This is a genomic window from Bacillus cereus group sp. BfR-BA-01430 (assembly GCF_022663115.1).
GTDB lineage: Bacteria > Bacillota > Bacilli > Bacillales > Bacillaceae_G > Bacillus_A > Bacillus_A cereus_BD.
Genome location: NZ_JAKUEW010000001.1, coordinates 402386 through 633071 on the forward strand (window position 1 = coordinate 402386; position 230686 = coordinate 633071).

Consider the following 230686-nt stretch of genomic DNA (forward strand, 5'->3'; position numbering starts at 1 on the left):
TTTTATATAATTGATCACAAAGATTAACATCGAAACCTAAAAGGGGATGACCACCCATGCCCATTGCAGTGGCAGCTAAGAGGAGCTTTTGAACAAGTATGCCAGCTTCCATTTGCTGCATGCGGTACCCTCTATAGCCAAATGGATCTTTCATATAGTCTGTATTGCCGATAACATGAATGCAAAGTGGAACTTGATATAAGTTGACATTATCCATTGTTAGGCTGGAATGCAGGAGATGACGATGATCTCCAGGAGCAATGGATTCTAGTGCATGTGCATCGCTATTATAGGAATACGCTCCGCTAGGTAACCCGTCTATATGAGAAAAGCAGCCGTATAAGGAAACGCGTGCTTTCGGACTCTTGTCGCTGTTATCTATGTCATTTTGGTAAGAAAAAGAAGAAGCGGTTTCTTGCAATAACGTAGCAAGCTCAGTGACATTCCCTTTTTTTAAGAAAAAATCGCCCTCTGGTGAATAACGTTTTTGGCAAACAGTTTTAAAATCATAAGATAATTGCTCTACTTTAGGAAGTGGGAAACTGTCTTTATCATACGTAGTAACGGCTTCGTTTCGTAATGTTCGAAATTGCTCAGTTGTTTCGAACATAGAGGCTTCGTTTATTTTTAGAATCATTGGATATTCAGTTACATGTTTTGAACGAACAAAGTGTTCATGTTGTAAAATAGGGAGTTGCTTCAATAAGTCGTTAGATGTGACGTTTGGTAGTGTTAGAGGATTGCGCCAAGTAGATTCATTCGATAAAGGAATAATAGCATATACGCTCTCTTCCTCTTCAGAAAGTCCAAGTAAATGATTGATCGCCCGGTCTAAAAACTGATAATATACGCTAGTTGTATAGCCAAATTGTTTGGAAGACTCCAGTAATTGTCCGATAAGAACACCGGTATCTAGACTGTGGAGCCGATAGGAAAAATGATTGTATTTAAAGAAGTTTTTCCAAAACATTGTCGAAACAAAGACAGTGCCAAAGCATGCCGATATGTCACAGCGATCGCCAAGTGATTTTTCAAGATAAGAGTCAAAGTTTCCAGCGCGAAGTAAGAGAAGACGATGGTGCGTAACATCATAATGATAAATTCCTTGTGGATAATCTTCAATCTTTAAATAGATATATAATTCGTTTGGATATAAACCTCCCCCAGAGGGGAGAAATCTTCGAAATACATGGACGTTATGCTTAAAAGAAGGTTGACATAACTTTGTTAATCCAAATGTATACCAAAGAAAATGGCCAATGTTTGTAATAGTAGGGTTGCTACATATCTGTTGATTTCTTACTGTTAATGGGACTTCTAGAGAAAGAGGAATACTCGGTAACCCTCGGTATAATTTATAGGGAAGCGGGGCATCTTCCCAGTTTACTTCTTGATTGTGAGGCATAATTTCATCGACCGAAAAATGTAAATGATGAAGAAATGTATCTAGTTGCATCTCGAATGAACCTCCTTCATCGTCATCCCCCACTAACATAAGTTGGTGGGGGAGAGTAGGTTATGGAAAAGGATGCGGATGTGGATTTAACTGTTCAAATGTAAGAGACTGATCAACATATCCTAGTTTCATCGGTACAGTCAATACTCTTTCTAGGCCGGTTATACGGGTTAAATGATGACCAAATGTCATCGGTAACATACCGGGAATTAGTACTTTTACGCAAGATAACCCGTTTTTCTCTATGAGTGGAACAGTTTGATCAACGACAATAACATCAAGGCCTGCATGATGCAATCGAGTTAAAAGATGGGATAAATCTGATGTTAAATTTTTATTGATGGATTTTAAATGATTCATCTCTTTAAATGTTTGTAGCGGCTGATGAGTATCCAATAAAAACTGAAGACGCTCTTCCGCTTCTGGTAATCCATATAGCATACTGTGGTCTTCCATTTTTGTCACAAGATAAGGGTCTTCTAAACATTGTTCATATGTTTTTCGATTTGTTTCAAGATTTTCATCCATAATGAGTAACATACCGGCTAGTTCGTGAATTGCACTTTTCACAGCGCGCACAGGATCCATATGAGCGCCACCTGCGCAGACGAGATTCATACCACTTTTCCTCGTATTTTTAGCGATTGCCCATATGCTTGGGATGCCGTGTTCCATTGTTGCATTAAATACATGTAATTCATAGCCTGTAATCGCCTGCATTCGAGCCATCATAAGTTGTAATTCTATATCCTCTGAAGAGCGAAGATCGATGCGCGGTAATGGTAATTGTGCATACCAAGTGAGTAAGAAAGAGTCGCGTTCTATCACTTCTAAAATGCCGTGGAAAATAGCTTCTTCTATACTGCCGCCAATCGCGCATCCATTTGAAGTTTCATAGACAAAAGCATCTTTATGTCCTAAGCTGTAATAGGCAAGTGATTCTGGAACTAAAACGGAGCGATTTTGTAATAGTGAGTATCCCCATACCCAATTTTGCGAATGATCAGGATCAAATGGTTTGAATGGGAATCCATCCCGATTATAATGTTCGTCTGTATGTACACCAACTGTAAGAGGATTGATAGCGATATCTTCAAAGTCTCGGTAACGCCCATAAACATTTGTCCGTTTCCCGCGCGGAGCCATTCCACAGTAGCGTTCTAAACCTTCCAAAATTGCGGTTGCTTCGCTTATTTTATATGAATGTGTCCGTCCAGCAACACCTTCATTTCCTAATATTAAAGGCATATTGACAATGACATCAGCAAATGGCAGAAGGGAATGCTGCATTTTGTTATTTAACAGTCCCGTTCTCTGATTTAAATAATCTTTCTTTAAACATATGCTTAAATCGTCTATGGAGCGGCAACGGTAACTTTCGCGGTTCGTTTTCAAACTTGGTTTGATTTGCAAGATAGCAGCTTCTTCAGAATCATTTGGCACCGTCCCGCATACCGGACAGAGAGGGTCTGGAAGAAAAGGATGGCGTGAAGATTGGAACGTTTGTAAGTTCAGGAATATGAGTTCATCTGATAAGGAAGTATGCTCTTCTCGCTGTATGTTCTCGATTTCAGCATGAATAAGATAGGACATGTGCAGCAGACCGATTGGTGTTGCACATATATCCCGCTTTGTCATTTGGTCTGTCTGGAAAGAATATGTTCGTTGTAATTCCCACATCTCTTTTTGATCGAATCCAGCTGTAAACCGCCTTGCATCAGCACATTGGGAACATCCTGATTGATTCGGTGTCACATAGGGACCGATAATGCCTTCTCCAAATGAAGTGAAGGCGCGAAGCCATGGAATATGAGCGGATCGAAATCGTTCTTCCGCTTGATGATGAATGGAAAGAGGAAAGCCATCATGTAGTACAAGGGCGAGACGAGTCTGCTCTGGGATACATTCTTCTAGCGTATGTTGATGAATGGTAGGGTAGTGAGCAGACAATTGCATATCTACATAATCAGCAAGTACGCCATCTCCGACAATTAATAATGTAAAATCTAGCATTCGTCTACCTCCTCTTTTATAACTACGCCGAACACACCGCTTAAACCGTCTTTAAGAAATGGTTCAATAGATAAATCAAGAATATATGGATAAAGGTCCTGTTCTTTTAATTTCTGTAAAGCATTTTGCAAAGTAGAAAGACTTGGAATGGCTTCTTCTGTTTGGATTTTCATTTTACATGGTTCTCTATCCAGCATACGGATAGAAGAATCCCATAATATATGAGACCGATAAGGAGCTTCTTCGTTTTGAAAATGGAACAGAGCTTGTTGCAATGCGTTTCTTAATGCCAAAGTTACATTAAAGTGAGCGCTACCGTACCAATTATGATGTGCTTGAACCCAAATGACAGGAAAGCCATATAAATCTTCAGCCATCCCAATTGTAGGCTCTTCGCATGCGATGCGAAGAGCATCGAAATAAAAGCGGCACTGTTTATCATCAATCTCAGTAAGCTCTAAGGGGGTCATTTCTTCCGGTTTGCTTTTTTGCCTCATACATAATTGATGTGAAAAATAATGCTGAAAAGCGCGGTGGATACCTTCTGTCATCGTTTCTCCAGCTCCAATTCCAATAAACTCTTCTTGCTCAGGAAGAAGAAAGTCAATCATTTTGGAGACATATGTTTCAATTCCAGTTAGACCTGCTGAGCGGCGCGCTTCATCATGAGTGAATCCATTACAAATAATGGGAGGGAGGGGTGTTGTTGGTCCTTCTGATAATGGATCTGCGATTTGAATATAGCACTGTGACAAAGGAAGTTGTTGTAAGTCATCTTCTTCCCACATATGAAAAATACCGGACGTTCTGGAAGTTAGCTTGTCAAAAAAGTGAAAAAGTTCATGGGAATGATTGCGCTCGGCATCTTGTTCTAGTTTCTCGTCGATCTCTGTTAAAAGTTCGAACGTCACACAATTGCTCGTTGTAAGGGGATGTGTAACGAAAGAATGCCAATTTCCTTCAAGTGTCTCTAAATCGAGTAAAAAGAATTGGTCGTTTGTTTCTCGAGTTGAAGCGCCAGTAATCTCTTTAAATAGCTCAAAAACAATTACATTTGCTAGCATCGCACCAGCGGTAGGAGAGAAGGAACCTTCCCATTCGTTTGGATGAAGAGCTGTTTCATGAATGCGATGCCATGCAGATTCCCAACTTTGCTTACAGTCAGAAGTGATGATGGGACCGACTAAGCCGACTTTTTCTAAATAAATAGCAGGGATAAAGTTTTTCTTCTCTTTTCGGCAAATAGAATCGAGTAGACGCAGTTTATCGATATTCCCATTTTGAGATACATATACAATCCAATCAAAAGGTTCAAAAGCTTCTGCTAAGGAACAATCTATCGTCGTATCGATTTCCTGAATAGCGATATCTGGATCAGCTGATTGTGCTTCTTGGATGAGTTCGTCTAGTCTCGCCAAGTTTGTTGCATCTCGATCTGTAATTAAGTAATGAAACGTAGGTAAACCAGATGTTAGTAAAGAAGCAACGAGTGAGATAAACATAGGACCAGATCCAATTGCTAACACGTTTGCTTGCCGATACGTTTGAAAATGTAAGGCGCCAGAAGGGGACGACGCTTCTAAAAATTCAATTTGTGATGCATATCTTTCTAAAAGTGTATCATCTAATTGATGCGGAGCATTTTGACTAACGTCGCGAACAAAACCATTTGTATATAAAAGCTCACCAATTTCAAATACTCTCTTTTGATAAGGAAGAGGGAGTCCGTTCGTTAGTTCTTCTAGTGTATGTTTACCGTTAAACATCGGCATTAATTTTTCAATCCATTCGTAGATGCCATCTCCTTGCATCCGAAATGAGCTGGCATTATTTCGAAAATAGACACCTCCGTCTCGGTCGGGGAGGAAAAAGGTATCTTGATTCATTTTCAGCTTTGCAGAAGGTGGGAAATTACTCATTACATTACCTCCTAATTATCTCATGTTTAGGCATACATTATGAGTGTATGTATAATAAATTGTCCGTTATGAGTGCGGAAAGAATGGAGATTGCGAAATAAAAAACCAGATGAAAGATTGTCCTCTTTCATCTGGTTTCTATCATCTAGAAAGTCTATCAACCTTCTAATAATAATGATTTTGGATCTTCGAGCATTTCTTTTACTGCTACAAGGAAGCTAACTGCTTCTTTACCGTCGACAATACGATGGTCATAAGATAAAGCAATGTACATCATTGGACGGTTTTCCATGCGTTCATTATCAATTGCAACTGGTCTTACTTGAATTTTGTGCATTCCAAGAATACCGACTTGCGGAGCATTCAAAATTGGTGTTGACATAAGGGAACCGAATACACCGCCGTTTGTAATTGTGAATGTGCCACCTTGTAGTTCTTTTAATGTAAGTTTATTATCGCGAGCTTTTTTACCTAGGTCACGAATATCTCTTTCAATTTCAGCGAAGTTTAATTTATCTGCATCGCGTACAACTGGAACAACTAATCCATCTGGAGCAGCTACAGCGATACCGATGTCATAGAATTTTTTAACAACAAGCTCATCGCCTTGAATTTCAGCATTTAATAGTGGGAATTGTTTTAATGCTGCAACAACTGCTTTTGTAAAGAATGACATGAAGCCAAGACGAACATCATGTTTTTTCTCAAATGCTTCTTTGCGTTCTTTACGCAATTCCATAATCGCAGTCATATCCACTTCGTTAAATGTTGTTAACATAGCAGATGTTTGTTGAACTTCAACAAGTCGTTTTGCAATTGTTTGACGGCGGCGGGACATTTTTACACGCTCAACTGGTTTGTCAAACTCAGTTGTTACAGCTGGTTTTGGACTTGTTTTTTCTTGTTTTGGTTCTGCTTTCGGAGCTGCAGCATGTGCTTGTACATCATGTGGTCTCACGCGGCCAAGTGGATCCGTACTGCGCACTTCATTTAAATCGATACCTAATTCACGTGCCATTTTTCGGGCAGCAGGTGATGCGATCGGGCGGTCTGTATTTGGAAGACCTTGTAATGCTGTTTGACTTGGCGCAGCACTTGGAGCCTCAGCTTTTGGAGCTACTGTAGCTTCTTCTTTTGGTTGTTCTGGAGCAGCTGGTGTACTTGCTGCAGCCGTACCGTTTTCATCTAAAATTGCAATGACGTCGCCAATTTCAACTGTATCTCCCGGTTCTCCTAATAGTTTTGATACAATACCTGAATCTTCTGCAATGATTTCAACATTGACTTTATCAGTTTCTAGCTCAACAACGCTGCCACCTTTTTCAACTTTGTCGCCTACGTTGATTAGCCATTGTGAAATAGTTCCTTCTGTAATAGATTCTGCAAGCTCAGGTACTTTAATTTCGATCATTTTAAATGTCCTCCCCTTATTTGCCTAACGGTGTGTTTTCTTTTTTTGGTAATCTCCAAGTTTTTCAGCTTACTGAGGTAGACGAAACGCTACCTCAGTAGGCCAGAAATTACTTTCTCTTTCAGTTACTATACACTTCTATTTCTTGTTTATCTTGGCGAAAGTTATATTTTATATCTAAAGCATGAGCAACAATTAGTTCTTGCTCAGCTTTGTGCGCATGTGGATCACCGCCAGATGGGCTAGAGCGGTCTGGGCGTCCAATATATCCTGTTTTCAATTTGTCACCAGCAAGTTCGAATAAGATTGGCGCCATGTAATGCCATGCCCCCATATTGCGAGGTTCTTCTTGAACCCAAACGATTTCTTCTAAGTTTTTAAAGCGTTTTATAATGGATTGAACTTTTTCAGCAGGGAATGGGTACAATTGTTCAATGCGAACGATATGAAGTTCATCTAAATTGTACGCATGTTTGCCAGATTCAATCTCAGCTGCTAAATCAATTGCCATCTTACCAGTCGTAAAGATAAGGCGTTTTACTTTCGTTGGTTTTGTACCAAGTTTTTCTTGTTCTAGTGCAGGTTGGAAACGTCCTTCGCTTAGTTCGCTACTTGTAGAAGCTGTAAGCGGATGACGCAATAAACTTTTTGGCGTCATGATCACTAATGGACGAACTGCTTCTGTACCAAGAATAGAAGCTTGACGGCGCAAGATATGGAAATACTGTGCTGCACTTGTTAAGTTTGCAACAGTCCAGTTATTTTCTGCAGCTAATTGTAAGAAACGTTCTGGTCGTGCACTAGAGTGCTCTGGTCCTTGCCCTTCATAACCATGTGGGAGAAGGAGAACAAGACCTGATTTTTGGCCCCATTTTGCTCTACCAGATGAAACATATTGGTCAAATAATGCTTGAGCTGTGTTTGCGAAATCACCGTATTGCGCTTCCCACATCACAAGAGTTTCTGGAGCAAACACATTATAACCATATTCGAAACCAACAACAGCAGCCTCTGATAACGGACTGTTATGAACAGAGAAAGATGCGTTAATATTTGGTAAACGGTGCAGCGGTGAATATGTTTCATTTGTTTCTGTATCATGTAGTACAATATGACGTTGTGCAAATGTACCACGTTGTGAATCTTGACCAGTTAAACGAATTGGTGTTCCTTCTTGTAAAATGGAAGCAAACGCTAATGATTCAGCAAGTGCCCATTCCACTTTACCGCCTTTCTCTAAAGCAGTTCGGCGGCGTTCTAAAATTTTCTTCACTTTCGGATAAACGTTAAAGCCTTCTGGCCAAGATAAGAGCCCTTCATTCATCGCACGAAGTGTTTCCAGTGGAAGACTAGTATCAATTGATTGAATACCTCTTGCGACTACATCTGGAACTTTCACATGTACCGCTGCTTCACTTGTATCAGCAGGTGGCACTTGTGCATATTCCGCTTTTAATTGCTCTTGTGTAAATTGCGTAATTGTTTCTACTTCATCAGAGCTTAAAACACCTTCTATTTTCAATTGTTCCGCATAAATGGCTCTGACAGTTGGATGGTTTTTAATCTTCTTATAAACTTGCGGTTGTGTAACAGCTGGGTCATCCATCTCGTTATGACCGTAGCGGCGATAACCGATTAAATCGATTAAAATATCTTTTTTGAAACGTATGCGATATTGAATCGCAAGGTTTGCAGCTGCCAGACAAGCTTCAGGGTCATCTGCATTTACGTGAACAATTGGAATATCGAAACCTTTTGCAAGGTCACTTGAATATCTTGTAGAACGAGAATCATAACTATCTGTTGTAAAACCAATCGTATTATTTGCGATAATATGAATGGTTCCACCAGTTTGATAAGCGTTCAATCTGCTTAAGTTCAATGTTTCAGATACAATACCTTGACCAGGGAAAGCGGCATCTCCATGAACTAAAATGACGAAAGATTTTGAACGATCTTGCTCAGGATAACCAGCTCTTTTACGATTTTCTTGAGCCGCACGTGCGTAGCCTTCTACAACAGGATTGACGAATTCAAGGTGACTTGGGTTGTTTGCTAATGTAACACGTGTATGAACTGTTTCATTACCAACAACTTGTTCGCGACCTAAATGGTATTTCACGTCTCCTGTCCAGCCAGCATTATGATTCGTTTTATCGTCAGATTGAATCGTTGCATGTTTAAACTCAGCAAACATGTGACTATATGGTTTTTCTAATACGTGAGCGAGAACACTTAGACGGCCGCGGTGAGCCATACCAATCATGACATCTTCAACGCCAGCTTTTGCACCTTCAGCAATCATTTCATCTAATACAGGTACAAGCATATCAACGCCTTCTATAGAGAAACGTTTTTGCCCAACGAATGTTTTATGCAAGAATTGCTCGAAACCTTCAACGGCTGTTAAGCGTTTTAAGAGAGCAGTTCGTTTTTGATCTGATAATGGTTGACGCAAGGAATTTGATTCCACCATTTGATGCAACCATGCACGTTCTTCGCTATCTTGTATATGAGAGAATTCATAGGCTAAGGATTTTGTATACACATCTTTTAATCTATGAATTGCATCAAGAGCTGTGTGAACATCATTTGGCGCATCTGGCCATACTGTTTTTGCTGGAATCGCTTTCAAATCTGCATCGTTTAATTCGCGCATCATTGTCTCAATGAGAGATTGTCCATCATGCGGCTCTTCCATTGGATTAATATGAGCTGATAGATGACCGAATGAACGGATATTCTCGACAACTTGCACAGCTTTCAAAATTGTTTCAATGTTTCCTGTACTTTGAGGAGAAAAATTTGTTTCTTTGTTGTCCCCTGTTACGACATCCACTTGGAACGTAGGAGCTCCGAACGTTTCAAAAAGCTCTTGTAATTCCGGATCAACAGAACCTTCATTCGTCATATAACGATCATACTGTTCAATAACATAGCCAAGGTTCGGACCATGGAATTTGGCCCAAGGGTTTGTCGCTGTATTCTTCCTCGTCATTTGTTTAAACCTCCCAATGCATATATTCCTTTCTTCATGTGAAAAGGATGCATTTCACTCTTTTCATAATTGATGAACCAGTAATGAATGTAAATGTTAACTTTACTCTTATGTTATTACAATAATTTACATAATACCAAACATTATTACTTATCCGTTTTGTAAAAAAACATTCACAATTACTTATCACCTAAGTTAATCTTTCATGTTATAAATTAATTTTAAGGAAAAAATAGGTGATTTCATCTGATACGCCTGTATTTCAAACAAGTAGTATTATGATGAAATGTAAATATAATTGTTAGAATTTTTAGTTGTATTATCGTTTGTATTATGTATATTAGAATAATAAGCGCTTACAAAGATATTATACAACAATATAACAGAATATAGTATAAAAAATAAAAAATTATGAATTTATCGTAAACTTTATTTCGATAGTGTTAAATAATGAAAGAAAAAAGGAAGTATTTGATTATAAAGGGTGATTATAAATTGAAAATGGCGTATAAATCGTTTGTTTTTGCAAAAATAGCAAAAAATCCTGAAAAGCCATTGCTCATTTTATTTGTAAATGATAAGAAATGAAATATTTTAAAAAGATAAAAGGCATATAGCCATATTAATTTTTCTTATGACAAAGGAATGAATATAACGAACATTTATTATGCTTATCATTCCAGTTTGAATGGAAAATAATCATGATGAAAGGTACAGTTAGTGGATGTAAAGGATACTTGACGTAAAGTGTCCTTTACATTTATTCTTAATGTTAAGAAGGAGGAGGCAGTTTCTTGAAAAACAAAATGGTAGAATACAGAAAAAAATTTGGTTTGTCGCAAGAGAAGTTAGCTGAAAGACTCGGTGTTTCTAGGCAAACAATTATTTCGATTGAAAAAGAAAAATATGATCCATCTCTTCCTTTAGCATTTGAAATTGCACGAACATTTCAAACGACTATCGAGCAAATCTTTCTTTATGAAGGACAGGGAAAATAGATTGATATAAGGGGGAAGGAAGATGAATGATTCACAAAAGTACTTTTTCATCATGGGGATTTTATTTTTTATAATGGGCGGTTTCATGCTATTTATCGGGATTATGGCACATTCTGCACCACCGCCACAAACATACACGTTATTGGCGATGACAGTGATGTGCTTTTGCTTAACTTATCTTCATCCGCACTTTAAGGAAAAAGATGAGCGAATGAAATTAATTCGTCAAAAAGGAATGTTTTATTCTTACTTTGCGCTGCTTGTATACTACATTCTTTTTTCAATTGGCCTTCAAACAAAAATCATTACATTATCAGCAGCAGAGTTACTTAACATTTTAGCGGCGTTAACCATTAGCACGGTCTTTCTTTCATTTGTGATTTGTGCTAAAAAATATTAAAGTGAAAGAGAGAAAGGTGAATGAGATAAATGCAAGCTATGTATGTTTTAGGATTAGGTGTACTTTTAATGTTAGCGGTGTATTTCTTCGTTCGGAAGGATATACAAGGCAATACATTGACAAAGCGAGGATTTTATAAATTAATCGGTTGCTTAGTTGTGATGTTTATTGGAATTATCGTTATGATTGTATTAATTAGTAAGCAATTGTAAAACAAAACCCCTATTTTTGGTTATCGATCAAAAATAGGGGTTTTGTTTTGGTTATCATTCTTTATAAAAGAGAGGGATTGCGGAAGGTTTCAAGGAAATGGAGGGCAACTTTGGAAAGGGAACGATTTTTTAACCAAATCACTGCGGAGTCAGATGTAATAGTCGAATCTTCAATATCCAGCACTTTTATGCCAGTTAAAGGAAGCGAAATGAGAGTTGATTTTGGGAGTAATGTACACCCAATGCCGGATCGAACGAGTGAAAGAAGCATAGCAGCATCCGGACAATCGCAAATGATATTTGGTTTTAAACCATGCTTTTGAAAGTTTTCAAGTACTTTTTCGTAAAGACCGAACCCTTTTATCCGTTGGAGTAGCATAAGAGGTAACTTGGCGAGTTCTTTCATAGAAATCATTGACCGGTTATTTGCCTTATCATTCGGCATGACAGCAACAAATTGATCTGTAGGTAACGACAGGGAAGCGAAGTCTTCCATCTCTAATGGAAGGCGGACAATCGCGAGTTCAATTTCGCGATTTTTTATAAGTTGTGCTAAGCGAAATGAATCTCCTTCCTGTAAATGAAATGTCACGAGCGGATATGTTTCATGGAAGGAACGTAGTCTGTCTGGAATATAAGAGAAAGCGGATTTAACAGAACCAATCGATAAGGTTCCTTTGAGACCACTTCCAACTTCTTTTACTTCAGTAATAGTTTCATGGAAGTGATTAAGAATCTCCTTTGTCTTTTTAAATAAAACATGTCCAGCTTCAGTAAGTTCTAGTTTTCGTCCATTTCTTTCTAGTAATTGAACGCCGAGTTCTTGTTCTAGCAATTTCAATTGCTGACTTAATGGAGGCTGTGCCATATGAAGTCTTTTAGCTGCTCGGGTGATTTGTCCCTCTTGTGCAATTGTGTAGAAATAACGAAGTTGTCTAATATCCATACTGATTCCCTCCCATAGATTACTATATTTTTTTCGTATGGAATGCAAATTTTTTTAGTATTTTTCATCTATGATATCACGTGATAGAGTAATAATGTAATGAATTTTCTGATTAATTAGAAATTTAAAAGTGAGGTATTGTGTAATGCGCACAGAAGTAGAAAGGGAAAAGGAGAGACGAAAGAATGGATAAATTCGCAGAAGCAAAGAAAAAATTGAGAGGTTCTATCGCTCCAATCATTACACCATTTGACGAGAGCGGCGCAATTGATTTTCAAACACTTGAAAACTTAATTCATTGGCATATTGAAAGCGGGAGCCATGGTATTTCTGTTACAGGTACAACGGGAGAACCAAGCTCTTTAAAGATCGAGGAACGTGTAAAGGTAATGGAAACGGCGGTAAAGGCAATTAATGGCCGAGTTCCTTTCGTGCCAGGGACGGGATCTACCAATCATGAAGAAACATTGTATTTGACAAAAAAGGCACAAGAAATTGGAGCGGATGCAGCGCTTGTTATTGTGCCTTATTATAATAAACCATCGCAGCACGCATTGTACAAACATTTTAAAACTGTCGCGGATTCTGTTGATATTCCGATTATTATTTATAACATTCCAGGAAGAACAGCTGTAAATCTACAAGTAGAAACGATTGCAAAGTTAAATCAAGATTGTCCAAATATTATTGGGATAAAAGAGTCGAATAAAGATTTTGAACATATTAATCGCGTTCTCTTACATTGTGGAAGAGATTTTCTCTTGTTCTCTGGTATTGAATTGCTCTGTTATCCAATGTTAGCAATTGGTGGCGCGGGGCATATTAGTGCTACTGCGAACGTTGCTCCAAAGCAAGTTGCAGAAGTTTATAATGCGTGGAATGAAGGAGACGTAAAACGTGCATTAAATCTTCATTATGAACTCATGCCACTCAATGATGTGTTATTTAAAGATACAAATCCAGCTCCTGTAAAAGCGGCGCTCGGCATGATGGGGAAAATTAAACCGGTACTTCGTTTGCCAATGGATGTTCCATCACAAGAATTGCAAGATGAAATTCGGGACGTCTTAAAGAACTATGTAGAATTACCAGAAAGTATTGTATCTAGATAAGGACATAGCCCCTTTAAAGTCATACAGATTTTAAGGGGGCATCATTCAAAAAATTGTAGGAGGGAAGAATGTGCGTGCAGAAGCGAAGGATCTACAAAAAGATAAAGCCTATAAGCAAATAGAACATGTAGATTTATATATTGATGGAGAATTTAGAAAAGCGCAGTCGGGAAAAGTATTCGTAAATATGAATCCGTTTATAAACAAGGAGATTAATAGGGTAGCTGAAGGGGATAGAGTTGATATCAATCTGGCAGTTGCTGCAGCGAAAGCCGCTTTTGAAAAAGGGTCATGGGGCAAGATGAAAGTAGAAGAGAGAATGAAATATATCAATCGAATTGCGGATTTAATTGATGAGGAAATAGAAGAAATCGCATATTTGGAAGCACTAGATACGGGGCTTCCTATTAGTCAAACGAGAAAAATGACATCGCGTGCAGCAGAAAACTTTCGTTTCTATGCAAGAATGGTACAAACGAAATTACACGGTGAATCATATCCGGTAAACAAAGAATTTATTAATTACACTGTCTACCATCCAATTGGGGTTGTTGGCCTCATCACCCCATGGAATGCCCCGTTCATGTTAGAAACTTGGAAAGTAGCTCCAGCATTAGCTACCGGGAATACAGTTGTTTTAAAGCCGGCTGAATTATCTCCTTTAACGGCTAACAAACTGGCTGAAATAATTCATAAAGCAGAAGTGCCAAATGGCGTCTTTAATGTCGTTCATGGCTTTGGGGAAACAGCGGGTGCCTCTCTTGTCGCTCATAAAGATGTGAAAGCTATATCATTCACAGGTGAAACAACGACAGGTTCAATCATTATGAAAAATGCGGCTGATACGCTAAAGAAAACTTCAATGGAACTAGGTGGTAAATCTCCTCTTATCGTCTTTGAAGATGCAGATTTAGAGCGCGCTTTAGATGCGGCTGTGTGGGGCATTTTCTCATTTAATGGAGAACGCTGTACCGCTAATTCTCGCTTATTACTGCACAAAAATATTAAAGATCAATTTATTGAAAAATTAAAAGAACGTGTTGGCTATATTACAATCGGCGATCCGATGGACCCTAAGACAGAACTTGGTCCGTTAATTGAAAAACAGCATTTTCAAAAGGTACAAAAGTATATTGAGATCGCAAAAGAAGAAGGGTGTGAAGTGATACAAGGAGTTGTTCCCGAATCGGTGCAAGCGGGTAACTTTGTGCCACCAACTTTATTATTACATGCAAAAAATGAGATGCGAGTATGCCAAGAAGAAATATTTGGTCCTGTTATGGCTGTTATGGAATTTGAAACGGAAGAAGAAGCGATTGCAATTGCTAATGATGTAAGGTACGGACTTGCTGGTTATGTTTGGACAAATGATATGAAGAGAGGTCATCGACTTGCGCAGTCCATTGAAGCGGGCATGTTATGGGTGAACGCTCAAAATGTACGCGATCTTCGAATTCCGTTTGGTGGAGCAAAAGATAGCGGGATCGGAAGAGAAGGTGGGCACTATGCCATTTTCGAGTTTTATACGGAACCAAAGGTTATCCATGTTGCAATCGGAGATCATCATATTCCGAAGTTTGGCACAAAGAAATAATAAGCTGCAGATGAAAATATAAAAACAATAGTTTCATGAAAGGGGAGAGTGAAATGCCAGCAAAAACAGGAAAAGAATATATCGAAAGAGTAAATCAAGCAAATGCCAATGTATGGATTGACGGGAAGAGAGTAGAAGGAAACATCTCAGAACATCCTGCTTTTAAAGGGGTAATGAAAACGCAAGCTGAGTTATATGATATGCAGCACGATCCTGAGAAAGCAGAGTATATGACATATACTTCTCCAACTTCAGGAGAGCGTGTCGGCACTTCCTTTTTGCAGCCAAAAACAAAAGAAGACTTAGCAAAGCGCCGCAAAATGATTCAAGAGTGGGCAAAATACAACGGCGGTATGATGGGGCGCTCTCCAGATTATATTAACGCCGGCATGATGGCTTACGGATCGGCTGCTGAAATGTTTGGAAAACAAGATGCGTTTTATGCGAAAAATATGGCGGAGTATTACGAGTATTGTCGAGAGAATGATTTATCTTTAACACATACATTAATTCAGCCGCAAGTGAATCGTGCGGTTAATGCATCGCAATTATCCGATCCTTATATTGCGGCGCGCATTGTAGAAAAAACATCAGAAGGCGTAGTCATTCGCGGAGCGCGTTTACTTGCAACGCAAGGAGGAATTACCGATGAAATTATGGTGTTTCCTTCGACTCTTTTAAAACAATCCGAAGAGGAAAATCCATATGCATATGCCTTTTCAATTCCAAATCATACACCGGGATTAAAGTTTATTTGCCGTGAATCATTTGATTACGGAAAGTCTCATTTTGATCATCCACTTGGATCGAGATTTGAAGAAATGGATACGATTGTCGTATTTGACGATGTCGTAGTGCCTTGGAATCGAGTGTTTGCTTTAGGGGATGTTGGCGTTTGTAATCAAGCTTACAACGAAAGTAATGCGGTTGTTCATATGACGCATCAAGTTGTTTCAAAAAATATTGCAAAAACGGAATTTGTATTAGGGATTTTACAGCTCATGGTAGAAACGATTAATATCGGTCAGTTTCAACATGTACAAGAAAAGATGTCGGAAGTCATTATGGCACTTGAAACAGTGAAAGCATACGTAACGGCAGCAGAAGCAAATGCGAAGCTGGATAAGTGGGGCATTATGACACCGGACTTTACACCATTAAATGTTGCGCGCCATTACTATCCAAAAATTTACCCAAGGTTTAGTGAAATTATGCAACTGCTTGGAGCAAGTGGCTTAATGGCAATTCCATCAGAATCAGATTTTCAATCGGAATTACGCCCTGATTTAGATAAATATTTACAAGCGGCAAATGGGGACGCATATAATCGCGTGAAATTATATCGACTAGCTTGGGATGTTTGTATGAGTGCATTTGGCACGAGACAGACATTGTATGAACGCTTCTTTTTTGGAGATCCAGTTAGAATGGCGAGCGCGCTATATAATGGCTACGATAAGCAAGTATATGTAGACCGCGTAAAAGAATTTTTAAATCGTTCGGAAGAGTTAATCGAAAAAGTATAAAAATATGGAGGTGTAACAAATGGAGTTTAATATTATTCGCATTGCAAGAACAATTCTAAATGTGAAAGATTTGGATCGTTCGCGAGAATTTTATGTAAACGCTTTAGGATTTATCGAGACGGAATGTGATGAGGAGCATATTTATTTAAGAGGGTTAGAAGAACACGTTCATCATAGCTTAGTATTGAAAAAATCAGAGCAGTTAGGTGTTCATGCACTTGGCTATAAAGTGAAGAGTGAAGAAGATTTAGATAAACTAGCAGCATTTTTCCAATCAAAAGGATTAAAAACAAAGTGGAAAGAAGAAGGAACGCAATATGCACTAGGCAGGGCATTACATGTTCATGATATATCAGGAATGCCCCTTGAGTTCTTCTGTAAGATGAAGGGTGCTGAGCGTATGATTCAACGTTATGATCAATATCGAGGAGCAAGAATTCAGCGCATCGATCATGTAAACTGCGCTGTGCCAGATGTAGAGAAAGCTTACAACTTCTTTGTCAATGAACTTGGTTTTGCATGTTCTGAATATACGGCAACAGAAGATGATCGCGTATGGGCTGCTTGGCTTCACCGGAAACAAACAGTACATGATCAAGCATTTATGAATGGAGAAGGACCGCGCCTTCATCATATTGGCTTTTGGTTACCAGATCCATTAGCGCTTATTCATTGTTGCGATGTCCTTGCATCGATCGGCTATGGTGAAAATATTGAAAGAGGGCCTGGGCGCCACGGATTATCGAATGCATTTTTCTTGTATTTACGAGACCCAGATGGATACAGAATTGAGCTATATAACGGAGATTATTTAACAAGTGATCCAGATTTCAATCCCGTGCGCTGGGATTTAAATGATCCAAGACGCCAAACGTTCTGGGGGCATAAAGCACCGGATAGCTGGTTTAATGAAACATCTCCATTTTTAGATATCGAAACAGGGGAAAGAATACAAGAGGCAAGTCCAACGTTAGAACAAAGAAAACCAGATTTTGTGTTATAGATTGTCAGAATAGTTTGTGAAAATGATAGGTGAGGTGATAAGGTGAAGACGCTGTATATGCAACACCCCATTTCTAAAACGTTGCGAGAAGAAACAGAGGAATGTGTTCTTGCACTTGGCTTCTTTGATGGCGTTCATATTGGTCATAGAAAGCTAATTAGAACAGCAAGAGAGATTGCCAAACAAAAGAAGATCACATTTGCTGTTATGACGTTTTATCCACATCCAAAGGAAGTTGTGAATCCTTCTGATGGCCCGATGAAATATTTAACACCTTTGAAAGTGAAGGAAGAGCGTTTTAAAAATATGGGTGTTGAAAAATTAATCGTAGTCAAGTTTGATCCAATATTCGCCCGCCTATCTTATCAAGAGTTTGTGGAAACATATATTATCGGATTTTGCTGCAAACATGTTGTCGCCGGATTTGATTATCATTACGGATATAAAGGGCAAGGCAATATGCAGCTATTAAAAGAACAAGGGAAGAACAAATTTGAAGTTACCACGATTCCAAAAATAGAACACCATCATCATAAAATTAGTTCAACTGCTATTCGAAAACTACTTTCCCATGGAGCAACACATGATATTCCGAATTATCTCGGTGATTATTATGAAACAAGGGGAATTGTACAGAAATCCTCCGTTTTTTACGAAACGTATAGGTTTATTGAAGTTTTCGTAGAGCAAGATTATATGCTACCAGTACCTGGTGTTTATCATATTACAGTAGAAATTAATCAAATTTTTTATAAGGGAGTATGTCAACAAATAAAAGAACAGCATCTTCTCCTTCAGTTATCCAATTGCCCCATGGATGTATTAAATAAACAGATAAAAGTAAAATGGACCCAATCTATTTTTGGAAATGCAAATGTATATGATATCAATCGGTACGTTTTACTCGATCACTTAGCGATATAGAGGGCTGTTACGGGCAGCCTTACTCCCTTAAAATAGCAGGATAAAATTGAATAAAGGATGAGGTGGGTTTTATATGATAAAATCCAAAAACATAAATTACGAGGAGATTGCAAATTCAGAAAAATTTAAAGCGTTATTGCGCGAGAGAAAAAGATTTACAGTTTCCGTGACAGTCTTTTTCATTTGTTTTGCGCTACTTTTACCGATTTTAACATTGGATACAGATCTATTAACAAAGCAAGCGATTGGTTCTATATCATGGGCTTGGGTATATGCCTTTGCTCAGTTTGGCATGACCATTGTCATATGTCATCTATATGTAAAAAAGGCAGCTTACTTTGATGCATTAGCCGAGCAAGTGTTAAGGGAAGAGGCAGAGGGGAGAAAAGTAGATGGACTATAAAGTGGTAGTAATGTTTGGATTCATTGTGATTATGACGCTTGTTATTACCTATTATGCCTCGAAAAAAACAAGTAATGCTCGTTCTTTTTATACAGCTGGAGGGGGACTAAAGGGATGGCAAAATGGTTTTGCAATTGCCGGTGATTTTATGTCAGCCTCTTCTTTTTTAGGTCTTATTGGTGCGATTTCCCTTCTTGGATATGACGGATATTTTTTAATGTATGGTGCGCTTGTATCGTATTTAGTCGTTTTGCTCCTAGTAGCCGAACCGCTTCGCAATCTAGGAAAATATACATTGGCAGATATGATTACAGAGCGTTTTCAAAATAAAAAAGTGCGTGGTGTTACGGCATTTAATGCTCTTACCATTTCCGTTTTTTACATGCTTGCACAGCTTGTCGCAGCGGGAGCGCTATTTAAATTACTATTAAACATTCAATATGAAATATCTGTCGTTATTGTAGGGCTTGTTATGCTTATATTTGTTATTTTTGGCGGTATGACAGCGACGAGTTGGGTACAAATTACGAAAGCATTTTTATTATTAGGCGGGACATTTCTCATTTTTATCATAGTAATGAGCAAATTCGATTTTAATATTTTTCGTATTTTTGAAGAAATGAAAACAGCAACGCCGCTTCAAGAGGCTTACTTACATCCAGGTGCAAAATATACAAATGGATTAGATGCCTTTTCTTTAACGCTTGGCTTAATTCTTGGTACAGCTGGGCTTCCTCATGTTTTAAGCCGCTTTTTAACCGTTCCAAATGCAAAAGTAGCGAGAAAATCTGTTGCTTATTCCATCTGGATCATTGGGTTATTTTATATTATGGTCATCTTTTTAGGGTTTGCTGCTGCAAAATTCGTTGGAGCTACAGAGATTATGAAAGCGAATCCAGCTGGAAATATGGCAGCACCATTGCTAGCAAAAATATTAGGCGGTGACATGCTATTTGCTGTTATATCAGCTGTTTCATTTGCTACTATTCTTGCTGTCGTAGCGGGAATTGTTGTCACAGGGGCAACCGCATTCTCTCATGATTTTTATAATGAAATTATTCGAGAAGGAAAAGCGACTGAAAAGGAGCAGCTTCGCATGGCGCGATTTGCTTCGATTGGAATTACAGTTTTCTCCATTATATTGGCATTGTTTGTTCAAAAAATGAATGTCGCCTTTCTTTCCTCATTAGCATTAACAGTTGCAGCAAGCTCTAATTTGCCTGTCATTTTATTCACTGTGTATTGGAAGCGTTTTAATATGGCAGGAGCCATTACAGGAATGCTCGTAGGTTTACTTGGCAGTATGATTCTCGTTGCGCTTAGTCCGAGTGTATGGAGTCCGAAAGTAGGAGAAGCACTTTTTGTAGGAGAACCATTATTTCCATTGTCTTCCCCAGGCATTGTCTCCATTCCGTTAGGATTTCTTGGAGCTTATATAGGTACAATTTTATTTGCGAAAAGAAGTAAGACGGGTAATTTTGAAGAAATATTGGTGAAGTCAAATACAGGAAGCGATGTGAAAGGTATTCGTCATCATTAAGTGAAATGAGGGAGGAAAATATGAGGAAAATACAGTTTAAATGTTATGGCCGATCTCAAATAGAAGAAGCGGAGCTACATGCAACAGAAGATGTCGTCATATGGAACGGAAAAGAGTATGAAAGTCACGAGCTTGTATTAGATATTCCAACTTCAGGAAATATTTATGGGACATTGCTCAATTATAAAGGAGTACTTGCAGCATTAGGAAATTCGGTACATGAATTGCCATATAAACAAGCGCCAAGTGCTCCCATTTTATATATCAAACCGATAAACACGATGATTGCCCGGGGAATGCCGATTCCGTTACCGAGTGAAGAAAAGGAGTTAGAAATTGGAGCGACGCTAGGAATTGTCATCGAAAAAAGGGCGACGAAAGTAAGGGAAGAAGAAGCGCTAAAATATATTCGTGGATATACGATTGTAAATGACATCAGCATACCTCATGAAAGTGTGTATCGCCCAGCGATTAAGCAAAAAGCACGCGATGGATTTTGCCCAGTTGGCCCATGGGTAATAGAGAAAGAGGCTATCAAAAACCCAAATGATGTAACCGTTCAAGTATATGTGAACGGTATATTGCGGCAAGAAAATCATACGAAAAACTTAATTAGACCAGTGGAACGTCTCATCGCAGATGTAACAGAATTTATGACGTTATATGAAGGGGATATACTGCTTGTTGGTGTCCCGGAAAATCCACCGCTCGTAAAAGATGGAGACCGCATTCGAATTGAAATTGAAGGAATTGGTAGCTTAGAAAATCAAGTCGTTTTAGAAAAAAACTTGTGAGAGGGGAAGTACGATGAAACGAGCGCGCATCGCATATGCTGGCGGGATTTACTACGCAACTGAAGTAGATGGCAAGTTGCAATTAGATGATGGGCGGGTGCTAGTAGAAGAGGAAGTAACATGGCTCCCACCAGTTGAGCCGCGAACAGTATTTGCTCTCGGCCTAAATTACGCAGATCACGCAAAAGAGTTATCATTTAACGCACCAACAGAACCGCTTGTCTTCTTAAAGGGACCTAACACATTCATCGGTCACCGTGGTCAAACATATCGCCCAGAAGATGTGACGTATATGCACTATGAATGTGAGCTAGCTGTTGTTATGGGAAAAACAGCTCGAGGTGTTAAAAAAGAAGAGGCATATGATTACATTGCTGGCTATACAGTAGCGAATGACTATGCAATACGGGATTATTTAGAAAATTATTATCGGCCAAATTTGAGAGTGAAAAACCGCGATACATGCACGCCAATCGGTCCATGGCTTGTCGATGCATCCGACATTGACGATCCGATGAACTTAACGCTCCGTACATATGTGAATGGCGAGCTGACGCAAGAGGGAACAACGAAAGATATGATCTTTTCCATACGGGACTTAGTTGCCTACTTAAGTAGCTTTATGACATTAAGTAAAGGAGACATCATTTTAACAGGTACGCCAAAAGGATCTGTCGATACGAAAGTAGGAGATGAAGTCATTACCGAAATTGAAGGAATAGGCCGTCTGATAAACACCATTGTTGGGGAAGAAACATTTTCGAAACAATAGAAAGCAAAAGAGTAGCGAACAGAACAGCTACTCTCATTCTAATAATCTATAAAAAGAAGGGAGCCTACGTCCATGCCACATTTTATAGTCGAGTACACGGATAATATAAAAGAAGAAGCGAATATGAAAGAACTATTAAAAAAAGTAAACGATATCCTCATCTCACGAAGCGACATCTTCCCAACAGGAGGGATTCGTTCAAGAGCAATCGAATTACAAGATTACTATATTGCTGACGGACAAGAAGATGACGCATTCGTCCATGCCACGCTCAAAATCGGAGCCGGGCGAACCACACAAGACAAAACAGAAACATGCAACCGCCTATTCAACATGATGAAAGAACACTTCGCAGACCTCGCCGCCAAACGCTACTTCGCCTTATCCATGGAACTAGCAGAATTTAGCGAAGCAGGAACATATAAGTGGAATAATATACATGGACGGTTTCGGGGGAAAGAGAAGAAATAGCAAACGATTATATTGTCTTATAAAATGAAAGGCTTACTGTTTGAAAATGAGCAGTAAGCCTTAAAGATTTTTGCCATGTGTATATTGAGTCATAAAATTCTTCTATATGATTTACAACCTTTTGTAGGAAATGTAGGGGGCTTATGCTTATTAACTTAAGGGTACCAACTATCTTTAAGTGAAAATACGTTATTTCTTCTAAATGAGTTCTAGTAAAATTAGTGATTTGTGTTAGGGTGGTATAAAAAATTTTGGAGGAGAAATAGTGAAAGAAAATACAAAGGAGAGATAATTAAATAATATTTGAGATGTTGCTTTTCATAAGCTTATGCCAATATAGTATATATCTATACAGTTGAATTTTGGAAACCGTTATAGAGGGGAAACTCCATGACTTTACACCGGTCTCTTGTAAATAAAAAGACCTAGAAATAGATTCTAGGTCAGTAGTTAGTATCAACCACCATGATTCCCATCTGCCATCATTTGGACAATGCTTTTCACTTGATTATCTGTTTGTGGAGAAACACTTAATGTTAATGCTAGTGTTGCTACGATTCCAATAATGCTAAATAATTTTTTCATTTTAATGCCTCCTTTTTAAACACTTCATTTTTAGCCTCATAACTTAAGTAGAAATAATAACTGGATTTCTCACTATTTCCTTCACGGTGATATTGTAAGGCTACTATTTCAGTATATTCTTGAACGTACTCCCATAAAGATTCTTCTTTGAAGTACGTTATTCCTTCTAATACAATTTTCTCAAGTTCTTCACCTGAAATTTTTGTATTCATTGCTTTTAATATTTTAAAACGATATTTGTATTCTTCGTGATGTAACTGATTGCTAATTTCTAATCCTTTATCAATTAGTCTTGATGCCTCGTCAACTTCTCCTAATTTGGAATGTTCTTTAGCTTCAATGAACATAGATTTATAGTTTTTTGGCATTTTCTCATTAACCTCAGCTAGATACCTAATTGCTAATGGAGAAAGATTTTGACTTGCATACATCAGACCTAAATTTTGACGAACCATAAGAATAAATTGTTCCTCATTTATTTTTTGGAATGTATTCATTGCTTTAGTGAAGTATTCTTCTGCTAATTCCCATTCTCTTAAATGTGTACAAGCTAACCCTAAGAGATTATCACAGAATGCTACGTTAATTTCACAATCAATATGCTGAGAGAATAATTCTCGCGCTTTTGTAACTTGTTTTACAGATAAAAGCCCTTGATAAATATCATAATGGAATGCCCCGAGTTTATAATGAAACTCTGCTTTTTCAAGTTCGTCAGAAATATGCTCCAAAAGAGTTTCGGCTTTTTCGAAATGTTCTTTTGCGACATTATAATTTCCAATTGTACTAGAATGAATAGCCTTAAAAAAGTGATAATAATAAGCTAGGCGATTATCCGTTGGGGGAGCAAAAGACTCAATTTTATCAAAACTATTTTTGGAGACCCCAACATTGTCAATTACATATTGATATCGAAAGTTTAGTAATGAATAATATAGTAGTAGATTTTTATCTTCTATATTTTGAATTTTTGTATCAATTTCTGTTTTTAAGCAGTGTGCATTCTCTATTCGTCTACCACGAATCTCTACATACCAATCATTCAATAATTGTATGATTACTTCATTCCCCTTCACTGAAACCCCCATAATATCCTCCTAACCTTAATTTATCTTCTTTAGATAATATAATAACAAAATTTAGAGGGGATATTATTTACTATAAATATGTTTAAAAGTTCATAGAATCAACTAGGGTGGAAGGATGTCGTCTTTATCCCGCATTAACGGGCAGCCTGATCATAATCAGTGGGGGATGAAGAAAACCCCACTGATTAAAGTTTCACTTTATACGGGACATTCCCGTTATTAAGTTTTCTAGTGGTGGAAGAACTAATGACGCGAATGTCCCGTATAAATTTGATTCATCACCTATGCAACACCTTTTTCACGGGGAACTAAGACAAAAATGGTGGGGATTAAAAGCTGTTGGATACCACCATGAAAGTATGATGGGTGGAGGAGAGATAGTTAGAATTACCCATGCACCAAATTTTGCGAGGGTGTATAAAGCAAAAGTAGACGGTGAAACAAAAACTGCTCTTTCTTCATTTTTCCCTAAAGAATGGGATAGAGTACAGGTGCTTGATTCTATTAAAGAAGCATACGATAATAAGATGCAAGTCGATACAGTTAGATATGTAGGACAAACATCTCACGGATTTAAAGTGGAAATGATTATACAAAATAATGAGATAATAACCGCATATCCTGTTTATACTAGGAGGTAAAAAATGAAATATACATATGAATTTTATCGTGATGGACTTGGCGGATTAAGAATACGTTTGCCTAAGGAGATTTCTATTATTTCTCATTTTTTAGAAGATATTTTAGATGATGAAGCAGATGAATATATACAGATTTTAGATAATGTAGTAGACAAAAAATTCTCGCAGTATGAAATAGAGGGGAACGTGGCAGCTATCTACATTGAACCTAGTTATACAAGTGCTATTAACTTCTTTATGAGTCCCCCAAATAACCAGTGTAAAATTGAGACCTCTGAGTTTAGAAAACTACTAGTGTTGTGGAGAAATCAAGTGGTAGCAGAGGGAAAGATATAGAAGTGTAAAAGAAAACCGGCTGAAAAATCTACGTAAAATTTAAAACCTCGGCTCTAAATTGCTACGTTTTAGAGTATATAAGCCGTTTAGAAAGGTATTTATATTACTTTGGATATACATACTCAATTTCGCTGATAATTCTCTAGGAAAAACGACTTTAAAATACACGTTAGCGTATCGAAAGTAAATGATCTAAACTTCTATACGAAAGCGACTTGGAATAAGTCGTACGTAGCCGGCACCAGCACAGTTGAAGCAGGGCTCGTCTTTGCTATCGCCGCTAAGGTAAATGTTGATGAGTGGGTATCCGCAGTATCGCGTAAAGGATATACGTACTATATTACGTCTAGTGATTCTTATGTAAGTTGGCTTAGATCATGAAGAAAGCCGCTCATTTTTAGGTGGGCGGCTTACCATTTACTTTAAAGATTTTCGATATAACTTTCTGCTATATCGATATCCTTTGTCATTTCTAACTCTGGAAATTTTTTATCTAATTTTCTTAAGCAATTAATAAATTCTTTACTTTGCACAATTTCCGCTATATCTTCAAAAACTTCACTTATCCAATATAAATCTTCTTTACTACAAATCTCTAAATATCTTATAGTATTTTCCTCATTTTCTGAGAGAACCTCTATTATTTCATTCCAACTTTTTTGTATTCCATAATCATCATTTAAATTTAATTTTTTTCTTTTATCTAAGATAACTTCCATTCTTTTTTCTATATTCATATTAATCCTCCAAACTCTATCTACGGTTGTTGAGTAGCATCAGGGAAAATAGTTCCTATCTCTCCATTTGTTTTTATTACTCCAACCCTAACTCCATTATATTTTCTTTTGTTACTGTATCGTCTAGTGATTTAAATCCTTCTACTACACCTCCAACAAATTGCCCAGAACCAACGTAGATACCGTCAAAAACTTTTCTAATCATAGATTTTTCAGGAGGTTTCCCGCACATTGCCCCTTCTTCGATATTATCATCAGATAAATTGTCATTTAGAAGATCGCTAGCTGGGCGTGCCCGATCTTCTCCAATCGTTTGAATAGCAGTTGTCCACTCCATATTCAATCCTTTTCCTCTTATCTCAAGAAATTCCAATTACTCATTTAGTACTTTATCTAAATACTGTATACCATGATTGCTACGAATATCATCTTCTAATAAATCTGCAACTAAAAAATTTTTTCTGGTAATTCAATCATTAGGGTTTTTAAGGGATCCTCATAAATTCTCATTCTACAAATAAACTAAGTTGGAACACAATATTCCTCCTATTATCAAAATGGATATCCGGTTAAAATAAAACTTCCATTACCATTCTTTTTGCAAAGTAAGAGTTACAAAAGAGCACCCATTAATTAAAGGATGCTCTTTTATATAACATATTCTTTTCTACTTGCTCAATCATTTTACCCAAGTTGCTATACCGTTCTATTCAGAAAGTTTAAAAAATATCCTGTTAATCAAGGATTAAATTTCTAATACTAATATTAATTTTTTGAAGAGTCAATTAGATCAGTGTTGCAGCGCTCAAAATGAATTTCATAACATTCTTCTTCAGAAAATATTTGTACAATTTGCCCCGTACTCTTATCAGCAATTACAAATTCATTAGTTTCAGAAATGTCCCAAAGTTCCTCAATAGATTTTGTGAAATTCAATATTCTAACATTTGCCCATACCGGCTCTAAACAATTAGGAACTAATATAAAATATTCTGTTTTATGATTTGAAAAACTTAAAGAACCTAAAGAACGTTCAATCCATAAAATATACCTACTTTTAACATCACCAACAGGAATATGAAATGTTGGTTTAGAGTTAACATTTCGAAACTTTTTCAATGCTGTGTCGAATAGTTTTATCCATGCAGAATCGGGATTTTCAAATTCAATAAGTTCTAAATTTGAGAATTGGCTAAAGACTTTTTTAGCTCTGATTAATACTTTTTTTCTACGAATTTTTTCATTTTGATATATCATAATTTTCCTGCCTCTCATTTGTTATAATAAAGGTGATGATCGTTATTAGTCCCGTAAATGTTAGAGTATCTCTCCTTCTTAAAATCATAAGTATACGGATTAGCTCCGTCTTTGGGTTTACCTGCATGTGTATGTAATACGCCATCATTAATATGCTCAACAATAACTCGTTTACCTTGAGGTGTGTCATACTCATAATAACGCCCATGGTGAGTGTGGTTAGCACTATATTCATAGTTCTTAGATTCATACCCTTTTTTAGATATATCATCTCCTACTTGCCATTGGCGTGTAGGTTGTTGTGATCTAGGAATACCAGCTAAGTCTTTAGCTTTATTAAATGCAATTGTTCTATTCCTGACAATTTCAATATTCTTAAGAATAAAGGAATCTTTTCCAATTTTATTATTTAATCCCTTGCTTTCTCCGCTACTTGCTTGAACAAAGAAATCTTTAAGCGTAGGGGACTCATAATTAAATTTGCCAATACCTGCATAAGCAACTTGATTTTTGGGTATTAGAATATTATTTAACATGTTAACGCTTTGCTTAAACTTATCAAAATTTATTACATTTTTTACACCTTGTATGAAGTTTACACTTTCATTCAGTTTTGAGGCCTTACCTGACCTGGAAACTTTACCTAGTTTTGAAATTTTATCTACACCTTTTGTTCCTACCAATAATTCGGCAAGTGCTAATTTAACTTGCGCTTCTACATTTCCAATCCATCTAGCTCTACTATTCCAATCTCCATTTACAACATCTTGATTCCATGAATCAGAAATAGCTTGTTCTACAGCAGCAAATGTTTCGTCGATATGAGAAAAGGCATACACAGCGCCTTCAAAACTATCTATTGGGTGTAAGATTGTATTTAATATTCCTTTAAGTTCATCTAATACAGCTTTAGTTTGTCCTTTTTTGTAGTTATAATATAGCCCGGGCAAAGAAGTATTTTCTGTCTGATGAAAAAATTTTTCGGACAACTGATCCATCGCTTCTATTTCGGTTTCGACAGCATCTTTAAATTTATCCAGTAACGATTTGTCTATTATACTCTCTTCCTCAGACTGATGCTTCCTATCTGCTGTAATTGCTCGAATAGAATTCGCCCACTCTATATTCAATCCTTGTGTACTAAATGTACCACTTACAGGACGAAAACCTTTCCCACTTTGGACTTCAGCCAAACCCGTCGCAATACTAGCGGCTAATTGAATCACTGTGTCATAATTGCTACTTGAAGTAGTATTGAATTCATATAAGTGCTCGAGTTTTTCTTCTAATTTTTGTTTCATAGAAACAAAAATACCAATCATAGCTCCCATGCTTGGTATAGGCATAGCTGCATTCATTTCTTCCATATGCGATATCATTTGATTGATTTGCTGGATTTGTTCCCTGAGTTCTTGTTCAATGACGTCTGTTTGAGCAACTTGTGCTGCAAAGTCTCTAGGGAAAGCATTGTTTTGTTGGATTAATTCTTCACATAAATAAATGATACCTTGTGCTAATGGACGGAATGTTTGGGCAAAGAATGCTTTGGCACTTTCATACGTTTGTCCTTGCAAAACAGGATCCAATGCAAAAGTATCAATCAACTGAATCGCTTGTTCCATTCCTTGAATGGTAGCGGTACATACAGCGTTCATGTTTTGAGTTTGGCTTTGTACTTCTCCCAAATACATATTTAAACTCATGCATGGACCTCCCTTGCTAATTGTTGCTGCTGATAGGAAAGGTCATTTTCTAAATCACTAAGGTCTCGTCTTTCTTTTAGCAACGTTTCTTTTTGATTTTCCAATTTGAATGTAAGTTTTCGTTCCATGTGCCCTGCTTCTCGGCGCATATTCAGAAAAATGAGACAATTCTCTATCGCCGTGCCAAGTTTCTAAAATTCGATTAAATAAACGGCTGCTTCGACTTTTCCATTCGTGAAAATCTGCATTATAGAGGAAATAGTAGATTCGAAAACCTTACATTTTGCAAGTTATAAGTGTTGTAAAAATATGATATATTAATATAGTAAATTTGATAGGAGGAATAAATGTGAAAATTGTAAAGTCAAAGAAGTTATGGATAACTTTAACACTAATCTTTGGATTGGTAATTTCATATTCGATTGGTGCTAGAGGAGCGAAGGTTGCTATCGAGAAAGAAAAAGTTACATACGAAGAGGCAAAAGCAAAAGTAGTAGAAAAGGAGAAAGAGTTAAGTTACACGAAAAGCAAGGTCAAAGAAAGTATTGATGCAGAGCAAAAGAAGCTTGATGACAAGAAAGCTGAAGTGAAAGAGACCTTGGCTCTAGTAGACAATAAGAATCAACTAGCATCAGAAGTTGATAAACTAGGAAAAGAGGTAGAAGCTAAGAAGAGTGAGGTCACTGAATTAGATGGGAATATCCAAGCTAAGAAAAGCGAACTACAGAAGCTTACAGAAGGTGTTAAAGCTAAGCAGGAAGAGCCTAGGGTTTTAGGGGCAGGTGAATATATCGTGGGTAAAGATATACCTTCTGGTCGTTATAAGGCTACGGCAGTAGGGCGAGGGAGTAACTTTATTGTATTTGATGGCAATAGAGGGACAGCAAAAGTAAATACCATTTTAGGAAATAGCTCAGTAGGTCGTGGAGATTATACTTTCTTCACTAGTGATGGTGATATTATTAAGACAGCAGAGCAAGTGAAATTAATTCCAGTAGAATAGTTTTAAAGAAATAATGGAGAGAAGGAGTTAGAAAGCCTTCTAGAATAATTACAGTAAAAGTTAATAGATAAGAGACTCGACTACAAATACAGTCATGTTTGTGAGTATCATAGGATTCATAAGATTAAGAAATATAAAATCAGACAATTTTAATCATGTATTAAATAATAAGATAAATAACAGGAGAAAATACAATCATGAAAAAATGGATCATTTGGGCAGTAATCTTTTACATACATTCAGCGGTACTGCTATATATGGGTATTGATAGAATTGAAGGGTATTATATGGCCAGTGAATACAGTGAGTTAAATAAACACGCTTATGTAGGCGGGGACGCATACAACTACATTATTAACTCTAATCTGCTTACAGCGTACTTTGTACTTAGCGCAGCATTCTTTATCGCAGGGACTCTCTTCATCGCTACTGGAGCGATTATCAAAGCTCTCAAGGAAAAGCAAATGGGATAAGCGGTTGAACTGCCAATAACACTATATAATTAAAACAAAAACCAATACGCATTTTATTGGAATATTAAGAATGAAAAAGGAGTTCGTTATCTATATAACAGACTCCTTTTTATTATGAGTGGCCTTTTTCAGTGGCCACCATAATTGCCGCTTCCTTTTTGTGTTATAGTTTGTAAACTAATAAACAACGAATCAACCAGTATGTCCATGTGTGTATGCAATGATTTCAGCGATTTGCTGAACATCTAATGAAGAAGATGCTCCGAATGTTAAAGTTAAAACTGTCAAAACTCCAACTAAACTTAATACTGTTTTTTTCATTTTAATGCTCCTTTTTTAAAATTTTTATCTTTAGCTTTGCTGACTGTATAAAAATATGTGCTGGCTTTTGAGTGATTGCGTTCTTGATAGAATTTTAATGCTAACTTTTCAGCATATTCTTCCACATACTCATATAATTCTTCTTCTTCGAAATAGGATAATCCTTCTATAATAACTTTTTCTAAATCTTCTGTAGAAGTATTGTCGTTCAGTAGTTTTAAAATTGTAAAATGATGTATATAGCCTTTATTATATAGATTATTACAAATATTTAATCCCTTTTCAATTAAATTTGAAGCAATATTTGTTTCGCCTAGTTTGAAATGCTCTCTAGCTTGAATAAAAATAGCCTTATAGTCAGTTGGTAACTTTTGGTTGACTTCAGATAGATAGCGGATAGCTAGACTAGAAAGGTTTTGGTTTGCATACATTAAGCCGAGATTGTGACGCACAATTAAAATATAAGGGTCTTGCTTTTCTTTTTGGAATGTATCTATGGCAGAAAGAAAATGTTCCTCTGCCAATTCATACTCTTTTAAATGGGTACATGCTAGTCCATATAGATTATTACAAAAAGCAACTTTCAATTCATATCCTTTGTGACTAGAGAACACTTCTTTAGCTTTCGTTAAATAATTAATAGTAAGAATATACTTTTGAGTGTGACAATAGAAAATGGCTAATTCATAATAGAATTCAGCTTTTTCAATTTCATCTGATATATGTTTTAAAAGTTCTTCAGCTTTTTCGTAGTGCATTTTAGCCATAGTGTGGCTGCCAGTTATATTTGAATGAATTGCCTTAAAAAAGTGGTAATAATATGCTAAGAAGTTATCTGTCGGTATTGCAAAAGAATCATTTTGTTTAAAGCTATCTTTAGAGATGCTTAAGCTATCGACCAAATATTGATATCTAAAATTAAGAAGAGAATAGTATAATAGGTTTTGGTCTTCCTCAATAGCTTGTATTTTAGTATCAATCTCTTCTTTTAATTTGTGTGCATTTTCTATTCGTCTAGCCCGAATTTCTACATACCAGTCATTTAATAACTGTGTGATCTGCCCATTCTCCTTTAATAAAGCTTTCATCTTTTCCTCCCCATCCCTAATATATGTAATTTTCAATAATTATATAACATAATCAGGATAAAGAAGAAGGTATTATAATATTTATAAATAATATTACGAATATTCGGTTAATTTATTTAAGCACTCTAGACTCAAAGGAGAGGTAGGAATAAATGGCGAATCATTTGGCTCTTGTAACTGGGGTGTGCCCAGTTGAATTGCTAGGGTTGTGATGGAAAGACGCTGAAACTATTATTCACGTCTTATTGGCTAAAGGTGTGAATGTGAAGGTAATCTCTGAACGATTAGGACACAGTAACATCAAAATTACATTAGACATTTATTCGCATGTACTGCCAACGATGCAAGAGGATGCAGTTAACAAAATAGAAGAGATTTTATAGATAATGTGACCACTGGTGTTTTTGAGTATGAAAGTAAATAAATAAAAACCGCATCAAATATTAATTTGACACGGTTTCTACAAATATGACCCCGGAGAGGCTCGAACTCACGACCTCCACCCTGTCAAGATAGTGCAAGGAATATCCTTTTATAACCTAACTGTTTCGGTATGTATTTATAGTACACACTTTATTAGAAAAGTTAACTGTTTTGTAATCATAAAATCCCTTATGTTTCCTACAGTGTGTGACCAATATGTGACCAAAAATTATCAATTATAAAAGTGAATGTAAAAGGTTGATATGTTCTTTATAATTTATGCTAGTAAGACATCTTCTTTCTTCAATTAAATAGGTCACTTTACTAGCGTTTTCTTCATGTCCGGTTTCTCTTTCTGTCCCAATTATTACTTGACCATTTTTTGATGTTAATAAACTTAATGCGGAATCAATACTTTTTAAGTTTTCTTCATCTTGACCTTGTTGATTAGGGGTATCAATTACTAAAAAGTTAAATGGACTGTGTTCCCTATTTAAATTATATAAGTAGAGAGAAATATGATAAGCATAAATCATTCTTGGATTATCACTTCCAGTTTTTTGTAAAGTCTGTACGAAATCTCTTAGTTTTATGAAAGAAGAAGGGATATTTAAGATATCGTAAACAGTCATACAATAAGATTTTAATGCTTGGGAGATCAAGTTTCTTCTTTGTGGAGATTTCAGTTGATTTAATTGGTCATCTAATATTAATTTTTGACTGTTTTTAGTATCTCTCGCTGAAATAATTTCTTCTTTTTGTTTTATACTCGAATCAATCATTTCGATTTTTCCTTGATCTTGGTAAGATTTGATAATAGATACATTTTCTTTTACTTGTTCAACATTCTTTTTAAGAGATTTATAGTTTAGTGTTAACTGTTTTTTTCTTGTACTTAGTTTATGTATTTTTGAATCTAGTTCTTTTATCTCCGATCGGAAGAGTGCTACTAATTCACTACCTGTCTGTATATCTTTAACGATTTCAATTCTATTCTCTAAAGAGTTTTCATGCACAGAGCCACAAAACGGACATTTTAAATTAGGATCTTCGTGAATAGCAAATGTGTGATCTGCCTCTAGCTCTTTTACATTTTCTTTTATAAAATTGAGCTCTAAGGTTTTTTCATAGCGTTTATTTTTTATTTTAGAGAGTTTTTCTACTAGTTCTAAGATTTCTTTTTCAATGGAGTCCATTTTGTTCACAAGACTTTGGTTTAGCTCTTTATTGTTAGAGTATCTATTATTATCGTCTTTATCAAAAGTATCTTCAGTATTTGATTTGTTTATTGATGCTGATAGATTTTTTATAAATTCCTCAAAATGATTTATTTTTATATCATAGTTTACGATGTCTGTTTTAATAATATCTCGGTCTCTTTTTGTTTTATAAAATTCTTCATTAAGGAATCCTACAACATATTTATTTGTATTGCTATCCCAGTCTTTAATATATTGCATATTTGTGAAGCTTTGACCAATTTTCTCCCAGCCTTTGTCCTGATCGATATATTGAAATCTAAATAATAAAGGAGGAGTTATTGTTATTGGGCTTCCACTCTTTGTTAAACAATCCATAGATATACCTAATAGTTTCATTAATTCTTTACTATACTCATGGAAAGAATCAGTTTCAATTATTAATTGATAACTAGTAAATTCTTGATTAGTTTCGAAGATTTTATATGATTTATTTATTCTTAATATACAAAAATACCTATTTCCATATTGAAAATATAGTAGGTATTTATCGATTAATTTTTTCCACTCATCCTCAAATTTAACCTCGCATCCAAAAGTGAAAAAAATACTTTTAATAAGAGACGATTTTCCAGTTTTATTTTTTCCAATAATAATGTTAAGACCTTCTTTAAATTCGATTTCTCTAGATCTCTTTTCACTTTCACTAATTACTATTAGTTTTTTTAGAGTTAATCTGTTCATTTTGGACACCTTCTTTTTGTAATCTAAGTTTTCTAATCAGTATTTTATATTGATTAATTTTTCTTTGTTTACGAAACGATTCTTTCATAGAATAATGCCTCCACTAACACTTTATTAATGCCAATTCCGTCATCAATTAAAGTATTACTTTTTTCTAATACTTCATTTAATATATTTTTTGTAACAAAATCTAAATCATCTAGTTTATCGTAGTGATCTAATAGGATATCATCAATAGCTTCTAGGATATCTTCGGAAGATTCCAAATACAAAACATTGGAACTATCTAATACTTTTCGTTTATGTTTTTCTAATAATCTAATTAACATTTTCATTTTCATTTTACCTAAGTGAGATTCAAAATTGATTTTTATATCTTGATATACTTGTTCACTTTTTGAGAATGTAGCGACTTGATCTTTTATTCTAGAGAATGATTCTGAAGAAATTCCTTTTTCTTCTTTAAGAGATTTATAACTAATAGGTGTTTTAATTTTTTTCTTACTTTTTTTCCTTACATCCTCTAATATATCTTTAAAAATTCTATTTCCTGTTGAGGTTAAAATATCTTCATTATCAAGCATAATGAAGAAGGCACCTGCAACACTTTTTTCATAATTTTCTAAAGGAAGTCCACCGTAATATAAGAAAGTATTTTGAATGAATGTATCAAAAACTGACGTAAATTCAGGTTCTTTTAGGCTAGGATACTCTATTTTTAGAAATGCTTTTATCTCATTGTATAATTTAGGTTCTTTCTTTTTTAGTAGCTTCTTATCTTCAATAACAGCCTGCCATTTTCTCACATCTTCATCCATATCTATATTAGAAACAAAATGACATTTAGTACATTCATCTTTGAATTTTAAAAAATTATAGAATAAGAAACCTAAAAACGAGTGCTTAAAATCTCCATTTGGTTTTTTGTATGTCCTGAATAGTCTTTTCAATGTCCATTCTTTAAAACTTTCTGTTGTTTTTACTTGGAAAAACTCTGCACATGAAGGGTGTTCAGAAAGTTCTGTTTTAGTCATATCATCATGAAATTCACAAAAAACATAAAAAGGTATATTTTTTTTATATTCCTCAATCATATGGTAAAGAGTCCAATGAGCTTGATAATCAAATCTATTAAAGCTATTTGATCCAGCTTGTTCGCGAAGTTCTGATTGGATTATTGACTGAACCATTTTTTCACCTCTTGTTAAATTAAAAGTAATATTAATTATAAAGATTATAGCATATATTTTGGCTATTTATTCCATAATAAAAAGTGCTCACATGCGAAGTGAGCACTTTTTATTGTTGATAATTAATCAATGGCGTATGCTACAGATGTAATTTTCCCTAAAAAATGTGAATTTATATCATTAATAATTATTGGCCTTATTTCCTTTTTGAAGGCTAGGAGTACAGCTTTATCTTCAATTAAAACTACTTTTCTTACCACATAAGAATCATTAGACTTTGTGACTATAATATCACCATTTTTAAATTCGTTAACTTCCTCAAAGTGTAATATTGCCCCTTTTGGTAGTAGAGGCTCCATTGAATCATCTGGCATTTTTATCGATTTGGATGGTTGCAAATTAACGTTATTTATTGTTCCTGCATTATTTAGATCTAGAGCTTGTCTTATAATATCATATCTAGTCATTTGATTAAATTGAGTCCTAATCAATGGAAGAAGCTGGGGTGGAGTCTGTGTTTCAAGAATTACTTGCACAGTATTACTAAAGAGATCTGTAATTTCAAGTAATAAATTTCTTATGTATTCAGGTGACTTTTCTAAATAAGCTTCAAAAAGGAAGTCTTCCACTCTATTTTCAAATCCACAAGCTTTTGCTATTGCGGCATTAACATCATCAGATGCTGGAGGTTGCTTTCCTGATTTGAGTTTACTTATGTATGAAGGATTAATACTCACCCCATAAATTTTACACTTTTCTGCAATTTCTTTTAAAGTTAGATTACTTTTTTCTATCATTTGATTTAATTTGTCATAGTAATTCAAGGGTTTCCCTCCTTATCTTAATAGTAGTTTTACATCATAAATTAGTCAAATACACATTTGGTGACTTTTTAGTCATTTTTAGTTGACAAAAAAATCACAAAGGGTTAATATTCAATTGTTGACTTATTAGTCAATTTCAAATTCCTTTTTAGTCACTTGTTTTAGTGGTTGTGATAAAAGTTTGGATTATTTAGTAGTTGGTATTGGAATGGAGAGAGGACGGCTGGATTTTGATATGGAAAAGTAAACCATGTTAGGTTGATTAAGCGGATCAGTCCTCCTTTGAGGGCTGATCGGTTTAATCTACTTTAGCAGAAGCTTTGTATCAAAATTGAGGGGGGATTAAATGATTTCGTTCCCCCGCAACCATATAACATGCGGGGTTCAAATTACAACATTGGGGTAAGGAGGAACATATATTGATTATTAAAGGTATTGATACAGTTGAATTTGGGGTTGAAGTCTTTGACTATTTTCAATCTTTTAAAAGCACATTAGATATGCTAGCTTTATTAAAATCTAAAGCTCAAGAAGAATCCAAAGAGTATGAAGTTGAAATAAATGGAATTAGTTTAAAAGTACATAGAAATGGGATTCCTTTCTATTCCTATAAGGTATCATGTAATGATTTCCTAATGTATTTTATGGATAAGGAAGTGAAAAATACGTCACCGATTAAGGTGCGGTTTCTTGCATCTTATTTATGGTCACTTGGCTTTGAAAAGGCTGTTAAAGAGTTTCTTAATTGGTTAAGTGGTTTTGGAATCTCTATAACAGATACAAAGTTATCAAGGATTGATGTATGTGTAGATAGTGATGAAACTCCTTTTACTAAATATGATTTGGAGAAAGTAGTAACTAGAGCAAGAGGGAAAGTAAATCATTTTGTAAATGATGAATATTACAATGGAAGTGAATTTAGTGGTTTTACAATAGGGCGTGGTGATCCATTGTTGGCACGTATATATAACAAAACGCTTGAAGTGAAAAAATCTCAAAAACTGTGGTTTTATGATTTGTGGAAAGAGCATTTATGGGATGAAATAAAATCTGTATGGAGGGTTGAATTTCAAATTAGAAGAAAATGTCTAAAAGAATTTGGAGTTAGCTCTATAGAAGATTTTATTCTAAAGGAAAATAATATTTGGTCTTACTTAACAATGGAGTGGTTAACCCTTAAGATTCCATTATCAGATAAAAATAAAACTAGGTGGCCGCTAGATCCTAGGTGGACTGTCGTTCAAAAAGCGGATTTGATACAAAATTTTTCTCCCATTATAAGAAAAAAAGTGAAAATAGGGAATACAGAACAACTATTAGATCAAATTGCGGGTTTACTTATTTCAGTAGGAGCTTTAAATAATCATGATAGTTTAGAGGTTACTACTAAAATTGCCAAGAGATGGACTGAATCAAAGTTGAATAAGAAAAATACTACTTTTGATCAAGAAAAAATACAAAGAAATAGACGCTTTTTATCAACTCATTCGTGCTAAAATAGGAGGATTTTATGAATACATTAGAACAATACCCATCAGTACTAGATGTTATACATATTCAACAAATATTAGGAATTGGAAGAAGACAAGCTTATGAGTTGGTTAACTCTGGGGATTTCCATATAGTTCGTATAGGGAGAAGAATTAAAGTATTAAAGACTGTTTTTATCTCTTGGTTAGAAGGTAGCGATGTAAAGGAGGAAAATTAATTGGCTGGTTCTGTAAAAAAAGATGGTCACAGTTGGTATTATGTACTAGAACTAGGGAAAGTAAATGGGAAGAGACGGCAAAAAAAGAAGAGGGGCTTTAAAACAAAAAAAGAAGCACAAAATGCGTTGACTGAAGCAGAACATGCTCTTTTAAAAGATGGTACATTTAGTGAACCTTCTAAAATGTTGTATAAAGAATATTTAAATAGTTGGCTTGATGATAAAAAGATACTTATAAAAGAATCAACTTTTAAAACTTATAGTTGGTTAATACATAAATATATTATTCCTAACCTAGGAAACATAGAAATTTCCAGAATAAAACCTATAGATATCCAAAAATTGTATAATGAGATAATAAAGAATAATTTATTATCAAGGGAGAATGTACAAAAAATACATTCTTTAATAAATGATTCTTTAAAAAAAGCTGAAAGGTGGGGGTTAATAAAACGTAATGTTGCCTCTTTGGTTGATAGACCTAAAGCATATACAAGTGAATTAAAAGTCTGGGATATAGGGGAGGTAAAAAGCTTTCTAAAGGTAGCAGAAAGTAGTAGATATTATATTGCATTCCTTTTGGCACTTACTACAGGAATGCGACAGGGTGAGATATTAGCCCTAAGATGGAAAGATATTGATTTTAATAATAATACACTTTCAATTAAGCAGACTTTAAATCATGCAGGGAACAAAATAATAGCAGGAGCAAAAACAAAGTCTGGACAAAGAAGCATTGCATTACCTAATGAAACGATAAATTTTTTAGTGAAGCATAAAGAAAACATTGATAATGAAAAAAGAGTAGCAGGGATTTTATATACAAACCATGATCTTGTGGTATGCACAAATATCGGGACACCATGTTTACCTAGAAATTTATTAAGGTCTTTTTATAGCTTAATAGAGAAAATAGATATAACAAAGATTAGATTCCATGATTTAAGGCATACACATGCAACTTTGTTATTGAAAGAAGGTGTTCATCCTAAAGTGGTTGCAGAACGGCTGGGGCATTCAAATATACGTGTCACATTAGATACTTATAGTCACGTATTACCGAGTATGCAACTTGAAACTGCAAATAAAATAAATGATCTTTTATTCTAAGTTATTCTACAGGAGGATGTTTGGAATGGATAAAAATATTTTAAATGATTTATTAAAACAAAATATATCAATTAATTTTATTGATGGTAAGGATATAAGGGTTATTATTCAAGATGATGATATTCGAAATGAAGGATGGAAATCAGATGTTAAGGCTATAAAATTTTTGATCGATGAGTTGCCTGTAGGGTTTATTCAAAAAGATACAGCAGACTTTTTAATTAATGAAAAAATTGCTTTTCTTTTACTTAATTCAATTGCTGATTTTTTGAAGGATAATGACTCTATTGGATTCATCCGTAATAAAGATAATATGGAAGTAATACGTTATTTCATAGAATTAGTAAGGGATGAGAAGTGGGAATCTAATCCGGCATTTCAAGAGTTTATTAAATCGTATAAATGAATTAAATTAATAAAATGTTATATGTATTGAAGAAAAAGCTGTGTAATAAATATATCAATATGCACAGCTTTTGTTCTTAATAGTATTAGAGAAATAAACCATCGTGTCGCCACCCTAAATTATCTGTTAAATGAACAAAATCATGACGTGTGGGGTTTATATAATGTCCCTCATTATTGCAGTCTATAATTTCGTTGGTTAAATAATTTGTTTTAATACCTGTATACGATATTCCTTCGTGTAAAAACTTTTTAAAAGTATAATTATTTTCATGTAAATATTTTAAATCGTAGTTGTTTAACCAGATGTGATTCTCTAATTGATATTTATGATAAATACTTTTATCGATTTCTTGAATGACTTTCGCCAATCCCATGGCATTCCAATCAACTCCATCAGTTGGATCACTGGACCAAGAATCTTTTAGAATTCGGCCACTTACGTAACAACATACTAGTACACCATTAGTATCATTTATAAGTTTATCAAAAAAATCTGATTCAATATAAAAATTTATAATTCCATTATCAAACTCTTTAAGAACTAATCTGGATTTTACCTGTATATAATATTGAAAAGGTTCTTCATGTTTTTGATTAAGAAGTTTAAGTTTATTTGTTACTAAAATATCATAACCCAAATCAGGTGTTAATTTTTGAGCTTCATATCCCCTAGTTAAGAAATCTCCCATAACAATATATTCAAATCCTGTTCCCCAGTAAACAGATTCAATTTTTGACATTGTCCACCTCTTAAAATTTATAGTTTTCTAATATTTTTTAGTATATATTAAAAAACATCATCTACAAGAATAATTTGTAAATTAAGTATTATTTTTTAAATTTATCCTTTACGAAATGATTTAGGACAACGTCCTAAATCATTTCGTAAAGGGTAGCAAGCGAAGCGCGGTAGTATAAATGTACAATTTTATAGTAGGGTGACCAATTTGTGACCAGAGAGTTTTTAACGGCTTTAGAATTGAGAAAAATAAAATAAAAACCCTTGACTATCAAGGGGTTTTTCATATGACCCCGGAGAGGCTCGAACTCACGACCTCCACCCTGTCAAGGTGGCGCTCTCCCTGCTGAGCTACGGGATCATGATAGGTAGTAGAATGTATGATTCATTGTAATAGAGTTTTGGTATGAAATCAATAGAAAAGTTAGAAATTTTAGAATTTTATATTTTTATTTAGTGATCAATCCTTTTACAAGGGAATGAAAATGCGATATAACCGAACTAGATAAGGGTGCTGTAAAATTTCGGGAGGAAAAGGAGAGTGTATCGTATGGTTAGAGAGTCTTTTCAGATGCGAGTGCCTAGAAATAGAACGGTTTCGATTTATGGTGCGATTTTAGATGTGGATGTGACACATGATGAGTTTTTGGAGGAGTTAGTGAACTGAATTGGTTCGAAGGGATGGTCATTTATGGGAATGACCGATGAGATTACGGAAGAGGAAGCTGAGAATCAGTTAATAGATTTGTTGCGTGATAAGAAGGATCAGCATGAGTAAGTCCTTCTTTTTTTCTGTTTGAGGAATATCGTTACTAAATAGTTAGTTCACTTTATTGTAAAAATATGATATAGTGAAAAATGACGGTCATTTTCCAGTTTGTTTCCAATCTGAAGATAGATTAGTGATTTTTATATATAAGTTATGAAAAAGGGAGAGTTATATGAGAAAATGTAAGAAAATTATGTTTTTTGTTTTGGTGTTGTGTTTATTTTTTGTTACTCCTTTACCATTATATGCAGAGACGGGAATGGAGCCAGCACCGGCACCTGGACAAGGTCCAAATGTGTTTGGGAAGTTTGCTGTTTCGATTGATGCGAAGACGGGGGATGTGCTATATGATAAGAATGCACATGAACATGCGTTTCCAGCTAGTATGACAAAGGTATTGACAGCGATTTTACTTATGGAGCATACGAAGCCTGAAGAGCAATTTACGTTTTCACAAGCGGCATTAGATCAGGAGAAGAGTAATTATCAACTTGAGTTTCAAGCTGGGGAGACGGTAGATCGGAATACGGCGCTCATGATTTTAATGGTGCTGAGTGCGAATGATGTCGCGTATGCGATAGGAGAGCATATTGGAGGAAGTGTAGAAAATTTTGCAAATATGATGAATGAGAAGGCGAAGCAGCTTGGTGCGACGGATAGTCATTTTGTTACACCGAATGGTTTGCACGATCCAAATCATTATACGACCGCATACGATATGGCAATGATTACGAGAGGTGTACAAAAGTATCCTGAAATTTTACAGGCGATGAATACAAAGCGTACGACGGTTACAACTTCTAGACAGACGGTTTCTATTTTTAATAAAGCGAATTATTTTGAGAACCCGTATAGCATTGGTGGAAAGACAGGATTTACAAATGAAGCGCGCAATACGCTTGTTTTATTAAATGAGAAAGATGGAAATCGAATTATTAATGTCGTGATGGCTTCGCAAAAACCAGAAATCTATGAAGATATGAAGCAGATGGCTGAATATGCATTTCCGCAGTTTACGAAACAGCTCGTACTCGATAAGAATGATTGGCATGAAAGAGCAACGTATTTAGATAGAGATATAGATTGTGAACTAGAGAAAAGTGCAGAACTGATGCTGAAAAAAGAGGAAGGGAAAAATGTGAAAACAATTTTCCGAAAAGCACCTGTAGATACAGATTCTTTATATGAAAGAGGAATTCATCGCGGTGAAGTAGTGGGAACTGTAGATATAACAAAGAATAATGAAACGATTGCAAGCATTCATGTTCTTTCAAAAGAAGATGTGCAGTTTGCGGCAGCGAAGGAGAAGATAGAAAAAACGACACAAACGTATTCTTTTGAAATGATTGCGGCTTGTGTTGGAATCGGTCTAATTATACTTATATTATTTGGTGTGTATATAATGAGAAAAACGAAAAAGAATGCAGTTTCAGAAGAAAAATAGGCAATGATGAATTGCCTATTTTTTATTGCGTTTTCGAATTGTTCATTATAGTATTAAATTAAGTTCTTTTTAAAGAACAGGATAAAGTATTCTATTTTTTTACATATATATGAAAAGAGGAGGGAGACCGATGAAATTCGTTTGGAAGATAATGAGTAATGTGATTTCATTTGTTTTATTCGCATTAATGGTTTTCTTAGCTTTTGTTGTGATTTCTTCTAAGGCAAGTGGCGGGGAGCCGACTATGATGGGATATCAATTTAAAACGGTACTATCTGGTTCGATGGAGCCGACGTTTTTAACGGGTTCTGTAATTGCGATTGAACCAACGAAAGATGGTTCTAAGTATCAAAAAGGGGATGTTATTACATTTAAAGAAAGTGATACGAAAATTGTAACGCATCGTATTATTGATGTACAAAATGCGAATGGAAAAGTGATGTATGTAACAAAAGGTGATAATAACAACGGGCCAGATATGAAGCCTGTACTAGCGGAAAATGTGATAGGGAAGTATGAAGATATTACAGTGCCGTATGTTGGCTATTTATTAAATTATGCAAATTCAAAGGCAGGAGCAGCTCTTCTATTAATTATTCCAGGGCTTTTCTTACTTGGGTATTCGGTATTCTCTATTTCGAGTGCAATTCGTAGCATTGATAAAGAGAAGAAAAATAAGTCAGCAGATGTAGGACAATCTGTATAAAAATATGGGAATAGAAAGTCTTTACGATACTTGGGGGATATGGATATGACCATAAAGAAAAAATTAGGACTAGGGATTGGATCGGCCCTGATGGGAGCAGCGTTAATTGGGAGCGGAACAGTTGCGTATTTTAGCGATAAGGAAGTTACGAACAATACTGTTGCGGCAGGCACGCTAGATTTAACAGTAAAGCCGGCTACTGAGATTATTCAAGTGGGAAATATTAAACCAGGGGATACGATTACACGTGATTTTGAATTGGTGAATAGCGGCACATTAAATATTGAGAAAGTTTTCTTATACTCCGAATATAAAGTGAAAGATACAAAAGGTGATAATACAGAGGATTTTGGAGATCACATAAAAGTTACGATCTTAAAGAATACAGATAAGGGTCATAACATTATAAAGGAAAAGAAATTATCTGAATTAGTAGGGAAGCCATCCATACCAGTAAATAATGATTCACTTGCGGAAGCATTGGATGAAAAAGGGATTAAGGCTGGGCATAAAGATTCCTTTAAAGTGCGCTTTGAATTTGTTGATAATGGGGGAAATCAAAATCAATTTCAGGGCGATACAATCGAATTGAAGTGGACATTTGATGCGCAGCAAGGAAAAGGTGAGAAAAAATGAAGAAAAGGCTATCAAATTGATAGCCTTTTTCGTTGAAAGTATTTGTTTTCGTTTTGCAAGAATGTATAGATGTAAATAGGAGAGGATAGAATGCCCAAAGCGTTAAAAAGAATAAAAACGATACTCGTTTTCCTGTGTATGTGTTCTGTAGCTTTTTATATGGGAGCTCAAATCGTCACTCATACAGAAGCTGCTTTTGTAACAGAGAAAAAAGTTCAAGGTTCGATCGCGGCCGCTCCTGTGTTTCCGAAAACAATATACAAGTTGAAACAAGCTGCAAAGAAGCACGAGGAAGTAATTTTACAAGTATATGAAAAAATGAAAAAAGAAGCAGAAGAAACATCTATAGAAGCACTTGAGAACAGGCTTGTTTCATGGAAAGAGCAACGTGAAAAGATTGCTTTCGAGCGCGAGTCATTACAGAAAATATATATAGAAATGGAAGGGTATTATCATCAATTACAAGAAAGCCATTCACAGGAGCAACATCAATCTGTCCAAGAGAATTTAAATGTTATCAATATGATTTGTAAAAATGTTGATAAAGAGGCAGGAATCCAAAAAATTGATGAGGAAATTCAAACGCTTCAAAAGCGAGTCGATGGGGAAAAAGAGAAAAAATTGCATGAACAAGCAAAGGTAATAGAAAAGCAAGAAGCCGAGCAGGTAACGGCTACGGAGTTAACAGCGACAGAACAATCGTCTCGTCATAAAGAGGAACAACAACCAGAACCAGATGTCGACTCTCATTTAAAAGAAGAAACAAGAAAATAGAGTGTGTCTATTGAATCTAAAATAAAAATTTTTAAATGAAAAGATTGCGTTTAAACAGAATGTTCTTTATAATGAACTTGAAGTAACTTTTTAAAGAACAACCGTTAGGGATAGTGTAAGTGGAGGAGCTAGGTAGAAAGACTAATGCTTTATCCGATATCTCTGCATGATGGAAAGGGATAATAAAAAACGCTAGGAGGAATGGAAAAGTGAGTTTAAAGAAAAAGTTAGGCATGGGAGTTGCGTCAGCGGCATTAGGGATTGCTTTAATTGGCGGAGGAACGTTCGCATTCTTTAGCGATAAAGAAGTATCGAACAATACGTTCGCAGCAGGTACTTTAGACCTTACTTTGGATCCTAAGACGATTGTAGACATTAAAGACTTGAAGCCAGGAGATTCTGTTAAGAAAGAGTTCTTATTAAAGAACAGTGGTTCTATCGCGATTAAAGATGTGAAATTAGCAACGAAATACTCAACTGTAGATGCGAAGGGTGACAATGCAGGGGAAGACTTTGCGAGTCATATTAATGTAAAATTTATTTGGAACTGGGATAAACAAAGCGAACCAGTTTATGAAACAACTTTAGCAGATTTACAAAAAGCGGATCCTGATTTATTAGCGAAGGATATCTTTGCTCCAGAGTGGAGTGAAGAAGGTGGTCTACAACCAAACACAGAAGACTACCTATGGGTAGAATTTGAATTTAAAGATAATGGACAAGATCAAAATAAATTCCAAGGCGATGCATTAAACTTAGAGTGGACATTTAATGCAAGTCAAGCTGATGGAGAAGAAAGATAAAGTGCAACTTTAATCAGTGGGGGTTTTCTTCATCCCCCACTGATTATTAGCCCTCACCAATCGGGCTGTTACGGGCAGCCCCACTCCCACCTATCTTCCTTGCTTCTCTCTGCATCTTGGGATGGGAGTCTTACTGCCCTCAAATAGCAGGATAAATACAAAAAAAAGCGGGAGTTTCCCGCTTTTTTTGATAGAGAAAGAAAAAGGAGGATTTTCATATATCCTCCTTTTCATGTACATTATTTTTGATTTTGTTTCCATTTACTAAACTCAATGAATTCACGGAATTGTTCTTTTGAGACACCAGAGTTCATGGCTTCTTTAACAAGATGTGCCCATTCAGAGTCTAATTGATTTTCTAACGGTGTTGTGTCATGAAGAAGTGTGTCAATTGGTATTTGCAGAACGGCTGCGATTTTTTCCAAAAATTGAATGGACGGATTTTGTTGTAAATTACGTTCAATGGAGCTAATGTAGGACTTTGCAACACCGGCCTTTTCAGCAAGTTCTGTTAAAGAAATCCCTCTTTGTAAACGAAGGCGTTTTATACGTTCTCCAATCATATTTGCGCACCTTTCTGTAAATGTATATCCACTTATGATGTTATTATTATAGCATAAATTTCTCTAAAAAGAACAATATCCTAGGCTTGCGTAGATTGCTTCATATTTTGGAAGAAATGTTCAATGTCTTGAATTGCAATTCCAGCATCAAGCGCCTCAAGTATTAAATCAATCCATTCCTGATCTAGCGAGTCTGTCTTATCTTTGTACAAATCTATTCCTCCCTAATTGTCGGTCATAAGCAATATTACAAAATACTCGATATTTTAACATTTTTATGACGAAAATAATAATTTCTTTAAAAAATTTGTATATGTATCGCCGTATTTTGTAGATAAAAAAACAAAGATAAAATCCCCATTGAGTTCTCTCAACAAAAATTATAAAAGGTTTGTCAAAATTTATCAATATTTTCAGAAAAAACAATAAAACGTAATATGCTCCTATACTAAATGTGTAATTTTTACAAAAATATTAAAAAAATTACATAATGTAACTAAATATTGAAAATTGATTGAAAATTTAATAAAATTTATGTTGAAATACATATTTTATTAGGGGAGGAAATTTGGGGATGAAAAAGAAACCATTTAAAGTGTTATCAACACTTGCAGTAGTGGCTGTTCTTGGATACTCATTTAGCTTTGGAAGTCCGGCTGTTCAGGCAGAAACATCTGCAAAGGCAACAGCGACGAGTCCAATTGATGATCATTTGATTCCGGAAGAGCGCTTAGCAAATGCACTTAAGAAGCGTGGGGTAATTAACGAAAAGGCTTCCGATGAAGAGACAAAGAAAGCGGTCGAGAAGTATGTCGAGAAAAAGAAAGGTGATAAGCCTGGGAAAGAAGAGATGGTTGGGGATCAAGTAACAAAAGAAGCATCTGAATTTCTGAAGAAGGTGAAAGATGCAAAAACAGATACAAAAGAGAAAGTAAAAGAACGAGCAAGTGGACAGACAGAGGGAGCTGTTCCAGCAAAGAGCGCTTTAAATGGTAAAGTACCAACAACTCCTGCAAAAGAAAAAAAGTATAACGGAGAAGTTCGTAAAGATAAAGTACTTGTGTTGCTTGTTGAATATGATGATTTCAAGCATAACAATATCGAGCAAGAACCTGGGTATATGTATTCTGATGATTTTAATCAGGCGCATTATGAAAAAATGTTATTCGGTGACGAACCATTTACGTTACATGATGGAAGTAAAATTGAAACATTTAAGCAGTATTATGAAGAACAATCTGGCGGTAGCTATACAGTAGATGGAACAGTGTCAAAGTGGTTAACTGTTCCAGGTAAAGCAGCTGATTATGGTGCGGATGCTGGAGATGGACATGATAATAAAGGGCCATTAGGACCGCGTGATTTAATTAAAGATGCATTAAAAGCAGCAGTAGAGAGTGGAATCGATTTATCGGAGTTTGATCAGTTTGATCAATATGATATAAATGGTGACGGAAATAAAAATGAACCAGATGGCTTAGTTGATCACTTAATGGTTATTCACGCTGGTGTTGGACAAGAAGCTGGTGGTGGTAAATTAGGCGATGATGCAATTTGGTCACATCGCTGGACAGTCGGTCAAAAACCATTTCCAATTGATGGGACAACAGCGAAAGTTCCGTATTGGGACGGGAAAATGGCTGCATTCGATTACACAATTGAGCCAGAGGATGGTGCAGTTGGTGTCTTCGCACATGAATATGGTCATGATTTAGGACTTCCAGATGAGTATGATACAAAATATTCTGGCGGCGGTGAACCAGTTCAATCATGGTCTATTATGAGTGGTGGTAGTTGGGCAGGTAAAATTGCCGGAACGACGCCAACAAGTTTCTCCCCACAAAATAAAGAATTTTTCCAAAAAACAATGGGTGGTAATTGGGCAAATATTGCAGAAATAGATTATGAGAAATTAAATCGAGGTATTGGTTATGCAACATATTTAGATCAAAGTGTTACAAAATCAAATCGACCAGGTTTAATTCGTGTCAACTTACCGGACAAGGATGTAAAAGGAATTGAGCCTGCCTTTGGGCAGAAGTACTACTATAGTACAAAAGGTGACGATCTTCATACGACTTTAGAAACACCTTTATTTGATTTAACAAGTGCAACGAATGCAACATTTGATTTTAAATCATTGTATGAAATTGAAACAGGGTACGATTTCTTAGAAGTACATGCGGTAACAGAAGATGGTACAAAAACATTAATTGATACAATTGGTAACAAAGATGTAAAAGATGGAGCAGATACAACTTTAGGAGAATGGGTGGACAAGTCTTATGATTTAAACCAGTTCAAAGGTAAAAAAGTGAAGCTTGTCTTTGAATATGTGACAGATGGCGGTCTTGCATTAAATGGCTTTACGCTTGATAATGCATCATTAACAGTAGACGGTAAAGTTGTATTTTCTGATGATGCAGAAGGAGAAACACAGTTTAAGTTAAATGGTTTTGTCGTTTCAAATGGAATTGAGAAGAAGAGCCATAACTATTATGTAGAGTGGAGAAATTATGCAGGTGCCGATGAAGCATTAAAATATGCTCGTGGTCCGGTATATAACACAGGTATGGTTGTCTGGTATGCGGATTCAAGCTATACAGATAACTGGGTTGGGGTTCATCCAGGACATGGTTTCCTTGGGGTAGTTGATTCCCATCCTGAAGCTATTGCAGGCACTTTAAATGGTAAGCCAACATTTAAAGATAGCACACGTTATCAAATTGCGGATGCAGCATTCTCTTTCGATCAAACACCAGCTTGGAAAGTTGTATCATCAACTCGTGGCACGTTTGAATATAACGGGTTACCTGGTGTTGCGAAATTTGATGATTCAAAAGTTTACATCAATGATCAAATTCCAGATGCAGGACGCATTTTACCGAAACTTGGTTTGAAATTTGAAGTAGTTGGTCAAGCTGATGATAAATCAGCAGGTGCGGTTCGTTTATATCGATAATAGGAAAAAGCTGTTGAAAGATTGCCTTTCAACAGCTTTTTTTATAGACAAAGAGTTATACAGAAGAAGAAAACTTAGATATAATGAAACTCTACAAATAAACATTCTTTAATAGGTAGAGAGTTCATAATTAGTAGAGGCTTCGCTATAGATGAGAAGTCTTCCTGTTTATAAATAGTATAAATGAAAGAATCGGATAGAAAGTAGGTGAAAGTATGGATATTCCTTCTATTGTAAAGATGCAAAAAGAATATTTTTATAGCGGCTATACGAGAGAAATCGCGATAAGAAAATTACATTTACATGCATTATATGAAGGGATTAAGCGGTTTGAGTCTGATATTTTTCGATCGCTTCAGTTAGATTTAAATAAATCCCATCATGAATCATTTACAACGGAAATTGGATATGTACGAAAGGAAATTTCTTTTCAAATGAAGCACCTTTCTTCATGGAGTAAGCCGAGACGTGTTCGAACGGCTTTGACGCATTTTGGATCGAAAGGGAAAATTGTTCCAGAGCCATACGGTGTTACGCTTATTATGGCACCTTGGAATTATCCATTCCAATTGGCAATCGCTCCCCTTGTAGGAGCGTTAGCGGCGGGTAACACGGTTGTTTTAAAGCCGTCTGAGTTAACGCCAAATGTGTCAAAACTATTAGCTCATATGATGCAAGAATTGTTTCCAAAAGAACTTGTTACAGTAATAGAAGGTGGAATCCAGGAAAGTACAGCGTTACTTAAGGAACCTTTTGATTATATTTTCTTTACCGGTAGTGTTAGCGTAGGGAAAATTGTGATGGAAGCAGCAGCGAAACAGTTAACACCTCTTACGTTAGAACTTGGCGGGAAAAGTCCATGTATTGTGCATAAAGATGTGAAAATGGATGTAACGGCAAGACGGATTGTTTGGGGGAAATTTCTAAACGCCGGACAGACATGTGTTGCTCCTGATTATATTTATGTCCATTCATCAGTGAAGAAGGCACTGATTGAGGCGCTTCGTAGTGAGATTGTTAGGCAGTATGGAGAACCGTTACAAAATGAAAATTATGTCCGGATTGTTAGCAAGCGTCATTTTGACAGATTATGTGCATTTTTACAGGAGGGGCATGTTGAAATTGGTGGCAATTATAATGAAGAAACATTGCATATAGAACCGACCATTTTAACGAATATTACATGGCAAAGTGCAATTATGGAAGATGAGATTTTTGGACCGCTATTACCTATTATAGAATATGAAGAAATAGAAGAGGTAATTGAAATTATTCAACAACAGCCAAAGCCACTTGCTTTATATGTTTTCTCAGAGAATAAACAAATTCAAAAACAAGTTACAACGAATATTTCATATGGTGGCGGTTGTATAAATGATGTCGTCTATCATCTTGCAACGCCGTATTTACCTTTTGGAGGAGTGGGCAGCAGCGGATTAGGTAGTTACCATGGTGAACAAAGTTTTCAAACATTTTCTCATTATAAGAGCATTTTATCTCAATCTACAGTTTTTGACATGAAAATTCGTTATTCTTCTACAAAAAGTGCTTTAAAATTTATACGAAAGTTGTTAAAATGATGAGGGTGTTTATCAGTAGGCGTAGCCGTATGATAAAAACCCCTTCTTACGGGAAGGGGTTTTTCTGTTCGACTATGTATCATGCGAAAATGAATCAAACATACTACATAAAGAATAGAAAAGAACGCTGGTAAATCATCATTTTTATTTGGATCGAAATAAAAAGTATGCAAAAATTAATATTTATTCATGAATATAAAAATGAAAAATTTGAGGTAGATAGGACGGGAAAATGAAAAAGATTATAAAAATTGAAGCGATAGAAAAACATTTTGGAAATCAAGTCATTATTCCACCTCTTTCTTTAGATATTAAAGAAGGGGAATTTTTAACAATTCTTGGACCGAGTGGTTGCGGGAAAACAACGTTACTTCGTATGATTGCAGGTTTTGAAACGCCAACAAAAGGTAACCTTTTACTCGATGAAGAACGGATTAATGAATTACCACCTTATAAGCGTCATATGAATTTAGTGTTTCAACATTATGCATTATTTCCGCATATGACAGTTGAAAAGAATATTTGCTTCGGTATGAAAATGCAAAAAGTATCAGCAGCGGAACAAAAAGAACGTGCGGAAGAAGCTATGCGTTTAACGCAGTTATTAGAATTCCGTAACCGAAAACCGGCGAAACTTTCTGGCGGACAACAGCAGCGTGTTGCAATTGCGAGAGCGATTGTAAATAACCCGCGTGTTCTCTTACTCGATGAGCCGCTTGGAGCACTTGACTTTAAGTTAAGAAAAGATTTACAGCGCGAGTTAAAAAACTTACAGCGTAATTTAGGAATTACATTTATTTATGTAACTCATGATCAAGAAGAAGCGATGAGCATGAGCGATCGTATTGTCGTGATGAATAAAGGACATATCGAGCAAATTGGAACACCGAAGGAAATTTATAATACACCAAAAACAATGTTTGTAGCGACGTTCATTGGTGAAAATAATATTATAAGCTCCGGGGAAAACTATGTAGCAGTTCGCCCTGAAAATGTAAAAATCCGTTCGGTTGAGCAACCAATTTTAAAAGAATACCATCTTGGACATATTGAAGATATTGAATTTGTTGGAAATATGGAAAAGCTGTATGTACGTGATGAAAAAACATCTGAATTATTAATGGCATATCAAACTGCAGAAGAAGCGGCGCAGTGGAGTATCGGAGATAATGTATACGTAGGCTGGGAGCAAGAGGATGAGGTGACCTTAAGTTGAAAAAAGGGAAACTACTCGCATTACCTACAGTTGCATGGCTTTTAATTTTCTTTTTATTTCCGCTCTTATTTGTATTAGCATTTGCATTCTTCCAGCGCGGTGCATACGGCACAGTGGAAATGCAATTTACACTTGATAATATAGTGCGCGTCTTTGATTCGCTATATATGAGTACATTATGGGAGACAGTGAAGATTGCTGTTATTACAACGGTGCTTTGCTTACTAATTGGATATCCATTTGCATATACAATTACGATTGTAGATCGTAAATATCGTTCTATTCTTTTATTATTGGCAACAATTCCGTTTTGGATTAACTTCCTTGTACGTTCATACGCATGGATTGTTATTTTACGTTCACAAGGTCTTGTGAATACAGCATTACTAAAATTAGGCATCATTCATGAACCATTAAATTTATTATATAATACACCATCTGTAATATTAGGTATGGTTTATTCTTTATTACCATTTATGATTTTACCAGTGTATGCAGCGATTGAACAGTTTGATAAACGCAAGTTAGAAGCGGCGTATGACTTAGGTGCAACGCCAATTAAGGCATTTTGGCATGTGACACTTCCGATGACAATGTCAGGAGTTGCAACGGGTTCCATTTTAGTGTTTGTTTCATCTATTGGTATGTTTGTCGTATCGGATGTAATGGGTGGATCGAAAGTAGCATTAATTGGAAACGTAATTCAAAACCAATTTTTAGGTGCACGTGATTGGCCATTTGGTTCTGCATTATCGATTATTGTCGTCCTATTCTCTGTTCTGTTAATTTACTTATATTATCGTGCGACGAAAGTATATAAATATGGAAACGGAGGGGAATAGTACGCGATGAAAAAGTTTTTAGTTTCTTACTCTTGGTTAATTTTATTGTTCTTATATTTTCCAATGATGGTTTTAATGGTCTATTCTTTTAATGATTCGCGTATTAATGCGGAATGGCAAGGTTTTACATTCCATTGGTATACAGATTTATTTCAAAAGCAAGACGTCATTGATGCATTGGTAAATAGTATTACAATTGCTCTTATTACAACTTTCGTAACAACTGCTCTCGGTGTCTTTTTTGCAGTAGCGTTACATCGTTATAAGTATCGTTTTGAAGGAGCGATAAATGGACTTGTATACTTACCAATTTTAATTCCTGATATTTTAATGGGATTATCTCTACTTATTTTATTTAGCCAAATTGGAATGGAACTTGGACAAGCTACTATTATCATTGCGCATATTACGTTTAGTATTTCATTTGTTGTTGTGATTTTAGCAGCACGTTTGTCTAGTATGGGACATGATTTAGAGGAAGCAGCAAATGATTTAGGAGCAACTCCTTGGCAGACGTTTCGTCATGTAACGCTTCCAAGTATTGCCCCTGGCATTATTTCTGCTGCGTTATTAACATTTACGTTATCAATTGATGACTTTGTAATTAGTTTCTTTGTATCTGGGCCAGGATCCACAACATTACCACTATATATTTACAGTATGGTTAAACGCGGAGTATCACCTGAAATTAATGCACTTTCAACAATATTAATTGTTGTCATTGTTGGGTTAATGATTGCATCAGAACTATTCCGTAATAAAGGAGCGGATGGAGAAGAAAACTCCGGAGGGCATCTTCCTTTATAAAAACAGAAAGAGGAGGTCGTGAATCGATGAAATTGATGAAGACGATAGCTGGCGCAGCCATTAGTTTTAGCCTTGTAGCAGGCGTACTTGCAGGATGCGGCGGTGAAAAAAAAGAAGAACTTAACATTTATAGCTGGGCTGATAACTTTGATGAGCAAGTATTAAGGGATTTTGAGGAAAAATACAATGTCAAGATTAACTATGACAAATATGCAAGTAACGAAGAGATGCTTGCGAAGTTACAAGCTGGCGGTGCAAAATATGATTTAATTCAGCCATCTGATTACATGGTGAAAACAATGGCGGAAATGGATTTATTAGAGCCATTAAACAAGAAAAACATTCCGAATGTAGAAAATCTTGTTTCTAACTTTAAAACGCCAGCGTTTGATCCAGAGAATAAATACTCTCTTGTATACACTTGGGGTGTAACAGGAATTGCTTACAATAAAAAGTATGTAAAAGAAACGCCAACAAGCTGGAATGATTTATGGAATGAGAAGTATAAAGGACGCGTTACTTTATTAAATGATTCTCGTGAAGTATTAGGTATGGCACTTAAGAAAAATGGGTTTTCAAATAGTACAAAAGATGATGCTCAATTAAAAACAGCGGCAACGGACTTACAGAAGTTACTTCCAAACCTACTTGCATTTGACACAGATAACATTAAGCAAAAATTCATTACAGAAGATACATGGATTGGAACAGTATGGTCTGGAGATGCAGCGTTTATTGCAAAAGACAATAAAGATGTAGGATATGTCGTTCCAAAAGAAGGCGGTACAATTTGGGCGGATACATTAGCAATTCCAAAAGGTGCGAAACATAAAGAACTTGCTGAGAAGTTTATGAACTATTTAATGGATGAAAAAGTAAGTGTGAAAAACTATGAATCCATTGGATACAGTAATCCAAACGAAAAAGCTTGGCCGCTTCATAGTAAAGAATACCGCGATAACAAAATGATTTTCTTATCACAAGATGAGTTGAATCGTACAGAATGGCTTGTTGATGTAGATGATAAATTAAAAGAGTATGATCGTTACTGGACAGAATTAAAAACAAAAGGGAAATAAAGAATACAAATGCGGTTTCTATATAGAAATCGCATTTTTTCATAAGTAGGAGGAGAACGTTTGAAGAAAAAATTATATCAATATGAGTTACTGTGTATGATATTATTTTGTATCATATTTGGCATTATTGCTTGGAGAGTACAAGCGAATGGCATAACAATGATGGATACATATGTACAAGAGCTTGTAAAGGGATTACAAACAGATCGCTTGCTTGTATTTTTCTCATACTTTACAAAAATGGGGTCTGCCATTGGGATTACGAGCGTACTTATTTTCAGTTTGCTTATTTTTTGGAAGAAACGTTATTATGTTGCAATGTTCCTATATCCGCTTGCAATATTAACAACGCATCTTGTAAATAAAGGGATAAAGGAAATTGTGAAAAGAGATCGCCCAAGTTTGAATGAAGCGTTTGATGCACTTGGATATAGTTTTCCAAGTGGACATGCCATGTTGTCCATTATGACGTATGGATTTCTTGCTTATATCATCGCAGCGAATTTGCACAATACAATGAGTAAATATATAAGCGTAATGATTGCGGCGCTATTTATTATATGGATTGGACTAAGCAGGATTATTTTATTTGTTCATTATCCAACTGATATTTTAGCAGGGTATGCGGTAGGGGGCATTCTGTTAATTGTTACCATTTATTTTCACCGCCTCGTCTCAGAGAGATTTCAAATGAATCAAGAGCGATAAAACATCTAGAAAACGGTTTTTCTAGATGTTTTTTAGGAAATAGGAATGTGCTAAAATAGAGATGCATTTCGAATGGAATAAAGTAGGTGAAAGCTATGAAAAGAAAGAGAGAGCAAGTAGATGTATGGGGGAAAATGGGAGCTTTTCTTTTTCAGTTCCGCTATACTGTAATAGCCATATTATGTATGTTAGCTATCATACTAGGTATTTTTGCGCCGAAACTTCCAGAAGTATTAGGTGGTGATGGCTTTCAAACAAAAGGGGACTATCAAAAGACAAAAGCAATTTTGGACAAGGATTTTAAACAATCACAAGACACACTGCTGCTTGTGTTTCAAAAAAATAAAGGGATTTCAAACGACGATTTTCAAAAAGAAATTGCAGAGCTCGTAGCAAACGTTCAGTCGAAAGAAACGTATGAGTCGTTTCATCATCCGCTAGAAAATAAGAGTATGTTACAAGATGATTTAGCTTATGCGACAATTTTATTTTCTGGGAAAACAAGTAAAGAACGAAATGAAAAAACATTACAGTTTGCTGAAGAAATAAAAAAAGAAAGTAATCGTATCTTGAAAGTAACTCCAACTGGTTTTCCAAAAATTAATCAAGAAATCAATGAGCGAACGCAGAACGATTTAAAAGTAGCTGAAATGATTGGTTTGCCAATTGCCTTTCTTGTGTTACTTTTTTCATTTGGTAGCTTGCTTGCGTCCATCTTACCTATTGTAAATGGGGCACTGAGTGTAATGAGTACAATGGGGATTTTATATTTTATCGGTGTAGATAAAGAGTTATCGATTTTTGTTTTAAATGTTGCGCCGATGATTGGTCTTGCCTTATCGATTGATTTTGCGCTTTTATTTGTCAATCGTTTTCGGGAGGAGTTGGCATATCGTACCGTTCGAGAAGCGATTTTAGTTACGTATCAAACAGCAGGACGAGCGATTGTATTTTCGGGATTGTGTGTATTCGTTGGACTATCAGGCTTGTTTTTCTTTGAAATAGACTACATTCAATCAGTTGCAATCAGCGGAATGATTGTTGTTATTATGAGTATTATTTTTTCACTTACACTTTTGCCAGCGCTCTTATCATTAATGGGAAAACGGTTGCTCAATAAGAAGCAAACACCGCCGCGCACTTCACGTGTGTGGAGGAAATTTGCGCAGTTTGTTATGAGTCATCCGATTATGATGGTCATAATCGTCACAACGTTTATTATCGTCTGTCTCTTACCTCTTCGCACAGCGAATCTTCAATTTCCAGGTGTAGAAGCATTGCCGGAAAAAAGTGAGACAAGGATTGCATATGAAAAATATGAAGAGACATTCCGTAACATGATGAAAACTCATGCGGATGTTACGGTAGTAATAGAGACAAAGGAAAAGGTAACAAAGCAAGAAAGCTTGCAGCAAATAGAATCTATTGTACAAAAGTTACAAAAAGATAAGCAAGTATACAAAGTAGAGAGTCTTTATGATGAGCTACATGGAATGAATGCAAAACAGGTTGCTGCGTTATTACAAACGCCTGAGGGGGCCAAAATCGCTCCGATATTTGATATTTATACGAAAGAGAATCGGACAACGTTGCAAATTTTCTTACATACAAAACCGAAGACAGAAGCGGCAAAACAATGGGTGAGAGATTTTAAAGCAAAGTATAAAGAAGATTATCTAACCTATTATGTAGGTGGAATGACAACATTTCAACAAGAATTAGAGGATGAAATAAAAGATAAAGTTGTGATTGGGATGTCTGTTATATTTGGATCTACGTTTTTAATCTTATTATTTGCCTTCAGGTCAATACTCATTCCAATAAAGGCAATTGTCATGAATATATTAAGTCTTAGCGCAACAATTGGTCTTGTTGTTTGGTTATTTGAAGGTGGACACTTTGGATTGGATGAAAGTTCCGTACTATTTGTACTACCTATTTTTATTTTTGGTCTTGTATTTGGCTTAAGCATGGATTATGAGGTATTTCTTATTTCTCGTATTCATGAGCTATACGAGGAGACAAGAGATAACGATGTAGCAACGTTAGAAGGGCTTATATCAACAAGTCGTATCATTACATCGGCAGCCTTAATTATGATTGTAGTGACAGGGGCATTTGCCTTCACTGATATTTTACCAGTTAAACAGATGGGCCTTGGAGTAGCACTTGCAATTTTTCTTGATGCGACAATTATTCGACTTATGCTTGTTCCAAGTTTAATGAAACTGTTTGGAGATTGGAATTGGTGGCTACCATTTCGAAAGAAAAAAGAAAAAGCATGATGAAAGCACTTGTCTTTTTGATGAGTGTTTTTTTTATTTATATAAAATGAAACTTTTTGTTTATGAATAGCATGTCCCTTCTTTTGCAAATAGTATGTGATAAGGACAATATAGATAAGTGGGTGAAGACAATGTTTCGCTATTTTAAATTTAAATTAAATGATACTGTACAGTTTACGGAAAATGATGGACATATGTATCGCATTGTCGGTTATAGACTAGAAAAAGGATTTTATCCAAAGGACGAATGGACTCATATTATTTATGAATTGTTACGGGAGTTTGATGGGTATACGCTAGATGCAGAAGAAGATGAGTTAGTGAAAGTGATTCAAGTAGATGATGAATATTATAAAATTCATGAAGTCTCTGGCTATCGATATCCTGTGAAACTGAAGGAAAAATCGAAAACTATGAAGGTAGCGACAATGGACGATTTGTTAGATGCATATAATGACTATAAACGGCTAGCAGATTTCTTTAAGGACTTATCATATGAGCAAAAAGCAGAAGAAGTATTGCAAGAAATGAGGAGACTTCTTGCTTAGGAAGGCGGTCTATTCAATAGGCTGTCTTTTGTTTTGCATCGTGCATCATAGAAGAATTTCCGATACAATAGGAGCATCAATAGAAATAAGGAGAGAACTATGAAGACGAACAAAAAAGGAGAATGGTGTGAAATAACCGTTCCATCTAAATGGAATGGCATTTCTGTCGAATTTTTATTAAGAGAAATATGGTGCGTGCCCAAAAAAATATTACATCAACTTCGAATGGAAAAAGGTGTTATTATAAATAAGGAACAGAAGCGTTGGAGCGAGCTTTTAAAAGAAGGAGATAAACTGCAAGTACATATGTTTATTCCAGAAGAGTATGGTGTTGTACCAGAATTTGGGGAATTGGATGTTGTATTTGAAGATGATCACGTATTAATTGTGAATAAACCGGAACAAATGGATACACATCCATCTGAAAAAAATGGGACAGGAACGCTTGCAAATTTAATTGCTTTTCATTTTCAAATGCAAGGTTTAGAAACGAAAGTACGCCATATTCACCGCTTAGATAAAGATACAACGGGCGGCGTTGTATTTGCGAAACATAGACTAGCTGGTGCTATTATGGATCAGTTATTGATGGAGCGGAACATTAAAAGAACGTATATGGCGCTTGTTGAAGGGAAAATGAAGAAACGAAAAGGAACGATCGATGCAGCAATTGGCCGCGATCGTCATCATGCAACGAGGCGCCGCGTGTCTCCAAAAGGAGATCATGCCGTAACGCATTATAAGGTAGAAGAGTATTTTAAAAAGCAAGATACGACACTTGTTACCGTGCAATTAGAAACGGGAAGAACGCATCAAATTCGCGTTCATATGAGCTACAGTGGCCATCCGCTCCTTGGAGATGTACTATATGGTGGAAATGTAACTTATATGTCTCGGCAAGCATTACACGCTATGCAAATTGCTTTTTTACACCCTATTACAAGAGAAGAGATTATGGTAGGCATTCCAGCCCCTGAAAAAATAAGTAAGCTTATGCAAAGTTTTCGAGAATCCAATATGTAAATTGACAGTAGGAATTTGAGAAAAATATTTTTTGCAGGAATTTTATTGTGAAAAGAGAAGCCGTAAATAGGAAAGAGAGGGGAGGATCAATTGGTAAGGGATAAATATATGCTGTGGATATTTTTGACTTGCCTTTTACTTACTTTAATTCTCTATCCGTATTTACCGTACTCTATCGCAGTGCATTGGAATCAGGACAGTGAGCCAAATGAATTTGTCAGAAAACAAATCGTCGTATTTTTGATTCCTTGTTTTATTATTGTTTTTCATAGTTTGCTGTATATCATTTCGAGATACATACTTAAAATGAATCGAGGCAATCAAACAATTATAATAGAATTTAAAACAAATATCACAGTATTTCTATTGTTTATTCATATGCTCGTTCTTTTCATTGCTTTAGGGATGATGGTGCCATTTCAAATCGGATTGACAATTGGAATTAGTGTATTTCTTTTTATGACTAGTAAAAGCTTTAAAAAGATGGGGAAAGAAAAAGAACCGGTTCCTTTGCAAAAAATATGTCTATTGGGGCAACGTGTTTTCTACAGCATGGCTTGTATGTGTTTATGTTCCTTGTTTTTAAAGTTAGAATGGGGATTGTATGTATTAATGAGTATCATTTGCTGTGGATCTATTTTTTTTCTATTCGGTATTCTATATTCCTATTTGTTAGCAAACTATGAAACATAAAAAGAGCCTTTCGTTTAGAAGACTCTTTTTATGTTTCTTACTTTATTTTGTAATGAATTGTTGTGTCCAGTAATTACCATTTTCAATATGACCCACGCCGATGTGAGTGAAGTTGCTATTTAAGATGTTGGCGCGGTGACCTTCGCTATTCATCCAAGCTTGTACAACTTCTTCTGGTGTACGTTGACCTTGTGCGATATTTTCACCTGCCGATTTGTAAGAGATACCAAATCGTTTCATCATGTCAAATGGAGAACCGTATGTTGGGCTATTGTGATCAAAGTAGTTATTTTTTTGCATATCTTCAGACTTTGCACGTGCTACTTTGCTTAATTCGTTATCAACTTGTAATGCTGATAAACCTTGTTTTGTACGTTCAGCATTTGTTAATTCAACAACGCGTTGTTCAAATTCGCTTAAAGAACCTTTTTTCTCTTCAGCTGGTTTATTTTCAGCAGGTTTTTGTGTTTCGTTGTTTACAGCAGGTTTTTGCGCTTCTGGTTTTGCTGTTTCGTTGTTTACAGCAGGTTTTTGCGCTTCTGGTTTTGCTGTTTCGTTGTTTACAGTAGGTTTTTGTGCTTCTGGTTTTGCTGTTTCGTTGTTTACAGCAGGTTTTTGTGCTTCTGGTTTTGCTGTTTCGTTGTTTACAGTAGGTTTTTGTGCTTCTGGTTTTGCTGTTTCATTGTTTACAGTAGGTTTTTGTGTTTCTGGAGTTATAGGTACGGGTTGTTTATTAGAAATGAAGCAATCTTGTTGGAATAGTACTTGATTCCACTCTGCTAAAGATTGGATTCCTATAGATTGTAAGTATGCTTGTAATTCTTGTTGATTCATATATTTCATCATAATTTTAGAATGCTGAATATTTTGAATCTTAATTTTAGCTGGTTGTACAGTTGCAGCTTGTGCGTCTAAAGATGTTACTCCTAGCGTCAATGCAGTTGCAGCTGCTACAGATAATAAAATACGTTTTTTCATAAAGATGTGTCCTCCTATGGAAAAGTATTGTACTGTTTTCAACAGATTCATTTTTGACAGTCTGTCTGACTGACAAATTTATGGTAACATAGAAAAGGTTGCAAAAAAGATGGGAAAAATTTCATAGGCTATAAAATTTCCTATTTTATCCTAGATTAAGAGGAGAGTAAAAATAGGAGAACACTAGATTATAAAAGGAATTGTTAGCAATTTTATCTTTGCTAATAAAGGTGATTTTTTGGTGAAAATTACCACTGATTCACTATAAGAAACCTCTCATATCAAAGGTTTTCGAAGTTTTGGAAGGAATATAATGGATGTTTTTTTAACAAAACTGTAATGTTTTTGTTGTTATTTTTTATCGGACAGTAACATATTTTTAATCTTGTAGCGGATAAAAAAAGCGGCTATCTCTTTACATAGAAGAAAGGGATAGCCGTTTTCCTATTGTTACATATATTATGAGTTATACTCAATTGCCTCTAATAGTAGATCTACAATATGAACTCCTCGCATTTTATGAGAGAGATGTTCACGTTCAATACCAAGTTTCATTTGTAATAAACAACCTGGATTAGCAGTAACGATTGTAGTTGCATCTGTTTCATGGACACGTTCCATCTTGTAATCTAAAAATTCCATTGATAATTCGGAATGAACAATATTATAAATGCCAGCTGAACCACAGCACCGATCGGCATCTTTCATTTCTCGATATGTTATGCCTTGAATTGCTTGTAGGAGCATACGTGGCTCTGAGGACGTATGCATTACGTTTCGCAAATGACAAGAATCTTGATACGTAATAATTTGCGGTGGCAGGCGTAAATCAGTTCGTTTATGGAAATTTAACTCAACTAAAATGGCTGTAATATCTTTTATTTTTGCAACAAACTGTTTTGCACGTTCAGCCCACTCTGGATCATCTTTTAATAAGTGATCATAATCTACAAGATATGCTCCGCAACCACCAGCATTTGTAATAATATAATCAATGTTCAAATCCTCAAAAGCTTTAATATTTCGTTTCGCAAGTTCTTTTGCTCCCATCTTTTCACCAGCATGACCATGGAGCGCGCCGCAGCAATTTTGATCTTTCGGGATCACAACATCACAACCAGCAAGTTGAAGAAGTTTCATCGTTGCATTATTTGTTTCTAAGAACATCGTATCCATTAAACATCCTGTAAAGAAAGCAACACGTTTTTTCTTAGTCACTTGAGCAGGTAAAAATTCTGGACGGTTTTTCATTTTTTTCATCTTTGGTACTTTTGGTAAGACAAGATCCATCGTTGCAAGTGTTTCAGGAAATAGCTTCATAATCCCTGTTTTATGTGTAAATGTTTGTAAACCAGAGCGTTGGTAAAATCCAATGAGTCCTGTTAATGTGCGCATGCGGTTTTGATGGGGAAATAGCCCCTCAAATACCATCTTACGAACAGCTTTCACAGGCATAGAGAACTTTTTATTTTGATTAATAATATCTCGTGCCTCTTCTAATAGGTGGCCATAGTTTACACCTGATGGACAAACAGGTTCACAAGCGCGGCAACCAAGGCAAACATTTAATGTATTTTCAACATCTTCATCAGGCTCTATTAAACCATCAACGACCGCTTTCATTAAAGCGATGCGCCCGCGGGGGGAGTGAGACTCCTTATAACCAGATTGAATATAAGTAGGACAAGTTGGTAAGCAAAATCCGCAACGCATACAGTTTAATAGTTCATCTTCATTCAAGCGCTCTTTAAATTCTTTTTGAATTTGTCCTTTGTTCAATGTTGTCATTGTTCGACCACCACTCTTTTACGAGAATCTTTGGCGAACATTTTTCCAGGATTCATAATATTGTTTGGGTCGAAAGCTTGCTTAATTCCTTTCATAGCCGCGATGCCCTCTTTGCCTAATTTTAATTCTAAATAAGGAGCTTTCATAGCACCTACTCCATGTTCACCTGTAATAGTACCGCCGAGTTTAATAGCTGTTTCAAAAATTTCAGCAAAGGCTTGTTCAGCGCGGTGCATTTCTTCTTTATTGCGAGCATCTGTCATACAAGTTGGATGTAAGTTTCCATCACCAGCATGACCAAATGTACAAATTGAAATGTCGTATTTTTTAGCGATTGCATTAATTGCTTCCACCATTGGAGCAATTTGTGAGCGAGGAACAGTTGCATCTTCTAATATTGTTGTCGGTTTTAATCTTGCTAAGGCAGAAAGGGCGCTACGACGTGCGGTACGCAGTGCATCTGCTTCTTGCTCATCTTTTGCAATACGCACATCAACCGCATGCATCGCGCGGCAAATTTCAGCCATTTTTTCAATATCACGATTCACCACTTCACTTGCACCATCTTGTTCAATGAGAAGAACGGCTTTTACATCGGTAGGCAGGCCGATTTGTGCAAATTCTTCTACGACTTCAATTGTCGGCTGATCTAAAAATTCAAGTGTTGCAGGAATGATTTTATTCGCAATGATAGTAGAAACTGCTTGTGCAGCTTCATTCATATCTTGATATAATGCGAGCATTGTTTTCTTTGTTTCAGGCATTGGAACGAGTTTTAAAATAGCCTCTGTTACAACACCAAGAGTACCTTCCGAACCAACGAATAAACGAGTTAAATCATAACCTGCTACATCTTTCGCTAATTTACCACCTGTTCGGATGATATCACCATTTGGTAAAACGATTTCAAGACCGATTACATAGTCTCTTGTTACACCATATTTTAAGCCGCGTAAGCCACCGGAATTTTCATTAATATTCCCGCCGATTGTAGAAATTTTCATTGAGCTTGGGTCCGGTGGATAAAAGAATCCTTTCGCTTCTACAGCATTCATAATAGCAAGTGTAATAACGCCAGGTTGCACAGTAACTGTTAAGTTTTCTTCATCTATTTCTAATATTTGATTCATATGACGGAAAATCAAAACAACGCCGCCTTCAAGTGGACATGTTCCTGCGCAAAGATTTGTACCAGAACCACGAACGTACACAGGCACTTTATGCGTGTTGCATACTTTTAGCACTTCGGATACTTCATTTGTATTACGTGGTGCAACAACTGCATCAGGAATCGATTGAAAGTTTGGCGTCGCATCATAACTGTACGTTAAACGACCCATATTGGATGTATCTACATTATCTTGACCAACAATAGATACAAATGAATCAATAATATGTTGTTCTAACATTAAAAATCCCCCTCAAACTGTTGACTTACTATCCTATTCATCAGAGTTTGATTTATTTCATGATTTGCCTTTGTGAAACAAACCAATCACATTATGAGTACAAGCATTTCTCAAGTAAATTGTTTTTCTCCCGTGAATAACCTTGAGATTGTTGACATGCTTCTGAAAGAAAATAAGAATAAAAGCGTTGTCACAGTGTTTTCATTAATAATGATAAAAAAGTAGGGAATTTCTTTCTATATATAAACAACTAAAGATTAGTTCGTTTTTTCGCTCTTTTTTGTATGATTATCCAATAGGAGAAGAGCGAAGTATAAAACAATTAAATCTTTCAATTGTTTTGGATTCAGTCCTGTACAGTCTTCGATTTTTTTTAACCTGTAATGCAATGTATTAATATGAATATGTAAACTTTCAGCAGTTTGTTTATACGACTGATTGTGCTCAAGAAATAGTCGTAATGTTTGCATCAGTTCTCCTTCAGATAATAAAGGAGCGATTGTACGTGTAAGAAACTCTTTCCGCGTTTCGGCGGTAATATCTTGTAAACACATTTCCAATCGTAAGTCTTCATGAAATACAATTCCTTTTGTTTCAAAGGCGACGGAAAGGGCACGCAATGCTTGTTCATAAGATATATGCATTTCGTTAGGCATAACAGTTTGACCGATTCCAATATACACTGTAATCGGAAATAAAGTTTCACAATCTTGTTTTAAGCGTTTGAAAAATTGAAAGGCTTTATTTTTGGATTCGATTGTAGTAAATAAAATAAAGCGGTCATTTCCCCATCGTACAAATAATGCATCTTTTGTTAATAGATTGCGAATATGTTGCCAAATTTTTCTTTGCAACATTGCGTCATCTTGATCGAAGGAGATTAAAACGAGTTGTTTCTTTTTATATAAATCGATTCCAAGTGTTTTGGCGCGATCTAAAAAACTAGGTGACCAATCATTACTTTGAAGCCAATCAAATACGAATGCTTCATAGGAGCGCTGTTCCAGTTCTAACTGTTCTAGAAAATAATTTTCATGGATAAGCAACTCGGTCATTTTTCGTAATATTTCTCCGTATGGTGAAATGTTTTTTGGGTCACCTGTTATGCCGATCACACCGATGACTTCATCGTGAAAAAGGAGTGGGAGATTCATTCCAGCTTTGGCGCCTTGTAAATGTTGTTCGTCCTCTTTTGTAATAATGACAGTTTTCTTTTCTTTTGCACAACGAAGGGCTCCTTCATGAAACTGTCCCATTCGCTCGAAATCTGTACTCGCAATGATGATCCCCTGTATATCAATAATGATAATATTCCCTGTAATGAGTCTTCTCACTTCACGGACAATTTTATTTGCTAAATCAGGAAAAAGCATAATTTGCACACCTCTACTTTTATTTGTTGTACATTATATATGTTGTCGTTGTATAGATATAGGAAGATTTCACACTTTCCTCACAATTATTTGTTATTTTACAATTATAACGAAATCATCTACAGATGGAGGGAATCTCTTGAAGAAATACTTATTTCTTCTATGTTTTTTGTTTCTGTTAGCAGGGTGTAATGAAAATTCGTATACACCGATTGCAAAACATAAAAGTGTAGTTATAACAACAAACATAAAAGAAGGCAGCATTAGCTTTATTGATAAAAAGGTAAAAAAAGTAATCGCATCATGGGAGCTGCAACAACCTATTACTGGTGTTACGATACTTCCAAATGGTGAAAATATGCTTGTATACGGAAAGCAATTAGAATATATATATATCTATTCGTTAACAGAAGGGAAACAAACGAAGAAGTGGAAGACAGGAAAAGGAATTGCAAATATTATTGTAGCAAATGATGGCAAGCAATTGTTTCTGGCGGACCAAAAGGAACAAAAGATACGATTTTTTACGATAGATGGGAAAGAGACAGGGAATGTTCCTGTAGCAAAAGGCCCTCTGACAATGGTGCAACATCATAAAAATTTATATGTACTCAATTTTTATGATACAGAGCTATCTATAATCGATTTAGAGAAAAAGCAGGTTAAACAATCTTTTGTAGTACCACCAGCATCGACAGGAGCTATAGTGAGTAGCGATGGAAAGGAAATATGGATCGGCGGACATGGAGATGGAAAGCAAGTGAATGAAAAAGTACTTGTATATTCACTGCGTAATGGAGAAATGCTTCGTTCGTTACATGCACCATTTATGCCGATTAGTATTTCTAGGGACGGAAAATTTGTATACGTCTTAAGTCATGGATCAAATATGCTTCGAAAGTTTGATGCGGGAACATATCGAGAATTAGGAGCAACCGAAGTAGGTTCTAATCCATTTGCTTTTTTAAAGAGTGGGGAAGAAGGATATGTCGCCAGCTATGATAGTGACGAAGTATACATCATTGATATAAAGGATATGAAGAGAAAACAAACGGTTGCAGTTGGCAAAGGGCCATTTCACTTGATAGAGAGAGAGGGGAGAGGAAAATGAATAAATATAAAGTATTACTTGTTGATGACGAGAGTGATATGAGGCAACTTGTTGGCATGTACTTAGATAACTTTGGTTATGAATGGGATGAAGCAGAAAATGGAAAAGAGGCACTTTTAAAATTAGAAGTAGCACATTATGATTTTGTTATTTTAGATATTATGATGCCAGAGATGGATGGAATTGCCGTTTGTAAAGAAATTAGGAAAACATCAGATATTCCAATTATTTTTTTAACGGCTAAGGGAGAAGAATGGAATCGAGTAAATGGTTTACGAACTGGTGCGGATGATTATGTTGTGAAGCCATTTAGTCCCGGGGAACTGATTGCACGTATGGAAGCTGTACTTAGACGATATACAAAGCAAGAGCAACAAGAAGAACTGGAATTTGGCCCAATACGTATGAATGAAAAAAGCAGGAAGGCTGAAACGAACGGTAAAACCGTTTCTCTTACGGTAAAAGAATTTGATTTATTATATTTTCTTTGCCAGCACCATGGACAAGTATTTAGCCGGGAGCAGTTATTAGAAAAAGTATGGGGATATGACTATGCAGGAAGTACAAGAACGGTGGATACACATGTGAAAACAATGCGTTTGAAACTAGGAGAAAGCGGAAACTGCATCCAAACGGTTTGGGGTGTAGGATATAAATTTGAGGTGTAATATGTTTACAATGGTACAGAAGCTTTGGCTTACAGTTGTATGTGCAGTATGTGTAACAGTTTCTTTTCTTTATTTTGTGTCATTATACTCGTATGAAAAATTATATGTTCAAAATATGAAAGATACATTAATTGTAGAAGGAAACAAACTTGTTTCACAATATAATAAACATGAAGGGGTTTCAGCATTTGAGGAAAAGGTAAGGATGTTTGATAGAGTCTCTCATGCAGATGTACTGTTTGTAAATAACCCGCGTGATTTAAGTGCGTGCTTACCTTTCGATGTACACTATGATTCAATTATTAGTGAGCAGGATCGACAAATATTATTAGACGGTAAAACAGTGACAAAGGTTGGATATGAGGAACATTTTAATCGGAATATTATGGGCGTAGTTATTCCTGTTTTAGAAGAAAAGAAATTAGTGGGAATTGTATATTCTTACATCCCTTTAAAAAGTATTAAAGATTTAATATTTGATATGGGAATTATTTTAGCACCGTTAGTGCTTATTATAGTAATACTTACTGTATGGATTGGCCGAAAAATTATTATTGCGATTACAAAGCCACTTTCACAAATGGAACAGGTTGCAAACCATATGGCAACGGGGGACTTTTCAGAGCGCATTACCATTTCATCTGAGGATGAAATGGGGCGCCTTGGAAAAGCATTTAATAAAATGGCTACTTCATTGGAGAATGAAGATATAAAGCGAAAGGAATTTTTAGCGAATGTTTCGCATGAGCTTCGGACACCACTTAGCTATATTAAAGGATATAGTGAAGCGATTTTAGATGGTGTGGCAAAGGGGAAGCAAGAGAAGAAATTTATGCAGCTTATTCATAAAGAGGCAGGACGGATGCAGCGACTTGTGCATGATTTATTAGATTTAGCTCAATTAGAGGGGGAACATTTTCCTCTTCAAAAACAGCCAATTGTCTTTGCACAGCTTATTGAAGATGTGGTTGAAACGTATGAATGGAAATGTGCCGAAAAACAAGTGGAAATTTCAATGGAACTAGATCCGGATATTATTGTAATGATTGATGAAGATCGAATGCAACAGGTGCTTCATAACATATTGGATAATGCTATACGCTATACAAATGAAAAGGGAAAGATTACAGTGCAGCTACAGAAGCTGGAGAAAGATTGTCAGTTGAAAATAATAGATACAGGAATTGGAATTGAACGAGAACATGTAGAACAACTTGGAGAAAGATTTTATCGAGTTGATAAAGCGAGAAGTCGTCAGCATGGCGGGACTGGGCTCGGACTTGCGATTGTAAAACAAATTGTGCACATTCATGATGGGAAATGGAAAATTGAGAGTGAAAAAGGAAAAGGAACAACTGTTATTATACAATTACACAGGGAGTAACGAAGAGAAGATAGGGTAGTGCAAGATAGAATGGTAGGGTTTTTATGGAAATAGAGGATAAAAATAATATAGTATGCAGAGAAAAGGAAGAGAAATGGAAGAATTATCAATTTTCTTCCTCTATATAGTGAAAAATTGACGATTTTATGAACAAAACATTTGTACTTCTTGCCAATTCGTTCTAAAATAGGTATGATGCTTAATTCTTATAAATCGTTTTAATTGTTGTTTGGATGATACTGAGGTGATTTCACTGGAATACAAATCTATTAAACCAAAAAAAATTTACGAAGAGGTATCTGAAGCCATTTTAACAATGATTAAAAATGGTACGTTAAAACCTGGAGACAAACTTCTTCCTGTACATCAATTAGCGGAGCAGTTTCAAGTGGGCAGATCTGCGGTTCGCGAAGCGTTAAGCGCGCTTAGAGCGATGGGCCTAATTGAAATGAAACAAGGAGAAGGAACATATGTGAAGAACTTTGATTCTTCTTCATTAACAAAATCGTTAAATCATACGTTATTAATGAAGAAGGAAGATATTTTGAATTTATTAGAAGTGCGAAAAGTGCTTGAAGTGGGGGCAGTTCGAGCAGCAGCAACAAAGCGCACGGAAGATAATTTGCAAAATATGAGGCATTGGTTAGATGAAATGGAAAAAGGTATTGGAGATGAAAAAGCTGGTGAAAAAGCAGATTTTCATTTTCATATGGCAATTGCAGAAGCTTCACATAATAAGATCTTACTTGAGCTTATGAATCATGTTTCAGAAATGATTGCTGAAACGATTGGTGAGTCAAGGCGCATTATTTTATATGGTGAACAAACGACAGCAGAACGACTTTTAGAAGAGCATCAAGCGATTTATGAGGCAGTATTGGGGCAGGATATAGACTCTGCACAACAAGCAATGCTAAATCATTTAACGAATGTAGAGCATATTGTCACAGGTAAAAAGATATAAATTCGTGATTTGGTCTTTCAAACAGTTACTGTTTCATCAAATAGAGAAAGATTAACTGAGCGTTTTTTTAGAAAGGGAGATTTGGGCGTTGGTTGAGCCTACTTCTTCTTTTTCAGTCATCTGATGACCATATGATTGTGAGCTAGATTGTAATGAGGGGGAATTAAAATTATGAAAGTTACTTTATTTGTTACTTGCTTAGTCGATATGTTTGAAACAAATGTCGGTAAAGCAACAGTTGAAGTGTTGGAGCGTTTAGGTTGTGAAATTGAATTCCCAGAAGCGCAAGTTTGTTGTGGGCAACCAGCTTATAATAGCGGGCACGTAGAAGCAGCAAAAGAAGCGATGAAGCACATGATTGAAACTTTCGAAGATGCAGAATATATTGTTACACCTTCTGGATCTTGTGCGACAATGTTTCACGAGTATCCACACGTTTTTAAAGACGATCCAAAGTGGGCAGCGCGTGCACAAAAAGTAGCAGACAAAACATATGAATTAACACAATTTATTGTAGATGTGTTAAAAGTTACAGATGTTGGAGCTAGTTTAAAAGGAACAGCAACTGTTCATAAATCTTGTCATATGACACGTATGCTTGGAGTAAAAGAAGCACCAGGAATTCTACTATCTAATGTAAAAGGATTAACTGTAAAAGAACTACCAAACGTGCAAAATTGTTGTGGTTTTGGGGGAACGTTCTCAGTTAAGATGACACCAATTTCTGAGCAAATGGTAGATGAGAAAGTAGATAGCGTGATGGAAACAGGCGCAGATTACTTAATTGGTGCAGATTGTGGGTGCTTGTTAAACATTGGCGGACGTATCGAGCGTTTAGGGAAAAAAGTAAGAGTCATGCATATTGCTGAGGTACTGAATAGTCGCTCATAAAGGGGGAACATAAGCTATGTCTATGAAAATCAGTGAGAAAAAATTTAATGATCGCGTTGGTGACGGAATTCAAGATTCATTTATGCGCGGTGCAGTAACTTCTGCACAGACGCGTTTACATACGAATCGTCTAAAAGCAGCAGATGAATTAGGAAATTGGGAAGAGTGGCGTGAACTTGGTGAACAAATTCGCCAACACACTTTAGAAAATCTTGATTATTATTTAATGCAACTGAGTGAAAATGTATCAAAACGAGGCGGAAATGTTTTCTTTGCGAAAACAAAAGAAGAAGCAGCTAACTATATTCAAGAAATAGCGAAAAAGAAAAATGCGAAAAAAGTTGTGAAATCAAAATCAATGGTAACCGAAGAAATTAGCATGAACCACGCACTTGAAGAAATCGGTTGCGAAGTTGTTGAGAGTGACTTAGGAGAATATATTTTACAAGTGGACAATGATCCGCCATCTCACATTGTTGCACCAGCACTTCATAAAAATAAAACACAAATTCGTGATGTCTTTAAAGAAAAATTAGGATATGAAAACTCTGATGATCCATATGAAATGACAAAATTTGTTCGTAAGCATCTTCGTAAAAAATTTATGGATGCTGAAATTGGGGTAACAGGTTGTAACTTTGCGGTTGCAAATACAGGGTCTCTTTGCTTAGTAACAAATGAGGGGAACGCAGACCTTGTTATGTCTATTCCGAAAACACAAATTGCGGTAATGGGTATGGAGCGTATGGTTCCAACTATGGAAGAGCTTGATGTTTTAGTTGGTTTACTATGCCGTAGTGCAGTAGGACAAAAACTAACAAGTTATGTAACAGTAGCTGGTCCAATTCAAGAAGAAGAAATAGATGGACCTGAAGAATTCCACTTAGTGATTGTAGATAATGGACGTTCTGAAATTTTAGGATCTGAATTCCGCCAAGTACTGCAATGTATTCGTTGTGCAGCATGTATTAATGTGTGCCCTGTATATCGTCACGTTGGTGGACATTCTTACGGTTCTATTTACCCAGGCCCAATTGGAGCTGTTTTATCTCCACTTTTAGGTGGATATGACGATTATAAAGAACTTCCATATGCATCTAGTCTGTGCGGAGCTTGTACAGAAGCATGTCCAGTAAAAATTCCATTACATGATTTACTATTGAAACATCGTCAAGTTATTGTTGAGAAAGAAGGACGTGCACCACTTGCAGAAAAATTAGCAATGAAGATGTTTAGTATGGGTGCTTCTTCAGCCGCTTTATACAAAATGGGATCAAAAATGGCACCAGCTGCATTAAGCCCATTTACATCCGGTAACCGTGTTACAAAAGGAGTAGGACCACTAAAAAATTGGACGGAAATCCGTGAGTTCCCAGCTCCAAGTAAAGAAAGGTTCCGCGATTGGTATAAAGATCATAAGAAAGGCGGGGACAAGTGATGGCAGGAACAATTCAAAATCGTGATTCTTTTTTAGATAACATTGCAAAAGAACTTGGACGTGCACGTAAGACAGAAGGAGTGCAGCGCCCGGCATGGAAAAACAATGTAAATCTTGAAACATTAAAAGATTATTCAGAGGAAGAATTATTAGAAGTATTTAAAAAACAATGTGAAAACATTCATACAACTGTAATTGAAACAACAAAAGATGAGTTAAAAGAAGCGATTCAAAAAATGATTGCTGAAAATGGTGGAGGACCTATTTTAGTATCTGATGATGAACGTTTTGAAAAGTACGGTTTAACATCTTTGTTTAAAGAAGAGCTTCCAAGCCAAAATGTTGATGTGAATATTTGGGATCCGGAGGGAAAGGACGAAAATATTCGTTTCGCTGAAAAAGCAAACATTGGAATTGCATTCAGTGATTATACATTAGCGGAATCTGGTACGATCGTTGTTCAAAGTCGTAAAGGACAAGGTCGTTCTTTACACTTCTTACCAACTATATACTTTTCGATTATTCCGCGTGAAACAATTGTACCTCGTATTACACAAGCAGTTCGTGATATGAATGCACGTGTTGAAAAGGGAGAAGCGGTAGCATCTTGTATTAACTTTATTACAGGTCCAAGTAACTCAGCTGATATTGAAATGAATCTTGTTGTTGGTGTACACGGACCATTAAAAGCATACTATTTTGTAGTATAAAATGAAGAAAAGCAGGCGATAAATAGCCTGCTTTTTTTAGTGAAATTAAAAAAACGGTCATTAGCAAGATTGTGCTCTCTTTGGTATATTTTGGGGAGAAAGGGGGAGGAAGTAGTGCTCTTATATATATATGTATTTGTAACAGGAATCGTGCTCGGATCCTTTTACATTGTTGTGGCTCTTCGTGTACCAAGGGGAGAATCTATTATTACTCCGCGCTCATATTGCCCTCATTGCCAGCATAGATTACGGCCTAAAGAACTGATTCCTATTTTGTCATTCTATATGCAAAAAGGTCGTTGTACACATTGTAAAAGGAAAATATCTTATACTTATCCGATAGTGGAATTGATAACGGGAAGTTTATTTCTTATTTCAGTATGTATGGTGGGAGTGGGACAAGAATTAATTGTCATTTGGACACTTTTTTCTTTACTCGTTATGATTACACTTACGGATCTTTTTTATATGATGATCCCCAATGCCATATTACTTAGTTTTAGTTGTATTTTTCTCCTCGAATATATGGTAAGCCCGTTTATTTTTTGGTTTGATAGTGTGCTTGGTGGAGGCATTATATTTTGTATATTGTATGTGCTCCGAAAGATACACCCAAACGGTCTCGGAGGTGGCGATGTGAAATTGTTATCTCTACTTGGATTTGTGCTAGGAATAAAAGGGATTTTAATTACGCTTTGTATTGCTTCTTGCTCCAGTCTTTTCTTTTTAGGGATTTGTTTCCTATTTAAGCGAATGAATATAAGAGATCCCTTGCCGTTTGGCCCTTTTATTGCACTTGGAACAATCTGTTATGTCGCTATGCAATTTTGGGAATAGGGGGGCACATCGCTATTAAGCTAAGAAAAATTGAACTCTATAAAACAATGGGGACAAATGAGATAAGTTTTAAAAGAAAACGTAAAATAACTTCAAAATCAATTTTTATCCCGCTATATTAGGGCAGTAAGACTCCCACCTCAAGATGCAGAGAAAAGCAAGGAAGATAGTAGGGCTGCACGTAACAGCCCGATTGGTGAGGGCTCATAATCCGTGGGGGATGAAGAAGACCCCCACGGATTAAAGTTTCACTTTATCCCTCTTTTCAATATTTCTTTTCTGCAAATAATATTTCAGTTAGTGGCATATTTTTTTACGGTAGAATGGATTGTATAAGCGTAAATTTGTAACGAATTATTTGAAGAATGCTAGTAAGTGATGCCATACGTTAAATGAGAACAAGTCAATTTATAAAAAATTTCACAAATCGATCATGTATCTCAATTGTTTGCGCTCACACTAAATTTCTGAGGAGAAAATTGATTAGGATGGATTGGAATAAGGTGAAAAACAGGTTGAAAATACGTTTAATGGCATGATATTGCTTGCACAAGATAAAAAAATTCTATTACAAGGTGCCTATGGAGAAGCTTCTATTCAAACACATGCTCCCATGCAATACAATCAACGTTTTAACTTAGTTTCTGTATCAAAACCCATAACAGCATGAGGTATTTTACTATTAGTGCAAGAAAATAAAATTAGATGACGATATTACCCAATGGTTTACAAAATTACTATAGCCTACAACTTCCTTAAACTGGCGAAAAAAACAGATTGTTTGAGGAAGGAAATTAAAAAAATAATAAATCCCATAGAGAAAATACTTTTTCTCCACGGGATTTAGTCAATGAAAGGAGCTTTTTGGGTAGTTCCTTTCATTCATGTTTCATATGAGCTTGCAAAGGAATGATTTCCTCTTGAGGAGCGACTTCACCAGCATTTGTTGTTTCTTTTGTTAAATAATGATATACCATCCCTACAAAGACGGATCCGCCAATAATGTTCCCGATTGTGACGGGAATTAAATTGTGAATAGCACCAGCAAAACTAATTGTATCAGGGTGTGGCGATAGTAAAGATAGGGCAAATAATGATAAGTTTGCAATGCTATGCTCATAACCGGACAAGAAAAAAGTAAAAACAAGGAACATCATCACAAGAATTTTCGCTGTATCACCTTTCACTTGAGACGGAAGAAAGCAAGCTAAACAGACAAGCCAATTACATAAAATAGCTTTAAAGAAAAGTTGGATTGTAGGTGTTCCCATTTTGATTTCCACAACTTTATTCATCAAATGTTCATGATCGATTGTTTCAAAAATTCCAGTTGCATAAAATAATAATGCAAAAAATAATGCTCCTGCTAAATTGCCTACATAACAAGTAATCCAGTTACGGAATGTATCGGAAATAGTTGTTTTGTTTCTTAAAGTAGAGACTGTAAAATACATTGTATTTCCTGTAAATAATTCAGCCCCACCGTATATGATTAATACGAGTGCAATACCGAAAAACATAGAAGCAGCTAAATAAGTTGCTGGAGAATTTTCTATATTGAAGAAATTACCTAATTTAAAACATAGTACAATAATAAAGCCGATATAAATGCCAGCAAGTGCAGCACGAATGAAATATTGCATTAAATTTTTGTCTAGCATTTCTTTTTTTTTCTGAGCAAGTTTTACAACGTAAGTCAATCCGTGTTCTAGCATAATAATTGCGCTCCTTTGTGTAAATACTCTTTATATGACTAAAGTACATGGATTCGATTTCATTTTCAATAAAATTGTGAAACGTTTCACAAAAGGGACACATATGAAAACAAAAAGTAGAGGGATTAAGATGTCATTTATTTGCTATTTGCGAACATTCAGATGAATAGTGAGGGCTCATAATCAGTTGAGGATAGAGACAATTGTCATTGATTACAGTTTCAACTTATTTGAAAAAGTAGGAAGGATGAGTGAGTTTATGTAATAAAAGAAAAAAGCGCTGTAATTACAACGCTTTTTCATCAAAATTCTTTTGCATAGTATTTGTTTTTGTATCTTTTGAGAAGAACCAACCACCAGCTGCAATTCCAACTAGTACAATCCAGAATCCAATTTTCCATGGAGCAGATTCAGGGAATGAATGAGGGATAACCCCTAAAGCTGGATGAGCTAATGTGTAAACAGCAAGTTTTACCCCAACCCAACCTACAATCAAGAAGGCAGCTGTTTCTAGTCCTGGTTTCCGTTTTAATAAGTGTACGAAAGCAGATGCAGCAAATCGCATAATGATTAAACCGATTATACCGCCTGCAAAAATAACAAGGAATTGACCTGTATCGAGGCTACCAATAGTACCTAATCCTGTTTTTGGTAAAGTCATTGCCAATGCAACAGCAGCTAAAATAGAATCAACTGCAAATGCTATATCAGCAACTTCGACTTTAAATACCGTCCACCAAAAGTTTTCTTGTTTTTTCTTTGTGTCTGCTTCTTTCTGCTTCGTTTCTTCATTTGTATTCTTTCTCATATAAGTTTTGAACAAATGGTTACCTGCAATAAACATTAAATAAATCGCACCTAGCGCCTGCACTTGCCATACATCGACTAAGAAAGAAATGATAAACAGTGATCCAAAGCGAAATACGAAAGCACCAGCTAACCCATAAAACAATGCTTTTTTTCGTTTTTCTTCGGGTAAATGTTTTACCATAATAGCAAGAACAAGTGCATTATCTGCTGCTAAAATTCCTTCTAATGCAATTAAAATAAGTAATACCCAACCGTACTCCAAAAGTAATGATACATCCATACACATTCTCCTCTCATTTGTATAAATCCTAAACGAGTGACGAAAATCCCCACTGTTTAGTTTCCCCATACTCCTACCTATCAGCGGTAGAAGAATCTAGAAAAGAATGCAAAAAAGACCTCTGCCGTTGATAGGCAAAGGTCTTGCTAGACATATGTAATGAAAATGCCAACAAAGCCGGAAGAACTAAGTTCTACGTAATGACGACTTTGTTTCCAAGAATTATTTCTTGGACGCTACTCCCCTTTGGAGATATGTTATTGTAGTTATATTATATGAGTGATGGAATTGGTTGTCAACCTGTTAAAATATCTTCGTTTGGATATTTTATTTTTTTTCGCTTTTTACGTGCAAAGGAAAAGGCTAGCGTTAGTGGCCCCATCTTTCCAAAGAACATCATAAATATAATAATACATTTTCCAATGAGAGTTAACTGCGGTGTAAGTCCCATACTTAATCCAACGGTTCCAAATGCCGAAAAAACTTCGAATGCACTCATGAAAAGAGGAGCTTGTTCAGTAATGCTTAAAATAAGTATGGAAAAGAAAATAAATGAAATGGATATGACAGTAATGGTTAAAGATTTAACGATAAGGGTATCTTTTATCGACTTTTTAAAAATAACAATATCATCTTGTTCTTGAAGAAACTTAAATACACCGAATACCATAATTAAAAAGGTTGTTAATTTAATACCACCTCCTGTAGATGCACTACCAGCCCCGATAAACATAAGTAGCATCATAAGCAAAAGAGAGGGTTTGGAGAGCTGTGCAATATCAACTGTATTAAAACCAGCAGTACGTGTTGAAACGGCTTGAAAGTAGGCAGCTAATGCTTCTTCAAATGGTGTGAATCCTTTCATGGAGATAGAATTATGAAATTCAAATATAAAAATTAAAAGTGTTGCAACAATATTGATTATAAGGGTAGAAGAGAGCATAAGTTTAGAATGTAAAGTCAGTGTTTTAAAACTCTTTTTTCGTTTTATATCCACGATGACTGTAAAACCAATCCCTCCTAAAATAATTAAAGACGAAATAACAACATTAACAAGAATACTGTGAGATTGAGACATTAAATTGTCACTCCAGATGGAAAAACCGGCATTATTAAATGCAGAAATGGAGTGAAATAAACTATAATAGAATCCTTTCGTCGAACCATATTTAGGAATCCATTCGAACGAAAGAAAAAGAGCTGCAATACACTCAACTGTAAACGAAAATATAAACAAAGATTTGACAAGGCGGATTACACCACCAATATTTGTTTGATTTAATGCTTGTTGGAGTAATATTCGGTTTTGAAGTCCAATTTTTCTTCCTAACATAATCGCAATGAATACGGCAAAGCTCATAATACCTAGTCCGCCGATTTGAATGAGAAATAAAATGACACATTGTCCAAATGTAGTGAATACTTTTCCTGTATCAACAACACCTAGTCCAGTAACGGTACAGGCAGAAACAGTTGTAAATAAAGCATCTAGCCATGAAATAGAAGTTGTCGTTGAAATGGGGAGTTTTAATAAGCATGTTCCAGTAATGGAGAGCATCATAAAAGATAAAATGAGTACACGAGGTGGGCTCATTTTCATATTGATTCGTTTCATGTAATCTATCTGTCCTTTCAGTGTGCTCTTTGTAGTATGTGAAGAAGAAATATAAGGTATGTCTAAAAGAAAGAAGGCAGAATTTCTGCCTTCTAAATCCAAACGGTATAAAATTATCCACGCAATTGTTGTTGTGCTAAAGAAACAAGACGTTTTGTTACTTCGCCACCGACAGATCCATTCGCACGAGCAGCTGTATTCGATCCTAAGTTTACGCCGAACTCTTGCGCAATTTCGTATTTGAATTGTTCCAGCGCTTGTTCAGCACCAGGAACAAGTAATTTATTTGTTTTTACCATTTATACACACATCCTTGTCTATAATCCAGTTTGGTAACTGGTATCGTTATTGTATGTGTTATAGCGCCAGTCATACGCGGAAGTAATCGGAGGGATTAGTAGTTCTTGGATATACAAAAGGAGTAGCTCATTTGCTACTCCTTTTTGAGTGTCGTTGCGGTACCTTCGACAACAATAACATTTGATTGGTTATATATATTTGTTTGCAATGTAATGATTTTTTTATCATCACGTTTTTTTATCACTTCTACTATAACGCGTAATGTATCACCAATTTTTACAGGTGCACGAAAGGAAACATTTTGTGATAAATAGATGGTATTTTTACCTGGCAATTGCGTACCGAGAACAGTAGAAATAAAACCTGAAACAAGCATTCCATGTGCAATACGCTCTTTGAAGATTGTTGTTTTTGCAAAGGAATCTAGAATATGAATTGGGTTTACGTCCCCAGTTAGTTTTGCAAAAGCAAGAATATCTTCATTTGTAATGGTTTTTGTTAATGAAGCTTGGTCGCCAACTTGAATCTCATCGTACTGAAGCTCTTGAACAGATTGCGCTTCTTGAAATAGATTCATGTAATCCTCCTTCTTTTCCATATCGAAAAATGTAAGCCATCTAGATGTAATGGGAGGAAGAAAGAGTTTTGTTTGTTTAGCAGTAAGCTGCCACATTTTTCTTACTTGATGGAAGTAAATAGATTTTTTGAATTTTCCTCGAACTTTTTTACAAGTTCCAGTTGTGTAGACTTGAACTCTGTCAAAAAATCATCTAGTTGTGTTTGAAGTTCCTCGCGTTGAAGTTGTTGTTGCTCAATAAATTGTTTTGTTGTTTCTTCGAATTGACCGCTTGTTTGCGTAAGAATAGACAGTGATGTTTTTGTAGGAGAAACAGTAAGTTGATGAATGTGGTTAGAGAGTTCATTCCATTTTTCTTGCCATTCATGAATTTGATCATTTAGAGAATTGCCTGTAAGTTGTTTCACATATTCTGTATATTGGCTGTTTAATTGAGCAGTGAATTGTTGAAGTTCCTTTTCTAGTTCGTCAACTCCTGCTGTTAGTTTATGCAAAGCGTCTTGTTGTTGTTTTAATGTTTCTAACGTAAGTTGTTCTAATTGTTTTCCCGCTGAAGAAAAAAGGGAAAGCGAATGTGACCAATTTTTCCAAAATGCATCGATAAGTTCGTATGGTTTAGTTTCCATAGTTTGACCTCCAAATGTTTTTTTGCATATTGTGAACGCAGATTATTCTGCTGTACCACCAGGTGAAGATGAAGAATTTTTTTCATCCTTGTCTGGAGAAGTAGAAAACGGAAAGAATGCATTGGTGTATAAAGTGAAAAATGTTCGCAACATATTTTGGTAATGTTCAAAAGAGGTCGCGCATGTTGCTAAATATTGCTCTCCATATTCCGTTAAAGAGTAGATACGTTTTGCTGGCCCTCCTTCACTTGTATCCCAAGTTGAAGAAATAAGATTTTCTTTTTCTAATTTGCGTAATGTTCGATACACATTACCTTGATCGATAGAAGAAAAGCCGATGTCCATTAACATTTGAATGAGTTTGTAACCGTGAAGACTCCAGTCTTTCAGACAGAGAAGTAAGAAGGGAACTAAGAAGTTTTTTGGCATGGAGCTTGGTTGTTTGGCTGAGATTTTTTCAATACTTTCTTGTTGGTCTGGTTCATTATGTAGCATGATTGTACATCACCTCATGAATCAGTTAGATGGAATTTTTTGCTTATAAGTGCAATTTACACCTATCTGTTTCTCATGTCAATACATTTATTGGAATAAAAAATTAAAATACAGACTTGAAGTTTTTTTCAGAATATCAGAAAATAATGAATAGGTTGAATTGTTTCAAAAACGAATAAAGGAGTGTAGGAGAAGTGATTGATCAAAAATTTGACCCACTGCAAACATGGAAAGAGGTTTATGAAAAAACAGAAACGTTTTGGGGAAAAGCATTAAATGAAACAATCAAAACAGAAGAGTATTCTGCTTGGATGGGAAGCGTTCTAGATTTGAACTTGTTTTATCAGAAAATGTTAAATGATGTAACGAAGGGCTATTTAGAAAAAGTAAACATACCGACTCAAGAAGACATTGCTAGGGTAGCGACACTTGTTATTAACTTAGAAAATAAGGTTGATAACATTGAGGAAATTTTAGAGGAAAAAGCAGAAACTTTAGGCCAATCTCCTACGCTAAAACGTGATGTGACAAAAGTGAAACAAGATATTCGAACTTTAGAAAATAAAGTTGATCAAATTTTAGAATTGTTAGAAAAACAAAATGAAACATTAGCAAAATTACAAGAACCTGTGAAGGAAGAGACAAAAGCACCAGTGAAACCAGAAAATAAAAAATAAGGAATAGGTGCCTTGTTTATCAGTTTCAAAAAAGGCAGGGAGAACCTTCTTGAGATTGTGTAAACGGCGAAAACATATTATATATGGGTTTTTTAGACAAGTAACAAGAAGTTATTAACTATTGTTCACAATTCATTAAAGGGGGAAAAGAAATGACTCAATTAAATGGAAAAGTTGCAATTGTAACAGGTGGAGCAAAAGGAATTGGGAAAGCAATTACGGTGGCTTTAGCAAAAGAAGGAGTAAAGGTTGTTATTAATTACAATAGCAGTAAAGAAGCAGCTGAAAATCTTGCAAATGAGCTAAAAGCAGAGGGACATGATGTACATGCAGTTCAAGCTGATGTTTCAAAGTTAGAAGATGCGAAGTGCCTTGTAGATGAAACTGTGAATCACTTTGGTAAAGTAGATATTTTAGTTAATAATGCTGGTATTACAAGAGATCGTACGTTTAAAAAGTTAAATCGTGAAGATTGGGAGCGCGTCATTGATGTGAACTTAAGTAGTGTATTTAACACAACAAGTGCAGCGCTTCCTTACATAACTGAGTCTGAAGGTGGAAGAATTATTAGTATTTCTTCTATTATTGGACAAGCAGGCGGATTCGGTCAAACGAACTACTCAGCTGCAAAAGCGGGTATGCTAGGATTTACAAAATCGTTAGCATTAGAGCTTGCGAAAACAAATGTAACAGTAAATGCAATCTGCCCAGGCTTTATTGATACGGAGATGGTTGCAGAAGTACCGGAAAATGTTCGTGAGCAAATCGTTGCAAAGATTCCAAAGAAACGATTTGGACAAGCGGATGAAATTGCAAAAGGCGTTGTGTATCTGTGCCGAGATGGAGCATATATTACAGGGCAGCAATTAAATATTAACGGCGGATTATATATGTAATGAAGCGAGAAAAAAGTGCATATCCATAGCAGGAGTGCACTTCTTTTTTGAAGAAGGAAATTAATCGAAAAGGGAGATAGAAAAATGACTACATTCGTAACTGAATGGGAAAAACAATTGGAATTATACCCAGAAGAGTATCGAAATGCATATCGTCGTTTGAAGAGAGCAAATGAGGTTTTATTGCGCGAACCAGAACCGCAAGTTGGTTTAACGCCGAAAGAGGTCATTTGGACAAAGAACAAAACGAAATTATATCGTTATATTCCAAAGCAGGAAACGACACATCCAGTTCCTATTTTATTAATATATGCTCTAATAAATAAGCCGTATATTATGGATTTAACACCTGGAAACAGCTTGGTAGAATCTTTAGTAGATCGCGGTTTTGACGTGTATATGTTAGACTGGGGAACATTTGGCTTAGAGGATCGTCATTTGAAATTTGATGATTTCGTATTCGACTATATTGCAAAAGCAGTGAAAAAGGTAATGCGAACTGCAAAATCGGACGAGATTTCATTATTAGGTTATTGCATGGGAGGAACGTTAACTTCTATTTATGCAGCGCTTCATCCACACATGCCGATTCGGAATTTAATTTTTATGACAAGTCCGTTTGATTTTTCTAATACAGGATTATATGGTCCTTTATTAGATGAAAAATATTTTAACTTAGATAAAGCTGTTGATACATTTGGAAATATACCTCCAGAGATGATTGATTTCGGAAATAAAATGTTAAAACCAGTTACAAACTTTGTAGGTCCGTATGTAGCGTTACTTGATCGATCCGAAAACGAAAAGTTTGTAACAAGCTGGAAATTAGTTCAAAAATGGGTTGGAGATGGAATTCCATTCCCAGGAGAAGCGTATAGACAATGGATTCGTGACTTTTACCAAAATAATAAACTAGTAAAAGGTGAACTTGTTATTCGAGGACAAAAAGTGGATTTAAAAAACATTAAGGCAAATGTATTAAACATTTCTGCAAAACGTGATCACATTGCTTTACCCTGTCAAGTAGAAGCATTGTTAGAACACATTTCTAGTGTGGATAAACAATATGTTTGCTTGCCGACAGGACATATGTCTATCGTATATGGTGGAACAGCTGTAAAACAAACATATCCAACCATTGGGGAGTGGCTTGAAGAGCGCTCTCAATAAAGTGAAAAAATCCAGCTAACGGCAGCTAGCTGGATTTTTTTGTGACATGATGAACAGTGAAGTTTTTACATTCGCATGTGATGCTTTGCTTTTACTATAAGAGCTTTACTACCTTAAAATAGCGAGATAAAAGGAGAAAAATGAATGTAGAAGTATAATCAAAAAACGACAAAATTAAGAATTTGTTTCGGGGGAAAGGAAAGAGTATGCCTTGTTATTCGCTATTGGAAAATGATATGATATGTGATGTGTTTATTGTTAGTTGCGGTGCAGTAGGGATGTACTGCGTATATGAGGAATAAACAGGGAGAGAAAAATAATTTTTCTTTATTTAATTGATGGAAAAAAGGTAGCGAAGTGATGGAATGAAAGGTATAAAGAAATTTTTACAAAAATTACGACCAGTGCAGCTTATCGTTTTCTTTTATTTTATAGCAGTCATTGTCTCGGTAATTCTCTTAAGTATGCCCTTTGTTATTAAACCAGGTGTAAAGTGGACGTTTATAGATGCGTTGTTTACATCGGTTAGTGCTGTAAGTGTTACAGGGCTTTCAGTTGTTTCAATTCCCGATACATTTAATACTGCGGGTATTATTGTTTTAGCGCTCGTTTTACAACTAGGCGGTTTAGGAATTATGGCACTTGGAACGTTTCTTTGGATTTTAACAGGTAAAAAAATTGGTTTACAACGTAGACGATTAATTATGGCTGACCATAACCAAGGAAATTTATCTGGCCTTGTTGAATTGATGCGATCTATTTTAATTGTCATTATTTCAATAGAAATCGTCGGAGCACTTCTTTTAGGAACAAGGTTTTTAAATTATTTTTCAACATGGCAAGAAGCCTATTTTCATGGTTTTTTTGCCGCGATTAGTGCGACAACAAATGGTGGATTTGATTTAACAGGTCAATCGCTCATCCCTTATCAAAAGGACTATATTGTACAAATTATTCATATGCTATTGATTATTTTAGGAGCAATCGGTTTTCCGGTATTAATGGAAATAAAGCAGTACATAAGTAAGAGGAAACATCAATTGTTTCGCTTTTCATTATTTACAAAATTAACGACTGCGACATTTTTTGCGCTTATTGTTGTTGGTACCATTGTCATTATTTTATTAGAGCAAGGTCGATTTTTTACTGGAAAGTCATGGCATGAAACATTGTTTTATGCATTGTTTCAATCTGTAACGACAAGAAGCGGTGGATTAGCGACAATGGATATAAGAGACTTATCACAACCAACGCTACTATTTATGAGCGTGTTAATGTTTATCGGTGCTTCGCCAAGTTCAGTTGGAGGGGGAATACGGACAACAACTTTTGCAGTTAACATTCTTTCTTTATATTCATTTGCAAAAGGTGGAAGAACGGTGCGTATTTTTAAACGCCAATTACATGAGGAAGATATTTTAAAAGCATCTGTTGTGATGACGATGGGCATTTTATTATGTGCCTCAGCATTATTTATTTTATCTATTACAGAAACAGCACCACTTATGAATTTAATTGTTGAAGTTTGCTCAGCCTTCGGAACGACCGGCTTATCGACCGGTATTACGTCAGATTTAACAACTGTTGGCAAACTGGTCCTAATCGTTCTTATGTTTATTGGACGTGTAGGGATTTTAACCTTTATTTTAGCAAGCGGTGGAAGAGAACAGCCGCCACGCTATAAATACCCGAAAGAACGAATTATCATTGGATAACTTGAAACCATTCTACCTGAAGAGGCAGAATGGTTTTTTTAATCATGAATCCCAAATTGCGGATGCATAAATATATCTTCTGTTTTTTTGCTTTTATTTTTTAATAACTTTTGGTTTTCTTCTGAAATCCATCCGATGTCATTCGTTGGGTGGATCCATTCTTCACCGGACATAATAGCAGGGTCAATGTCATCGCTCCATTGATTAAGAGGGCTGTTTGGTGAATTGTATTGACTGTCTCCAATGACAACATCATATTGATTAGTAAAAGGCTCTTGCATCTTTTTTCCGCTTCCTTTATAGGAAGGAAAGTTGATTTGATGCGGAAGTGTTTCGTCTAAAATAGGTGATTGAATTTTTGATGCTTTCTTCAAAGTAATCCTTCCTTTTTTTATAATGAGCGCAATCATATATAGTATTTCCGCGAGTATAATATTTTTTACATGTTAACACTTTCCAGTTATAAAATGAAGCAGTCTCCTTAATCTATTAAAGTAAAGACTTGTCATAAGGAGGTTAAAATGTATGGTAAAGCGAAAAGTAAAACAACATGCAGCAGTCAATCATAATAAAACACCAAAAGAAAGTTTGCCTGATGCAGAGTTTGCATTAGAATATGAAAATGAAAATCCAGCGAAATACGCGAATCGTAATTCAAAAAAAGGGAAGCAAAAATAAAGCGAAACTTTAATTCGTGGAGGTTTATCCTATGCTGATTAATAGCGCTTATACATTGGACTTTTAAGAGCCTGCCGTGAGCGGGCTCTTTTACAAATGCTATTGGGACATTTTTTACAAATGTCTCATTTTTTTGTGGGATTTTAAATATTTTTTTAATTATTTGTAAATTTAATGTTTTAAATTGACGAAAAAGTCCGGAAGAACATTGAAGTAGCAACGTATCGCACAAATAGACACGACAAACAAAAGATTAATGTTGGTTTAATACTGCTTTTACACTAGTAGTTTATATTTGAATTGTACATAAGAAAAGGTAAAGGAGAGGGAAACGGTGAAAAAAATGTTTTTTAAGGCTGCGACAGCGGCGATGGCATTTTCTTTATTAATGGGATGTGGGGCTGCAAAAAAAGAAGATACCGCTGATGCGAAAGCAAAGGATGATAAATTGTCTGGGACATTAACTGTTTATACAGCAATTGAAGAAGAACTTGTACCAATTTATCTTGATTCTTTTAAAAAGAAATATCCGGATGTGAAATTAAATATCGTTCGTGATTCAACAGGAGTTATTACAGCGAAATTGTTAGCAGAAGGAAAAAATACAAATGCGGATGTTGTATGGGGAACGGCAGTGTCTAGTCTTCTTGCTTTAGATAAGAAAGAAATGTTAAAAGAGTATTCTCCAAAAGGTGTAGATCGTGTTCTTCCTCAATTTAAAGATGATAAGAAACCGGAAAAATGGGTTGGAAATACAGCTTTTATGACAGGCATTGCGGTGAATAAAGAGGAATTGAAAAAGAAAAATTTACCGATGCCAACATCATACGAAGATTTAACAAAACCAGAATATAAGGGAACGCTTGTTATGCCGCACCCAGCTTCTTCAGGCACAGGATTTTTAACAGTGTCTGCATGGTTGCAAATCATGGGTGAAGATAAGGGATGGGATTACATGAAGAAACTTCATGAGAATATAGCAGCTTATACGCATTCTGGTTCAAAACCGGCAAAATTAGCAGGTGCTGGAGAGCATCCTGTCGGTATATCCATGATTTATAGCGGTTTAAAGGAGAAACAAAAAGGTGCTCCGATTGAAGTCGTTCTTCCAAAAGAAGGGCTGGGATGGGAAGTAGAAGCAAATGCACTCATTAAGAAAGCGGATGCTAAAAATGAAAAGCTTGCAAAAGCCTTTTTAGACTGGGCCATTACAGATGATGTTATGAAATTATATTTTGAGAAAAATGGATTTGCAACAATTCAAAATGATTATAAACTTCCAGACGGTTTTCCAAAAGATGTAACCGATAAGTTATATAAAGATAATGATTTTAAATGGGCTGCTGAAAATCGAGATAAAATCTTAGAGCGCTGGGAAAAAGAGTTTGGAAAAAAAGCAGAAGCGAAAAAGTAAGTGGGAGAGAAGAAAATGAGCGAATATTTATCCATTCAACATATACAAAAGCAGTTTGATGTATTTACAGCATTAAAAGATATTTCTTTTACAGTAAAAAAGAATGAATTTGTTTGTTTACTTGGACCGAGTGGTTGTGGGAAAACGACATTACTTCGTATTTTGGCTGGTTTAGAAGAACCGACAGCAGGAAGTATTTCGATTAACGGAAAAGATATAACGGCGTTGCCTCCTGGAAAACGAAATGTAGGAATGGTCTTTCAATCCTATGCGTTATTTCCGAATTTAACTGCGCTTGAAAATATTGAATATGGTTTGAAAGCCAAACGATATTCAAAACTAGAAATCAAGCGAAAAGCAATCGAAGCATTAGAACTTGTTGATTTGTTGAATGTAAAAGATAAATATCCTGCTCAAATGTCTGGCGGACAACAGCAGCGAGTGGCACTTGCACGCGCACTCGCGCTGTCTCCACATATTCTTTTGCTTGATGAGCCATTGTCTGCACTTGATGCAAAAGTACGTGAGAAATTACGTAAAGAAATGCGAGAATTGCAAGAAAAAGTAGGTGTGACAACAATTATGGTTACACATGATCAAGAAGAGGCATTAACAATGGCTGATAAAGTTGTTGTCATGAATCATGCTGAGATTATGCAAATTGGAACACCAGAGGAGATTTATCAAAAACCAGCTAATCCGTTTGTAGCAGACTTTATTGGTTCTATTAATTTCTTTTCGCAAAATGATAGAAGTCAAGCCATTCGTCCTGAACATATAATGATTGTGGAGGAGAATGGATTGAAAACAGTTGTCGAAAGTATGGAATTTCGAGGCTCTGTATATCGAGCGGAAGTGCGTGTAATTGAAGAGGGGACGCATCTTTATAATGAGAGAGTTGTTGTTGATATATTAGCGTCTGTAGCCGAAAAACAGCATATTCAAAAAGGGAAGACTTTACAAATCACTTTTTCAGAGAAGCATATGCTGTCGTACGGAAAGAAGGTCATTGTTTAGATGGAAATATTAGAAAACTATAAAGCAGAAGTTTCTAGAAAAACAGTCAAACGAAGTATTGGGAAGGAAGAGTGGTTACAAAGAGTACTCATTTTTGGCGTACTTGTAGCATTTCTAATTATGCTCGTTTTACCGCTGTTACAACTGTTTGCACAAGCTTTCTATGATAAAGATGGTACATTTGTTGGCGTTGCAAATTTTAGTAAATATTTCACAACACCAACGTTAATACAATCTTTACAGAATACGGTCTGGATTTCGGGAATGACAACTGTGATTTCTGTTACACTTGCTTTTATGTATGCTTATGCCATTGCAAGGACCAACGTTTTTGGGAAGCGAATATTTCAATACATTGCATTGTTACCATTGTTTGCGCCGACGATGATGCATGGCATCGCGCTTACATATTTGTTTGGAAATCAAGGATTAGTAACAAAGGGTCTATTTGGTTTATTTGAAGGGATTCAGATTCCGTTATATGGCCCTGTTGGAATTACGATCGCTGAAGTCATGTACACATTTCCACAAGCGTTTCTTATTTTGTTCATTGCGTTTCAAGGAGCTGATTACCGTTTATATGAAGCATCAAATATGCTAGGTGCGAGCAAGATGAAACAGTTTTTTTCTGTTACATTGCCCGGGGTAAAATATGGATTAATTAGCGCTATGTTCGTTGTATTTACACTAAGTTTTACTGATTTCGGTGCTCCTAAAATTGTGGGAGGACAATATAATGTGCTTGCGACGGATGTTTATAAACAAGTCATTGGACAACAAAATATACCAATGGGGGCAACTGTTGGAATGATATTGTTACTTCCAGCCCTATTTGCTTTTATGGTGGATCGGATTACGCATAGAAAACAAGCAAACTTTTTATCTTCCAAAGCTGTACCATACCGGATCACACCAAATAAGAAAAGAGATATCATTTCATTTATGTACTGCGCTGTCATTACGCTGATGATTATTTTATTATTTGTTGCGGTTGGAGTGGCAGCAAGTGTGAAAGTATGGCCGTATAACATGACATTTACATTAGAACACTTCAATTTTTCAAGTTTAACAGGAGATGGAATAGAAGCTTTCAAAAATAGTGTAATCGTTTCATGTATAACAGCTGTCATTGGAGCAATTGTCACTTTTGCATTTGCTTACATCATTGAAAAAATTCAGCAGTTAGCGTTTTTTAGAAAAGTAGGGTATTTTTTCTCGATTATTCCGCTAGCTATTCCAGGATTAGTGCTGGGGCTTGGATATGTCTTTTTCTTTAGTCAGCCTACTCTTCAATTTTTTTGGTGGGAAGTAACAAATCCATTTCACTCGTTATATGGCACCATCGCGCTTCTTGTACTGGTAAATATGATTCATTTTTATGCTGTAACATTTGTTACAGCGACGACAGCATTAAAGAAACTAGACCGAGAGTTTGAACTTGTTTCACAATCGCTGGGCATTCCTTTTTACAAAACGTTTTTCAAAGTGACCGTACCGATGTGTTTACCAGCAATTTTAGAAATGGTGATGTATTATTTTGTGAATTCAATGGTTACAGTGTCAGCGGTTGTCTTTTTATATGCAGCTGATTTTAAATTAGCAGCTGTTTCCATTGTAAATATGGACGATGCCGGAAACGTGGCTCCGGCAGCTGCGATGAGTGTGTTAGTTGTTGTAACGAATATTGTCGTGAGAGCGATTTATGAATGGGGAACAAGGGCTGTTCGCAGGCGAACATCATTATGGCAGAAAAGATAAAAAGGAGAAATTATATGAAAATTGAGGCTGTTATTTTTGACTGGGCTGGTACAACAGTTGATTATGGATGTTTTGCACCACTTGAAGTGTTTATGGAAATCTTTAAAAATCGCGGTGTTATGATTACGGCTGAAGAGGCACGCAAGCCGATGGGATTACTAAAAATTGATCATGTTCGTGCATTAGCAGAAATGCCTCGTATACGTGGAGAATGGGAGCGAGTTTTTGGACAGTTACCAACAGAAGCCGATGTTCAGGAAATGTATACAGAGTTTGAAGAGATTCTCTTTTCCATTTTACCGCGTTATGCAACGCCGATTTCTGGAGTAAAAGATGTAGTTGCTTATTTACGAAGTCGAGGGATGAAAATTGGTTCCACAACAGGATATACAAGAGAAATGATGGATATTGTAGCAAGAGAAGCAAAAGCACAAGGATATGAACCAGATTACCTTGTTACACCAGACGATGTTCCAGCTGGCCGTCCTTATCCATGGATGTGTTATCAAAATGCGATGCAACTTCATGTATACCCAATGAAGCATATGATGAAAGTTGGAGATACAATTTCAGATATGAAGGAAGGAAGAAATGCAGGAATGTGGACGGTTGGTATCATTCTTGGTAGCAGTGAACTAGGATTGACAGAAAAAGAAGTGGAAAGTATGGATTTGGTGGAACTTCAAGAGAGAATGGAAGTTGTCCGGAACCGATTTATCGAAAGCGGCGCTCATTATGTAATCGAAACAATGAAAGAGTTACCTCAAGTAATTGAACATATTGAAAAACAAGAACTGATCATTTCTTAAAAGGAGCATAATCATGAAGGACAATCACTATTTATTATTAACGCCAGGACCATTAACAACAACAAAAACCGTCAAAGAAGTAATGCTATATGATTGGTGCACATGGGATACGGAATATAACGAGTTCGTACAAGAAATACGAAAACGTCTTGTATCATTAGCGACGAAAGAAGAGGAATGTTATACAACTGTTTTCATGCAAGGAAGCGGTACATTCTCCGTGGAATCAGTTATTGGATCCGTCATTCCAAAAGAAGGAAAGTTGCTTGTTTGTACGAATGGAGCATATGGAAAGCGAATGGTTCAAATAGCAAAAGCATTACATATTCATGTTGCTGAGAGCCATACAAATGAATGGGAACCAACGAATCTTGTAGAAGTAGAAGAGATATTACAAAAAGACTCGGAAATTACGCATATTGCGGTAGTGCATTGTGAAACAACAACAGGAATAATCAACCCAATCGCTGATGTATGCCGGTTAGGAAAACAATATGGAAAAGTTACCATTGTAGATGCGATGAGTAGTTTTGGCGGGGTGGAAATGGATGTTGCTAATTTACAAATTGATTTTATGATTAGCAGTGCAAATAAATGTATGCAAGGTGTTCCAGGATTTGGATTTGTCATTGCAAAACGTACGGAATTAGAAAAATGTAAAGGAAGGGCTCGTTCTTTATCATTAGACCTTTATGACCAGTGGGAAACAATGGAACTTCAAAATGGGAAGTGGCGTTTTACATCGCCAACTCATACTGTACGCGCGTTTTATCAAGCCTTGCTCGAGTTAGAAGAAGAGGGAGGAGTGAAAGCGCGAAATGCCCGCTACCGTAACAATCAACAAGTACTAGTGAAGAGAATGAGAGAAGTTGGTTTTGAGCCATTATTAGATGAAACATATCAGTCCCCTATTATTACATCTTTTTTATATCCAGGGGAAGGTTTTACATTTCAGCAGTTATATGAAGAGTTAAAAGAGCATGGGTTTGTTATTTATCCAGGAAAAATTTCAAAGGTAGATACATTCCGAATTGGTAATATTGGTGATGTGAATGAAAGGGATATTCATCAATTAGTAGATTGTATTTCTGAAGGAGTTGTGATTGGATGAAAGTATTTTGTTTAAGCGGAGCAAGTAAAATTTGTCGAGAAGCAAATTTAGATTTTGATTGAAATGAAAGAAACGTATTTTGCATAAGAGGAATTCAGCATATAGAGCTGAGAAAAGGTTGCCTATATCAGTGAATGAAACGAGGTGAAAGAATGTCTGTTGCTGGAGAAGAAAGAAAGCGTACTATTCTTGAAAAAGTAGAGTTTAAAGGGAAAGTAAAAGTTTCCGAATTAGCAAAAGAGTTTTCTGTATCAACAGAAACAATTCGTAGATATCTAGAAGAATTAGATCGTGAAAAAAAGTTGAAAAAGGTGTACGGTGGTGCTGTTCAATTGCCAGGAGTGGGGACAGAGCCATCTATGTTAGAAAGGAAAATGTTACATATAGAGGAGAAGAAGAGAATTGGCTATAAAGCAGCGACATTTGTGGAAGATGGAGATGTCATTGTAATTGACGATGGAAGTACACCACTTCAAATGGTTCCCTATCTCATACATCGGAAAAATTTAACGATTGTAACAAGTTCCTTTCCAGTTGCAACACAACTTATTTCTTCTATTAATAAAAATATGTTTCATGGTGAAGTGCTATTTATTGGAGGGAAAGTATCTCCAAAGCATTCTCGTGTATCAGGTTCTATTTCACAGCAGATGATTCGCCAATTCCATTTTCATAAGGCTTTTATTTCAATCGATGGATTATTACCAAGTTTCGGAGCCTCAAGTTTTGAACTGGAAAAAGCAAAGTTATCAGAGACGATGATTCAATTAGCAGAACAAACATTTATTCTTTGTGATCATACGAAGATTGACGTGAAAGGAAATTATCGAATTGCAGGGTTTTCTCATATTCAACATGTCATTTGTGATAAAAGAATGCCATATAGTTTTGAAGAAGAGATTGCTAAACATCATATTCGGTGGACAATGAGTTAAATATAAAGTGAAATTTACTTATTCCCAATCGATCTGCCTTGTTTTTCTACACCTTAAGGTGGGAGTCGATATTACTTGCGTATAAAAAAAGTTGTGTTTGTGCAAAAAAATGGACACATTTTCCCAACTTGTTCATATAATTTACCAACGAAAAAAAGTTGACTTAAGGAAAGAGGGGGACGAGGATGTCGGAACGCATATACAATAAATTAGTACTGTATGCTCATATATTGCAGAAACTGCGGGTCATTAATGAGCAAGAAAAAAGTCAAATCCTTCAAATGATGAACAAAAAAGCCCTATGAGAAAGGGCTTTTTATTTTAGGATTGATGGAATTCTCTCTTTTTTGAGATAGAGAAATCGTATTGACAAAAAAGCGTTCTCATGTAATAATTCAATTAAATTTTTAGAATAATCAAAAAATACTTCTTTTTACATAGAAATGATCGTGAGATTACCATGGGGGTGACGAAATGTTATTTTTTCTAAAGAAATGGAAAGAGTTAAAGAATGTAAAGATGGAATTGGCACTTCGTGATTGGTTTTATGGAACAAAAATTAGTTTGTCTATGTGTACATCAAAAGAACCATTAACATTTTTAGTGAATATAGAAGGAAAGGATAAAGGCTTATTTGTTGATGAAGATTTTATTGTGGTAAACAGTATGTGTGAGCCTGTTTTTGAAACTGATCAAAAGCCAGCTATTGAATCCTTTATGCATGCTGATATTTATAAGAAAAGTAATGCAGAATGTATTTTACAAGTCCAGACAGTAGATAGCCATTTAATGTCAGAGTTATATGGGAAAGAAGGAGAAGTAACATTTGAAAAAGGGAGCGTGAAACGTATTTTTGGATCGGAAGGGATAGAAGAGCTAACGATTCCGATTGTAGAAAATGAAAAGAAATTTGCAGATTTATTAGAGGAGAGTGTTCCAAACTTTACAAAGGACGGGGGCGTTGTTCTTGTTCATAATTATGGAATGATTGTTTGGGGGAAAACACCAGAAGAAACGAAAAAATGGTTAGAAGGACTTGAATATTTAATGAACTATCACGTAAAGTTGTTGATGATTAAAGGAGCAAAGAGTTCGGTAATGTGAAATATTCCTTATTTATAAACTAGGTAATGAAAGCGTTTTAATATTAGTTTTACTCATAAAATATAGGTCTCCTTATTATATATAGATTACATGTGAATGTGAGGGGGAACATATTTTGCGAGTTAAATATCATTTTCTGCCGAAACAGCAGGTGGTTTTTTGTAAAAGCCATGATTCGGAAGAAAAAGCACTAAGTATAATGAATGAAAATGGATATCGGGCCATTCCTGTGTTGGCAGAAGATGAGAAACACTTTCAAGGAATCATTTATAAAGTAGATATTTTAGAACAAAAATGTGGAGGTGGAGTAAAAGGAATATATGTAAAGGACATATGTGAGGATCAAGCTGCATTTATTTTTGAAAAAGATTCTTTTTTTCGGGCGTTTTATATGATTAGACGTCTGCCGTTTCTAGCCGTTTTGAATGAATATAGTGAATTTGTTGGGATATTAACACATTCTAACATATTTGATGTGATTGAAGATTCATTTGGCATGCGAACAGGTGGACATATACTTACAATTGCAACGCAGGATTGTAAAGGAACGATGAAAGAGATAGGAACAGTACTAAAATCGTATCATATTGGGGGACTATTTACATTAGATAATGGAGATCAATACATTCGGCGTGTTATTGTCAATATTACAGATGAATTACATGATAAAGCGCTCAAGCAATTAATAGCTAAGCTAGAGAAAAAAGGATTTCGAGTCAGTCATGTCGATTATATTTAAGAAAATAAGAGAACAGTGATACGCTGTTCTCTTATTTTTGCTTAGAAACAGGAGGAGATAGGACAAGATCAGATAGAAAAATGAAATCTGCATGTTCCCGTACTTTTGGAATAGTAGATTGGATGACACGTGAAGTGATTTCTCCTGGCGGTCCAACGTGGCCAATTGCTACGACAACAGATGTTTTTCTTATTTTTTGTAGAAGGAGTTGTGCTTGTTTCGAAATGTGTGATGATGTATAGATGTCATCAAAAAACATTTGATTTTCGATAATCGGAACATCTAACTCTTTTCCAATTTTTGAGATGACACTATTTGAATTGGTTTTACTATCCAAATAAAATAAACCATGTTTTTTACATATAGTGAGTATGATTCGCATAATTCGTTCATCTGCTGTCACTTTTGATCCCATATGGTTATTCATACCGATTGCATATGGTACTTCTTCAATTGCTTGTTCCATTCGATGTTTAATTTCATCGTCACTTAAATCAGTTGTAATAGCTTTCGGTCCTAACCATTCTTTTTTTCCGTTTATCGGTTCCATTGGCATATGAATAATCACTTCATGTCCCTTTTTATGAGCGGCGATTGCATCTTGTTTAGTGGAAGGGAGAAAAGGCATAACCGCAACTGTAAGTGGGATTGGAAGAGATAACATTTCTTTCGTTCCCTTCATATTATTTCCAAAATCATCGATTACAATAGCTACTTTATTCGTATGAGCATGTGTGTTGATCGGGAATATAAGAAATGGAATCAAAATGAATAATATAAATGTAAGTATGTGTTTACGCATATATGAAATTCCTTTCTATTTCATAAAGTGAAACTTTAATCCGTGGGGGTTTTCTTCATCCCCCACGGATTATGAGCCCTCACCAATCGGGCTGTTACGGGCAGTTAATCTCCCACCTATCCTCCTTGCTTTTCTCTGAATCTTGAGGTGGGGGTCTTACTGCCCTAAAATAGCGGGATAAAATAAATCGCTTTTTAAAAAAGATATATGTACCTACTGCACTCGATGCGTTCACCTGGAGATAGGAAGAAATAACATCATTATTATGATTTGCTTTTTTATCTAAATTAAACAAAAAATGTCGAAGAAAAATAAGGTAATAACGGAAAGACAGCGTTTGTCCACGTATTGTAAAAAAATAATATAAAAAAAATGTCTATTATTGCGAATGTATTTACAAAGATAGAATAATTTGTAATAATTCTCAAGGTGAGGATAAAGATTTGTAAATTACAGGGAGAAATTGTTAAAATTTCTGAGTATTCGAACTTGAATATGGATGCTGAAAAGCTTATGTGATGAACAGAAAAAACAAGGATGAGAGTATGGGAAGAATAAGGGGGATATGAATGTTTACAGCAAAAAGGAAGTACACAATGGAAAAACTTTCACGTGATATTCATATGAAGCGTGAAGAAATGATTCATTTAGGATTGACATATGGATTAACCAATAAGGAAACCGTTCAAGTGAGCCAAGAATTGGACGAGCTGATTGTGAAGTATCAACGTTACAAAGAAAAACAATCGTCAAGATGGCTATTTTTCACTAAACTACCGATCTTTCAAATTGCATGGGAAGAAAAATCAACTGATTTTTGGAAAATGCTTGTAACCGGTTTTATGAAATAAGTATAATTATCCTCCAAAGAGAAGGATAATTATACTGAATCTAGCGGAAGTTCTATTTGCACAGTTGTTCCTTGAGCCTCTTTACTTTTTATTAGAATACGACCACCGTACATTTCTATAATTCGTTTGCATATAACAAGTCCAAGACCTGTTCCAGTATCTTTACTAGTAAAGAACGGATGAAAGAGGTGTTTTTGAATATGTTTTGGGATTCCTTTTCCTGTGTCAATAATGTGTAATTGCGCATGATCTTGATTGCTGGTTATAATGATCGTTAATGTATCACCAGATGACATAGCTTCAATTGCATTTTTTGTAATATTTAAAATCACTTGTTTCATATGATCTTTTGAGCAGCGTATGTAAACAGGATGATCAGGTAAATGCAAAGTAAATGTAATGTTATATAGATTTGCCTCTGATCGAATAATTAATGAAACTTCTTTCATGATATCTCGTATATCATATTTGTCTTCCATAATCGCCGTCGGTTTACCAAGAATGAGAAATTCGCTAACAATCTCATTAATACGTTCGATTTCTTGTTCAATGACTGAAAAATAGAATTGGTCTTGTTCTAATGTATATTTTTCTTTCAATAAAGCAACAAGGCCTTTAATTCCAGTTAGCGGGTTGCGAATTTCATGAGCTGTACTAGCTGCAAAAGTTCCAACTAACTCAATCTTTTGCATTTCATTTTGTTGGCGTTCTAAACGTGCTTGTCGCTTTAATAACATATTTTGAATTAATAAAGATAAAATCGTCATTAAAAATAATGTGACAAGACATTCTACAATAACCATTTGATATAACGTTTTTGTATGGATAGGTAATGGAGCAACAGATACTTTCCAATTTAATTTTTGGAGTGGAGTAGAAAGTATATTTGGATGCTGTTCATTTTGTTCGTTATTATGATCCTTCAGGAAGACTACACCATATTGATCAGTTACTTCAAAATGATATTGCGGTTTAATAGCATTTAAAGTAGCTGATATATAGTCGAAACGTAAACTGGCTAGTAATAGACCAGAAGTTTTCGTATGTTTTGTGAGAATTGGCGTAGCAATCATAATTGCTTGATGGCCAAGTACACGATCTGTAATTACAGATGATACAGTTGTTTTTTTAGATTGAAAAGCTTCTTTAATATAAAAACGATCTGAAACATTGACAGGAGCTGTTAGTCCTTCTGAGGCAACAGTTATGACTCCATCAGAATTTGTATAATATAGACCAGAAAACCGTTCGTCGTTCGTATCTGTCTCATGAAGTACTTGCTTGATACCGTTTCTGTTTCCTGTTTCTGTGCTTACGACCATAGCGAGCATTTCGAGTGCAGAAATCGCTTCGCCAATATGATGATCGAGATAATCCCTATATACAAATAAAATCGTATGAGCAGCTTGTTTGTTTTCTTCTTTCATTTGATAAGTATGGTACGAATAAAATGTTACACCAATTCCGATTGTGGGTAATATAACAAGTAGTATATACAAAGTGGTGCCACGAAGTTTTTTACTCAAAGTTGCTACTCCTTCTTTTTTATTATCATTATATATAAACTATGTTAAAATTGTCATGTTTTATTCAGGGAAATTACCGGAATATGAGAATGGGAATATGTAAAGAGATAAAAGATGAGTGAGCAATCAGTCAGTCAGAAATGAACATGGAGAATGAGTTATGATGTAGAGTGTCTTTCATTTTTAGAATTTACACGAAAGGTTGGAAGAATATAATGTCGAACGATATACGAGAAGAAATTTCGCAATCTTTAAAGATATTTATTGCGTTATCACGTGTGCAACGCTCAATTATGGATACAACAAACAAGTCTATACAAAGTAATGGATTAAATCCAACTGAATTTGCTGTGTTAGAATTGTTATACCATAAAGGAAGGCAACCTCTTCAACAAATTGGAGAGCGTATATTAATTGCTAGTGGTAGTATTACATATGTGGTAGATAAGTTAGAAAAAAAGGGACTTGTGAAGCGAACTCCGTGTCCGAATGACAGACGTGTTATATATGCGGAACTTACTGAGGACGGAGCAACGCTGATTGATTCTATTTTTCCGAATCACGAGAGGCTTATACATCAATCTTTTGAAATGTTAACAAAAGAAGAAAAGGCAGAGTTGTTAACTTTACTGAAAAAGATTGGGAAATATGAAAAGTGATATGTGATCAAAAAAGCTTTTAATAAAGTGAAACTTTAATCAGTGGGGGCTTCATCCCTCACTGATTATGGGTCCTTACTGCTTTAAAATAGCAGGATAAATGATCTAAAGTTTTTTGTTCATTCACTTTTTAGAGGATAAAAAGTGAATGAACATGTTTCGTTTATAGAGCAAATCGTTATGTTCTGACGAATTTTGTTGGAAAATAACAGGAGAAAGGGTAAGGGAAATAGAACTATAAATAGATACATATAATTGAAAGGGGGCATATTTTCTATGTCATTTAAAGATTATGAATATAAACGTCCGAATATAGAAGAGTTCCAAACAAACTTCACCGCAGCTTTAGAACGCTTTGAAACTGCAAAAACAGTAGAAGAACAAAAAGAAGCGATTGGGTTTATTAATCGGATTCGCAATGATTTTGGGACAATGGGCACTCTTTGTTCGATTCGTCACTCGATAGATACAACAGATACTTTCTATAAAGAAGAACAAGATTTTTTTGATGAATATGATCCAGTGGCACAAGGGTATGTAACAAAGTATTATAAAGCATTATTAAGTTCTCCATTTCGTGCAGAATTAGAGGTCTACTATGGAAATCAATTATTTGCATTAGCAGAATGTGACGTAAAAACATATTCAGATGAAGTTGTAAAAGACTTACAAATCGAAAATAAATTATCTTCGCAATATACACAGTTGTTAGCTAGTGCAAAAATTCCATTTCAAGGAGAAGAAAGAACGCTATCACAACTCATTCCTTTTATGCAAGGAAATGAAAGAGATACGCGGAAACAAGCAAGTGAAGCATACTATGGTTTCTTAGCAGAACATGAAGAAGAGTTAGATCGCATTTATGATGAGCTTGTGAAAGTGAGAACAAAGATTGCCAAAACGCTAGGCTTTAAAAACTTTGTCGAACTTGGATATGCGAGAATGTATCGTACAGATTATGATGCGGAAATGGTTGCAAGTTATCGGAAACAAGTATTAGATTATATCGTCCCAGTTGCAACGGAACTTCGAAATAGACAGAAAACAAGAATTGGTGTAGAGAAGTTAGCATATTATGATGAAAATTTTGAATTTGCAACAGGCAATCCGACTCCGAAAGGGGATGCGAATTGGATTATCAACCATGGAAAGACGATGTATCAAGAGTTATCAAAGGAAACGGATGAATTTTTTCATTTCATGCTAGATCATGATTTATTAGATTTAGTTGCGAAGAAAGGAAAAGCTGGCGGTGGGTATTGTACATATATTGAAAATTATAAGGCCCCGTTCATTTTCTCAAACTTTAATGGAACGTCTGGAGATATTGACGTATTAACACATGAAGCTGGCCATGCATTTCAAGTATATGAAAGCCGCAAGTATGAAATTCCAGAATATAATTGGCCGACATATGAAGCATGTGAGATTCATTCCATGAGTATGGAATTTTTCACATGGCCATGGATGAAGTTATTCTTTGAAGAAGATACAGACAAATATTACTTCTCTCATTTAAGTTCAGCATTATTATTTTTACCATACGGTGTGTCTGTTGATGAATTCCAACATTACGTATATGAAAACCCGGAAGCATCACCAGCAGAACGAAAGGCAGCATGGCGGAATATAGAAAAGAAATATTTACCTCATCGTGATTATGAAAATAATGATTATTTAGAGCGCGGTGGATTCTGGCAACGCCAAGGACATATTTATAATGCACCTTTTTATTATATTGACTACACATTGGCTCAAATTTGTGCGCTCCAATTTTGGAAACGGGCAAGGGAGAATAGACAAGAAGCATGGGATGATTATGTGAATCTTTGCCAACAAGGTGGAAGCCAGTCATTTTTACAATTAGTAGAAACTGCGAATTTAACATCTCCGTTTGCAGAAGGGTGTGTACAAGGAGTTATGAAAGACATTCACGCGTGGTTACATGCAGTAGAGGACACAAAATTGTAAAAAACATATGCTGTTTTTGTTCTGTTTCTCATCGACACATTTATAAAATAATGAGATAATAAAAGAAAATTCAGATTTATTGAAAAGAGGTGTTTCTACATGAAGAAGCACCTCTTTTCACCAAAAAAGAGGGGGGAAATGTATGATTCAATCGAATATAAGTTTGGAGACATTGCTGCAATCATTGCAAGCAACAAGACATGCATTATTATCAGAAGTTGAAATGCTAAATGATACAGACGTAAACATAAAACCACGGCGTGATAAATGGAGTATCATTCAAATTATGCATCATTTACATTTAGTGGAACAGTCTGTTACATCTGCGCTTGTATATGCCCTGCAGAAAAGAGAAGGAAAATTCGTTCCATTTAAAGACCTCCAGTTAACGCTTGATCGAACGTATAAACGCGAAGCTCCTCAACAAATGCAACCTACAGAAACACTTATGAAAAAACAACAAGGAATTCAATTGCTAGAACACTCAAGACAAGAGCTACTTCATACGCTTCATAGTATTATAGATGAAAAAGAACTATGCCAAAATTCATTAAAACATCCGGTTTTTCAAGAACTTAGTTTGTATCAATGGATTCAATTTCTTGATTTACATGAACAAAGACATCTTACCCAATTAAAAGAGGCGAAACATGCTATTTTACAAAGATAGTCACCTTTTTATAGGCAAGAAAGTGAGTGAGCGATTGACTCACTTTTTTTATTAGGATGAAAGAATTTTTTCTGATCATACTTGGAATAATACAAAGATAGAAAGGAGCTGAGAATATGTCCAAAAAGAAGAAAGAAGAAGAACGCGCTTGGAAAGCAAGGAAAGAAAATCAAAAACCACATGGAAAAGTAAAAGCTTTTGCTGAACTTGTAAGTGAAACGGAAAAAACGTGATGGATTGTCATCACGTTTTTTCTAAATAAGGATAAAAAAATTAGATATTTCCCTGATTCTGCACAGTATGATACAATATGCTTTGTCAACGAAAGAAGAAATTCCATGTTATAACATGGGAGAGGTTCGCGAACTCCCTCTATAAAAAACTATGAGAACAACAATATCTTAAGGTATTGTTTTGTTTTTTTATTATGACAGTTCAAGAACGTTCTTTCTTCTTATTTATAATAGAGAAGGAGAATGAGTGAAATGAAAAAAGAGAAAGCAGTTGTTGTTTTTAGTGGTGGTCAAGACAGTACAACATGTTTATTTTGGGCTATGCAACAGTTTGCAGAAGTAGAGGCTGTAACGTTCAACTATAATCAGCGTCATAAATTAGAAATTGAATGTGCAGCGAATATTGCAAAGGAGTTAGGAGTTAAGCATACAGTACTCGATATGAGCCTGTTAAATCAACTTGCTCCCAATGCTTTAACAAGAACAGATATCGAAATTACGCATGAAGAAGGTGAATTACCATCTACATTTGTCGATGGACGAAATTTACTGTTCTTATCATTTGCAGCTGTTTTAGCGAAACAAGTAGGAGCGCGTCATATTGTAACCGGCGTGTGCGAAACAGATTTTAGTGGCTATCCTGATTGTCGTGATGTATTTGTAAAATCATTAAATGTTACATTAAATTTATCTATGGATTATCCGTTTGTCATTCATACGCCGCTTATGTGGATTGATAAGGCGGATACATGGAAGCTATCAGATGAATTAGGTGCATTTGATTTTGTGAGAGAAAAGACTTTAACGTGTTATAACGGAATCATTGGCGATGGATGCGGTGAATGTCCAGCATGTAAACTTCGCAAAGCAGGTTTAGATACGTATCTACAAGAACGCGAAGGAGCGAAGGCATAATGGAACAAAACTTCTTCGGTTTTCGTATTGTAGAAAACTTGCAAAAAATAGATAAGGATATTCAGCGTCAACAATTAAAATATCATAATAAACGAGTAATGGTCAGCAAGGAATTTACATTCGATGCAGCTCATCATTTGCACTGCTATGATGGGAAATGTAAAAACTTACATGGGCACACTTATAAAGTTGTCTTTGGAATTAGTGGATATGTAAATGAAATTGGTATTGCCATTGACTTTGGAGATATAAAAGAAATTTGGAAAAATGAAATTGAAATTTATTTAGATCATCGCTACTTAAACGAAACATTACCAGCGATGAATACGACTGCGGAAAATATGGTCGTTTGGATTTATGAGAAAATGACAGAGGCATTAACAAAAGGAAACCGAGCAGAAGAGTATAAAGGAGTTCGAGTTGAATTTGTCCGTCTGTTTGAAACACCGACAAGTTATGCAGAAGTAAGACGGGAGTGGATGCTCGATGAGTAAAATCCCCGTTTTAGAAATATTCGGTCCAACCATTCAAGGAGAAGGAATGGTTGTGGGCCAAAAAACGATGTTTATTCGTACAGCAGGATGTGACTATAGTTGCGCATGGTGTGATTCTGCTTTTACTTGGGATGGATCGGCAAAAGATCAGATTCGACAAATGACTCCAGACGAAATTTGGAAGGAACTTATTGAGATTGGTGGAGAAAATTTTTCACATGTAACAATTTCAGGTGGGAATCCAGTGTTACTGAAACATATGAAAGAACTTTTAGAGATATTAAAAGAGAATAACATTCGGACCGCCATTGAAACGCAAGGGAGTAAATGGAAAGAATGGCTTTTGAATATAGATGAAATCACAATTTCACCGAAACCGCCAAGTTCAAAAATGAAAACAAATTTTACGATGTTAGACTCAGTAATAGAAAGATTAGTAGATAAAAATATGAGTTTAAAAGTAGTTGTCTTTGATGATGATGACTTTGAATACGCAAAGAAAGTTCATGAACGTTATCCGCATGTACCATTTTTCCTACAGGTTGGAAACGATGATACAAAAACAGCAGAGGACGCAGTGTTAATTCCTAAATTGTTACAGAAATATGAATGGTTAATTGAAAAGGCGGTTCATAGTAAAGAAATGAATGATGCAAAAGTATTACCTCAGCTTCATGCCTTAGTATGGGGAAATAAGCGAGGCGTATAAGTGAATAGAAGGGATGTTTAAAGATGGCAGGAAGATTAGATGAAGATTTAAAAGATGTAACGTTGCTTGGAAATCAAAATACAAAATATTTATTTGAATATAGCCCGGAAATTTTAGAGACTTTTGATAATAATCATCCAAATCGTGATTATTTTGTGAAATTCAATTGTCCTGAATTTACAAGTCTATGTCCAAAAACAGGACAACCAGATTTTGCAACAATTTATATTAGTTACATTCCTGAGAAAAAAATGGTGGAAAGTAAATCATTAAAGTTATACTTATTTAGTTTCCGTAACCATGGTGATTTTCATGAGGATTGTATGAATGTGATTATGAACGATTTAATAGAATTAATGGATCCGCGTTATATTGAAGTGTGGGGGAAATTTACGCCACGCGGTGGTATTTCAATCGATCCATATTGTAACTATGGGCGCCCAGGTACGAAGTATGAGAAAATGGCAGAGTATCGCATGATGAATCATGATTTATATCCGGAAACAGTTGATAACCGTTGATGAGAAAGGATCTGTACGTTGTGTACAGATCCTTTTTATCTAGGAAGTTATGCATATTGATTAATTACGGTATAATTTTTATGGTTTACAACTGTAAGAGGTTCCACATCTAATTCTCTAAAATTCTCCATAATTGTTATATCAACAATAACGGAATTTTTATTTACTTTTTGAACACGTCCTTGCATGCCGTCTTTAAATTCGATAATATCCCCAGTCTTTGCGATTTCCATGAACAACGCTCCTTATTACAGTTTTAGCAAAAAATAAATTTTTTTCTAGTTTCTTCTATTTTGAACTATATTTTTTCGTTTGTAAATGTTTCCAAAGAGGGAATTTGAAAAATGTTTATTTTTCATAAGAAATTTGTAAAGATATGTTGAAAGGAAGAAAGGAGATAAAATTGTGATGAAGTTACTATATAGGAGTATAATAAAAGAAAGAGTTTCATAAACAATGATTGATTCTGCTATTTTTAAGATGAAAATAGGGATGATGACCAGCTAATATACTAGAAGCTAGGAGCGACAGCGATGTTATTTGAAATTGTAGGAAGCTTTATTACGATTCTTTTATTTCTATTTTCATATAAGCAATTAAAAACAATTCGTCATCATGATACGAATACATATTTTGATGGATTGGATGGATTGCATGCTATTTCAACACATGAAAGCGGTTCAGATATGTAAGAGTATGTCTTTCTTCCTCTCCATGGTATGATGACAATAAGAAATCCGTGCATCATTATATGGTTGATGAGCGGTGAAAGAGGAGGGAAGAATATGCGAATTTCTTTTATTCGTCACGGTCGCTTGAATCGTTGTGTAAATCCAATGACAGTTACTGCGTTTCATGAATGGCTGAAATGCTATGATGAAGAGGATATGAGGGCAGAGGAAGGTATACCACGTGAAACGATTGAAGCGATTGAATCTTCCAAGTTAGTTGTGACAAGTAATCAAAAACGTGCTGTGCAATCAGCAGCAGAGTTAACCAACTCTTTATCTTTTATCCAAAATAAACTTTTTCGAGAAGTAGAGGTACCATCTCATTTTTTTGCTCCCAAGTGGATAAAATGTAAACCAAAAATATGGACAATAGTAGGGCGTACGTTATGGATCATAGGCTACTCTAAAGGGGTTGAATCGTATCGAGAGGCACGGGAGAGAGCGAAGCAAGCTGCTGATACACTTATTGATTATGCCCTTGTTCATGGCCATATTGCGCTTGTAGGCCACAGTTATTTTAATACGATGATTGGTACGGAATTACGTACGAGAGGTTGGGTTGGACCACCTATCTTTCATAGAAAGCCGTGGGGATGTACAGAATATACATTTCATGAAGCTTTAAACGGAACGAAACTAAAGACGAATTTAACATAACAGCACACGATTCAAACGGTGAATCGCGTGCTTTTTATTATGAAACGAAAGTCTTTTTTAAGAGCGGTTTTACTAAGTGAGCATACGGCTCACCTACAAGCATGACAGTCTTGTCTTCTTCATAGCCAAGTTTTTTATATAAAGAGAAAGCTCTTATGTTTTCTAAATTTACAAGCAATGCAATTTTTTCATATCCTTTGTCGAAGGCGTTATTTTCAACCGTTTTAATTAATTGGGAGCCAATTCCTCGTCCGCCATATTTGCTTGAAACAGATAATGTATCGATATAATACTCATCTAATTCTGCTTCTTTTTCTAACGTAATAGTTGAATCTTGGTGTAGTTTTTGCAGGTGTTTTACAATGGGAGCATCGAGCTGTTTTGCATGACTTCCGTGGTAAGCAACGATAATTCCAACTGCTTTCCCATCTAATTCTTCAACGAAACAGTTTTCATAGCTCAATCGATTCCCTGTTTTGGAAAACCAATCTTCAAGGCCTTTTAATACCTCTGTTTTCTCTTTTGCACCGGTGAGTTTTTCAGCAATTTCATGCAGAGCATTATACAATAGCGGAGCGATTGCGCTCGCATCTGTTTTTTTTGCTTTCCGAATCATAGTATCCCTCCTAATTGTTAATCTTATTGTAACATAAAATAAAGTTCGAAATGCTTCATAATAGAGAGAGCTTTTTAAAGAAGCTATTATAATAAGATTGATCATGTAAAATAAGGTGAATCATTTGTTTAGTTCGTAAGAAACATAGAGATTTCCTCACTTTAGGTTTATAAGTAGGTAGCCGTCGTTCGATGATTCGGTATGATACTTCTTTCCGAATTAAGATAAAATTACCGTTGTCGACTGGTAAAAGATAAGATAGAATATTGCAGAGAGGTGAAATACATGGATAAACAATTAGCAAATACAATTTTAGATCAATTGAAAAATGGTGAGATAAAAGAGTATGTTGTAACAAAAGATGTATTTTATACGTTTCGAGAAGTTTTAGTAGATCGAGAAGATTTTAAACATTTTATTGGAAATGCACAGCGCGGTGGGCAGGTTATTTATACATATACGGAAACCCCACGTTCATAATAAGAGGTAAAGGAGAGGCGATTTATGGGAGAGTTTAAACAAGGAGCTTTGCCGCATTGGGACTATATGTGGAAAGATGAAGCTGGGAGAAGGCTTGTTGGCATGGTTATGTTTCCTGAGAGACGAAAGCATATGAAAGAGGTCGTGGAAAGAATAAAAGTTGCTTATGAGCAAGGGAACAGAATTGAAACGACAGTAAAAGTGCAACATACATATCAACATGTTGAAGGAACTGTTGTATATTTTGATGAAGAGGCACCAGTATTTACGATTCAAGATAAAGAAGAAAATTTTCATCACATTTTTATAAAAGATGTTTCAAAGTTAAATATTATAAATGGATAAAAAGTTTCGTATAGTATGATGCACTTGTTTTACAATCCAGTCGCACGAATAAATATATGGATGTGCGTTCATAATTGTCTTTTATCATTGTAATGATATTTTTATTATGTAACAAAATGAGTATATGTATTTAGAGAATCGTATTTCTGATTTGTACAATATAGATAATGTGTAACCGGTTTCGAACAGATTACAACATACAGTCTGTTCTTTTTTGTGTGTGCTGGAGAAAAGGAATTCTCCAGCATTTCCCGTTTTTCACAAAAATGATTCTTAACATTTTTGCGAAAATGGTTAAATTCATTGACAACTTTTTTGAAAAGCACTTTATTGACATGAGTTTTAGAATGTTGTTTCATAGTCATTGTATTAAAAAAAACGACTGTTTATGTCGAAAAGTAAAAGTTAAAAAAAGAAAGAATTTATACATATATCTTGTGTCTTATTTTAAAACGTAATACAATATATAGGGAAATCAAGAATCGGCAGCGAGATATAAAAGGAAGAAAGGGAGGGTCGGAGATGTTAATTGCATATGATTCTATGACAGGGAACGTGAAGCGTTTCATCAACAAATTAAATATGCCGGCCGTTCAAATTAGTGAGGACCTAGTAATAGATGAAGAGTTTGTACTTATTACGTATACAACAGGTTTTGGAAATGTGCCAGAACGTGTTTTAGAATTTTTAGAACGCAATAATGCAAATTTAAAAGGCGTATCTGCAAGTGGCAATCGCAACTGGGGAGATATGTTTGGAGCGAGTGCAGATAAAATTTCAATCAAATACGAAGTACCTATTGTATCAAAATTTGAGTTATCTGGAACAAATAAAGATGTAGAATATTTTAAGGAAAGGGTGCGGGAGATTGCGACACATTGAACTGAATAATGAAATCACGCAAATGCAAGATGGTTTCTATCAGCTTCATAAAGATAAAGAAGCATTGGAAGTCTTTATGGAAGAAGCGAGAGCGAATACCATTCATTTTGATAGCGTGGCAGAACGAATAAAGTATATGATTGAACACGATTATTATTACAACGTTTTGGACGAGTATAAGTTGGAGGAAGTAGAAGCAGTATACGATATTGCGTACGGAGAAAACTTTAAGTTCCAATCTTATATGGCAGCATCTAAGTTTTATAAAGATTATGCGCTCAAAACAAATGATCAAAAGCAATACTTGGAAAGCTATGAAGATCGTGTAGCAATTGTATCCTTATATTTGGGACGCGGTGATGTGAAAAAGGCAAAACAATTTGCGAGCATGATCGTGAAACAAAACTATCAACCAGCGACACCAACCTTTTTAAATGCCGGCAGAAGCAGAAGAGGAGAAATGGTGTCTTGTTTCTTGTTAGAGATGGATGATAGCTTAAATTCGATTGGGTTTAATATTAATACGGCGATGCAGTTATCAAAAATCGGTGGCGGAGTAGCCTTGAACTTATCTAAGCTGCGCGCACGCGGTGAACAAATTAAAGGAATCGAGAACGCAGCAAGTGGTGTTGTACCAGTTATGAAATTGTTAGAAGATTCGTTTTCATATGCGAATCAGTTGGGTTAACTTATGGCTCAACTATAAAACCGGGTCAATTGCTGGAACGCCTGAGTATATCGAGGTAGGATACTACGAAGAAATTACGTAGCGCCCCCTAAAAAACCAAGATTGCAGGAAATCAGCAGCCGAGCTCCTAAGTCTATTAGATATGGAGAAGGTTCAACGACCAAGTAGTTATGTAGGTGACTATATAGCTCGAACCTGGCTTCTCAAACCAACCAAATTCAAAGGGTATATCTAGTTATGGGGAGAACAAAGAGCTTTATAACAAAAATATGTCCTATTTGTAAAAGTAAATATGAGGTTAATCAAAAGAACAAACAGGTACATCAAAAACATGATGAGTGGCTAAACAAAGAATTTGGTGAGAAGAAGATATGGTCTGAACTCTATAGCGATATAGAGAGGGTAGCAGAAATGACTATCCCCCATACGTTTTAAGGTATGGAGTAACAATATGCAAAGAAAAGGTGCCGGTGCAGTATATTTAAACATTTTCCATTGGGATATTATTGAATTTCTCGATACAAAAAAAATAAATGCCGACGAGAAGAGCCGTATTCAGTCTCTATCAATCGGTATTATCGTTCCAAGTAAGTTCTTTGAGCTTGCTGAGAAAAATGAACCATTCCATGTTTTCGCACCATATACAGTATATAAAGAGTACGGAAAACATTTAGATGATATTGATATTGATGAAATGTATGATGAGTTAATGAGCAATCCAAATGTGAAGAAAAAGCCACTAGATTTAAGTGCGCGTGATATGCTCATTAAGATCGCGATGATTCAGCTTGAGTCTGGTTATCCATACTTAATGTTTAAATCGAATGCGAATCAGCAACATCCATTAAAAAATATTGGAACTGTGAAGATGTCGAACCTTTGTACAGAAATCTTCCAATTGCAAGAAACATCCGAAATTAACGACTACGGTACAGATGACATGATCCGTCGTGATATTAACTGTAACTTAGGTTCATTAAACATTGTAAACGTAATGGAGAATAAAGAAATTCGTGAAGCGGTACATGCAGGAATGGAAGCTTTAACAGCTGTTTCTGATATGACTGTTATTCCAAATGCACCAACTGTGAAAAAAGCAAATGATGAGCTTCATTCGGTTGGACTTGGTGCTATGAACTTACATGGATATTTAGCGAAAAATAAAATCGCTTATGAAAGTGCAGAAGCGAAAGAATTTGTTCGTACATTCTTTATGATGTTAAACTACTACTCGATTGAAAAGAGTATGGGTATTGCGAAAGAAAAGGGCGAAACATTTAAAGACTTTGATAAGTCGGATTATGCAAATGGCACGTACTTTGAAAAGTATGAAACAGCAGATTACAGCCCTGTAACAGAGAAAGTACAACAGTTATTTGAAGGAATCTATATTCCAACAAAAGAAGATTGGACAAGTCTAAAAGAAGAGGTTCAGAAGTACGGTTTATACAACTCATATCGTTTAGCTATTGCGCCAACACAATCGATTAGTTATGTTCAAAATGCAACTTCAAGCGTAATGCCAATTGTAAGTCAAATTGAATCAAGAACATATGCAAATGCGACAACATATTATCCAATGCCGTACTTATCAAAAGATACGTTCTGGTATTATAAGTCTGCTTATGATATGAATCAGTTTAAACTGATTGATTTAATTGCAGAGATTCAAGAGCATATTGATCAAGGAATTAGTACGATTCTTTATGTAAATAGTGATATTTCTACACGAGAGTTAGCGCGTTACTACATTTATGCACATAAAAAAGGCTTAAAGAGTCTGTATTATACAAGAACGCGTAAGTTAAGTGTGGAAGAATGTGTAGCTTGTACGGTTTGATGTAATGATAGTTGATGAATGATATACAACTTAAAGGATAAGACATCATGAGCAGGGTTTTTTAACCCTGCTCATGCTTAGTTATAAATTTTAGGTTCTCTCATTTATGGATATGTTGTGAGTAGAAAGTCTGAGTTTAGAGAGGATTTTATTATAAAAAAGAAGGGGCGATTCAATGCGTGCGGTAAACTGGAATAAAAAAGAAGACGATTTTAGTTTAATGTTTTGGAAGCAAAACATCGCTCAGTTTTGGACAGAAGAAGAAATCGCAGTATCTTCTGACAAAAATACTTGGGCGCAATTATCAAAAGAAGAACAAACGACGTATAAGCGTGTATTAGGTGGCTTAACACTTTTAGATACAAAACAAGGTGGCGAAGGGATGCCACTTGTGCTTGTACATATTGAGAATTTACAAGCGAAAAGTGTATTAGCTTTCATGGGTGCTATGGAAGAAGTACATGCGAAGAGTTACAGTCATATCTTTACGACACTTGCAACAGAAGAAGAAATTGATGAGATTTTTGATTGGGTGGATCATCATCCATTACTTGAGAAAAAAGCTGGTATTATTACAGGATACTATCGCAAGTTATTAAAGCCACAAGTAACGAAAAAAGAGTTATACATGGCAATGGTAGCGAGTGTATTCTTAGAAAGTTATTTATTCTATAGCGGTTTCTTCTATCCTCTATATTTAGCAGGACAAGGAAAATTGACTGCAAGTGGTGAAATTATTAACTTAATTATTCGTGATGAAAGTATTCACGGCGTATTCGTTGGTCTTTTAGCACAACAAATCTTCGCTGAATTGTCTGCAGAGGAACAAGAAGAAGTGCAAAAGGAAACACAAGATTTATTAATGGAACTGTATGAAATTGAAACGGCATATACAGAAGAAATTTATACGTCTATTGGTCTTGTTGAAGAAGTAAATCGCTTTGTTCGTTACAATGCAAATAAAGGACTTATGAACTTAGGATTAGAACCACGCTTTGAAGAAGAAGAAATTAACCCAATTGTTTTAAACGGTTTACGTACGGATACGAAAAACCATGATTTCTTCTCTGTAAAAGGGAATGGCTATGTAAAGGCAACAAATGTTGAAAAATTATCAGATGATGATTTTGTATTTGATTTTTAATAGATGACAGAGGAAACAGGAGGCAAAAGCCTCCTGTTTTTTTCTATTTGCTGTATTACTACTAAATGATTAGTAACGAGTAGGATATCCATTTTTTCATGTATTTATTAAATAGTTTACATAATGTTATTATTTCGCAAAAGTGTTTCTATGTCTTATGATATGGAAAAATGAATAAAGGGAAACGGTATTTTACTATTTTAGGGCAGCAAATCATCTTGACGATGAATCTTATGATTCCGTCACGTTCTTTAGAATTGACATGATGTAAATAGCATTTGAAATGTGTACATGAGCAGGAGCAATCCATACTATATTTTGTAATCATTTTCATATGAGTATTTACAATCCTTTTGTATCGGTGTACTATGTAACTAGTACACTGATACAAAAGGAGGGGAGAAATGAAAATCGAGTTTTCTCCAAACATACCAATTTATATTCAAGTGATGGAATACATAAAAAAAGAGATTGCAACTGGTCACTTATCACTTGGTGATAAAATTCCCTCTGTTCGTGAACTAGCAAGCGAGTTACAGGTGAATCCAAACACAATTCAGCGAACCTTTCAGGAATTAGAGCGAGAGGGTATCGTCATAACTCGTAGGGGAATGGGACGATATGTAACGAGCGAAGGAGAGAAAATTATGGAATTGCGTAAAGAGATGGCCAAAGAACTGCTGGATTCTTTCATAAATGGAATGGATCAATTAGGGTTTTCTGGAGATGAAATCCTCTCTATCCTTCGTTCTTCATTAGAAGAAAAAAGGGAGGAGAAAGGATGATGAATTTACTTGCGATCAAAAACCTATGGAAGAGGTATGGTTTAAAGACCGTGATTCGGAATGTGAATTTGGAGATTACAGAAGGAAAAATCATTGGTCTTGTTGGGAATAATGGAAGCGGAAAAACGACGCTATTAAAAATGATGGCTGGTTTACAACATCCTTCAGAAGGAAATATTACAATTGCAGGAAAGAAAATAGGATTAGATACGAAAAAGGTTGTTTCATTTATGCCAGATTATCCTGTATTTGATGAGTGGATGACTGTAAAAGATGCAATATTTTTCTATCGTGATTTCTATCAAGATTTTGATATACAAAAATCGGTAGATACAATTGTTGCATTCAAAATACCGTTAGAAGAGAGAATTACAGCTTTATCAAAAGGAATGGTTGAAAAGCTACAGCTCATTTTAACATTTTCTAGAAAAGCAAAGCTTTACATATTAGATGAACCGCTTGGTGGGATAGATCCAATATCACGAGAGCATGTATTAGAGCTTATTTTACAGTTTTATCGAGAAGATTGTACAATTATCATTTCGACACATTTAATTGGTGAAATTGAAAATATTTTTGATGAAGTTCTCTTTTTAAAGGATGGAGAAATCGTGCTTCATGAAAATGTAGAAGAACTTCGTTTTCAAAAAGGGAAAGCGGTGACTGGGTTGTTTAAGGAGGTGTTTAGTAGGTGAGCGGATTACTACATTATATGTGGAATTGTAATAGAAAGAGGTTCATTATTTCATTTTTTATATTTATATTTGTCATGGCCATATTATGTGCACAAATGAATGTACAGTTAAGTGGTACATCTGATAAAAAGCAAATGGAACTCTTTTTTATTATAGTAATATTATATATATTTGGTATGTTGCTTTCCCTTATACAAACGGTAACTACCTTTTCAAAACTTTTAAAAAATCCACTGATTCGTTTAAGTGGGGTTTCCGGGGGGAAAATAGTATGGGGAATGGTTTTATTCTTATTTGCAGTGATGATAGCATGGGAAGTTGTGGCTGATTGTCTATTGTATATTTTGGGGATTTTGGCAATACCGGGTTCGCCATTGTTTCAACTATTGAATGAAGTAAAAGATATGACAAGAATGGAATGGTTTTTGAGTTCTTTTATAGAAATGCTGAAAATAGAAAGTATTATGGTTCAAATATTATTTTTAATCGTACTAATGAAATGGTTAATTAAAAAGAGAAAGCTGCAATTCTTCTTCATCATTGTTTCCTTTCTTATTTTAAATGCAATCTTTAAAGGAATGTATGCAGGTTTAGGGAAAGTAACGACAACATATGAATTCACAAAAAAAGTAATTAATTTAAGTGGTGAAGGATTAGAAATGGGTATGTATACAGGAACAGCTATTAATATATACAATATTAGTTTTGCTTGCATGATAAGTTTAGTATGTATATACGCAACAGCCTACATCATCAACAACAAACTAGAAGTCTAAAGGAGGAACAATCATTGGGAAATGTAGTAGTCAAATTAGAAAATGTTTATAAAAAGATTGGTGGAAATGAAATTATTCGCGGTCTTTCATTTGAAGTGGAAGCGGGAGAGGTATATGGATTTCTTGGGCCGAACGGAAGCGGAAAAACGACAACAATTCGCATGATGACAGGTCTTATTGCTATGACAGAAGGGGATATTATGATTTGCGGTCATAGTATTCGGACAGAACGTGAGAAGGCGTTAGAACACATTGGAGCGATTGTTGAAAACCCAGAATTATATGATTATATGACAGGTATGCAAAATTTAAAGCATTTTGCTAATATGGCTGTTACACCAATTGGTAAAGAGCGCATCGCTGAAATTGTGAAGCTAGTTGAACTAGAGCATGCGATTCATAAAAAGGTAAAAACATATTCACTTGGTATGAAGCAGCGACTAGGAATTGCTCAAGCACTTCTTCACAATCCGAAAGTTCTTATTTTAGATGAACCGACAAATGGATTAGACCCAGCTGGTATTCATGAAATTCGTGATTATTTACAAAAATTAGCGAAGGAAAAAAATATAGCTGTCATTGTATCGAGTCATTTATTAAGTGAGATCGAATTAATGTGTGATCGCGTTGTAATTATTAAGAATGGTCAATTTGTACAAGCATATAACTTACATGAGAAGGCGAAGAATGATGAAACTGTCGTCGTAACGTTTGAAGTGGATCAAATCGAACGTGCAAATGAAATCATTCACGGTAAGGTACAAGAAAATATTATTGTTGCTTCTGTAACAAAGACTGAAATTCCACAAATTGTGAAACAACTTGTTCATAATGATATTCTCGTATATGGCGTTACAGTACAAAACAAAACGTTAGAAGATAAGTTTTTATCAATTACAGGGGGAGTGAAGGCATAATGATAAAATTAATCCAAAATGAATGTTTAAAGTTACATGCAAAAAAAGGTATATATTTTTTAATGGGAATATTAATTGGATTAGAAATTATAATAGCGGTCGGTATGAAACAATGGGCACCAGCTGAGTTGCAAATTTCTGGATACGGTTCCTTTACAAATACAATGTTGAGTTTGATATTTCTTATTGTAACAATTTTTGGAATCACTTTAGCGACTCGTTCTATTACAGAAGAGTTTCAAAAAGGAACAATTAAACAGTTACTGATTCGTCCTAGAAAGCGAGTTACAGTTTTATTTTCAAAATATATAACAATCGCATTAGTTGTAACCGTTATATCGTTTATTGCTCTCATGGTTTCCATATTAGTTGGAATGGTTGTTTTTGGTGGAGAAAAAGAGGGACTAACAGTTGCTGTGTTAATGAAGATGTTTATGTATGAGATAGTATCATTGTTATTCTTTATAACATTATCTTTTTGTTTAGCAAATATTTTTAGAAAATCTGTATTACCATTAGTTATGACCCTATTTATCTTTTTCTTAAAAGAAACAATAAATACGGTATTAATGATTCTTGCGCAAGATGCAGCAAAGTTCTCTGTTTTTTCTCATTTAGATTTAAGTGTATACGATAGTAATGAATTAATTAACGCTGGAATGGAACCTCCATTTGCTGGATTTACTTTTACAACATCATTATTAGTCGTTATCGTATACTTTGCTATATTACTGATTGTGTCAAGTGTCTTATTCCAAAAACGCGATGTATTATAAATGAAAACTCCTCCGCGATGAGCGGGGGATTCATTCATGAACTTGTTCTTTTTTACTTTTTGTATATCGTCTTGTAGTGATGTTCTTAATGGCAATTAAGATGGACATAATCCTTATAAAGAGGTTATAACGATCTTGAAAATGGTTGTGATTATAGAAGTACGGTCCATCATTAGCATGAATGTACTTCTATAAATATGCGTTTCATAGTGTAATAGATTAAGGGATAGAGGTCATCATATTTTCAAAGAAATCTGTGTAAAAACTTTTTCTTATTTTCAACACGTTAAGATGTTTTATAAAATGAAAGTATAAAACGCGACATTTGGCATTATCTTGTAAAGAGGAATTTTTATCCCGCTATTTTAGGGCAGTAAGACTCCCACCTCAAGATGCAGAGAAAAGCAAGGAAGACAGGTGGGAGTAGGGCTGCCCGTAACAGCCCGATTGGTGAGGGCTCATAATCCGTGGGGGATGAAGAAAATCCCCACGGATTAAAGTTTCACTTTATTACATAGTTTCATTGAAATGTAGTAACAAATGAACTGAGCAAAATAGGAAGAATTTTATGGATATATCATCTTGGGGGTGTTTTTTATTCAGTACGCATTTTCACATATAAGACTTCGTAGTTTTTTTGCATGGATGATTTTAGGAATGATTGTTACAGTAGTACCATTAACGGTGATAGGAGTTTCAGAAACAATTGAAGATGTCTTCATGCAAACGACAGTGTTTTTTATATTTCCATTATTATGGCTCTATATAAAAACACAAAAAAATAATATTGTATTTACTAGTTTTTTTGATAAAACTTCAAAAATGAATTGGAAATTAATTTTGATTGCAACAGCAATGGGAATGATTTTTTCTTTTGGTGTATCATTTATTCAATTTTACATACTAGCACATCTTGTCCCGAATTTTATTGTAGATATATTGAATGATACGAGTGTAATTGATACGAACAATGTGTTCACAACGATATTTAGCTTTATTTCGGCATGTATATTTGCACCAATTATGGAAGAAGTGATTTTTCGAGGTTTTTTCTTACAACGTATGACAGTAAAGTGGGGGATTAAACGAGCTGTAATCATTTCATCTCTTATTTTTGGGCTAGGTCATTTTGATATTGTAGGCGCTTTCTTATTTGGAATCATCATGTGCCTTTTGTATATTAAGACACAAAATATATGGATGAACATTGCCGTGCATGCTTTAAATAATTGTATTGTAACGATTATGCAATTAATAGGGGGAGAAGGAACAGACGATACGATTTCTGCTAGTGCATTACAAGGAGCAGGAAACTTATGGGCTGGAGCGATTTTTATTTTGATTAGTTTATTGTGGTTTGTACCTTTTATTCGGAAGAATTGGCGAAATATAAAGGAGACAGGAGTGCCGCCTCTTCGTTTCATCAATGAGGAAAAGAGAACAGAACTAACGCCGCGAAATGAAATATATAGTCAAGTTATTATAACGGAGCGATTGATGGCTGTAGAATTACCGGATGAAGTTGTCAATCGGATCAAGTTAGAAGAAAATGATGAGGTAACAATAACGGTAGAGAATGATCAAATGATTATTAAAAAAGCTGAGCAAAGTAAAAAGTAGCCCTCCGATGAAAGGAAGGCTACTTTTTTAATGAATAACAATTTCTACATGAAAATTATTTCCTTTTTTTACGTATTTAATATCTGTAACGGTACGAATTGTTTTTAAAATCTCTACTTTTTCCCCAATGCGGGGAATGGTAGGAACATTATCCCAAATGCCAAGCAAGTCATCTTCCTGCGCTGTTTTTTCATAAAACCAAATTTTCAAAACGATACCCCTTTCTTGAACTTTATGTATTTTAATACATAATAAAACATTTTTATTCTTTTTGTAAGGGGTTTTTAAGGTCGTTTTGAATAAAAATTAATTTTTATTCTTCTGGGAAAACATGTTCCATATCAGGCGTTAGTGCAACTTCTGATAAGACAATATGAGAAACAGTTGTTGCATAGGAAGAGACATCATTAATAAATTCCTCAAGTTCAACTAAGGAAGGAACAGAAATTTTCACGATATAACAGAGGCTGCCTGTTACTCGATAACAAAAGCTTGCTGATGGATAAGACTGAATAAATTGTTGCATACGTGTTGTATCACCATTTTTTAAAGTAATTTCTAAAATACAATCTAAAACGAGGCCAGCTTTTTTATAGTCGATATCGATTGTATATTTTCGAATTACCCCCTCACTTTCTAATTTACGAACACGTTCTGTTGTCGAGGGTGCGGATAAATTCACACGTTTTGATAGCTCTCGCATTGAAAGGCGACTATCATTATATAATTCATTTAAAATTTTACGATCCACACGGTCTAATGGCATTTGTAAATATACCTCCAGTAAATTTATGTTTTTTGTAAAGAAAACATATAAATTAAGATTCATATGAAATGTAAAGAGCGTCTTATTTATTTTACAATAAAAGTGTGAAGAGGAGGAGAGAGTGATGGAGAGAATTGCATTATCAAATGTAGGAGATACGAAATTTCAAAAGTTATTAGGTCATAATCCAGATATATTACATTCATGGAATGCGTTAGAGAACACACTATATCATACAGGAAATCTTTCGCCAGAGTTGAAGGAGCAAGTAAGAAGAACATTAGCGTATGGGAATGAATGTCCGTACTGCATGGCAAAGGGAAGACCTGATGATATGCAAAAGGTGGAAGAAATTAGTGTAGCAGTTACTTTTGCACATACATTTGTTCATGATCGAAAGGCGATAGATGATACTATGTTTCATGTATTAAAACAATATTGGACGGAAAAAGAAATGGTAGAGCTTTGTGCGTATATTTGTTTTATTACTGCGTCGCAGCAACTTGGTTTTGTATTTCAATTACAACCAACCGAAGGGGAAAATGATGATGAATCAAATAGCGCTTATCATAATTGATGTACAAAAGGCGTTTCAATTACCATACTGGGGCGAGAGAAATCATCTTTTTGCTGAAGAAAATATAAAAAGTTTGTTGGAAGAATGGAGAAAAAGGAAACGACCAATTTTTCATATTCAACATGTAAATAAAGAAAATGTTCAGTCGATGTTTTATCCCGCTATTTTAGGGCAGTAAGTCTCCCACCTCAAGATGCAGAGAAAAGCAAGGAAGATAGGTGGGAGTAGGGCTGCCCGTAACAGCCCGATTGGTGAGGGCTCATAATCCGTGGGGGATGAAGAAAACCCCCACGGATTAAAGTTTCACTTTATCAATATGCAGAAACAGTAAGCTTCAAAGAAGAAGTGAAACCATTAACAGGTGAAGTGATGATTCAAAAAACGGTTAATAGCGCGTTCATTGGGACAAATTTAGAAGAACAATTAAGAGAGAAAAAATGTAATACGGTAGTGATTGTAGGATTAACGACAAATCATTGTGTGGAGACTACAACACGAATGGCAAGTAATTTAGGGTTTACAACGTATGTAGTGAGCGATGCAACGGCTACATTCAACCGGACAGGGCCAGGTGGTATAGAGTATAGTGCAGAGGCAATTCATAATATGACACTTGTAAATTTACATGAAGAATTTGCTACGATTGTGGTGACAAAAGAGGTATTAAAATTATTTTGAGAAAATAATTGCATAATTATATAGAAAAAAATAAGAATATTTCGTATAATTTAAGTATAATTATTTTGAGAAATAGGGGTGGCAGTATATGGAGCAAATTCCAGTGAAAAAAATAGAAACCGTACTCGTTTTAGCAGAGGATGATAAGCAAAAACAAAAAGAATTTTATGAACTGTTACTTACGACTCATTTTTATGTTGCTGGTACAATTGAAGCAGAGGATTCAGCAAAAGAAGGAACGTTGCGTTTACGCCATTTTCAAGGAGAGGACAGATGGATTGTTCCGTTCTTTACGCAATTGGAATTTGTAAAAGAAGTATTGCCAGAAGATACGCCTCTTATTACGATACGTGGTAAAGAATTGTTTGAAAGTGTGGATAAGGATGCAACGGCGGTATTAAATGTAGGCACGGAAATAAGCAAAACATTTATTCCTGAAGAAATCGCAGATATTGTGTCTGGTCGCATCTTTCAGTATTACAACTAAAAAAGAAAAGCCATTTCGGCTTTTCTTTTTTAGTTTGTAAATGGCACGATACCGGAAGGGATAGAAACTGTATTTCTGTTTGTATTCATTGTGACCGTAATCCCAAGGGGAATCCCAATATTAGGGCTAATGTGTCCAATTGGTAAGCCGAATAGAACTGGGATATGATGCGGTGCAAAGTATTCGTATAATATCGTTTGTAACGATTGAGATGGTTTTGAAGGAATGCAGTCATGACAGCTTGTAAAAATAACGCCTCGGCATGTATTAAATTTTCCAGATAAATGGAGTTGGTTCAACATGCGATCAATGCGATATGGTTCTTCTCCAATATCTTCAAGCAATACAATTTTATTTACTGTATCGATTTCAAATGGTGACCCAAGTGTACTTGTCAGCACAGTTAAATTCCCTCCAATGAGTGTTCCAGTAGTGAAGCAGGAAGGGGCTGGTACAATACATTCTGATGTCGTCAAGATAGATGAATAGGGATGGAAGAGCTGATTGAAAGAAGAAAGCGATAGAGAATCTATCCCTTTTCCTAATTCTTCAATCATCGGTCCATGGAACGTCACGAGGTTTGCATAGCGTGAAAAAGCAATATGTAAAGCTGTAATATCGCTATATCCCCAAAAGATTTTTCGATTTTGTTGAATGAGTTCATATTGAATGTGAGGGAGGAGACGAGCACTTCCGTAACCACCTCGTGCACAGAAAATTGCCTTTACTTCATTATTTGTAAAGGCCTCATGTATATCATCAAGACGAACTTGATCACTTCCAGCTAAATACCCATACTTCTCATAAACACTCTTTCCCATTATTACGGATAAGCCCATCTCTTGTAATACGTTCACACCTTTTAATACATTTTCAAGTGCTGGTGGGCCAGACGGTGCAATAATCATTACTGTATCACCTTGTTTTAACGCATTTGGATATATCATTGTTTTCAGCCTCCTTCTCTTTCAATATATTCGCTTCGTATGAAATTCAATCCTTGTAAGAGAAGGGGAAAGCTTGTCAAATAAAGAAGATATAAGGAGAATAGGAGGGAGAATGATGTTTACAAGTCGAGTTACAGACATATTACCAATTAAGTATCCGATCATTCAAGCAGGTATGGCAGGTGCGATTACGACGCCAGAACTTGTGGCAGCGGTCAGTAATAGCGGAGGATTAGGCACGCTTGGAGCCGGCTATATGAGCCCAGAAAAAATTCGTGAAGCGATTTATAAAATAAGGCAGTTAACTCATAAGCCTTTCGGTGTTAATTTACTTTTAACGAAAGAGATACAAGTAGAAAAAGAGAAGGTAAATGAGGCGAAAGTCTTACTTAATGGAGTGAATAGAGAGTTAGGTATAGAGGAAGAAGAGGTATTAAAGCTTCCAAAAAGTTATAAAGAACAATTACAAGTGCTAGTAGAAGAAAAGGTACCGGTCGTTAGCTTTGCGTTTCAAACGTTAGAACAAGAAGAGATAGATGCTTTAAAACGAGAAGGAATAAAAGTAATTGGAACAGCTACTCATGTAAGCGAAGCGAAGGTGCTTGCGGAATTAGGAGTAGATATTATTGTTGGACAAGGAAGTGAAGCGGGAGGGCATAGAGGAACGTTTATCGGTAAAGAACAAGATGCTATGATTGGTACGTTTGCGTTAATACCTCAGTTAGTAGCAGCAGTCTCGCATATCCCGATTGTCGCAGCAGGTGGTGTAATGAACGGGAAAGGGTTTGTTGCTGCGTTGGCATTAGGTGCAGAAGGTGTTCAAATGGGATCAGCCTTTTTAACGAGTGAAGAAAGCATTACACATGATGTATATAAAGAGGCCATATTGCAAAGTACAGATACGAGTACCACTGTTACGAGAGCATTTTCTGGAAAATATGCAAGAGGCATACGGAATATTTTTATAGAACAGCATGAAGGAAAAGAGGATAGACTCCCAATGTATCCAGTGCAAAACGTATTAACTTCTAAAATACGCCAAGAAGCAGCGAAACAAAATAAGAAAGAATATATGTCGCTTTGGGCAGGACAAGCATCATCATTAGCACGAATAGAATCAGCTAAGCACGTAGTAGAGCGAGTTATGACAGAAGCGGAGAACGCCATTGAACAATTAGAAAATGTATATAAAAAAAGACCACTTGAGTAATTCAAGCGGTCTTTTTCTTAGTTTGTTTTATAAAATTGTTGGATGGCCTCGTCGATGTAAACCCAGCCTTTCCAACCTAAGTGCATATGATCTTTTAGGAAAAACGTATCATATTCATGATTTGAGAAGTCGGCAATTGGATATCCAGCTTTCTTAATTTGCTCATGAACTTTTTTGTAGTACAATTCGCGGCGTTCTTTCGGGAATCCAGCGTAATCGTACCAAGTCCCTTTGACAGGAACAGAAATGAAGATTGGTTTTGCACCTGTTTGCTTTAATAAGTCAAGTACAGTTTGTAAATCTTCATACTCTGGAGATTGATCATAAGCATCATGTTTTAAGTATCCTTGACGTTGTTTCAATTTCTTTTTAATTTTTTTATTGAAATAATGATCTTCGATACCATATTCATTCGATTGTGATTCCATTTTACCAGTTTCATCTGCATATTTACGCGCTTCTTCCCAGTTCATTTGTTTCAATGATGGATCAAGCTTTTCTTTTGGTGTTTTAATATGAAACATTGCTGTAAATAAATCTTTACGATCTAAAATATTGCGATACAGATAAGCAAAAGGTTTTACAGCCATTGCTTTTATTTTATGCTCTGTATCATCATAAACAATACCTTCTAAAGAAGTTTTCAACAATGTTTCTTTCTTTACAATTTCAAAGTTTAGCAAACGCTTTGCAATTTGTTGTTTCATTTCCGGTTTTAAATCATTGTTGAAAATGAAATGATATCCTTGTTGCTTAGAAAAGTTAGGTGCAAAATGCGTTTCGTCAATACCGTGTGGGACAAACCATTGAGGTGAAAGAACAAAGACCATTTTTTTATCTTTTAATTGATCCATTGTAGATGCAAAGTTTAATACATGTACAAGGTTCTGTGTTCCACCTCGGCCAAGAAGGAATGGTGTGAATCCTTCTGGTTTTACTTTAAAGTAATTGGATGGATGAAAAGCATCCATTCGAGCGAACTCCGATGAACCATACATCGGAAGATATTTCGGGTCTTCTAACATTTTTTGCTGTAAAATCATACTTTGAATTTTTTCTTCTTGTAAAGAAGTAGCAGCTCGTTCTACTTTCTTATCACTGACAAGTGGAAGTAGAAAGCGTGTTGGAATAAGTAAGAATACAGCAAAAAGGGCCAATGCTAGAAGCATCGGTCCAAATTTTGCTTTGCTCATCGGATTTCTTCCAATTTCTTAATAACCATATTTGGTGTTGCCCACTCATCACGGTCGAAATCAGAAATAGAAACTTCAATACCTAAGCGCTCTTGGAATTCTACTAATAAAGATACAACAGCGAAAGAATCAAGAATACCTTCTTCAAATAATTGAACATCTAGATTTTCTTTCACAATATCGTTTTCACATACTTCTTCTAAAATATCTAATACTTGCTCTTTAAATTCTGCCATTTTAAAAATCTCCTTTATATCCGAAATGTATTATATATGCGAACTTCTTAATGAAATAAGAAGTGATGCATTAAAAGTATCTGTTTAGGTGACCAGAGAAGATTAGGAAACCGAAACAGACAAAGTGGAATGTAATTACAACTGCAAGAATATGCATCCATTTATTATTTGGCCAAAATTTATGCTTCTTGTTTTTTCGTTCGAAAATATCGAACAAGATAAATAAAGCAGCATGATAAAGACCGTAAATAATATATTGATATACATGCTCACCAGTAATATGCCAAATCCCCATAATGAAAAAGTTTAAAAATGCGCCGATATATGAAATCGTATATCTATTTTTCAATAACTTTTTCTTCGTTGCAAAAAAGACAAAGCGCATATAAATAAAGTCACGGAACCAGAACGATAAACTCATATGCCAGCGATTCCAGAAATCTTTAATGTTACGACTAAGGAACGGCTTATTAAAGTTTTCAGGCGTTTTAATTCCCATCATATAACTTACACCGATTACGAATGCACTATAGCCAGCAAAATCGAAGAATAAATAGAAGCTATAGCTATACATGTAAATTACATTTGAAAGAAAAGTATCTTGTTTAGCAAATGCCGCTTCCATAAGATGTTGATTTATTAAATAAGCAATAATAAATTTATACAGAAAACCTTGGAAAATACGGTTTATTCCTGTATAGAGTAGTTGTTGATATTCCTCACTACTAGGTGGCTTTTGAATATCTTTTTGGAATCTTCGATAACGATCGATAGGTCCCGTAGAGATAGCAGGGAAGAATAAAACGAATTCCCAGAAATTAAAGAAGGAAAGTTCTTTAATTAAATTATCACGAACTTCAAAGACCATTTGTACTGCTCTGAATGTTACGTAAGACATACCTAAGAAAACAACAAATTTTAGTTCCGGTACAAACGGTGCGATTTTGGCTAAAATAAGCGGCAAAATCGACAAAATAACAGCCATGCAAAACATGAACGTGTTATTATTTTGTTTTCTCAAATGTAAATAGCCTCGAATAAGGACATATTGCCAAATAATAAATACTGCTAACATAATGGCTTGCTTTGGTTTATCAGAGAAGATAATCGCAAGCATAACAAGTGTTAAAACAGCGTTATATTTTCGCAACATTTTACCTTTTAATCCGGCAATAATCGTAGGGATTAATAAAATGCCTACAATCACGAAAAAATAAAATGATCCATATGCGGTCATGCTGTAACCTCACTCAATAATTTTTTGCGATCTACCTTTCCATTTGGTGTCATTGGAATAGAAGATTGATACATGAATTTACGTGGAATCATATAGTTTGGTAATCGCTCATTGAGTTCTTTTTTAATTGCCGATGTTAATTTAAATTCCTTTTCAAACGAATGCTCTCCAGGAACAACAACCGCTAATAAATAATCGTATTTCTCACCTTTTTTAATTGGAACAATAACTGCTCCTTCTACGTAAGAACATGCACGAAGATGATGCTCAATTTCTTCTAATTCCATTCGATACCCATGAAGCTTAATTTGGAAATCAAGACGACCATTATAGAATAGAAGACCGTTTTCTACATAGCCAGCATCGCCTGTTTTATAGGCACGCTCGCCGTCAATCATAGTAAATGACTTTTCTGTTAATTCAGGGCTTCCTAAATAACCAACGCTTACGCTTGGGCCAACAATTACGATTTCACCTTTTTCTCCATCTGATGCAATCGTTCCATCTTCTTTCATAATAAGAAGACGGCAGTCGGATTTACAATAGCCAACTGGAAGGGATTGATACGTATCAATAACTTCTTGCGTAACAGGAATACTTGTTACAGCAACAGTAGCTTCTGTAGGACCATACGTATTCATAATTGTTGCTTTTGGAAAACGTTCCATTAATTTTTTCGCAACCTCATTTGGTAATACTTCCCCGCAGAATAAGAATGTTTTCATGTTTGGTAGCATACTTTCAGAGAAAGAAGCTTCCATTAAACACATTTCTGCAAAAGATGGTGTCGAAGTCCATACTTGAATGTTCGATTGTTTTAATGATGCAAATAAATCTTTTGGACGTGCAATCATATCTTTATCGATTGCCCATAGTGTACCACCTGTTACTAATGATGGGTAAATATCCATTACAGATAAGTCAAATGAGAAAGGTGCTTGGTTTAAGAATACTTGCCCTGTTTGTAAGTTGAAATCTTGGATCGCCCATTTTGTAAAACTAACAAGACAGTTATGCGTAATTTGTACACCTTTTGGATTACCTGTGCTTCCTGATGTGTAAATAATATAGAAGTTCTCATCATCTTTTACTGCATGTTCAGGGTTTGGAATTTTCCCTTTATGTGTAAAGAAAATGTCTTTTAAGTTGTTTTGAGATATAGTGCGAACTGGTAAGTCAGTTACAGTTAATTCTGCTGCTGATAAAAGAAGTTTCGCACCAGAACTTTCCGCAATACGTAGTACACGGTCAGCCGGAATAGATAAATCAACAGGAATATAAGCGTGTCCGGCTTTTACACAACCTAAGAAGCTGATAATCATTTCAGGTTGCATATGGCCATACACCATAATTGGTGAACGATCATCTGGATATTCAGATGAAATCCAATGTGCTAATGCATCAGAATCTTCTTTTAACTGTTTGTACGTAATCTTTGCATCTCGCCAAACGAAAGCGGTTTGATCAGGCGTTTCTGTCGCCCACTTTTCGATTTGTTCTAATAACTTCATAACGTTCTTCCCACCCTAAAATTCATTGTAAATAAATGTACTTGTGTTTGTATCATGAAAGCCATACAACCAAAGTAATGCAAATAAAATTGCAAGGTAATAAAAGGTTTTTGTAAACCATTGTGTGAGTGGTCGAGACCATATCTCTTTTAATCTTTCCATGTCTTTCCCTCTCTTATAAAATGATAACTCTATGTAGGTAGCATGTCCTACATAATTGTGAAAAAAACAAAATTCCACATTTTAGGTAAAAATAAGATAAAAGGCTCTTTTCTGATAGTAGCACTAAATACTAAAAAAGAAAATCCCTAACTTACTAATTATATTACAATCATCATAAATTTGTAATTGATTTGTCATGTAAAACGTAGAAATCCTGAAAGGCTGCCTTTAAAAACAAATATATTGAAATAGAGGACGAACGATTAGAAGGGGGTTATGAGGAATGAATGATAAAATGATAAAATGGCAAAAGCTTATCTCAGAGAAAAATATAATCAAGTGGCGTCGCCATCTTCATCAGTTTCCTGAACTTTCATTCCATGAAAAACAAACTTCTCAGTTTATCTATGATATATTGTGTTCCTTTTCCGCTTTTGAAGTAACAAGACCAACAAAATATAGTGTGATGGCAAAGAAAAAGGGTAAGAAACGCGGAAAAGTTGTCGCTATTCGAGCAGATATAGATGCGTTACCAATTCAAGAAGAGAATGAAAAATCGTATAGATCATTCGTTTCAGACGTTATGCATGCATGTGGTCACGATGCACATACAGCTATTTTATTAGGAGTAGCAGAGGCGATTGCAAAAGTGGAGGAAGAATGGGATGGTGAGATTCGGCTATTCTTTCAACATGCAGAAGAGGTTTATCCTGGTGGTGGTCGAGAGATGGTAAAGGCTGGGGTTATGGATGGAGTAGATTGTATTATAGGTCTGCATGTCATGTCTGGGTTAGAGAGTGGTAAAATTGGAATCGTATATGGACCAATGATGGCAGCGCCAGATGTATTTACAATTGAGGTGAAGGGAAGAGGCGGTCATGCGGCCAGACCTGAAGAAACAATTGATCCGATAGCAGTAGGAGCACAAATCATTACGAATTTACAACATATTGTTTCGAGAAATACAGGTGCTTTTGAACAAAGAGTTGTCTCTGTTACACAATTTCATGGTGGAACAGCGGATAATATTATTCCTAATACAGCATTTTTAATGGGAACGGTACGGTCTTTTCAGCAAAATGTTAGAAAAGAAGCAGAAGAAAAAATTAAACAAATTGTAAAAGGTGTTACAGAAGCACATGGCGCTACATATGAATATACATATCGCTATGGATATGATCCTGTTATTAACGATGTAGATATTACAAAAGTCGTCGAAGAAAGTGCTCGAGTGTTATTGGGAAGTGATAGCATTATACAACTAGCTCCTTCTATGGGAGGAGAAGATTTTTCTGCTTATTTAAGAAAAGCTCCGGGCTGTTTCTTTAAACTAGGGACTGGAAATGAAACAAAGAAGACCTGTTATCCACATCATCATCCGAACTTTGATGTAGATGAGTCGGCACTTATTTATGGTGCGATGCTATTTTTAGAAGCGACAATGAAACTATTAGAAGTCGAGTGTTGATATAAAGTGAAATTTTCATCAGTGGGGAGGTTTCTTAGCAATCGGATTGTTACTGCTTTCAAATAGCGGGATAAAAAAAGGCAACTGCGAGAATCGCAGTTGCTTTTATTTCTTTCCGTTAGAGAGGGCTGAGAAAGAACTATGCTCATTCATAGTATATGAATCTTTAGAGGACAAGCTTGTACCTTTTCATTATTTTTTTGAAAATAGTCATTGACTTTGATAATCGTTATCAATTAACCTAATGGTATAAATGAAATTGATAATGATTATCATTTTGGTGGATAAAGAAAAATATGTGGAATGGAAACGAATTACATAGAAAAAGTAGTATATGAACGAAGGAGAGATTCAATTGAGTAAGTTCGTAATGATTTTTGCAAGTATGAGTGGCAATACAGAAGAAATGGCAGATCACATTGCTGGAGCAATTCGTGAAACAGGAAATGAAATTGAAGTAATCGATATGATGACTACACCAGAAGCTTCTATATTAGAAGAATACGATGGTATTATTTTAGGTGCATATACTTGGGGAGATGGTGAGCTTCCAGATGATTTTTTAGATTTCTATGACGAAATGGATAAAATTCATTTAACGGGAAAAAAAGCGGCTGTATTTGGTTCTTGTGACTCCGCTTATCCGAAATATGGTGCAGCTGTCGATATTTTAATAGAAAAATTACAAGAACGCGGTGCTGAAGTTGTGTTAGAGGGATTAAAAGTAGAGTTAACGCCAGAAGATGAGGATGTAGAAAAGTGTCTTCAATTTGGTGTCGATTTTATAAAACACTTTTCTTAATGGCGAAAGGGAGATGAAGAGCAGTTGCAAAGGAAAATCTCAATTAAGATGATGACAGATTATCACTTATATGAATTTATGCGTTGTCCCCATAAATTTTATTTTCGTCATATAAAAAGGAGAGAACCTTCTTCACTTGAATGGCAACAAATCGTCCAAATGATTGTAAATCAAATTGTTCATGAATATTACTTGGCGTCAAAGGAGAAACAAACAGAAATCTTGTTACTGGAGCTATTGGAGAAACATTGGCATAAAGTAAAAACTTCTCTGTTTTCTTCTAAAATAGAATATTATATTGTGTTGGCAAAATTGACAGATCATTTGTTACAGTTTGTGAAAACAGATGAAAGTAAAACACCACCTTTATTTTTATATGAAAAAATTCAAATGTATATGGAAGAACTAGGAATCCATATTTCCTTAACCTTTGAAGTTGGTGAATGGTCTTCTCAATCTTTTGTCATAAAAAAGTATGTTGTGGATGGAAATGAAGAAATGCTTGCTCTTTGTCAGAAACTAATAACTGTATTTTGTTATAAGGGTTTCGGTATATTACCAGAGAAAATTGAAATTGTTAATTTATATAGAAGGAACTAGGTATGAATATGTTCCAAAAGATAAAGATATAATAGAAGGAATAGAGTATTTAAAGATAATGAGGGAAATGATAATAGACCCGAGGAACTATATGAAGGCTCCATTTTATTCAAAATGTGCAAACTGTGTATTTCAAAGAGAATGTGTTCGAGGAAGCCAGTCAGTAGAGACAACAATTCATTAAAATAATATCCATTTGGATTCTATTTCTTTATTTTATGTCTTGATAGGTATAAGGAATATGATATAATAAAAATTCATTATTATATATTAGGTAAGAGTAAGTGTGAAATATAGTTTTAAAAAAGAAACTGATATGATGACGAATAAAAAATCTAGTCAGTTGTTATATTGACTAGATTTTTTATTCGTTATAAATCGTATTTTTATATTCCTTAGAGACAGTACATAGTATGAAAGATGATTATTACTTATATCACTTTGATCGTAATTTCTTTAAAATATAGTCCATCAGCAGAGCTAATTGTTACCTTTGTTGTACCTCGATTCATGATTTTCATATTTAGATTACCCGCTTCAGCATAATCAGGATAGATGATAGGGTCTAGAACATCACGGTTTGAAACAGTAACTTGTGCCCCTTTTAAAGAATAATCAAAATCGAAGTCTATAAATGGAGCATGTTGAGTATTTTTATATAATTTAGTAACTGTAATTTTTTGTGAGTCAGTAACGTTTTTATTACCAAATGGTTTTGCATACCATGTAATGTTAGAGAAGTTACTAGGAACTCTACTTAATAATTTTGTACGTCCAGGGCTATCAGGAAGTTTCTTTAGATCCGTACGTACTTTATCAATATCTGTTTGTGTAATGCCTTGTTTGACAGGAGTTCCGATACCATTTGTAAATAGCGACTCTAGTAGTTCATGTGCTTTTTGTAATTCAGAAAAGAGCTGTTGTGCTTTTTTAATCTCATCTAATAGATTTGTTTTATCTTCCGTATCAGGAAGTTGATCAACTTTCGCTTTGGAGGCATCAATATCAGCTTGTGTAATATTAGCTTTTAACGTATTGTGATCATTGGCCGTGAACAAATCGTTAATTGCTTTTTGCGCATTTTGTAATTTTAGAGTTTGAGTAGCATTGAATAAATTTTGTGCTTTTTCAATTTCTTTTATTAAAGTTTGCTTATCATTGTTGCTAGAAAGTTGGTCAACTTTTATTTTAACATTATGAATATCAACTTGAGTGATTGTTTCTTTTAATGCTGTATGGAAACGATCGGTAAATAGAGAATCTACGTTTTTACGAGTCTCGTTTAATACATTTAATAGATGTTCAGCTCGTTCAATTGCTTTTTGTAATACTTCTTTTTCAGATAAATTTGATACGAGTTCTACTTTTTGCTTAGCTGCTTTGATTTCTTTTTCAGTAAGAGAGTCATTTAATATAGTGTGTTTATCATCGCTGAATAGAGCATCAACCGCTTGTTGCGCATTTTTTAATTGTGTTGCTTCCTGTTCCTTGAGCAATTGTTGCGCTTTTTTAATCTCGTTTAAGAGTTCTGTTTTATTGTTATTATCAGGAAGTTGTAACACTTTTTCTTTTGCTATATCAACCTCTTTCTGTGTTGTTTCGTTGTGAAGAACGGAATGAGATTCATCGCCAAAAAGTCCATGGACGATACTTGTTGCGTTATTGAAATGATTCAATAGATTTTGCGCTTTTTCCAATTCTTGTTGTAATTGTTGTTTATGCTTTGCTTCAGGTAAACTTAATACAAGTTTCGCTGCCGCATCAATGTCTCGTTGCGTAATATTTGCATGTAATGTGGAATGACCTTCATCAGTAAATAAACGATTCACTCCTTTGGTTGCTTTATTGATAAGTTCGTGGCTTACTGTAATACCAATTCGTGCATCTTGCTTCACCAAGGTATCTCCATAGTAGCCATAATAAGAGGCAACACTATAAATAATCTTCTGATCTTCCTCATCTTCTGGTACAGTAAATTCTTTTTGAACTGTAACTTCTTCCCCAGGTATTAAAATTTTATCAGGACCAATATCCGCATATTCTTGGTACATGCCAAGATGCCAGTCTGCTCCCCAAACGTTAGTCAAATTACGATTGCCAGTGTTTTTTATATGATAAGTGTATATGATAGTCTCGCCGGGGGTTACAACCTCTTTATTTGTTGAAACCTTTAGCGAAATTTCTGGTTTTACTACATCAACTGTAACAAATGTTTTTGCTTGAGTTGTTATTTTTTTTCCGTCAATCACACCATATACGGTAGCTAAACTACGAAGCGTTTGTCCCTCTGTAACATCTTTTGGTACAGTGAATTTTTTCGTCATAGTAATGGTTTCCCCTGGTCCGAAAGCGTTATCATTATCTAAATCGAAACGGCCTTGTAACATATTTACATTCCAATCTGCAATCCACACATCTTTAATGACTTTATTTGTGGCATTTGTAAGTTTATAGCGATATGTAATCGTTTCACCAGGCATCGGGGTTGGATTACTTGGCGTTACTTGTAAGATCATATGACCTATTTGTTCCTTACTAGTAATCTTAGAATTGTTAATTTGTTCCGTTGCAGCTTCTGAAACGATAGGTGTTGTTAATACAGATAAACATAATAGCGATGTAATAACTCTCCTACCATTTCTTTTTTTGTATGGTTCCCTCATAAGAAATCCTCCTTTAGTATGTTTGGTGTCAAAATTAACACGCAAATTACCTTATAACATTTTGGAAAAAAAATCAAACTTGTTTTTGAAAGATTTAGATTCTTTCATTTCTTTTTTAGCGTACGTCATAATGAATAAATGTTGATTTAAAGGGATTTTAAATGAGTATTTTAATAAAAATAAGGCTTGATAAATAAAATATTTATCAATATAAAATATTAATCTATTTCCAAATATGTAAAAAAAAGGGTTGAATTTTTTTAGGAAACAATATAACCTAATGGATGTGCATGAGGAAGATTTAATCACATAATTTTACATTTACAATTTTACAATAATTAACTAATTTGTTCAATTTTTTTATATTTAACACTATCTTGATAGTGTTAAATATAAAATTATTAGAGAATGGATAAGGGGGATTCGTTAAAAAATTTAACAATGAAATGATAACGCATACATACAGGTGTTATGTAATGAAGATATTTTGTTAAGGAGAGAGAAGGAATGAACAAATATCTAGTTGGAATAGGAATAGCTTGTTTATTACTTAGCACAGGATGTTCAAGTAGTAAGGAAAATATGGTTAAGCAGGAAATCAATAAACAAGAAGATAGAGAAGTGAAAGAAATAATTTTTCCTAAAGGAGTAAAAGAAACTGGGGAGGCTAGTATGCAATTAATTACGAATGGTGAACAACAAGGAGAAAATCAAATCCCAATTTTAAAAGTAGATCCTAAGCTCAATTTAGCTCAAATTCAATTGGAGTTAAAAGGGTTGAACGAAAATGAAACGGCTTATATATATGTGGATAAGAAATTTATTACAAAAGAAGAAGTAACGAAAGTATTTTCTACTTTTGTTAATTTAGAGGGAGAATTATTGAAGGTAGGGGAACATACTGTTTCTATTGTTCAATTTAAGGATGAAAAGTCTAAAAAAGAGATACGAAATTATAAAGAAGTAAAATTTAAAATTGAACAAGGTGCAGTAGAGAGTAGATAACGATTTATAAGACAATAGAATTTCCAATATGTAATTCGCAACTTACGAGTTTTTTAAAGTGATGTAAATAATTTGATAATTAAAATATTAAGTTATAAAGGTTTTGTAGAAAATATTTTTCTCAGTTTATAAAAGTTAGAGATGGGAGAAGGAATAAAAAATGAATATCAATAAAGCGAAGGGTCTTTGGATTCTATTCGTATTGTGTATGATTTGTGCAGTACTTACGAGTTTTAATGATATATCGTTTGTGACCTATATAGGCAGATTACTTTTATATGTGATGGTAGCTTTTTTGATTTTTTTGACACAGTTTCAAGGTGTGCTGTCATTATATCAAGTAGTAGTTAGTTTATTAGGCTTTGTTAAGAAAAAGAATTCATATCTGTCGGATCATAATACTGCACATATTAGATTCGCCATATTGGTATGTGCACATAATGAAGAAAAAGTAATTGAACAAATTGTGAAAAATTTGAAGAAGATTGATTATCCGAAAGAAAAGTATGATATCCATGTAATTTGTGACAATTGCACAGATGATACAGCTCGAATTGTGAGAGAGAATAAAGTGAAGGCTTGGGAAAGGCACGATAATCAGAAACGAGGAAAGGGGTATGGACTAGAATGGATGTTTCAAAATTTATTTCGATTAGAAAAAGAGCAGCAGGAAGTATATGATGCAGTTGTTATATTAGATGCAGATAACATAGTATCAAGAAACTTTTTACAAGTATTAAATGATAAGTTAATAAAAGAAAAATACGAAGTTGTTCAAGCCTATTTAGATTCAAAAAATCCAAAAGATAACTGGATTTCAAAATCGTATGCAGTGGCTTATTGGTCTACTAATCGTTTATATCAATTGAGTAGGGGGAAATTAGGGCTATCAGCACAACTTGGGGGAACAGGTATGTGCTTTACAATGAATATTTTAAAAGAGATTGGTTGGGGAACAGAAAGTTTAACAGAAGATCTTGAGTTTACAGCGAAGTATATATTGGCGAAAGGAAGAGCGGTAGGCTGGGCACATGATGCGAAAATTTATGATGAAAAACCAACGGATTTTAAGGTGTCTTTTCGTCAAAGGATTAGATGGATGCAAGGGCACATGGACTGCATGGTTAAATATTCTGGTCCACTTTTGAAGAATTTTACTCAAACATTTAATATGAATGCAATAGATATGTTCATTTATCTTATTCAGCCAACAAGAACAATGCTCTCAGTAAATTCTATTATTTTATTTTTTGTTACATACTATGGACTGCTTCCATCTTACATCATGCCATATGTATTACATCCATGGATTTGGTTTTTGATAGCGGTATCTTTTTATATACTACCTATTATAGCTTTGTTACAAGAGAAAAAGATGACGAATATAATATGGACACCTATTGTTTATATTTTTGGTTTTTCTTGGGTACCTATTATTTTTTTAGGATTTATAAAAAGAAAAGAAAAAGTATGGGTTCATACTCCGCATAATCGAGTAATGGATAAAGAACATATGATAAAAATGGAAGAGTCAGTGTAGAGAGTTAAAAAGTGGAGGAATAAAATTGAGTTTTTTAATGTTTTTTATAATAGTTTGTAAAGTGTTCATTGGATATACTGAGTTGTATGAACAATTTAATATTAATAGTTTTATAATGGACGGTTTATATATTATCTTTGTATTTTTTCTAATTAGATTTTTAGTATCGAAAAAAATAAGACCAACTTTATATAGTGTATTAAGTTTAATAGTCGGAGTGTTATTGATTACTTGTGTATTGTATAAGAGGTTTTATGGTGTGATACCGACGTATCATTCCTTAGCATTAGCAAATCAAACTGTAGAATTAAAGGAAAGTATATCTTCTCTTTGGAAATGGCAAGATTTATATTACATAGGAGATATGATTATCATACCTTTTTTGATTTATAGGGCAGGAAAAATGAACAAAAATCGAAAGGATATGAAATTTTCAAAAAAAACTATGGGCATGATTGCTTTAAGTTTTGTAGTTGTAATATTTACGTTCATCTATGTCCTAAATAAAGAAGATATATTAGATGAGAAAAAAAAATCAGAGAAAATGGGTTTTTTTTCGTATAATGTATCATTTCCAATGAGTAAGGTCTTCCCACAAAACAATTTATACGATATAGCGAATGGTAAAATAACAAATTCTGTTATAAGAGATGTAAAAGAAATACAACCTTTGCAACATCTTGAATATGAGGGCGTTGCAAAGGGGAAAAACTTAATTATGGTTCAACTCGAATCAGTACAAGAAAATGTAATCGGTTTAAAACTAAATGGGAAATCAATCACTCCGAATCTAGATCATTTACGTGATCAATCTCTGTCATTTCCAAGCTTTTTTCAACAAACAGGAAGAGGAAATACGATAGATGCTGAGTGGACTGTTAATACATCAACGTTTCCAGGAATTCATGAGCTAAATTCAAATCGATTTGCAAATCGTGAAGTTCCAAGCCTTCCTAAATTACTAAAGAAGAATGATTACGTGACGAATACGTTTCATACAAATCATGCGAAATTTTATAATCGAAAACGAGTATATAAAGCATTAGGATTTGATCAATTTTATGACCAACAATATTTTGGGAATAAAGAGGTAATCGGTATAGCAGCCAGTGATAGAGTATTGTATACAAAAACAGTACCTGTTTTAAAAAAATTAGATAAACAGAATAAAAAATTCTATGCACATATTATTGCATTAAGTAGTCATCATCCGTTCAAGATACCAAGCGATCATAAACCGCTAATATTACCAAAAGAATTAGAAGGGACACAATTTGGTAATTATATTCAGGCTATTCATTATGCAGATAAAGAAGTGGGCTTTTTAATAGAGGAATTAAAACGTGAAGGATTATGGGATAAATCTTTATTTGTCGTATATGGGGATCATCATATTATTGATACAAATGCTCTGCCAAATCATGTGAAAAAATATTTGCCTAAATCTAAATTGAAAAATGGGCAAATTGATCCATATCGCATTCCATTCATGATACATTATCCGGGGTTAGAAGAAGGAAAGCAAATTGAGACAATAGGGAGTGAGGTAGATATTTTACCTACCATTACAAATCTATTAGGTATTGATACAGGAGATCAAGTTATATTTGGGCAAGATTTGCTGAATTATAGAAAAAATATGATTCCGCAGAGATTCTTTTTTCCAGATGGAACATTTATTGGTCAAGAGTACAGTTATATTCCAAAAGAGACATTTGAAACGGGGCAAGCAATGAGTGTAGATGGAGGGCTAATTCCTTTAAGTCCAGAGATAAAGAAACAATTTGAGCAAACAAGAAAGTTACTATATTTATCAGATCAATATCTTGAGAATTTACCAAAAGCAAAAGGATAAGGTGGCTGAGTTATTATGAAAAAAATATTCACTATGATTTTATATAGTAGTTTTTTCTTTTTCACAGTTTATCGTTTCATAGATACACCGAATATACTACAGTTTTTGTTTCCTGGTATTGAATAGGGAAAATTATAGATCGTAAAAAGGGCAGGAGAGTTTTATTCCTGCCCTTACTATTTTTTAGAGGTAAATTTTTCGCATGAAAAAGTAATATATATAGTAAGGATTGACATGAAATGCTTTTCATCCTTTACGTTATACTCAAGTAAGCAACAAAAAATAAGGACATAAGTATATGGTGAGCAGGGGAAGGGAATAAGTAATAAAAAATGGAGGAACTGTAATTCATAAAAGTTTTACTCGATAATAGGAGGGGTACCAGTGGAAAATGAAAAAAAAGTATTTCAATGGTTAAAAGAACAAAATGCGCCGTTTTGGATTCGACTGCAAATTTTACAGGCATTTCAAATGCATAAAGTGATGGTTGAAATAGATAAAAAGTTAATGGCGTATGAGGAAAAAGAATATAGGGAAAGAATCTAATTCAATCCCTGCAGCATTGTTCGTAAATTTTTCAACCCATTATGTATTGCGTGTTCATCCTTTCGTTCCAAATTGTAAAGGAGCTGATGAAGTAAAGGACTATGCTGATAAAAAGAAATAATGCGTTTCATGAAGGATGAATCATGATGAGGGATAAGGGCACAGTATTTTTTATAAACATCTTCGGTAAATATACTCCCAAAGTCATGATATAAACCAGCAAAATCAAAGGCAGGATCTCCAATTTGTGTATCGCCAAAGTCAATAATTCCAGAAACTTTTTTATGCTTCTCATCGAATAAAATATGATGATGAGTAAAATCGGCATGAATCATTGTATGTTGTAAGTCGTATCGATGTAACAGTGTGAAAAATTGATGAAAAAACTTGTCAAAGGCCTCTTTCTCGAATCTTGTTAATAGATGAGAAAGATAACCATTTAATTTTATTTGCAGTTGTTTCCAGTAGGTGATTGTTTTTTCCATTTTAAATCCTAATTGTATAGCATGTTCCATTGAAATAGTATGTAAAGTCGCAAGAAATCGAGCAATCTGCATCATTACTTTTTCGCGCTCTTGTATTGTTAAGTTAGCAATCATTTGAGGTGTCAATGGTTTTCCATGAATAAACGTATAGTAACTACAAGCTGGAACAGCATCTGATTCATTTGAATACAATAGATGATAATTAGGAATTTCAATATCATGTAAAGACTTAGCTAGGAGAGAACAAAGTTCTTTTTCTAGCGGGATTCTTTTTGCAGCCGTGACTTTTCTAGGAAAGCGAAAAAGCAAAGCGTTATTTATAATAATCGCTATATTATCCCAGCCGCTTTCATTTTGTTGAAAAGAATCTATATGTAAATGCGGGAGTGCTTGTTGTATATATTGTTGAAAAGAATTCATATATCGTTCCCCGTTTCTGTTATAGTGAGAGTTCTTATTTTATAATATCAGAAATTTCTTTATTATCGAGATAGGAATGGTAATATGAACCCCATATTCATGTTTCAAAAAACAGTGATACTAATGTAGACGGTATCACTGTTTTTTATCTTCTTTTACAGGTTTTCATTTTGTTGTCCGATTTCTTTTTGTGCAATGTGGAGATTTCCTCGCTCAATTTGTTTCTGTTTATGAATAGAATTTCCGACGTACCCTTTTTTTGTTGGAACGACTCTTTTGGAAGTATGAGCATTTTGCTGTTTCATAAAGTGATCCACCTTTCATTAAAAATAAACGAAAATGATGAGTATAAGCAATATAGCAGCGAAGATGGTAATACCAACTAAAAAAGATGTATTTTTATATTTAGGGGGCTTATGAACATCTTGGCGATATCCAGGTGAAATTTCAGGGGCGAATTCTTCATCGAATGTTTTCTTTTTATTTTGTTCGTCCATATACTTTCACCTTCCTTTTTTATTTATGTTACACGTTGTAAAGAAGAACTATACATGAAAGAAAAAACTCTATCATTAGCAGTTTTTCTCAGAGTATGAGGAACATAATAAAAAGTAATATCGATACATCAAATAGCCCTTCATCTTCCTCTTTTTTTGTTGATTTTCACGATTTTTTGTTACGGTTGCTTCTCATTTTTTTATTGAAAACTATCTAATTAGAAGTTCTATCATTTCGCCATAGTAATTGAAAATAGAAGGAATCCAGATTATTATATTGTTATTGTAATTTTATTTTGTTGAAGGAGGATACATAGTATGATGAAAAAGTCGAAAGGTTCTATTGAATCAGAAATAAGTAAGGCAATTACTCAGTGGGAAAAAGATTATCTTGGGCGTGGGTCTATATCTGTTAAGACAGATATATTACGGGATATGATCATTGTGAATTTACAAGGTATTTTAACACCAGCTGAATATGCTGTTTGTGAAACAAAAGATGGTATGTTAACGATAAAGAAAACACGTTCAGAACTAGTGGAATCGGGAATAGATCATCTTAAGGATATTATAATAGACTTAACTGGAGAAAAAGTGAAAAGCTTCCATACTGATATAAGCTCTCGTACGGGTGAACGGGTAATGATTTTCAAGTTATTTCATAATCTTGAGAAAAAAATTTAATGTAAAAAATAGGTTTTTTGTGAATTTTAATGAAAAGAACTTTCAGAAATCTTACAAAGGGATTGACAAATTTTAAAATATAGTTTATCTTATAGATGTTTTAAAGACGTACAGATGTTTATTTTTAGAGCTTTAGCATTTTTTTAATCATTTATATTGACTAAATGAAAAAGCTTCTGAACATAAAAATTGAGTGTAACATAAATTTATACATCGCATAATCTAGAAGATTAGAAATATATTACTTTTTCTTTAGATAGAAGGAATAAACAAATAAATTACGACCCTTTATAAAATGGGAGCACTTCAAAAAACTTCGCTGAAGTTAGTTGAAGTGAAACCGACAATGTCCATAATTCAATGATTTTATATCATCATTGAATTATGGAAGTTGTCGGTTTTTTTATTGATAAAAAACATCTACTTGCTAAAAGAAGGAAATGAAAATTTGGAATTCTGAAAAAATCGCCTTGATGAAAAAGAGATTTTTATAAGTTATCGTCGTTTGGAGGGAGTATTTTAAATGTTAATTTCGCTAAGTTCATCAACACTATTAACATTATTATTTATTACGCTTAGTGCTTCTTGGCTAAGTGGATTATTGTTTTTAAATGCAAGGATACCCTTACATTTTGTTCGTATTCATATTGGTATCGCTGCTTTACCGTCATTCGTTTCCTTACTTGCACTTGTTCATACAAATGTAGATGAAGTTATTGGTCCTTGGCATCTAGATTCTTTAGCTTGGTTAATGGCTTTCTTTGTTCTTACAATTGGTTTCATCATTCAGCGTTTTTCTTTACGTTATTTAATGGGAGATCGCTCATATCGAAAATATTTTATACTTTTCACATTCACTACAAGTACCTCTTCCATTGCATGGTTAAGTGATGATCTTCGTTTAATGGTCATTTGTTGGGGAGCAACTCTTGTTGGATTGGTCCTACTCATAAGATTAAATAGCAGTTGGAAAGTGGTAAGGGAAGCAACGAAAATTTCTGGTCGTTTCTTTACAATAAGTTGGATTGCTTTATTATTAGCTGTAATTTGGCTTTCTCAAGCAACTGGACAGTGGCAGTTAACATCCATTTTAGCGGATGAAAGTTTCGCTCAACATGGAACATGGGAGAAAGTAGGGATTCATTTATTCATCATATTAGCTGTGATGATTCCGGCAGCCCAATGGCCTTTCCAACGATGGCTCATTGAATCTGCTGTTGCTCCAACTCCTGTTTCCGCTATTATGCATGCAGGTTTAGTAAATGCTGGCGGTATCATGCTGACTAGATTTTCACCTCTTTTTCATGATGAGATCGCACAAATCATTTTACTTATTTTCTCCAGTGTTTCTGTATTAATAGGAACTGGAATTAGTCTAGTCCAAGTTGACTACAAACGCCAGCTAGTGGGTTCAACGATTGCACAAATGGGATTTATGCTCATTCAATGCGCGTTAGGTGCTTATTTAGCTGCCATTATTCATTTGATTTTACATGGTTTGTTCAAAGCTACATTGTTTTTACAAGCTGGTTCTTCTGTACGCCATTTTGAGGTTGTGAAACACTCTCATGAAAGGGCATCGTATTTATGGATTATGGTTGGACGTATTTTAGGCTTACTTATTGCAATTGGTTTCTGGCTTATGACCCCTAAAGAGGGATATCAATTAGTGAGTGCACTAATTTTAGGATGGTCATTATACTTTTCATGGAAACAGCTTGTTGTTTTTGGCGAGGGGAAAATTGGTCGAATTACTGGCTTATCTTTTTTGATTGGATTTTCGCTCATTTACTTTACCGTTCATACCTTTTTTTATGAGTGGTTGCACACAGATGTGTATCAAAATGTTCAACCTCCAGTTCCAGCTGTTACCTTTGTCATATGTCTCTTACTATTTAGTAGCGCGATTGTTGCTTCGGTTGCTCGCAATCGATCCTCTACTATATTCGCCATACTGTATCTTTGGTTAGTTCGAGTAGGCGAGGCAAATCAAAAGTCAGTAGAAAGTCACCCGAACTACCTGAAACACCATGTATCACAGGGAGGTAATCAGTGATGAGCATATCATCTGTAGTAACGAAAGAAAGTTTTAAAAAGAAAGACGCAAATATTGATATTCAGGAAAGTGATATGAGTGATTTCGTTCAATCTGCTAGCCGAGTTATAGCACCACTTTGGCCTATCTCTACGTTTGCAGCACGTCATCCTTGGGTGGGGCTTGAAAAGCAATCCTTTGAACAAGTTGCAGATTGGCTAAAAGAAATTCGTGATGTGGATATATACCCTAGTGCTTCCATGATTCATTCGGCAAAGGGGAGAGGAGAAATCGATGAATCTTTTTTACATGCGGGATTGCATCGTTGGCTTGACTCACAATCTTTTCATATACCAAGAGAGAAAGCAGAACGTTTTTGCCAGGCAGCTTTAAAGTTAGATAAGTTACCTTCTCAGCTCTTATTATCAAAAGAGTTAAATAAATTAGCAGCGGAAATAAATGATATAAATACGGAAAGTACCGAGGATTTTTCAATGCAACCAATAAGTTCGCTTATCGAGAATCAAGATAGCGAAAGGTTGGCTAATATCCTTGATTATCATGTTATTAAATGGTGTAAATTATATCTGGATAACTTTCAGTCAAGTTGGGCAATGCCAAATCGTGAGAAAGGTTTCTATCATGCATGGCACCACCTTATTAAATATGATCCAGCACTCAGTAAAAATCAGCGTAAAGCTTTAAAAGATTGGCCACAAGATGCAAATGCGGCTTTAGTAAGAGCTTTGTCCGAACTAAAAATCCCTAAGTCAAAGATACAGACGTATCTTGAAGGCCATTTGCTTTCCTTACCTGGATGGGCAGGAATTATACTTTGGCGCTCTAAACAATCGATTCGGGAACATACACTCCTAACAGAATATTTAGCAGTTCGAATTTCAATGGAGTGGGCGATTGTAAAACCTTATTTATCTTTCGTAAATCGTCAGCTCAAGAAAAAAGTTCCGATTGTCCCACTTTTAGCTTCTTGGATCCATTGGGGGGATATTTCAATCGAGGAATGGTCTCAAATGTCTGCAGCGGAGCAAAATGAATTATTATTAATGGCGCATCATTTTGATGAGAAACTTCGTAGAAAGCTTTGGTGGGAAGCTTGGGAACAAACACATGCGGAGCGATTAAGTCAGAAGATTCTCTCTAAACAACGTGTAAACAACAAGAAAAAATTTGTATTAGCTCAATTGGCATTCTGTATTGATGTACGTTCAGAACCTTTTCGTCGACAACTTGAAAAAGCAGGTCCGTTCGAGACGATTGGAATTGCCGGTTTCTTTGGATTACCGATTGCAACGAGTGAACTAGGTAGTCATCACAGCCATCCTTCTTTACCGGTTATGCAAAAACCAAAGCATCAAATAAAAGAGCTTGCAAGTGAAGATGAACTGAAGTCTTACCAACAACGTAAAAAGGTAGACAACTCAGTAAGCTATACATTTAAAATGATGAAACAGAATGTACTTACGAGCTTGCTTCTACCCGAGTTAAGTGGACCTCTGCTTGGTCTACAAATGATAGCACGGAGCTTTGTACCAAGAAGAGTAGGTGGCTTCATTCGTAACCTTCGTAAAACTTGGTTACGAAAACCTGATACAAGATTTTCGCTTAATTATGCTCATGACACAGAGTCGGAAATACCTATTGGTTTTTCTAAAGAAGAAAAGGTGAACTATGTACGCCAAACATTAAAAATGATGGGGCTAACAGAGAATTTCGCTCCTTTAGTCGTAATATGTGGGCATAGTAGTCAAAGTACGAACAACCCTTATGCTGCAGCTCTTGAGTGTGGTGCTTGTGGTGGCGCGTCAGGAGGATTCAATGCAAGAATTTTCGCTACTTTATGCAACCTTCCAGAAGTAAGAGAAGGGCTTTCTGCTAAAGGAATTAAAATCCCTGAGGACACGGTTTTCGCAGCTGCTGAGCATAAAACAACTGTGGATGAATTAGAATGGATTTATATTCCTGAACTTTCGGAATCTGCACAAGAAGCGTTTCATCATATCAAAGCGATTATGCCAAAAGTCAGTCACAATGCAAATAGGGAGCGTTTAGCTCAATTACCTAATTTCAAAACGAAAATGAAAAATCCGAGGGCAGAGGCACACAGGTTTGCAGAAGATTGGAGTGAGGTACGTCCAGAATGGGGATTAGCTCGTAATTCATCTTTTATTGTCGGACAACGTGAATTAACTCAGGATTGTGACTTGGAAGGTAGCGCTTTCCTTCATAATTATGATTGGAAGCAGGATGAAAGTGGCGATATTTTAGCCAACATCATTGCAGGGCCAGGAACTGTGGCTCAATGGATCAATCTACAATATTATGCTTCAACTGTAGCTCCTCATTATTATGGTAGTGGAAATAAAGCAACACAAACTGTAACAGCAGGTCTTGGTGTTATGCAGGGAAATGCGAGCGACTTGTTATCAGGAGTACCATGGCAATCTGTCATGCAATCAGATTATGAGGTATATCATTCTCCACTTCGTTTATTAATTGTCATCCAAGCACCTAGCAAATATATAGAACGTTTGTTAAAGAATGATTTGATATTTCGAGAAAAAGTTAAAAATGGGTGGGTTAGACTTGCTAGTGTTGACCCGGAAGGGAGATGGAAAAACTGGTAATTGCTAAATTAAAAGTTTCATAAATAGAATGATTATAATGAAGAAGGAGTGCAACACATGCAGTTAAAGAATAAAAAAGTTTTATTGTTAACGGACATTGAAGACGGAATAGAGCGTATGATACAACAAGTAACGAATGTTCAACCAGAAAACATGTTAACGATACAAAGCTGTGGTTCCGTAATTGTACATCCTTATGGAGATATAATGAGATCTATTATTATTGCTATTTATCAAGAAAATGTTGAAGAGATTTTTGTTGTAGGAATAAAAGATAAAGAGACTGCCCTAGTTCATCTACAAAGCCAACTTGATTCCATACAAGATAACATACAACTGGACTATCTTTTTAAATATTGCATGCCTGAATTTTCAGGTGGTACCTTTGCCGATTGGCTAAATGGAAAAGAAAATGTTCGTGAAAATATCGAAAAGAGTATGGATATTATTCGTTATCATCCACTCATACCACCCCATATTAAAATTCATGGTTTCATGATCCATAAGATGGGAAAAAGAGACGCTGTTGTCAATGTTCTTACTAATAAAACAGTATAAAACGTTAATTTTTAGTACGGAAGCAATTTTTATGAATACTTTCAATAACTTGGAGAAAAATCGCTATAATTAGCGATTTTTCTCTGTAATATATTTGCGTTGTACTTGGAAAAGGCGTACAAGCAGGAAGCTAGCACCAAATGCAAGTCCAAGAATAAGACCAATCCAATACCCTTTTGCAGCCCAATCTGTGTGCGTTGCAAAGAGATAACCAAGTGGAAGTCCGATCACCCAGTAGGCGATTAAAGTCATAATGAGTGCGACATTTACATCTTTATAACCGCGAAGCGCTCCTTGCACTGGTGTTGCAATTGCGTCAGAAAATTGGAATAAAATCGCGAATATAAGAAATTCTTTTGCCAAATGATGAACAGCTGAATCTGTTGTATAAATAGAAGCGATCGCATCATCAAAGAAATAAAGAAGGATGGAATATAAAAGGGCAAAGGAAAGTGCAAAACCTATTCCAATCCATCCGTATTGTTTGGCGTTTCTATATCGTTTTGCTCCAACTTCAAATCCAACGGCAATTGTCATAGCCATAGATAGACTTAATGGTGTCATATATAATAATGAAGCAAAATTCATAGCTGCTTGATGTGCAGCTATCGTTGTCGTACTAAAGTTACTCATTAAAAGTGTTACAGCAGCGAAAATACTTGTTTCAAAAAAGATCGCAAAGCCAATTGGAACGCCTAGTTTTAGGAATTCTTTCCAACTTAAAAAAGAAACGCGGTATAGCTGCTTAAAGATACCGAAAGATGCAAACGGCTCCTTCGTACAAATGATTATAATTGTAATTAATAAAATGCACCAATATGTTGCAGTGGAAGCGATAGCTGCTCCGACACCACCGAGTTTTGGGAAGCCGAAATGTCCAAAAATAAGCACGTAATTTAAAACAACATTAATCGGTAAAGAAAGCAATGTAATAATCATCGTTGTTCGTGTTTTTCCTAATGCATCAATAAACCCTCGTAATACAGTATAAACAAATAAAGGAATAATTCCGATTGCAATAATGCTTAGAAATTGAGTTGCAATACGTTCTACAGGTTCTTCTAATTGCATGCCGTTTAAAATAGGAGAAACAGCGAAAAACCCAATTATAATAACAAGGATACTAACAAAAATTGCTAAGTATACGGCTTGCATAATAATATGAGGAACATCTTCTTTTTTATTCGATCCTACGAGTTGAGCAACAATTGGGGTAGTAGCCATTAAAATGCCAGTTAATCCAGTACTAACGGGAATCCAAATGCTAGTCCCAATTGCCACACCTGCCAAATCAGTCGGACTTGCATGTCCTGACATTGTCGTATCAAAAAAGCTCATTGCAAATAATGACATTTGCGTGACGAAAATCGGAAGAAATAGTAATAAAAATTGCTTTATTTTTTGTGAGAATGAGAGCGCTTCGTTCATAAAATCCCCCTTGCCATATAAAATAAACTCTTACTATCATACAATTTAATCTAAGAATAGAAAAGAAATATATGCATTGTAGTGGAGAAAAAATAAAAATAGATGCACTTTGAAAACGTATAGGGTATTATGATAAGGTGTGGAAAATTACAGATTTGAGAGTAAGGAGGCACGAGTCGTGGCTGATTGGTTAATTGGTTTAATCATGGGTGCTGTTGAAGGGTTGACAGAGTTTTTACCAGTATCATCAACGGGCCATATGATTTTAACAGGTCATTTACTTGGATTTGACGACGAGAGAGCAAAAGTTTTTGAAGTTGTTATCCAATTGGGATCGATTTTAGCAGTTGTTGTTATATTTTGGAAACGGTTATGGTCGTTAGTGGGAATTGGAAAAGTGACAGAAGGACCATCATTAAATTTATTACATATTATTATTGGAATGATCCCTGCTGGGGTGCTTGGCGTATTGTTTCATAGTACCATTAAAGAAGTTTTATTTGGGCCAGGCCCGGTTGTCATTAGCTTAATTGCAGGTGGTATTTTAATGATTGTGGCTGAGAAGTTTTCGAAGCCAAGTACAGCAAGAACATTGGATGAGATTACATACAAACAAGCATTTGCTATAGGGATGTTCCAATGTTTAGCGCTTTGGCCAGGATTCTCACGATCTGGATCAACAATAAGTGGTGGATTGATTGCTCGTGTGTCACATACAGCAGCAGCTGAATATACATTTATTTTAGCAGTACCGATGATGATAGCTGCTAGCGGACTAGATTTAATAAAAAGCTGGGATGTATTAAGTGTGGCGGATTTACCGTTATTTGCGAGTGGATTTATTACAGCATTCATTGTAGCGATGCTTGCAATTGTTTCGTTTTTAAAATTATTAGCACGTGTAAAATTAACACCGTTTGCTTATTATCGCTTTATTTTAGCAGCGGTATTCTATTTCTTTCTTATGTAAAAAAACTGCCGGAATGGCAGTTTTTTTATTTCACGATTTTTTCAATCATAGTTTCCATCACATGTTCCCAAAGGGACGTGTCATCAGCTAATGTTGCGCGGAAATTGGCATACATTTCTTTTTGTTTTTCTTCAAATGATGGATCTTCTTTTTCTGGCAATGTTTCTCGCATGGAAGTGATTAATTCTTGTATTTTTGGAGCACGTGGTCCCCATACGGCTTTTTCATTTCCTTCTTGATCAATGAAAATGAAAATTGGAATTGATCGCGCTGTACCGTTCGTTAAATATTGATCCATTAATTCTAAGTTTTCATCACGAATTAATAAGCGCATATCAATATTTGCCACTTCACAAATGCGTTTCATAACAGGTACACAAAGAAGGGCATCACCACACCAATCAGCCGTTAAAACGATAACGCGCCAGTTATCATTTTGACGTTCTTCTAAAACAGGGAGTAATTCGTTTGGAATTAAAAAGTTATTATAAATGTGTAATAACTTATCTTGATTTACTTTCATTTCATTGACATATGTATCAAAGGACATACCTTTATCAGCCCATTGTTGTAAATTCATGATTCACACCTCTTTTGTTTAAGATGCTTTTATTGTACCAATTTTCGTTTTGAAAAGCTTGTATTATTACTTCCTAAAATGGAATGGATAGAACTGAATTTTTATAAGAAAATAAGGTGACAAAAGGTAAGATTTAAGGTAGAATTATTAATAATGTTTTTATTTAACTATATGAAATAAAAGGGGATGTAAATGGTGTCTTACAATCGTGAACAATTAATGGAGGACCTGTCTACAAATGTCTTTGCTATGTTTCGTTCGTTGCGTAATGATATTGGCAAGATTTTTGGTGGTTACATACCATGGAATGAGTTTGTCGTGCTTCGCATATTAAATCGTGCTAACAAAGAGATGGTTTCACGGGTAGCGAATGAATTGAATGTTTCGAATAGTCATATTACAGCTGTAACAGAAAAATTAATTCATAAAGGTTTTGTAACACGTTCACGTTCTACATCAGATCGACGTGTTGTATATTTAGAAATTACGGAGCAAGGAAAAGAATTAGTTGCTAAAATGGAATCGGCGAAAAGACAATATTTAAAAGAAAGATTCTCCGCTTTATCTGAAGAAGAAATGGAATTTATGATATCTATTTCGAAAAAACTTATATAAGAACAAGTCCTTCTCAGTTCTGAGAAGGTTTTTTTTATTTAAAAGTGCGATAAATAATGAAAAGATTCGTAGTTACTATAGGTGGAAAATGAGTATGATCGGTTACGAAAAGCCATACTAAAAATGATGGAAGAAAGGAGAGAGAAAAATGACGAATCGTAACGGTAGTCACGGTAGTAAAAATCAAGGTTCACCAAAATTAGGACAGTTTCAACAGGAATTTGGTGCAGAGTTTGAAATTGGGAATGATAATAAAGGAAAAGAATACCGTTCTAAAAAAGGAAGTAAATCAAAAAAGGAGTGAATTGATTCACTCCTTTTTAATTAGGATGCAGCAGAGTCATTTTCAATATATTTCTCTTCAGATTTCGAAACAATCATGGCACAGATTGCATCACCTGAAATATTAACAGCTGTTCTAGACATATCAAGAATACGATCCACCCCAATAATTAAAGCGATGCCTTCTACCGGAAGATTTACTTGATTTAAAACCATCGTTAACATAACAAGACCGACACCAGGAACGCCGGCTGTTCCGATACTAGCTAGTACAGCGGTTAATACGACCATAGCTAATTGAGCAATTGTAAGTTCAACACCATATACTTGTGCAATAAATACGGTAGCTACCCCTTGCATAATAGCGGTACCATCCATATTGATTGTTGCTCCGAGTGGTTGAACGAATGAACTAACAGATTTTGAAACGCCAAGCTTTTCTTGAGCTGTTTTCATAGCAAATGGAAGAGAAGCATTGGAACTAGAGGTACTAAATCCAATTGCCATTACAGGTGAAAAATGTTTGATGAAGCGAACGATACTTTCTTTTGTAAATATTTTTAATAACCCGCCGTATATAAAAATGCCATGTATGACAAGTGCTAGCATAACAACAATCATATACTTGAACATTGCAGCGACGCCTGCCAGCCCCATCTGTCCAACAGAAGAAGCGAGCAATCCAAATGTTCCAATTGGAGCGAGTTTCATAATGAGGTTTACAAGATACATCATTAATTCGTTACCCTGTTCAAGTAATGAGTAGATTCCTTGAACTCTCTTTCCAAGAATGGCAAGTCCGAGTCCAATTAATACCGCAAAAGCAATAATTTGAAGCATATTTCCATCACTCATTGCTTTCGCTGGGTTATCTGGGACGATATTGAGGAGTGTATCAACAATAGATGTTTCCGTTTTGTCTCCTTTATAGGAAAGCCCTTCTGTTTTAAATGTACCGCCTTGTCCTGGTTGAATAAAGAGTGCGAGTGTAACAGCAAGTGAAATAGCAATAGCTGTTGTTGTTAAAAAGAAAGAAATGGATTTGATTCCGATTCTACCAAGTTGTTTAGGATCGCCAAGACCTGCGGCACCAAGAGCAATCGAAATAAATACAACTGGAACGACAAGCATTTTAATAAGCCGAATGAAAAGTTGTCCAATTGGATGAAAGACATATTGATTTAAAGGTGTAAAAATGGATGGGGCATATAAATTTAGGGCGAGACCGACGATAAGACCGACGAATAGAGCGATTAAGATTGCTTTTGTTTGTTTCAATGAAATCCCTCCTTATTTTTGAAAATATGTTCTCATTTAATTGTACCGAAAAATGATATTATTTGACAATATTTTCTGAAAATTTTCTAGTTGAAAAATGCATATTTTGTTCATTTTTCAGTGATGAAAGTGAAAATGTATGATTAGAGAGATCCGTAACAGCCTTTACTTTATGAGAAAGCAAAAAAAGACCACCCTGTCAAAATAAGGTGGTCATGGAAGGGGACAATTTATGTCAATTTTAATTAGGGATGGAAAGCTGTTTGAGACATTGGGGAATGTCTCGTTATTAGGGAGGAACAGCTTTGATAGTTATAATATAAAAGAGAGATGTGACTTCAATGTGAACTTGAAGTGAAAGGTGTGGGGATTTTAAAAAAATAAACAGAATCCATCGGTTAGTGCTTATGAAAATAAGAGTTGAAATCTATAAAAAAAAGGATTATGCTCAACTATATTATAAGAGTATAAGAATTTGTTTTCATAATGAAATTCTACCTTATAGCATGAAAGATAGAAGCATTTTATTGAGGAGTTCGTGATATGAAAGCAGAAAAAAAGCAAGGAGTTTATAATCGTTCTATCAGATTAAGTCCACCCCAAATTTTAGCAACAGGCTTTTTTTGTTTAATTGTCGTCGGAGGAATGTTATTAAAGTTACCATTTGCGACAAAGGAATCGATTAGTTGGGTCGATGCTTTTTTTACAGCAACTTCTGCAGCGACTGTAACTGGTTTAGGAGTTGTAGATACCGCAAGTACTTTTACGATGTTTGGTCAAATTGTCATCATGTTGTTAATTCAAACGGGTGGTCTTGGATTAATGACAATTGCGATTTTAATTGTATGGGTACTCGGTAAAAAAATTGGTTTACGTCATCGTTTACTCATTGGAGAAGCTTTTAATCAGACAAATATTGGTGGCCTTGTAAAATTAGTAAAACGAGTTTTTATTTTTTCTATTTGTATAGAAGGAATTGGAATTATTTTTTTATCTATTCGATTTATCCCGGAATTTGGGTTTAGTAAAGGAATGTATTACAGTATTTTTCATGTGATTGCAGCTTACAATAATGCAGGATTTGCACTATGGCCAGATAATTTAACGAGATATGTAGGAGATCCGATTGTTAATATTGGTATTTGCTCTTTAATTGTTATAGGTGGTTTAGGATTTACTGTATTAATTGATATGTGGTATAGTCGTAGTTTTCAGAAAATATCACTTCATTCGAAAATTATGATTCTAGGAACGATTGCTCTAAATGTAATTGCTATGGTTGTTATTTTTATATTGGAGTATAATAATGTGAAAACATTAGGCCCATTATCTGTAAATGAAAAATTATGGGCGTCCTTCTTCCAAGGAATTACACCGCGTACCGCAGGGTTTAATACAGTTGATTACGGCGGAATGGAAGAGTCATCCATATTATTTACGATGACTTTAATGTTTATTGGTGCGGGTAGCGTTTCGACAGGTGGAGGAATTAAGTTAACGACATTTGTTATTTTAATTACATCCGTTATTTCCTTTTTTAGAAAAAAGGAAGACTTTGTGTTATTTCATCGTACGATTAAAATGGCAACAGTAACGAGAGCTTTAGCGATTGTAGTTGCTAGTCAAATTCTCATTTTTGTGGCAGTATTTTTATTAATGCTTACAGAAAAATTTAGTTTTATTCAATTATTATTTGAAACGATTTCAGCATTTGGAACGGTCGGCTTAACAATGGGGATTACTGCGAAGTTATCTGCAGTTGGAAAATGCATCATTATGTTCGTTATGTTTTGCGGATTAATCGGACCGTTAACATTAGTATTTTCTTTAGCACGACCTGCGAAACAAAAAATTCGCTATCCATCAGAAGATGTTTTCACAGGATAAGGTATCTCGCTTGGCGAGATACCTTTTTTAGTTAAAAGAGTGAAAACAATAAACCGATAATTGCAGCGCGGAATAATAAAGAAACCAGTACAGCAATACCGCCGACAATAGCAGCGATACTACCGGTAACAGTAGCACCACGATTATAAGCATAAATACCGAGTAAAACGGAGACAAGCCCAAATAGTGTTGGGAATGTGAACAGTGATAAGACTGCAAGAGCAAGAGCAATGAAACCTGCCGTTGATCCTGCTGTTTTTGATTTTACATCATCTCTATCGTCTCGGTCATAAGTGACACGATTAGGGGCAACCTCTGCCGCATATTCTTCTTTATAATCATTTTCAGTTCTATGATGATCATCAAATTTATCAGCCAAGGTAATCGCTCCTTTCCTAGCAAGGTTCTTTAGTAGTATGTATAGCTTTTTCTTTTTTATCCTGCTATTTATCACTTTTTAAAATTTGTAGGTAGGGTTGTTATGCTGCGTGAAATTTCATTTTGATGAGAAACAAAAGAGGTATGTATAGCAATTTGATTTGATTGTAAAACTTGGTATGAGTTCCTTTATTTTGGAGAGTATAAAAAAGAATGATAAGGAAAGGTTGGTTGAAATGATGGAACATCCAATTGAAAGTTTAATGAAAACAGCAATGACAAATTTGAAAGAAATGGTAGATGTAAATACGATTGTAGGGAGTCCTGTTTCGACAGCAGATGGACATGTCGTGTTAACTGTTTCGAAAGTTGGTTTTGGTTTTGGAGCAGGGGGAAGTGATTTTAAAGGAGAAGTATCTCGCCGTGAAAAGCAACATACGCATGCAGGGCAGGGGTCACAAAAAGAAATGAAACAAGAGTATCCGTTTGGAGGAGGAAGTGGAGCTGGAGTCTCCATCAATCCTGTCGCTTTTTTAGTAGTAGGGTCGAATGGTGTGCAAGTATTGCATTTACAGAGTGGGACACATTTAATTGAGAAGGCGCTGAATACAGTTCCAAGCACCGTGGATAAGTTTGTAAATGGACGCTAGACAGTACTTTGCATTTTTTAGGAATTATGATATATTAGGAAAAGTGTGTTTGTAATGACAAATATAATTGAAATGTAAATATATATGATATATGAAATAAGGGAGAGGTAGTTATGATTAATATCAAGAATTTTGCTGTTGGCTTATGTATGCTAGTAAGCGGATTTGTTGTTTACGTTGTAAAAGAAAAAGCGCCATTTTAAAACAGGCAGATGATACTGTCTGTTTTTTGTTTCCTTAAAATTATTGACGAATTTGTTATTATATGTTATAATTTTAATTCGTGTCTCGGTTACAGCTAGTATAGCTTAACTATTACTTATACGTACAAGATGAAAAGTTTGTGAAAGATCGGGTAATTGTACCAACAACTTTTGTGAACAGACCCTAAACTTTGTATGTATAGGTGATACGCATACTAGTGTATCAAGGAGCGGTCAGAGGAACCGTATTGATGAGAGAGAGGTAGGGCTTTCATCCAGTATATGTTACTTTCCCGTTAGGTGAATATAAAAAAGAGAAGTCTCCTGCATGTAAGGAGACTTCTCTTTTTAATTCGGATACATATAGTAGATATGATATCTTCTATACTCTACTTTCAACTTGTTGACAAATTTCATCTGTCGTTAAACCGCTTGCCTTAATGACAGATCCTTTTGTCGATACATCACTGATTCCCATTACATTCGAATCTTGTCCAGTAATGACACAACAATCGCATTCTTTTGCATCACTTTCGGATTGTAGAGAAATGACTTCATGTCCTTTTTGTTGCAACGCTTGTTGAACATCTGTTAACGAACTTTCAACACCGATTTTTGCCATAACGATCACCTCCTACCATCTACTAATATGCTCAAATTCTCGCCAAATATTTATATATTTGAGAAAAAGATGGTAGGAAGTTATAAAGTGAAAGTTTTATCGATAGAGTTTTTTTATCCTTCGTTGATGAACAGCTTTCATCAATCGGGCTGCCCTACAATATCGGGATGCATATAAGGAAATATAGCGCTGGATTAGTCGTTATATACACCAGTTAACATTTGACTTACAAATTGATCATTTAAATGCTCTTGAATAGAATTGTTATTGGATTGAAAATCAATGGAAGCAGTAAAATGATTATGTTTCGTTTCATTCGGCTCTACTTCCACATAATCATTGAATTTACAAAATCCTTTTGTATCCATTAAATCAAATAATTGTAGCATCTTTACTACCTCTTCTCTTGTTCCTTTAATTTGTACGTAAGCCATCTTGATTTCCTCCTTCGTTTAATAAATTATTTTTTAAACATAGGATTATGATAACTACATAAAAAATATGATGGTTATTTTCACATCGAGATCTTTTGCTTGATTTCCCCCTTTTTCCTCAAAAATTGTACATAAGTGCCAAATATATAAAATCGATGTCCGTTTATTGAATACAATAGATTCGCATCATTTGCAAAAAATCCTTCTTGTAAAAAAATATTTTTAGCATAAAAAATGACGAAAAAATTTTTTGAATTTTTGTAAACGTTAACAATGTTGATAAATCAATACGCTTTAAGATGTCCGTACGTTTAAAGATTATAAATTTTCTAAAAATTATCTTGATTTATTTAAAAAGGAGAGTAAACTAGGAAGCAATAAAAAAATCAATAGAACATAGGAGGCGCATTTAAGTGGATGAACAATTGTTTCTGGGAAAACGGATTCGCATAAAAAGCGTTTGCTATAAGAGTTTCGTCAATAGTTGTAGCAGATGGAGAGAAAATTTACGAAGAGAATAAAGCGGTTTAATCATTCTCATGAGACGATAAAGCGTTGATGGGGAGGAGTAGTTGATGATGAAGCCTTACAGAGAGTCGGTGGTTGCTGGAAACCGATGGTTCATGTCGACGAACATCGCCCTTGAGTGCTAAGCTGAAGCATTTGTCTAGGCTTAGACGGTAGCTCCGTTACTAGCTAGACTCATTTTTAAAGAGTCACTGAGGCAAGAAAATTTCTTGCGAAGAAGGGTGGTACCACGAAATCTTTCGTCCCTTCAGCACATAGCTGAAGTGTGGACGTAGGATTTTTTTTTTTGATAAAAAAGGAGGGGAATACAATCGATGTCTTCAAAAACAGAAGAAAAAATGGTAACTGGTGCAGAGCTATTGTTAGAAGCGTTAGAGAAGGAAGCGGTTGAAGTTATTTTTGGGTATCCAGGGGGTGCCGTTTTACCACTATATGATACATTGTATGATTGTCAGATTCCTCATATTTTAACTAGACATGAACAAGGTGCGATACATGCAGCAGAAGGATATGCCCGAATTACCGGGAATCCGGGTGTTGTCATTGCAACAAGTGGCCCAGGGGCAACAAATGTAATCACTGGGCTCGCCGATGCAATGATTGATTCATTGCCGCTCGTTGTTTTTACAGGGCAAGTTGCTACGACTTTAATTGGAAGTGACGCCTTCCAAGAAGCGGATATTATGGGACTTACCATGCCGGTAACAAAGCATAATTATCAAGTCAGAAAAGCTTCGGATTTACCAAGGATTATTAAGGAAGCATTCCATATTGCAAAAACAGGGCGACCGGGACCAGTTGTGATTGATCTTCCTAAAAATATGATGGTGGAGGAAGGGGAGCGATGTAGTGATGTGCAAATGGATTTACCCGGATATCAGCCAAATTATGAACCGAACTTATTACAAATTACCAAATTATCACAAGCGATTGCTGTGGCTAAAAAACCGCTTATTTTAGCTGGTGCTGGTGTGTTACACGCAAAGGCTTCAAAAGAATTGACAAAATTTGCTCGCATGTACCGTCTACCAGTCGTTCATACGCTTCTTGGATTAGGAGGATTCCCGCCAAATGATGAATTGTTTTTAGGAATGGGAGGGATGCATGGGTCTTATACAGCGAACATAGCAATGTATGAATGTGATTTGCTTATCAATATTGGTGCAAGATTTGACGATCGGCTTACAGGAAATTTAGCATATTTTGCGAAAGAGGCAATTGTTGCACATATTGATATCGATCCTGCAGAGATTGGTAAAAATGTCCCAGCGGCTATTCCGATTGTTGCAAGCGCGAAACGAGCTTTAGAAGCACTGTTAGAACGTAACGAGCGAAAAGCGAATCATGAAGAGTGGCTTGCGCTTTTAAAAGAGAGAAAAGAACAATATCCATTTTTTTATAAACAAGATGCAGATAAAATGAAGCCGCAAGCAGCAATTGATATGTTGTATGAAATTACAGAGGGGACAGCGATTATTACGACGGATGTTGGTCAGCATCAAATGTGGGCTGCTCAATATTATCCACTTAAAGATCCGAATAAATGGGTCACATCAGGAGGACTTGGAACGATGGGATTTGGGCTTCCAGCAGCAATCGGTGCACAGATTGCTAAGCCGAATGAATTAGTGGTTGCGATTGTCGGTGATGCTGGTTTTCAAATGACATTGCAAGAATTAAGTGTTTTAAAAGAGCATTCTTTACCAGTTAAAGTGTTGATTTTAAATAATGAGGCATTAGGAATGGTAAGACAATGGCAAGATGAATTTTATCAGCAAAGGTATTCCCATTCGCTCCTTTCTTGTCAGCCGGATTTTGTAGCACTAGCACAAGCGTATGGCATAAAAGGTATAAGAATTCAAGAGCCACTGCGAGCGAAAGAAGAATTACAAGCGGCAATGGCATTAGATGAACCTGTCGTAATCGATTGCCGAGTGTTGCAGTCTGAAAAAGTAATGCCGATGGTTGCTCCAGGAAAAGGAGTCCATCAAATGGAGGGGGTGAAAAGGAAATGAAACGAATCGTGACTGCAACTGTACGAAATCAAAGTGGTGTATTAAACCGGATTACAGGAGTGATGACACGAAGGCATTTTAATATTGAGAGCATTTCCGTAGGACATACGGAATCATCAGATGTTTCACGGATGACATTTGTTGTCCATGTGGAAAATAGGCAACAAGTTGAACAGCTCATTAAACAGCTTCATAAACAAATTGATGTACTGAAAGTAACTGATATAACGGAAGAAGCAATTATTGCAAGGGAACTTGCTCTCATTAAAGTAGCGACAACAAGTGTATTAAGGTCTGAACTATATAGTTTAATTGAACCGTTCCGAGCTACTGTAATAGATGTTGGGAAGGATTCCATAGTCGTGCAAGTAACAGGGACACAGGAAAAGGTAGAAGCTTTAATTGAACTGCTTCGTCCGTATGGATTGAAGGAAATTGCAAGAACAGGTGTGACAGCTTTTACAAGAAGCATGAAAAAACAAGAGAAACAAGTAATGTTAATTCATTAATTATTTCCATATAGGGGGAGAAGAAAATGGCAAAAGTTTATTATGAAAAAGATGTAATGGTAAATGTATTAAAGGGAAAGAAAGTAGCAATTGTAGGATATGGATCGCAAGGGCACGCTCACGCACAAAACTTACGTGATAATAACTTTGATGTAGTAGTTGGACTTCGGAAAGGAAAGTCATGGGAAAAGGCAAAAGAGGATGGTTTTTCCGTTTACTCTGTAGCTGAAGCGGCAGCGATAGCCGATGTAGTGATGGTTCTTCTACCGGATGAATTACAGCCCGAAGTATATCAGGCGGAAATTAAATCAAACTTACAATCTGGAAATGCACTTGTATTTGCTCATGGTTTTAATGTTCATTTTAATCAAGTAACACCGCCGGAAGATGTAGATGTATTCTTAGTAGCACCGAAAGGACCGGGGCATTTAGTACGCCGCACCTTTACTGAGGGAGGAGCTGTACCAGCATTGTTTGCTGTATATCAAGATGCAACTGGAACAGCGACAGAAAAAGCATTATCCTATGCTGATGGAATTGGAGCTACAAGAGCTGGTGTGCTAGAAACGACCTTTAAAGAAGAAACAGAAACGGATCTATTTGGAGAACAAGCTGTTCTTTGTGGAGGGGTGACTGCACTTGTAAAAGCAGGATTTGAAACATTAGTAGATGCTGGTTATCAGCCTGAACTTGCCTATTTTGAATGTTTACATGAATTAAAGCTCATTGTTGATCTTATGTATGAAGGTGGACTTGAAAATATGAGATATTCTGTTTCTGATACAGCGCAGTGGGGAGACTTTGTATCTGGTCCGCGTGTTGTAACAGAACATACGAAAAAAGCAATGGGAGACGTGTTAAAGGAAATTCAAGATGGTACATTCGCAAAAGGATGGATTGCAGAGCATCAAGCAGGAAGACCACATTTTCATGCGATAAACGCAAAGGAAAATGAGCATCAAATTGAAGTAGTTGGACGGCAGTTACGTGAGATGATGCCGTTTGTACAACCGAAAGTAAAGACGGAGGTTAAATAATATGAAACAGATTTTGTTCATGGATACGACGCTTCGTGATGGTGAACAATCACCTGGAGTCAATTTAAATGAACAAGAAAAATTACAAATTGCTCGGCAACTAGAAAAGTTAGGAATCGATGTGATGGAAGCGGGATTTGCCGCGGCGTCTGAAGGAGACTTTCAATCTGTTAAACGTATTGCAGAAAGTATTCAAAATGCTTCGGTGATGAGTTTAGCAAGGGCAAAAGACAGCGATATTCGCAAAGCGTATGAAGCGGTAAAACGAGCTGTTTCTCCTAGACTGCATGTATTTTTAGCAACGAGTGATATTCATATGAAATATAAGCTCCGCATGTCAAAAGAAGACGTATTAGACAGTATTCACCGTTCTGTTATGTTAGGAAAATCTTTGTTTCCTACTGTGCAGTTTTCAGCGGAAGATGCAACGAGAACAGCGAAACCTTTTTTGGCTGAAGCTGTTGAAGTTGCTATTCGCGCAGGAGCAGATGTCATTAATATTCCAGATACAGTTGGGTATACACATCCAGCAGAATATTATTCTCTCTTTCAATATTTACAAGAATCAGTGTCTTCCTATGAAAAAGCAATTTTCTCTTGTCATTGTCATGATGACCTTGGCATGGCGGTAGCCAACTCGTTAGCGGCAATTGAGGGTGGGGCGTTACAGGTGGAAGGTACGATGAATGGGATTGGGGAGAGAGCGGGAAATGCAGCTTTAGAAGAAGTAGCTGTCGCTTTGCATATTCGAAAAGATCACTATAAAACGCAGTCTTCTATAATATTGAAAGAAATGAAAGCGACGAGTACATTAGTAAGTCGTTTAACTGGGATGGTTATACCAAAAAATAAAGCAATAGTGGGAGCAAATGCGTTTGCACATGAGTCGGGTATTCATCAAGATGGTGTTTTAAAAGAAGTGACAACATATGAAATTATTGCACCAGAGTTAATTGGTGAATCACAGAATCTATTTGTTCTTGGAAAACATTCTGGACGCCATGCCTTTACGGAAAAAATGAAAGAACTCGGGTATGAGTTTACGCAAAAAGAACGAGATGTTGCTTTTGAAGCCTTCAAAACATTAGCAGATCGTAAAAAGGAGATTACGGATGAAGATTTACGGGCACTTATGCTTGGAGAAGCTGCACTTTTAACACAGCAGTACAATATTAAGCAGTTGCAAGTACATTTTGTGTCCAATCATATTCAATGTGCAACGGTTGTTTTACAAGATGAGAAAGGCAATAAATATGAGGATGCTGCAACTGGGGCAGGTAGTATCGAAGCTATTTATCATGCAATTCAAAGAATTTTAGAGATGGAATGTAAATTAGTTGATTATCGTATTCAATCGATTACGCAAGGTCAGGATGCACTGGCTCACGTTCATGTGGAATTAAAAGAAGGACCCCATCAAGTTTCAGGGTTTGGTGTTGCACAAGACGTATTAGAAGCATCAGCTAGAGCATACGTTCATGCTGCTGGAAAATTAAAAGCACTGTTAACGCTCGTTAAGTAACAACCAAATAAGTAAGGGAACCCCCTTGTTTATTTGTTCAGAAAAATCAGATAAAAGGAGTGCTTATCATTTGGAAAAACGTATTGTTTGTTTAGCTGGAGACGGTGTTGGACCAGAGATTATGGAAAGTGCGAAAGACATATTGCATATGGTTGAACGATTATATGGCCATCAGTTTTATTTACAAGAAGAGGAATTTGGGGGAGCTGCAATCGATTTCTTTGGGCAACCATTACCCCAAAGAACATTGGCTGCATGTTTAGCAAGCGATGCGGTCTTGCTTGGATCAGTTGGTGGACAAAGATGGGACAATGCGAAAGAAAGGCCGGAAAAGGGATTACTTGCTCTTCGAAAAGGGCTTGGGGTATTTGCGAATGTTCGTCCAGTAACAGTAGAGGCGGAGATTGCACATTTGTCTCCATTAAAGACGGCGACTGAGATTGATTTTGTTGTTGTTCGTGAATTAACAGGCGGGATTTATTTTTCATTTCCAAAAGAAAGGACCGAGGAAGTAGCAACTGATACATTGACATATCATCGCCGTGAGATTGAACGCATTGTATCCTATGCTTTTCAGCTCGCAAGTAAACGGCGCCAAAAAGTTACTTCTATTGATAAAGCGAATGTACTCGAATCTAGTAAATTGTGGAGAACAATTACCGAAGAAGTTTCTTTTCGGTATCCAGAGGTAGAGTTGGAACATATGTTGGTTGATGCAGCAGCAATGGAACTTATTCGGAATCCAGCAAGGTTTGATGTTATTGTCACTGAGAATTTATTCGGTGATATTTTAAGCGATGAAGCGTCTGTTCTAGCAGGCTCACTCGGAATGCTTCCATCAGCAAGTCATGCGGAGAATGGTCCATCGCTTTATGAACCAATTCATGGCTCAGCACCAGATATTGCAGGGAAAAATAAAGCGAATCCAATTGCGATGATGCGTTCCGTTAAGATGATGCTTGAGCAGTCATTTGGGCTCATAAAGGAAGGAATGGCAATTGAAGAGGCGATTACAGCAGTACTTCGATCAAAGAAATATACAGCTGATCTTGGCGGAGAAGAAACGACAACTTCATTTACACAAGCTGTCCTTCAAGAAATGGAAGAACAAGCGCTAGTTGGGAGAGGGCGATAATGGGAAAGAGACTACTAGATAAACTATGGGAAAAGCATGTTGTAGCAACAAATGAAAATGGACTGGATCTATTATATATTGATCTTCATCTTGTGCATGAAGTCACTTCACCGCAAGCCTTTGAAGGCTTGCGGCTTGCAAATCGTACAGTACGGAGACCGGATTTAACATTTGCGACGATGGATCATAATATTCCAACAAAAGATGTTTGGAATATTACAGATCATATTGCTAAGCAGCAACTAGATACATTGCGTGCAAATTGTAAACAATTTCATATATCGTTAGCCGATATTGGAGATGAAACACAAGGAATTGTTCATGTTATTGGGCCAGAACTTGGTCTTACAGTGCCAGGAAAAACAATTGTATGCGGTGATAGCCATACAGCAACGCATGGAGCGTTTAGTGCACTAGCTTTTGGGATCGGTACAAGTGAAGTCGAACATGTATTAGCAACGCAAACGCTATGGCAACAGAAACCGAAGGCAATGGGAATTGAACTAAAAGGTACATTGCCAAAAGGGGTATATGCAAAAGATATCATGTTACATATTCTTGCCACATATGGAGTAGCAGTTGGCACTGGATATGTGATGGAGTTTTATGGAGAAACAATTCGGAGTATGGAAATGGAAGAACGGATGACACTCTGTAATATGGCGATTGAAGGCGGAGCAAAAGCAGGGATAATCGCTCCAGATGAAAAAACATTTGCTTACGTAAAGGGGCGGAAATACGCACCGAAAGACTTTGATCGTGCCGTAGAAAAGTGGAGTGAACTGTATACAGATTCAGATGCGGTGTATGATATGTATATTTCAATTGATGTATCAAAGTTAGCGCCTTATGTAACGTGGGGGACAAATCCGAGTATGGGAATTCGCATCGATGAACAGTTACCAGCAATAAGCAATCAAAATGAAGAACGAGCGTTTGCTTATATGGGACTGAGACCGAGGCAAAGTGCATATGACATCCCGATTCAACATGTCTTTATTGGCTCTTGTACAAATTCAAGGCTGTCGGATTTAGAGATTGCAGCCGCGATTGTAAAAGGGAAGAAAGTAAAAGACGGCGTAAGAGCACTTGTTGTACCAGGATCACAAAAGGTAAGACAATTAGCGATGGAAAAGGGATTACATCATATATTTAAAGAAGCTGGATTTGAATGGCGGGAGCCAGGCTGTTCCATGTGTCTCGGGATGAATCCAGATCAAGTACCTGCGGGAGAACATTGTGCTTCTACTTCAAACCGTAATTTTGAAGGAAGACAAGGAAAAGGTGCAAGAACACACCTTGTAAGTCCTGCAATGGCTGCGGCGGCAGCATTATATGGTCATTTCGTTGATGTGAGAAAGGAGAGTTATGATGGAGCCGTTTCATACTCATAAAGGTACTGTCGCTGTACTTATGAACGATAATATTGATACCGATCAAATTATTCCGAAACAATATTTAAAGAGGATTGAACGAACTGGGTTTGGAAAATTTTTATTTGATGAATGGCGGTATGAAGAGGATAGAAAAGAAAATCCACATTTTCCGCTCAATGCCCCTGAACGAAAAGGAGCAAGTATTCTCATTACAGGAGAAAATTTTGGTTGTGGATCATCGAGAGAACATGCACCATGGGCCCTTGCTGATTATGGCTTTCGCGTTATTATTGCTGGAGGATTTGCAGATATTTTTTACATGAATTGTATGAAAAATGGGATATTACCGATTGTAATGGACAAAGAGACGCGAGAAAAATTGGTAGCGATTGAGCCGAGGACTATAGTAGAAGTAGATTTGGAAAATGAGGTAATCATGACACCGCAGCATCGATATCATTTTTCTATTGAAAAAATGTGGAAAGAAAAATTGTTAAAAGGTTTAGATGAGATTGGGATTACGATGCAATATGAAGAATATATTCAAGAATATGAGCAAAAGGTAGTACATGAAACGATGTCAAAAAATATAAAATTATAATTGTGTTTACTTTCTGAATTGTTTATTATATACTATGTGAAAATAAGCGGAGGAAAGGAGTAAGGATTATGTTTACAATGAAGTATATAAATATGCTTGCAAAACTACATCATCATACATAAAACCCTTGCTCCTAGCGTGAAAAACGTGTAGGTACAAGGGTTATTCCTGTTGTACCTACACTCTATAAAAAGAGCCTTGTAGGTATTTTTTCTACAAAGGCTCTTTTTATTTTGTTTGTGATTGTTATGGTGAGCATATATATAAGGAAAAGGGGGAGTTTGCATGATGAAGTGGAGACGTACAAATCCAAATGGAACGAGAGATTATTTATTTGAAGAATGCACATTAATTGAAGAAACCGAACAAAAGTTAAGACGAATGTTTTTAGAAAGAGGATATGACGAAGTTCGCACACCTACAATTGAATTTTATGATGTATTTTCTGTTCAAAATCGTCCGATTGATGAGGAAAAAATGTATAAGTTTTTTGATGAGCAGGGGCGTATTATTGTGTTGCGGCCAGATATGACCATTCCATTAGCAAGGGTAATTGGAATGCAAGGCGGAGATTCTCCAATGAAAGTCACATATAGTGGAAATATATTTCGAGCGCATGAATCACTCTCTGGTAAATATAATGAAATGATTCAAACCGGAATTGAAATTATTGGGATTGATAATGTGCGAGCTGAAATTGAATGTGTTGCTAGTGCTATTCAGGCGCTGAAAGCGGTGGGGGTACATTCTTTTACAATTGAACTTGGGCAGGTTCAGCTCTATAAATGTATCGTGAAAAAGCTGTCATTTCACGAAGAAGATGAAAGAATACTGCGCACATATATCGAAAGCAAAAATTATGCAGCACTTTCGCGTTTTGTAAAAGAGAAAAACTTAGATCGCAGCGATGAAACCGTGCAGTTACTTGAGAGATTACCAAGGTTATTTGGCAAGCTTGAAGTACTTGAGGAAGCAGAAAAACTTGCTTCTAATAAGGAAATGAAAGATGCAATTGCACGTGTAAAAGAAATTTATGAAATGATTACAAAATTAGGATATGGATCCTATATATCAATCGATTTAGGAATGATTCAACATTTACACTATTATACAGGTGTTATTTTTAAAGGATATATATGTGAAGTGGGAGAAGAAATTGTTAGTGGCGGAAGGTATGATGATTTAATGGAACATTTTGGTGAATCGATGTCAGCGGTTGGCCTCGCTGTGCAAGTGAATCAAATTGTGAAAGTTTTGCAGGAACAACAAGAATCTGTAAAACGAAAACAATTAGATATAATGATCCATTATACTTTAGGGCAATTAGCAGAAGCAGAAAAACTATGGTATTTACTAAAAAAGGATGGTTGGAAGGTGGAATTTTCTTTATTTGAAAGTTTACAAGATACTTTTCACTTTGCTAGAAAGAAGAACATTCAAACAGTTATTGAAGTGACAGAAACATCACTAGTGGAATATGTTTGGAAAGAAAAATGGCTTAGGAAGAAGGAGGGAGAAACTACATGCGTAACATTCAAATTGCGTTAACAAAAGGAAGACTTGAAAAGCATGTCATACCACTATTTGAACAAATCGGCATGGATTGTTCAGAGATGATGGATAAGGGAAGGAAGCTTACTTTCAAAAGTAACAATTCAAATGTTTCATTTATTTTAGTGAAAGCGGTTGATGTTGCAACCTATGTAGAACATGGAGTTGCAGATATAGGAATTGTAGGAAAAGATATTTTAATGGAGTATGAGAAAGATGTATATGAAATGATAGATTTACAGGTCGGATGTTGTAAATTGTGTATTGCATCCATTCCTGCATATCATCCGAAAAGGTATAGAAAAAAGAGAATTGCGACGAAATACCCATCTATTACTTCAAGTTATTTTCGTGATAAAGGGGAAGATGTAGAAATCATTAAAATTGAAGGTTCTGTAGAAATTGCTCCGCTTCTTGGTTTAGCAGATGCAATTGTAGATATTGTGGAAACGGGGAAAACGTTGCAAGAAAATGGCTTAATTGTATTGGAAGAGATGTATCCAATATCAGCGCGAATGATTGTAAATAAGGCTGCTTTAAAAATGAAAAAAGACGAAATATTCAATATTATAAATAGAATGGAGTGCATCATTTCTGAAAAAATAAAGGAGGGATAATATGATTTGTGAGAACTTTATAGAAGGGTTGTCGAAAATAAAGTTGTTAAGAGAGCACACCTATATAATGGAAGAAACGATTCAAATACGTGTGAAGGAAATCGTTCAAACAGTAAGAGAGAAAAGAGATACAGCGCTATTTTCATATACAAAATTATTTGATGATATCCAATTAACACAGTTTCGTGTATCAAAAGAAGAAATAGAGAATGCACAGAAATCTGTTTCATCTGAATTTATAGAGGCCTTACAAGAAGCAAAGAAAAATATCATATCATACCATGAAAAACAAAAAAGGCAATCGATATGTGATTATGAAACAAAGGGAATTATTCGCGGTCAACTCATCAGGCCATTGGAAATAGTCGGTGTATATGTACCAGGCGGAACGGCTTCATATCCTTCCTCGGTACTTATGAATACATTGCCGGCTAAAATTGCAGGTGTTCAAAAGATTGTTATGGTAACACCACCAGGGAGAAAGGGAGTAGACCCCTACATTTTAGTTGCCGCAAAAATTGCAGGTGTAGATGAAATCTATACGGTGGGCGGTGCGCAAGCAATTGCTGCTTTAGCATATGGAACGGAATCGATTCCAAAAGTTGATAAAATAGTCGGACCAGGAAATATATATGTTGCTTTAGCAAAGAAAGAGGTATACGGAGTAGTCAATATTGATATGATTGCCGGTCCTTCAGAAATTGTAGTAATTGCTGATGAAACAGGAAAAGCCTCGTTTATTGCAGCGGATTTATTATCTCAAGCAGAGCATGATACGAGAGCAACTGCAATTTGTATTACAACAAGCGCGATATTAGCGTCAGAAATAGAAAGGGAAGTAAAGGTGCAACTGCAAATGTTGCCAAGAAGTGAAATTGCTCGTGAAGCGATAGAGAGAAATGGAGCGATCTTTGTTGTTTCTTCGCTGACAGAAGCTTTTCAACTGTCAAATGAAATCGCCCCAGAACATTTAGAGTTACATATAAAAGAACCGATGAATGCTTTATCATATGTTCGGCATGCGGGTTCTATTTTCCTTGGTCCCTATGCTCCAGAGCCGCTTGGAGATTATTTTGCAGGACCGAATCATGTGTTGCCAACGAGTGGAACAGCACGCTTTTTTTCACCGTTATCAGTGGATGACTTTATGAAAAAATCTAGTTTTATTTCTTATACGAAAGCGGCATTAAAAGGTGTACAGCATCATATTGTCAGTCTTGCTAATAAAGAAGGATTGCATGCACATGCAAGAGCTATTCAAATTCGATTTGAGGAGGAGAAATGATGCGCCGGGCAAGTCAAGAGAGACGAACGACAGAAACGAAAATTAAACTGCATTTACAGTTGGATGAAAGTACAAATATTTCCATTCGAACTGGTGTTGGTTTTTTTGATCATATGTTAACGCTGTTTGCAAAACATGGAAGATTTGGACTGCAAATTGAAGCAGTAGGCGATGTGTTTGTTGATGCACATCACACTGTGGAAGATGTGGGTATTGTACTTGGAAACTGCTTGAGAGAAGCTTTGCAAAACAAAGAGGGAATGAACCGTTATGGTGCAGCATATGTACCGATGGATGAGGCATTAGGATTTGTTGCAATTGATATAAGCGGTAGGTCTTATCTTGTATTTCAAGGGGAACTAGTCAATCCAAAGTTAGGAGATTTTGATACAGAACTCACAGAGGAATTTTTTCGAGCAGTTGCTCACGCAGCTCATCTAACATTACATGCACGCATTTTATATGGAAACAATACACATCACAAAATAGAAGCTTTATTTAAAGCGTTTGGACGTGCGCTTCGAGAAGCTGTAGATAAAAATGAAAAGATTGTCGGAGTAAATTCCACGAAAGGAATGTTGTGATTGATTGCAGTTATAGACTATGGCATGGGAAATATTCGGAGTATAGAACAAGCATTAACATCTATTGGAGTGGAATATCTTGTGACGGATCGTCAACGAGAAATTGTAAAAAGCGATGGCGTTATTTTACCGGGTGTAGGTGCGTTTCCGAAAGCAATGGAAGCTTTAGAGGCGAAAAAACTAGTGAATCTATTACAAGAATGCGGAAAGACAGGGAAGCCGCTTCTTGGTATCTGTTTAGGAATGCAGTTGCTGTTTGAAAAGAGTGAAGAAATGAGACATTCAAATGGTCTAGGTTTGTTGCCAGGAGTAGTTCGTAAACTACAAGTTTCGTATAAAATCCCGCATATGGGATGGAATCGGTTGACAAAAACGAAAGAAATACCAATTTGGAATAGCGTAGCAGATGGTTCGTTTGTGTATTATGTTCATTCTTATTATGCTGAATGTCCAAATGATATGATTTGTGGCACGAGTGAATATGGAATTTTCATTCCAGGGCTTGTTGCAAAAGGAAATATATTTGGAGCGCAATTTCATCCTGAAAAAAGTGGGGAAATCGGAATACAAATGCTTAAAAATTTCAAAGGAGTGGTGAAACAATGGAAATCTTCCCGGCTATCGACTTAAAAGAAGGGCGATGTGTTCGGCTTTATCAAGGAGAGTTCAACAAAGAAACAGTTGTGAATGAAAACCCGGTCGCACAAGCGATAATATTTGAAAAAATGGGAGCGAACAGGCTACATATTGTTGATTTAGATGGTGCAGTCTTGGGAAAATCAGCAAACTTATCTGTCATTGAAGATATATGTAAAGCCGTTCGGATTTCGGTGCAAGTTGGCGGAGGGATTCGATCGCTTTCAGCTGTTGAAATGCTGTTATCAATAGGAGTAGAAAAAGTAATTTTAGGAACAGCTGCTTTACATAATCGTTCATTTTTAGAAGAAGCAATTCGTCTATATGGCGAGAAGATTATTGTTGGAATTGATGCGAAAAATGGCTATGTGGCGACAAGAGGGTGGCTTGATATATCAGAAATTTCTTATATTGAACTTGCGAAACAAATGGAAGCAGTAGGCGTACAAACAATTATTTTTACTGATATTGCGAAAGATGGAACGCTTATGGGGCCAAATTTTGTGCAACTACAGTTATTACAAGAAGAAGTATCGCTTCGTATTATCGCTTCAGGCGGCATCTCTTCGTTGCAAGATGTAGAACAATTAAAGGCACTGAATATGTACGGGGTGATTATTGGAAAAGCGCTGTACGAAAAAACAATGGATCTACAAAAAGTATTGCAGGTAGCAAAGTCATGTTAGCAAAGCGAATTATTCCCTGTTTAGATGTGAAAGCGGGCCGCGTTGTGAAGGGAGTCAATTTTATCGGATTACAAGATATAGGAGACCCTGTTGAAATAGCTGCTTTATATAATCAAGCGGGTGCAGATGAAATTGTTTTTTTAGATATTACAGCCACATATGAAGAGAGAAAAACAATTGTGGATGTTGTCGAAAAAACAGCTTCAAAAGTGTTTATTCCATTAACGGTTGGAGGTGGTATTTCTACAGTTAAAGATATGTATACATTGTTAAGAGCAGGTGCTGATAAAGTTTCACTGAATTCAGCAGCTGTGAAAAATCCATTATTCATTCAAGAAGGAGCAGAGCACTTTGGTTCCCAATGTATTGTCGTCGCAATTGATGCAAGGAAAGTAGAAGAAGACAAATGGCATGTATATGTGAACGGTGGAAGAACGGATACAGGAATTGATGCGATTCATTGGGCGAAACAAGTGGCCAAACTCGGAGCAGGGGAAATTTTATTAACAAGCATGGATGCCGATGGAACGAAAGATGGGTATAATCTTCGTTTAACAGACATCATTTCTACAAACGTCTCCATACCTGTTATTGCTTCAGGTGGATGTGGAAGCGCTGATCATATTGTTGAAGTATTTGCGCATACATCTGTAAATGCAGCGCTAGCAGCATCCATTTTTCATTATGGAGAATGCACAGTACAGGAAGTGAAACAAAAATTACAACATGCAGGTATTGAGGTGAGAATGTGAGACCTAATTTTTCTAAAGGGTTATTACCCGCTATTGTCGTAGATGCGGAGACAAAAGAAGTTTTAATGCTAGCTTATATGAATGAAGAGGCATATGAAAAGACGTTAGAAACAAAAAAAACATGGTTTTATTCCCGTTCGCGGCAAACACTTTGGAATAAAGGAGCAACATCGGGCCATGTACAACATGTGAAATCACTTTATTTAGATTGTGATCAAGATGCTATTGTGATAACAGTGAATCAAGTAGGAGTGGCCTGTCATACAGGCGAAAAAACATGTTTTCATCATAAAATGATCTAGGGGGATTTGAACATGGAGGAAGTACTAAAATTATTATTTGAAACGATTGAAAATCGGAAACAAAGCCCGCTGCAAGGTTCATATACAAATTATTTATTAGCAAAAGGTGAAGATAAAATTTTAAAGAAAATTGGGGAGGAATGTACGGAAATTGTTATTGCTGCGAAAAATGATAATAAAGAAGAGGTTATTAAGGAGATGGTGGATGTATTGTATCACTGTTTCGTTTTGTTAGTAGCAAAAAATATTTCATTAGAAGAGATCGGAAAAGAAGTGAGAGAAAGAAAAGGGAAGGTATCAAAGACAGAAGAGCGAAAAGAGATTGATACATTGTAGGGAGGAAGATAAAAAAATGATTTTGTGATGAAAACTCTTCTTTTTGCTCACACTATAAATGAATGAAAAGGAGGGTTTTTTTATGCCAAAACAACAACCAAATCAAAAGACAAAAGGAATGAATCAAAGCTATACTTCTCAAACAAATGAAGAAGTTGATTCTGTTATTCAAGAGCAAATTAGCGATACGGTAGCTGAAGGAACAATTGATGCGAAACTTCAGAAACAATCAAATGAAGCGCAGTAAATAAAGAGGAGAACGATTCGTCTCCTCTTTATTTTTTGAAAAAGTGTCGATTTCCTAAACGATAATCAAATTTCTTGGCTTTTTTCATATATATTTTTTACAATAAATGAGGAAGGGTTCATTTTTGAAATAGAAGAGGTGCTTATTTTGGCAAAAATATTAGTAGCAGGTAAAATTCCAGAAATCGGATTACAATTATTAAAAGAACATGATGTAGAAATGTATGATGGAGAAGAATTAATTTCTGTCGAGGAATTAACAAAGTGTGTCCAAGATAAAGATGCTTTATTAAGTTTGCTGTCTACGAAAGTGACAAAAGAGGTCATTGATGCAGCACCGCATTTGAAAATTGTAGCAAACTACGGCGCTGGATACGACAATATTGCTTATGAATATGCAGCGGAAAAGGGAATTCTTGTTACGAACACGCCGAAAGTGTCTACAGAAGCGACAGCAGAATTAACATTTGCGCTTCTATTAGCAGTGGCAAGAAGAATTCCAGAAGGTGATACGTTATGCCGTACAACAGGGTTTAATGGCTGGGCTCCACTATTCTTTCTTGGAAGAGAAGTATATGGGAAAACAATTGGAATCATCGGTCTTGGAGAAATTGGAAAAGCGGTTGCGAAACGCGCAAAAGCATTTGGCATGAATGTGCTTTATACAGGACCAAATCGAAAACAAGAAGCAGAGCGAGAATTAGATGCTACATATGTATCGCTAGAACAACTATTACAAACAGCTGACTTTATTACAATTAACTGTTCGTATAACAAAAGTTTGCACCATATGATAGATGAAGAACAATTTAAAATGATGAAAAAATCGGCGTATCTTGTTAATGCAGCGCGAGGCCCAATTATAAATGAGTTAGCGCTTGCCCATGCATTAGAAACAAATGAGATTGAAGGAGCGGCTCTAGATGTATTTGAATTTGAACCGAAAATTACAGAACAATTAAAAGGACTAAAAAACGTTGTTCTTACTCCTCATGTTGGAAATGCAACATTTGAAACAAGAGACGCTATGGCGGAAGTGGCAGTGCGAAATATTTTAGCTGTATTAAAAGGGGAACAAGCACTAACACCTGTAAATTCAAAAATAGTAGTAACAAAATAAGAGAAGGGGATGGGGAAATAAGTAAACTGCATGAATATTTATAGCCTTTCTAATATCCCTGAGTATGTTATAAATGATAGTACTGCTTGGGTGCAAGGAAGATCGCAATTCAATTAGCAACTATATGTTTAAACATTGATTTTCTGTACTCAAGATAGAAACGTTTTTTAAAAGCACTCTTTGAAAAGGAGTGCTTTTTTATTGTCTTTTGATTTAATAGATGGAAGAAGTATCTTGTTCCCTTTTTTAACTTTTTCTAAATAGAGGCTTTCTATATGACATATGACCTTGCCTTCTAAACAAATCATTATCTGAAACACTTATATTAAAGCAAAGTTCTTGTGAAATCGCTTTAATATTCAAAAGCATTCATAATTTATCCCGCTATTTTAGGGCAGTAAGACTCCCACCTCAAGATGCAGAGAAAAGCAAGGAAGATAGGTGGGAGTAGGGCTGCCCGTAACAGCCCGATTGGTGAGGGCTAATAATCCGTGGGGATGAAGAAAACCCCCACGGATTAAAGTTTCACTTTATTACATCAACTTTTTGAAAATTCAGGTTTAAAATCTCTCATATAGGTGTATTACATATTATATAACAAGTAAATAAAAAAAATGAAGGAGGAAGGATACGATGCATAAGAATGAAAGAAAACCAGTGGTCCATGAATGTCAAAATGAAGAGGAAGTATTTATGAAAGTAGAGGAGCTAGAATTACAAGGGATTCACCAAGATGATATTTATGTCTTAACACATGAAAATCATCGAACAGAAAGGGTTGCAGATGATGCAAACACAAATACGATTGGAGTAAAAGAACAAGGATTGGGCATAAGTATTATCAACTTTTTCTCCCAAAAAGGGGACGAACTCCGAAATAAGATGGAAGAAATGGGGCTGTCAAAGGAGGAAGCTACCTTATATGAAGAAAAACTAGATCGAGGGAAAATTTTACTCCTAGTAACAGCTGAAACGCCACTTGTAAATGGTAGACAGCCACAAAATTATAATTCTCTTTAATAGATTGCAAATCTGCTAAATAGATAAGGAAATAAATATAACAACGAGACGCCGATTTTCTATTTTCACAAAAGAGGAAAAAGGTAAATGAGAGCAAACAAAAGGATAAAAATAAATAAAAAATTCATTTCCTTCCTTCATCAAGGGAGGAAATGTACCCCTATACACATTGAATGAACAAAGGAGGAGCAAAAATATGGGGCTAATTATTACATGTATTGTAGGCGGACTAATTGGTGCATTAGCTGGGGTAATTACAGGAAAAGATTTCCCAGCAGGCATTTTAGGAAATATTATTGCTGGATTAATTGGTTCATGGGTAGGTACAAAATTATTTGGGAGTTGGGGAATAGAATGGGGTGGTATTTTCATCTTCCCAGCTTTATTAGGTGCAATTGTATTTATTATTTGTATGACACTACTTTTACGAACAGTAAGGAGTGCGTAGGCACAGCTTATAAAAATAAAATGTAAATAGGCTACTTTTTAGAGTGTAACAGGGAAGAAAATAAAAGTAGAAAAGGATGAGGAAAATGAAACATTCAATATTTAAATATGCTGCGATTGGGATTACGGCAGGAGTTATGGTCTCCCTATTAAAAAAAGAAAATCGGAAGGCAATTCAAACAAAAGGAAAAAGCGTAAAAGACAAACTACAAGAAGGAAATATGAAGGAAACGTTGGAGAAAGTAACTGAGACAAGTAAACAATTCTCTGTAACTGCAGCTAACGTTGCAAAACAAACATTACCTCAACTGATTACAGTCACACCAGTTGTCATTTCTACCATTAAAGATTTAACAGAAAAAGAAAATAATAAAAAAGAAAAAGGTGGGAATGGTTACGAAAGAAATCAAAATAATAAGGATTTAGACGAGGAAAAAACGAAAGGTGAAAAGATATATACCAAAGAAGGAAAAGAAGAGAGCGCCTAGATTTAATTCTAAAAATAGAAAGTGAGGAAAAAAAGAATGAAATCTTTGTATGCAATTGATGCAGGAATTGGCTTTACGAAGCGGGCGTATCGACGAGATGACAATTCTGAGATGACGATTAAGACTGAGGCTTCTACGTTAGCTCCTGTATCTAACCGTGCCGAAAGTACAGATTTAACAAAAGTAAGTTTTATAGACTTAGACTTCGCTTACTACATGGGAAAGGAAGCTCACCAATCTGATGCTTCCTTTCTTCCACCATTTGAGGAAGAAATAGAAAATTATTATGAAAGTGAAAGGTTCAAACAACAAATATTTGGCTGTATTGCAAAAGATTATAAGGAAAATGTCGTATTACCTTTAGTAGTTACAGGACTTCCGCTTACTTGTTTTGGCAGCCAACATGAACAATTACAAAACCTATTTAAAAAGGAAACTTCCGTGCAAATTGATGGGAAATTTATTAGTATTGCCGTGGAAAATACTTTAATTCTTCAGCAACCGGTCGCTTTACAGGCCTATTTCTTAAACGAGGGAATCATTCATGAACGAGATCGTATTTTAATTATTGATGGTGGATTTCGTACGTTAGAAATGACAGATATGAAACAGCATCTTATTTTAAACCATTATGAGGCAGAATTAGGATGTAGCAAACCTTTGCAAAATATTAAGAACATGCTGCAGGATAATAGAAGCGAAAGTAATCACCTTCATATTAATGATATGCCAGACATATTAGAAAAAGAAATTGAATATGGAGAAGAATCCCCTTATGATCAGACAAGCCCGATTTCTTCTTCGATTCAAAAAGAATTGGATGAGCACTTCCAAGACGTCATGCGTGTGCTACAAGAAAAATTTAAGCTAGACCAGTATGATGCTATTATTTGGACAGGAGGAATCGTAGATATCCATCAAAAACGAATTAAAAAAATGCAAGGTGAAATTTCTTCTGTCCGTATGGTAGAAGCTTCAAAAGAAGCTGCACTTCATGGATATTATATAATCGGATGCCAAGCATTTGAGGATATAACGAAACAATCTGTATATGAACCCACACTATGAAAATGACTAAAATGGAGTTCTCTGTATTGAACTTCCAAATTATAAATTTACATTGAATAAAGACAATTCCTTGGTTATATGCTAGGAATCGTTATTAGTACAGCTTTCCACATACAATAAATTATTTATAACAAAAGCTAGAAGTACTCGTGAAAAAAGATAGAATTTTCTGGATATACGAGGTTGTAGAATTGTATGAACTTACTATAAACAACGAATGGAAGGCCTTTTCTGTAAACAGAACAAGACCTTCCATTCTATCTATCGTTTTATTCACTCTTTACTTTGATTTAGATAATGTAAAAACTTTTCCTCCAGGATATGTTTTTCACCATATAACAATAGTTCATCTCCTTCTTGTAAGATGAGTTCACCTAGACATGATCGAATGTTTCGATCCCCTCTTTTTACAAAAAGGACATGAATATCTTCCTGAGGATGAAATATAGAAGTAATCGTCTGATTCCGGTAAATCGAATGTTCATCTATTTCCCATTTCATGAGATGATCTGTGGGTTCTCTTAAAAAAACTTGATGAATTGGCAAATCCTTTATTTCTATACTCTGTTTTGTTTCATGTTGTAATTTCTTCTTTAAATGTCTTTGAATAACTGGTATTTGTAAGAGAACATAGAGGATTAAAATTATACCAGCTATATAAAATGTCTGAACTGTTACCACGTATTTAGTAAGAATTGTACTAAGAGAAGTAATAATAACAGCAAATGAAAAAATACCAAATACAATTAAAAACATGCTGAGTTTTCTTCTAACTGGATGTCCCAGTATTAATTCAGATTCCTCAGTAGTGAAACCAGTCCCCGTCATCATTGAGAGGACTTGGAAACGAGAAATGGTCTTTTTTACTCCAGTTAAGGTAAATATAATCGCATGTATTTCTATAATGAGGATTACAATACTCATGTAAATACAAATAAAAAAGAACTCTATAGTTATACTCCTTTTCTTTTACCATATGTGTTAATTAGCGTGCAAAATAATAAAACCAAGTTCACATACAAATTTCTATGTCACACATATTATTCTATCAAACATACAAATTGAATGAAACCTTCAGAAAGGAGGACAAATATGAAATGTATAAAAATGTCGAAATGGACTTGGTATCATGTAAAAATTAATGAACTCGATCAACTTCCTTTTACAATCTTTGGTGATGTGTTATCTTATTTTACTCAATTTGTAAAGAAAACAAGCTTTCCTTGTGAAAATGGATTATATGTTTACACATTATCACCAAGTCAAACTTGTGTATATGGTTCATTTTTATATAATCAGGATCAAAATGACGCCAAAGCTCAAAAATTCTTCCATTACTTTGTAGCACAGGAAGTACTTATCACTGTCCAGGAAAAAGATGAAGAGGATTTACAAGATTTAATAAATGAGTACGCTTTGAACATAAAAAATTGTAATATTCCCGCTGAAGCGTTATGTATCCTCTTATCAACCTTTATATCTCGTTATTTGCAAGAGGTTGCTCATTTTGAAAATCATTTTAGAAATGTATTATGGGATTTTCATCATCATAATAACATAGCAGTTTTAGAAAAAATCTATCGTATTCGTCATGGGTTATTTATAATCACACATGTGTTTCGCTTAGTACAAGAAGTGTTACAAGGAATGGAGGAGGCTTGGTTAGAACACCTAACAAAAACCTTTCATTATAAACAAACACACTTGAAATTAGAACGTGGTTTACAGCTCGTTAAACAATACCAGAAAGAATTAGATACCATGATTCATTTACAAGAAGTGGTTTCTTCACATCGTGGGAATGAAATTATGAAATCCCTTACTGTATTAACTGCTGTGAGTACACCTTTGACTTCCTTGGGAGCATTGTGGGGTATGAATTTTAAAAATATGCCTGAATTAGAATGGGAATATGGTTATTTAATTGCTCTCGTATTTATTATTTTCACAACAGTGGGTATGTATATATATATGAGAATCAGAGGATGGACAGGTGATTTATTGCGAGTAAGGAAAAAGAAAACCTTTTTTAAATCAAAATAATTCTTTTTATAGAAAAATATGTTAAATATTAATATAGATATAGGGGGTGCATCTTCTATTTTATACTAAAAATAGAAGGAAAGTATGAATAGTTTTTCACTTGTCTTAATTTTTGTTCTTATTCTTATTTCTGGTTTTTTTGTTGCAACAGAGTTTGCGATTGTGAAAGTCAGAAAGAGCCGCATTGATGAATTAACCCATAAGGGCCACAAACAAGCTCCAGCTGCCCAAGCTGTTTTGTCGCATTTAGATGTCTATTTATCTACTTGTCAGTTTGGTATTACTCTTACATCTTTAGGAATTGGCTGGCTAGGAGAACCTACTTTAGAGCAGATTTTGTACCCTGTTTTTCAGCTATTCTCCTTTTCGGAAAAAATATCTCATTCTATTTCCTTTGTTATCGCATTTATTCTGATTACTTTTTTTCATGTTGTACTTGGGGAACTTGTACCGAAATCATTTGCAATTCAAAGAGCAGAGAACATTACTCTTCTATTTGCCAAACCATTAATTATATTTCATCGATTAATACAGCCTTTTATTTGGATCTTAAACAAAAGCGCATCTTTTTTGGTAAAGGGATTAGGGATGAACGTTACAAAAGAGCATGATGGAGCACATTCAGAAGAAGAGCTACGTTTGATTGTCAACCAGAGTTATGAAAGTGGTGAAATTAATGATACAGAATATACATATGTAAATAATGTTTTTAAATTTGATAATCAGCTCGTACAACAAATTATGATTCCACGTAATGAAATGGTTTGTTTATCTCTAGAAAATACAGAAGAAGAAAACAGAAAAATTATTCGTGATTCACAGCATACACGTTATCCTATTATCCAAAACAATAAAGATCATATTCTTGGCATCGTTCATCTAAAAGAAATATTCAAACAGGAGTATAATGGAGATAAAAAACCGATACAAACGTATATACAGCCTCCGATTCCCGTTTTTGAAAGAATGCCTATTCAACAAGCCTTATTCCGTTTACAACAAGAGAAAACACAAATGGCTATTGTTATTGATGAATATGGAGGAACCGCAGGGCTTATCACTATGGAAGACATCCTAGAAGAACTTGTTGGGGAGATTCATGATGAATTTGATCAAAAAGAAACACCAATGATTTTAGAATGTGCAGATGGCCTTACCTCTTTCGATGGTAAAGTACTCATTTCGGAAGTAAATAATAAGCTAGGAACCTCTATTTCATACTATGGAGTAGATACCATTGGTGGATGGATTCTTTCTCAAACCGTAGAATTACCTATTCAACCTGGATATACAATTGAAGAAGAAGGTTTTTACTTTAAAGTACTTAAAATGGACGAAAATCAAATTAAAAGAGTAGTAGCTATACAAGCTCACATACCCGTAGAACTATAGTCGCTCGCTGTATGATGAGGAAGGAATTATTTTTTTATGAGTATCCATTCAAATACTTTCATTCCTTATAATGTTGGTCAAGGGTATTCACCACGTACCGATTCCTATAGTTATACAAAAGTCTTTAAAATATATGAGTGTGAAGATTGTTCAAGTTGTCCATTCAAAAAGAAATGTATAATAGTGAAGCGAAAAGAAAGGAAGGGGAATTGGTCGATCCGTTGATTCTCATTATAAGGATTCTCAAAAGTACCGATTCAATTTGGGCTGATTGCTATAGTCCACAACTTCCTCAAACAGATGAAATAAAACCGCTTGTTTGAGGAAGGAAATCAAAAAAATAACAAAATCCACGGAGAAAATACATTTTCTCCGTGGATTTTGTTATGTAAAGGAGCTTTTGGGACAGCTCCTTCTCTTATTTTGTTTTGTTAGCTCTTTTTTTATGAGACGGTCTTTGTCGAATAAATTGGGATAACATATACAAAATGTAAAGAGGAATGGCAATAAATAGAAAAACAGAAATATTACCAAAGCTTGTTTTATACATTGTATAAATAATACCAATTAAAAATAATGTAATAATGATACTATAGCGTGGAATTGGTACATCTTTAAGACTTGGGATACGAATGCGGCTTACCATTAAAAATGCAAACGTTACAAATACTGTAATAAGAACAATTTTAGGAATGGTATGTGAGAACAATGTTAAGAAAGCAACAAGTCCTCCTGCAGCAGTAATTGGAACACCAGTGAAATACTTCATAGAGGTAGATGATGGTGTCACGTTAAATCGAGCTAAACGATATGCCCCGAAAAGAGGAAATAGCCCAGCTATGTATAGTCCGATAATCCCATAATTTGAAAAAGATGTATAGTACATTAAAACAGCAGGTGCAGCCCCAAATGTCACCACATCTGCTAATGAATCAAGTTCTTTTCCGAGTTGTGAATCGACACGTAATAAACGAGCAACTCGACCATCAAGACTATCTAGCATCATCCCGATGAGTACTAAAATAGCAGCTGATTTATAATAACCTAAAGATGCATAGCCGATTGACAAAAATCCACTATATAAATTTCCGAGCGTAAATAAGTTTGGAATTGCTGCCCTATACAAAATATGATCCCTTGCTTTCTGTTATAAATTCTTAATTAGTGTATGAAAGTTTACTTATTTTATCATACCATAAATTTCTTTATCATACGAAAAAAATTCTCAAATTGTGAAAGGTTTTACAACAAAATATACGAAACATTATATTATAAAATAATGTTGTTAAAAAGGGAGAAGTCTCTCTATATATGACTGCTTCACCAGTTCTAGCAATGAAACAAAAAAGCCCATGCCGTTTTTGTTTTAGCATGGGCAAACATAAGCACTTTCCTAAGTTATTCAAATTGCGTCGTCATGGTTCCTGTTTCATATTGATTATGAGAATCAAAGCGTAGTAAATCACCATAAATAATCTTATCTGAGTAATTTAATTCTGTTTTTGCTTTTTCAAGATACGGCTGACAGAATGAGATATCAGTTGGTTCGCCAGTACTTTTTTTGTAGCATATATTTTTTGTATAAATGTAGTCATTTGTCACAAAACTACCGTCCCGCATAATCATAAGCGGATTTGTGTTGTTCAGAAATAAATCAGTACCAAATTCGATTGATTTATTTGTTTTTATGCCAAGTAAATGTAGTAAAGTTGGTTTTAAATCAATCTGGCCTGAAACTTTAGAAATTACTTTTCCTTCTTGTCCTGGTATATGAATAATGAGTGGGACACGTTGCAATTGCATAGAATCAAAAGGTGTAATAGTATCTTTTCCAAGAAACTGAGCCATTGCTGCATTATGGTTTTCTGAAATGCCATAATGATCTCCGTAAATGACAATAATAGAATTATCATATAGTCTTTCTTCTTTTAAACGATTAATAAATAGTTTAATAGCTTCATCTGTATAACGAACAGTTGGAAAATAACGATTGAGAACGCCGCTTTCCGAATTATATTCACTAATATATTGGTCTTCTGGATTTAAAAGAAACGGAAAATGATTTGTAAGAGTAATAAATTTTGTATAAAAAGGCTGCGGTAAAGATTTTAATTTTGAAATAGATTGTTCAAAGAATTCCTTATCTTTTAATCCCCAACCGACAGACATTTGTTCCGTTCCTACATAATCATTTAAATGAAAATAACGATCGTATCCAAGCGCTGGATACATAATGTCACGATTCCAAAATGTTTTATCATTTGAATGGAAGACAGCAGAATAATAACCATATTTTTTAAGTTGTTCTGGGGTTGCTGTATACTCATTTGTTGCATGAGTAAAGAAGACAGAACCGCGATCTAATGGATAAAGTGAATTCTCAACGATAAATTCTGCATCCGATGTTTTACCTTGTCCAGTTTGATGATAAAAGTTGTCGAAATAGTAACTATCTTTAATGAAACGATTTAAAAATGGAGTAATTTCTTTGCCGTTCATTTTTTTGTTAATAACAAAATTTTGTGTAGACTCCATTGAAATTAAAATGACATTTTTTCCTTTTGCAATACCGAACAACTCTTTATCAAATCCTGCATCTTTTGTGTCTACATAGTTTTTAATTTCAGAAAAGCCATCTCCGCTCGCAAAGACACGCTCGGCAGAACTTTTCGATTGAAGTGTAATATCAAATACATGATATGTATATAACCCTAAATTTTTAACGACTGTTTGTCGATCAAAAGATCTTGAGAACAACTGTGGTTTATAAATGATCGATACAATGAGCTGTAATGCTAATAAAGCTGTAATACCACCGAAAAAGGTTCTCTTTTCTATTTTTGATAACGGTGTTGTATCGCAGAACTTCGGAAACTTACGTGAAAGAAACATTAAGATGATTGCATCTGTAAATAAAAGTAATGTTTTATACGTAAAGAGTTCTTTAATACTTGTTCCTAAATCAGCCATATTATTCGTTTGGAATAAAACAGGAAATGTAACAAAATCATTATAAAATCCGTAAAACATTGCATTCCCAAATAAAATGAAGGAAAAAATAAAGCTAATTCCGATAATAAGTCGATTTCGATACTTCGATGCAAGCAGTGCGAACCCAAAGAATAATAGTAAAGAAGCTAGTGGGTTGAACAAGAGCATGATTTCTTCAAAGAAATTATCAATTTTAATATCGAAGGCTAGCTTGTACACAATATATGTTTTCATCCATAATAAAACGACTGCGACAAGCGCAAATCGTAATTTTGGAAACAAGTGTTGTAGCATAGTATACTCCTTTCTTATATTTATGACAGTTCTCGTGATTGTACTTTGTTAAGTAGAAGCTTCACTTTATATATACGAACAGCCTTATATGATTATGATTATTGTACTATGTGTACCATTATACGAGAAGAGAAACGAATTGTGGATGCTTTTTGTGAGAATCGATTAGAAAAAGAGAAGTGGGAGACAATAAAATGAAATGATACTCATGCAAAGAACGGAATAAAATATTGCATGAGAATAGGAGGGTATAATGAAAAAAATAATGTATTTCGTACTATGTAGTATCTGCATTGTATGTTCTGTTCCTGGGTCAGCTACCGCTCAATACGATGTTCCTTTACTGGAAGATGCTCTTTACTCGGTATTGTTCCCGCAAATAAACGCTGCAATGGAAAAGCATTATGGAAAATTAAAGCCGTATGATTGTCCGAAAATCGTTAGTTTAAAAAAACTTTATAGCGGTACATATGTATTTCAAGCGGTCATTGAAGTAACGAAATATGAACCAGGCATAGGGGGAGAAAAAGTTCCTCCTTTTGAGAAAGTCAACGTCACTTTTAATAATGAAGAGGGGGAGTGGAACGTAACAAAGGTGGAGGTAAAGCGTTTGCCAAATCATACAAAGATAAATTGTAAGAAATAGTTTGACAAATAAATTATTTCTTTGGTATTGTTAATAGCAACATAAGATGTTTGACAAATGAATAGACTTACCTCATCTACTCTCAAAGGTAGAGGCCGCGATAGGAAAGAGTAAACTATAGGAGATTGAGTGGAATCGCTGATTATAGTCTGAAAGGGACTGTCGCCGAAATATAAGAATAACCACATTATTCGTATATTGGGACTATATTGAATAAATGTAGTACTGTCATAAGATTTATTTTATTTTTATGGAGAGCTATTTGGAGATGTTGATGCGGTTTCTTATTTGAGAAGATAACAACTTGTTTATTTTTTCAATATGTATAATTTCTAATAAGAAACGCGTGTGAACATTGTTCCGCGCGTTTTTTATTTATCCCGTATTAACAAGTAGTAAATCTCCTGCCTGAAGATTCAAGAAAGAACAAGGAAGATAGGTGGGAGATGAACTGCCTGTAACAGCCTGATTGGTGAGAGCTCATAATCAGTAGGGAATGAAGCTCCCCATTGATGAAAGGTTCACTTTATCTAAAAGCGTGCTGCAATGAATAGAGGATTGGGGTTATGAGTTTTAGAGAAAATAAGGGAGGAATTTACATGTATTTACACGGCACGAGCCGGATTAATGAACAAGGACACTTAGAAATTGGAGGATGCGATACAACGCAGTTGGCGAAACGATATGGGACACCGCTTTATGTATATGATGAAACTGCAATTAGGGAAAATTGTCGTGCGTTTCACTATGCTTTTCAAAAAAGTGGGTTCTCTTATCAAGTAGCATATGCAAGTAAGGCGTTCTTGTGCATGGAGATGTGCCGAGTAGCATTAGAGGAAAATATGTCTTTAGATGTTGTTTCGGGCGGAGAGTTATATACCGCTTTACAAGCAGGGTTTCCAGCATCACGCATTCATTTTCATGGGAATAATAAAACAGAAGAAGAAATGAGAATGGCGCTAGAAGCAAATATTGGATGTTTTGTAGTAGATAACTTTTTTGAATTAGAAGTATTACATGATTTAGCAGAGCAGTATAAAAAAATTGTGAATATATTGATTCGTGTCACACCTGGTGTAGAGGCGCATACACATGAATATATCACAACAGGTCAAGATGATTCGAAATTTGGTTTTGGCGTTTCAAATGGGCAAGCAATGCAAGCGATTGAACGTACATTAGAAAAATCAAATTATAATGTGTTAGGTATACATTCACATATTGGTTCGCAAATTTTTGAAACAGCAGGTTTTATTCGTGCGATTGAAGTATTACATCATTTTTTAGAAGAAGTAAAAACAAAAACGAGCTATACAATTTCGGTGCTGAATGTAGGGGGCGGATTTGGTATTCGTTATACGGAATCGGATACACCACTTACTCATGCTGCGTATGTGCAAGCTGTAACAGATGCGGTAAGAGAGCGATTTACAGCGTGTGAGTATCCACTTCCTGAAATATGGATTGAACCTGGTCGCAGTATTGTTGGTGATGCAGGAACAACACTTTATACAGTGGGGGCAATAAAAAATATTCCTGGTATTCGTAAATATGTTTCAGTCGATGGGGGAATGACAGATAATTTAAGGCCTGCATTATATGGTGCACGCTATGAAGCGATGCTTGCAAACCGTGCAAACGCAGCAAACGAAGAAGTTGTCTCAATTGCAGGGAAATGTTGTGAGAGCGGAGATATGTTAATATGGGATGTGTACCTTCCTCAAGTAGTATCTTCAGATCTATTAGCGGTATCTTGTACAGGTGCATACGGGTATTCTATGGCAAATAATTATAATCGGATTCGTAGACCAGCCGTTGTATTTACAAAAGATGGAACATCTCAAGTGGTAGTGGAACGCGAATCGTATGAAAATATAATTGGGAACGATCGCATACGTATAAAAGAGCTTATTTAAAATAAAAAAAGGAGTTGTTCAAAAGTGAACAATTCCTTTTTCGAACAAAAAATATAAAATATATCGGAAAACTAGGATTGAAAAAAATCAGAATTATGATACAATACGAATTACAAAGCTTATCAAGAGAAGCGGAGGGAACTGGCCCTATGAAGCTCAGCAACCTGCTCATAGCAGTAGCAAGGTGCTAAGTCCAGCAAAATGGCATCCATTTTGAAAGATAAGGTAACATATATTACCGAACAGTCTTTTCGAAATGGAAAAGATTTTTTTTATGAATAAAAAGGGGGGCTGTTCGTGGGAGTGCGTGGACATTTTGATGAAGTAGCTGAAAAGATTCAAACGATGCTTGCTGATATGAAATATGGTTCTATTACAATTGTTGTGCAAGATGGGAAAGTTATTCAATTAGAAAAAAGTGAAAAGGTACGCTTGAAATAAAAGCGCTGACTAGAAAAACTAGAGGCGGTTTTAATCTATTTTATTGGATTAAAACCGTCTTTTTGCTTTTTATAGGGGGAAAAACATGTTGACATATGAAACGTGGGAAGAAGACAGTATGTCTTTTTCTGAGAGAGATGAAACGAAAGGGGCGTTAGCTGTATTAGAGTGGGCGTATAAACAATATAAAGATGAAATTATATATGCGTGCAGTTTTGGGGTAGAAGGGATGGTTCTTTTACATCTTATTAATGAAGTAAATCCATTTGCTCAAGTTGTCTTTTTAGATACCAATGTTCATTTTCACGAAACGTATGCGTTAATTGAGCGAGTGCGTCAACGATTTCCAAAGTTAAATATGATTGAGAAACAATCTAGACTGACGCTCGAAGAACAAGCGGAGAAATATGGGAAAGATTTATGGAAACATAATCCTAATCTTTGTTGTAAGCTTCGAAAAATTTTACCTCTTGAAGAATCTTTAACAAATAAAAAAGCGTGGATCTCAGGATTAAGAAGGGAACAATCTGAAACGAGGAAGCATACAAAGTTTATCAATCAAGATCATCGCTTTCAATCGATTAAAATTTGTCCGCTTATTCATTGGACATGGAAAGAAGTATGGCGCTATGTATATAAACATAATTTGCCATACAATCCATTACATGACGTTGGTTATCCAAGTATAGGTTGTGAGAAATGTACATTACCTGTAGGGAAATATGGCGATTCAAGGGATGGCCGGTGGGCTGGATCCGTGAAAACGGAATGTGGACTTCATGACCAATGAAGTTTTTAGTGATCTGAAATAGAGAAAAGAAGGAGTATAGAAAAATGATTGCAACAAATTTTTTAGTAAATCGTATTGATGAAACATATGATACAGCAAATATTGTACAAGAAATTGAGCTAGATAGCATCGCTTTAAGTGACTTGGAACTACTTGCAACAGGAGGGTATAGTCCGCTTATCGGTTTTCTAGGAGAAGAAGAATATCAATCTGTTGTGGAAATAATGCGATTAACAGATGGAAGTATATGGAGTATTCCGATTACACTTCCAGTAACAGAAGAAGAAGCAAAACAATTACAGGTAGGAGAAGAAGCTTTGCTCGTAAAAGATGGCGTCACATATGGGGTCATTCAAGTAGAAGATATTTTTACACCAAATAAGGAAAAAGAGGCATTATTTGTGTATAAAACGACTGAGGATGCTCATCCAGGGGTGAAAAAATTATATGAACGTGCAAATGTGTATGTAGGCGGCGCAATCACACTTGTGAAGCGGATTGAGCATAAGAAGTTTGCTTCTTATTATCTAGGTCCAAGTGAAACGCGTGAAATCTTTGAAAAGCGAGGTTGGAAAACAATCGTCGGTTTTCAAACAAGAAATCCAGTTCACCGAGCGCATGAATATATTCAAAAATCAGCACTTGAAATTGTAGATGGTTTGTTTTTGAATCCGCTTGTTGGAGAAACAAAATCAGATGATATTCCAGCAGATGTAAGAATGGAAAGTTATGAAGTACTTTTGAAACATTATTACCCAAACAATCGTGTTTTCTTAGGAGTGTTTCCTGCTGCAATGCGTTACGCAGGGCCGCGAGAGGCAATATTTCATGCATTAGTTAGGAGAAATTTTGGTTGTACGCATTTCATTGTAGGACGCGATCATGCTGGAGTAGGGAACTATTATGGTACGTACGAAGCGCAGGAGATTTTTAAACTTTTCACAGTAGAAGAGCTAGGAATTACACCACTCTTTTTTGAACATAGCTTTTACTGCAAGAAATGCGAGGCGATGGCTTCAACAAAAACATGTCCGCATGGAAAAGAAGATCATGTCATTTTATCAGGGACGAAAGTCAGAGAAATGCTAAGGGATGGTGACGTTCCGCCGAGTACATTTAGCCGGAAGGAAGTCATTGAAGTATTAATTCACGGTTTACAAAAAGCGCGGTAACAAAATAAGGAGGAATGTAGACTACCATAGAAAAAAATAGTCAAATGTATGGAAGGTGTAGGGCGTGAATGTTCCCAGTGCTTGCGAAAGTGACACATCATAGGATAGAACCTTGCGGGTCGTCTACACTGTCTGAAATGCGATAACCAAGCAAAAGCTAAAAAACGAAAGAAAGGAGAGTCTACTGAGCAGAGAAATATACAATACGAACTGAAATAGATTGTATATATGTACGGTGGGCTACATCGGAATTTACGCCTGTGGAGAGCTTGCACAAACCAAAGTAGCGAGAAAGTGGCAAAATGGGGTTCAAAGAAGCAGGAACACTCTGGATGTGTACATTTGTATACATTTTCAGTAGCAGAGAATAGCATGGACATAAATATTACGTGGCATACAGCTTCTGTTTCGAAAGAGGAGAGAAGAAAGAAGAATGAGCACCATAGTTTTGTCATTTGGTTTACGGGGTTATCAGCTTCAGGAAAGTCAACAGTAGCAAATGCAGTTGCTAGAAAATTATTTGATAGAAACATAGGGAATTATGTATTGGATGGGGATAATATTCGGCACGGTTTGAATAAGGATTTAAGTTTTTCCGAAAGGGATCGTGCAGAAAATATTCGTCGCATTGGTGAGGTTTCAAAATTATTTGTTGATCAAGGAACGATTGTACTTACAGCTTTTATTTCACCTTTTCGAGAAGATCGCCAGCAAGTGCGAGATATTTTTGAGAAAGATGAATTTATCGAAGTGTTTGTAAAGTGTCCAATCGAAGAGTGTGAGAAACGAGATCCGAAAGGGTTATATGAGAAAGCGAGACAAGGGGAGATTAAGCAGTTTACAGGTATTGATTCTCCATACGAAGAACCGGAAAAAGTGGAATTAACTGTGGAAACAAACCGTTATTCCATTGAAGAGTGTGCGGAACAAATCATTCGTTATTTACAAGAACGTAGTTTCATATAGGGGGATAGATTATGAGTTATGAAAAAGTATGGGCAAGCAATGAGAAATTAAATAGGGCAGAGAAAAAGAAATTAAAGAAAGATGGTTTGGAGATTTTTAAAGACATTTCATATTATGCTGAAAACGGCTTTGCATCCATTCCGAAAGAAGAATGGGATTCCTTTAAATGGGCGGGGTTATACTTGCAACGTCCAAAAGAGGCAGGGTACTTTATGATGCGTGTTAATATCCCCTCTGGTATTTTAACGAATGAACAGGTGGAAGTATTGGCTTCTATTGCAGAAGACTATGGCCGCGATGTTCTTGATATTACGACAAGACAGGCAATTCAATTTCATTGGCTACAAATTGAACAAATACCGGATATTTTCAAGCGTTTAGAAAGCGTAGGATTATCAACAGCAGGAGCGTGCGGAGATATTACAAGAAATATTATCGGAAATCCGCTTGCTGGTATTGATCGTGATGAGCTCTTTGATACGGCGCCAATTGTAAAAGACATATACGAGTTCTTTCAACATAATGAGGATTTTTCGAATTTACCACGGAAATTTAAAATGTCTATTAGTGCTAATGTATATAATGCAGCAAATGCTGAAATTAATTGTGCAGCGTTTGTGCCAGCGAGGAAAGAAATAGACGGAAATATAGTAGAAGGGTTTCATGTGCGAGTTGGTGGCGGATTATCAGCGCGTCCTTATTTAGCACAAGAACTCGATCTCTTTGTCCGCCCGCAGCAGGTGAAGGACGTAGCGATTGCTATTGCGACCATCTTTCGGGATTTTGGATATCGTGAAAAACGACATTTAGCTCGTTTGAAATTTTTAGTAGCAGATTGGGGACCGGAAAAATTTAAAGAAACATTACTAGAATATACAGGCCCTTTACATGGAAAGGGAAAGAGTGCTCTAAAAGGATGGAATGCTGGTTATTTTTATGGTGTGCATAAACAAAAGCAGGGAAATCTATCATATGTAGGCTTTAATGTACCTGTCGGGCGATTACATTCGGAGGAGTTCTTTGAAATTGCGAGAATTGCTAAGCAGTATGGAAATGGAGAAATTCGCACATGTAATTCACAAAACTTCATTATTCCAAATGTGCCAGAAGAAAATGTAGAAAGTCTATTAAAAGAACCATTGTTTGAATCCATATCAGCAAGTCCAAAATCTTTCATCGGTTACGCTGTATCATGTACGGGAATTGAATATTGTAATTTAGCATTAGTGGAAACGAAAGAAAGATTACGGCAAATTGCAGATGATTTAGATACGCAACTTGCATTAGATGTCCCTGTTCGAATTCATATGGTAGGCTGTCCAAATTCATGCGGGCAACGGCAAATTGCAGATATTGGATTGCAAGGAGTAAAGCTTAAAACGAAAGAAAAAGGAATTGTTGAAGCCTTTGAAATATATGTAGGTGGAACGTTGCTTGATGGCGGTGCCTATAATCAAAAATTAAAAGGGAAAATTGATGGAGAAGATCTTTCAAATGTACTGCTGTCCTTTTTAACTTATTTTAAAGAGCATAAATTGCCGGCTGAAACATTCTATGAGTTTGTAGGTCGTGTAGGAATTGAAAATTTACAAGTGGCATTCAACACCATTATAGAAGAAGGAATTGCATCATAGGGGGCTAACGTATGGATTTATATCGTTTTGAAGCTGTTTTAGCAAATGGTGTTGTGCCTGTAGTTGTCGTTGCACAAAGTGAAGAACAGGCATTTCAACTTGTTGAAGTCGAATTAGAAAAATATTTCTTACCTTTGCCAGAAGTGAAAGAAATTTCTCTATATGAAAAAAAGAAGATTCGAAAAGGTGCAGCGTTTGTGATTTATGAACAAGAGACTTTGTAATGCGAAATAAACAATAATGGAAACTTCCGTTCATAAAGGAATGGAAGTTTCACGTTAACTAGGAGAAATGAGGAGAGAGGATGGGAAAAGTATATATTGTGGGTGCGGGGCCAGGAGATCCAGAATTAATTTCAGTTAAGGGAGTAAAGTGCATTGAACAAGCGGATGTCATTTTGTATGACCGGCTTGTGAATAAAGAATTACTTTCTTATGCAAAACCAGATGCAGACCTAATTTACTGTGGAAAATTACCAAACTATCATACGATGAAGCAAGAAACAATCCATGCGTTTTTAGTGAAATATGCGAAAAAAGGAAAGGTTGTAACAAGGTTAAAAGGAGGGGATCCGTTTGTATTTGGCCGAGGGGGTGAAGAAGCAGAAGCGTTAGCAAAACATAGTATTCCTTTTGAAATTGTTCCTGGTATTACAGCAGGAATAGCAGCTTCTGCGTATGCAGGGATTCCTGTTACACATAGAGAAGTAAGCGCTAGTTTTGCAGTTGTAACCGGTCATCGAAAAGAAGGGGCAGCGGAAGAAATAAAGTGGGAAAATTTAGCGGAAGGTGTCGATACACTAGCGGTATATATGGGAGTTAGTAATCTTCCGTATATATGTGAGCAACTTTTGAAATATGGGAAAGAAGCAGAGACACCAGCTGCTATTATTGAGTGGGGGACTACTTCGTCACAGCGTACAGTTGTAGGAACATTAGGGACAATCGTTTCTATTGCAGAAAGTGAAAATATTCAAAATCCGAGTATGATTGTCATTGGAGAAGTCGTTCGTTTTAGGGAGAAAATTCATTGGTTTGAACAGCAAACAGAAGTAGCATATCCAGTAAGCGGAGTGTTGTAAAATGAAAGCGGTACTGTATGTATGTCATGGAAGTAGATTAAAAGCTGCGAAAGAAGAGGCGATACAGTTCGTTACGTCTTGTATGAGTCACATTCATGCGTCTATTCAAGAAGTTTGTTTTTTAGAGTTAGCGAGTCCATCCATTGAAGAGGGAGTTGCTGCTTGTATAAAAAGAGGAGCCACAAAAATGATTGTCATACCAGTTTTTCTATTAGCAGCAGGACATGTAAAAAAAGATATTCCATATGAATTACAAAAAATAAAAAATAAATATGAGAACCTTGAAATTGTATATGGTGATGCATTTGGAGTATCTGATTTGCTTATCACAGCTGCTTATAAAGAAAGTGGTTTGGAAGAAAATAAGGAAGAAGCAACACTTTTACTAGTAGCACGGGGAAGTAGTCATCCAGAAATAGTAGAGAATATGAGAGAGATTGCGTTTTTATTTCAGCAGCAGAAAAATGTGAAAACGGTGGAAGTGTGTTATTTAGCTGCGGCAGAGCCGAGATTTGAAGATAAATTACAAGAAATAATAGAAAGAAAGGAAAAGCATATCATCGTTTTACCTTATTTATTATTTACAGGACTGTTAATGAAACATATTGAAAAAGAAGTAAGTAAATATCAAAATGCGGATATACATATAAGTCCGTATTTAGGAAAGAATCCTACAGTTCAAAATATGTTAATTCAAAAGACAGAACAGCTATTAAGGAGCGATAAATATGTATCCACTTACAGTTCGAATTGAAAATAAGTGTGTTGTTGTTATTGGAGGCGGGAAGGTTGCTGGATTTAAAATTATACCGCTATTACACCAAGGAGCAAATATTATTGTTGTAAGTCCTAAATTAGATGCAAGCTTAGTGAAACTTGTCGAATCTAAAAAAATCCGCTGGTATCAAAAAGAGTATGAAAAAAGTGATTTAGAAGGAGCGTTTTTAGTGGTGGCAGCCACTAGCGATCCGTCCTTAAATGAAAGAATTGAAAAGGATGGTGGGACAAATCAATTGGTAAATGTGATTACAAATCCAGAAAAGGGAAACGTTCATTTTCCAGCTACTATTCATCGGGGAAAGCTTAATATAGCTGTTTCTACAGGAGGAGCAAGTCCGAAGCTTGCGAAGAAAATTCGCGATGAAATTGCACATAAATACGATGAGATATATGAAACATATCTCGATTTTTTATATGAAGTAAGAAGAAAAGTGAAAGAATTACAATTGAAAAAACGGGAGCAAAATATAGTGCTACAAGAAGTGTTAAAGCCTATATACCTTCAAAAAGAAGCGGAACGAGAATTATTTTTACAAACATTAGAGAAAAAAAGTCAAGTAGGATAGAACATGAATCGTACTTTACAAACAGGATTATATGATTTATAATCACAAGTATCTTTAAAATATGAAATCGATGAGCAAGAAGAGTATGTATATTTGAGGCGTTCAGAGAGCTGGGGATAGGTGTGAGCCCAGTGCGATAAAATATACAGAATGGGCTTGCGAGAGGTATGCTGAACAATTGAGTAGGCAGCCCGGGTGCCGCCGTTAAAAGGATAGGGTATCGGATATTTCCTGTACCTGAAAGAAGTGGGGTTTTTTTAAATCCAATTGAGGTGGTACCACGGTATTCTATTACATATATCGTCCTCTACATGCATAACAGCGTGTAGGGGACTTTTTTATTTTAAAAAGGAGGTGCGCGAGTATGAAATGAAAGGGTATAATTTACAGAAGTAAGAAAATTCAGAAAAGGGGAATATATGATGAAAGACAAACAACAATGGACGTCGAAAATTGGTTTTGTACTCGCAGCTGCTGGGGCCGCAGTAGGACTTGGAGCAATCTGGAAGTTTCCATATGTGGCAGGTAATGGAGGAGGCGGAGCGTTTTTCTTAGTCTTTTTGCTTTTAACAGTATTTATTGGTATGCCTCTTTTATTAGCGGAATTTGTCATTGGGCGTAGTACACAAAAAGAAGCTGTTACAGCTTATAAAGTATTAGTACCAAATAGTAAGTTATATCCATGGATCGGTCGTATGGGAGTTGTCACTTGTTTTAGTGTTCTATCTTTTTATAGTGTTGTAGGCGGTTGGATTTTACTATATTTATATTTTAGTGTGACGGGTGCTTTTTGGGGAGAAGGAGTAAACTATGGCGAAGTGTTTGGAGCAACCATTTCGAATCCTATAAGTACAGTTGGAGCGCAACTTCTCTTTATGCTTTGCACTATTTTCGTTGTGAGTAAAGGTGTGGAGAAAGGGATCGAAAAGGCAAGTAAATATATGATGCCGCTTTTATTTATTTTATTTATTACGATTATTATTCGTGCGCTTACGCTGGATGGTGCTTTTGCTGGGGTCGAGTTTTTCTTAAAACCAGATTTTTCAAAGCTAACGGCAGATACGATTCTATATGCAATGGGACAATCTTTCTTTTCGCTAACAGTGGGCGCATCTGTCATGGTTACGTATAGTTCGTATTTAAAGAAAGAAGAACATTTGGCGAAATCAGCAACATCGATTGTAAGTTTAACAGTATTTATTACAGTGCTTGCCGGCTTAGCTATTTTTCCAGCTATTTTTGCATTAGGGGTTAAACCGACAGAAGGACCAGGATTATTATTTATTATTCTTCCAGCTGTATTTGCCAAAATACCATTTGGACAATTTTTCTTTATTATGTTTTTGATCTTATTTTTCTTTGCAACATTAACTTCAGCTATTTCAATGCTTGAGATCGTTGTTGCTTCTGCAGCGAAAGATAATGTGAAAAAACGTCCTTCTGTATCTTTCATCATTGGTTTACTTATTTTTGTTGTTGGAATTCCATCTGCATTATCATTTGGGATTATGAGTGACGTTAAGATATTTGGAAAGACATTTTTTGATTTAGTTGACTTTGTAGTTAGCAATATTTTGCTTCCGTTAGGTGTATTAGCTATTTCGCTATTTGTGCCAAATAAAATGCGTAAAGATTTACTGATGAAGGAATTGGAAGTTACGGAAACAAGAGGGAAAACATTATTTCACATTTGGTTTTTCTTACTTCGTTACATGATCCCAGTAACAGTTATCATTGTATTTTTAAATGCAATCGGTATATTTAAAATGTTATAAAATAAAGTAAAACTTTAATCAGTAGGGGCTTCTTCATTCCCTACTGATTATGCCTCCTCACCAAGCGGGCTATTACTGTCCTAAAATAGCGGGATAAACGAAATCAATTTCTTCTTATGAGTTCGCTGCTTGTTTATCTAATAAGCGGTTATAGGCTTTGTAAGCAACGGCAGCGGCTATAAATGATTCGATAAAAAAAGTATCGAACCTCCGAGAGTGAAGAGACGTCCTATATAAGTTTCTTGTGCTTCTTGTAGCTCGTTTTGTAATTTTTCTTTATTCATAATCAAATCCTCCCAGATGAATTGGACTATTATTTTAGTCTATGTAAAAAGCCTACAAAATGTTAAAGAAATGAAAAAACTCGGTATGTACCGAGTTTTTTTATAGTCCGATATAAGGAGAAGGGTCTACTGCGTTTGTTTTTCCTACATTCCATTCGCCGATATGAAGTTCGAAATGCAAATGTTGTCCAAAAGATTGTCCTGTATTTCCCATAAATCCTAATTGTTGCCCTTGTTTAACAGTTTGTCCGTTTGAGACAGAACGGCTGCTCATATGCGCATATACAGTTGTATATGTTTTCCCATTTATTCGATGAGATAAGTATACAACATTTCCGTAACTAGAAGACATCTCAGAGCGAATCACAACACCATCGGCAGCGGCAATAATTGGAACTGTACCAGAGGCTGCAATGTCGATACCGAAGTGATTCCCTAAAGAACGAGAACCAAATCCAGAAGTTTTTGAGCCAGCAGCTGGTTTAATAAATCCACCTACATTTGTATCATGTGGTACTGAAGTAGCTTGAGTTGAAGCTGCTGCTTGTTTTTTTGCTTCTTCTGCCTTACGCGCTTCTTCTGCACGTTTCTCTTCTTCCATTGCTTTTTGAACAGCTTGACGCTGATTTTCTAAAATATTTTTCGATTCTTCTAAACTCTCAATCTCTGAATCTACTTGTGATACTTTTATATGTAAATCATTAATGAGATTTTGTTGTTGTTGCTGGTTTGCTTGTAATTCTTGTTGTTTTTGCTGTAATTTTTGTTCAGCTTCTTTCAGTTGTTGTTCTTTTTTTTCAACAGTTTCTTTTTCTGTTTTTACAGTTTCCTGATCTTGCGTTTGTTTTTTTACGATATCAGTATCGTTATTTAAAATTAAACTAACGGAATACATATTATCAACGAGATCTGCGAGGTTATTTGAACTTGTTAAAACTTCAGTTATGATATTTGTTCGCGGTTTTTCTTGCATAGATTGTAAACGTTGTTTAATCACTTCTTGACGTGTATCAATATTTTTTTGTAGTTGCTCAATATGTTTCTTTTTCTCATTAATAAGTTGCTGTGTTTTAGTAATTTCTTTTTTTGTATCATTTAAATCAGCTTCATTTTTATTAATGGAAGTTGTTAATTCATCAATCTTCTTCTGTAATTCTTGTATTTCTTTCTCCATTTGTTCTTTTTCAGCTGATTTATTTTGGAGTTCTTGTTGTTTCCCTTCTAATTCTGATTGAATATTGGACAATTTATCTTGACTTGTTTCTGCGTGTACTGGTGAAAGTAACGGAGAAACAAAAAGAGTTCCTGCTGCTAAAACGCTAAAAGCTGCAAATTTCTTATTCATGAGTTGTCTAGCTCCTTTCCCACCTATGATTGTATATAAGAAGAAGAATGCTGTCTATTGTTGTAATCATAATGTAAAGAAAATTTTATAAAATTGCTGAATATTGTCGAATTTGGTTATTTGTATGTATTGTAATCCCTTTCTTGCCTATTTCAATAAGGATAAAAAAAATGGTGAAAATTCATTTTTATGTTATATGCATAAAAAGAAGGTGCAACAGAAAAACGTTAATAAATCAAAGAAGGAATCATTCTCATGTTAGGTTTTCTTACATGGGTTTTGTTTTTGTCAAGAAAAATATTTGTATTCAGGAAAACTTATTTTGTTGTCAGATTTCATTTTATGATTTATCATTTTAAAGGGAGACAAATGTAGTGAATTGTCGAATTATATGTAATACTCTTAATTTCTTCACTTCATAGAAAAATAGAGTTATAGCATCTAAGAAGGGGGTTGGCAGCAAGTATGAAGAGAATTGGACTTGCGTGGCAAATATTAATAGGGCTTGCACTTGGTATTGCAGTTGGGGCGATTTTTTATGGCAATCCAGAGGTAGCAAAGTTTTTACAACCAATTGGTGATATTTTTATTCGATTAATTAAAATGATTGTTGTACCAATCGTTGTAGCGAGCATCGTTGTTGGGGTTGCAGGTGTTGGAGATGTGAAAAAGCTAGGTCGATTAGGCGGAAAAACAATTATTTATTTTGAGATTATTACAACAATTGCGATTGTTGTCGGCTTATTAGTAGCGAATATTTTCCAACCAGGAAAAGGCATTAATATGAATGAATTAACAAAAACAGATATTTCAAAATATACAGCTACAACTGAGCAAGTACAGAGTCATTCATTTGCGGATACATTTGTAAACATTGTTCCGACAAATATTATGGAATCACTGGCAAAAGGTGATATGCTTGCTATTATTTTCTTCTCTGTATTATTTGGTTTAGGTGTTGCAGCGATTGGTGAAAGAGGAAAACCGGTTCTGCAATTTTTCCAAGGGGTAGCAGATGCGATGTTTTATGTTACAAACCAAGTGATGAAGTTTGCGCCATTTGGGGTATTTGCTTTAATTGGGGTAACCGTTTCTAAATTTGGGCTAGCATCATTAATCCCGCTAGGGAAGTTAGTAATTGTTGTGTATGGATCGATGATTTTCTTTGTTGTTGTTGTATTAGGACTTACAGCGAAAATCTTCGGAATTAACATATTCCAGTTCTTTAAAATTTTAAAAGATGAGCTTATTTTAGCGTACTCTACAGCGAGCTCAGAAACAGTTTTACCAAAAATTATGGAGAAGATGGAGAAATTTGGTTGTCCAAAGGCGATTTCATCTTTCGTTATTCCAACTGGTTATTCATTTAACCTAGATGGATCAACGTTATACCAAGCGATTGCTGCAATTTTCTTAGCGCAAATGTATGGTATTGATTTATCGATTACACAGCAAATTACATTGTTACTTGTATTAATGTTAACATCAAAAGGGATTGCAGGGGTACCAGGAGTATCATTCGTTGTATTATTAGCAACGTTAGGTACAGTTGGAATTCCGGCAGAAGGTTTAGCGTTTATCGCAGGTATTGACCGTATTTTAGATATGGCACGTACAGCAGTTAACGTTGTTGGAAACTCTTTAGCAGCTGTTGTTATGTCTAAATGGGAAGGCCAATATGATGATATAAAAGGACAAGCTTATTTGAAAGAGATATCTCGAAAACAAGCAGCGTAATAACGATTGAAAAAGCTCTCGCATAAATATGTGGGAGCTTTTCTACATTGGGAAGGAGAGAGGTATAATGAAGCGGAAATATGGAAATGGTGCCTCGTGGAAAAGATTGTTAGAGAAAACATATGAAGTGCGGGCATGTGAGCAAGGTATGTTAGGTATTTTGCGCGTAATAAAAGTAAAGGAACCTAGTTATAAGCAGTATGATCATAGTGAAGTTTGTATTGTAAATGATGGCTATACATGGGTGCAGTATTTTATAAAGGGTAAAAAATTTGTTATTACAGCTATGTTAGATGAACAAAAAAATATAGTGCAGTATTATATTGATATTGCTAAAGAGTTTGAAGTAGATGAGAATGGTTTGCCATATTTTGATGATTTATATTTGGATGTCGTGTTATTTCCTGATGGGAAAATATATTTATTAGATGAAGATGAGTTGGAAGAGGCTTATGCGGAAGGAGATATTTCCAGAGAAGAATATAATGAAGCGTGGGATATGGCAAGGTGGGTGATTGAAAGAATCGAAAAAAAAGAATTTCCATGGCTTGTTATTTTAAAACATGAAATGGAAACATTGAAATGATTATTTTTTATATATAATGATTGGTATATTCGTCGTATTGTGTTAATAGGAAGAATATACCGATTATTTCTGTAAAAATAATAATTGACTTTTGATTTATAAGCGAGTAAAGTTAGGAAAGATATTATTACAAATAAAAATATGAAACCTTCTTATAAAGAGAGGCGGAGGGACTGGCCCTATGATGCCTCGGCAGCGGACTCGATTTTGGAGTGCTGTGCCAAATCCAGCAAGCATGTGCTTGAAAGATGAGAAGAGTGTTTCTTATAGATGTATAAGACCTCTTCTTCTCGGAAGAGGTCTTTTGTTATTCAGTAGAAAAGGTTTAAAACTAGGGAGAGATGATATGGTGAAGGAAACGAGAGGAAATATTTTTGCTTTATTGCCACTTGGAATATTTTTAGTACTATTTATTGGTTCTGGAATCATTACAGGTGATTTTTATAAATTGCCGATCTTAGTAGCGATACTAATTGCGGTAGGAGTTGCTTTAGCGATGAATCGGAAAGAGAGTTTTACAACGAAAGTAGAACGCTTCGCTAAAGGAGCTGGGAATCCAGACATTATGATTATGGTATTAATATTTGTACTTGCTGGTGCTTTTTCAGAAACAGCAAAGGGAATGGGTGGAGTGAACTCTACAGTTAATTTAGCTTTAGCTGTTTTGCCACAAGGATTTATTATAGCTGGCATTTTTGTGATTGGTGCATTTATTTCATTAGCAATGGGGACTTCAATGGGAACAATTGCAGCATTAGCACCGATTGCTGTAGGAATCAGTCAACAAACAGATATTTCAATTGCGTTAGCGATGGCAACAGTTGTAGGTGGGGCCATGTTTGGAGACAATTTATCATTTATTTCTGATACAACAATCGCAGCTGTTCGTTCACAAGGGACAGAAATGAAAGATAAGTTTAAAACAAACTTTTTAATTGTTTTACCCGCTGCTATGATTACCATTGTATTATTAGTTGTTCTTACTTTAGGAAATCATACAGAAATAAAGACACATGCATTTGATTGGGTGAAAATATTGCCGTATGCAGGGGTGCTTATTACAGCGCTACTTGGATGGAATGTACTCGTTGTATTAACAGGTGGAACCATTTTATCTGGTATCATTGGTTTTTTAGATGGTAGTTATACGTTAGCTAGCTTCTTTAAAAGTGTTGCAACAGGGGTAAGTGGAATGATGGAACTTGTTCTACTGGCAATTTTAATTGGTGGAATGGTTGAAATCATTCAATATAATGGTGGTATTCAATATTTAATGAATACATTAACACGTAATATCCGTTCGAAAAAAGGTGCGGAATTTGGAATTGCTGGATTAGTAAGCATGACGAATATATGTACAGCGAATAACACCATTTCGATTATATTCACTGGCCCTCTTGCAAAAAATATTGCAGATCAATATAAAATTGATCCACGAAAATCGGCGAGTGTACTAGATGTGTTCTCGTGTTGTGTTCAAGGGCTCGTTCCGTACGGAGCGCAGATGTTAACAGCAGCAGGATTTGCAGCTTTATCACCAGTTGAACTATTGCCGTATGCATTTTATCCGATTTTAGTTGGGATATGTGGTGTAGTTTCAATTTTAATTGGTTTTCCGAGATTTTCAAAAGTAGAAGAAAAAGGACAATTCCATAAAACAGCTTAATTTCTTATTAGAATAAGGCAAAAAAGACGCTCATAAAAGTTATTTTGAGCGTCTTTTTATCGTTTATAAGTCTTTTTTTAGTAGTAGTGCTAATCATGCTTTCTGACGTTATCGAGAGTACTGAGTATTTGATAGCCGTATTTTTGATAAAAATCTAATGCTTGGAAGCTGAATATATCAACCTTTATGAAATTGCATTTTTTTAAGCTTCTAATAGTAACTTAGAGATCTATTCTAGTTTGTGAATCTGAGAAAGTATGAATCGCTAACCAGTTCCAGCAAATTTCACCTAACAATCCTCCGGGAATTCGACCTGTATCATCTTTAAGAAATTATTGAATTCCTGAGTATGTACTATGTAAATTCAGATGGAAAATGTTTTAAATTGTATTGATAAATTTGATTGTTTATATCCTTTTTATCGGTTGTATTTCTCTCTTTTATGATCTGTAAAATCATCCTTTATTATTCCCTCTCCCTCTCTTATCCTGCATGAACGGGCAATAAGGCTCCTGTTTCAAAACTTAGTGAGAGCAAGGAAGTTAGGTGGAAATATGCTCATGAAAGCTCGATTCGTGAAGGGTAAGTTGGCAAAAGGCCGATTGTGTCTCAGTCTTAAGTCTGAGATGAAAACGGTTCTTAAGCTCGTTATGAAAAATCAAAAAAATAGTTAAGATAAGAGTATCAAATCGAAGGGAGGCGAGCACAAGATGAAACAATTTCTAGCGTTTATCGCAGCCGGTATTTTGGCTTTAATTGCTCTTGGTAGCCTTGGAGGTATGATAGGATTTGCCATTGGAGCGGGAATTGTGTACTGGAGCTATAAATCATTTGTGCGAGCACAATCATTTTTTGGAAAGCTAGCTTGGGGGATTGTTGGTTTAATCGGTCTATCAATCGCTCTTTCACATTCTCCTGCATTGATTGGTATCGTAGCCTTGGTCGTTTTATATTACGGATACCATGAATGGAAAAAGGAAAAAGATGTAGTAATGGATTCTACTTCAGGAAGCTCTACAAAATATAGCAACTTTGAAGATGAGTGGAATAAGTTAATGAAAAACTAGTATAAACGAATCTAATTGATAAAATAGAAGAGAGGAAGATTAGAATGAAACAATCTTTATTTGACCGTGTACGCGATGCGATTTTAGCAGATCTTCATAATGTATTAGATGAAAAAGAAAGAAAAAACCCAATTGCTATGTTAAACCAATATTTACGTGATAGTGAACGTGAAATAACGAAAATTGAAAAGTTAATTGAGCGTCATAAAACGTTAAAAACGAACTTTGCTCGTGAGCTTGAAGAGGCGCGTTATTTCGTAAATAAGAGATCAAAGCAAGCCATTGTTGCACAAGAAGCAGGAGAACTGCAACTACATGAGCGTGCTTTAGAAGAAGTCGCATATTATGAAGGGCAAGTGGCTCGTTTAGAAGAAATGTATGCAGGTGTGATCGAACAAATTGATGAATTAGAACGTCGCCTTTCTGAAATGAAAAATAAATTAAAAGAAATGAATGCAAAGCGTATGCAACTGATGGCGCGTGAAAATATGGCGCATGCGAATCGTCGTATGAATACAGCGCTTCATAAAATGGATGAAAACAATCCGTTTTTACGATTTGAAGAAATAGAAGATCATATTCGTGATTTAGAACTTCGCATAAATGAAGGGTATGAACGTGATACTTTTGATATGAAAATTGCTAAACTAGAGCGCGAAATGAAAGAGAAAAATGAAGTATCTTTAAACAAAGAAGGAATAAAATAATTGTAGTATATTATAAAACGAGCATATGATATAGTGATAGGGGAAAAGGTGTTGGTAAGCAATACCTTTTTCTTCTATTTATCTCGCAGTAACGGGTAGCCTGATTGGTGAGGGCTCTAATCAGTGAGGGATGAAGAAAACTCCCACTGATTCAAATTTTACTTTATATGTAATGAGAAGGGGGGAGCTGAAATGAAGCAACAATTTTCAAAAACACAATTTGTGGGGATGCTCCTCATTATATTTGGATTTGGTCTTTTTATCGATATGATTTCTGGACGCTTTGAACCAGGAGGTCTTATTTTTGCCTTTATTATGATTATGTTTGGAAGACATTATCGAAAGAAGAATCGTTATGTGAGAGGCAACGTGTTTTTGTTTATTGGGGGACTTGTATTTTTATTCTTTCTATTTTCATCAGCGGCCTTCGTACTTGTTGTATTCGCTTGTCTAGCATTTATCGGTTATCGACTGATTCAAGGGCAGCAGAAACAGCAAGCAGTTCAAGTTCAGATTAAGGAGAAAGGATATATTGATGAGGATAAACCAATCTATCGTTCTGAACCATATTTAAAAAACATGATGGTAGGAAACGTACGAATGATGGATCATATTTATGAACTGGAAGATATTAATGTTCAATATGGAGTCTGTGATGTTGAAATGGACTTAACAACGGCGATGATTCCAGAAGGAGAAACCGTCATTGTTATTCGTGGGGTAATCGGAAATATTAGATTGTACGTTCCATATGACATTGAATTATCTTTAAATCATTCTGTTATTGTTGGGAGAGTATTACTGCCAGGGCATGAAGAAACAGGTTTGAACCGAAATGTTACATTTAAAACAGAGCAGTATAGAGAAGCTCCTCGTCGTATTAAAATTATTTCTTCGCTTGTCGTAGGAGATACGGAAGTGAGGAAAGTATGATGAAAAAACAAGGAAATATTTCATGGATGTACATTCGTTATTCCATGCTATCTTCTATTAGTATTGCACTCATTTGTACAATTATCTATGTGTGGAAAAGTAAGCGAGATGTATATGATTTCTTATGGAAAGAATCAATTGCTTCTGTTCCTGTTGGCTTGTTAATAATGAGTACAAGTCTTCTTATTGGAGGCATTGTAGGATATGCGATTGGCTATTATGTAAAGCAGCGTATTCAAGGCTTGAATACTTTCTTATTTGAAGTAGAGCGCGGGAACTTTCCAAAAGATGTTTCGTTTACAGCAGAAGACGAATTTCATGAAATAGAGCGAAAAGTTATGACGCTTACTCGAAGATTAGAAGAACAAGCTGGGTTATTTCAAAAGGTAACAAATGAACGAGCTCATTGGAATGAAGAAATGAAGCAAGAAGCTATTTCTCAAGAAAGACATCGCTTGGCAAGGGAACTGCATGATTCTGTAAGTCAGCAGCTTTTTGCGATGTCTATGATGATGTCAGCAATTAATGAGCAAGTAGATCAATTTCCAGAAACAGCAAAAAAACAATTGAAGCTTGTAGAGAACATGGTCGTGAATGCGCAATCCGAAATGAGAGCGTTGCTTCTTCATTTACGTCCTGTACAATTAGAAGGAAAAAAACTAACAGAAGGTATAGAGGAACTATTAACAGAGCTTTCTAGAAAACAACATATGAAAATCGAATGGTTCGTTGAATCTATTCAATTAAAAAAAGGTGTCGAAGATCATCTATTTCGTATTTTACAAGAAGCATTATCTAACACACTGCGACATGCAAAGGCAAAGAAAATAGAAGTACGCCTTCGTCAAATTGATCAATATGCCATTTTGAAAATAATTGATGATGGTGTTGGATTTGAAGTGGGGGTAAATAAAGCAGGATCATATGGATTACAATCTATGCAGGAACGCGTTCATGAAATTGGAGGGACGTTAAAAGTACTTAGTTTCCCAAATAAAGGAACACAAATTGAAGTGAAAGTGCTAATTAGGATAGAGAGAGGGGGAGAATTATGATTAAAGTGTTACTAGTTGATGATCATGAAATGGTTCGCATGGGGGTATCTGCTTACTTATCAACACAGCCAGATATTGAAGTAGTTGGAGAGGCGGAAAATGGCAGAAAAGGTTCAGAGCTAGCACTACAATTAAAACCAGATATCATCTTAATGGATCTTGTTATGGATGACATGGATGGAGTGGAGGCAACGCGTGCGATTATTAAGGAATGGCCTGAAGCAAAAATTGTGGTCGTAACGAGCTTTTTAGATGATGAAAAGTTATATCCTGTTATCGAGGCGGGAGCAACGAGTTATTTATTAAAAACGTCAAGAGCAAGTGATATCGCAGATGCGGTGCGAGCAACTTATGACGGGGAAACGGTGTTGGAACCAAAAGTGACCGGTAAAATGATGTCTCGGATGCGCCAAAAGAAGGAACAACCATTACATGACGATTTAACAGAAAGAGAGTTTGAAATTTTATTATTAATTGCAGAAGGGAAAAGTAATCAAGAAATTGCAGATGAGCTGTTTATAGCGCTGAAAACTGTGAAAACACATGTAAGTAACATTTTAAATAAATTGAATGTCAGCGATCGAACACAAGCAGTTATTTACGCATTTAGACATCAACTTATAAAATAGAAAGGAGCTTCAACGAAGTATGTGTGTATTTTGTTGAAGCTCCTTTTTTAAACATAATCATCTAAAGTAACAAATTCTTAAATCCCCTATAGAAAAGTATTTTAGTTATACTTTCAAAATACAAATGTACAAAGAAAAGGTATCCCTGCTGCAAGGTACCTTTTCCAAGGGGCATAACTCATTATCTTACCAATCGATGGTCATAGAAATAGTGAAGCCTTACCAATGAGTTATATACTTATTATAGATTGATTCCACTCAAATTATTAGGATTGGATTTATTTTTGTTTGAAAGGATATATCCCCTTACCTTGATGGTTTAGGATACTTTCGATCCAGAAGTATTTTCTACCGATGGAACTGGTTTTTCGTTTTTTTGTTTTGCGACAATAAGACCAATCATTGCCCCTAAACATGATGGTAACAGCCAACCGATGCCTTCTGTATATAATGGAATCCATTCAAAGTAAGAAGTAATAAATGAAACGGAAACATTTCCTTGTTTTAAACCATCAAACACACTTATTACTCCTGCGCCGACTAAAGCGCCAACATAAACTGAGCGATAACCGCCAAAAAATTTATGAAGTAGTGAAAGGAGTACAAGGACAATTGCGATTGGATATACAACAAGTAAAATTGGTATAGAGATTGCGATAATTTTTGTTAATCCTAAGTTAGCTACGAGAAGTCCAACTACACAAATGATTCTAGCGAAATTTTTGTATGAAAATTTTGTCAATAATGTTGAGAAATATTGGCTACATGCTGAGACGAGTCCTACGCATGTTGTCAAACAAGCAAGTGTTACAATGATAGCTAATAAAGAAAGACCATATGGACCGAATAGTTGTTGAACAATCACTGTAAGTAATTGACCACCATTTTTCGCATATCCAAGTGAAACGCTCGTTACACCTAACCAACCGAGTGCAACGTATACAAGGATGAGTCCGATAGCGGCAATAAGGCCTGCTTTTGTTGTTGCGATTGCAACCGTTTTTCGATCTTCTACACCTTTTGAGCGAATGGCGTTTACAACAATAATTCCAAATGCAAGTGCAGAAATCGTATCCATTGTTAAATATCCTTCCATAAACCCTTTAAAAATAGGGGAAGTTACATAGTCTTGCATAGCTGGCCCTGATTGGCCAAGTGGCGTAAACACACTTTTTACAAATAATAAGAAAATAGAAAATAATAAAATAGGTGTTAATATATTTCCAATACGATCTACTAGCTTAGAAGGATTTAAGCTTAGCCAATATACAAGAGAAAAGAAAACGACTGTGTACACAAATAGTGTAAGTGAACTAGTACGGACGTCTTCGGGTAAAAATGAACTAATTCCCATTTCATAAGCAACATTTGCAACACGTGGAATTCCCATAGATGGTCCAATTGAAATATAAACGATAACCGCAAAGAAAATTCCGAATATTGGGTGAACGTGACTCGCAAGTTGCTGCATTCCACTTCCAGAAAGAGAGATTGCAATAACGGTTAATAAAGGTAAGCCGACACCTGTTAATAAGAACCCAACCATAGCTGGCCAGAAATGATCACCTGCATTTTGTCCAAGCATTGGAGGGAAAATTAAATTACCTGCTCCAAAAAATAAAGAGAATAGCATAAGTCCTGTGAAAAACACATGCTTTTTTGATACAGTGTTCATTGTTTTTTCCTCCTTTTATAAAAGTTCATTCGTAAGAACATAAAAAACTCGCCCCTTCATAAAGGGACGAGTTAGATTACCCGCGATACCACCCTAATTTATACATGTAGAAAAATATCTATCTGTATACGGCTTTGCAACGTACAACATGATACGTGTTCCTTGTAACGGAGGACAGCCGGTGAGAACTTACTATTTCTTTCAGTTCTACTTCTCGGAGATGATTTTCGGTTATGCACTGAACATTGGCTTGCAGCAAAATGCCAACTCTCTGGGGAACAGCTCTATAACGTACTCGTTCTCGTCAATGAATTTTCTTTAAGTATTTTGACAGTATTTTTGCATGTTTTTTCAAAAAAGTCAATAGCTTTTTTGTATGAAACTTTGTGGAAGCGTATTGATATAGGAAATGGAGCGTATGTAATTTGCCAGAGCTTCTTGATCTGTTGGGCCTTCGATTTGATTTCGCCCTGCTTTAAACACACTAAATTTATCTCCGCCATTTGCTAAAAATGAATTGATTACAACTGAATATACTTCATTATCTCGCAAGGGTATTCCATTTTCTAGTGAAATATTTTGTAAAGTATAATCCTTCAAACTGTACCGTAGTCCTGAAACTTGTAAAATACGAGTTTCATCTTTCCATTGTTCTTGCAAGGCTCTTCTAATTTCTTTTCCGGATAGCTCCATTTTAATAAGTTTGTTTCCAAATGGCTGTATGAGAAAAGTATCTTCCCATGTAATGCTTCCTTTCTGTAAGTCGTATCGAATGCTTCCAGGATTTACAAAGGCAATATCAGCATTCATCGTTTGGCGTTGTGCTGTAGCGATCAGTATTCCTAAATCGGATTCTCCATGTTTATTCTGGTTTCGAGTAAGCTTGTAATTCGTTACGCCTAATGGCTCTTCTACCTTAGAACGAATTTTTGAAGAATAAGTCTGTAACCATGATGTGATGTGTGGATTCGGTAGAAGTTTCTCTTGATAAACAGGGATAATCTCGGCCTGTTTTTTCATAATGTCTTTCGTTGTTCGATTTAAGGTAAGAGTAACGTTTGAAAAAGCTTTTCCATAAGAATAAGCTTGAACAAGTAATTTTCCGTTCACATTTCCGTTTATATAAGAATGAGTGTGTCCCCCAAAGATAATATCAACATCAGCGTCTACTTTATTTGCTAGATGAGCTAGTTCTCCATTTGTAATACCTTCTTTTGTGCGACCACCAAGGTGCGCAAGAATGATAAATGCATGAATACCTTGTTGTTGTAGGTGACGCACATAATCATTAACTGTAGAAGCTTCATCTAAAAAGCGAACAGAGGACATATCGCTATACATTGTGACAAAAGGAGTATCTTTTGTGGTGATCCCAATAAATGCAATGGGAATTCCTTCAATCCATTTAATCGTATAAGGTGGAAAGAGGGGCTGATTGCTACGATTATCTACTGCATTTGCACATATGTAAGGAAATGCACTACCAGAAAAAGTAGTTTTTTTATAAAAAAGTTCACCATTAATGAGTTGGTGTAGCGTAATAGGACCTTTATCAAACTCATGATTTCCAACTGTACCTACATCAAATTGTAGTTTGTTGAGAAATTCCATAGTTGGTTCGTCATGAAATAATGCTGAAATAGGAGGGCTCCCACCGATCATATCCCCAGTATGTACAAGCAAAGTATTCGGATTTTTCATGCGATACATTTGAATATAGCTAGCGAGGTAATCTGCACGTCCGACAGCTTTCCCATGTAGCATAGATGTTGTATTTAATTGTCCATGAAAATCGTTGAGACTAATAATCTGCATGGATATGTTCGGGGAAGGAATGAAAATAGAGATAACCAATTTCATCAAGAAAGTAAACAATAAGAAGGGATACATGATGATACTCCTCTCTGCAACACATTTTTTTGAAAAGGTCTCTTCTAAAAGTCTGGGGGATCGTAAGACTATCACCTCAAAAAATGCAGATTCGTAAAACATTAGTTATGAAGAATACAAGTATAGATGGAGAGACTTCTCTGTTTGAAGGTTCACTTTAGTGTATGAGAGCGAAAAAATATTTTTTGTAAAATTTGTGTAAAACAATATAAAGGATTGTTAAATTTACAGACAAATAAGATAATTATGGGGATAGAGCAGGAATTTTGAAATTTTATAGAGAATAATACAACAATCCACTTGCTGGAAAGAACAAACCTAAAAAGAGGTGACGGAAATGCTTGCAATGGGAGCTTTATTGGGGATTCTCGCTATTTGTGGTTTTATATGGTTATATTATTCACGTTCGTTTAAACAAGCAGAAGTGTTACTCTTTCCAAAAGGTAGTTTGTTGACAAACCAGTCTAGATATTTAGTATGTCCAAAGTGTGGAAGTGCACAGGCTAGAAGTGGAGGCTATCAAGAGTGTTGCAAAATGAGATTATGAAATAAGGAAGCCTCACAGATAGATGTGAGGCTTCCTTACGCTTTTATCGCGCTCCAAATCGTCCAACAATCACGTTCAATAATGGGTGAAATACGATTGAGCTCAGTATGAATATGTTGTAGAAGGTGAGAGAGTTCGGTGTCTGTTCATTCATATAAGTGAGTACAAATGATAATTATTTCTTATATTAGCGAGATAGAGGGGATCGAGTGAAGAGAAAATATGTATTATGTCTATGCATAGTCTTACTTGTATCATGTAGCAAAATAGGACAGCCGAAAGAGCGAGAACGAAACGAAGAGATGGTGAGTATTGTGCAAGAAAACATAGAAGTTACCATTTTACAAAAAGGAAAGATAGAAAAGGTTTTGAAAGAGGAAGAGGCAAAAAGGGTAGTAGATATTATTCATAAAGCTAAAAAACAAGAGATAATAGGAAGCTTCGGAGAACCTGAGTATGAAATACAAATTGAGAAGGAAGGGAAAAAGGAAATATATCGTGCATGGCTCAGAGGAGAATCTCGCGAAGGGTGGCTTCAAAATGAGAAAGGGATATATAAGATTCCTAAAAAGGAGACAGAGCAGCTTCTAGCTCTCCTTCCAATGATTCATCATAATCATACGGAGGGGGCAAGCTTAGCAGAAGTAACAAAAAATGATATGCAAATTACAGCTTTTCATATTAAAGTAGACAATAACAATGTACATTATACTATATTTTATACAATCTCAAATTCTTTATATAAAGCGTTGGAAACCGAAAAGGAATATTATTTTCAAATTGTGTTTCCAGAAAAGATTCAACAAATAATTGGCCGGAAAACGAGTGAAATGATTGGAGGCGAGCAAGTAAGAGAAGGATATAAACAATATGAAGCTCATTTTATCGTGCCGCTTAATAATGTATCAGTTTCACAGCAAAAGGCAATAGAATTATATTATGATTATTATGATTTATACATGTTAAATCATAGTAAAGAAAGAATGGGTACATTTCGAAATATTATTCAAATTGTAAAAGATTATGGTGAAAACATGAATTTTCAAAGATGAATGTAATCTTTCCTAGGAAATGATAATGGAGCTAGCCAAGAGGTTCGCTCCATTACTTTGTTTTTGCAGAAGGCTCATTCATTGATTTTCTTGTAATAAGATAAGAGATCATAAGAGCAGAAAGAATAATTAGAGAAATAACGAAATGATTCGGTAACAAATCTAATAATAAGACGTAGCTAACTGTATAGAAAATGAGTGTAGAAGCTAAAAAAGAAAGAGTCCCTATTATGAAAACTTGTAATGTCATGTTATAACCTCCTTTCATTTATATTTTTGGCTAAAATTAGATGTTATAAACATATTTTTCAATAAAAGAGAAAATTATGGCATAATAGAAAGAAAAAAGGAGAAAGTGATGCAAAAGAAAAATACAAAGGGATTATGGGGAGTTTTGGCTGCAGTTGGAATCTTTTTATTTTCTAAACTGAAATGGGTATTAGCAATTTTTAAATTTGCTAAATTTTCAACAGTATTTAGTATGTTACTATCACTTGGAGCATATGCAGCTATATATGGTTGGAAATTTGGAGTCGCGCTCATTTATTTACTTTTCGTACATGAAATGGGGCATTTATGGGCGGCGAAGCGAAAAGGTATACCTACGTCACCGGCAATTTTCATTCCATTTATGGGTGCTTTAATTGGAATGAAGGAGATGCCGAAAAATGCAAAGGATGAGGCATATCTTGCTTATATGGGACCTTTGTTTGGGTTGCTATCATTTTTACCAGCTATTCCGCTCTACATGCTAACGAATGAGCCATTTTGGGCGCTCGTGATTTTACTAGGAAGCATGTTGAATTTTTTTAATTTAATTCCGGTTTCGCCTTTAGATGGTGGCAGAATTATTTCGGTTGTTAGCACAAAAATTTGGATTGGCGGTCTTGTTCTATTGCTTGGATATTCCATTTTCTTTACAAGTATTATTGGATTTTTCATTTTTATCATAGGGTGCATGGAACTGTATCGAGTAATGAAGCGTGATAAGCCGATTAAAGAATTAGGTTACAAAGTAGAGATATTAAAAACATATCTTTCTAAATTTCAGGAAGAGTTTTTGGAAACAGGAGCGGTGCATCGCGCGCTTTATGTAGCTCACCATGAAATGGGAAAATTAAGACAAAAAGCGAAAGAAAAGAAGCTTGAAACAGGAGAAAGCCAAAAAATTGAAGTATTAGAGTATATCTTGCCTAAATTTGAACCGCTTGATTATGTGCCATATGAAGAGGAAAAAGAAGAACATACCAATCGTATGAAAGAAGCGATCGCGTTAGTAGAAAGAAAAGGGGAGCAATGGGAAAAGGAAAAGCAACAACAAGAGGAGTATTATAACGTCGATGCGAAAACAAGATGGATCGTATTTGGTTGTTACATTGGTCTACTTGTAATATTAGGCTATGCTGCTTACGAAGGGCATGTTATTTTACAGCAATATTTACCAGAGCGAAATGTGTAGAAAAACAGTGTCGAAATGATAAGAAGTATTTATACAGGAATTCTTTTTCAATTAGAGAATGTTACAAATATAATAATTTATAGAAATAAATGTAATATTCATAGTGGAAAAGGAGTCGGAATATGAAGAGGATATTGGGTATACTGGGAATGATTATAGTAATGGGGCTTGCAAGCTATGGATGTATGAAAGTATTGTTACATTATGCAAGTAAACCTGCTAGTGTATCGACAATACCTAAAGTAGATGATGTGAAGGAAAAAAAGCATGTATTACAATTTATCCGTACAACCCATGAAGACTATAATGATTTTTTAAATTATGGTAAAGCGGATCAATATACAGAGGGAGATTGGAATCATCTTGTGACGTGGTTTCAAGAACAAGAGCAGTCTTTAAAAGATATACATAAACAAGTGAAAAATGAGAAGATAAAGCGCGATGTAAGACGGAGTTATGACGTTATGAAAATGGGTATAGAAGCAAGGAATATTGAATATGTTGTGTATGCGCATCGGATTTATCATGATTTAGATATCATTGTAAATAAATATACGGGTGAGACAAATATATGGGGATATACGGAATTTGGAGACGGAAAAGAGGTACAAGTGATTGAACAAGTTCTTCAAAACAAACATAGCTAACCGACATTTCGGTTAGCTATGTTTATTTTGGAGAATAATGATGTATGGTATAGAACTCGTCTTGTGATCAATCGCCTTTACGAATCGATAAATCTACTTTTGCCTTATTTCTATCATATGAGAACTTTATTGCGGGATAGATTGAAATTGTTCATATATTTTTCACAAAAACACCATGTTTATAGTGATTAAAATCACAACGTTCTATCAAAAATTCTTTTACACTAACAGTAGTCAAGGAAACAGAGGAGTGAGATGCAATGTTAAGTCAAAAAACAATTGAAATTGTAAAATCAACAGTACCATTATTACAAGAAAAAGGTGTTGACATCACGACACGCTTTTATCAAATTATGTTTGCGGAACATCCGGAGTTATTAAATATTTTTAATCATACAAACCAGAAAATAGGAAGACAACAACAAGCGCTAGCGAGTGCAGTGTATGCGGCAGCCATGTATATTGATAACTTGGAAGCAATTATTCCTGTTGTCAAACAGATTGGTCATAAACATAGAAGCTTAGGAATTAAAGCTGAACATTATCCGATTGTAGGAAAATGTTTATTACAAGCAATTAAAGAAGTAGCAGACGCGCCGCAAGAAGTGCTGGATGCTTGGGGCGAAGCGTATGGTGTAATTGCTGATGCATTTATTAGTATCGAGGCGGAAATGTATGAGGAAGCAGCAAAAAAAGAAGGTGGTTGGAAAGAGTTCCGTAACTTTATTGTTGTGAAAAAAGAGAAAGAGAGCGACGTCATTACATCGTTTTACTTAAAACCAGAAGATGGTGGCGAACTATCAACGTTTTTACCTGGTCAGTATGTAACGGTTCAAATTCGTATAGAAGGTGAAACGTATATACATAATCGCCAGTATAGTTTATCAGATGCTCCTGGAAAAGAGTATTATCGCATGAGTGTAAAACGTGAAACAAGTGCAGAAGCACCGGATGGGAAAGTTTCTAATTACTTACACGACCATGTTCAAGAAGGAGATATTTTACCACTAAGTGCACCAGCTGGAGACTTTGTATTAAATATAGATTCAAACTTACCGGTTGTATTAATAAGCGGTGGTGTAGGAATTACACCTATGATGAGTATGTTTAATATGTTAACTGAGAAAGAAATGGACCGTGATGTATACTTCATTCATGCAGCGTTAAATAGTAAAGTCCATGCAATGAAAGAGCATGTCCAAAAGGTAGCAGAAAGTAAGGAAAGAGTGAAAGCATATACTTGTTATTCAGCACCAACAAAGCAAGATGTACAAGCGAAAGATTTTGAGAAAGAAGGATTTATTGATTTAGCTTGGTTACAATCTATTCTTCCTTCAAATGAAGCAGAATTTTATTTCTGTGGTCCAGTACCATTTATGAAACATATCAGTGCAGCGTTACTAGAGTGGCGAGTGCCAGCTGATCGCATTCACTATGAGTTCTTTGGACCAGCAGCTAGCTTACAATAAAGAGAATTTACCAAATAAAAAACGAGGTTATTTTACCTCGTTTTTTATTTGGTCTCGTAATAAACGATTTACAGTTTCACGTCTCACACCAATGAGTTGACCAATTTCAGTTTGCGTTAATATTTCATAAATCGGAATTTCATCTAAATATAATGAAAACCATTGTTGTAAACGATGGAGACGCTCTCTTGGTGAGACCGTTGTTAATTGATCAATGCGCTGTTGCATCATTCGTAATTTAGTTTGTAACTGCAGCGCAACGTTAGCATATAATTCTGGATTTTTTTGCAGCTTATCATACCATTCTTGACTCATAATAGGTTCAATTTCAGTTTTCATTAAAGCGATGGCTGTTCCGTGGTATTCTTTAGGTGAAATTAAAGAATGGTGAGGAATCGTTTCACCTGGAACAATAATATTAAATAAAAATGGTGTTCCATCTTCTTGTAATCGAACCACTTTTAATAGACCTGTTTTCACAAAGTATAAGGGTCCTTCTTCACCTTGGCGGAATAATATCTCTCCTTTATGTAAAATCAATGTTAGCACCTCATTTAAGTATTCCTATGTATTTTATTTTAATCGATATAGTTTCATTTGTGTTCATAATATGCATGTATATGTGGATCCGTTTTTCAATACTTATTTTTTTGCAGCATGGAGCGAAAGCACAAGACATGATTGACTGTGTTTTTTCTATTTTGTATCCATGTTGTAATTGTATTGACGAAATGTATGCTATTACAGTAGTATACTATTTAGTGTGTAATAGTACGAACTATGAATATGCTGTAGGGGGTTTAGTATATTGTTAGATCCGAAAATGACTGATATGAAAATACCAGCTAATGCGATCATACATGTGGAAGAGATGACAGGCGGAGTCGTTCTATCCGTTTTAATAGATGGTCAAATCATTTATACAATGGCTTATGATGAGGAAACAGATAGTTATGCCGAACTATATGATCGAAATGACAAACGCGCGTGTCAAGTACATGAAGATTTTATGGGATGGTCACTCCTTCATTAAAAAGATGTCGATATGACATCTTTTTTATATAATAGGTAGATTATACAAAGGAATGCAATAAAGAGATTAAATCTGTAATAATTGATTTTGCATTGTTAGTGCTTTGTAACAGTAAGATAGCTGTTTTTTCGCTATGATAGGGGAGGAAGCAGTTATAAGGAGTGGTTAACTTGAGAAAAATGCATATATCAAATTTCATGCTGTTATGTATGTGCATTGTCCTATGTATTGTGTTAGGGGCCTTTTTGTATTCGTGTGTATAAAAAAACGCATTCTAAGGAGAACGCGTTATAGGAATGAAGTAATAATCAACCTCGTCCCAAGGATAATTAATGTAATGCGCAATAAGTTAATGATTGCATTTCCACTTAACTTTGTATTAATATACGCTCCGATTTTCCCTCCAATCCAAGCACCTGGAATTAGAATCAGCGCATAAATCCAACTCACATTACCAAGAGAGATATGAGTGAAAGAACTTACAATTGCTGATAATAAAACGATAAACATGGAAGTTGCCACAGCGATTTGAGCTGGAAAAGCAAACAGCAGCATCATAGCAGGAACGAGTAAAGCTCCTCCGCCAATACCGAATAGTCCAGATATGAAACCGACTATAAATGCGATAAGAATAGAAAGAAAGGGTGGGAACTGATAATAAACAGTATTTCCCTCAGTATCAGTGAAAGAACGCTTAATAACCGTTGCATTTGATAAGGAAAGAGGTTTCAGTTTATCGCGTAACATAAGAAGAATCGATACGAAAATAAGAAAGATTCCAAAGTATAAAGAGAAAGTATCTTGATTTAAAAATTTGTTTGCCCACGACCCAATGATGCCACCAGGACCACTACCAATAAATAAAATAAGTCCACTTTTGTAATCCACTCGTTTATGCTTCACATAAGCAAGAGTAGAAGAAAGACCTGTGAAAACAACAGTTACAATGGAAGTCCCTACTGCGATTTGGGGCGATAAGCTATGCAGTCCAATCAGTAAAGGAACAATGATAATTCCTCCCCCTAGCCCTACAAGACTTCCAATTGTCCCTGCAATTAATCCAATAAAAAGTAACATGATATACTCCAAAATTGCCAACTCCTCTACATAACAAATCCAACATTCATTATACACACTTTTTGAAAAGAAATAAGACTGTTCACAAAAAAGTCGCCTTCCTGAAAAAATAAGAAAGGCGACTTTTGATTAAAAAATGAAATGTAATACATAATAGAATAATGCTGCTAAAGAAGCAGAAATTGGGAGTGTAATAACCCAAGTAATTAACATTCGTTGAGCAGTACCCCATTTTACACCCTTTACACGATGTGATGCTCCTACCCCTAAAATAGAGGAAGAGATGACATGTGTTGTACTAACTGGCAAGTGAATAAATGTTGCACCGAAAATAACAAGAGATGATGATAAATCGGCAGCTACCCCATTTACAGGGCGGATTTTCATAATTTGTCCCCCGACAGTTTTGATGATTTTCCACCCGCCAATAGAAGTACCAAGTCCCATTGCGAGAGCACATGAGAATTGAACCCAAAGTGGAATATCTCCAGAACTATGGAGGTTATTTGTCATCAGTGCCATTGTAATAATACCCATTGCTTTTTGTGCATCATTTGTACCATGTGTATAAGCTTGTAAAGCTGCGGTTCCAACTTGGAATAAACGGAAATTTTGGTTTGTTTTCGTTAAGTTGAAATTTTTAAAAGCGACTTTAAAAATACTGTATACGATAAATCCAATTACAAATGCAACAATTGGTGAAATAATTAATGATTCGATAATTTTAATAAATCCTTTAAAGTTAATGGATGCTACACCAGCAGCAGCAATTGCAGCACCTGCGATTGCACCAATAATTGCATGCGAAGAACTACTTGGGATTCCATAGTACCAAGTAATTAAGTTCCACGCGATCGCAGCAAGTAAAGCGGCTAAAATAACTTCTGAACCGTTTTCTAATGCAAACGGATCAACGATATCTTTTGTAATTGTTTTTGCTACACCAGTAAATGTCATTGCACCTAAAAAATTCATAATAGCTGCCATAATAATCGCTTGTCGTGGCTTCAAAGCTTTTGTAGAAACCGCTGTTGCAATGGCGTTCGCTGTATCATGGAATCCGTTAATAAAGTCGAAAGCTAAAGCACAAATGACTATTAAAACAGTTAAAATCAAGACTGTATCCATGATCAAACTCCTTATGCGTTCTTCATAATAATTGTTTCTAACACGTTTGCTACGCTTTGGCAGCTATCAGCTACTTCTTCTAATTCTTCATAAATTTCTTTGTACTGAATGATCTTGATCGGATCTTTTTCACGAGAAAATAGATGCTTAATAGCATGACGACGAATATCATCACATTGTGATTCGTAATCTTTGATCTTAATTGCGTTTGTGCGAATGTCAAGCAGTTTCTTATTAGACATTAATTCTACAGAAGCAGCAATCTCAATTGCACATTGATTAATTGCTTCAACGAATTTAATCATGTATTCATCAGCTTCTGTGATAGAGTACATTTCGAATAAACCAGCACTGTGATCTAATCCGTCTAATACATCGTCCATGCTCATTGCCAGTTGCAAAATGTCTTCACGTTCAATTGGAGTGATAAACGCTTTGTTTAGCTCCATAATGATTTCGTGAATAAATGAGTCACCCTTTGACTCATATTCTTTCATGCGCATAGAAAATTCCTTGAGATCACTAGCGTTCTTAATTTTATATTCCACAAAGAACTTAGCGCCTTCTTTTAAATTTTCAGAAACATTCATTAACATTTCAGAAAATTTATCTTTCTTAGATTTAAAAACCATTATTGTTACCCCCACCGAAAAGTAATATATGTAAAATATATTGGCTAGTCAATTCTAACAAAAAACTGTCGTTTTTTAAAACATTTTATCGAAAAGTTTACAAAAACTTAACATAAGTTATATTGATGCATTAATAATATTAATAATCAGCTGTGAATATCTTACTTGTAGAATGTCCTTTTCTTGTAAAAAGTATGAATGTAAAAGAAATACTTTACACCTAAGAATGAATTACGATATTATAATAAATTTAAAAGGAGGGAGTTTCTTCCTTTTAACAAAAGAGTGTAAAGAAATGAAGGAAGTGGATAAATGAAATTGGACAACACTCATTTTAAGAACACGCTTGAGTGGTTCAACAAGAGAAAGAAACTGCGCAATACATTATTGATTTTAGGTGGTTTATTCATGACTCTCTTTGTTGCAATGAACATAATGATATCCATTCAAGACATATCAGCATTAAAACAAGCTGTTCCGCAACCAACACTCATTTATGATGCAAACAATGAAGTGGCAGCTAAGTTATCGTCTTCTAAAACAGAAGGAATTAAAAGAAAAGACATACCTGATATTATGGTTCAAGCTATAATATCAGTAGAAGACAAAGGTTTTTATAACCATCATGGAATTTATTATAGTGGAATTTTGAATGCTATATTAAAGAATGTTACTGCGGGTGAAGTCATTGCAGGGGGGAGTACCATTACGCAACAGCTTGCGAAAAATGTATTTTTAACACAAGAACGAACATTTTCAAGAAAATTTAAAGAATATTTTTTAACGAAAAAAATAGAGCGCACATATACGAAAGATGAAATTATTGAGATGTATATGAATCAAATTTATTTTGGCGAAGGTGCTTGGGGTATAAGGAAAGCTGCTAAATCGTATTTTGATAAAGAAGTAAAAGACTTAACGATAGTAGAGGCTGCTACAATAGCTGGTCTTATTAAGGCTCCGTCTACTTACTCACCTTATAAAAATTTCAATAAATCCATTGAAAGACGGAATGTTGTGTTAGCTTTAATGAAGAAGCAAGGGTATATTTCGGAGGAACAATATAGCAAAGAAAAAGAAAAAGGTCTTGTACTACGCCGAGGTGTAGATGATAAATATAAAGGAAAATACTCGCAATATGTGGATTATATTGTAAGAGAAGCGATGGAGAAATATGATTTAACCCAAAATGAAATTTTAGCTGGTGGTTATCGCATTTATACCGAACTTGATCCTAAAAAACAGCAAGCAGTAGAAGATGTTGTGAATAATAATCGTTATTTTAAAGGTAGTAGCTCAGATCAATCACTTCAAACGGGCATTGTACTAATGAACCCGAAAACTGGTGGTGTTCCGGCACTAGTTGGTAGCAGGGGGCCATATCAATTTTTACAATTTAATCATGCGACGCAATTAAAGCGTCAACCAGGATCAACGTTAAAGCCGTTTGCAGTGTACGTACCTGCTTTAGAAGAAGGGTATGAAGTATATGATATATTGAAAGATGAACCACTGCATATAAAAGAATATGCACCTCAAAACAGCGATCATATTTTTCATGGGGATGTGACGATGTACGAAGCGATAGCAAAGTCTTATAACGTATCAGCTGTTTGGTTATTGGAACAAATCGGTTTAGAAAAAGGGCTGAAAGCGTTAGAGCGTTTTGGTATTCCGTTGCAAGAAGAAGATCGTACGTATCCGATTGCACTCGGTGGAATGCATACGGGGACTTCCCCATTTGTCATGGCTCAAGCGTATGCGACATTTGCTAATAATGGTGTGCAGGTAGAGGGACATGCAATTAGAGAAATAAAAAATACTGAAGGCGAAACAGTAGGAAAATGGTATAAAAAAGAAACACGTATAACAACTGAAAAAGTTGCCCAAAAGATGACATATTTATTAAAGGGTGTTGTTGAAAAAGGAACAGGTGAAAAAGCAAAGCTGAAAAATATTGATACAGCAGGAAAAACAGGAACAACTCAAATTGTAGGCGGTCCAAGCAGTGGGGCAAAAGATTCATGGTTTGTAGGGTACACCCCAGATTTAGTAGGAGCGATTTGGGTTGGATATGATAAGACGGACCATGAGCATTATGTACCAAGTGGCAGTCACATTACAACAACGATGTTTCGGGATATTATGAACAAAGCAGGAGAAAAACCATCTCAAAAAGCATTCCAGTTATCCTTAATACCGGAAGCTGAATATACAAAACAGTTACAAACAATTGAAGAAGAAAAAAGAAGGAAAGAAGAGGAGAAAAGAAGAAAAGAGGAAGAACAGCAAAGAAAGGAACAACAGAAAGAATGGATTGACAAGGTAAAAGAGTGGATTCCATTTTTTTGAAAAGAGGCGATGAAAAGATTCGCCTCTTTTTTTATGGCATGTGGATGTTTATATTTGCTGCAGTTGGTGATGTATACATAATTGAAATGGTTCCTTTACGAATCGGTTCGTAAGGTAGGTCTTCTTCATATTGTCCGTTATTTTTATTGTGGATAGATAGGGTAATTTCATTTAGTCCTTGATTTTGATAGCGCTGTTGGAGTTCACTTGCAATTTGAGCGAAGTCTCGATAAGTGGAAGCCTCTGTAATGAGCATTCCCTTTATCACTCTTTTTTCTTTATGAGGGGAAGACGAAAGAGGTATCGTAGTTTGTTTTGCATATACGAGCTCATATGGAGCGGTAGCGCGGTTTTCAGCTGCGTTTGATGTTATGGTATAGATCAAAGTAAAAAAGAGTCCTGAACATAAAAAAATACAAAATATAAGGACGATTCCAAAGCGTTTTGACAATAAAACTTTCATTTTCATCCCTCTTTCATGTCATTTGTCTTCATTACTTATCATACAAAATTAGCATTAAGATAGCGTAAATTTGAAGTAAAGAAACGTAAAAGAGGGATGCATAAAAGAAAGAACCATGTTATCACGAAGGAAAGAACATCTTGTGACAACATGGTTCTTATCATTTTTTATATTTCGTGTTTTTTGGGGATAACGGAATAGAAATAAAAAAGGTTGTACCATTGGAATCACTAGAAACCTTTAAGGTACCAGCATGATTTTGAATAATTTTTTTCGTAACAGATAATCCAAGACCAGTCCCATCATCTTTCGTAGAAAAGAATGGATCGAATATATAGTCTTGAATTGCTGGAGGAATACCAATTCCATTGTCTTTAAATGTAATGCGTACAAAATTTTCTAGACGATGACTTGTAATTTGAATAGATAGAGGCTTATCGCTCTTTGCATCAACAGCATTTTGAAATAAGTTTAGAAAAACTTGAACAAGTTCATGTCGATCAATAGGAACAAGTACATCTTCCAATTCAGAAGATAGATTATATTCGATAGAGATATTATGTAAAAATGCTTCGCTAGCAAGCAATTGCTGAATATATTCACGTAAAAAATTGTTGATAGGAAATGGTTCCCGTTTAAATTCGTGAGCTTTTGAAATCGATAAAAATTTTGTGATAATACTATTTGCACGATCTAATTCAGGAATTAGTAAATTTTTAAAAAGCTCTTTATGAGCAGGTGAAACATTTGCTTGTAAAAATTGTAAGTATCCTCGTACTGTTGTAAGTGGGTTGCGAACTTCATGTGCAATTCCAGCAGCAATTCGCCCAGATAAGGCAAGTTTTTCTGCATCACGTTCTGTATTCAAATAATGAAAAACACTAATCACGCGGAAAATTTCACCATTGTGATCACGAATAATACGATTGTTACAAATACCATAATTTTTATCTAATACTTCTTCATTATAGCTCTCTTTACCCGTTTTTAATGTTTCTAGTGCTTTTATTTTTTCTGCTGGCAATTGTAATAAGTCTTGAATGGGCTTTCCAATTATAGCGCTTCTTACTACGCCGAAATCATCAGCAGCTGCTTGATTACATAATGTAATGATTCCGTTTCTATCAACAAAAGTCACATGATGAGAAAAGGCGTCGAAAATATGAATGAAGTGCTTTTCTAGTTGTTCAAATAGAAATAAAGAATCACAAGTAAGTTCAAAAATTGGTTCTTTGTCTTCTTTTGGAATATGCTCGATAGAATGCGTATTCCCTTTTTTCTGAATCTGGAAGCCAAGCTGAGAATTTTTATATGCAAAATGATGTGGTAAGTGATTCAATAGTTGCTCATAAAAATGAACTTTATTTTCTAGCTCTTTTATTTGATTTTCCTGAGATAAAATAGTATCCTCTTGAAGCATAAGTAAATAACCCCTCAATTTAAAAATTCTTCCATATAGTATATCATATTTTTACAGAGAAACTAGTTTCATTTGATGAAAGACAAGGAAAGGAGGAGCATAAATGATTTCTATTGGATTAACAGGATGGGGAGATCATGACTCTTTATATACAGATTCCTACGAAAATAGAAATAAATTACGAACATATAGTGAGTATTTTCCTATTGTGGAAGTCGATAGTTCATTTTATGCGATGCAACCCGCTCGTAATTATACAAAATGGGCAGGAGAAACGCCGAAAGATTTTTCATTTGTTGTCAAAGCATATCAAGGAATGACTGGGCATATGCAGGGAGAAATCCCATTTGCAACGATTGAAGAGATGTTTGAAGTGTTTAAGCAATCCATTCTACCTCTTCAAGAAGTAAATAAATTACAGGCGATATTATTCCAATATCCACCATGGTTCGATTGTCAGAAGAAAAATGTAGAATTGCTGCGTTATACAAAGGAGAAAATGGAAGGGTTTCCATGTGCTATCGAGTTTAGAAATCAAACGTGGTTCCGTCCTCATATGTATGATAAAACATTACAATTTCTAGAACAAGAGAATTGGATTCATACAATTTGTGATGAGCCACAAGCGGGTATTGGTTCCGTTCCACTTGTATTAGAAGCAACTCATTCTGACATGGCATTGATCCGTTTTCATGGACGAAATGTTCATGGTTGGCTTGATAAGAGCGAAAATTGGAGGGCGGTTCGCTGTTTATATCGCTATAATAGGCAAGAGTTGGCGGAATGGGTAGACCGATTAAAACAGTTGCAGAAGAAAACAAAAAATATATATGTACTATTTAATAATAATTCAGGCGGGGATGCAGCTGATAATGCAAAACAATTGATGGAAATGATGAATATTACATACGGGGAGCCAAAGCCAGAACAGCTGAATTTATTTGAATAAGTAGAAGCTGTTTGCTCGTGATGAGAAGATAGAAGTTGTAGAAAAGAAAAGCACTGTACAAACAGGGGGAATGTACAGTGCTTTTCTTTATGAAAAAGAGGGGTAACAATGTTACTGAGCGTTTGGTTGATTCATCAATTGTTGGCTTCGTAACAAATGATAATGGTTATCATTATCATTGTCAATGGTTTTTCAAAAATAAAATAAAAAAATTTATATATATTTGAGATGAAACGACCTCCATCTACTTTTACATTTGTTCAGTAAAAAGAGGAGCTATAAAATTTTCGTAATGCCCTTAGGAAGATGACTTCGCTTCAGTTTTTTTGGAAGAAAAGAATGCTCTTACTTAAAATAATAAAAGAACAGCATTAACGCTGTTCTTTTTCTACAATATATTGTTGTAAATCAAAAGGAGTTATTTTTTGAACAAACTCCTTGGCGATAAGTGTTTGGACAAGTGTACTGTCTGAAATAGTAGCACCTGTTTTCTTTTGATACGCTTGTTTTAATAAATCAAGTTTTTCTACAATATCTTTTGGCAATTCAATTGTTAATGTGTCCATAATTTTTCCCCCTTATTGTTAGAGTACCACTATCATACTAGGAGAAACAAGAAAAGAGACTGTGAAACATAAAAAAGGTTACCAACAATTAATTTGGTAACCTTTTTTATGTATAAGAACAATATCTATTTTATGCGATACCGATATATTTTAAAGTTTTTGATGGGGTACTATGATCAAAGAAGTGTTGTAGAAATGCGATATCAACACCAGATTTATATGCACAATATCCCCAAGTTTTTCGAAGTGTATGTGAGCTAATCCCTTCTAAACCAACTTCTTTTGCTGCTTTATTTAAAATATACCATGCATGCTGTCTTGTAATAGATTTTGTTCCTTTTTGAGACTTTAATAATGGTTCATTTCGTTTCCACGATTTACGTTCTTTCATATACTCTTCAATTGCGTGCTGTAAGTCTTCATTTACAGCGAACCATTTATGTTTTTTCACTTTTTCATTGTAAAATAAAATGGAATGACGAACCGTGTCATTTTCATCGATGACATCTCCAACTTTTAATTGTAAGATTTCACTTACTTTTAGGCCAGAGTTAACTGCTAATACGAATAATAGGCCATCGCGTTTTGAAGATTGTAAAAGTATATTTTTGATTTTTTCTAATTGTTTCTCGTTTTGAATAGGTTGTCCTGCTTGTTTCATTTTATGCACTCTCCTCTTTTATATGTGTAAAGGAAAGGATTAACTTGGTTACTACTATAAAGGGAGAGTGTGAATTCCATGTGAACTCCTCGTGAAATTAAGACAAATTATTTGACTTCTTTTACTTTTTGTAAATCAAAATAAAAAACAACACCATTGTCGATATTATATACACCGTAATTAGCGTGGTGCAGTTCTAAAATATTTTTGACAATGGATAGACCAAGTCCAGTTCCACCAGTATGACGGCTTCGTGAAGCATCTAAACGATAGAAGCGATCCCATATTTTTTGTAAGCTTTCATCTGGAATTGGGTTACCGTTATTTTCAATTTCAACTTTTACTTTCTCTTCTCCATCTATCACACGAATACAAATACGCTTTGTATCAGGTGTATAACGGATGGCATTACTTAGCAAATTCACAACAACTTGTTCCATACGATTTCGATTTGCCTTGACGTATATAGAACAATCTACATCCATTTCTACCTGTAAATGTTTTTCTTCCATACTAAATAATAACTTTGTATATACTTGCTGAATAAGATCACCAATTGAAAAAGTCGACATTTCTAATTTATAGGTACCAGATTCTAGTTTGGCTAGTTCTAACATTTCGACAATCAATCGATTCATATTTTCTGTTTCCTCTAAAATGACGTCCGTATAGTACGTTGTATCTTTACTAACACCGTCTTTAATTCCTTCTGCAAAACTTCTAATCACACTGAGTGGTGTTTTTAGTTCATGAGATACGCCAGAAATAAATTCTTTTCTTGTTCGTTCTAATTGTCGTTCTCTTTCAATATCTTGTTGTAATTTTGTATTTGCGATATTTAGCCGGTCAATACGGTCTTTTAAATTCACAGATAACGTATTGATACTACTAGATAGACTACCAATTTCATCGTCTGCTGAAATTGGTAATTTTTCAGTGAAATCAAAGTTAGCCATTTTTTTTGTGACCCGATTGATTTTAATAAGTGGTTTTACAATGATTTTTGAATAATAAAAGGATAATAAAATAATAACAAAAAATACGATGATAAGTGCATAAACGTAGTAATCTTTTAAAACAAGCATCGCTTCATTAACAGGTTGCAACGAAGTCATGGCGAAAACAAATTCTTTAATATGTCCACTTTCTACAATAGGTTTTACAAAAATTTGACTTTTACCGTCATCATCATCACCTACTGGATAAGTAGTAAGTTCATTTGAGTTCGCATGATCAGGATTTAACGCAAAGTTCCATTGTTGAATGGCATACAATGTTTCTATATTATTTGCAAGGCGAATTTCATTTTTAGACGGAAGGTAAATTTGAGAAATAACACCTTCAAATGTACGAATCGTATATTTTGACTGTCCTTCCGTGTACTTATTTTTTGGAGTAATCAATGGCCCAATGTCAGCTAAGAGATTATCATTTCTCCATACATTATAATTTGTTCTAATTTTAGTAGGGAATATTGAATTTTGTCTTACAATCCCCTGAACTTGGATAGGATCGTTTACCTTCAACTGTAAATTTATAAATTTATTATATTCATCAATCGTTAAAATATTGTTAAGAGGAATCATAAGCTGCTTATTAGATAAACTATCAATGATTTCAATATAGTAATTATTTTCACTTTTTATACTTCCATCTGAACCTAATAATACAATATCGGAATTGGTTTTATCATGAAACTCCTGTTTTAGTTTTCTAACTTCTTCAAATGTACCATCACTTTTTTCGTAATTTGTCACAAATTTTTCAAAGGCCGTTTGAACTGTTTTTATTTTTTTATCGATATAAAACTTTTCTAAATATAAAGATTGTCCAATGAAAAAGAGGAGAAAAGTAATCGTAAATAGTGCCGCTGTTAATAAAAAAAGTTTAAAGACAATGCTTCTTTTTTTCACTTCTTCACCTCAGTATACGCATATAAATATTTTCTTTATTATAACAAACGATAGTAGCAAGTAGAAATTGAAAATCTGTCTCTGTTTAGAAGAGTTTTTTGTAAAAAGTCATATACTCGTATGGGTGGTTTTCTAAATATATTTGTATCATAGCGTGTTTCAGTATATTCTTTGTAAGTAGTAACTTTCTTATTTTCAAATGTAACAAAGAAATTGTCCTGAAATATGAAAAAAGAACTCACCAGACGTATGACGAGTTCTTTTATACTATTATTGTTGGATTGCTGCCTCTAAAGCAATTTCAATCATTTCGTTAAATGTAGTTTGGCGTTCTTCTGCTGTTGTTTCTTCTCCCGTAAAAATATGGTCACTTACTGTTAATACAGATAGGGCATTTACACCATATTTTGCTGCCAATGTATAAAGTGCAGTTGTTTCCATTTCTACTGCTAATACACCGTAATCACCAAGTTTCTTCACCATATCCATACTTTCACGGTAGAACACATCTGCTGTTAATACATTACCAACACGAATATGAAGTCCTTTTTCTGTTCCTGCATCATATGCTTTCTTTAAAAGATCAAAGTTTGCAGCTGGTGCAAAATCGAAACCAGGGAATGTTAAACGATTAATATTAGAATCTGTACATGCTGTCATTGCAATGATCACATCGCGCACTTTAACATCTTTTTGAATGGCCCCACAAGTTCCTACACGAATTAAATTTTTTACTCCATAGCTTTGGATTAATTCGTTAACGTAAATGGAAATAGAAGGTACCCCCATGCCTGTGCCTTGAACAGAAACACGTTTCCCTTTATATGTTCCAGTGAACCCTAGCATACCACGCACGTTATTATAGCAAGTTACATCTTCTAAAAATGTTTCTGCGATATATTTTGCGCGTAATGGATCGCCAGGTAATAAAATAGACTCAGCAATTTCTCCTTGTTTCGCTTCAATATGAACGCTCATAAAATAGCCTCCTTCATTATGTATGAATATAAATCAATATCATCTGCATTATACACTAGTAATACTACCAATTTAAATCTTTTTCTTACTTGTAGTAAAATAGAAGGATTTCATAAATGGTTATATAGAATACATAAAAAGAGAGATGGAGTAAAGAAATAAGAGCCCTAATCGGTAAAAAGTGTGGTGGGTGATTCGATGAAAAATCTTGGTATTGCATTTGTAGCTTTATTATTGATTGTTGCTGGAGGTTTTTACATAAAGAAATATCAAGGAATAGCAGAAACAACTGCTATGATTCAAGAAGTGAAATGGGATATAAAGAAAGGAAAAGAAAATAAAAAAGTAGATCTTGAATTTCAATTGTTTAACAAAAAGAGTAATGCGATTCGAGGGGTAAATGATCAACTTCGAGCAGTTGTTGTAGATGGGAATTTAGGAGGGATACAGGAGGTAAAACCTACCTTTATCGGTAGTGGGTCATATAAAATCACGCAAAAGATAGAGAAAAGTAAGGAATATACTGTGTTTTTATATGAAGACCATAATAAAACGGAATCATCATTTTCTAAGAAAAACTTTGGAGAAAAAAATAAGAAAAAGCAAAAAGGTTTGGTAGAAGATACCATTTTAACAAAGAAGATTGGTGACCACCACGTTTCGCTTTTATTTGGTGCTCTACATCCAAATGAAGCGGCTACATTAACATTTCAGTTTCAATCTAAAAAAGGTGAGACGCTGAAAATAGGCTCTCAGAGAGGAGTAAAAAGTACACTTTCCATTGTTGATGCAGCGAGAGAACATTTTATATATGGGGTACCTTTTCATGAGGAAGAACAATTGCAGTATCGCATAACATTTCCACAAGAAGGAACATATAAAATATGGGGGACGTTTTACTTAAATGATAAAAAATATAAACAGGAGTTTATTATACAAGTACAAAAACGAAAAAACAGCTAATCATTAGCTGTTTTTTCGCTTTCCTATTAACTTTGTTACAGCAAGCATTGTAATGGGTAATGAATGGTTTTTCCTAAATGCTAAATATTTTCCGCTCCAAGCTGGTTTATATTTTTCTTTAAAATGTCGTAACCCGCTAAAACTATACGTATAACGTACATTGTTAAAAATAGCAGCAGCAACTCGTTCAGACCAAAATGATTGAGCAGACAATCCAACATTGGAAAGAGGTGCCATACCAATATTAAAGGAATGATAATCGTTTTCTTTCGCCCACTGGAATAGATGAATAAAGATGGCATCCATAATTCCGCTCGGTGCGTCAGGATAATAGCGCATTAAATCTACAGAAAGGATACCGCTTTGGTAAACAGGCATAAATGTTGTAAAGGCGATTATTTTTCCCTCTGCATCTGATAAAGTAGCGATTGGAGCACGATTGATATACTCTCTATCAAAATATCCAAGCGAAAAGCTTTTCTCTTTTTTTCCGCCAAGCCATGCGTCAGACACTTTTTTAAGCTCTTCATATAACGCATCTGAAAATGGAGGTTGGTGAATCGAGAACGTGTAACCTTCTCGTTCAAAACGGTTAAAAGTAGCGCGTAATCCAGCGCGTTTCTTTCCTGAAATCGTAAATGTATTTAAGTCGACAACAGCTTCCTCGCCAAGTTTAAAGAAGTTATAGCCAAAGTCATGATATAAACTCATCCATTTACTTTCAATTTGATAAAAAACGCAAATATAGCCAAATCGATCAGCCTCTATTAGAAATTCTTGAAGTACTGTCCGAAAGGAAGTAGGATCACCAATTGGATCGCCGAGTACGACTAACCGTTTTCCTGTTATGGAAAATAAAAGAAGTGCTTTTCCATCACTGCTGAAGAAGAATTGTTTATCTCCTAAAAAACCTAGATGGCTTAATACGTTTCCACCATATTGGTCTAAAAAATTCTGCAAACGTTTATCGTTTGCTGGTTGCCCAGGAAATATACTCCGGTAACGGTTGGCAATGAGCGAACCAATAAGTAAAAAAGTTGGCACAAAGAACGCAGCGGCAAGCGCACTTCGTTTTACTTGTGTAATATTACGAACGACAAAATCAGGTTTAAATGCATCTTTTGCTTCTGCAAATATAACTCCTAAGTTTTTGTACAAATATAAAATAATGAATAAAAATATAAATAGTTTTATGACGTCTGAGAAAGATACTTCCATTTTCTCACGCACAAACCTTTTTCGGAGCATGTATAGAACAGCAAGTACAATGAGTAAAATGAAAGTTTCCTCAATATCAATCCCTTTTAACGTATTAAAAATAGCAGCACCAATTAATGAGACGATGGTCATATAGTAAGACCGTTTTGTTCCATAGAAAATCCCTCTTGATAAAATAAAAAGAAGAATACCAAATGTGAGTGATAAGCTAAAAGAAAATTGAATTAAATGTTTTGGAGCTAAAATATGTAATGCGTGTGCACGTTCTATACTTGTTGGTAAAATCGTTGACAAAATAACCATTAAACCAGCAAAAGCTGTTAGCGCTGCAGAAGCCCAAGATCCTAATTTCCCGATGAAATCGCGCTGTAATGTCCAAAGAACCCCTGTTGTTTCTAAGGCAGGTGCGATAAATGGTTTGTCTTCTATTTTCTTTAGAGCAGCTCCTGTCATTTCAAAAGCAGCAAATATAAGGCCGAGGCAAAACGGTAAAATATAGTATACAAGTCTGTATAGTAACATTGCAGGTAATAAGACACCTGTATCAATCCCGTATTGTCCTAAACCACTCAAAAATACAAGGTCAAATGAACCAAGACCACCTGGGACAAGACTGATAACCCCGGCTAAAGCAGCAATTACATATACTCCTAAAAATTTATGGAAATCGATATGAATTCCAAATAGTATCAAAATCACATACATAACAATTCCAGCAGAAAGCCATTCCACTAAAGAAACAAGTGAATAGAGAACGGTTGGATTTTTCTCTTCTTCTTGTCCATCTACATTTTGTTTTTTTCTATTTTTTAGTTTTGAAAAACCAATATATAGAGGTACAAAAAGGGCGAAGAAGATGAGAACGGGCCATAGCCAAGGTTTTTCATGCAAAATAAACTGTGTATCTAATATTCCAATGAGACCAAGAAATGAGAGAAGTGCTAATCCATTAATAAAAGCAGTTGTCATCCAAGCAATGCTTTTAATCAGCTTTCCATTTTCATTTATGTAAGGACGATATAATATCGTACGTACACCAGCTCCAACTAGACCACCAAAGCCAAGAAATCCATTTAAAGTGTTAGCAGTCCAAGAAACACGAAAGATTTTTTTGACAGGTATATCTGCTTTCAAGTGCCGGAGCATAACGAAGTCATAAAAGAACATTGTTGATACAGCTAATGCACCAAGTGTAATCGCTAAAAAGACCCCTCCTGTTGGGATGTTTTTAATTGTTTCGATTGCGTCACGAAATGAAATCCCTGCTAGTTCTTTCCGTGCTTGAAAGAAAACAATTGTCAGTACAACAAATGGGAAAATAAATTTTCCGATTTGTAATAAACGTTTCCATGAAAACGACATAAATACAACTCTCCTTGTTTAAGAAAACTGAGACAACAATATACTTTATTATGACAAACTTCAAAGAAAATAAAAAGGTGAATTCCAAAATGAAGCTGTTTTTTTCTATTTTTCATTCGATATATATTTAGAATGTTTTGTTTATTTTGAAAATAAGTTAAACTAAAGTAAAAATAAGGAAGGGAGTCCAGGGATGATTATAACAGGTTATGCGGGATGGGAGTTAGAAAAAGCACAACCGAATACATCTGAGGATTTTTTCAATAGATCTGAGTTTACATATATATGTAACGGGAAGGAAAAAACATTTTCTATATTATATGTCCGATACTTTGAAGAAATTTTGCATGAAATTACCCCCTTTGAAGGAAATCCAGTTTTTAAAATAGAAGGAAAAGACATATATTTACGCGATATCGCTGCTCTTGCATATTTGCTCAAAAATCCAGATATATATAGACAAAAACGCGTGTATATCAATAGAATAGAGGATTTTCAAGACATTTTTGCTGAAAGTGCAGTGGGAAAAGTACAAAGGATCTTGGTTGAACTACATGAGAATAAACAAGTAGAGATTGTGTAAAATGGCAAAGGGGAGAAAAGGATATGTCTAATTCAATGGTTGAGAATCAAACAGAACAGGTCTCGGCATTTTTAGAGGAAGTAATCGTTGTGATGACAAACTATGTGAACTATCATTCGCTACCTTCTTTATTAAAAGAGACACCAACAGGTGATAAAAATTACTATGAAGAGTTACTAGCAGCTGTAAGAAGACTACTTGTTTTTTGTGAAGAAGGATTAGATGCATGTCTCATTTTGCTAAATAGTCAACCATTTCGAAAAACAGCGGCTGAAAAAACGTTGTACAAAATTTATCATCAAGTTATTGCTGAATTTTTTTCACCAAAAAGTGATCAGTGGTATGAAAATAGTCGATCAGCATATACTGGGAAAAATTCGATTGTATTTCAACGAACACCGCCATCTTCTATGGTAAAGGTGATGAAAGAATTAGAAGGAAAATTCCAGACAATGCGCGAAGAATTAGAATATTATGAAACGGATTATCAGACCAAAATGCTGCACAAATATTAATATGGATATAAAAGGATATAAACAAGGAAAAGAAGCTAGAAAAAACCTAGCTTCTTTTCCTTGTTTAGACGGTATATAAGAGAATGACAGTGAATATAGTTAAAGTGGATAGCATCGAGGAGGTGTGACATGAGCCAACAAGGTGTATTTACCGATTACTTTCATGAAGTAGAAAGCTGGTGTGAAAGTGTTCTAGATGTATTAGATAGCCGTGCAATGGAAGTATACGATGTTCATATGCTTGCTTATAAAATTCAAATGTTGTTAGAACGTATGAAAGAAAATGAATACGAGACAGATGCAGAATTTCTATATGAAATTAGCGAGGATGTCGAACATATACAACATCATTTACAAGAAGTATTTATGCAAGAAGAGGAGCAATGCGAATTATATGAACGAACGTATTTAGATAGATCGGTTCCAATTGGAGGACATACATTGCCTCCATTACCGTATCCATATCATGCTTTGGAACCTTATATTTCCAGAGAGATTATGATGTTGCATCATGATAAACATCATCGTAGTTATGTAGAAGGATTAAATAAAGCGGAGAAAATGATGGAGGAAGCACGGAAAACAAATAAATTTGATTTAATTAAACATTGGGAAAGAGAAGCTGCCTTTCATGGATCGGGGCATTATTTACACACAATATTTTGGAATAATATGAAAAAAGATGGAGGCGGGAGTCCAAGGGGGGATTTGTCAGAAGAAATCGAAAAAAATTTCGGGAGTTTTTTGCGCTTTCAAAAGCATTTTACAGAAGCTGCATCAAAAGTAGAAGGGGCTGGTTGGGCGATTCTTGTTTGGGTCCCGCGTTCAGGAAGGTTAGAGATTCTACAGAGCACATTGCATCAATTATTTACTCAGTGGGATACAGTACCATTACTGGTGCTTGATGTATGGGAACATGCTTATTATTTACAATACAAAAACAAAAAAGAAGAATATATTAAAAATTGGTGGAATGTTGTAAATTGGCCAGATGTACAAAAGCGATTTGAGCAAGCAAAACAATTGGAATGGATTCCGTATTAGACGCATGTTTATGCGTCTTTTCTTGTGGAGGAAGAAAGAATATTTTATTCATATTTTAAAAGGCCAAGCATACACTTGTACAAAAAAGTGCCAAAAGGACGTGGGGGAAGTATGAAACGAGCTTGGGTGATAGTTGCACTTCTTATCATGTGTATGCATGCGATGCCTATTTCTACATATGCACAAATGAACAATGTGAGTGCCCATAATGCTGTATTAATGGAAGAACATTCAGGGCGTGTTTTATATGGGAAACGTGAACATGAACCGCAAAAAATTGCTAGTATTACAAAAATCATGACGGCGTTACTAGCTGCTGAATCGGGAAAAATGAAGGAAATGGTCTCTATTAGTAACAAGGCAGTCCGTGTAGAAGGATCAGCTATTTATTTAAAACCTGGACAAAAAGTGAAATTAGAGGACTTAGTTTATGGGTTAATGCTTCGATCTGGTAATGATGCAGCACAAGCGATTGCTGAAAAAGTTGGTGGAAGTATAGAAGGGTTTGTGTATTTAATGAATGAAAAAGCAAAAGAAATTGGAATGAAAGATACTCACTTTTCGAACCCACATGGTTTAGATGGCGATGGCACGCATTATTCATCAGCTTATGACATGGCACTTTTAACAAAGTATGCAATGGGAAATGAAACATTTCGAAAGATTTTTGGAACAAAAACATACCAATCGGAGTCGTGGGACTATCCATGGAAAAATAAACATAAACTTGTCACGTCATATTATGAATTTGCAACTGGAGGGAAAACAGGATTTACAAAAAAAGCAGGGCGCACCCTTGTAACGACAGCATCAAAAAATGGTTTAGATTTAATTGTAGTGACGCTCAAAGCTTCGAGTGATTGGGATGATCATATGTATTTATTTGATCAAGGATTTAAACGATACAAGCTAACAAAAGTGTTAGCACAAGGGGCATTTCCGGAATTGAAAGAAAGAAAGTATGCCCATCATGTTTATACAAAGAATGGTTTTTCAGTGCCGTTAGCAAAGGATGAAAAAAATCAAGTTTTATTAAGAGTCGAATTTGATAAACATGCAAATTTAAAAGATGGAAACAAAGTAGGGAAAACAATTGTTTATGTAGGAAATGAAAAAGTAGGGGAACGAAATTTATTTTATAGTAAGAGGAAATTAGTAGCTACAACAGGGGCGTACTGGAATAATGTGAAAGAAATTTTTTCTCATATGATAGGTGTGGACAGCGATGGTTAATCTCGTATGGGTAGCAATGGCGATTATTGGAATTGTATATGCGATGGTAAATGGAACAATGGAAGCAGTAAATAAAGCTGTTTTTGAAGGGGCAAAAGATGCTGTAACAATTTGTATTGGGTTAATCAGTGTTTTAGTATTTTGGTTAGGTTTGATGAAGATTGCAGAAGAAGCAGGTTTGTTAAAAAAGTTAGTTTCGTTATTTATGCCAATTGCAAAAAGACTATTTCCAGAAATACCAAAAGATCATCCATCAATGGGGTTCATCTTATCCAATATGATGGCAAACTTTTTTGGATTAGGAAATGCAGCGACACCGCTTGGGATTAAAGCAATGGAGCAGTTAAAAGAATTGAACGGCGGGAAAGATTCTGCAAGTCGCTCTATGGTAACATTTTTAGCGCTAAATACTTCTGCCATTACACTAATTCCGACAACTGTCATTTCAATTCGAATGACATATGAATCGGCGAACCCAACTGAAATTGTAGGGGTAACATTTATCGCACAAGTCATTTCTATGATTGGAGCAATTTGGATTGACCGCTATTTTTACCGAAGAAGGAGTAGGAAGGGGCGGAAAAAGTGAGCATTGTTAACACTATATCACTATGGATTATTCCATGTGTGATTGGATTTATATTATTATACGGGACAATCAAAAAGGTTCCGACCTATGAATCATTTGTAGAAGGTGGAAAAGAAGGAATTCAAATTGCTATTTCCATTTTGCCATTTATGGTAGGGATGCTTGTATCTATTTCTATTTTTAGAGCATCAGGTGCGCTAGATGCGATGATATCGGTTATGAAGCCTGCATTAGATATGATTCATGTGCCAGCAGAGATTGTTCCGCTTGCGCTTATACGCCCGATTTCTGGATCGGCAGGTTTGAGCATTACGACCGATTTAATTGCTACATATGGACCGGATTCTTTTATTGGAAGATTAGCGTCTACGATGCAAGGAAGTACAGATACGACATTTTATATTTTAACAGTGTACTTTGGTGCTGTCGGAATTCGGAAAATGGGGGATGCACTAAAGGTTGGTTTGTTTGCTGATTTAATTGGGATTATTTGTTCGATTGTATTTGTTTCATTATTATTTCATTAAAGTTATTCATTTTTTTCTTCTATTCACTTATAATACGTATACGGCCGCTATTAAGGTGTAGCTTAATAGCGGTTTTTTTATGCGGTAAATTTGACAAAATAATGAACTTTTGTTGTAAACAACTAGTAGAACATCAATAATAATAAAGGGTTGAATTTGCTGTTGACCCTTTGAAGTTTACACTATACCTATGTTGTTTGGAGAAAGCTAGAGTAAATCGCTACAAGACTTGGGCGGTTGCCAAGTGTTTCTAATGAAGGTAAGATAAATTTGAGGTGAAAAAAGGAAATGGAACGACTACAAAAAGTGATTGCACAAGCAGGTATTGCATCAAGAAGGAAGGCTGAGGAGCTTATTCAACAAGGAAAAGTGAAAGTTAACGGGAAAATTGTGACCGAGTTAGGTACAAAGGTAACTCCTCAAGATAAAGTAGAAGTAAATAATATTC

At 35.3% G+C, this 230686-nt stretch carries 230 protein-coding genes, 1 tRNA gene, 12 pseudogenes, 5 riboswitches and 3 other annotated features (2 of these 251 cut by a window edge); of the genes and pseudogenes, 167 read left to right on the top strand and 76 right to left on the bottom strand.

The genetic code is table 11. The features are described from left to right. The 5 genes from MR058_RS02080 to MR058_RS02100 all read right to left on the bottom strand — a co-directional run. Positions 1-1456 carry the 5' portion of a SagB family peptide dehydrogenase gene (locus tag MR058_RS02080; protein WP_242142393.1) on the bottom strand. Its footprint begins 89 nt before the window's first position, so the window shows 1456 of its 1545 coding nt (coding positions 1-1456); it begins with the start codon at positions 1454-1456; its stop codon lies beyond the left edge, outside the window. 60 nt (positions 1457-1516) lie between these two features. Next, the gene (locus MR058_RS02085) at positions 1517-3469 is read right to left on the bottom strand and encodes a TOMM precursor leader peptide-binding protein (RefSeq protein ID WP_242142395.1); all 1953 of its coding nucleotides are present in this window, start codon (positions 3467-3469) and stop codon (positions 1517-1519) included. Next, positions 3463-5388 (bottom strand): putative thiazole-containing bacteriocin maturation protein, encoded by a 1926-nt coding sequence (locus tag MR058_RS02090; protein ID WP_242142398.1) that lies wholly within the window; start codon positions 5386-5388, stop codon positions 3463-3465. The genes MR058_RS02085 and MR058_RS02090 overlap by 7 nt, the downstream gene beginning before the upstream one ends. A gap of 157 nt (positions 5389-5545) precedes the next feature. Next, a complete protein-coding gene (gene odhB / locus MR058_RS02095) occupies positions 5546-6799 on the bottom strand; it encodes a 2-oxoglutarate dehydrogenase complex dihydrolipoyllysine-residue succinyltransferase (RefSeq protein ID WP_242142399.1) in 1254 nt (417 codons plus the stop codon). A gap of 121 nt (positions 6800-6920) precedes the next feature. After that, positions 6921-9797 (bottom strand): 2-oxoglutarate dehydrogenase E1 component, encoded by a 2877-nt coding sequence (locus MR058_RS02100; RefSeq protein ID WP_242142401.1) that lies wholly within the window; start codon positions 9795-9797, stop codon positions 6921-6923. Positions 9798-10591: 794 nt separating this feature from the next. Here MR058_RS02100 and MR058_RS02105 point away from each other — a divergent pair. From MR058_RS02105 to MR058_RS02115, 3 genes are read left to right on the top strand one after another with little or no spacing between them, the layout of a single operon-like run. Continuing rightward, on the top strand, positions 10592-10795 hold the full coding sequence (locus MR058_RS02105; protein ID WP_242142404.1) for a helix-turn-helix transcriptional regulator: 204 nt from the start codon (positions 10592-10594) through the stop codon (positions 10793-10795). 22 nt (positions 10796-10817) lie between these two features. Then, positions 10818-11195, top strand: a complete 378-nt coding sequence (locus MR058_RS02110; RefSeq protein WP_242142406.1) for a permease — start codon at positions 10818-10820, stop codon at positions 11193-11195. A 29-nt stretch (positions 11196-11224) separates the two neighbouring features. Beyond that, positions 11225-11407, top strand: a complete 183-nt coding sequence (locus MR058_RS02115) for a DUF3976 domain-containing protein (protein WP_011984046.1) — start codon at positions 11225-11227, stop codon at positions 11405-11407. A 61-nt stretch (positions 11408-11468) separates the two neighbouring features. Here MR058_RS02115 and MR058_RS02120 read toward each other — a convergent pair whose 3' ends face one another. Beyond that, positions 11469-12353 carry a LysR family transcriptional regulator gene (locus MR058_RS02120; protein ID WP_242142407.1) on the bottom strand — a complete coding sequence of 295 codons (885 nt, stop codon included), beginning with the start codon at positions 12351-12353 and terminating at the stop codon, positions 11469-11471. Between the two features lie 185 nt (positions 12354-12538). Between MR058_RS02120 and hpaI the strand changes: the two genes are divergently transcribed. The 10 genes from hpaI (at position 12539) to MR058_RS02170 (ending at position 22492) form a co-directional block, all read left to right on the top strand. After that, positions 12539-13465 carry a 2,4-dihydroxyhept-2-ene-1,7-dioic acid aldolase gene (hpaI, locus tag MR058_RS02125; RefSeq protein ID WP_242142409.1) on the top strand — a complete coding sequence of 309 codons (927 nt, stop codon included), beginning with the start codon at positions 12539-12541 and terminating at the stop codon, positions 13463-13465. A 70-nt stretch (positions 13466-13535) separates the two neighbouring features. Continuing rightward, the gene (gene hpaE, locus MR058_RS02130) at positions 13536-15059 is read left to right on the top strand and encodes a 5-carboxymethyl-2-hydroxymuconate semialdehyde dehydrogenase (protein ID WP_242142410.1); all 1524 of its coding nucleotides are present in this window, start codon (positions 13536-13538) and stop codon (positions 15057-15059) included. A 53-nt stretch (positions 15060-15112) separates the two neighbouring features. Continuing rightward, positions 15113-16585 carry a 4-hydroxyphenylacetate 3-monooxygenase, oxygenase component gene (gene hpaB / locus MR058_RS02135; RefSeq protein ID WP_242142412.1) on the top strand — a complete coding sequence of 491 codons (1473 nt, stop codon included), beginning with the start codon at positions 15113-15115 and terminating at the stop codon, positions 16583-16585. Between the two features lie 19 nt (positions 16586-16604). Next, on the top strand, positions 16605-17588 hold the full coding sequence (gene hpaD / locus MR058_RS02140) for a 3,4-dihydroxyphenylacetate 2,3-dioxygenase (protein ID WP_242142414.1): 984 nt from the start codon (positions 16605-16607) through the stop codon (positions 17586-17588). 42 nt (positions 17589-17630) lie between these two features. Continuing rightward, a complete protein-coding gene (locus tag MR058_RS02145; protein WP_242142416.1) occupies positions 17631-18512 on the top strand; it encodes an FAD synthetase family protein in 882 nt (293 codons plus the stop codon). A gap of 73 nt (positions 18513-18585) precedes the next feature. Further along, positions 18586-18915, top strand: coding sequence for a DUF485 domain-containing protein (locus tag MR058_RS02150; RefSeq protein WP_242142418.1), 330 nt, complete (start codon positions 18586-18588; stop codon positions 18913-18915). Next, positions 18905-20455, top strand: a complete 1551-nt coding sequence (locus tag MR058_RS02155) for a solute symporter family protein (protein WP_242142420.1) — start codon at positions 18905-18907, stop codon at positions 20453-20455. Before MR058_RS02150 ends, MR058_RS02155 begins: the two co-directional genes overlap by 11 nt. Before the next feature lie 20 nt (positions 20456-20475). Continuing rightward, positions 20476-21249, top strand: coding sequence for a fumarylacetoacetate hydrolase family protein (locus MR058_RS02160; RefSeq protein ID WP_242142422.1), 774 nt, complete (start codon positions 20476-20478; stop codon positions 21247-21249). A 13-nt stretch (positions 21250-21262) separates the two neighbouring features. Next, on the top strand, positions 21263-22021 hold the full coding sequence (locus MR058_RS02165; RefSeq protein ID WP_242142424.1) for a fumarylacetoacetate hydrolase family protein: 759 nt from the start codon (positions 21263-21265) through the stop codon (positions 22019-22021). A 72-nt stretch (positions 22022-22093) separates the two neighbouring features. Next, a complete protein-coding gene (locus tag MR058_RS02170) occupies positions 22094-22492 on the top strand; it encodes a 5-carboxymethyl-2-hydroxymuconate Delta-isomerase (RefSeq protein ID WP_242142425.1) in 399 nt (132 codons plus the stop codon). Positions 22493-22948: 456 nt separating this feature from the next. Here MR058_RS02170 and MR058_RS23250 read toward each other — a convergent pair whose 3' ends face one another. Both MR058_RS23250 and MR058_RS02175 read right to left on the bottom strand, forming a co-directional pair. After that, a complete protein-coding gene (locus MR058_RS23250) occupies positions 22949-23077 on the bottom strand; it encodes a hypothetical protein (RefSeq protein WP_277926407.1) in 129 nt (42 codons plus the stop codon). Next, on the bottom strand, positions 23074-24165 hold the full coding sequence (locus tag MR058_RS02175; RefSeq protein ID WP_242142427.1) for a response regulator aspartate phosphatase: 1092 nt from the start codon (positions 24163-24165) through the stop codon (positions 23074-23076). Before MR058_RS02175 ends, MR058_RS23250 begins: the two co-directional genes overlap by 4 nt. Before the next feature lie 284 nt (positions 24166-24449). Between MR058_RS02175 and MR058_RS02180 the strand changes: the two genes are divergently transcribed. Next, complete coding sequence (locus tag MR058_RS02180; RefSeq protein WP_242142429.1) at positions 24450-24806, top strand: EndoU domain-containing protein; 357 nt, start codon at positions 24450-24452, stop codon at positions 24804-24806. Between the two features lie 3 nt (positions 24807-24809). Beyond that, positions 24810-25142, top strand: a complete 333-nt coding sequence (locus MR058_RS02185; RefSeq protein ID WP_242142431.1) for a hypothetical protein — start codon at positions 24810-24812, stop codon at positions 25140-25142. A gap of 422 nt (positions 25143-25564) precedes the next feature. On the opposite strand, the gene MR058_RS02190 is transcribed toward MR058_RS02185, so the two are convergent. From MR058_RS02190 to MR058_RS02210, 5 genes and pseudogenes are all read right to left on the bottom strand, one after another. After that, on the bottom strand, positions 25565-25879 hold the full coding sequence (locus tag MR058_RS02190) for a hypothetical protein (RefSeq protein WP_242142433.1): 315 nt from the start codon (positions 25877-25879) through the stop codon (positions 25565-25567). A 97-nt stretch (positions 25880-25976) separates the two neighbouring features. Continuing rightward, positions 25977-26228: pseudogene (locus MR058_RS02195) on the bottom strand (cytoplasmic protein); the annotation flags it as partial. A 416-nt stretch (positions 26229-26644) separates the two neighbouring features. After that, complete coding sequence (locus MR058_RS02200) at positions 26645-27136, bottom strand: hypothetical protein (RefSeq protein WP_242142435.1); 492 nt, start codon at positions 27134-27136, stop codon at positions 26645-26647. Positions 27137-27150: 14 nt separating this feature from the next. Further along, complete coding sequence (locus tag MR058_RS02205) at positions 27151-28839, bottom strand: HNH/endonuclease VII fold putative polymorphic toxin (RefSeq protein ID WP_242142436.1); 1689 nt, start codon at positions 28837-28839, stop codon at positions 27151-27153. Continuing rightward, positions 28836-29085, bottom strand: a pseudogene (locus tag MR058_RS02210) (DUF3958 family protein); the annotation flags it as partial. The pseudogene MR058_RS02210 and the gene MR058_RS02205, both read right to left, overlap by 4 nt. 103 nt (positions 29086-29188) lie before the next feature. Here MR058_RS02210 and MR058_RS02215 point away from each other — a divergent pair. Together MR058_RS02215 and MR058_RS02220 are read left to right on the top strand one after the other, a co-directional pair. After that, positions 29189-29842, top strand: coding sequence for a hypothetical protein (locus MR058_RS02215; protein ID WP_242142438.1), 654 nt, complete (start codon positions 29189-29191; stop codon positions 29840-29842). A gap of 197 nt (positions 29843-30039) precedes the next feature. Then, entirely contained in the window at positions 30040-30315 is a 276-nt protein-coding gene (locus tag MR058_RS02220) for a hypothetical protein (protein ID WP_087098042.1), read from the top strand. Between the two features lie 192 nt (positions 30316-30507). On the opposite strand, the gene MR058_RS23255 is transcribed toward MR058_RS02220, so the two are convergent. Together MR058_RS23255 and MR058_RS02225 are read right to left on the bottom strand one after the other, a co-directional pair. Further along, the gene (locus MR058_RS23255) at positions 30508-30636 is read right to left on the bottom strand and encodes a hypothetical protein (RefSeq protein WP_277926408.1); all 129 of its coding nucleotides are present in this window, start codon (positions 30634-30636) and stop codon (positions 30508-30510) included. Continuing rightward, the gene (locus MR058_RS02225; protein WP_242142440.1) at positions 30633-31724 is read right to left on the bottom strand and encodes a Rap family tetratricopeptide repeat protein; all 1092 of its coding nucleotides are present in this window, start codon (positions 31722-31724) and stop codon (positions 30633-30635) included. Before MR058_RS02225 ends, MR058_RS23255 begins: the two co-directional genes overlap by 4 nt. Positions 31725-31963: 239 nt before the next feature. Between MR058_RS02225 and MR058_RS02230 the strand changes: the two are divergent. Then, a pseudogene (locus MR058_RS02230) lies at positions 31964-32107 on the top strand (site-specific integrase); the annotation flags it as partial. A 276-nt stretch (positions 32108-32383) separates the two neighbouring features. Here MR058_RS02230 and MR058_RS02235 read toward each other — a convergent pair. From MR058_RS02235 to MR058_RS02245, 3 genes are all read right to left on the bottom strand, one after another. Then, a complete protein-coding gene (locus MR058_RS02235) occupies positions 32384-34090 on the bottom strand; it encodes a P-loop NTPase family protein (protein ID WP_242142442.1) in 1707 nt (568 codons plus the stop codon). Between the two features lie 68 nt (positions 34091-34158). Continuing rightward, positions 34159-35280: a dsDNA nuclease domain-containing protein gene (locus MR058_RS02240; protein WP_048557222.1), complete on the bottom strand. Its 1122-nt coding sequence runs from the start codon at positions 35278-35280 to the stop codon at positions 34159-34161. A 122-nt stretch (positions 35281-35402) separates the two neighbouring features. Continuing rightward, positions 35403-36104 (bottom strand): LexA family transcriptional regulator, encoded by a 702-nt coding sequence (locus tag MR058_RS02245; RefSeq protein WP_242142444.1) that lies wholly within the window; start codon positions 36102-36104, stop codon positions 35403-35405. Positions 36105-36523: 419 nt separating this feature from the next. Here MR058_RS02245 and MR058_RS02250 point away from each other — a divergent pair, with 419 nt between their 5' ends. Genes MR058_RS02250 through MR058_RS02265 form a run of 4 tightly spaced genes read left to right on the top strand, consistent with a single transcriptional unit; the run spans position 36524 to position 39328 of the window. Then, a complete protein-coding gene (locus tag MR058_RS02250; protein WP_242142446.1) occupies positions 36524-37600 on the top strand; it encodes a replication initiation factor in 1077 nt (358 codons plus the stop codon). Positions 37601-37614: 14 nt separating this feature from the next. Further along, positions 37615-37812 carry a helix-turn-helix domain-containing protein gene (locus tag MR058_RS02255; protein WP_242142448.1) on the top strand — a complete coding sequence of 66 codons (198 nt, stop codon included), beginning with the start codon at positions 37615-37617 and terminating at the stop codon, positions 37810-37812. Next, the gene (locus MR058_RS02260; RefSeq protein WP_242142450.1) at positions 37813-38922 is read left to right on the top strand and encodes a tyrosine-type recombinase/integrase; all 1110 of its coding nucleotides are present in this window, start codon (positions 37813-37815) and stop codon (positions 38920-38922) included. 25 nt (positions 38923-38947) lie between these two features. Continuing rightward, the gene (locus MR058_RS02265; RefSeq protein WP_242142451.1) at positions 38948-39328 is read left to right on the top strand and encodes a hypothetical protein; all 381 of its coding nucleotides are present in this window, start codon (positions 38948-38950) and stop codon (positions 39326-39328) included. A gap of 85 nt (positions 39329-39413) precedes the next feature. Here MR058_RS02265 and MR058_RS02270 read toward each other — a convergent pair whose 3' ends face one another. Both MR058_RS02270 and MR058_RS02275 read right to left on the bottom strand, forming a co-directional pair. Then, on the bottom strand, positions 39414-40070 hold the full coding sequence (locus MR058_RS02270) for a hypothetical protein (protein ID WP_242142452.1): 657 nt from the start codon (positions 40068-40070) through the stop codon (positions 39414-39416). A gap of 287 nt (positions 40071-40357) precedes the next feature. Next, positions 40358-40430, bottom strand: a tRNA-Val gene (locus MR058_RS02275). A gap of 189 nt (positions 40431-40619) precedes the next feature. Here MR058_RS02275 and MR058_RS02280 point away from each other — a divergent pair. The 6 genes and pseudogenes from MR058_RS02280 to calY all read left to right on the top strand — a co-directional run bounded on the left by MR058_RS02280 (position 40620) and on the right by calY (position 45201). After that, positions 40620-40847, top strand: a pseudogene (locus tag MR058_RS02280) (hypothetical protein). 163 nt (positions 40848-41010) lie between these two features. Then, complete coding sequence (locus MR058_RS02285; RefSeq protein ID WP_242142453.1) at positions 41011-42282, top strand: D-alanyl-D-alanine carboxypeptidase family protein; 1272 nt, start codon at positions 41011-41013, stop codon at positions 42280-42282. A 130-nt stretch (positions 42283-42412) separates the two neighbouring features. Beyond that, positions 42413-42988 carry a signal peptidase I SipW gene (sipW, locus tag MR058_RS02290; protein WP_242142454.1) on the top strand — a complete coding sequence of 192 codons (576 nt, stop codon included), beginning with the start codon at positions 42413-42415 and terminating at the stop codon, positions 42986-42988. 45 nt (positions 42989-43033) lie between these two features. Continuing rightward, positions 43034-43624: a TasA family protein gene (locus MR058_RS02295; protein ID WP_242142455.1), complete on the top strand. Its 591-nt coding sequence runs from the start codon at positions 43034-43036 to the stop codon at positions 43622-43624. Positions 43625-43783: 159 nt separating this feature from the next. Further along, positions 43784-44398, top strand: a complete 615-nt coding sequence (locus tag MR058_RS02300) for a DUF4047 domain-containing protein (RefSeq protein ID WP_242142456.1) — start codon at positions 43784-43786, stop codon at positions 44396-44398. 209 nt (positions 44399-44607) lie between these two features. Further along, entirely contained in the window at positions 44608-45201 is a 594-nt protein-coding gene (gene calY, locus MR058_RS02305) for a biofilm matrix protein CalY (RefSeq protein ID WP_242142457.1), read from the top strand. Positions 45202-45440: 239 nt separating this feature from the next. On the opposite strand, the gene MR058_RS02310 is transcribed toward calY, so the two are convergent. After that, positions 45441-45764 carry a helix-turn-helix domain-containing protein gene (locus MR058_RS02310; protein ID WP_242142458.1) on the bottom strand — a complete coding sequence of 108 codons (324 nt, stop codon included), beginning with the start codon at positions 45762-45764 and terminating at the stop codon, positions 45441-45443. 80 nt (positions 45765-45844) lie between these two features. Beyond that, positions 45845-45976: an anti-repressor SinI family protein gene (locus MR058_RS02315; RefSeq protein ID WP_011984083.1), complete on the bottom strand. Its 132-nt coding sequence runs from the start codon at positions 45974-45976 to the stop codon at positions 45845-45847. Positions 45977-46338: 362 nt separating this feature from the next. Here MR058_RS02315 and MR058_RS02320 point away from each other — a divergent pair, with 362 nt between their 5' ends. From MR058_RS02320 to MR058_RS02370, 11 genes are all read left to right on the top strand, one after another. Then, positions 46339-48726: an immune inhibitor A domain-containing protein gene (locus MR058_RS02320; protein ID WP_242142459.1), complete on the top strand. Its 2388-nt coding sequence runs from the start codon at positions 46339-46341 to the stop codon at positions 48724-48726. Positions 48727-48941: 215 nt separating this feature from the next. Beyond that, complete coding sequence (locus MR058_RS02325; protein WP_242142460.1) at positions 48942-50306, top strand: aldehyde dehydrogenase; 1365 nt, start codon at positions 48942-48944, stop codon at positions 50304-50306. Between the two features lie 232 nt (positions 50307-50538). Beyond that, entirely contained in the window at positions 50539-51522 is a 984-nt protein-coding gene (gene potA, locus MR058_RS02330) for a spermidine/putrescine ABC transporter ATP-binding protein PotA (RefSeq protein ID WP_242142461.1), read from the top strand. Next, complete coding sequence (locus MR058_RS02335) at positions 51519-52364, top strand: ABC transporter permease (RefSeq protein WP_242142462.1); 846 nt, start codon at positions 51519-51521, stop codon at positions 52362-52364. Before potA ends, MR058_RS02335 begins: the two co-directional genes overlap by 4 nt. Before the next feature lie 6 nt (positions 52365-52370). Next, positions 52371-53171: an ABC transporter permease gene (locus MR058_RS02340; RefSeq protein ID WP_242142463.1), complete on the top strand. Its 801-nt coding sequence runs from the start codon at positions 52371-52373 to the stop codon at positions 53169-53171. Between the two features lie 26 nt (positions 53172-53197). Then, positions 53198-54250, top strand: coding sequence for a polyamine ABC transporter substrate-binding protein (locus tag MR058_RS02345; protein ID WP_242142464.1), 1053 nt, complete (start codon positions 53198-53200; stop codon positions 54248-54250). Between the two features lie 60 nt (positions 54251-54310). Continuing rightward, complete coding sequence (locus MR058_RS02350) at positions 54311-54958, top strand: phosphatase PAP2 family protein (RefSeq protein ID WP_242142465.1); 648 nt, start codon at positions 54311-54313, stop codon at positions 54956-54958. Between the two features lie 95 nt (positions 54959-55053). Continuing rightward, positions 55054-57243: an MMPL family transporter gene (locus MR058_RS02355; protein WP_242142466.1), complete on the top strand. Its 2190-nt coding sequence runs from the start codon at positions 55054-55056 to the stop codon at positions 57241-57243. 131 nt (positions 57244-57374) lie between these two features. Continuing rightward, positions 57375-57791 (top strand): histidinol dehydrogenase, encoded by a 417-nt coding sequence (locus MR058_RS02360; protein ID WP_242142817.1) that lies wholly within the window; start codon positions 57375-57377, stop codon positions 57789-57791. Positions 57792-57890: 99 nt separating this feature from the next. Further along, positions 57891-58814, top strand: coding sequence for an RluA family pseudouridine synthase (locus MR058_RS02365; RefSeq protein ID WP_242142467.1), 924 nt, complete (start codon positions 57891-57893; stop codon positions 58812-58814). 90 nt (positions 58815-58904) lie between these two features. Continuing rightward, positions 58905-59507 (top strand): DUF1648 domain-containing protein, encoded by a 603-nt coding sequence (locus MR058_RS02370; protein ID WP_242142468.1) that lies wholly within the window; start codon positions 58905-58907, stop codon positions 59505-59507. Between the two features lie 42 nt (positions 59508-59549). On the opposite strand, the gene MR058_RS02375 is transcribed toward MR058_RS02370, so the two are convergent. The 4 genes from MR058_RS02375 to MR058_RS02390 form a co-directional block, all read right to left on the bottom strand. Beyond that, positions 59550-60485 carry a CAP domain-containing protein gene (locus MR058_RS02375; protein ID WP_242142469.1) on the bottom strand — a complete coding sequence of 312 codons (936 nt, stop codon included), beginning with the start codon at positions 60483-60485 and terminating at the stop codon, positions 59550-59552. A 459-nt stretch (positions 60486-60944) separates the two neighbouring features. After that, positions 60945-62273: a (Fe-S)-binding protein gene (locus MR058_RS02380; RefSeq protein WP_242142470.1), complete on the bottom strand. Its 1329-nt coding sequence runs from the start codon at positions 62271-62273 to the stop codon at positions 60945-60947. Beyond that, positions 62270-63682 (bottom strand): glycolate oxidase subunit GlcD, encoded by a 1413-nt coding sequence (gene glcD, locus MR058_RS02385; protein ID WP_242142471.1) that lies wholly within the window; start codon positions 63680-63682, stop codon positions 62270-62272. The genes MR058_RS02380 and glcD overlap by 4 nt, the downstream gene beginning before the upstream one ends. Positions 63683-63939: 257 nt before the next feature. After that, entirely contained in the window at positions 63940-65055 is a 1116-nt protein-coding gene (locus MR058_RS02390; protein ID WP_242142472.1) for a CdaR family transcriptional regulator, read from the bottom strand. A 139-nt stretch (positions 65056-65194) separates the two neighbouring features. Between MR058_RS02390 and MR058_RS02395 the strand changes: the two genes are divergently transcribed. The 9 genes and pseudogenes from MR058_RS02395 (at position 65195) to MR058_RS02435 (ending at position 73728) form a co-directional block, all read left to right on the top strand. Beyond that, positions 65195-66166, top strand: a complete 972-nt coding sequence (locus tag MR058_RS02395) for a YncE family protein (RefSeq protein ID WP_242142473.1) — start codon at positions 65195-65197, stop codon at positions 66164-66166. Next, complete coding sequence (locus MR058_RS02400) at positions 66163-66834, top strand: response regulator transcription factor (protein WP_242142474.1); 672 nt, start codon at positions 66163-66165, stop codon at positions 66832-66834. Before MR058_RS02395 ends, MR058_RS02400 begins: the two co-directional genes overlap by 4 nt. 1 nt (position 66835) lies before the next feature. Then, positions 66836-68218, top strand: a complete 1383-nt coding sequence (locus tag MR058_RS02405) for a sensor histidine kinase (protein ID WP_242142475.1) — start codon at positions 66836-66838, stop codon at positions 68216-68218. 316 nt (positions 68219-68534) lie between these two features. After that, positions 68535-69190 (top strand): annotated as a pseudogene (locus MR058_RS02410) (FadR/GntR family transcriptional regulator). Between the two features lie 163 nt (positions 69191-69353). Beyond that, a complete protein-coding gene (locus tag MR058_RS02415) occupies positions 69354-70073 on the top strand; it encodes a (Fe-S)-binding protein (RefSeq protein WP_242142476.1) in 720 nt (239 codons plus the stop codon). A gap of 16 nt (positions 70074-70089) precedes the next feature. Further along, a complete protein-coding gene (locus MR058_RS02420; protein WP_242142477.1) occupies positions 70090-71511 on the top strand; it encodes a LutB/LldF family L-lactate oxidation iron-sulfur protein in 1422 nt (473 codons plus the stop codon). Further along, positions 71511-72221, top strand: coding sequence for a LutC/YkgG family protein (locus MR058_RS02425; protein WP_242142478.1), 711 nt, complete (start codon positions 71511-71513; stop codon positions 72219-72221). The genes MR058_RS02420 and MR058_RS02425 overlap by 1 nt, the downstream gene beginning before the upstream one ends. A gap of 114 nt (positions 72222-72335) precedes the next feature. After that, positions 72336-73058 carry a prepilin peptidase gene (locus MR058_RS02430; RefSeq protein ID WP_242142479.1) on the top strand — a complete coding sequence of 241 codons (723 nt, stop codon included), beginning with the start codon at positions 72336-72338 and terminating at the stop codon, positions 73056-73058. A 535-nt stretch (positions 73059-73593) separates the two neighbouring features. Continuing rightward, positions 73594-73728 carry a serine hydrolase gene (locus MR058_RS02435; protein WP_242142480.1) on the top strand — a complete coding sequence of 45 codons (135 nt, stop codon included), beginning with the start codon at positions 73594-73596 and terminating at the stop codon, positions 73726-73728. Positions 73729-73936: 208 nt separating this feature from the next. On the opposite strand, the gene MR058_RS02440 is transcribed toward MR058_RS02435, so the two are convergent. The 7 genes from MR058_RS02440 to phaQ all read right to left on the bottom strand — a co-directional run bounded on the left by MR058_RS02440 (position 73937) and on the right by phaQ (position 79476). Continuing rightward, on the bottom strand, positions 73937-74773 hold the full coding sequence (locus MR058_RS02440; RefSeq protein ID WP_242142481.1) for a formate/nitrite transporter family protein: 837 nt from the start codon (positions 74771-74773) through the stop codon (positions 73937-73939). A gap of 286 nt (positions 74774-75059) precedes the next feature. Continuing rightward, the gene (locus MR058_RS02445; RefSeq protein WP_242142482.1) at positions 75060-75863 is read right to left on the bottom strand and encodes a TerC family protein; all 804 of its coding nucleotides are present in this window, start codon (positions 75861-75863) and stop codon (positions 75060-75062) included. Between the two features lie 82 nt (positions 75864-75945). After that, a riboswitch (yybP-ykoY riboswitch) is annotated at positions 75946-76120 on the bottom strand. Between the two features lie 38 nt (positions 76121-76158). Then, a complete protein-coding gene (locus MR058_RS02450) occupies positions 76159-77478 on the bottom strand; it encodes a TrkH family potassium uptake protein (protein ID WP_242142483.1) in 1320 nt (439 codons plus the stop codon). A gap of 113 nt (positions 77479-77591) precedes the next feature. Next, complete coding sequence (locus tag MR058_RS02455) at positions 77592-77777, bottom strand: alpha/beta-type small acid-soluble spore protein (protein ID WP_242142484.1); 186 nt, start codon at positions 77775-77777, stop codon at positions 77592-77594. A gap of 134 nt (positions 77778-77911) precedes the next feature. Then, entirely contained in the window at positions 77912-78355 is a 444-nt protein-coding gene (locus MR058_RS02460) for a MaoC family dehydratase (protein WP_242142485.1), read from the bottom strand. Between the two features lie 101 nt (positions 78356-78456). Further along, on the bottom strand, positions 78457-78981 hold the full coding sequence (gene phaP, locus MR058_RS02465; protein ID WP_242142486.1) for a polyhydroxyalkanoic acid inclusion protein PhaP: 525 nt from the start codon (positions 78979-78981) through the stop codon (positions 78457-78459). Between the two features lie 42 nt (positions 78982-79023). Then, the gene (gene phaQ, locus MR058_RS02470; RefSeq protein WP_242142487.1) at positions 79024-79476 is read right to left on the bottom strand and encodes a poly-beta-hydroxybutyrate-responsive repressor; all 453 of its coding nucleotides are present in this window, start codon (positions 79474-79476) and stop codon (positions 79024-79026) included. A gap of 194 nt (positions 79477-79670) precedes the next feature. Between phaQ and phaR the strand changes: the two genes are divergently transcribed. The 4 genes from phaR to MR058_RS02490 all read left to right on the top strand — a co-directional run bounded on the left by phaR (position 79671) and on the right by MR058_RS02490 (position 83934). Continuing rightward, on the top strand, positions 79671-80153 hold the full coding sequence (phaR, locus tag MR058_RS02475) for a polyhydroxyalkanoic acid synthase subunit PhaR (protein ID WP_242142488.1): 483 nt from the start codon (positions 79671-79673) through the stop codon (positions 80151-80153). A gap of 152 nt (positions 80154-80305) precedes the next feature. Then, positions 80306-81049, top strand: a complete 744-nt coding sequence (locus MR058_RS02480; RefSeq protein ID WP_242142489.1) for an acetoacetyl-CoA reductase — start codon at positions 80306-80308, stop codon at positions 81047-81049. Between the two features lie 84 nt (positions 81050-81133). After that, positions 81134-82219 (top strand): class III poly(R)-hydroxyalkanoic acid synthase subunit PhaC, encoded by a 1086-nt coding sequence (gene phaC, locus MR058_RS02485; protein ID WP_242142490.1) that lies wholly within the window; start codon positions 81134-81136, stop codon positions 82217-82219. A gap of 365 nt (positions 82220-82584) precedes the next feature. Continuing rightward, positions 82585-83934 (top strand): TrkH family potassium uptake protein, encoded by a 1350-nt coding sequence (locus MR058_RS02490; protein ID WP_242142491.1) that lies wholly within the window; start codon positions 82585-82587, stop codon positions 83932-83934. A 38-nt stretch (positions 83935-83972) separates the two neighbouring features. On the opposite strand, the gene MR058_RS02495 is transcribed toward MR058_RS02490, so the two are convergent. Then, entirely contained in the window at positions 83973-84308 is a 336-nt protein-coding gene (locus tag MR058_RS02495; RefSeq protein ID WP_242142492.1) for a DUF3905 domain-containing protein, read from the bottom strand. 151 nt (positions 84309-84459) lie between these two features. On the opposite strand from MR058_RS02495, the gene MR058_RS02500 reads away from it, so the two are divergent. The 9 genes from MR058_RS02500 to cbpA all read left to right on the top strand — a co-directional run bounded on the left by MR058_RS02500 (position 84460) and on the right by cbpA (position 93499). Next, positions 84460-84612: a hypothetical protein gene (locus MR058_RS02500; RefSeq protein ID WP_011984126.1), complete on the top strand. Its 153-nt coding sequence runs from the start codon at positions 84460-84462 to the stop codon at positions 84610-84612. Positions 84613-84946: 334 nt separating this feature from the next. Further along, positions 84947-86026 (top strand): putative 2-aminoethylphosphonate ABC transporter substrate-binding protein, encoded by a 1080-nt coding sequence (locus tag MR058_RS02505; RefSeq protein ID WP_396021410.1) that lies wholly within the window; start codon positions 84947-84949, stop codon positions 86024-86026. A gap of 15 nt (positions 86027-86041) precedes the next feature. Next, complete coding sequence (locus MR058_RS02510; RefSeq protein WP_242142493.1) at positions 86042-87043, top strand: ATP-binding cassette domain-containing protein; 1002 nt, start codon at positions 86042-86044, stop codon at positions 87041-87043. Then, on the top strand, positions 87044-88801 hold the full coding sequence (locus MR058_RS02515) for a putative 2-aminoethylphosphonate ABC transporter permease subunit (RefSeq protein WP_242142494.1): 1758 nt from the start codon (positions 87044-87046) through the stop codon (positions 88799-88801). Positions 88802-88815: 14 nt separating this feature from the next. Continuing rightward, positions 88816-89610 carry a phosphonoacetaldehyde hydrolase gene (gene phnX / locus MR058_RS02520; protein ID WP_242142495.1) on the top strand — a complete coding sequence of 265 codons (795 nt, stop codon included), beginning with the start codon at positions 88816-88818 and terminating at the stop codon, positions 89608-89610. A 13-nt stretch (positions 89611-89623) separates the two neighbouring features. Beyond that, positions 89624-90721, top strand: coding sequence for a 2-aminoethylphosphonate--pyruvate transaminase (gene phnW, locus MR058_RS02525; protein WP_242142496.1), 1098 nt, complete (start codon positions 89624-89626; stop codon positions 90719-90721). A gap of 152 nt (positions 90722-90873) precedes the next feature. Next, complete coding sequence (locus MR058_RS02530; RefSeq protein ID WP_242142497.1) at positions 90874-91656, top strand: DeoR/GlpR family DNA-binding transcription regulator; 783 nt, start codon at positions 90874-90876, stop codon at positions 91654-91656. A gap of 474 nt (positions 91657-92130) precedes the next feature. After that, positions 92131-92760, top strand: coding sequence for a class II aldolase/adducin family protein (locus tag MR058_RS02535; RefSeq protein WP_242142498.1), 630 nt, complete (start codon positions 92131-92133; stop codon positions 92758-92760). Between the two features lie 115 nt (positions 92761-92875). After that, positions 92876-93499: a cyclic di-AMP binding protein CbpA gene (gene cbpA, locus MR058_RS02540; RefSeq protein ID WP_242142499.1), complete on the top strand. Its 624-nt coding sequence runs from the start codon at positions 92876-92878 to the stop codon at positions 93497-93499. 31 nt (positions 93500-93530) lie between these two features. Here the strand turns inward: cbpA and MR058_RS02545 are convergent, their stop codons facing one another. Then, complete coding sequence (locus tag MR058_RS02545) at positions 93531-94301, bottom strand: divergent polysaccharide deacetylase family protein (RefSeq protein WP_242142500.1); 771 nt, start codon at positions 94299-94301, stop codon at positions 93531-93533. Between the two features lie 569 nt (positions 94302-94870). On the opposite strand from MR058_RS02545, the gene MR058_RS02550 reads away from it, so the two are divergent. Continuing rightward, complete coding sequence (locus MR058_RS02550) at positions 94871-95152, top strand: aspartyl-phosphate phosphatase Spo0E family protein (RefSeq protein ID WP_242142501.1); 282 nt, start codon at positions 94871-94873, stop codon at positions 95150-95152. 29 nt (positions 95153-95181) lie between these two features. On the opposite strand, the gene MR058_RS02555 is transcribed toward MR058_RS02550, so the two are convergent. Beyond that, the gene (locus tag MR058_RS02555) at positions 95182-96678 is read right to left on the bottom strand and encodes a DUF3149 domain-containing protein (RefSeq protein WP_242142502.1); all 1497 of its coding nucleotides are present in this window, start codon (positions 96676-96678) and stop codon (positions 95182-95184) included. A 212-nt stretch (positions 96679-96890) separates the two neighbouring features. On the opposite strand from MR058_RS02555, the gene MR058_RS02560 reads away from it, so the two are divergent. From MR058_RS02560 to queF, 8 genes are all read left to right on the top strand, one after another. Further along, positions 96891-97337: a MarR family winged helix-turn-helix transcriptional regulator gene (locus MR058_RS02560; protein WP_242142820.1), complete on the top strand. Its 447-nt coding sequence runs from the start codon at positions 96891-96893 to the stop codon at positions 97335-97337. 276 nt (positions 97338-97613) lie between these two features. Then, positions 97614-99308, top strand: coding sequence for a M3 family oligoendopeptidase (locus tag MR058_RS02565; RefSeq protein WP_242142503.1), 1695 nt, complete (start codon positions 97614-97616; stop codon positions 99306-99308). A gap of 142 nt (positions 99309-99450) precedes the next feature. Then, complete coding sequence (locus MR058_RS02570; protein ID WP_242142504.1) at positions 99451-99978, top strand: DinB family protein; 528 nt, start codon at positions 99451-99453, stop codon at positions 99976-99978. Positions 99979-100094: 116 nt separating this feature from the next. Then, a complete protein-coding gene (locus MR058_RS02575; protein ID WP_242142505.1) occupies positions 100095-100211 on the top strand; it encodes a DUF6254 family protein in 117 nt (38 codons plus the stop codon). A 115-nt stretch (positions 100212-100326) separates the two neighbouring features. Then, a riboswitch (PreQ1 riboswitch) is annotated at positions 100327-100370 on the top strand. Positions 100371-100463: 93 nt separating this feature from the next. Further along, entirely contained in the window at positions 100464-101126 is a 663-nt protein-coding gene (queC, locus tag MR058_RS02580; protein WP_242142506.1) for a 7-cyano-7-deazaguanine synthase QueC, read from the top strand. After that, complete coding sequence (gene queD, locus MR058_RS02585) at positions 101126-101620, top strand: 6-carboxytetrahydropterin synthase QueD (RefSeq protein ID WP_242142507.1); 495 nt, start codon at positions 101126-101128, stop codon at positions 101618-101620. Before queC ends, queD begins: the two co-directional genes overlap by 1 nt. Further along, positions 101613-102329, top strand: coding sequence for a 7-carboxy-7-deazaguanine synthase QueE (queE, locus tag MR058_RS02590; RefSeq protein WP_242142508.1), 717 nt, complete (start codon positions 101613-101615; stop codon positions 102327-102329). Before queD ends, queE begins: the two co-directional genes overlap by 8 nt. Positions 102330-102352: 23 nt before the next feature. Continuing rightward, complete coding sequence (gene queF, locus MR058_RS02595; RefSeq protein ID WP_011984146.1) at positions 102353-102850, top strand: preQ(1) synthase; 498 nt, start codon at positions 102353-102355, stop codon at positions 102848-102850. A 47-nt stretch (positions 102851-102897) separates the two neighbouring features. Here the strand turns inward: queF and MR058_RS02600 are convergent, their stop codons facing one another. Then, positions 102898-103083: a YkvS family protein gene (locus MR058_RS02600; protein ID WP_242142509.1), complete on the bottom strand. Its 186-nt coding sequence runs from the start codon at positions 103081-103083 to the stop codon at positions 102898-102900. 300 nt (positions 103084-103383) lie between these two features. On the opposite strand from MR058_RS02600, the gene MR058_RS02605 reads away from it, so the two are divergent. Beyond that, on the top strand, positions 103384-103542 hold the full coding sequence (locus tag MR058_RS02605; protein WP_242142510.1) for a hypothetical protein: 159 nt from the start codon (positions 103384-103386) through the stop codon (positions 103540-103542). A 93-nt stretch (positions 103543-103635) separates the two neighbouring features. Beyond that, positions 103636-104238 carry a histidine phosphatase family protein gene (locus tag MR058_RS02610; protein WP_242142511.1) on the top strand — a complete coding sequence of 201 codons (603 nt, stop codon included), beginning with the start codon at positions 103636-103638 and terminating at the stop codon, positions 104236-104238. A 37-nt stretch (positions 104239-104275) separates the two neighbouring features. On the opposite strand, the gene MR058_RS02615 is transcribed toward MR058_RS02610, so the two are convergent. Further along, complete coding sequence (locus MR058_RS02615; protein ID WP_242142512.1) at positions 104276-104854, bottom strand: GNAT family N-acetyltransferase; 579 nt, start codon at positions 104852-104854, stop codon at positions 104276-104278. Positions 104855-105139: 285 nt separating this feature from the next. On the opposite strand from MR058_RS02615, the gene MR058_RS02620 reads away from it, so the two are divergent. The 12 genes and pseudogenes from MR058_RS02620 to MR058_RS02675 all read left to right on the top strand — a co-directional run bounded on the left by MR058_RS02620 (position 105140) and on the right by MR058_RS02675 (position 115802). Further along, complete coding sequence (locus tag MR058_RS02620) at positions 105140-105334, top strand: abortive phage infection protein (RefSeq protein ID WP_242142513.1); 195 nt, start codon at positions 105140-105142, stop codon at positions 105332-105334. A 24-nt stretch (positions 105335-105358) separates the two neighbouring features. Continuing rightward, positions 105359-105679 (top strand): hypothetical protein, encoded by a 321-nt coding sequence (locus tag MR058_RS02625; RefSeq protein WP_242142514.1) that lies wholly within the window; start codon positions 105359-105361, stop codon positions 105677-105679. 522 nt (positions 105680-106201) lie between these two features. Then, on the top strand, positions 106202-106561 hold the full coding sequence (nrdI, locus tag MR058_RS02630; protein ID WP_087098101.1) for a class Ib ribonucleoside-diphosphate reductase assembly flavoprotein NrdI: 360 nt from the start codon (positions 106202-106204) through the stop codon (positions 106559-106561). Continuing rightward, positions 106548-107246: pseudogene (locus MR058_RS02635) on the top strand (ribonucleotide reductase N-terminal alpha domain-containing protein); the annotation flags it as partial. The gene nrdI and the pseudogene MR058_RS02635, both read left to right, overlap by 14 nt. Positions 107247-107673: 427 nt before the next feature. Continuing rightward, entirely contained in the window at positions 107674-109089 is a 1416-nt protein-coding gene (locus MR058_RS02640) for a ribonucleoside-diphosphate reductase subunit alpha (protein ID WP_396021417.1), read from the top strand. 175 nt (positions 109090-109264) lie between these two features. Next, positions 109265-110233 (top strand): class 1b ribonucleoside-diphosphate reductase subunit beta, encoded by a 969-nt coding sequence (nrdF, locus tag MR058_RS02645; RefSeq protein ID WP_242142515.1) that lies wholly within the window; start codon positions 109265-109267, stop codon positions 110231-110233. Between the two features lie 404 nt (positions 110234-110637). After that, a complete protein-coding gene (locus MR058_RS02650; protein ID WP_242142516.1) occupies positions 110638-111018 on the top strand; it encodes a GntR family transcriptional regulator in 381 nt (126 codons plus the stop codon). Next, a complete protein-coding gene (locus MR058_RS02655; RefSeq protein ID WP_242142517.1) occupies positions 111015-111713 on the top strand; it encodes an ABC transporter ATP-binding protein in 699 nt (232 codons plus the stop codon). Before MR058_RS02650 ends, MR058_RS02655 begins: the two co-directional genes overlap by 4 nt. Further along, entirely contained in the window at positions 111710-112489 is a 780-nt protein-coding gene (locus MR058_RS02660) for a hypothetical protein (protein ID WP_242142518.1), read from the top strand. The genes MR058_RS02655 and MR058_RS02660 overlap by 4 nt, the downstream gene beginning before the upstream one ends. A 14-nt stretch (positions 112490-112503) precedes the next feature. Then, positions 112504-113406, top strand: a complete 903-nt coding sequence (locus tag MR058_RS02665) for an ABC transporter ATP-binding protein (RefSeq protein WP_242142519.1) — start codon at positions 112504-112506, stop codon at positions 113404-113406. Continuing rightward, positions 113406-114182, top strand: a complete 777-nt coding sequence (locus tag MR058_RS02670) for an ABC transporter permease (RefSeq protein WP_242142520.1) — start codon at positions 113406-113408, stop codon at positions 114180-114182. The genes MR058_RS02665 and MR058_RS02670 overlap by 1 nt, the downstream gene beginning before the upstream one ends. 597 nt (positions 114183-114779) lie before the next feature. Then, positions 114780-115802, top strand: coding sequence for a CPBP family glutamic-type intramembrane protease (locus MR058_RS02675; protein ID WP_242142821.1), 1023 nt, complete (start codon positions 114780-114782; stop codon positions 115800-115802). Positions 115803-115829: 27 nt separating this feature from the next. Here MR058_RS02675 and MR058_RS02680 read toward each other — a convergent pair whose 3' ends face one another. Then, on the bottom strand, positions 115830-116012 hold the full coding sequence (locus MR058_RS02680) for a DUF3913 family protein (RefSeq protein ID WP_242142521.1): 183 nt from the start codon (positions 116010-116012) through the stop codon (positions 115830-115832). Positions 116013-116115: 103 nt separating this feature from the next. Then, positions 116116-116568 carry an Lrp/AsnC family transcriptional regulator gene (locus tag MR058_RS02685; RefSeq protein ID WP_242142522.1) on the bottom strand — a complete coding sequence of 151 codons (453 nt, stop codon included), beginning with the start codon at positions 116566-116568 and terminating at the stop codon, positions 116116-116118. A 124-nt stretch (positions 116569-116692) separates the two neighbouring features. On the opposite strand from MR058_RS02685, the gene MR058_RS02690 reads away from it, so the two are divergent. The 4 genes and pseudogenes from MR058_RS02690 (at position 116693) to MR058_RS02705 (ending at position 118310) form a co-directional block, all read left to right on the top strand. Further along, positions 116693-117145 (top strand): carboxymuconolactone decarboxylase family protein, encoded by a 453-nt coding sequence (locus MR058_RS02690; RefSeq protein WP_242142523.1) that lies wholly within the window; start codon positions 116693-116695, stop codon positions 117143-117145. After that, positions 117114-117299 (top strand): annotated as a pseudogene (locus MR058_RS02695) (cysteine hydrolase family protein); the annotation flags it as partial. The gene MR058_RS02690 and the pseudogene MR058_RS02695, both read left to right, overlap by 32 nt. A 155-nt stretch (positions 117300-117454) precedes the next feature. Beyond that, positions 117455-117823: pseudogene (locus tag MR058_RS02700) on the top strand (isochorismatase family protein); the annotation flags it as partial. A gap of 88 nt (positions 117824-117911) precedes the next feature. Further along, positions 117912-118310, top strand: a complete 399-nt coding sequence (locus tag MR058_RS02705; RefSeq protein ID WP_242142524.1) for an SseB family protein — start codon at positions 117912-117914, stop codon at positions 118308-118310. 29 nt (positions 118311-118339) lie between these two features. Here the strand turns inward: MR058_RS02705 and MR058_RS02710 are convergent, their stop codons facing one another. After that, a complete protein-coding gene (locus MR058_RS02710; protein WP_242142525.1) occupies positions 118340-119257 on the bottom strand; it encodes a S66 peptidase family protein in 918 nt (305 codons plus the stop codon). Positions 119258-119330: 73 nt separating this feature from the next. Here MR058_RS02710 and MR058_RS02715 point away from each other — a divergent pair, with 73 nt between their 5' ends. Next, on the top strand, positions 119331-120467 hold the full coding sequence (locus MR058_RS02715) for an NAD(P)H-dependent flavin oxidoreductase (protein ID WP_242142526.1): 1137 nt from the start codon (positions 119331-119333) through the stop codon (positions 120465-120467). Positions 120468-120484: 17 nt separating this feature from the next. On the opposite strand, the gene dltD is transcribed toward MR058_RS02715, so the two are convergent. The 5 genes from dltD to MR058_RS02740 all read right to left on the bottom strand — a co-directional run bounded on the left by dltD (position 120485) and on the right by MR058_RS02740 (position 124806). Next, positions 120485-121660, bottom strand: coding sequence for a D-alanyl-lipoteichoic acid biosynthesis protein DltD (gene dltD / locus MR058_RS02720; protein ID WP_242142527.1), 1176 nt, complete (start codon positions 121658-121660; stop codon positions 120485-120487). Then, on the bottom strand, positions 121657-121896 hold the full coding sequence (dltC, locus tag MR058_RS02725; RefSeq protein ID WP_011984169.1) for a D-alanine--poly(phosphoribitol) ligase subunit DltC: 240 nt from the start codon (positions 121894-121896) through the stop codon (positions 121657-121659). The genes dltD and dltC overlap by 4 nt, the downstream gene beginning before the upstream one ends. Positions 121897-121966: 70 nt before the next feature. Next, a complete protein-coding gene (dltB, locus tag MR058_RS02730) occupies positions 121967-123133 on the bottom strand; it encodes a D-alanyl-lipoteichoic acid biosynthesis protein DltB (protein WP_242142528.1) in 1167 nt (388 codons plus the stop codon). After that, on the bottom strand, positions 123130-124644 hold the full coding sequence (dltA, locus tag MR058_RS02735; protein WP_242142529.1) for a D-alanine--poly(phosphoribitol) ligase subunit DltA: 1515 nt from the start codon (positions 124642-124644) through the stop codon (positions 123130-123132). The genes dltB and dltA overlap by 4 nt, the downstream gene beginning before the upstream one ends. A 15-nt stretch (positions 124645-124659) precedes the next feature. Then, positions 124660-124806 carry a teichoic acid D-Ala incorporation-associated protein DltX gene (locus MR058_RS02740; RefSeq protein WP_140388401.1) on the bottom strand — a complete coding sequence of 49 codons (147 nt, stop codon included), beginning with the start codon at positions 124804-124806 and terminating at the stop codon, positions 124660-124662. 283 nt (positions 124807-125089) lie between these two features. Between MR058_RS02740 and MR058_RS02745 the strand changes: the two genes are divergently transcribed. The 3 genes and pseudogenes from MR058_RS02745 to MR058_RS02755 all read left to right on the top strand — a co-directional run bounded on the left by MR058_RS02745 (position 125090) and on the right by MR058_RS02755 (position 127860). Next, complete coding sequence (locus MR058_RS02745) at positions 125090-126274, top strand: M20 metallopeptidase family protein (protein WP_277926413.1); 1185 nt, start codon at positions 125090-125092, stop codon at positions 126272-126274. A 355-nt stretch (positions 126275-126629) separates the two neighbouring features. Beyond that, positions 126630-127076, top strand: coding sequence for a flavodoxin (locus tag MR058_RS02750; protein ID WP_242142530.1), 447 nt, complete (start codon positions 126630-126632; stop codon positions 127074-127076). Between the two features lie 24 nt (positions 127077-127100). Further along, positions 127101-127860: pseudogene (locus MR058_RS02755) on the top strand (hypothetical protein). 247 nt (positions 127861-128107) lie between these two features. On the opposite strand, the gene MR058_RS02760 reads toward MR058_RS02755, so the two are convergent. After that, positions 128108-130339: a toxin Cry1Ac domain D-VI-related protein gene (locus tag MR058_RS02760; RefSeq protein WP_242142531.1), complete on the bottom strand. Its 2232-nt coding sequence runs from the start codon at positions 130337-130339 to the stop codon at positions 128108-128110. A 507-nt stretch (positions 130340-130846) separates the two neighbouring features. Between MR058_RS02760 and MR058_RS02765 the strand changes: the two genes are divergently transcribed. The 4 genes from MR058_RS02765 to MR058_RS02780 all read left to right on the top strand — a co-directional run bounded on the left by MR058_RS02765 (position 130847) and on the right by MR058_RS02780 (position 135285). Continuing rightward, positions 130847-131344, top strand: a complete 498-nt coding sequence (locus MR058_RS02765; protein WP_242142532.1) for a hypothetical protein — start codon at positions 130847-130849, stop codon at positions 131342-131344. Positions 131345-131504: 160 nt separating this feature from the next. Continuing rightward, positions 131505-132884 (top strand): glycosyltransferase family 2 protein, encoded by a 1380-nt coding sequence (locus tag MR058_RS02770; RefSeq protein WP_242142533.1) that lies wholly within the window; start codon positions 131505-131507, stop codon positions 132882-132884. Between the two features lie 259 nt (positions 132885-133143). Further along, on the top strand, positions 133144-134739 hold the full coding sequence (locus MR058_RS02775; protein ID WP_242142534.1) for an LTA synthase family protein: 1596 nt from the start codon (positions 133144-133146) through the stop codon (positions 134737-134739). Between the two features lie 384 nt (positions 134740-135123). Next, positions 135124-135285, top strand: coding sequence for a hypothetical protein (locus MR058_RS02780; RefSeq protein WP_011984180.1), 162 nt, complete (start codon positions 135124-135126; stop codon positions 135283-135285). Here the strand turns inward: MR058_RS02780 and MR058_RS02785 are convergent. The 3 genes from MR058_RS02785 to MR058_RS02795 all read right to left on the bottom strand — a co-directional run bounded on the left by MR058_RS02785 (position 135282) and on the right by MR058_RS02795 (position 136687). Beyond that, complete coding sequence (locus MR058_RS02785; protein ID WP_242142535.1) at positions 135282-136190, bottom strand: aminoglycoside phosphotransferase family protein; 909 nt, start codon at positions 136188-136190, stop codon at positions 135282-135284. The genes MR058_RS02780 and MR058_RS02785 overlap by 4 nt on opposite strands. Positions 136191-136345: 155 nt before the next feature. Beyond that, complete coding sequence (locus MR058_RS02790; protein ID WP_242142536.1) at positions 136346-136495, bottom strand: hypothetical protein; 150 nt, start codon at positions 136493-136495, stop codon at positions 136346-136348. Between the two features lie 18 nt (positions 136496-136513). After that, a complete protein-coding gene (locus MR058_RS02795) occupies positions 136514-136687 on the bottom strand; it encodes a 2-isopropylmalate synthase (protein WP_242142537.1) in 174 nt (57 codons plus the stop codon). 321 nt (positions 136688-137008) lie between these two features. Between MR058_RS02795 and MR058_RS02800 the strand changes: the two genes are divergently transcribed. The 4 genes from MR058_RS02800 to MR058_RS02815 all read left to right on the top strand — a co-directional run bounded on the left by MR058_RS02800 (position 137009) and on the right by MR058_RS02815 (position 142609). Beyond that, positions 137009-137371, top strand: coding sequence for a Na-translocating system protein MpsC family protein (locus MR058_RS02800; RefSeq protein ID WP_242142823.1), 363 nt, complete (start codon positions 137009-137011; stop codon positions 137369-137371). A gap of 523 nt (positions 137372-137894) precedes the next feature. Further along, entirely contained in the window at positions 137895-139427 is a 1533-nt protein-coding gene (locus MR058_RS02805) for an NADH dehydrogenase subunit 5 (protein WP_242142538.1), read from the top strand. Continuing rightward, entirely contained in the window at positions 139427-142051 is a 2625-nt protein-coding gene (locus tag MR058_RS02810; protein WP_242142539.1) for a DUF2309 domain-containing protein, read from the top strand. Before MR058_RS02805 ends, MR058_RS02810 begins: the two co-directional genes overlap by 1 nt. 57 nt (positions 142052-142108) lie before the next feature. Beyond that, a complete protein-coding gene (locus MR058_RS02815; RefSeq protein WP_242142540.1) occupies positions 142109-142609 on the top strand; it encodes a carbonic anhydrase in 501 nt (166 codons plus the stop codon). 69 nt (positions 142610-142678) lie between these two features. Here MR058_RS02815 and MR058_RS02820 read toward each other — a convergent pair whose 3' ends face one another. Continuing rightward, positions 142679-144037 (bottom strand): MATE family efflux transporter, encoded by a 1359-nt coding sequence (locus tag MR058_RS02820; protein WP_242142541.1) that lies wholly within the window; start codon positions 144035-144037, stop codon positions 142679-142681. A 178-nt stretch (positions 144038-144215) separates the two neighbouring features. On the opposite strand from MR058_RS02820, the gene bacA reads away from it, so the two are divergent. Beyond that, positions 144216-145007 (top strand): undecaprenyl-diphosphate phosphatase, encoded by a 792-nt coding sequence (gene bacA, locus MR058_RS02825; protein ID WP_242142542.1) that lies wholly within the window; start codon positions 144216-144218, stop codon positions 145005-145007. A 25-nt stretch (positions 145008-145032) separates the two neighbouring features. Here bacA and MR058_RS02830 read toward each other — a convergent pair whose 3' ends face one another. Next, a complete protein-coding gene (locus MR058_RS02830) occupies positions 145033-145587 on the bottom strand; it encodes a thioredoxin family protein (protein WP_242142543.1) in 555 nt (184 codons plus the stop codon). A gap of 195 nt (positions 145588-145782) precedes the next feature. Here MR058_RS02830 and MR058_RS02835 point away from each other — a divergent pair, with 195 nt between their 5' ends. After that, positions 145783-146202, top strand: a complete 420-nt coding sequence (locus MR058_RS02835; protein WP_140388402.1) for a MarR family winged helix-turn-helix transcriptional regulator — start codon at positions 145783-145785, stop codon at positions 146200-146202. Positions 146203-146350: 148 nt separating this feature from the next. Next, positions 146351-146506 (top strand): imidazoleglycerol-phosphate dehydratase, encoded by a 156-nt coding sequence (locus MR058_RS02840; protein WP_242142544.1) that lies wholly within the window; start codon positions 146351-146353, stop codon positions 146504-146506. A gap of 20 nt (positions 146507-146526) precedes the next feature. Here MR058_RS02840 and MR058_RS02845 read toward each other — a convergent pair whose 3' ends face one another. Beyond that, positions 146527-147762 (bottom strand): dicarboxylate/amino acid:cation symporter, encoded by a 1236-nt coding sequence (locus tag MR058_RS02845; RefSeq protein ID WP_242142545.1) that lies wholly within the window; start codon positions 147760-147762, stop codon positions 146527-146529. A 543-nt stretch (positions 147763-148305) separates the two neighbouring features. Between MR058_RS02845 and MR058_RS02850 the strand changes: the two genes are divergently transcribed. Beyond that, entirely contained in the window at positions 148306-149649 is a 1344-nt protein-coding gene (locus MR058_RS02850) for a TrkH family potassium uptake protein (protein WP_242142546.1), read from the top strand. Between the two features lie 31 nt (positions 149650-149680). On the opposite strand, the gene MR058_RS02855 is transcribed toward MR058_RS02850, so the two are convergent. Then, entirely contained in the window at positions 149681-150028 is a 348-nt protein-coding gene (locus tag MR058_RS02855) for an MraY family glycosyltransferase (protein ID WP_242142824.1), read from the bottom strand. A gap of 178 nt (positions 150029-150206) precedes the next feature. Here MR058_RS02855 and ytfJ point away from each other — a divergent pair, with 178 nt between their 5' ends. Both ytfJ and MR058_RS02865 read left to right on the top strand, forming a co-directional pair. Next, positions 150207-150677: a GerW family sporulation protein gene (gene ytfJ, locus MR058_RS02860; protein WP_242142547.1), complete on the top strand. Its 471-nt coding sequence runs from the start codon at positions 150207-150209 to the stop codon at positions 150675-150677. A gap of 113 nt (positions 150678-150790) precedes the next feature. Continuing rightward, on the top strand, positions 150791-150880 hold the full coding sequence (locus MR058_RS02865) for a hypothetical protein (protein WP_016113989.1): 90 nt from the start codon (positions 150791-150793) through the stop codon (positions 150878-150880). Positions 150881-151262: 382 nt separating this feature from the next. On the opposite strand, the gene MR058_RS02870 is transcribed toward MR058_RS02865, so the two are convergent. Beyond that, positions 151263-151502: a YkuS family protein gene (locus tag MR058_RS02870; protein WP_011984197.1), complete on the bottom strand. Its 240-nt coding sequence runs from the start codon at positions 151500-151502 to the stop codon at positions 151263-151265. Positions 151503-151696: 194 nt separating this feature from the next. Then, positions 151697-151936, bottom strand: coding sequence for a DUF3911 family protein (locus MR058_RS02875; protein WP_242142548.1), 240 nt, complete (start codon positions 151934-151936; stop codon positions 151697-151699). Positions 151937-152482: 546 nt separating this feature from the next. Then, positions 152483-152714: a binding site (T-box leader), on the top strand. A 64-nt stretch (positions 152715-152778) separates the two neighbouring features. Between MR058_RS02875 and ilvB the strand changes: the two genes are divergently transcribed. The 23 genes and pseudogenes from ilvB (at position 152779) to MR058_RS02990 (ending at position 171797) form a co-directional block, all read left to right on the top strand. Beyond that, positions 152779-154479, top strand: a complete 1701-nt coding sequence (ilvB, locus tag MR058_RS02880) for an acetolactate synthase large subunit (RefSeq protein WP_242142549.1) — start codon at positions 152779-152781, stop codon at positions 154477-154479. Then, positions 154476-154988: an acetolactate synthase small subunit gene (gene ilvN, locus MR058_RS02885; protein ID WP_242142550.1), complete on the top strand. Its 513-nt coding sequence runs from the start codon at positions 154476-154478 to the stop codon at positions 154986-154988. The genes ilvB and ilvN overlap by 4 nt, the downstream gene beginning before the upstream one ends. 26 nt (positions 154989-155014) lie before the next feature. Next, the gene (ilvC, locus tag MR058_RS02890) at positions 155015-156025 is read left to right on the top strand and encodes a ketol-acid reductoisomerase (RefSeq protein ID WP_242142551.1); all 1011 of its coding nucleotides are present in this window, start codon (positions 155015-155017) and stop codon (positions 156023-156025) included. 1 nt (position 156026) lies between these two features. Next, on the top strand, positions 156027-157547 hold the full coding sequence (locus MR058_RS02895; protein ID WP_242142552.1) for a 2-isopropylmalate synthase: 1521 nt from the start codon (positions 156027-156029) through the stop codon (positions 157545-157547). Positions 157548-157617: 70 nt separating this feature from the next. Beyond that, complete coding sequence (leuB, locus tag MR058_RS02900; protein WP_242142553.1) at positions 157618-158682, top strand: 3-isopropylmalate dehydrogenase; 1065 nt, start codon at positions 157618-157620, stop codon at positions 158680-158682. Then, positions 158682-160076 carry a 3-isopropylmalate dehydratase large subunit gene (leuC, locus tag MR058_RS02905; RefSeq protein WP_242142554.1) on the top strand — a complete coding sequence of 465 codons (1395 nt, stop codon included), beginning with the start codon at positions 158682-158684 and terminating at the stop codon, positions 160074-160076. Before leuB ends, leuC begins: the two co-directional genes overlap by 1 nt. Further along, positions 160054-160659: a 3-isopropylmalate dehydratase small subunit gene (leuD, locus tag MR058_RS02910; RefSeq protein WP_242142555.1), complete on the top strand. Its 606-nt coding sequence runs from the start codon at positions 160054-160056 to the stop codon at positions 160657-160659. The genes leuC and leuD overlap by 23 nt, the downstream gene beginning before the upstream one ends. Positions 160660-160944: 285 nt before the next feature. After that, positions 160945-162207 (top strand): ATP phosphoribosyltransferase regulatory subunit, encoded by a 1263-nt coding sequence (gene hisZ / locus MR058_RS02915; RefSeq protein WP_242142556.1) that lies wholly within the window; start codon positions 160945-160947, stop codon positions 162205-162207. Continuing rightward, positions 162183-162827: an ATP phosphoribosyltransferase gene (hisG, locus tag MR058_RS02920; RefSeq protein ID WP_242142557.1), complete on the top strand. Its 645-nt coding sequence runs from the start codon at positions 162183-162185 to the stop codon at positions 162825-162827. The genes hisZ and hisG overlap by 25 nt, the downstream gene beginning before the upstream one ends. Position 162828: 1 nt before the next feature. After that, positions 162829-164112, top strand: a complete 1284-nt coding sequence (gene hisD, locus MR058_RS02925) for a histidinol dehydrogenase (protein ID WP_242142558.1) — start codon at positions 162829-162831, stop codon at positions 164110-164112. Next, on the top strand, positions 164112-164696 hold the full coding sequence (gene hisB / locus MR058_RS02930; protein ID WP_242142559.1) for an imidazoleglycerol-phosphate dehydratase HisB: 585 nt from the start codon (positions 164112-164114) through the stop codon (positions 164694-164696). The genes hisD and hisB overlap by 1 nt, the downstream gene beginning before the upstream one ends. After that, positions 164697-165326 (top strand): imidazole glycerol phosphate synthase subunit HisH, encoded by a 630-nt coding sequence (gene hisH, locus MR058_RS02935; RefSeq protein WP_242142560.1) that lies wholly within the window; start codon positions 164697-164699, stop codon positions 165324-165326. It begins immediately after the preceding gene. Beyond that, positions 165299-166018: a 1-(5-phosphoribosyl)-5-[(5-phosphoribosylamino)methylideneamino]imidazole-4-carboxamide isomerase gene (hisA, locus tag MR058_RS02940; protein ID WP_242142561.1), complete on the top strand. Its 720-nt coding sequence runs from the start codon at positions 165299-165301 to the stop codon at positions 166016-166018. Before hisH ends, hisA begins: the two co-directional genes overlap by 28 nt. Then, positions 166012-166770, top strand: coding sequence for an imidazole glycerol phosphate synthase subunit HisF (gene hisF, locus MR058_RS02945; RefSeq protein ID WP_242142562.1), 759 nt, complete (start codon positions 166012-166014; stop codon positions 166768-166770). Before hisA ends, hisF begins: the two co-directional genes overlap by 7 nt. Next, positions 166767-167072 (top strand): phosphoribosyl-AMP cyclohydrolase, encoded by a 306-nt coding sequence (hisI, locus tag MR058_RS02950; protein ID WP_242142563.1) that lies wholly within the window; start codon positions 166767-166769, stop codon positions 167070-167072. The genes hisF and hisI overlap by 4 nt, the downstream gene beginning before the upstream one ends. Before the next feature lie 12 nt (positions 167073-167084). Continuing rightward, positions 167085-167408, top strand: coding sequence for a phosphoribosyl-ATP diphosphatase (gene hisE, locus MR058_RS02955; RefSeq protein WP_242142564.1), 324 nt, complete (start codon positions 167085-167087; stop codon positions 167406-167408). 82 nt (positions 167409-167490) lie between these two features. Continuing rightward, positions 167491-167655 (top strand): DUF4025 domain-containing protein, encoded by a 165-nt coding sequence (locus MR058_RS02960; RefSeq protein WP_242142565.1) that lies wholly within the window; start codon positions 167491-167493, stop codon positions 167653-167655. A 147-nt stretch (positions 167656-167802) separates the two neighbouring features. Beyond that, a complete protein-coding gene (locus tag MR058_RS02965; RefSeq protein WP_242142566.1) occupies positions 167803-168774 on the top strand; it encodes a 2-hydroxyacid dehydrogenase family protein in 972 nt (323 codons plus the stop codon). Positions 168775-168776: 2 nt separating this feature from the next. Then, positions 168777-168891: pseudogene (locus tag MR058_RS02970) on the top strand (hydrolase); the annotation flags it as partial. A 516-nt stretch (positions 168892-169407) separates the two neighbouring features. Continuing rightward, positions 169408-169794: a YflT domain-containing protein gene (locus MR058_RS02975; RefSeq protein ID WP_242142567.1), complete on the top strand. Its 387-nt coding sequence runs from the start codon at positions 169408-169410 to the stop codon at positions 169792-169794. A gap of 196 nt (positions 169795-169990) precedes the next feature. Then, entirely contained in the window at positions 169991-170242 is a 252-nt protein-coding gene (locus MR058_RS02980) for a GlsB/YeaQ/YmgE family stress response membrane protein (protein ID WP_242142568.1), read from the top strand. An 85-nt stretch (positions 170243-170327) separates the two neighbouring features. Next, positions 170328-170729: a peptidase U61 gene (locus MR058_RS02985; protein ID WP_242142569.1), complete on the top strand. Its 402-nt coding sequence runs from the start codon at positions 170328-170330 to the stop codon at positions 170727-170729. Positions 170730-170765: 36 nt separating this feature from the next. Next, positions 170766-171797 carry a ParM/StbA family protein gene (locus MR058_RS02990; protein ID WP_242142570.1) on the top strand — a complete coding sequence of 344 codons (1032 nt, stop codon included), beginning with the start codon at positions 170766-170768 and terminating at the stop codon, positions 171795-171797. A 273-nt stretch (positions 171798-172070) separates the two neighbouring features. Here the strand turns inward: MR058_RS02990 and MR058_RS02995 are convergent, their stop codons facing one another. Then, complete coding sequence (locus MR058_RS02995) at positions 172071-172721, bottom strand: TrkA C-terminal domain-containing protein (RefSeq protein WP_242142571.1); 651 nt, start codon at positions 172719-172721, stop codon at positions 172071-172073. 168 nt (positions 172722-172889) lie between these two features. On the opposite strand from MR058_RS02995, the gene MR058_RS03000 reads away from it, so the two are divergent. Both MR058_RS03000 and MR058_RS03005 read left to right on the top strand, forming a co-directional pair. Next, positions 172890-173840 (top strand): magnesium transporter CorA family protein, encoded by a 951-nt coding sequence (locus MR058_RS03000; RefSeq protein WP_242142572.1) that lies wholly within the window; start codon positions 172890-172892, stop codon positions 173838-173840. 84 nt (positions 173841-173924) lie between these two features. Then, positions 173925-175232, top strand: a complete 1308-nt coding sequence (locus tag MR058_RS03005; RefSeq protein WP_242142573.1) for a hemolysin family protein — start codon at positions 173925-173927, stop codon at positions 175230-175232. A gap of 418 nt (positions 175233-175650) precedes the next feature. Here MR058_RS03005 and pssA read toward each other — a convergent pair whose 3' ends face one another. Further along, the gene (gene pssA, locus MR058_RS03010; RefSeq protein WP_242142574.1) at positions 175651-176358 is read right to left on the bottom strand and encodes a CDP-diacylglycerol--serine O-phosphatidyltransferase; all 708 of its coding nucleotides are present in this window, start codon (positions 176356-176358) and stop codon (positions 175651-175653) included. A gap of 272 nt (positions 176359-176630) precedes the next feature. Then, positions 176631-178517, bottom strand: coding sequence for an LTA synthase family protein (locus tag MR058_RS03015; protein ID WP_242142575.1), 1887 nt, complete (start codon positions 178515-178517; stop codon positions 176631-176633). Between the two features lie 253 nt (positions 178518-178770). Here MR058_RS03015 and MR058_RS03020 point away from each other — a divergent pair, with 253 nt between their 5' ends. The 12 genes from MR058_RS03020 to MR058_RS03075 all read left to right on the top strand — a co-directional run bounded on the left by MR058_RS03020 (position 178771) and on the right by MR058_RS03075 (position 190284). Further along, entirely contained in the window at positions 178771-179163 is a 393-nt protein-coding gene (locus MR058_RS03020; RefSeq protein ID WP_242142576.1) for a DUF3888 domain-containing protein, read from the top strand. Between the two features lie 81 nt (positions 179164-179244). Further along, a riboswitch (Lysine riboswitch) is annotated at positions 179245-179432 on the top strand. Between the two features lie 330 nt (positions 179433-179762). Continuing rightward, entirely contained in the window at positions 179763-181079 is a 1317-nt protein-coding gene (gene lysA / locus MR058_RS03025; RefSeq protein ID WP_242142577.1) for a diaminopimelate decarboxylase, read from the top strand. A 116-nt stretch (positions 181080-181195) separates the two neighbouring features. Continuing rightward, a riboswitch (SAM riboswitch) is annotated at positions 181196-181306 on the top strand. Positions 181307-181376: 70 nt separating this feature from the next. Further along, positions 181377-181520 (top strand): YezD family protein, encoded by a 144-nt coding sequence (locus MR058_RS03030; RefSeq protein WP_003196202.1) that lies wholly within the window; start codon positions 181377-181379, stop codon positions 181518-181520. 85 nt (positions 181521-181605) lie between these two features. Beyond that, positions 181606-182310, top strand: a complete 705-nt coding sequence (locus MR058_RS03035; RefSeq protein ID WP_242142578.1) for a phosphoadenylyl-sulfate reductase — start codon at positions 181606-181608, stop codon at positions 182308-182310. Positions 182311-182354: 44 nt separating this feature from the next. Then, on the top strand, positions 182355-183482 hold the full coding sequence (sat, locus tag MR058_RS03040) for a sulfate adenylyltransferase (RefSeq protein ID WP_242142579.1): 1128 nt from the start codon (positions 182355-182357) through the stop codon (positions 183480-183482). 372 nt (positions 183483-183854) lie between these two features. Then, on the top strand, positions 183855-184448 hold the full coding sequence (cysC, locus tag MR058_RS03045) for an adenylyl-sulfate kinase (RefSeq protein ID WP_242142825.1): 594 nt from the start codon (positions 183855-183857) through the stop codon (positions 184446-184448). 11 nt (positions 184449-184459) lie between these two features. Then, complete coding sequence (locus MR058_RS03050; protein WP_242142580.1) at positions 184460-186082, top strand: nitrite/sulfite reductase; 1623 nt, start codon at positions 184460-184462, stop codon at positions 186080-186082. 11 nt (positions 186083-186093) lie between these two features. Then, a complete protein-coding gene (locus MR058_RS03055; RefSeq protein WP_242142581.1) occupies positions 186094-186306 on the top strand; it encodes a DUF3906 family protein in 213 nt (70 codons plus the stop codon). Between the two features lie 80 nt (positions 186307-186386). Then, positions 186387-187163 (top strand): uroporphyrinogen-III C-methyltransferase, encoded by a 777-nt coding sequence (gene cobA, locus MR058_RS03060; RefSeq protein WP_242142582.1) that lies wholly within the window; start codon positions 186387-186389, stop codon positions 187161-187163. Between the two features lies 1 nt (position 187164). Continuing rightward, the gene (locus tag MR058_RS03065; protein ID WP_242142583.1) at positions 187165-187917 is read left to right on the top strand and encodes a sirohydrochlorin chelatase; all 753 of its coding nucleotides are present in this window, start codon (positions 187165-187167) and stop codon (positions 187915-187917) included. Next, the gene (locus MR058_RS03070) at positions 187892-188509 is read left to right on the top strand and encodes an NAD(P)-binding protein (RefSeq protein WP_242142584.1); all 618 of its coding nucleotides are present in this window, start codon (positions 187892-187894) and stop codon (positions 188507-188509) included. Before MR058_RS03065 ends, MR058_RS03070 begins: the two co-directional genes overlap by 26 nt. Positions 188510-188570: 61 nt before the next feature. After that, positions 188571-188820: a binding site (T-box leader), on the top strand. Positions 188821-188931: 111 nt separating this feature from the next. Further along, complete coding sequence (locus MR058_RS03075; RefSeq protein WP_242142585.1) at positions 188932-190284, top strand: sodium-dependent transporter; 1353 nt, start codon at positions 188932-188934, stop codon at positions 190282-190284. Positions 190285-190668: 384 nt separating this feature from the next. Here the strand turns inward: MR058_RS03075 and MR058_RS03080 are convergent, their stop codons facing one another. Then, positions 190669-191913, bottom strand: coding sequence for a murein hydrolase activator EnvC family protein (locus tag MR058_RS03080; RefSeq protein ID WP_242142586.1), 1245 nt, complete (start codon positions 191911-191913; stop codon positions 190669-190671). A 465-nt stretch (positions 191914-192378) separates the two neighbouring features. Here MR058_RS03080 and gltP point away from each other — a divergent pair, with 465 nt between their 5' ends. From gltP to MR058_RS03095, 3 genes are all read left to right on the top strand, one after another. Then, on the top strand, positions 192379-193650 hold the full coding sequence (gene gltP / locus MR058_RS03085; RefSeq protein WP_242142587.1) for a glutamate/aspartate:proton symporter GltP: 1272 nt from the start codon (positions 192379-192381) through the stop codon (positions 193648-193650). Positions 193651-193717: 67 nt separating this feature from the next. After that, positions 193718-194236 carry a ribonuclease FAU-1 family protein gene (locus MR058_RS03090; RefSeq protein ID WP_242142588.1) on the top strand — a complete coding sequence of 173 codons (519 nt, stop codon included), beginning with the start codon at positions 193718-193720 and terminating at the stop codon, positions 194234-194236. Positions 194237-194385: 149 nt separating this feature from the next. Then, positions 194386-194491, top strand: a riboswitch (SAM riboswitch). A 94-nt stretch (positions 194492-194585) separates the two neighbouring features. Next, on the top strand, positions 194586-195902 hold the full coding sequence (locus MR058_RS03095) for a Na+/H+ antiporter NhaC family protein (protein WP_242142826.1): 1317 nt from the start codon (positions 194586-194588) through the stop codon (positions 195900-195902). An 89-nt stretch (positions 195903-195991) separates the two neighbouring features. On the opposite strand, the pseudogene MR058_RS23570 reads toward MR058_RS03095, so the two are convergent. Further along, positions 195992-196361: pseudogene (locus MR058_RS23570) on the bottom strand (GNAT family N-acetyltransferase). 251 nt (positions 196362-196612) lie between these two features. On the opposite strand from MR058_RS23570, the gene MR058_RS03100 reads away from it, so the two are divergent. The 5 genes from MR058_RS03100 (at position 196613) to MR058_RS03120 (ending at position 200293) form a co-directional block, all read left to right on the top strand. Next, a complete protein-coding gene (locus MR058_RS03100; protein WP_242142589.1) occupies positions 196613-196969 on the top strand; it encodes a lmo0954 family membrane protein in 357 nt (118 codons plus the stop codon). A 44-nt stretch (positions 196970-197013) separates the two neighbouring features. Further along, positions 197014-197676 (top strand): PspA/IM30 family protein, encoded by a 663-nt coding sequence (locus tag MR058_RS03105; RefSeq protein WP_242142590.1) that lies wholly within the window; start codon positions 197014-197016, stop codon positions 197674-197676. Between the two features lie 192 nt (positions 197677-197868). Beyond that, positions 197869-198609, top strand: a complete 741-nt coding sequence (gene liaF, locus MR058_RS03110) for a cell wall-active antibiotics response protein LiaF (protein WP_242142591.1) — start codon at positions 197869-197871, stop codon at positions 198607-198609. After that, a complete protein-coding gene (locus tag MR058_RS03115; RefSeq protein WP_242142592.1) occupies positions 198609-199664 on the top strand; it encodes a sensor histidine kinase in 1056 nt (351 codons plus the stop codon). Before liaF ends, MR058_RS03115 begins: the two co-directional genes overlap by 1 nt. Further along, positions 199661-200293 (top strand): response regulator, encoded by a 633-nt coding sequence (locus MR058_RS03120; protein WP_242142593.1) that lies wholly within the window; start codon positions 199661-199663, stop codon positions 200291-200293. The genes MR058_RS03115 and MR058_RS03120 overlap by 4 nt, the downstream gene beginning before the upstream one ends. A 319-nt stretch (positions 200294-200612) precedes the next feature. On the opposite strand, the gene brnQ3 is transcribed toward MR058_RS03120, so the two are convergent. Continuing rightward, a complete protein-coding gene (gene brnQ3 / locus MR058_RS03125; RefSeq protein ID WP_242142594.1) occupies positions 200613-201968 on the bottom strand; it encodes a branched-chain amino acid transport system II carrier protein BrnQ3 in 1356 nt (451 codons plus the stop codon). Positions 201969-202027: 59 nt separating this feature from the next. Beyond that, positions 202028-202285: a binding site (T-box leader), on the bottom strand. A 43-nt stretch (positions 202286-202328) separates the two neighbouring features. Then, positions 202329-203858 (bottom strand): bifunctional metallophosphatase/5'-nucleotidase, encoded by a 1530-nt coding sequence (locus MR058_RS03130; protein WP_242142595.1) that lies wholly within the window; start codon positions 203856-203858, stop codon positions 202329-202331. 337 nt (positions 203859-204195) lie between these two features. Between MR058_RS03130 and MR058_RS03135 the strand changes: the two genes are divergently transcribed. Next, complete coding sequence (locus MR058_RS03135; RefSeq protein ID WP_242142596.1) at positions 204196-204405, top strand: hypothetical protein; 210 nt, start codon at positions 204196-204198, stop codon at positions 204403-204405. Positions 204406-204440: 35 nt separating this feature from the next. On the opposite strand, the pseudogene MR058_RS03140 reads toward MR058_RS03135, so the two are convergent. After that, positions 204441-204551 (bottom strand): annotated as a pseudogene (locus MR058_RS03140) (class I SAM-dependent methyltransferase); the annotation flags it as partial. A 63-nt stretch (positions 204552-204614) separates the two neighbouring features. Here MR058_RS03140 and MR058_RS03145 point away from each other — a divergent pair. Further along, positions 204615-205457 (top strand): YhfM domain-containing protein, encoded by an 843-nt coding sequence (locus MR058_RS03145; RefSeq protein ID WP_242142597.1) that lies wholly within the window; start codon positions 204615-204617, stop codon positions 205455-205457. Positions 205458-205509: 52 nt separating this feature from the next. Here the strand turns inward: MR058_RS03145 and MR058_RS03150 are convergent, their stop codons facing one another. Continuing rightward, on the bottom strand, positions 205510-205707 hold the full coding sequence (locus MR058_RS03150) for a hypothetical protein (RefSeq protein WP_242142598.1): 198 nt from the start codon (positions 205705-205707) through the stop codon (positions 205510-205512). A 108-nt stretch (positions 205708-205815) separates the two neighbouring features. On the opposite strand from MR058_RS03150, the gene MR058_RS03155 reads away from it, so the two are divergent. The 3 genes from MR058_RS03155 (at position 205816) to hmpA (ending at position 209032) form a co-directional block, all read left to right on the top strand. Beyond that, positions 205816-206916, top strand: coding sequence for a site-2 protease family protein (locus MR058_RS03155; RefSeq protein ID WP_242142599.1), 1101 nt, complete (start codon positions 205816-205818; stop codon positions 206914-206916). Positions 206917-207038: 122 nt separating this feature from the next. Next, positions 207039-207563: a hypothetical protein gene (locus tag MR058_RS03160; RefSeq protein WP_242142600.1), complete on the top strand. Its 525-nt coding sequence runs from the start codon at positions 207039-207041 to the stop codon at positions 207561-207563. Between the two features lie 260 nt (positions 207564-207823). Beyond that, positions 207824-209032 carry an NO-inducible flavohemoprotein gene (hmpA, locus tag MR058_RS03165; protein WP_242142601.1) on the top strand — a complete coding sequence of 403 codons (1209 nt, stop codon included), beginning with the start codon at positions 207824-207826 and terminating at the stop codon, positions 209030-209032. Between the two features lie 27 nt (positions 209033-209059). Here the strand turns inward: hmpA and MR058_RS03170 are convergent, their stop codons facing one another. After that, positions 209060-209572, bottom strand: a complete 513-nt coding sequence (locus MR058_RS03170) for a Crp/Fnr family transcriptional regulator (protein WP_242142602.1) — start codon at positions 209570-209572, stop codon at positions 209060-209062. A 268-nt stretch (positions 209573-209840) separates the two neighbouring features. On the opposite strand from MR058_RS03170, the gene MR058_RS03175 reads away from it, so the two are divergent. Further along, positions 209841-210065 carry a hypothetical protein gene (locus MR058_RS03175; protein WP_242142603.1) on the top strand — a complete coding sequence of 75 codons (225 nt, stop codon included), beginning with the start codon at positions 209841-209843 and terminating at the stop codon, positions 210063-210065. A gap of 288 nt (positions 210066-210353) precedes the next feature. Here MR058_RS03175 and MR058_RS03180 read toward each other — a convergent pair whose 3' ends face one another. From MR058_RS03180 to MR058_RS03190, 3 genes are all read right to left on the bottom strand, one after another. Next, the gene (locus MR058_RS03180) at positions 210354-211154 is read right to left on the bottom strand and encodes a sulfite exporter TauE/SafE family protein (protein WP_242142604.1); all 801 of its coding nucleotides are present in this window, start codon (positions 211152-211154) and stop codon (positions 210354-210356) included. A gap of 117 nt (positions 211155-211271) precedes the next feature. After that, positions 211272-212270, bottom strand: coding sequence for an inorganic phosphate transporter (locus tag MR058_RS03185; protein WP_242142605.1), 999 nt, complete (start codon positions 212268-212270; stop codon positions 211272-211274). Between the two features lie 11 nt (positions 212271-212281). Next, positions 212282-212902, bottom strand: a complete 621-nt coding sequence (locus tag MR058_RS03190) for a DUF47 domain-containing protein (protein ID WP_242142606.1) — start codon at positions 212900-212902, stop codon at positions 212282-212284. 312 nt (positions 212903-213214) lie between these two features. Between MR058_RS03190 and MR058_RS03195 the strand changes: the two genes are divergently transcribed. Continuing rightward, complete coding sequence (locus tag MR058_RS03195; protein WP_242142607.1) at positions 213215-215254, top strand: transglycosylase domain-containing protein; 2040 nt, start codon at positions 213215-213217, stop codon at positions 215252-215254. Positions 215255-215285: 31 nt separating this feature from the next. On the opposite strand, the gene MR058_RS03200 is transcribed toward MR058_RS03195, so the two are convergent. Beyond that, positions 215286-215717 carry a hypothetical protein gene (locus tag MR058_RS03200; protein WP_242142608.1) on the bottom strand — a complete coding sequence of 144 codons (432 nt, stop codon included), beginning with the start codon at positions 215715-215717 and terminating at the stop codon, positions 215286-215288. A gap of 160 nt (positions 215718-215877) precedes the next feature. Further along, positions 215878-217137, bottom strand: coding sequence for an ATP-binding protein (locus MR058_RS03205; RefSeq protein ID WP_242142609.1), 1260 nt, complete (start codon positions 217135-217137; stop codon positions 215878-215880). 103 nt (positions 217138-217240) lie between these two features. Here MR058_RS03205 and MR058_RS03210 point away from each other — a divergent pair, with 103 nt between their 5' ends. Further along, a complete protein-coding gene (locus MR058_RS03210) occupies positions 217241-218086 on the top strand; it encodes a DUF72 domain-containing protein (RefSeq protein WP_242142610.1) in 846 nt (281 codons plus the stop codon). A 371-nt stretch (positions 218087-218457) separates the two neighbouring features. Here MR058_RS03210 and MR058_RS03215 read toward each other — a convergent pair whose 3' ends face one another. From MR058_RS03215 to deoD, 4 genes are all read right to left on the bottom strand, one after another. After that, complete coding sequence (locus MR058_RS03215) at positions 218458-218652, bottom strand: DUF3924 family protein (RefSeq protein ID WP_242142611.1); 195 nt, start codon at positions 218650-218652, stop codon at positions 218458-218460. A 130-nt stretch (positions 218653-218782) separates the two neighbouring features. After that, the gene (locus MR058_RS03220; RefSeq protein WP_011984260.1) at positions 218783-219313 is read right to left on the bottom strand and encodes a tyrosine-type recombinase/integrase; all 531 of its coding nucleotides are present in this window, start codon (positions 219311-219313) and stop codon (positions 218783-218785) included. 107 nt (positions 219314-219420) lie between these two features. Continuing rightward, entirely contained in the window at positions 219421-221226 is a 1806-nt protein-coding gene (locus MR058_RS03225; RefSeq protein ID WP_242142612.1) for a sensor histidine kinase, read from the bottom strand. Positions 221227-221496: 270 nt separating this feature from the next. Beyond that, on the bottom strand, positions 221497-222204 hold the full coding sequence (gene deoD, locus MR058_RS03230; RefSeq protein ID WP_011984262.1) for a purine-nucleoside phosphorylase: 708 nt from the start codon (positions 222202-222204) through the stop codon (positions 221497-221499). Between the two features lie 183 nt (positions 222205-222387). On the opposite strand from deoD, the gene MR058_RS03235 reads away from it, so the two are divergent. Beyond that, entirely contained in the window at positions 222388-223167 is a 780-nt protein-coding gene (locus MR058_RS03235; protein WP_242142613.1) for a hypothetical protein, read from the top strand. Between the two features lie 3 nt (positions 223168-223170). On the opposite strand, the gene mprF is transcribed toward MR058_RS03235, so the two are convergent. Continuing rightward, positions 223171-225747, bottom strand: coding sequence for a bifunctional lysylphosphatidylglycerol flippase/synthetase MprF (gene mprF, locus MR058_RS03240; protein ID WP_242142614.1), 2577 nt, complete (start codon positions 225745-225747; stop codon positions 223171-223173). Between the two features lie 193 nt (positions 225748-225940). Between mprF and MR058_RS03245 the strand changes: the two genes are divergently transcribed. The 7 genes from MR058_RS03245 to rluB all read left to right on the top strand — a co-directional run. After that, positions 225941-226330 (top strand): hypothetical protein, encoded by a 390-nt coding sequence (locus MR058_RS03245; protein ID WP_242142615.1) that lies wholly within the window; start codon positions 225941-225943, stop codon positions 226328-226330. Between the two features lie 23 nt (positions 226331-226353). Beyond that, positions 226354-226845 carry a YpuI family protein gene (locus MR058_RS03250; RefSeq protein ID WP_242142616.1) on the top strand — a complete coding sequence of 164 codons (492 nt, stop codon included), beginning with the start codon at positions 226354-226356 and terminating at the stop codon, positions 226843-226845. A gap of 129 nt (positions 226846-226974) precedes the next feature. Further along, complete coding sequence (locus tag MR058_RS03255; protein ID WP_242142617.1) at positions 226975-227889, top strand: superoxide dismutase; 915 nt, start codon at positions 226975-226977, stop codon at positions 227887-227889. A gap of 111 nt (positions 227890-228000) precedes the next feature. After that, positions 228001-229122 (top strand): D-alanyl-D-alanine carboxypeptidase family protein, encoded by a 1122-nt coding sequence (locus tag MR058_RS03260; RefSeq protein ID WP_242142618.1) that lies wholly within the window; start codon positions 228001-228003, stop codon positions 229120-229122. After that, positions 229115-229711 (top strand): nucleoside recognition domain-containing protein, encoded by a 597-nt coding sequence (spmA, locus tag MR058_RS03265; RefSeq protein ID WP_242142619.1) that lies wholly within the window; start codon positions 229115-229117, stop codon positions 229709-229711. Before MR058_RS03260 ends, spmA begins: the two co-directional genes overlap by 8 nt. Beyond that, positions 229708-230238, top strand: coding sequence for a spore maturation protein (gene spmB, locus MR058_RS03270; RefSeq protein WP_242142620.1), 531 nt, complete (start codon positions 229708-229710; stop codon positions 230236-230238). Before spmA ends, spmB begins: the two co-directional genes overlap by 4 nt. Before the next feature lie 288 nt (positions 230239-230526). Continuing rightward, positions 230527-230686 carry the beginning of a 23S rRNA pseudouridine(2605) synthase RluB gene (gene rluB, locus MR058_RS03275; protein ID WP_242142621.1) on the top strand. Its footprint extends 569 nt past the window's final position, so 160 of the gene's 729 nt are visible here — the first part of the coding sequence; the start codon lies at positions 230527-230529; the stop codon falls past the right edge of the window.

Bases quoted from the DNA above. Each gene is read 5' to 3' on its own strand.
- MR058_RS02085 (WP_242142395.1), bottom strand. From the start codon at position 3,469: ATGCTAGATTTTACATTATTAATTGTCGGAGATGGCGTACTTGCTGAT.
- MR058_RS02090 (WP_242142398.1), bottom strand. From the start codon at position 5,388: ATGAGTAATTTCCCACCTTCTGCAAAGCTGAAAATGAATCAAGATACC.
- odhB (WP_242142399.1), bottom strand. From the start codon at position 6,799: ATGATCGAAATTAAAGTACCTGAGCTTGCAGAATCTATTACAGAAGGA.
- MR058_RS02100 (WP_242142401.1), bottom strand. From the start codon at position 9,797: ATGACGAGGAAGAATACAGCGACAAACCCTTGGGCCAAATTCCATGGT.
- MR058_RS02110 (WP_242142406.1), top strand. From the start codon at position 10,818: ATGAATGATTCACAAAAGTACTTTTTCATCATGGGGATTTTATTTTTT.
- MR058_RS02115 (WP_011984046.1), top strand. From the start codon at position 11,225: ATGCAAGCTATGTATGTTTTAGGATTAGGTGTACTTTTAATGTTAGCG.
- MR058_RS02120 (WP_242142407.1), bottom strand. From the start codon at position 12,353: ATGGATATTAGACAACTTCGTTATTTCTACACAATTGCACAAGAGGGA.
- hpaI (WP_242142409.1), top strand. From the start codon at position 12,539: ATGGATAAATTCGCAGAAGCAAAGAAAAAATTGAGAGGTTCTATCGCT.
- hpaB (WP_242142412.1), top strand. From the start codon at position 15,113: ATGCCAGCAAAAACAGGAAAAGAATATATCGAAAGAGTAAATCAAGCA.
- hpaD (WP_242142414.1), top strand. From the start codon at position 16,605: ATGGAGTTTAATATTATTCGCATTGCAAGAACAATTCTAAATGTGAAA.
- MR058_RS02150 (WP_242142418.1), top strand. From the start codon at position 18,586: ATGATAAAATCCAAAAACATAAATTACGAGGAGATTGCAAATTCAGAA.
- MR058_RS02155 (WP_242142420.1), top strand. From the start codon at position 18,905: ATGGACTATAAAGTGGTAGTAATGTTTGGATTCATTGTGATTATGACG.
- MR058_RS02160 (WP_242142422.1), top strand. From the start codon at position 20,476: ATGAGGAAAATACAGTTTAAATGTTATGGCCGATCTCAAATAGAAGAA.
- MR058_RS02165 (WP_242142424.1), top strand. From the start codon at position 21,263: ATGAAACGAGCGCGCATCGCATATGCTGGCGGGATTTACTACGCAACT.
- MR058_RS02170 (WP_242142425.1), top strand. From the start codon at position 22,094: ATGCCACATTTTATAGTCGAGTACACGGATAATATAAAAGAAGAAGCG.
- MR058_RS23250 (WP_277926407.1), bottom strand. From the start codon at position 23,077: ATGAAAAAATTATTTAGCATTATTGGAATCGTAGCAACACTAGCATTA.
- MR058_RS02175 (WP_242142427.1), bottom strand. From the start codon at position 24,165: ATGGGGGTTTCAGTGAAGGGGAATGAAGTAATCATACAATTATTGAAT.
- MR058_RS02180 (WP_242142429.1), top strand. From the start codon at position 24,450: ATGCAACACCTTTTTCACGGGGAACTAAGACAAAAATGGTGGGGATTA.
- MR058_RS02185 (WP_242142431.1), top strand. From the start codon at position 24,810: ATGAAATATACATATGAATTTTATCGTGATGGACTTGGCGGATTAAGA.
- MR058_RS02190 (WP_242142433.1), bottom strand. From the start codon at position 25,879: ATGAATATAGAAAAAAGAATGGAAGTTATCTTAGATAAAAGAAAAAAA.
- MR058_RS02200 (WP_242142435.1), bottom strand. From the start codon at position 27,136: ATGATATATCAAAATGAAAAAATTCGTAGAAAAAAAGTATTAATCAGA.
- MR058_RS02205 (WP_242142436.1), bottom strand. From the start codon at position 28,839: ATGAGTTTAAATATGTATTTGGGAGAAGTACAAAGCCAAACTCAAAAC.
- MR058_RS02220 (WP_087098042.1), top strand. From the start codon at position 30,040: ATGAAAAAATGGATCATTTGGGCAGTAATCTTTTACATACATTCAGCG.
- MR058_RS23255 (WP_277926408.1), bottom strand. From the start codon at position 30,636: ATGAAAAAAACAGTATTAAGTTTAGTTGGAGTTTTGACAGTTTTAACT.
- MR058_RS02225 (WP_242142440.1), bottom strand. From the start codon at position 31,724: ATGAAAGCTTTATTAAAGGAGAATGGGCAGATCACACAGTTATTAAAT.
- MR058_RS02235 (WP_242142442.1), bottom strand. From the start codon at position 34,090: ATGAACAGATTAACTCTAAAAAAACTAATAGTAATTAGTGAAAGTGAA.
- MR058_RS02240 (WP_048557222.1), bottom strand. From the start codon at position 35,280: ATGGTTCAGTCAATAATCCAATCAGAACTTCGCGAACAAGCTGGATCA.
- MR058_RS02255 (WP_242142448.1), top strand. From the start codon at position 37,615: ATGAATACATTAGAACAATACCCATCAGTACTAGATGTTATACATATT.
- MR058_RS02265 (WP_242142451.1), top strand. From the start codon at position 38,948: ATGGATAAAAATATTTTAAATGATTTATTAAAACAAAATATATCAATT.
- MR058_RS02270 (WP_242142452.1), bottom strand. From the start codon at position 40,070: ATGTCAAAAATTGAATCTGTTTACTGGGGAACAGGATTTGAATATATT.
- MR058_RS02285 (WP_242142453.1), top strand. From the start codon at position 41,011: ATGAGAAAATGTAAGAAAATTATGTTTTTTGTTTTGGTGTTGTGTTTA.
- sipW (WP_242142454.1), top strand. From the start codon at position 42,413: ATGAAATTCGTTTGGAAGATAATGAGTAATGTGATTTCATTTGTTTTA.
- MR058_RS02295 (WP_242142455.1), top strand. From the start codon at position 43,034: ATGACCATAAAGAAAAAATTAGGACTAGGGATTGGATCGGCCCTGATG.
- MR058_RS02300 (WP_242142456.1), top strand. From the start codon at position 43,784: ATGGGAGCTCAAATCGTCACTCATACAGAAGCTGCTTTTGTAACAGAG.
- MR058_RS02310 (WP_242142458.1), bottom strand. From the start codon at position 45,764: ATGATTGGAGAACGTATAAAACGCCTTCGTTTACAAAGAGGGATTTCT.
- MR058_RS02320 (WP_242142459.1), top strand. From the start codon at position 46,339: ATGAAAAAGAAACCATTTAAAGTGTTATCAACACTTGCAGTAGTGGCT.
- MR058_RS02325 (WP_242142460.1), top strand. From the start codon at position 48,942: ATGGATATTCCTTCTATTGTAAAGATGCAAAAAGAATATTTTTATAGC.
- potA (WP_242142461.1), top strand. From the start codon at position 50,539: ATGAAAAAGATTATAAAAATTGAAGCGATAGAAAAACATTTTGGAAAT.
- MR058_RS02340 (WP_242142463.1), top strand. From the start codon at position 52,371: ATGAAAAAGTTTTTAGTTTCTTACTCTTGGTTAATTTTATTGTTCTTA.
- MR058_RS02345 (WP_242142464.1), top strand. From the start codon at position 53,198: ATGAAATTGATGAAGACGATAGCTGGCGCAGCCATTAGTTTTAGCCTT.
- MR058_RS02355 (WP_242142466.1), top strand. From the start codon at position 55,054: ATGAAAAGAAAGAGAGAGCAAGTAGATGTATGGGGGAAAATGGGAGCT.
- MR058_RS02360 (WP_242142817.1), top strand. From the start codon at position 57,375: ATGTTTCGCTATTTTAAATTTAAATTAAATGATACTGTACAGTTTACG.
- MR058_RS02365 (WP_242142467.1), top strand. From the start codon at position 57,891: ATGAAGACGAACAAAAAAGGAGAATGGTGTGAAATAACCGTTCCATCT.
- MR058_RS02375 (WP_242142469.1), bottom strand. From the start codon at position 60,485: ATGAAAAAACGTATTTTATTATCTGTAGCAGCTGCAACTGCATTGACG.
- MR058_RS02380 (WP_242142470.1), bottom strand. From the start codon at position 62,273: ATGACAACATTGAACAAAGGACAAATTCAAAAAGAATTTAAAGAGCGC.
- glcD (WP_242142471.1), bottom strand. From the start codon at position 63,682: ATGTTAGAACAACATATTATTGATTCATTTGTATCTATTGTTGGTCAA.
- MR058_RS02390 (WP_242142472.1), bottom strand. From the start codon at position 65,055: ATGCTTTTTCCTGATTTAGCAAATAAAATTGTCCGTGAAGTGAGAAGA.
- MR058_RS02400 (WP_242142474.1), top strand. From the start codon at position 66,163: ATGAATAAATATAAAGTATTACTTGTTGATGACGAGAGTGATATGAGG.
- MR058_RS02405 (WP_242142475.1), top strand. From the start codon at position 66,836: ATGTTTACAATGGTACAGAAGCTTTGGCTTACAGTTGTATGTGCAGTA.
- MR058_RS02415 (WP_242142476.1), top strand. From the start codon at position 69,354: ATGAAAGTTACTTTATTTGTTACTTGCTTAGTCGATATGTTTGAAACA.
- MR058_RS02420 (WP_242142477.1), top strand. From the start codon at position 70,090: ATGTCTATGAAAATCAGTGAGAAAAAATTTAATGATCGCGTTGGTGAC.
- MR058_RS02425 (WP_242142478.1), top strand. From the start codon at position 71,511: ATGGCAGGAACAATTCAAAATCGTGATTCTTTTTTAGATAACATTGCA.
- MR058_RS02435 (WP_242142480.1), top strand. From the start codon at position 73,594: ATGATATTGCTTGCACAAGATAAAAAAATTCTATTACAAGGTGCCTAT.
- MR058_RS02440 (WP_242142481.1), bottom strand. From the start codon at position 74,773: ATGCTAGAACACGGATTGACTTACGTTGTAAAACTTGCTCAGAAAAAA.
- MR058_RS02445 (WP_242142482.1), bottom strand. From the start codon at position 75,863: ATGGATGTATCATTACTTTTGGAGTACGGTTGGGTATTACTTATTTTA.
- MR058_RS02450 (WP_242142483.1), bottom strand. From the start codon at position 77,478: ATGAAACGAATCAATATGAAAATGAGCCCACCTCGTGTACTCATTTTA.
- MR058_RS02455 (WP_242142484.1), bottom strand. From the start codon at position 77,777: ATGGTAAAAACAAATAAATTACTTGTTCCTGGTGCTGAACAAGCGCTG.
- MR058_RS02460 (WP_242142485.1), bottom strand. From the start codon at position 78,355: ATGAATCTATTTCAAGAAGCGCAATCTGTTCAAGAGCTTCAGTACGAT.
- phaP (WP_242142486.1), bottom strand. From the start codon at position 78,981: ATGGAAACTAAACCATACGAACTTATCGATGCATTTTGGAAAAATTGG.
- phaQ (WP_242142487.1), bottom strand. From the start codon at position 79,476: ATGCTACATAATGAACCAGACCAACAAGAAAGTATTGAAAAAATCTCA.
- MR058_RS02480 (WP_242142489.1), top strand. From the start codon at position 80,306: ATGACTCAATTAAATGGAAAAGTTGCAATTGTAACAGGTGGAGCAAAA.
- phaC (WP_242142490.1), top strand. From the start codon at position 81,134: ATGACTACATTCGTAACTGAATGGGAAAAACAATTGGAATTATACCCA.
- MR058_RS02490 (WP_242142491.1), top strand. From the start codon at position 82,585: ATGAAAGGTATAAAGAAATTTTTACAAAAATTACGACCAGTGCAGCTT.
- MR058_RS02500 (WP_011984126.1), top strand. From the start codon at position 84,460: ATGGTAAAGCGAAAAGTAAAACAACATGCAGCAGTCAATCATAATAAA.
- MR058_RS02510 (WP_242142493.1), top strand. From the start codon at position 86,042: ATGAGCGAATATTTATCCATTCAACATATACAAAAGCAGTTTGATGTA.
- MR058_RS02515 (WP_242142494.1), top strand. From the start codon at position 87,044: ATGGAAATATTAGAAAACTATAAAGCAGAAGTTTCTAGAAAAACAGTC.
- phnX (WP_242142495.1), top strand. From the start codon at position 88,816: ATGAAAATTGAGGCTGTTATTTTTGACTGGGCTGGTACAACAGTTGAT.
- phnW (WP_242142496.1), top strand. From the start codon at position 89,624: ATGAAGGACAATCACTATTTATTATTAACGCCAGGACCATTAACAACA.
- MR058_RS02530 (WP_242142497.1), top strand. From the start codon at position 90,874: ATGTCTGTTGCTGGAGAAGAAAGAAAGCGTACTATTCTTGAAAAAGTA.
- MR058_RS02535 (WP_242142498.1), top strand. From the start codon at position 92,131: ATGTTATTTTTTCTAAAGAAATGGAAAGAGTTAAAGAATGTAAAGATG.
- MR058_RS02545 (WP_242142500.1), bottom strand. From the start codon at position 94,301: ATGCGTAAACACATACTTACATTTATATTATTCATTTTGATTCCATTT.
- MR058_RS02550 (WP_242142501.1), top strand. From the start codon at position 94,871: ATGTTTACAGCAAAAAGGAAGTACACAATGGAAAAACTTTCACGTGAT.
- MR058_RS02565 (WP_242142503.1), top strand. From the start codon at position 97,614: ATGTCATTTAAAGATTATGAATATAAACGTCCGAATATAGAAGAGTTC.
- MR058_RS02570 (WP_242142504.1), top strand. From the start codon at position 99,451: ATGATTCAATCGAATATAAGTTTGGAGACATTGCTGCAATCATTGCAA.
- MR058_RS02575 (WP_242142505.1), top strand. From the start codon at position 100,095: ATGTCCAAAAAGAAGAAAGAAGAAGAACGCGCTTGGAAAGCAAGGAAA.
- queC (WP_242142506.1), top strand. From the start codon at position 100,464: ATGAAAAAAGAGAAAGCAGTTGTTGTTTTTAGTGGTGGTCAAGACAGT.
- queD (WP_242142507.1), top strand. From the start codon at position 101,126: ATGGAACAAAACTTCTTCGGTTTTCGTATTGTAGAAAACTTGCAAAAA.
- queE (WP_242142508.1), top strand. From the start codon at position 101,613: ATGAGTAAAATCCCCGTTTTAGAAATATTCGGTCCAACCATTCAAGGA.
- queF (WP_011984146.1), top strand. From the start codon at position 102,353: ATGGCAGGAAGATTAGATGAAGATTTAAAAGATGTAACGTTGCTTGGA.
- MR058_RS02600 (WP_242142509.1), bottom strand. From the start codon at position 103,083: ATGGAAATCGCAAAGACTGGGGATATTATCGAATTTAAAGACGGCATG.
- MR058_RS02605 (WP_242142510.1), top strand. From the start codon at position 103,384: ATGTTATTTGAAATTGTAGGAAGCTTTATTACGATTCTTTTATTTCTA.
- MR058_RS02610 (WP_242142511.1), top strand. From the start codon at position 103,636: ATGCGAATTTCTTTTATTCGTCACGGTCGCTTGAATCGTTGTGTAAAT.
- MR058_RS02615 (WP_242142512.1), bottom strand. From the start codon at position 104,854: ATGATTCGGAAAGCAAAAAAAACAGATGCGAGCGCAATCGCTCCGCTA.
- MR058_RS02620 (WP_242142513.1), top strand. From the start codon at position 105,140: ATGGATAAACAATTAGCAAATACAATTTTAGATCAATTGAAAAATGGT.
- MR058_RS02625 (WP_242142514.1), top strand. From the start codon at position 105,359: ATGGGAGAGTTTAAACAAGGAGCTTTGCCGCATTGGGACTATATGTGG.
- nrdI (WP_087098101.1), top strand. From the start codon at position 106,202: ATGTTAATTGCATATGATTCTATGACAGGGAACGTGAAGCGTTTCATC.
- nrdF (WP_242142515.1), top strand. From the start codon at position 109,265: ATGCGTGCGGTAAACTGGAATAAAAAAGAAGACGATTTTAGTTTAATG.
- MR058_RS02650 (WP_242142516.1), top strand. From the start codon at position 110,638: ATGAAAATCGAGTTTTCTCCAAACATACCAATTTATATTCAAGTGATG.
- MR058_RS02655 (WP_242142517.1), top strand. From the start codon at position 111,015: ATGATGAATTTACTTGCGATCAAAAACCTATGGAAGAGGTATGGTTTA.
- MR058_RS02670 (WP_242142520.1), top strand. From the start codon at position 113,406: ATGATAAAATTAATCCAAAATGAATGTTTAAAGTTACATGCAAAAAAA.
- MR058_RS02685 (WP_242142522.1), bottom strand. From the start codon at position 116,568: ATGCCATTAGACCGTGTGGATCGTAAAATTTTAAATGAATTATATAAT.
- MR058_RS02690 (WP_242142523.1), top strand. From the start codon at position 116,693: ATGGAGAGAATTGCATTATCAAATGTAGGAGATACGAAATTTCAAAAG.
- MR058_RS02705 (WP_242142524.1), top strand. From the start codon at position 117,912: ATGGAGCAAATTCCAGTGAAAAAAATAGAAACCGTACTCGTTTTAGCA.
- MR058_RS02710 (WP_242142525.1), bottom strand. From the start codon at position 119,257: ATGATATATCCAAATGCGTTAAAACAAGGTGATACAGTAATGATTATT.
- dltD (WP_242142527.1), bottom strand. From the start codon at position 121,660: ATGAGCAAAGCAAAATTTGGACCGATGCTTCTAGCATTGGCCCTTTTT.
- dltC (WP_011984169.1), bottom strand. From the start codon at position 121,896: ATGGCAGAATTTAAAGAGCAAGTATTAGATATTTTAGAAGAAGTATGT.
- dltB (WP_242142528.1), bottom strand. From the start codon at position 123,133: ATGACCGCATATGGATCATTTTATTTTTTCGTGATTGTAGGCATTTTA.
- dltA (WP_242142529.1), bottom strand. From the start codon at position 124,644: ATGAAGTTATTAGAACAAATCGAAAAGTGGGCGACAGAAACGCCTGAT.
- MR058_RS02740 (WP_140388401.1), bottom strand. From the start codon at position 124,806: ATGGAAAGATTAAAAGAGATATGGTCTCGACCACTCACACAATGGTTT.
- MR058_RS02745 (WP_277926413.1), top strand. From the start codon at position 125,090: ATGAATGATAAAATGATAAAATGGCAAAAGCTTATCTCAGAGAAAAAT.
- MR058_RS02760 (WP_242142531.1), bottom strand. From the start codon at position 130,339: ATGAGGGAACCATACAAAAAAAGAAATGGTAGGAGAGTTATTACATCG.
- MR058_RS02765 (WP_242142532.1), top strand. From the start codon at position 130,847: ATGAACAAATATCTAGTTGGAATAGGAATAGCTTGTTTATTACTTAGC.
- MR058_RS02770 (WP_242142533.1), top strand. From the start codon at position 131,505: ATGAATATCAATAAAGCGAAGGGTCTTTGGATTCTATTCGTATTGTGT.
- MR058_RS02785 (WP_242142535.1), bottom strand. From the start codon at position 136,190: ATGAATTCTTTTCAACAATATATACAACAAGCACTCCCGCATTTACAT.
- MR058_RS02790 (WP_242142536.1), bottom strand. From the start codon at position 136,495: ATGAAACAGCAAAATGCTCATACTTCCAAAAGAGTCGTTCCAACAAAA.
- MR058_RS02795 (WP_242142537.1), bottom strand. From the start codon at position 136,687: ATGGACGAACAAAATAAAAAGAAAACATTCGATGAAGAATTCGCCCCT.
- MR058_RS02800 (WP_242142823.1), top strand. From the start codon at position 137,009: ATGAAAAAGTCGAAAGGTTCTATTGAATCAGAAATAAGTAAGGCAATT.
- MR058_RS02805 (WP_242142538.1), top strand. From the start codon at position 137,895: ATGTTAATTTCGCTAAGTTCATCAACACTATTAACATTATTATTTATT.
- MR058_RS02810 (WP_242142539.1), top strand. From the start codon at position 139,427: ATGAGCATATCATCTGTAGTAACGAAAGAAAGTTTTAAAAAGAAAGAC.
- MR058_RS02815 (WP_242142540.1), top strand. From the start codon at position 142,109: ATGCAGTTAAAGAATAAAAAAGTTTTATTGTTAACGGACATTGAAGAC.
- MR058_RS02820 (WP_242142541.1), bottom strand. From the start codon at position 144,037: ATGAACGAAGCGCTCTCATTCTCACAAAAAATAAAGCAATTTTTATTA.
- MR058_RS02830 (WP_242142543.1), bottom strand. From the start codon at position 145,587: ATGAATTTACAACAATGGGCTGATAAAGGTATGTCCTTTGATACATAT.
- MR058_RS02840 (WP_242142544.1), top strand. From the start codon at position 146,351: ATGACGAATCGTAACGGTAGTCACGGTAGTAAAAATCAAGGTTCACCA.
- MR058_RS02850 (WP_242142546.1), top strand. From the start codon at position 148,306: ATGAAAGCAGAAAAAAAGCAAGGAGTTTATAATCGTTCTATCAGATTA.
- ytfJ (WP_242142547.1), top strand. From the start codon at position 150,207: ATGAGTTCCTTTATTTTGGAGAGTATAAAAAAGAATGATAAGGAAAGG.
- MR058_RS02865 (WP_016113989.1), top strand. From the start codon at position 150,791: ATGATTAATATCAAGAATTTTGCTGTTGGCTTATGTATGCTAGTAAGC.
- MR058_RS02870 (WP_011984197.1), bottom strand. From the start codon at position 151,502: ATGGCAAAAATCGGTGTTGAAAGTTCGTTAACAGATGTTCAACAAGCG.
- MR058_RS02875 (WP_242142548.1), bottom strand. From the start codon at position 151,936: ATGGCTTACGTACAAATTAAAGGAACAAGAGAAGAGGTAGTAAAGATG.
- ilvB (WP_242142549.1), top strand. From the start codon at position 152,779: ATGTCTTCAAAAACAGAAGAAAAAATGGTAACTGGTGCAGAGCTATTG.
- ilvN (WP_242142550.1), top strand. From the start codon at position 154,476: ATGAAACGAATCGTGACTGCAACTGTACGAAATCAAAGTGGTGTATTA.
- ilvC (WP_242142551.1), top strand. From the start codon at position 155,015: ATGGCAAAAGTTTATTATGAAAAAGATGTAATGGTAAATGTATTAAAG.
- MR058_RS02895 (WP_242142552.1), top strand. From the start codon at position 156,027: ATGAAACAGATTTTGTTCATGGATACGACGCTTCGTGATGGTGAACAA.
- leuC (WP_242142554.1), top strand. From the start codon at position 158,682: ATGGGAAAGAGACTACTAGATAAACTATGGGAAAAGCATGTTGTAGCA.
- leuD (WP_242142555.1), top strand. From the start codon at position 160,054: ATGGAGCCGTTTCATACTCATAAAGGTACTGTCGCTGTACTTATGAAC.
- hisZ (WP_242142556.1), top strand. From the start codon at position 160,945: ATGATGAAGTGGAGACGTACAAATCCAAATGGAACGAGAGATTATTTA.
- hisG (WP_242142557.1), top strand. From the start codon at position 162,183: ATGCGTAACATTCAAATTGCGTTAACAAAAGGAAGACTTGAAAAGCAT.
- hisD (WP_242142558.1), top strand. From the start codon at position 162,829: ATGATTTGTGAGAACTTTATAGAAGGGTTGTCGAAAATAAAGTTGTTA.
- hisB (WP_242142559.1), top strand. From the start codon at position 164,112: ATGCGCCGGGCAAGTCAAGAGAGACGAACGACAGAAACGAAAATTAAA.
- hisA (WP_242142561.1), top strand. From the start codon at position 165,299: ATGGAAATCTTCCCGGCTATCGACTTAAAAGAAGGGCGATGTGTTCGG.
- hisF (WP_242142562.1), top strand. From the start codon at position 166,012: ATGTTAGCAAAGCGAATTATTCCCTGTTTAGATGTGAAAGCGGGCCGC.
- hisE (WP_242142564.1), top strand. From the start codon at position 167,085: ATGGAGGAAGTACTAAAATTATTATTTGAAACGATTGAAAATCGGAAA.
- MR058_RS02960 (WP_242142565.1), top strand. From the start codon at position 167,491: ATGCCAAAACAACAACCAAATCAAAAGACAAAAGGAATGAATCAAAGC.
- MR058_RS02975 (WP_242142567.1), top strand. From the start codon at position 169,408: ATGCATAAGAATGAAAGAAAACCAGTGGTCCATGAATGTCAAAATGAA.
- MR058_RS02980 (WP_242142568.1), top strand. From the start codon at position 169,991: ATGGGGCTAATTATTACATGTATTGTAGGCGGACTAATTGGTGCATTA.
- MR058_RS02985 (WP_242142569.1), top strand. From the start codon at position 170,328: ATGAAACATTCAATATTTAAATATGCTGCGATTGGGATTACGGCAGGA.
- MR058_RS02990 (WP_242142570.1), top strand. From the start codon at position 170,766: ATGAAATCTTTGTATGCAATTGATGCAGGAATTGGCTTTACGAAGCGG.
- MR058_RS02995 (WP_242142571.1), bottom strand. From the start codon at position 172,721: ATGAGTATTGTAATCCTCATTATAGAAATACATGCGATTATATTTACC.
- MR058_RS03000 (WP_242142572.1), top strand. From the start codon at position 172,890: ATGAAATGTATAAAAATGTCGAAATGGACTTGGTATCATGTAAAAATT.
- MR058_RS03005 (WP_242142573.1), top strand. From the start codon at position 173,925: ATGAATAGTTTTTCACTTGTCTTAATTTTTGTTCTTATTCTTATTTCT.
- MR058_RS03015 (WP_242142575.1), bottom strand. From the start codon at position 178,517: ATGCTACAACACTTGTTTCCAAAATTACGATTTGCGCTTGTCGCAGTC.
- MR058_RS03020 (WP_242142576.1), top strand. From the start codon at position 178,771: ATGAAAAAAATAATGTATTTCGTACTATGTAGTATCTGCATTGTATGT.
- lysA (WP_242142577.1), top strand. From the start codon at position 179,763: ATGTATTTACACGGCACGAGCCGGATTAATGAACAAGGACACTTAGAA.
- MR058_RS03035 (WP_242142578.1), top strand. From the start codon at position 181,606: ATGTTGACATATGAAACGTGGGAAGAAGACAGTATGTCTTTTTCTGAG.
- sat (WP_242142579.1), top strand. From the start codon at position 182,355: ATGATTGCAACAAATTTTTTAGTAAATCGTATTGATGAAACATATGAT.
- cysC (WP_242142825.1), top strand. From the start codon at position 183,855: ATGGACATAAATATTACGTGGCATACAGCTTCTGTTTCGAAAGAGGAG.
- MR058_RS03050 (WP_242142580.1), top strand. From the start codon at position 184,460: ATGAGTTATGAAAAAGTATGGGCAAGCAATGAGAAATTAAATAGGGCA.
- MR058_RS03055 (WP_242142581.1), top strand. From the start codon at position 186,094: ATGGATTTATATCGTTTTGAAGCTGTTTTAGCAAATGGTGTTGTGCCT.
- cobA (WP_242142582.1), top strand. From the start codon at position 186,387: ATGGGAAAAGTATATATTGTGGGTGCGGGGCCAGGAGATCCAGAATTA.
- MR058_RS03065 (WP_242142583.1), top strand. From the start codon at position 187,165: ATGAAAGCGGTACTGTATGTATGTCATGGAAGTAGATTAAAAGCTGCG.
- MR058_RS03070 (WP_242142584.1), top strand. From the start codon at position 187,892: ATGTATCCACTTACAGTTCGAATTGAAAATAAGTGTGTTGTTGTTATT.
- MR058_RS03075 (WP_242142585.1), top strand. From the start codon at position 188,932: ATGAAAGACAAACAACAATGGACGTCGAAAATTGGTTTTGTACTCGCA.
- MR058_RS03080 (WP_242142586.1), bottom strand. From the start codon at position 191,913: ATGAATAAGAAATTTGCAGCTTTTAGCGTTTTAGCAGCAGGAACTCTT.
- gltP (WP_242142587.1), top strand. From the start codon at position 192,379: ATGAAGAGAATTGGACTTGCGTGGCAAATATTAATAGGGCTTGCACTT.
- MR058_RS03090 (WP_242142588.1), top strand. From the start codon at position 193,718: ATGAAGCGGAAATATGGAAATGGTGCCTCGTGGAAAAGATTGTTAGAG.
- MR058_RS03100 (WP_242142589.1), top strand. From the start codon at position 196,613: ATGAAACAATTTCTAGCGTTTATCGCAGCCGGTATTTTGGCTTTAATT.
- MR058_RS03105 (WP_242142590.1), top strand. From the start codon at position 197,014: ATGAAACAATCTTTATTTGACCGTGTACGCGATGCGATTTTAGCAGAT.
- liaF (WP_242142591.1), top strand. From the start codon at position 197,869: ATGAAGCAACAATTTTCAAAAACACAATTTGTGGGGATGCTCCTCATT.
- MR058_RS03115 (WP_242142592.1), top strand. From the start codon at position 198,609: ATGAAAAAACAAGGAAATATTTCATGGATGTACATTCGTTATTCCATG.
- MR058_RS03120 (WP_242142593.1), top strand. From the start codon at position 199,661: ATGATTAAAGTGTTACTAGTTGATGATCATGAAATGGTTCGCATGGGG.
- brnQ3 (WP_242142594.1), bottom strand. From the start codon at position 201,968: ATGAACACTGTATCAAAAAAGCATGTGTTTTTCACAGGACTTATGCTA.
- MR058_RS03130 (WP_242142595.1), bottom strand. From the start codon at position 203,858: ATGTATCCCTTCTTATTGTTTACTTTCTTGATGAAATTGGTTATCTCT.
- MR058_RS03135 (WP_242142596.1), top strand. From the start codon at position 204,196: ATGCTTGCAATGGGAGCTTTATTGGGGATTCTCGCTATTTGTGGTTTT.
- MR058_RS03150 (WP_242142598.1), bottom strand. From the start codon at position 205,707: ATGACATTACAAGTTTTCATAATAGGGACTCTTTCTTTTTTAGCTTCT.
- MR058_RS03155 (WP_242142599.1), top strand. From the start codon at position 205,816: ATGCAAAAGAAAAATACAAAGGGATTATGGGGAGTTTTGGCTGCAGTT.
- MR058_RS03160 (WP_242142600.1), top strand. From the start codon at position 207,039: ATGAAGAGGATATTGGGTATACTGGGAATGATTATAGTAATGGGGCTT.
- hmpA (WP_242142601.1), top strand. From the start codon at position 207,824: ATGTTAAGTCAAAAAACAATTGAAATTGTAAAATCAACAGTACCATTA.
- MR058_RS03185 (WP_242142605.1), bottom strand. From the start codon at position 212,270: ATGGATACAGTCTTGATTTTAACTGTTTTAATAGTCATTTGTGCTTTA.
- MR058_RS03190 (WP_242142606.1), bottom strand. From the start codon at position 212,902: ATGGTTTTTAAATCTAAGAAAGATAAATTTTCTGAAATGTTAATGAAT.
- MR058_RS03195 (WP_242142607.1), top strand. From the start codon at position 213,215: ATGAAATTGGACAACACTCATTTTAAGAACACGCTTGAGTGGTTCAAC.
- MR058_RS03200 (WP_242142608.1), bottom strand. From the start codon at position 215,717: ATGAAAGTTTTATTGTCAAAACGCTTTGGAATCGTCCTTATATTTTGT.
- MR058_RS03205 (WP_242142609.1), bottom strand. From the start codon at position 217,137: ATGCTTCAAGAGGATACTATTTTATCTCAGGAAAATCAAATAAAAGAG.
- MR058_RS03210 (WP_242142610.1), top strand. From the start codon at position 217,241: ATGATTTCTATTGGATTAACAGGATGGGGAGATCATGACTCTTTATAT.
- MR058_RS03215 (WP_242142611.1), bottom strand. From the start codon at position 218,652: ATGGACACATTAACAATTGAATTGCCAAAAGATATTGTAGAAAAACTT.
- MR058_RS03220 (WP_011984260.1), bottom strand. From the start codon at position 219,313: ATGAAACAAGCAGGACAACCTATTCAAAACGAGAAACAATTAGAAAAA.
- deoD (WP_011984262.1), bottom strand. From the start codon at position 222,204: ATGAGCGTTCATATTGAAGCGAAACAAGGAGAAATTGCTGAGTCTATT.
- mprF (WP_242142614.1), bottom strand. From the start codon at position 225,747: ATGTCGTTTTCATGGAAACGTTTATTACAAATCGGAAAATTTATTTTC.
- MR058_RS03245 (WP_242142615.1), top strand. From the start codon at position 225,941: ATGATTATAACAGGTTATGCGGGATGGGAGTTAGAAAAAGCACAACCG.
- MR058_RS03250 (WP_242142616.1), top strand. From the start codon at position 226,354: ATGTCTAATTCAATGGTTGAGAATCAAACAGAACAGGTCTCGGCATTT.
- MR058_RS03255 (WP_242142617.1), top strand. From the start codon at position 226,975: ATGAGCCAACAAGGTGTATTTACCGATTACTTTCATGAAGTAGAAAGC.
- MR058_RS03260 (WP_242142618.1), top strand. From the start codon at position 228,001: ATGAAACGAGCTTGGGTGATAGTTGCACTTCTTATCATGTGTATGCAT.
- spmA (WP_242142619.1), top strand. From the start codon at position 229,115: ATGGTTAATCTCGTATGGGTAGCAATGGCGATTATTGGAATTGTATAT.